Raw genomic sequence first — 228,052 nt, 5'->3', positions numbered from 1 at the left:
CCTGAGGGAATTGGTCTGGCGCCATCGCCGGGATGAGAATGGATTACACGGACAATCGCTCCCATATCCTCAGCATTCGCCCATTGCTCTCCATCAATCCGGAAATGCTCAGTTGGGCTCTCATGGCTGTTTAGGACCGGAATATAGCTTTGTCGACGCCCGGATTGAATGACGAAGCCGCAGCACTCGCGAGGTGACTCCTCCAGTGCATGCGCCCGGATGGCAGTCATAATCGTTTTGTTCATGGTTAAATCTGGTTAGCGAATGAATAGAACCGTTGCGGGGAAGCCGCCAAAGTCGAGGGTTGCAGTGTTTGGCTCTGTCAGGCCTGCGCCAAAGCGCTTGCGGCAATCACTTAGGCAGCCCCCGCAAACATCTAGCGCGGGGTCGCTTACCTGATTACCTTTGGCATCGAAATAAGCTGTGCCGCTGTAAGAGCAGCCATCCCCACTTCGGTATTGCCCGCGCAATGCCCACTCGCACAGTGAAGTGATTTGCCTTGTTGGAATAACCAAACCTTGCAGGTCAGCCGGACTGCTCAATGACCAGGCGATAACCTCATCATCTTCAGATGTTTTGCTATCAATCCAGAATGTTTGCAGCGAGAACATCGTGGGATCAGCAGTCGGGTTAGTTCCACCAGAAAAGTTCACGGCATCAAGGTAAACCGCGTAAGTGTCGATAATGCTGACCTTAGCATTAACCATGTCCTTAAATTGGAGGCAAAGCGCAGTTATATGTCCATCAAGATTCGACACGCTTAGCTTTGGGCCTGTGGCATTATCCGAAGATAATGAGAGGTCCGTCAGTTGAAATGGCCAGAAATCATAGGTTTTGCCATCGAAAATGATCGGCTTTGGGCCGAGCTTGTTTTCATCACCGGCTGCTGCGTCGATTTCTTCAGGAGTATGTGGGAATGGGCTGTAATGGAAACGGTGAATGCCTCCGCTAAATTCTGAAGCATCCACTTCAATCAATCGCACCCTGCCACCGGGTGCCAGTTTTGCGGCATGGTCAACAAGTGCCATTATGCGTAAACCCCGTAAGCACGTTTAATCGTGAACGAGAGTTCAGAGAATTTGCTGTTGATCTGATTCTTGCGCACAGAATCAGCAACGACGCGGTATAGCCCTTTTCCCTCGCCTGGAGGGGTAATGACGAATGCTTTCACTACATGGGCCAGAAGAAAAGTGCGAAGTTCATTCACTTCCGCTTCAGCCCCCACATGCTTCATTGGCACCTGGATAGCCGTCGAGTTAATCCCGTTCTCGGCTACTTGTTCATAGCCATCGCCAAACTGGGCGGCGCGAACTGTCTGGCTGTATTCAATGGGTCCAGCACCGAGCTGTGAATGCCATTTATAGGTGTCGATTGCCATAATTTATCCATAAAAAAACCCGCCGAAGCGGGGTTTATTCGAGCTGATACTTTTACAAATTTAAATCCAGAGGAAATGATTTAAACATTTGGTATGTCGCATCGTCCGGGAATGGGGGGAATTTCGTGTTCCACGCCGCGGAGGTTGCCGCGGTACATAGGTTTTTATCTCCCTTCTCAGCTTGCACATTTGTTAAAGCAGCGTTAGGGGCAAGGGATAATCTCAATGTGCAAGATTGACCTCTGTAATCTTGTATTCCGGTAAATACACCGGTATAGGCCATCTTTGCTTTATCAATCCATGAGTATGCCGCGTTGTTTAACTTAGTTATCTGCATCGAATGTTCGTGATCTTCGTCAGCGAGCGCATTAAACGACACAACAATAAGTACGACGGTTATCAATATTTTTCTCATCACCATATCCTGACCAATAATATGGTTAAACATGATAACTAAGCCATGAAAGAATGTAAGGTGCTGCGTTACTGTTTTTTGGCGAAACTCCCACCAATCATGCCATCATCACGGATTGCCTTTGCAATTCCCTCGGTCACATATCCTTTGATACGTTCTGCCAGCCCCCTGGCAGCGGCATCCCCATCGTTACCACCGCTAACAGTCGAAGTGCTATTGCCTCGATTGTCGACGTAAATATCGACGTTAATACCGCCAGTTGCCCCTGCCGAACTCCCCTGCCCGCCGCCAACAAGCCCACCCGTTGCATAACGCGACATCGATCCACCGTTCATTAAGCGGTAGAGGTTGTCGACGCCAAGACGATTGGTCGCTTCTTTAGTGAAAACGAACTCGTCTTTGTGAACTATGCCAGCCGGTTCATATTTTCCACCAGCCCCGGTATATCCACCAGAATCGAAGCTAACGCCAGCAGCGGCATTGCTGTACGCACCTGATGGCGTTGTTCCACCACCAGAACTGCCGCTGATCCAGCCCAAAGCTTGCTGCACCGCGTAAGCCACCAGCAAGCGGTTAGTGACCTCAACGATCATCTTAAGCATGGATTTTCCGAACTCTTTAATGGAGGCATTCCCGGTAGTCATCAGGCTGGTCAGCATGTCGGACAGGCCTGTGAATGTAGAGGAGGCTACATTCCTGACGCCATCATAGGTGTTGGTGGCGGCGTCGGCATAATCAGCCCAGCCGCGCTTGGCACCAGCAATCCAGTTATCCCTTAACTCGTCTTCGGCCTGATACGTTGCCCGCTGTTCGGCAAGAACCTTTTTCTGTGCTTCAGGGTTGTACGCGTATGCTTCTTTAATGCGTTGAAGTGATGACGCCCTTTCCGCTTCACGCGTTGATTCACCACGCGCTGCCGCGGCGATTTCCTCACGTTTTGCTGCCTGCTGGTCGGCAAATTTATTCGCCTGGTCTGCTAAAGAGTTCAGCTTTTGCTGGCTGGCAATCTGGTCACCTATCCCGGCGTTGATTTCAGCCTGAGCTAAGGCCTTATCTTTCGTTGCAAGTAGCGATTGCTCGTCTTTGGTCAGCGTCCGGGATTTAGCGGCATCTTCCAGCACGCTGAATTTGGCCTGAATCTCCCACTGTTGCTTGCGCTGCTGGCTGATTACGTCATTAACGCCAGTATGCTGCTGAAGAACTTTAAGCTGTGCTTGTAGCGCGAGCGTTTCAGCGTTGTAGGTATCGAGAGTGCGGTCACCGGCCGCTACCCGTACAGCTGGCGTTTTGGCGGTTTTGTCTGGGTGGAATTGCTTGTTGATACCTTCAACAGCCTGTTGGCGCTGTGTATCACTCCATTTATCTGGTGCTGCGGCAACATTTTTCCAGAGTTCAGAAAGTGCTTTGCTGCGCTTTTCCTGCCAGGTAGCAGACTGCTCAAGCACTCGGTTCTGATAAATCAGCGAACTGGTGCGTTTGTCATCGTCCTCTTTGCCTTTGGCAATAGCGACTGAGATGTCATTCTGTAAGCTAGAGGCTTGCTGAAGTGGTGCGATTTGAGCCTGTAGCGCATTTATCGCAGCGACTTGGGCTTTGCGGCGATTATCGTACTCATCGTCTGCTGTGCTGGTCGCGTACCCATAAGAACTACCCTGCCGCTCCGGTAGCAATGCTTTTTGACGTATCGCCAAATCAGCCTGCATACGCTTGAGCATGTCGTCAGGTGCTTCTGGCCTGCCAATGTTCAGCAGTTCATCCCACATGCCTTTAAGCGAACTTCTGACGCTATTGGCGGCACGCTCGACCAGTCCCAGATTATTGATTATCTGCTGACTACGGCTCTGTTCAGCCTGACTGTAGGCCTTGGCTGCTGCTTCTGCGGCCCCTTCTTTGTCCCCACGACGCTCGAGCGAAGCAATGTAATCGTATTGTGCCGAAGTGAGGTAATGCAATGTGGAGTTAAGATCCTCCGATGCCTTTGTGGGATTGGCATAAAGCTTCTGGAAGTTCTTAATCGTGGCATCGACCGATTGCCCGGTCGCGCTTTCCATCGCCATCGCGGCACGCGTTACCGACTCCAGTTGATCGGTTTTGAACGTGCCAGCGCCTACAACCTGAGATAGCGTGGCGGCAGCGGCTGCGACCTTGTTGCTCGAGCCTCCAATCTTTTGCGCCATTTCTGACAACTGGCTTGCTGATTGTGCCGAGTAGTTCCCAGTAAGAATGAGCTGACGATTAAACTCAGAGGCTTCCTGCGTCCCTTTGTACCAGGCTGTCGCAAGCACGCCAACACCCAACACCAGTGCGCCAATGCCAATCGTTACCGGGTTAAGCAGTCCCAGCAATCCACGCAAATAGCCACCGACTCCAGAAATCGCACCACCGACCGAACCGAACTGATCCTTAATCTGTCCACCCTGCTGGAGCAGGATGAGGAATGGCGACTGACCACCAGCCAGTTGAGTGGCGATGTCAGTGAACTGCGCTGGCAATGTGCGCAGCGCCTGGTTGTATTGCCCGATTGAAATCCCAGCTTTCTGCGCGGCGAGTTGTTGCTTTGTCAGCGCTTCAGGCAAGACATCAGCGACGGTTGTCAGCCGCTGGCGCGTTTCGTTCAGGATGCCGTTGAAGTGCTCGAACTGGCTGCTGTTGATGCGCCCTGACTCGAAGTGCGAAACAAGCAGTGCATGCTGTTCATCGAGCGCATTGAATGCGCGAATAGTCGGGTCAATGGAGCCGAGCAGGTTTTTCAGTGAGGCCGATTGCTTCTCTGCTGCCTGCGTGGCTGCCAGTTCTGCCTGCGCTCGCGCCGCAGCTTCACCCGTATCAGTAAGCTTTAAACGCGTGTCATCAAGGATTTTGTTGTAGGACTGAAAGGTATCGTTATCCAGAAAGCCCTTGGCCTGAAAACCTCGCAGGGTAGCCTGCTGCTCATCCAGGCGGTTAAGGGCTTTGGTGACCGGGTCGATATTCTCCAGCAAGCCCTTCAACGCATTCTGCTGCTCTTTAAGCCCTTCCGTTCCCTGTTGCGTGGCAGGTTTTACACGCTTTGCCGCATCAGCCAGGCTATCGGCCCCTGCTGCTGCGCCAGCTGCCGCGTTGGATAATTTATCGAGTTCATTATTCGCTGCCTTCAAATCCGAGACGTCAGCACGCAGCGTAATTGACGCGATTTGTTCAGACATTACGCCACCTTACTCATCGTTTTGAGAGCTTCGTGCTCCATGATTTGAATATCAGCCAGACAGGCCGCCGCATCCTCAACCCTGTGCATTTCGAACATCCAGGGGAGAACGTTGTAATCGATGCCGGTTGCGCCGTTCGCGCCCACGCGCCATTGCGTCACCAGTGATGAGAAGACACTGAAGGGCTGCCATACCGATGGCAGAATACCGACCTCTTCTTCCACATCTTCAGGCGTCAATCCAAAGGCGCTCAGTTCCGCAACTGACGGCCCCGGCGTATACATCGCTGCGGCGACCTGCTTCAGTTTTTTTCGCGCAATCCCATAAGTTCTTTGGTGTAAGCCAGGCCGATACTGTCGAATGCGCGCGGGTAGTTCAGCAGTAGCACGACGACGTTATCACGTGTGAACTCATCTGGAAGCGCCCAGCCTTCAACGATTTCCATCAGATAATCGGTCTGCGGTTCAACAGCGGACTTCTTCCCTTCAGCTGACTTCTGAAGCTTCTCATCCATAGCGCGTAACTCGTCGAGCGTTTTATGGCGGAAGGTGAACGACAGTTTGCCATCTTCTGCGCCAGCACGCGGGATGATTGCCGTAGTCGAGAAAGTTGGATTTGGGATCAGGGTGAATTTGGTCATGGATTCGACTCACAAAAATGCCCGGCGAACCGGGCGAGATAATTAGGTGATGCTTACAACACAGGCCTTCGAGGTAATGGTCTTACCCGCCGCATCGGTAACTTCACAAACATAAGAACCTGCATCACCGGAAGCCGCAGCAGCAATATGCAGCGTGGCAGCAGTCTGGGATGGCAAAGCCGTACCCGCTTTCTTCCAGACGTAGGTGTATGGCGCAGATCCGCCTGATACCACGACAGCCAGGTCAAGGGCTGCGCCTGTCGCTACTGATTTAGTCGGCGTGTCCAGATCTGAAACGAACGCAAGCGGTGTTGCTGAGGCATCAGCGATTGGATAAATCTGCATATCCGATTCGAAGTTCATGCGCGCTTCGTTACTTTCAACGGCGTTAACTTCCGTCTTTGGCACTTTCTGGAATGAGATTTTGGCAGAGTAATAACGATCGGCTTTGCCGCGTGGGTTGTGGAACCACACCGCAGTTGTATCACTGGACTCGTCACACTCAATCAGGCGTTTATAAATCGCGAGTAGCGGATCATGCGCAAAGGTATAAACCTGAACCACGGCATTTTTAAACGTCGGGATGGTTCGCGCTTTGTCATCTTCGAGGAACTGCACGCTGATGGTCTGCTGGTCACCGCCTTCGGTACCGAGCGTCATAACCTGCGGCATGGTGATCCACGAATCAATTTTACGCAGCGTGCCTGCGCCGGTACCGACAGGGAATTTGTTGGTGTCAGTAGTATCGAAACCTTCCAGCACGATTTTGGTAGTGGTGACGGATTTAACGCGAAGCACCATAGCTTCGAGCTTCAGCCAGCCGGAGTTAACCTGCACAACGTCACCGGCCAGAATGCCCGTAGCCGATGCTACGGTGAGTTCGCACTCTGCGGCGTTAGAGGCCGCGGTGAACACAATCGGCGTGAGATACGCCTTCGCGACGTTCACACGCGAGCCATTGGGGATTGCGAATGCCATTGCACTCTCCTGAATTTGGGTAATAAAAAACCCGCCGAAGCGGGTCAGTAGTCAGCGCGATAGCTGATTGATATGGGAATGGTATAGCTTATGGAGCCAGAGCCACCTGTCGGGCCAGATGAGGCGCGGTCCTGAATGCCGGAATGAATTGTTGGCTGCCCATTGATGTATACCGACAGGTCACCATCCTGCAATCTCTCACCATCCGGGAATTCATCTGAAATGCCGTTTGCTATACGGCGTGAATCAGTGACGCCATTACCGGCCATTGCGATCACGTTCACCTGCATAACACCCCGATAGGTTTTGGCGCTGGCTTCGAAATCAATGCTCTGGGTTGCCGCCGGCAATACAAACACTCGAAGATAAGGCTTATCCTGTGGCGGTGTGAACGGGATATTCTCCCATGCAACCTGTACACCCTGCGTGTTAGCAAACAAGGCAATACGCTGTTCAAGCATTTCGATAATCCGTAATGACTGGTCAGCCATTGCGCACCTCCCTCGCCGCTTCAGAGAACAGCGTCTGGAAGTCTTGCGCGGTGATACGCACCATTCCGCCAGGTGCTTTCTTTGAATGCCCCATTTCAAGCCTGTAGCTGTAATCCAGGTTATTGGTGAAGTAGATAGAGTTCATGCCTACTTTGAACGTTTCAAGTACCATTATTCCGCGCTCATTCGAGATAGTACCCGTTGGATCAATATCCTCGGTCGCATCCGTTGGCCGTGAATCCATGCCGACAAACCAGTTGGCCTTGAAGCGACCACCGGTATAGCCAGGCGGGGCTTTAATATCCATTGAGTCATGAACTTTCAGCCCCTTACGCAAACTGCCAGCCTTGGTAAGATTTGCCTTATCATGCCGCAAGGCATTGTTGTGATTTATGACTTCCTTGTTGTACGCCACCGCTGTCTGGTTAATCTCCCAGGTATCAGGGTTTCCCACCGGTGACATTTCAACGAGCTGGCCGAGGATCTTAATACCAGTCACCCGAGCCACCTCCTCGATATCCGCTTTCGTCGTATCGACAATTAACTGGATAGACTGAAGAAAAGCCTGATTACCCATGGTCACATCCTTAGCTGAACTTTGTAGCTGATGAGCACCTTGCCCGGTTTAACAGGATTCGGTTGTTCAACACGATAGGTTCTTCCATCAATGACAATCAGGTCACCAATGCGAATTTCCGTTTCGAATGTGGCCGTCAGTTTGATATCGCCAGTTAACACCAGTGAGTTATCAATCTCTCGTGGCTGATACTCCGTGATAACGCCCGTAACTGTCGATGATACCGCAGGGGTTTTCACTTCCCGGCCATTCTCATCGCGCTGAACAGTTCCACCACGGGTTAGCGTGTATTGTGCGCCGTTCTCCGTAAGCAACCGAGTTGCAGTGGCACGCATTCGCAGGTAGTTGATTGCCATGCTATCCCCTCGAAACCCGGACCTGTTTACCGCCTACCACCAGCCCGCGCAGTGAAGCGAATAGCCATGGGAACGATGGTGTAGCTTTGCTGGTCCCCGCCTCATATTGAACCGTTACCGCCCCCTCGACGCGTTCCATCGTCACGGCACCGCCTCCTGCCACTGAAGGCACCAGGTCAATTTCCTGCGACTCAACTGCCAGGCGGCATTGCACGGAAACAAGCTGTTTAGGAATGGCATCACCAGGCAGGTCAACGCCATCGAAACGCAATCCAGTGCGTGGCCACGATAAAGGCTGAGATGAAACAGTACGCTCACCGCGCCACGCCAGCCCCTCGAGATAGTCCATCGCCTGAACCAGTAACTGAGCGCACTCAGTATCATCTGTTGGTAATGAGTAACCACGAGAATCAGCGAATGCTTTCAGGTCGATAACGCTGGCGTAGCTGTTGAAGTCAGGGGAAGCAGAATCAGCCACCAGCATAATCAGCCCTCCAGTTGCCAGCCCAGCGCCAGCCAGTTCTCAACTTCATCCGGATGCACTTCAGCTGATAGCGGACCAGCAGGAAACTCCGGTTCGTCGCGCACCATGATGAGCAACGTCAATTCCTGCGGTTCCTGCGGTTCCTGCGGTTCCTGCGGTTCCTGCGGTTCCTGCGGTTCCTGCGGGACAGGATTGGGTTGAGCTGCCTCAGCCGCAAGCTTTGCCGCTTCACGTTCTGCGCGTTGTTCTTTCGTCAGTCCGGCCATTGGGCCTCCAAAAACATTAAGGGGCCGAAGCCCCAATGGTTAGCCCATGATGATCGCGCTGTGCGCAGGCTTGATGGATGCAACACCCCACGCAACACCAACTTCGTAGCGTACCTGGCGGTACTGGCGATAGAGGGCAATCTGGAAAGTGATCCCTGAAACCGGATCGGTAACGTTCATCACGTCATCCGCAGTATCACCACCTTCAGGCATTGCCGGAGTACGGCAGGCCAGCAAGAATGCATTGCGGTCGAATACCATGTTAGGCGCGAACTCTGCCAGCACTGTAACTGCCGTCTGGTCAGCCAGATCCTGACGCAAGCCAGGTGCCGAAATGGTAATGCTGGATGAGGTCGCAGCCACCACCATGTACTGGTTATAGTCGCCATCAAACTTCACTGCGGTACCAACAGCAATGCCACCTGTACCCGCAGAGATAGCGATAATGATATCGCCCTCTTTTTTGGCGCCATTGACCTTATAACCCGCTGCGGTAGTCTTCGCCGTGCGTTTGATACTTGCGGATTCATGCAAGTTGAAGCCCATCACTCGGCCAATAATGCCTTCGCGCAGCAACTGGTCAGTTCCTGCCTCGTTCGTTTTGAACAGCACGGACTGCTTGCCGCGAATAGATGCCATTGCCTCACCTCCCAGCACCATGCGTAAATCAGTGGTTGGCGCGCCATTATCAACCAGAATTTGGCGCGCATTTGCTGCATCGGATAGGTCGTCTTTAACGCTGAATGGCGTGTCTTTTGGCGAACTGGTAGCACGAGATGAATTGAAATACAGCGCCGCAAGGTCAGCATCCATTTCATTGCTCAATGCACGAAACGCCTGTTTGAACTGGTCAGCCAGGATGATGTTGTAAGTACCTGCCGGGCCAAGAGCCAGTTGTTCTTCGCCGTTCCATTTGACCGGAGCCATTTTGGATTTGGTGATTTTAACGTCAACGGTACCAATGGATTGTTCGCCATCATTTGGCGCGGTCGCACCAGGGGTGATGTCAACGGTCGTAGCAACCGGCGCAACAGGTGCGGTAACCGTCTGGTCTTTCGCTGCTGCATCCGCTTTCGCGTTACGCGCTACCGCAGGGATAAAACCGGTTTGCTCGCGGGATACGGAATCGAGAGCGGTATAGATGGTCGGGATGAGACCAGTAAGGGTGTTTCCAGCCATTTAAGGTTCCTTAGAGTTAATCAACGATGCTCATGCCGTCTTTCAATGCAGTCTGTTTTCCAGTCGCATCGAGAGAGTCGAACGCATCGCGCTTCATGGTTTTCTGCCCGACCTGGTGTTGTGACTGTTGAGAGCCACCGCCAGTGTTGCCGGATGCTTTGAGGATGTGATCTTTCTGCGGGTATTGTTCGACCAGGGATTCCAGTGCTTCGTCGAAGTCAGCCAGTTCGCCAGGCTTGGTGCGTGAATAGACCCTCTCGCCATTCGGGTTGTATGCAACCACCTTGCCGTCTTCGATTTTGAATGCCTGACCGAAGCGGGCCTGAACGAAGTCTGCCGGGATGGCGACTTTATCTTTGATGAATGCCGAACTGCCGAAGCGACCGCCGATCATCTCCTGATAAAGCTGCGATTCCAGTTTCTGGTTTTTGCCATTGGCTTCATCAAGTTGGGTCTGGAATACCTTGGTGATTTCGGCTTTAACCTGGTCGACTGCGCCCGCTTCGATCAACTTCTTCTGGTCGAGCCTGGATACCAGGTCCAGTGCTTCAAGCGCCTTCGCCGGGTCGGTGATGCTGGCGAACTGGGATAGTTTGGCTTCCGCCTGCTCTTTCCCTTCGCGGTGAGTTTTGGCCTCACCGTTGAGCTGAGAGATTTTGCCCATCGCCGCAGAGGCATCGAACGGGATTTCTTTGCCGTCATCATGCACGTACACAGGCATGCCGTTTTCAACCACTACGTGTCCGTTTGCATCGAGTTTCAGTTTCATGTCTTTCTCCAGCCTTCCGGCCAATGCTAAAAGGTCATCCGACCCGTTCGCCGCGTCGCATCCGCTAAACGGCAGGTAATAAAAAGGGCCGCCAGTTGGCGACCCCGATAAAGCTATTTGCTGCTATTAAAACGCGCTGGCATCAATGCGCCTGAGTTGCTCGAGCGTGAGCATCTCGCCCCGGTCGTTATAAAACTCATCGACCGTTAGTTTCCCATCGGAGAGCAACCTGGCTCGAGTCACGCCCAGCACCTGTTCTTGCCGGGCGTAGCTCTGGTTACTCAGCCAGTCCCGATAATTGGTCTTTGCTGGCACTTGCCCGTCCATCGATGCGCGTGTGGTGCCGTCAAGCTCATCGATCGGAATACCCAGTTCACGCCATGATTTAGTGATATAGGTTTCGCTGCTGCGGCAGCAGTAATGCGCTTTACCGGGACCGTTGAGATACGGCACTTTGTGGCCTATTGGCTGCCCGTCGAGGGTGTAAAGCAGATGGTCGCGCACGATGCAGATTGGCGTGGTTTTGTTGTCCAGCGTCGAATCCCATTGCTTCGCATTAATAAGGTCGCTGTTGGCCTCGGCAAAGTCCTGCCTGGCGGTTGCGGCAACGTGATTGATGGCGGTTTTCACAACACTTGTGGCATTGGCCCGACTGACCTGTAATGCGCCATCCTGCCAGTTACTGGCTTTGGTGCCACGAACGCGGCGAACAACCTGCTCCGTGGTTTCTCCGTTGAGAAAGCCCATGCGCACGGCGTTGGTTAGTCGTTCAATCCGGTCCGCTTCCAGCTTCTCACCCCATTCCTTCAGTAAGCGTCCCTGGAATGGCTGCGAGACAGCAGAGGCAAATACCTGCTGCGGCGTGAGCTGATGAAGCGGAACATGCTGCAATATTACTTCGGGCAACGTGTCGCTGAACATCAGAGCCTGATAAGTGGCCTCATGCATAGCAAAGCTTTCCAGCTCGGCTGTCAGTGACTCACTTAACGAGGCGTAAACGCGCTGGTTAATCGCCCACACCGCTTTGAGCTGAGTCGCCAGCCGCTTAGCCGTCATGGTGTAAGGATTCATGTCCTCAAGCGCCACCAGCAGCTGCGCAGCGAGTTCGGCATCCGCCTGATTCAGTATGAGAACCATGCGACGTGCCGCGCCATTACCATAACGGCTGACGAATAAGCTGTGCGCAATGGTCTCGTTCTGCAGGCGCTGGTTAACAGTCCATTTGCGATTACGCATATCACTCACCCGTTAACGTTGGAGCCTCGTTGAGTAACTCATCCAGCACCTTATCGGGGTCCATCGTGGCGTCTATCAGGTTAAGCTTCTGAAGCGATTTAATGGCATCGATACGACGAATATCACCACCCTGACGTAGCGCCTGAATCGCGAGAGCAGCCGGCGGATTGAATTCTTTGGTTTCGACATCCAGTTCAGTGCGCACATCAACCGAGCCGCCTTCCGGCAGGTCGAGATATTCCGCCATAATTTGCAGGATATTCGCCAGCGCATCCTCCAGGCTGTTTGCCATGGTGTAGAGTGGCGATTGCTCCTGCATCGTTTCTTCGCTGGTCTGGTCGACAGACTTCGTGGAGGTGTTCTCAGTGCGCAGCAGCTTCGCGCCCGCCTGCCGCATCTGTTCAACAAGGTCAGCGAGCGATTCTTTGCCCGCGCTGATAGCTGCGCCAGTGTGCTCGACGTATTCAAGCCCTTGATGCTGTCTGTCACTGAATGCAGTTGCAGATGACGAGCCGATGACCAGCTCTTCGTTTTCGCCGAGCCCATAAACCACCAACAACGGCACGCGAGCCACATGCAAAACGTTGTCCTGCTCGCTCTGGCTCTGCCAGTGCTTGATGTTCAGCAGCGCCATGTTCAGTAGCGGAGGCGTACCACACATAAAGCCCGTACGTTTGGTATAAAGCGTGATGAGCGGGATATCATTGCGTGAGGTTTCCCATTCTTCATAAAGCGTCCAGTTCGCAGCACCCTGCGCATCCGTCGATTTGCGATGTAGCTGTACTTTCCCCGGGAGAAGATAACGAATCTGATCAATCTTCTTCTGCCCGAAGTCGTCACCATCCTCGATAACGACTTCTTTGATGCGCAATTCAGTGAGCACCACCTTTCCGCCAGTGACCTTTGATTTCCAGCCGATGACCTGCCGTGGGTTAATCATCGTGACGTATGGGCGTGCGCCTGTTGCCTTCTCTTCGGCTTTCGTTTTCACTTGTTCTGTATCAACGCGCGGATAATCCACCAGCGCATGCGCAAGACCATATTGCATTGCGAGTCCAAAGAGTGATTGCGCCCAGACATCGAAGCGGTTGCCCTCAAGGTCGATATTTGGCGCAAGTTCACGAACGCCATCAGGCACTGACTCTTTCAACTGAACCGGCTCGGCAAATACCCGGCCAATGTTCTGCTTAATGGTTTCCTCGTATGCTGGCAGCAACGTGGCCACCGCGAGGCGCTCTTTGTACGCGTCCTTGTCTTCTTTGGGCCACATTGGCAGGTAGGTTTTACCGAGCTGCCGCATGTATAGCGTGCCGCCCATCAGCGCGTCGTTAATGTCCCACGCCTGAACCATGTTCCCATAGTCCAGATTGGGTGTTGAAATATCAGGCATGGTTATATCCGTAGGTTAGTGACTTTGCCGGTTGGCTTGATGATTGGGAATTGCTTAACGATGTAATAACCACCCGCATCGTTAGGGTGATCGTTATCGGATTTTTTATCTGGCTCACCAGTCTTCTTATCCCAGACTTGCTGCTCCAGCGATTCGGTATAAACCGGGCAGCGCTTCACATTCACCCGGTAGCGGCGATCGCCGTTGCCGTTGCAGAACATGGCGTTCATAGAGTTCACGCGGTCTTTCACTGGTGGATTAGAAGCATTAACGACCACGTTAAAGCCAGCCTGTTTAAGCTGGGCTATATCAGTGGTGCTGGCATTGCTTGATTTGCGAGAGTCGCCAGAAGCATCCGGGTAGATATAGATTTCGCGAACCTTACGATAGCTACCACCGTCGTATAGCCAGAAGCGCTCTTTGATGATGCGAATAATATCGGGAGTATCGTAAGCGTTAATGATTTCGGTAACAGCGCACGGCAGGCCAAGCCTTAATACGTGGACTATTCCGGCCATCTTCCCAACGTTAAAATCCATCCCGATATAAAGCGACTCGCCTGGCTGCTCAACTTCTTCGCAGTTATTCCGCCGGCGGTCGAACTGGTGATAAATCGTCCCGCTCATCAGGTTGGTGAACTGACCACGCAGATATGCCTTGATCAGCTCAGGTGGATAACTTGCCAGCAGCGAAGGAATGTAGTCATCTGGCAGGTTCTTCGCATTATCGAACGTGCTGGCCTGCACCATTCCGTACATAGCAGCCAGTTCAGGCTTATCACGCACCGCCTTCAAAAATTGCTGATAGACGAACTTGAAGCCTTCTGGTGTCGTCGTTACGTCAATGCCATTGCGCAGGCCATCGACCTTGTAACGCATACGGGCGATGATTTTTCGCCAGGCTAGTTGCGCCTTTTGCGCTGGCATTACATCGAGCTCATCCACCAGCGCGTTACCAATTTTGAAACCCACTATCGTGGCTGGCTTCTCCATCGATCGGCATATCGTCGTACCGCGATACACCCGCCCTTCGTAGAAATGAACCTCTTTATTACCTTCGTTGATCTTAACGTTCAGGCCCCAGTCGAAGGCGACTTCCTCGACCGTTGGGTAAAAGATATCGCGTATCTGCGGGTACGTTGGCGCGAAGTATCCCTGGTTAATTTTGGGAAACTCCCACATCCCCTTGCAGATGCCACCACAACCCACCCATGTTTTACCGCTACCAAACCCGGCTACATATGATTTGAACTTGTGAGGCATGGCGAGGAAGCGCGCCTGGGGAATATTAAGTGTCGGGCTGATCCCCATCATCTGCCCTCGCATCCACTACGTTGATATTGATTGCCACTGGCGTTGGTTCGTTATCCTCATCATCGTCGGCCAGCTCCTTCCGAAGTTTTTCGACTTCAAGCTGACGGCGTTCGATTTCGATTTGCTGCAAGCGCTGCGCGAACTCGCTGTCAGCCAGGCCAAGGCGCTTCATTACCGCCTCGAACATGCGCTCGCGGCTAATCGCAGTTATCTCAACACCATTCTTTCCAACTTTGACGCCTGAATAAGCCAGTCGAGCAATTGCAGGTAGTTTGCGAGTGTCAGGGAAGTAAGGTTGACCGATACCGTCACCATTGCAGCGTGGGCATTTAGGATTGGGCTCGCTAGTGTGGTCATAGCCATAGCCGCCAGTATCAAGTGGCTCCCGGCTGCCTTCTTTTGCCGCGGCCTTGAGTCGTTCCTCTTCAAACTCAACCATATCGCGCCACTGATATTGATGACCGAATCCCCAGCAGTAACGGCAACTGCCCCGGCGGTATTGCGAGATTTGGTTGGCATCGAAAGTGGCAAGCTCCCACATCTGCGCCAGAACTTCGTCGGCGCTGGCGAGCGTGCGCGACAGTGAGGCTTTCTGCTGCTGCGCGATTGCCCGCGCAATACTAACTTTTGTTAACAGCCTTGCACCCTGTTCATTGGCTGTCTTGGCGCTGTATCCAGCTTTGATTGCGGCCTGCGTAGCATTGCCACATCTAACGTATTCCGCTACAAAAGAGCGTTGTTGTGGGTTGAGGTCATCATCGTCAACAAGCTCTTTTGCGCATTTTTCAATTTGCGCACTGCGCACTTTCTTCTGCGCATTTTTTTGCGCACTTTGCGCAGAAGGCTTCTTGATATATCGGCGGGCCGTTGCGTAGTTCAGTCCCTGAGCTTCACACCAGTCGCTCGGTGAGATATTCGTTTTGGCGTGATCGGACAGGAACCGCTGCTGAAGGGCTCCCCAGTCCGGTTTTGCCATTGCTTACTCCAATAAAAAAGCCACCAGCGAATGCCAGTGGCTCAGAATGTGTATGGTGGCCGGTGCTGATCTCCGGCATGGTTAGTGCTTTGCTTGGTCATTATCACGCCTAGTGACCAATGCGGATAGTCTCCGCGCCAGTACTGGTCATATTGAATCAGCCTGCACATTCACCACAATTTGACATTATCACAGGCACTAAATGAATGTCTCAAGATGCAAACTAAGATCAAAGCCATAATTGTGACAATCATGCACTCTTGCACACCTATTAATTGGTCGTTAGTTTTAGCTTTCGCTAAAGTTTTAACATCCCTGACTTGAGGTTATTTTCTGAATGAAAACCAAACTTTTAACTGTCGTAACGTTAGCTGCTTTATTCTCAGGTGCAGTCAACGCAATTGGTGTGAGTTTTGCTGAATACCAGCAAATGCAAACTATCAATCAGTGTGCATATATCGCTAACACGATGAGTGCTGATAACACCGCTCAGGTTATGGAATTAGCACTGCAACGTTATATTGAAGTTACTTCAAAGTCGCGCCCAGGTGGATATCACCCTACACCAAATGATCTCGCCACAGACTATGCGCTTTTCTTTCAGCAAACAGTGTCCGATACAGCAGATGAGATGTTTGAACAAATTAACAAGCGCGGACTTCCATTGGCACCAGGGTCATGGGAATTAGTTGCCCGTGACTGGTGGACAGTAAAACAGTGTTCGGTAGTTACGGGCCTGTGAATCTTGGATTTGATGGACGCCCACTGGTACAACCATTAAAAAAGCCACTCGTAAGTGGCCTTTGTGATAACTATTGATTATTTTTCAAACCAAGGGGATATTAATTTAAACCATACAAAAATTGAGACTTTATATGCCTTTCAAATTTTCGCTTTTCATGGGCTGGTACTTCTTCGCAACTTTTTACGCTGCAACAACTTTAGGCACGCAAATTGGCGATGCAATCCTTGAAGGATCTCGAATTGTGCACGCAATTATTAGCATTGTGATTATTGTCCCCATGTTCTTATTATCTCGCCAATTTTTTCAGATTTTGAAACAACATTTTTTAAATGATAAAAATTCGCTATAAATTTTCATTATCAAGCCCACCAGTAGATGAGCTTTGTAATGGTCTATTCAGCTGGTTGGATATCGATGAAGTATTCCTTGCCCTGCTCAAATTGCTCGAAGGCAGCAGGATTGGATATGACCATCTGAAGCTGTCCACCCGGCGTGTACTTAGACCAGGCTTTGTTTTCTTCTGTGTCGGCTGTTACCGGGCTCATGTGGATGGTGCGATGTGAATCGTCATTAGCTTTCTGAATAAAGTGACAACGGAATTTGGCGCGAACGGTCATGGCTATTCTCTTTGTTGTGGTCGTAAAAAAGCCCCGCTATTGCGAGGCTCGTGATTGTTCAATGGTTCGGATATCAGCCTTATCCCGGTTGCACTGCCCCAGCGCAGACAACAGACTGACGTTTAAATCCAGACTGGCCCCGTAAGTCAGCGGATCGGGAATAAACGGTTGTGGCGTTTCAGCGGTCAGGCTGGATGGGGTTTGCTGCTGTGGTACCGGAACGTAAACTGTCCGCGTATTGGCGCAGCCGGTTAGTTGCACCAGCAGGCACAAGCCGAGCAGCACAATCATCACTCGCAACAGCAGCTTTGATGTCGTGCGCGGCGCTCTGAGCGTCCTGTGCGATCTGGTTCTTGGCATGCTGATTGACTCCCAGAACAATGTTGGTGATAGCCACGGTTTTCAGGACGTTATCCATAATCGCGCGATTGCTATTGTTCTCACCCTGTAGCGTGGTCAGGCTGGCATCGATGCGGGTGTTCTCATTCCAGAGCCACGCAATCATCACCAGCGCAGCGATGGATAGCCACCAGCGCCAGTGTGTATTCAGTGAAAGCAGGAAATATTCAATCATGCCTCGCTCTCCGAACGGCTCCCGTTCATCACCGGAAGTGGTCGAGTATCTTTCGGCTCATTCACCGGCCAGCGATAACCTGATACACGCGAACGCTGGAAGGCGCGGATATTGATAGCATCAGACTGATTTCCACCCAGCACCATCAAATCACCGTTTTCATGTTGCCCAACGACGAATCCAACATGGCCGCCGCCGTCGCGACTGAATACCACAACGCAACCGAAGGCTGGTTCGCGTAGCTCGGCGCCCCAGTTGAGGTAGGACCTCGCAGATTCAAAGCGGGTTGATTTGATTCCGACCCGCTCGAGCATGGAACCAACGAAGGCTGCACACCATGGCGTTTCATCATCTTTGATTCCACTGCGTTTGATGTCTTTCCAGAACTGGATAATGAGAGGGTTATGACGAGGACCTTTGATTTCTAACTGACCTAAATACTTACGGGCTTCAACTATCCACTTGGGTTCCTGCATTACTGCCTCCTGCTTTATTCAAAAAGCGCGCTTCAAGCGCCTTGATTAGGGTTGAACCTGACCAGCCAGCCATTCCGCAGATTGCCCCGGTTATTTCTACAGGCCATAGATAGTGCATCGCAGTAAGCATCATCAATGCACCAGCAAACAAAGACACTATGAGTTGTAATGCCAGCATCACCCAACTGAAGCGGGCACCATTAATGACACGGTAGGCATATCCAGCCATCGCCCCGAGCAATGTCATCAGGAATGCCAGTATTAATGCGAACAGGTCGGGGTTGTTTCCAGGCATGCGCATATCTCTCACCTCGCTGAGTGCGGGTGCTGTGTGATGGGTATAAAAAAGCCCCGCATAAGCGAGGCCGAAAGTTGAGATGTATCAATCGGGTGAATATGTTGTCTGGTAGCCTGAAGTTTCAGCCCACCCATGTGTCAGCATGGATGTTTATTGCCGCAGGTCTGGCTGTTGGCCTCGGTTCTACAGGAGTTCAGACTATAAATGGCAGATATTCATCACATTGAAAATCTTAAGCTCGGAACAAACTGCAATGACGTGAAGGATGTTGCAACAGAGGTCACAGCAATGAAACTGGCTCTCGGCTTGCTCTTTGCAAGACTTCCTGATGCCGACAAAAACCAGTTTCTTATTGAATTGACGCAGTATGATTTTCCGCCTTTTGAAAAGCTAGCAACAGAGTTAAAGCAGTTTGCACAAAAATAAGCACTGGCCGCTTAGGCGGCCTTTTTGACGTTGAATCTTGGCGCAAAGAAGACTATAGATTTTTTATCTTCACTAAGACCAAAATATGCACTATCCAATTCCCCCTCCTTTTTCCTGCTGTAGTAGTAAAAAGGCCCCGGCAAATGCCGAGGCCATAAATTGATTTGCAATAGCAAAGTCTCTATTCAGGCGGGTGCAACTGCCCGCTTATTACCACTACATCACTGGAATGGATAATTTCACGTTGTCGACCCACTAATTGCCAGCCGCCGGTCGCTCGCTCACCTGTTTCACAGTTTTCAGCTTCTTGACGAAAATATCGGGCAACCTGAACGGTGCCGTAGAACTGTATCCAGTAGAAGCCTTCTTTCATCGTCTGTCTCTTTTTAGGTAATGATGACTTGAGGATAGCAGTTGGGTAGTTTCAGGTAAGGCTTGCGCCGTCATCGGGTATATTTTTAATACCGCCATGCGTGCCAGCTTTCAAAACCTTAATCATTAGCCTTCCTTTACCTGGGTCAGTTCGAAATGCGCGCAATGCGTGTCGCTTAAATATTTGCAGGTAGATGATATTCAGTAAGGGGCATAATAAAAAAAGCAGAATCCCTGCGCCGAAAGCAGCTAATCCATGTAACCAATCAAGCATCGTCAGAGGAATAAGAAAAAGACAGTAATGAAGAATGAAGCAGATTTTGGTAACAGACAACGCCCATGCAGGTATAAATATTTTGGGGTCCACTTCATGAAATCTACTGCATTTTACTATCTGGCCAGAAGCGACACTCATGCCAAGAAACCAAAAAATCGGTGCGTACGTTACTAAAAATAACCCTATAACGATTAAGTTCCAGTTGTACATTCGTGAATCATGTCCGGGTGACTATTTCATCCCCGAATAATATCACGATTTTTCTGTTGGCCATCAACGCAAAAACCCGCACTCGGCGGGTTCGTTGGTAATTTGTTTACTGCCACCAAATGCACTGATGGCACAATATCAAATTAGGCTTAAATATCGCCCATTTAGTTCGGTTTTGCAAGACTTACACATAAATTTGTCGACTTTTGTTGTGATCGCGTTCTCGCCGTTGCACAAAGAGCACCGCAATCCAGTCGACCATACAAGGCTTTCATTGTCCGCCAGTGGCCTGCATAGGTTTCTGACCAGGTGGATTTGCTTATTTGAACTAACGCTGCGAGGTCAGCATGCTGATAGCCTTCCCCTCCTTTCAATTCATTCCTGAGATCCTGCGCTGCCAGCCATACGAGAGCCTGTAATCGCTTCACCGTTTTGCCCGCCATCTTCTTGCTTCCCAGCGTCGCTTTAAATTCAGCCCATGCCCATTCAGTTATCGCCACCTGATGAGCAAACGCCATATCACCGGCATAGCACCATGACAGCCAGGCGTGTTCGTGCTTATCGAGCGCAGCCAAAGCGCGGCGCCATGATGCGGTACGGAACTCTACTGGCTGAACAAGTGCGATAGACGAACCTTTCGCTCTGGACTGCTGGCCAGGTACCGGATCGCCAGGAAGCGTAATCATTTTGCCAGTTGCCTCATCGAGTATGCGCCGACGCTTGCGCTTAAAGCGGCCGGTATCGAACCGTGCATTCTCAGCGAACGCCACCAACTGGCCTTTCGTTGCCCCGCTTAAATCAGCAGTGGCCACCATGAGTTCTTCGCGGACGTACTGAAGATATTGCTGATTCACGCAGCCTCCTTTCGTTTAAGTTCACGCAGTTGAGCACGGGCATTAAGGCGTATGGTTTCTAGCTCTTCTCGCGTCCAGCGGTAAACACGGTTATCACACTCCATCTCCACCACTCGAGCCTCGCCAATCTTCTTGACCAGGTTGATGCGGTAAAGCTCGATATTCCCGGATTTATGGACGTTGCACTCGTAGCATTGAAGGTTAATATTGTCGGGTTCGTAACGTAGATGGCTAGCGGCGGCAGTCGTGCGGTAATGCCCTGCCTGCCATTCCATTGATTGATGTGTTCCGCAGGATATACAGCCGTCTCCATTGGCAAGGTCACTTTCGCGACGCAAGTCATTTACAGCACGTTGAGTGAGGTCTTCCCAGTGTTTGAGGGGTTTAACGGCGGCTTTGCGTCTACGCCATGCGGCTCGCTCAACCTTAGCTATTTTCTTGCTCTCGCTAGCTGATTTGGCCTGCTCTTTTTCTTTCTCTTTGCTGCGCAGCGCAAGCGCGTACTGCGCACCATGCTCAGGACAGCACCACCAGACGTTTGAATAAACCGGATGAAACCACTCACGGCAGACTTTGCACTTGCGGCGAGGTTGCTTTGCCATGCTCACCTCACTGATTCTGCTGGTCGCGCAGCTGCTGATACTCGCAGTTGTGCGGGATAGTGAGGAGCAGGCCGAACTGCGCGCACCACATCTCGACCTGGCTCAGGAAGTGATGCATTTCCCCGGCATCCAGATCAGAAGTGTGTCGCGGTTCCCACGTTGTGGCTTTCTCGCCAGTGATGAAATCGGTGTAGGTGATTTCCACGCTGCCGAGATAGGTTTTCTTGAGGTTGCGCTTCACCCACTCGGGAGTTGCTTCGGTGCGGCCCGAACGAATCAGGTACTCACTGATTTCTCCGTACCACATATGGCTTAACGCGTTCTGCGGTAGGCTGCGTTTATCACGCCAAGGTTTGAGTATCAGGCGATAGCAATCACCACCAGCTAATAGCGGCTGGAGTTGTTGGCCTATGGCGTCGAAGTTTGTCTGGTGAAGGCGAACGCCCTCTTTTGGAAAGTTCACGCGTCACCCCTATGGGCGAACGCTGAATGCAAAGAAACGCTGGCGTCGGATAACGTCAGGCGAGAGATTTCAGATTGGTAGTATTTTTGCGCCATGGTGTTCACTCCGTGGCGCATCGTAGTCAGGTTATCGGGTGTTCAGGCCGATAGTTGTATTATGCAAGTCATGTCTTGCAAAGGTCAATTGCTGGAAGATATCTCTTTGACCATCTCAACCAGTGTCGCTCGAGAGATAATGCGCTCGTCTTTCTGCAGGAGCTTGTGGCCTATTTCTACACCACCATTGTTTAACAACAATCGCTCTCCCGCCTTGAGCTTGAAGGAGCACTTTATTGCACCATCGGAGCGTCTCACTAGATCGTAAGAATCACTACCCTCAGAACTTGCTTGAGACACATCAACCCCCTTCCGTACTGATTAATTTTCGGGACCCAGAATCCCACTTTGCAAAGCCATCTCGGCTATGCGTAACCACTGTAGCAAAGTCGACTTTTTTCCTAATAACCTGCGCGGAAATAAAAATCCCTAAAATTGCATTCAGTAGTTTTTGCTACCACAACACAAACAAACAGCACACAATAACTGTATGTATAAACAGTACTATTTTCTTTTTCCAAGTATGCACAAAAACTATGTATCTATGCAAGGTTATTTATCTGGCTGATTTGAATAATCTTTTTCGCTACACTAGATCAAAATTTGATCGTTAATATTAACGAATGCTGCGTGGCAAAAATGTCGAGACTAAATGATTGAATGCCTGCACTTCGTCACTTCATGTCACGTAATGACACACGCCAGTGTCGACACAATCGAAGTCTTATCAATCATCAGCACTGAAGGTAGGTTGAAAATTTGTTGCTAAGCTGTGCTCGCTAATTAATCACTTTCATTGATCAATGCGATGCTATCGATCGGTTAAATCGATCATAGAAGGCAGTAATAAGGCCACTGCTTAGGTGGCCTGTGTGTTCGCTTAAGTCACGCAGCCTGTTCTTTCACCCCGCAGAGTTCAGGCAAGTTGGCGCGTACCAGTGCCTCAGCAAACGGAGGCGGTACCGCATTGCCGCAGCGAGCGACTTGCTTGTCCTTCGCATACTTCACGCCGCGGTAGTCCTGGTCGATGATGTACCATTCAGGGAAACCCTGGGCGCGGTACAGTTCTGTTGGCTGCAGCATGCGCATTCCGATATCCACGATGCGATACACCACGCCCTCTACTGTCACCAGCCCGTCGGACTCCACACCGCAATACTGCCGCAGGAACGCCAGTGCCTGCGCCGCGCGCGGCTCGTCATAACCCGTAGTCGCCAGGCTGGCCTCAACGTTCCCCACATGCAGGCCACCGGCAGTGAGACCAGGTGCTGGAGCGTCAACTATCCGGCCATCCCGGCAGGTGCCGCGTAGTATCACCAGGTGCGATGTGACCAGACCATGGTGATCAGTGGTGGTGACGGTGTGCGCTGGTTCATTCAGAGCCACGCCAGCGCCCCGGTAATTACCGCCGAAGTGCTTGACCAGATTCGCCGCCACCAGCCCGAACTTCCCACCGCCGGCAACCACCGTACCCAGCGGCTTATGCAGGCCCGGCACCAGAGGTTCCTGCCCTGGGCGCTCGCCGTAGCCCATCTGAATGAGAGTGGTGGACACCAGCTGTGATTTACCGCCACCGCCAGCAGTGATGGTGCCGTTTGGTTCTGTTACTGCATGCCCAATGCTATTGCCAAACTGACGGCCAACAAACGGAGTGATATACGCTCCCACAATGCCCAGCGCATGCCCATTCCCGCCAGGTCTCTTTGAAGTTCCAGCGGTGACTGTCGGTACCGGTTCACGGCAATCCTGCCCCGTCGCGCCAGTTCTGAACTTAGTGAGGTGTGGTACCGCAATCGCGTAGCCATGCGTTTTGGTAATGGTCTGCAATGGCTCATCCAGCGACTGCCCACGGAAACAGTCGTACTTCGTCCGCGTGCTGGTGTGGTTGCACTTCACGATAAACGGCGATGGATTATCGATAACGAAGCGCTGAATGCCTCGGGCAATACGTTTAAGCGTATTTGTGGCCAGCGGTCGCTTACGCTCAAAGATGCTCGGGCAATCAAGCGACCAGTCAATACATTCAGCAGCTGTGCGCCATGGTTTCAGCGCGCCGTTTAGCACTCCCAGTGATTTAGGGTCACCGTGTGATGGCTCAGGCCATGTAACCGGCTGCCCGTCGCAACGCATCACCATGAAGAAGCGTTTGCGGATTGTTGGTGCACCGAAGTCGCATGCTCGCAGCTCGCGAGAATCAACGTCATAACCAAGCCCGTTAACCAGGCGAAGTGCGTCACTGCTGTTTGGCGCTATACCGAGGAAGTCACAAGCCTCTGAAAGAGCCGGATGCCCGGCATCAATACCAGCACCCAGCATGCCAACGAAAGCCGCGAAGGTTTCACCGGCACGTTTCGGATCTGGTCGTTGCTCCCCGTTATCGTCAACCAGTAACGGACCCCACGTTTTGAACTCTTCGACATTCTCAAGCATCATAACGCGAGGGCGTACCGCCAGCGCCCAACGAAGAACAATCCAGGCCAGCCCACGAATTTCCCGCGCTACCGGCTTCGAGCCTTTCGCTTTGCTGAAGTGGCGGCAGTCAGGCGAGAACCACGCCAGGCCAACTGAATTACCTGCGGTCGCTTGTTTCGGGTCGATATCGAATACAGACTCGCAGTAATGCAGCGTGTCCGGGTGATTGGTGGTGTGCATCGCCACCGCGTTCACATCATGGTTGATTGCGATATCAACACTGCGACCGATTGCCATTTCAATGCCAGTACTCGCGCCGCCACCACCAGCAAAGTTATCAACGATAATTTCTCTCACGCGTATTTCTCCATGGCGGTAGCCAGCGAACGAGCGGCTGTGATAATCGACGGTACCGGCATTTGCTCCAGCCACATGCGATTGATGTGATGCTTCAGGCGGCGCTGGTGATGCGCCGGTAATACACCGGCACTTTCAACCTGGGAATAAACCATACCGACCTCGGCAGGCCATACTGTTTCCTGAACGTACACCAGCAGCAGAGACTCAAGTTCGACGATGCGCTTTGTCGCGTACCGCACGAGAGTTTCCAATCCGTTATCCATGGCGTGGCCTTTGACGAAAATAATCCAGTGCGTCTTATCTTCTTTGCCAGTTCGCTGCCCGATGATCGGTTTCTCTGGCGTAAGCGCCAGAATCTGGCTAACCGGTATTTGGGTTTCGTTCCATTTGAAGATGAGCACGCCGTGTGGCCGCAATACTCTGAACGCCTCAGCGAATCCGGCACGCAAATCATCGCGCCAAGTTTCTTTGTTCAATTTGCCGTACTTCTTACCCATCCAGGCACTATCGCCAACACGTTCAAGGTGTGGCGGGTCGAACACAACGACCGGGAATGAATCGTTAGCGAATGGCAGCGCGCGGAAGTCGGCAATCAGGTCAGGACGAATGATCAGGCGGCGACCGTCGCAAAGCGTGTGCTCTTCGCTACGAATATCAGCGAACGCAGCGCGTTCATCCTCCTTATCGAGCCAGAACATGCGGGAGCCACAGCACATATCGAGGATTGACGGCATAGCCAACGCTTCAGGTGGGTTAGTCATTCCAGGCCTCCAGCTCGTTTTCAATTTCTTCGTCGATCTCGTCGTTGGTAGCCGTCTTATTGAGATAGCGCCGCGCTTGTTTCCGGTATGACTCACGGCGTTCGTCGTACCATTCTGAGAATTTAGGCGACCAGCCGTTCACGTACCCGCAAAAAGCAACCAAGGCGTTGTCCTCAGCCAGGCGATCGACCATGCAGTCAGCGGTAGTTAAAGCACATTCACGGATATACCCACGTAAATGATGCTTTCTCCAGTAAGGGCTAACTTTTGAGTCGCACACAGGTTTAAAGCGAAGCTTCCAGCGACGAATACAGCGAGCATCAAGTGACTTAGGCATTGTTGGCCTCCACGCGCTTGAACTCAATTACCCATACCCATGGGCTGGCCTGCCAGCTCTGTGAATTATCGGCGCCGTAAATTGACTGCCATAGCTCACCGAAAACGTAACGGGCTGGAGATAGTTCGTTAGCCTGAACCCCTTCTGCATTGGCATCTTTCTCGCTAATAGCGTTCAACCACTCAACGCGCACATTGGTAATTTCCAGCGATATGCGACTGGCCCATCGCGGCATGTGGATTGACGGCGTCCATTTGCGGTTCGGAAAGGGAATGTCTGCGGCGTAAAGTATTCCTGAGCAGCCTACTGGCTCCTCGCGATCTGGAATGGGTTCAAACGTTTCACGAACCCAGATGCGATCGCCTATTTCGCCAAATGGGCAGCACTTACTTAAAAATTCGTGATAATCAGGGATTTTGCTGCTTCCTGGCGTAAAATCAGAAACGTGAACCATCGCCCGCAATTTATTGCACGAAAACCAATGGTCGCCTTCTCGCGTTTTGCTAGGCTCTGGCTGAACTTTCATGATCCGCCTGGTCTGCGTCTTGCTGCCGTTCAGAATCGCCCGCACCATCTCGCCGTTGAAAATCATTCCACGTTCACGCATTGCCAGCCTCCTTGCGCAGCTGTGCGGCAATGTCCTCTAACACACCATCAGCAAACGAACGGTCAAAGTCGCCTTCTGGTGCCGTCGGCATAAATTCAGTTGATGTGAGAATCATGCGGGCGATATCAGCAGCGTTTTTCGCTGTGTCATCTATGAATCCAGCTTCCCATGCAGCCAGCATGCGATTTGCTACAAAGTGAGCACCCTCGATGTGGGCCTGAACCTTAATGCTTGCAACGGCGGCTTCGGTAGCTGGCGAGGCTGCTTTGATAATTTCTAATGCACGAACATGGCCGATGCTGTCTTTCTGCTGTTCGTTGGCCCATGCCTCGATTTCAGCAAAATCGCTTAGCTCCGGAGCTTCGATACCTGGTCCAAACACGGTGTTTTGTAACCATGTCATGCCGTCGTGCAATCTCCCTGCGTTGACGTGCATCAGTGCAACCTGAATACCGACCCAGTATTTGTGAAGCATCCAAGCATTAGATAATTCGCTGGCTGCTTTTGGCAGCAGGGATGCATTCTCCACCGCCAGATTAACCACCTGCTTATTTAGCTCGTCGGCACGCACACGCTGAACAGCCAGTTCGTCAGCCAGCTCTTTCACCAGCTTTGCTGATTCGGCATCAAGCCCTTTCGCCAACGCATAGCCAGCCGTTACTAATTCCTGAGTTTTGGTCTTCATGCGCGTGCTCCACTGCCGAAAATTTTGTGTACCTGGTAGCCTTGCCAGTTCTGGCGGCATTCCTGGCAGACGATGTTGATGTATTTAACCGGCTTAGGCTTCGGCCTGTTGGCTCGCATCGCTGCGTTATATGCCCTGCTGGCCGCTATTCGTTTCTGCCTGAGCTTCTCATCCAGATTTTCTGCGTAGGCTTCGTAATGTGCTGCATCAAGGAAGTAGCCACGCTTGCCGTACTTATACAAATCCCCCGTTTTTGAAGCTTGCTCGAGCAGTCGCTTCGTCACCCAGTTAGAGGTATTCAGCAGGGCTTTGATATCACCGAATGTCAGTCGATCACGTTCTGAAAGCTCCGAGCGGATGACTGCTAACCGTTGGTGATAAGTTTCATCCAGTGGTGCTGAGTGTGTTGTTTCCATCAGAACGCACCTCCCTTTAGCCCATGCTTCGCGCGCAGTTCTGAAATCTTCTCCAGGCCTTGCGACTGAGATAGCGGCTTACCGCCAAGTGTCGGGATCATGACTTTCGGTGCCGGGATACGTTCACCTCGGGAGATTCTTGAAGCCATTGCAGCAAGCTCAGTGGCGGCTTTGCGGCGTAGTTCGCCATCATTCCAGCCATTGGCGTGGATACCTGAATACAGAGCTGTGACCATCCAATAGTGCTCTGGCTTATCCCAAGGGTAAGACTCTGGGCTATCGTAATAGCCATGGCGCTTGCAGTACTCGTAAACCATCGTGACCAGTTCGCTAGCTGTTGGCAGCCCGAAGCGCTGTTGTTCACCCTGGCGACACCACGCTATGAATAACCCTGGTGATGGCAGGAATGGAGTTTCCTGCTGGCGGGCTATGCGCATGCCTGAGTTCACCTGCTCAATGGTGGTAATGCGGTTCTCCGCAAATGCCAGAAGCCACTGGCGACGCAGTTCGTTGAGTTCGTCCTGAGTCTTAATGTTAACCGTCAGGGCTGGGAATGCCGCCTTGAGCTGGCGAAATAACTCATTGAAAATGTGCTTTGTTGAGTCAGGAATGGGTTGCTGTTCCTGCCCGGCATTCGCCATTGCCTGTAGAGCGCTGGCGTCGCGATTGTTGATAGCTGTCATCACAGATTTCATAATTTCATGTCCTCAGCCCAGTCGGTGTTGTCGAAATCGAGAGCATTGGTGGTCGCAGGACCACGCCTGGCGGCGTCACGCTTGAGCGACAGCGTGTCCCACTTCTCACGAAGCTTTGCCGGGCACAGGACGTTGATACTCCAGAAGGCGTCTTTGCTGACCCATTTGAACAACTCGCAAACCTCCCGGTGGGTACGCCCGTCAAGCACACGCATCAGCCGTATATCGTTAGCCCAGGCCGTCAGATTGGCTTGTCTGGCAGTGGGCTTGATGGTGTTCACCAGCGCGGAGATCCACTCAGCGGCCCGGAGGTCTTCAGCACTCCCCCACTTGCTGCCGTTTGGGGTGTAAATCACCGCTTCGGGATGGGAAGACAAAAACTTTTTCAAACGCTCGTCGGAGGATTCGTCAGAATTCTCAGACGTAGGTTTTTTAGTATTGTTATTATCTTCTTGTTCATGTTGTGCGGATGTTTGTGCGGCTCCATGTGCGCCCATACCCTCCGAAGCCGCGACAGCACTGGCTTCATCATGTGCGCTTGTATGTGCGGATGTTTGTGCGGGTAAATTGCTCACTTTTTCAGCATATTGCGCATAATTCAGGATGGTGATCACGCGCCCTTTTTGCTTCTCACCCTCCATTGAAATCATCCCTTCGCGCACAAAAAAGCCCAGCATTCTTTCGACTGCATCACGGCTTGTTGGCTTTCCCTTCCGGTCACATAGTGCAAGACCGAGATCGGCAGCAGTTACCACCAGTTGTCCGGGTTGCAGATGCCATACATGGCCTTTAAATCTGGCGGCATAAGGCTGGCGTTGCGCATCAATAAGCAGGTTCTCCCATAACGTTCTGAGAAACACATCCTTAGCCCAGGGCTTCTTCTTGATGCTCCGGTACAACGGAATGTAACCATTCTTCTGGTTCTCCATCCTGTTGCTCCTGGCGGCTGAGTGAGCCGCAAAATTGGCGTAAGCGACATTTGACATAGCTATGCCCCTTTCGCCTGGTGTTTCAGTTCGACGTTTGTCATAATCGATTCCGTAATAGCTGACGTTATTGCACCTGAAAGTCGCTTCTGTTCCAGCAGAGCGGCTTTCGCCATTTTTGAACCTGTCATATCACCCCCAACATGCTCGTCACCAATTCATACAACGGGCCAGTCAATGCCGGGTCCACACGAAACATCTCCACAATCCCTTCGCTCAACTCTTTTAGCTTTTGATGAGTTGGCGCATCAAGCGCAACTGCTACCTTGGCCTCGCTGGTTTCTTTCTCCAGTCGTGCCAGGCGCATCATGATGTTGTCTTCCGGAACCAGGCGGACACGAAACTCAAGAGGCAGCACGGCCATGATTGCTGGCATCAAACGTTTGATATACGTGCGGTATTTTGTAGAACCCTCTGGGTTATCCAGCCAGCGAAAGAACTTAACCTTCCAGACATCACTGTCAGAAGGCACGTTCAGCCCGCGCTCACCGCTTCGCTCCCATTCTTTGCGGACTTCATCAGCAGCAGTGAGCTGTCCATCTCTTGATGCCCATGCGCGCACTGCGGCACAAACGTTTCGATGCTGAAGGCTATCATCCGATGCCTTCATAAATTGATTTTGGAATATCAATCCACTTTTGATGTGGCTGCTATCATTCTGAAAACGAAGTGTTTGCATGGTTATGCCTCCTACTGCGGTAAACCATCGGTTGGGTTTGGGTAGATGTCATTGCGAATTTCATGCGGAGTTATCTGCCAACACAATGCTTCGCAAAATGGAATAACTCGATGGGCTGGTACCTCACCGTTCAGCCAAAGACTTACAGCCTGAGGAGCTATCCCCATTTTCTTCGCGATCTCGGTCTGACTCATAATTGAGCAAACTTTTTCTTTTAAATTCGTGTCCATGGATTCCCCTTATGAGATACAAGCAAACATTACAAGACAAAATAAAATACTACAAGCAATTCTTGTATATCTCTTGCAATGCCTTCTACAAGGAGGCCTTGTAGAATGGAAGACATGAAAACAGGACAACATCAGAATTTGTCATACAGAATCCAACTGCTTCGTGATGAGACAGGTTGGAATTTGTCAGAGATTGCCAGGCGCGCAATGGTGTCGCCACAGGCGGTGCAGCAGTGGGCAAAAGGTGATACTGCTCCTAGTGGTGAGAGGCTTAAACGACTTGCATCTGCTGCGGGGAAACCTGAGCACTGGTTCTTTATGGCTCCAAATGAAGTCGAGCCTTCCACGACGTATACAGTTTCAAAAGACAAACTGGATGATAAAGAGTTAGCTTTGCTCGCTCTCTTCAATCAAATGCCGGAAGCTGAGAAAAATCGCCTTATCGTTCATGCTAAAACTACGCTTAAAGAGTTAGATCTGCTGAAGGATGACGTGAGTAGCATCATCAAGAACATTAGAAAATAAGTAAAATCCCTTCTTAAACAAGCGCGGCAACATTGCTGCGCATTGTCATATCATTAATTACAAGTATTGCTTTAAATTGAACTTGCATAATACAATATTTGCTTGTAATGTTACTTCATCGACAACAAGCGCAGCGTTGTCAGGTTAAAGAAACGTTCCGCCAGCCTGGCGATAAGGGCAAAGGGGATTGAGATGTTCGATTTAATGCGTAAGCCAGTGAAGCAGCAGGCAGTCAGGCTGCCAGTAGTGATGGTGATAGTTCGCAAGGTTTGTTATGTGCTCGCCCAGAAAGGCGATCCAACAAAAACGAAGTCGCAGTAACGCAAAAACCCGCGCAAGGCGGGCTCTACGTCCAGCGGTACCGACCAAAGTGCGCTGGAAATCTGATTAACCAAAGTAACCACCCAATGGGCGCTTTCTATGGCTCGGGGATCTTACAACCTTTTGGAGCGTAAAAACAATGATGTTCGCATACATGCTTAAGGCTAGAAAAAACTCAGGAATCAAAGACTTGTTCTTTTGGTGTGACGAAAAAACGGAAGCGCGGGCAAAACTTCGTCTTCAAATTGCTATGGAAGATGCTGAAATCGAAGTTGGTCGTGGCCATGATTATCAGTTACCAATCCGCACTGACGTACCTGTATTTGATGACTTACCAAAGGAAGGCGTACTGGATGAAACCTGGTGCGACCGCTACGAACTGGGCGATGACAGCAAGACCTGGCAGAAGATTGCTGCTGCCGAATCAAAAGAGCCTGAAACGAAAACCGTCGAAACCACCAGCGATGTGAAAGTACCTTCCCGTGAACAGGTTTCTGAGCGCCTGGATGAAATGCGCAACCTTAGTGATGATGACATTATCGACACTTGCAAGCTGCCGCTCGCAACACAGATCGCTCACTTCTGGCTGGGTGGCATGTATACAGCTACGCCGATTGAGCGCAAGGCAGCAACTGCAGCGGCCATGGATACTGATAACAGCTATCTGCAAAATGTCATTCTGGCTTTCAACTCAGTTGAGTCCTGCAAACATTGCTACGACCACATCCGTCAGGGCCTGATAGAAAACATCCACACTATTTGGCCTATTGATGGAAAATCGCCTGAGCTCAACCTGGTTCTGACATTCACTCAGGAATGGATGGCTGCTATCAACGACAGCTCCGACACTGATGGAGTGAAGCGCAAATCAGTTACGGAGAAATGGCTTACCCGTTATCGCAAAGAACGTACATCATCAGGTGCGACTGCTGGTGGCCTGAATAAGACCGATCGTTCTCCTGACCTTGAGCACACTCTTGATACTCTCGACGAGGAAATTGCGTGCGCCCTTCTGCCTATGGATTTTAATATCTATAACATCCCAGGCAGCATTCACCGCCGCGGTAAAGAGATGGTGGCTGCCAAAGAATCCCCGTGGAAAGAATGGTCACGCAAGCTGCGTCACTGCCCTGGCATTCTCGATTATTCCCGCGCCGCTATCTTCGCTGTTGTGCGCAGTGCTGCACCAAACATTCACATGATGCCAGGTACTCACCAGGCATGGATTAACGCGAAGTTAACTGAAACTGACCACGCAAATCCAAGTGCAGAAACACTGGCAATTGCTATGGGTTCGGCAGCAACAGGCGCCAGCATTGAAACCAGTAATCATGCGAGCTCCGAGCAAGCCAGTCCCGATTTGGACAGCACCTCAATTCAACCGGAAGTTAAGCGTATTAGCGCAACTGTATTTTCAATTGAAGGACTGATGGGTGATCAGAAAATTGATAACCCGGCCATCAATACCCCATCAAATGAAGTCGAGAAACAAGAAAAACAACCTGTGGAAACTGTAAACGATGAGCCGATGGAAACGACTGACGGTAACGAAATCGCGAGTGGTGTTGAGATTTCAGCAGGCGAAAGTATTGCTGCAGATGGTGAAGAAGTCATTGTCATAGAGCAGCCAACTGCTGAGTTCCCTGCTTACTTTGAGCCAGGCCGCTATGAAGGTTTGCCAAACGAGGTTTATCACGGCGCCAACGGTATCAGCAGTACTCAGGTGAAAGATGCGCGTGTGAGCCTGATGTATTTCCACGGCCGACATATTGCCAAAACCATTGGCCGCGAAACCAGCGAAGCATTCACGTTCGGCACTCTCGTGCACGCACTGGCTCTTGAACCTGAAACGCTGGAAACAGACTTTGCTGTTTTCCCTGGCATTCCAGATGGTGCGTTTACCAATACTGATTCGTTAAAAGCCTTCATTCGTGAATACAACGAAGGAAAAGACAAATCAGAACAGCTGAAACTGACCGGTACTAAAGATGTTCTGTCTTCAGCCATCCTGACGGTGAAGCCTGATGCCATCTTTGCAGATGAATTCGAGCAGCAATGGAATGAAGCCAATCAGGACAAAATCATACTGAGTGAACGCCAGCTCACCCATGCGAAAGCAATTCAGCAGGCGCTGTTCAACCACCCTTCTGCTGGTCAGCTACTGCAGCATCCTAACCGGGCGAACGAAGTCAGTTATTTCGGCATGGATGAGGAAACTGGTTTAGAAGTTCGCGTTCGTCCCGATCTAGAGATTGATATGAGCGGCGTTCGTATCGGCGTAGACCTCAAAACAATCAGCTTGGGAAAAGTGAAGCAGGACTTCCTGCGCGCAAAACTGCATCGCGAAATCATTGAGCGTGATTACCACCTCAGTGCTGCGATGTACTGCGATGTCGCCGACTTCAACCAGTTCTTCTGGATCTTCGTGAACAAAGACGAGGGTTACCACTGGGTGGCGATTATTGAAGCATCCGAAGAGCTGCTGGAGCTTGGCAGACTGGAATACCGGAAGGCGATAAACGCCATTAGCAACGCCCTCGATACCAATGTGTGGCCAGCACCGATTGCAGAAGACTACACCGACGAACTGAATGATTTTGACCTGCGCCGTCTTGAATCACTGCGCCTGGCATAAGGGGAAATGAACATGCAAAACACCAATATCGTAACGGCTGAACAGCAGGCTCCAAATACCATTTCTGCCAGCAACGCAATTTTTAACGTTCAGGCGCTCGGGCAGTTAACCGCATTTGCGAATCTCATGGCTGATTCACAGGTAACAGTCCCTGCGCATCTGGCAGGTAAACCAGCTGATTGTATGGCTATCGTTATGCAGGCCATGCAATGGGGGATGAATCCTTACGCCGTGGCTCAAAAGACACACCTTGTAAATGGAGTGTTGGGGTATGAAGCTCAGCTGGTAAATGCGGTCATTGCCAGTTCAAGCGCCATTCAGGGGCGTTTCCATTACCGTTACGGCGGTGAATGGGAGCGCTGCACCACGACCAAAGAAGTTACGCGTGAAAAGACCGGTAAAAATGGTAAATACACAGTCACAGAGCGCGTTCGCGGTTGGAGTGATGAAGACGAGTTGGGTTTATATGTCCAGGTGGGAGCGATCCTTCGCGGAGAGAGTGAGGTTACCTGGGGTGAACCAGTTTATCTTTCAGGTGTTGTGACGCGTAACTCCCCGTTGTGGGTATCTAACCCTAAGCAACAGATCGCTTACTTGGGCGTTAAGTACTGGGCTCGCCTGTACTGCCCTGAGGTCATTCTGGGTGTTTACAGCCCGGAAGATATAGAACAAAAGCCAGAGCGTGAAATTAACCCGGTTCCAGCCCAGCGAGTGAGCCTGAAAGAGATTGCCAGCGACTCAGTGGCCACAACCACCAGCGCGCAGGAATCCACAGCAAACATCAATGTCCTGGCTGATGAGTTCCGCGATCGTATTGAAGCTGTTCAGGATGTTGATGCGGCTAAAGCAATTCGTATAGATGTTGAGTCTGCCAAACCTACCCTGGGCAATGCTATCTACACGGAACTGAAAAACAAAGCCGTGGCACGTTATCACCGCGTGGACCATAAGAACCGCATTGAAGCTGCAATTAACTCGCTTCCAAATCCGGGGGAACCTGACGCAGCAGAACGCTTTATGGATGTTGAGCGAGCTCTTAATTCAGCTAAGCGCCACCTGGGAGACGAACTGCACGATCGGTTCACCATCACCCTCGCTGATATGAAACCAGAATACGTTGGCTAATAACTAAGTCGGGAGGGTTCGCCCTCCCTGCATGGAGTTCCTATGAGTCTCAAACATCGCTTACCAAAACTGGAAGCCAGCATTGACCAGGCGGCGCTGCGTAAAGCCGCAGATGAATACTCTGATTTACTGCTCACATTGTGCTTATGCATGAAGGTTTCAGGCCCGACACGCTCAAGCATTCGTGCATGTGCAACTGCTTTGAAAATGCGACTAACCACATGGCATAGCCAGAAAGAGCTCAATGCAATCCTTAGCAACTGGGACCCGGTTGGTTACGTGTTGGGCCTACGCCGTGAAGCCAACGAAGCCGCGCGAAGCGTAGGCGATCCGACTGACACTTTTGTTTAGGGCTGAATATGAGTGACATCATTGATAGTGCAAGTGATTTGGAAGAGTTACAACGTAACGCGGCGTTAAGCCTCATGCGCATCAACCAGAGTGCCGTATCAGCAACACATTGCAAGGAGTGCGATGAGGAACTGCCGGAGGCTCGCCGGATTGCAATCCCTGGCTGCCAGTTGTGCGCCAGTTGCAAAGAGATTGAGGAGTTGCGCGGGAAAATTCGGAGGTAAGCGTGTTCCGAATAATTCGCCCAAACACGGTATACGCAGACCTGCACGGCGAGCCCTGCGTTATCAACAGGGCTACAGCCACCGAAGTTTATTACCGGCGGCGTGGCAGGAACTGCATAGCAAGCATGGATCGTTTTAATCAGGACTTCGAGCTGCTGACGCGAGAAGAGGCAGAGATTATCAAACGAGACATTGAACAAGCCGAACATATAGCAAAACTGCGAGCCCAAAGAGCTGTTGCGGTTTGATTTCGAAATATCATTTTAAACGGCCCCGGTCGGGGCCAGTGGAGATAACAATGTTGAATGGGCAATCACATGCAATCGCAATTACCCCTGTAGTGATTAATCGTGTAACCGTGCAGCAACTGCTGGGTGGGATTTCACGTACAACATTCTGGCGTAAGCGCCAGCAGTGGGAGCAAGCTGGCACACCTTTCCCGAATAAAGCTCCTGGTACCAATCCTGGACGCGGTGGAGAACAATATCGCTATAGCGATGTAATGCGTTTTCTGACTAGTCAGGGGTTAGTTGAGTCAACACATGACTGAATGTGTGCAGCAAGGAGATCCAACGCTTCTTGCTGCTCTCTCAAGTAACTATGCTGGTCGTAAACGGCAAGAACGCCACCAAGTTTATGGCCAAGCACTTTTTCCGACACATGCGGTGCTATGCCAAGTTCACTCATTTTTGTTTTCGCCGTACGCCGCAGGTCATGTATTGCCCAATGCTCAATATCCATAACGTCACGAAGTTGTTTAGCCATATTGAGCAGAACACCGGCTGACATTGGCCTGTCTTCTTTGATTGCGGCCGGTGGAAACACCTGAGAAAAGTCTTTGTATAAATTAAATGCAATCTCAAGCAACTCTACGGCTTTATGCGACAATCCACGTTCGAATGGCTCTCTTGTCTTTGAGTTCTCGTCCGGAACTCGCCAAATCCTACCCTTCAAGTCAAACTCTGATTTCTTAGCCAGACGAAGCTCTACGCCGCGACAAGCGGTAAGCAAAAGCAGTTTGAGAAACAACTGGTTCTGATAAGTGATCGTTGACGCTTCAACCGTCTTCCAGAAGGCACTAATTTCACTATCACTAAAGTTCCGCTTCCCGCTTTTCGCAGGTTTACCCACATCGATTATGCGCAAGTCAGCCACAGGGTTTCTCTTGATCATCTCTGTACGGATGCAATATGAAAATATTGTCTTCATGCGAGACAACACCTCCCCTGAAAAAGTCTCCGCACCATTCTCACGCATTCTCTTGAAAACTGGCTGCCAATGCGAGATAGCCATGTCATCAACAATCATGTTACCGACATAAGTGATAACGTGTCTTTTGAGCGCCCTATCCCAATGGTCACGCTTTACAAGCCGACTTGCTGAGGCGCTTCCCAGCCACGCATTAATGCAGTCTTCAACAGTCGCAGCCTGAATGTTGGTTTCAATCTGCATATCTCGAACCGTTATAGGATCGCGTCCAACCGATACGAGTTTGCGATATTCAGCGACGAGCTCGCGCGCTTCTTTCAGTGACAGTTCATCATATTGCCCAAGGGTCATTCGCCTTGGCTTACCATCAATTTTGTATCGGTACTGAAAGGCGATTACCCCTGTTGGAGTGACTCGAACAGATAAGCCATTAACGTCGGATAACTCAATACGCTTGAGGATAGGCTTACCATTAATCTTCCTGAGCTTTGCATCCGTTAGCATGTGTACACCCTGATAACTGTGTACATCTCTGTGTACACGATTTTTACGGCACGAACTGGAATAAGATAAAACGGAGTGAAACACCGGAATGGCGAAGAGTCAATGATAACGGGGCTTTAGCTTAGATAAATGAAACGGGGAGTAACAAGGGGAAACACTAGAGGTGGTCTATACGCAAGATCACATGCAACGTTTATTTTGCTTTAGTTTCAATTGGTTGCGCAGCCATCTCGCCTACAATTGCAAGGCCGACTGCACAATTTATGCGCGAGCGTGCGGTTCACAGCTTCGCGACGGTTGGGAATAGTATCACTTTCAAGAGGGAATGTCGCGCTTTGCGACCGGAAGGTCTCGTCTGACAATAGGAATAACCACCTGTTTTATCTTCATTTTAGGGGCGATTGCTAAGGGTGCTTATTAATTCAATGAAAACATGTGGCTTAACATTAATAAGTTTTTCTAACGTTTTAAGTCAAATGATTTTCATGATGTACAAGCGATGTTCCAGACATAAAAAAACCGGGCTTCATGCTCGGCTTTTTATTTCATGCAGAATTAAAATGGAGTAAAAAATTATGTATTCCGCACAAAGGGATAATAAAACTTACTTGTTAAGACCACTCACCTGCAACCAGAGTATGGACATTAAAAGCATCATCCATAGATTGCCCTGTAGATTGTGCGCCAGGTTGAATATTAGAACCAGCTTCAATATCGGTTGCATGCCATACGGCAGTAGGAGCGGTTTCTGTTGTTGTGGTAGAAGCAGGCGCTGCAGCAAATGCGCCAAATGAAAGCACCGAAAGTGCAATAGCTACAGTGGCATATTTAATATTTTTCATAATCTTTATTCTCTTATTTATTTGTGGGCCAGCAAGTTATTATCTCGCTACAAAACAAGAGTAGATCCAGATCACACTTTTGACAAGGCTAATGACTTATCAATTCGTGTCAAATATATAGAAGATATGACTAAAGAGATGATTAAGGAGAAATTATGGAGAAAATTAGTTAGGTTTGTTTTTTATTTAAAATAAAACGGAGGACCAAAATAATATTAGCACATATTGATAATTTAAAACAATAAAGCCGGGCATGACCCGGCTTTGCCAATTACATCTTATAACCAAGCGTCACTGCAGTGCGGCGATCGGTGTGCTCAGGTGCAGAATCTGGCGGATTGGAGTTCCAGGTGACGTTATAACCCACCCGCAAACCGAAGTGCTCATTGATAGCAACTTCGAGCGCCGTTTCAGAGTTGACCGTCGTATCTTCACTACCCAGCACAGAAACGCCCTGGATAAATTTAGCATTGTCGGTCAATTGCCAGTTATAGATACCGGATGCATAACCCAGCGCCTGAGTCTTGTGGTCGCCATCTGCGTATTCGTCGTAACGAACGCCAGGACCGAATTCCACACGCAAACTGTGCACCGGCCCGCTAAGGAACTGACGACCGTAACCCGCGGTGAGGACATCCCTGGCTTGATAACCGTTGAAACGGTCCGTCAACCAGCTTCCCTGGCCAAACAAGTAATCGCTGTCTGTCATGTTGTAACGGCTACGACCGCCCAGTGCGTAAGTCTCAGAAGAGCGCTGATCGTTAGCAGAGGTATTGTTTGCGTTGCCCCACAGAGACCATGCGGTAGAGGTGTTATACCAGGTCAGGTTGGAGTTCGCCGTCAATGAGGAGCTTGTTGTGTTACCTGATTGAGCAAGGTAGCCCGCGTTCAGATTACCTTCGAAAGGTTTTTTGGCGGTGGATGGGTCATCCATGACAGTGAAAACCGAATTATCTGCAATTGCAAAGTGACTCAATAGCGCACTTCCGGTCAGCAAAATAGCAGCCGGTACTGTCTTAACAAAATTCATTTAATCGTCCGTACAACATAAAAAGAAACCATCAAGGTTCCGGAATCTTTTCTGTGGATCAAATATTTATGAGCCAAGAAAGGTTACAAATTATAAAAAAGCCCGAATAACATAGCAATGAATTCTTCTTTCATTTTTTGAATAAGAGATCTCTTAAAACATGTTTATTTTCATAAACATAGAGATCGGTTGCTTTTTACAAATCATTCGATAAATCATGATGTTAATCGACATTCGACATCCTGAAACAGTGCTACGCTTTATCCCAATGCTAAATTAAGGAGGATATATGACACGCATTTACACTTTGACTCTCGCCCCTTCTCTCGACAGCGCAACACTCACCGCACAAATTTATCCCGAAGGGAAACTACGTTGTACCGCACCCGTTTTTGAACCAGGCGGTGGTGGCATTAACGTTGCGCGGGCGATTGCTCATCTTGGCGGGCAGGCAACCGCCATTTTCCCGTCAGGAGGTGCCACCGGAGAACACCTTTGCAACCTGCTTTTAGATGAACACGTTGCTATTGATACTGTTGAGGCACATAACTGGACGCGGCAAAACCTGCATGTTCACGCGCAATCAACAGGCGAGCAATACCGTTTCGTCATGCCAGGCGCCGCACTGAGCGATCACGAATTTCGCCTTCTTGAAGAAAAAGTGCTGACCATAGAATCCGGCTCCATTCTGGTCATAAGCGGCAGCCTGCCGCCAGGCATAGATGTCGCTGAACTCTGCGCATTAGTCAAAACCGCGCAAAAATCCGGAATACGCTGCATTGTCGATAGCTCTGGTGAGGCGTTAAAAGCCACGCTTGAAATAGGAGGTATCGAACTGGTCAAACCCAATCAAAAAGAGCTGAGTGCGCTGGTGAATCGCGACCTCACGCAACCTGATGATGTCCGCAAAGCAGCACAAGAAATTGTCGATAGCGGTAAAGCCAAATGTGTCGTGGTCTCACTTGGCCCACAAGGTGCGCTGGGCGTTGATGCCAGCGCATGTGTGCAGGTCGTTCCGCCGCCGGTGAAAAGCCAAAGCACCGTTGGCGCGGGTGATAGCATGGTTGGAGCGATGACCCTGAAACTTGCTGAAAATGCGCCGCTATTAGATATGGTTCGTTTTGGTGTCGCCGCAGGTAGTGCCGCAACGCTTAACCAGGGAACACGTTTGTGCTCGCTGGAAAACACCCAAAAAATCTACGACTACTTGCGAAGTTAACGAGTCGGGTACGCGCTGGGCGACTTGTCGTTTCGTCAAAAGTCGCCATTTTGCGCAGAAAGGCTATGCTAAAACCTTCGGGATAACAACGAGGTGAATCATGAGTAACGGAGACATTGAACGCTATGTCATCACATTAAAATTTCAGGAACATAACCTCACCGACCTTAATGAGTTAAATAACCATCTGACGCGCGGAGGTTTTTTGCTCACACTGTCTGATGACGAAGGTAAGGTACACGAATTAGGTATCAACACCTTCGGTTTAATTAGCCCTTTAAGCCCGAAAGAAGTGGAAGAGTTAGCCTGTGGTCTTGGCAAACTGGCATTGGGCGTGGAGCCAGAAGTTTCTGTCACGACCTGGGATGCCTGGCAACAAGAGAGTAAATAGCTTTGTTTCAAATATCATGACCGGGGATGTGCGTTAGTTCGAAGTTTGACCCGGTTAACAGCGATAAGCTAATGATCTACCAGAAAACCTGGGGAGAAGTATCATGTGGCAAGCCATTAGTCGTCTGTTAAGTGAACAACTCGGCACCGCTGAAATCGAACATCGCACAGAATTACCCGGCGGAGAAATTCATGCCGCCTGGCGTATTCACTATGCCGGTCATGAGATCTTTGTCAAAAGCGACGCTCGCGAGATGTTACCCATTTTCACCGCCGAAGCCGATCAGCTTGAGTTACTGTCGCGCAGTAATACGGTGCGAGTCCCCAAAGTGTGGGCGCTCGGCAGCGATCGAGATTACAGCTTCCTGCTGCTCGAATACCTGCCCGCTAAACCGCTGGATGCGCATAACGCCTTTTTGCTGGGGCAACAGCTGGCACGTTTGCATGAATGGAGTGACCAACCGCAGTTTGGGCTAGATTTTGATAACGATCTTTCTACCACGCCGCAGCCGAATGCCTGGCAACGACGCTGGTCCACATTCTTTGCCGAACAACGTATCGGTTGGCAGCTTGAACTCGCCGCAGAAAAAGGGATCCAGTTTGGTGATATCGACTTAATTGTCGAGTTTGTTCATCAAGCTCTTGCCTCCCACCAGCCGCAACCTTCTTTATTACACGGTGATTTGTGGTCGGGGAATTGCGCGATGGGCCCGGATGGGCCATTTATCTACGATCCGGCATGCTACTGGGGTGACAGAGAGTGCGATTTAGCCATGTTGCCTTTGCACCCGGATCAACCCCCACAAATTTATGATGGTTATCAGTCAGTTTGTCCCCTTCCTTCCGATTTCCTCTTACGCCAGCCGATTTACCAACTCTATACCCTGCTCAACCGTGCAATTTTGTTCGGCGGTCAGCATTTAGTGGTCGCGCAAAAAGCGCTTGATAGAGTTCTGGCCGCGTAAAAAACTTGCCACTCCCGCGCATCAGGAGTGGCGTTTTTCTAGATAAAGCCCAATAAAGAAAAGAAGAAGTAACCGATGACGATGATAATGACAGGTAAAATATAGAGCGGGAAAATTTGCAGGAATATCGTGTGTCGTGGCACCACAATTTTGCTGTCGATTTGCTCTTTGGTTAATCCGTCCGGTCCTTTTGCCTGTTCCAGAATCAACTGATCCTGCACACCTTCGCGCAGAAACTTCGCCTGGCGGCTCATGCGTGCGCCCGATGCCTGTAGCGCAAGACCCACAAATATCAGCGCGTAGATCACCCAAAACAGCACATTAGCTTGTTGATGGAACTCCGGCTGGGGCGAGTTGTACCAGAAGAAATTCAAAAATGGCGTATTAAAACGCATCATCTCAATCATGACGTGCGCGAAATCCAGCATCACGGCATTAATGCCCGCCTGTTTTTCGCTATGTTCATACATGAACTTCAAAATTGAAATCAGTGTTGAAATCACTGCCGGGATGAAAATTACCCAGCCAGCCACACGTTTGAGTACGGCAATGCGTCCAGCTTGTTGATACGTCATTCGTTCCCCTTTGGTTAAGACGCAACTTGTACGCACAAAGTTTACCTCGTCTGGTGTGATTTCGCCTGAGCTTTGCGGGCGATTTTCACAAAGCGGTGGCATCAATGCGTAATTCCAGCTATTCATAAGGGATCTTATTGGTAATGCACAAAGACAGGAGTCGATAAATGGCTGCAACGCGCCAGATTTTAGCTGCAATTTTTGATATGGACGGTTTGCTGATTGATTCAGAACCATTATGGGACGAGGCGGAGCTGGAAGTGATGGCAAGCCTGGGTGTGGATATTTCACGCCGTTGCGAACTGCCCGATACGCTCGGTCTGCGTATCGATCTGGTGGTCGATTTATGGTTTGCCCAACAACCATGGAATGGTCCAGACCGCGAAGAAGTCACCCAACGCGTTATTACGCGGGCGATTAGCCTGGTTGATGAAAAGCGCCCCATTTTACCCGGCGTTCGCGAAGCCATTGCGTTATGTAAAGCACAAGGTCTGAAAGTCGGTCTGGCTTCGGCATCGCCGCTGCATATGCTTGAGCGAGTCCTCGAAATGTTTGACCTGCGTGACCAATTTGATGCCATTGCGTCCGCTGAACATCTCCCGTACAGCAAGCCACATCCGCAAGTTTATCTCGATGCTGCCGCAAAACTGGGAGTTGATCCGCTGACGTGTGTCACACTCGAAGATTCGGTTAACGGCATGATTGCCACCAAAGCGGCCCGCATGCGATCAATTGTGGTTCCCGCCGAAGAAAACCGTAGTGATGAGCGCTGGTGCCTGGCGAATGCCAAACTCTCCTCGCTGACAGAATTACGCGCCGAACATTTGCTGGGTTAATCATTTTAAGATGCGGGACTACCCCCGCATCTTTCTCAAAACGCTACCTGCGTCAAAATTATTGAAACGTCATTTCAATTAAGTTTGAGTTTCTGCAATCCCCTACCTATCCTTAATTTACACGCGCAAATGCGCATTTCCGGATACCGGGGTAACTATGATTCTCGATGCTTTTAATCTGCAAGGCAAAGTCGCTATCGTCACGGGTTGCGATACCGGGCTTGGCCAGGGAATGGCGATTGGCCTTGCCGAGGCCGGCTGCGATATCGTCAGTGTGAATCGCAAAGTCCCGCAAGAGACAGCGCAAAAAGTGCAGGCGTTGGGCCGACGGTTTATGGCAATCCAGGCAGATTTGAGCCAGCAAGACGCCATAGCCAGTATCGTAGAACAAGCCGTCGCTGGTATGGGGAAAATCGATATCCTGGTCAACAACGCCGGCACTATTCGCCGTGAGGATGCCCTTGAATTTAGCGAGAAGAATTGGGATGACGTGATGAACCTGAATATTAAATCGCTGTTCTTTCTCTCACAGGCGGTAGCAAAGCAGTTCATTAAGCAAGGAGGCGGCGGCAAAATTATTAACATCGCTTCCATGCTTTCGTTCCAGGGCGGCATACGCGTCCCTTCTTATACAGCATCGAAAAGCGCAGTTCTGGGTGTCACGCGTCTGCTGGCAAACGAATGGGCGCAACACAACATTAATGTGAATGCCATCGCGCCAGGATACATGGCGACCAACAATACTCAACAGCTCCGCGATGATGAACAACGTAGCCAGGAAATTCTCGACCGTATTCCCGCTGGCCGTTGGGGGCTTCCTGCCGACCTGCAAGGCCCGATTGTGTTTCTTGCATCCAGCGCTTCTGATTACGTCAATGGTTACACCGTTGCCGTCGATGGAGGCTGGCTAGCCCGCTAAACATGCCGCCGCCGGGCAATCGGCGGTTGCAAAATGTTACGCCGTCACCTCTTCCGTCTACTGTATAAAAACCCTATACTGTATGAATCGACAGTTTTCATCCAGGTAGTATCATGACGGCGGAAGGCCACCTTCTTTTTTCCATTGCCTGTGCAGTATTTGCTAAAAATGCTGAACTCACGCCAGTGCTCGCTCAGGGCGACTGGTGGCATATTGTGCCGTCAGCGATTTTGACCTGTTTACTACCGGATATCGACCATCCCAAGTCATTCCTCGGCCAACGCTTACCCTGGATTTCCAAACCGATAGCCCGCGCCTGCGGCCATCGTGGTTTTACACACAGTTTGTTCGCGGTGTTTGCAGGCCTTGCGTTGTTCTATCTCAAGGTTCCTGAAACCTGGCTGATCCCCGCCGATGCGCTGCAAGGCATGGTATTGGGCTATTTAAGCCATATTCTGGCGGACATGCTGACCCCCGCTGGCGTTCCATTGCTCTGGCCATGCCGCTGGCGCTTTCGTTTCCCGATAATCAGGCCGCAAAAAGGCAATCAGCTTGAACGCGCCTTATGCATGGTGTTATTCGGGCTGGCTGTATGGATGCCACAAAGCGTGCCCGATAACAGTGCAGTGCGCTGGTCATCACATATGATAATTTCGCTGCAAATGACCTTTAATAGTTTTTTAAATAACCACCTGGAACAATAATTAGGCGAAATAACTCAAAACGTAATAATCAATTCCTTTTGAATATAAGACTCGTTCTGAGCTTCTGGTACGATTTACCCAATAAAGATGGCAAACAGTCCATCTATTGGTAAAACACTCAGGAGATACGGGATGAACTTTCCACTTATAGCGAACGTTATCGTGTTCGTTATTCTGCTGCTGTTGCTGGCGCAAACTCGCCACAAACAGTGGAGTCTGGCGAAGAAAGTACTGCTTGGTTTAGTAATTGGTGTGGTCTTTGGCCTTGCACTGCACACCATTTATGGCGAAGACAGCCCAGTACTGAAGCAATCTATCCAATGGTTCAACATCGTCGGTAACGGCTATGTACAACTACTGCAAATGATCGTGATGCCATTAGTGTTCGCCTCAATTCTGAGCGCGGTTGCACGTCTGCATAACGCATCGTCTTTGGGAAAAATCAGTTTCCTGACCATCGGCACTTTGCTGTTTACCACGCTGATTTCAGCGCTGGTCGGCGTGTTAGTCACCAACCTGTTTGGTTTGACGGCTGAAGGACTGGTTCAAGGGACTGCGGAAACTGCACGCCTGAGCGCCATCGAAACCACATACGTGGGCAAAGTGGCCGACCTGAACGTGCCACAGCTGATTCTGTCCTTCGTACCGAAAAACCCGTTTGCTGACCTGACCGGTGCGAATCCAACTTCCATTATTAGTGTGGTGATTTTCGCCGCCTTCCTGGGTGTTGCTGCACTGAAATTGCTGAAAGATGACGCACCTAAAGGTGAACGCGTCCTGGTGGCGATTGATACGCTGCAAAGCTGGGTAATGAAGCTGGTTCGTCTGGTCATGCAACTGACGCCATACGGCGTGCTCGCCCTGATGACCAAAGTCGTTGCCGGTTCAAACCTGCAAGACATCATCAAACTTGGCAGCTTCGTGGTCGCCTCCTACCTCGGCCTGGCGATCATGTTCGGTGTACATGCGATTCTGCTGGCGGTAAATGGCGTTAGCCCACTGAAATACTTCCGTAAAGTATGGCCAGTGCTGACCTTTGCCTTCACCAGCCGCTCCAGTGCTGCAAGTATCCCATTGAACGTTGAAGCGCAAACGCGTCGTCTGGGTGTGCCTGAATCTATCGCAAGCTTTGCTGCATCCTTTGGTGCGACCATCGGTCAGAACGGTTGTGCGGGTCTGTACCCGGCAATGTTGGCAGTCATGGTAGCGCCTACCGTGGGTATCAACCCGCTGGATCCGGTATGGATTGCAACGTTAGTTGGTATTGTGACCGTTAGCTCCGCAGGCGTTGCCGGTGTGGGTGGCGGTGCAACCTTCGCCGCGCTGATTGTACTGCCAGCGATGGGCTTGCCGGTCACATTGGTCGCGTTGCTGATTTCTGTTGAACCGCTTATCGATATGGGCCGTACCGCCCTGAACGTCAGCGGCTCCATGACTGCCGGTACTATCACCAGCCAGTTGATGAAACAAACCGATAAAGAAGTCATGAATAGTGATGAAGAAGCAGAACTGGCGCATCGCTAACCAGTAGCTAAATCACCACAGAATCTGCGACAATAAAACGGCTCCCGAAACAGGGGGCCGTTTTTTTATTTATAACTTAGAGCACCCGCATAGGGAGCCAAACCCAATTGCCGCCTACGGACTTTCTTTCATGAAACGATTCTGCATACTGTTGTTCTTTTTTTTATCAACGGCCTGGGCCGAAACGCCCGACAGCCCTTATTTAAAGCAGGCTCAGGCAGGCGACAGCCGCGCTCAGTTTTATCTCGCCGATACCCTTTTTAGCGCAGGCGAATACCAGCAGGCTGAAGACTGGGCTGCAAAATCTGCGGCGCAAGGCGATGCTGATGCACTCGCCCTTCTGGCGCAGCTAAAAATTCATAACCCGGCAACGGCGGATTACCAACAGGCTAAATCATTAGCTGAGCAGGCAGTACAACGGGGCAGCAAAACCGGCGAAGTCACGCTCGCACGCCTTCTGGTAAACACACAAGCCGGTAAACCTGATTACCCTGCCGCCATAAAACTACTGGAAAGCGCGTCGCAGGACCTTGAAAGTGACTCCGCGGTGGATGCGCAGATGTTCTTGGGTTTGCTTTATGCCAATGGCGTGGGCATTGCCCAGGACGATGAGCAAGCCACATTCTGGTTCAAGCGCAGCTCAGCACTCTCGCGCACCGGTTATGCCGAATACTGGGCAGGCATGTTGTTTTTAAACGGTGAGAAAGGGTTTATTGCTGCCAATAAGCAACGCGCATTGCAGTGGCTAAACCTGAGCTGTACGGAAGGTTTTGATACCGGCTGTGAAGAGTTTGAGACAATCAGTAACGGCGGGTAACCCCGCCATTACGGCAATAGCAAATCCGATAATCCCTCAGGAAATCTCGTTTTCATGCCTGACTTGCATCGCCCAACGTTGAGCCGCCTCTGGTAAGGTAAATGGCGGTGACTGGCGGAACGCGTTCCCCACCAGCACAAATGCCACATAGCGATTGCGTAGCATCCACACATCCTTAAATCCTTCTACACGCCAGGCATGGGCTGGCGGCACGGGTTCAACACGCGGTTGATACGTAATAACGGGACGAGTATTCGGTTGGCGCAAAGGTTTCATAGGCAATGGAATCAAAACTAAATTGATGAACAACTTCACTATGATAGCGGAGAACTGCCCTTCTCGTCTCGCGTTGAGATGACCTTGTCCTATAGTTAAAGATGTTTTGATCATACCAAGCATCTTTATAACAAGACTAAATCAGGAGAAGTGTTCAATGTCGACGAACGATAAACATCCGCTTAGCCACAATGCACCGATACATGACGCCAATGAATCAAAACCCGGAATGGATTCGCTGGCACCCGAAGACGGCTCACACCGCCCTTCCGCAGAACCGACGCCACCCGGTGCACAGCCCACCGCTGCGGGGAGTTTCAAAAGCCCGGATACTTCCAATGAAAAGCTGAAATCGCTCGATGTGCATCGCAAAGACGGTGAAAACTTCCCGCTCACCACCAACCAGGGTGTGCGCATCGCCGACGATCAAAATTCACTGCGCGCAGGTACGCGTGGGCCTACGCTCCTGGAAGATTTTATCCTGCGGGAAAAAATCACCCATTTTGACCATGAACGTATTCCCGAGCGTATCGTTCACGCCCGCGGTTCAGCAGCGCATGGCTATTTCCAGCCGTATAAAAATTTATCTGATGTCACGAAAGCCGATTTCTTATCTGACCCTGACAAAATCACCCCGGTATTCGTTCGATTTTCTACCGTCCAGGGCGGCGCTGGCTCCGCCGATACCGTGCGTGATATTCGTGGATTTGCCACCAAGTTCTACACCGAAGAAGGGATTTTCGATTTAGTCGGTAACAACACCCCGGTGTTTTTCATTCAGGACGCGCATAAGTTTCCGGATTTTGTGCATGCCGTTAAACCCGAGCCGCACTGGGCTATCCCGCAAGGCGGCAGCGCCCACGACACCTTCTGGGATTATGTTTCGCTTCAACCCGAAACGTTGCACAACGTCATCTGGGCGATGTCTGACCGTGGTTTACCGCGTAGTTATCGCACCATGGAAGGTTTTGGGATCCATACCTTCCGCATGATTAACGCCGAAGGTAAAGCCACTTTCGTGCGCTTCCACTGGAAACCGACCGCCGGCAAAGCCTCTCTTATCTGGGATGAGTCGCAAAAACTCACGGGCCGTGACCCGGACTTCCACCGTCGCGATCTCTGGGAATCTATCGAGGCAGGCGATTTCCCGGAATACGAACTGGGGCTGCAATTAATTCCAGAAGAAGACGAATTCAAGTATGACTTTGACCTGTTGGACCCCACTAAACTGATCCCTGAAGAACTGGTCCCGGTTCACCTGGTGGGCAAAATGACGCTTAATCGCAACCCGGATAATTTCTTTGCCGAAAACGAACAGGCGGCGTTCCATCCGGGCCATATTGTTCCTGGACTCGATTTCAGTAATGACCCGCTCTTGCAGGGGCGCTTGTTCTCATACACCGATACACAAATCAGCCGTCTGGGTGGGCCAAACTTCCACGAAATCCCGATTAACCGCCCAACCTGCCCGTATCACAACTTCCAGCGTGACGGCATGCACCGCATGGATATCGACAGCAATCCGGCAAACTACGAGCCGAATTCAATTAACGATAACTGGCCGCGTGAAACGCCTCCTGGCCCGAAACGCGGAGGTTTCGAAAGCTACCAGACGCGCGTTGAAGGGCATAAAATCCGTGAGCGCAGCCCATCATTTGGTGAATATTACTCCCATCCGCGCCTGTTCTGGCAAAGCCAGACGCCAGTTGAACAACAGCATATTATCAGCGCGTTTAGCTTTGAATTATCGAAGGTCGTCAGACCCTATATTCGTGAACGCGTGCTCGATCACCTCACACGTATCGATATTTCCCTCGCTCAGCCGGTTGCGGAAAACCTCGGCATCGAACTATCACACGAGCAAATGCATGTCGCACCGCCGAAAGACGTCAACGGATTGAAGAAAGACCCGAGCCTCAGCCTTTATGCGGTGCCGAGTGGTTCCGTAAAAGGCCGTGTTGTGGCGATTTTGCTCAGTGAAAAAGCGAATGCAGCGGATGTGCTGGCGACCATGAAAGCGTTAAAAAGTGAAGGCGTGCACACCAAATTGCTGTTTGCCCGTATGGGTGAAGTGGCTGCTGATGACGGTTCTCTATTGCCCATCGACGCAACCTTTGCGGGTTCACCTTCGGTCACAGTCGATGCGGTCATTGTGCCGGGAGGCGACCTGAGTTCAATTCTCGATAATGGGGATGCGGCTTACTATTTACTCGAAGCCTATAAGCACTTAAAAGTAATTGGTCTCGCAGGGGATGCCCGCCAGTTCAAATCTAAACTGGCGATTGATGCGCAGGGTGAAGAAGGTGTTGTAGAAGGTGACACCGTCACAAAATCATTTACCGATGATTTCCTGAAATCTTTAGCCGCCCACCGCGTCTGGTCACGGCATAACAAAATCGCTCATATCCCGGCATAAGCCATAAAAAAAGCCGTCACATCAGTGACGGCTTTTTCAGAAATAACGGGAATTATTTCTTAGTCTGCGGATCGGTATCGTACTCAGCACAAGTCTGATAACCCGAATTCATCACATGCCCGGTGTCATCAAGTGCGACGAAATAAGTTTCTGTTTTGCCATCGCGCTGGCCAAGAATATAAGTCTGGCAAGTTCCGCGCGCGTGAATCATGGTCACTTCAGAAGAAGGCTTACCGGCAACCTGCTGCACTTGCTCACGGCTCATGCCTTTTTTCACATCTTTCACGACTGGCGTCGCGACCTGATCTTTTGTGCGGTCATATGCCGTACAACCCGCAAGCATAGTCATCACCGCTGCTGCACCTAAAATTCCTGCAAAAGTCTTGTTCATATTTTATCCTCGTTTTTCAGGGTATTGCTCATGCGTGTTAGATAAGCCTGGAATATAAAAGAGGTTTTATCAACTAAGCAGACCAAATGAACAAATTTTAGGATTATTATACAAAACACCATGTTAGCGCTAAATCGCTCTAAATCGCGCCAAATGGTTCCCATGCCCCCGCATGAGTCTTGTCGTTTTACCTACAAAAGGTTAGTTTTAATCAATCTACCTGCACGCGCAGGTGAATTTCAATCGGAGGGTTTAAATGGCTCTGCAACAAGAGATTATCCAGGCACTAGGGGTTAAACCGCAGATCGATCCTGCACAAGAAATTCGTGTCAGCGTCGATTTTTTGAAGGCCTATCTGAAAAAATATCCCTTTATTAAATCTCTGGTGCTGGGCATCAGCGGCGGTCAGGATTCAACCTTGACCGGCAAACTGTGCCAGACCGCCATCAGCGAACTGCGCGAAGAAACCGGTGACGAGAGCTACCAGTTCATTGCGGTGCGCTTGCCGTTTGGCGTGCAGGCCGATGAGCAAGATTGTCAGGACGCCATCACCTTTATCCAGCCCGACCGCGTATTAACCGTGAACATCAAAGGTGCTGTGCTTGCGAGCGAACAAGCGCTGCGCGAAGCGGGTATCGAACTGAGCGATTTTATTCGCGGCAACGAAAAAGCCCGCGAACGTATGAAAGCGCAATACAGCATTGCCGGAATGACCAAAGGCGTGGTGGTCGGGACTGACCATGGCGCAGAAGCGGTAACAGGTTTCTTCACCAAATACGGCGATGGTGGCACCGATATCAACCCAATCTTCCGTCTGAATAAACGTCAGGGTAAAGCGTTGCTTAAAACCCTGGGCTGCCCGGAGCATTTATACCAGAAAGCGCCAACGGCTGACCTCGAAGACGATCGCCCTTCTCTGCCGGACGAAGCCGCACTGGGTGTGACTTACGAGCAGATTGATGATTACCTTGAAGGCAAAACGCTTGATGAAGGCACCAGCAAAATCATTGAAGGCTGGTATCTGAAAACCGAACACAAGCGTCGCACGCCGATCACTGTGTTTGATGATTTCTGGAAATAACCCTTTCTGAAAATAGCGTCGGATGACGCTGCGCTTATCCGACCTACGAAAACCCGTTCTCGCGTGTAGGTCGGATAAGCAAAGCGTCATCCGACAATACCTCTCTGGAAATACATGGACACCTCTGCAAAACGCGCCACGGCCTTTGGTCTGCTGGCCATTCTCCTCTGGAGTACCTCGGTTGGTTTACTGCGAAGTATCAGCGAACATTTTGGCCCGGTTGGCGGCGCGGCGCTGATTTACACCGTCAGCGCAATTTGCCTGTGCCTGGCTCGCGGTTTACCCAAAGTCCGTGAAATCCCTCAGCGATATTTATGGATTGGCGGCACTTTATTTGTCACTTATGAAATTTTCCTCGCCTTAGCGATTGGCCTGGCACACACCCGCACGCAGTCTTTAGAACTCGGGATGATTAATTACCTGTGGCCGAGCCTGACCATCTTACTGGCGCTGTTTATCAACCAGCAGCGTAGCAGCCTGTGGTTATGGCCGGGGCTTGCACTTTCGCTTGCGGGTATCGTCCAGGTGATGAAAGGGCACGGTGACTGGTCGCCGCTGCAAATGTGGCACAACATTCTCGATAACCCATTGGCGTACGGCCTGGCGTTTGCCGCAGCACTCATTTGGGCGCTGTACTGCAATATTACGCGCCGCTGGAGTGACGGGAAGAACGGCGTTTCACTGTTTTTCTGCGCCACCGCCGCGGTGCTGTGGGTAAAATTTGCCTTCGTGAGCGAAGCGCCGATTCACTTTACGCTGCCTGCAACGCTGCAACTGTTGTTTATGGGGGCTTCCACGGCAATAGCCTATTCGGCCTGGAACCACGGTATTCAGCGCGGAAATATGACGTTACTGGCGACGGCCTCGTACTTTACGCCGGTGCTTTCGGCGTTAATGGCGAGTTTGTGGTTAGGTTTGCATCCGGGCTGGGGATTCTGGCAGGGTGTGATGATGGTGGTCGGCGGGTCATTGTTGTGCTGGTTAGCGACCCGCCGTTATAGTTAACGCGTTATTTCACCATCGGTAGTTTAAGATCATGCTGTTGCGCGCATTCAATGGCGCTCGCATAACCCGCATCGGCGTGGCGCATCACGCCAGTTGCCGGGTCATTCCACAATACGCGCCCCAAACGCACGTCCGCTTCCGGTGTGCCATCGGCCACAATCACCACTCCGGCATGTTGCGAGAAGCCCATTCCCACGCCGCCGCCGTGATGCAAACTCACCCAGGTCGCACCGCCTGCGGTATTTAACAGTGCGTTCAGCAATGGCCAGTCGGAAACCGCATCAGAACCATCTTTCATTGATTCCGTTTCACGGTTGGGTGATGCCACCGAGCCACAATCCAGATGGTCGCGCCCGATAACCACCGGTGCTTTCAGCTCGCCGTTGCGCACCATTTCGTTAAACGCCAGCCCGGCAAGATGACGCTCTCCCAGTCCCAGCCAGCAAATACGCGCCGGTAATCCCTGGAAAGCAATGCGTTCTTGCGCCATATCCAGCCAACGATGCAAGTTCTGGTTATCCGGGAATAACTCTTTGAGTTTGGCGTCTGTTTTCGCAATATCTTCCGCATCGCCCGACAGCGCCACCCAGCGGAATGGCCCTTTGCCTTCGCAGAACAGCGGGCGAATATAGGCCGGAACGAAGCCAGGGAAATCAAAGGCATTTTCCACGCCTTCATCGAAAGCCACCTGGCGAATATTATTGCCATAATCCACCGTCGGGACGCCCATTTCCCAGAAATCAAGCATCGCACGAACGTGCACGGCCATTGACTCACGCGCCGCTTTTTCTACTGCTTTAGGTTGCGTGGATCTTTCCCTCTGCCAGCGATCCACCGTCCAGCCCAACGGCAAATAACCGTTGATCGGATCGTGTGCCGACGTTTGGTCGGTCACGATGTCAGGCTTGATCCCACCCGCTTTCGCGCGTTTGACCAGTTCAGGCAAAATTTCTGCCGCGTTACCCAGCAGGCCCACAGATATAGCTTTTTTCTCCGCATTGGCCTGCTCAATAATCGCTAACGCTTCATCCAGATTCGTCGCTTTATAATCCAGGTAACGGGTACGCAGGCGGAAATCAATACGCGACTCCTGGCACTCGATAGCTAAAACAGAAGCCCCGGCCAGAACACCCGCCAGCGGCTGTGCGCCGCCCATTCCGCCCAGGCCCGCAGTCAGAATCCATTTGCCGCGTAAATCACCGCCGTAATGCTGGCGGCCTGCTTCGGCAAAGGTTTCAAAGGTGCCCTGCACAATGCCCTGCGCCCCGATGTAAATCCACGAGCCGGCGGTCATCTGGCCGTACATCATCAGCCCGGCTTTATCCAGCTCATGGAAATGATCCCAGTTAGCCCAATGCGGCACAAGGTTTGAGTTGGCAATCAATACCCTCGGCGCATCCGCGTGAGTGCGGAAAATACCCACCGGTTTACCGGATTGCACCAGCAGTGTTTCATCGGCTTTAAGCGTGCGCAGCGAGGCAAGGATCTGCTCGAAGCATTCCCAGTTGCGTGCCGCTTTGCCGATCCCGCCGTACACCACCAGATCCTCCGGGCGCTCGGCGACATCCGGATCGAGATTGTTCTGGATCATGCGGTAAGCCGCTTCGATCAACCAGTTTTCGCAGTGCAGTGTGGTGCCATGTGGAGCGCGTACCGTGCGGGCTACCGCCTGTTTTACAGATTCAGTCATTGTAGTGGCTCCCGGCATCACGCCGATGTAGAAGGAAAGAGTTGAGTAATCACCGCAGGCAGTTCGCCGCTGGCACCCCACTGGCGCATGCTTTCAATATCGGGTGCCAATAAACGGTCTTTATCAAGGAATGCCACGCGCTCACGCACGCCGCTGAATACCTGTTCCATGAGCGGTGAACTACGCAGCGGGCGTGAAAATTCAATCCCCTGAGCTGCCGCCATCGCTTCAATTCCCACTACTGCGGAGGTGTTGAAGCACATATCACCAAGACGACGAGCCGCGTAGGTCGCCATCGAAACGTGATCTTCCTGGTTTGCCGACGTTGGCAGGCTGTCAACGCTGCCTGGATGCGCCAGCGATTTGTTTTCTGACGCCAGAGCGGCGGCAGTGACCTGCGCAATCATAAAGCCTGAGTTAATCCCGCCCTCTTTCACCAGGAATGGCGGCAGGCCAGAAAGCCCGGTATCCAACAACAACGCCAGGCGGCGCTCGGAAATTGCGCCAATTTCTGCCACTGCCAGGGCGATAATATCTGCGGCGAACGCGACGGGTTCAGCATGGAAATTACCACCAGAAATCACCTCGCCCGTTTCGCTAAACACCAGCGGGTTATCAGATGCGGCGTTGGCTTCAATTTGCAGCACGCGAGCCGCATGGCGCAGGTTATCGAGACATGCGCCCATCACTTGCGGCACGCAGCGAATCGAATACGGGTCTTGCACACGACCACAGTGCTGATGGGAATCGACGATCTCACTGCCGTCCAGTAACGTTCTGACCGCTGCCGCGACGTCAATTTGCCCGGTTTGCCCGCGCGCTTCATGAATACGGGCATCGAACGGTTTCACCGAGCCTTTGATGGCTTCAAGGGATAACGCGCCCGCCACCAGCCCGGCACCAAAGACTTTCTCGCCTTCAAACAAACCGCGCAGCGCCAGTGCAGTAGAAACCTGGGTGCCGTTGAGCAACGCCAGCCCCTCTTTTGGACCGAGCACTAATGGCTCGACACCGGCAATTTTCAGCCCGGCAATGGCAGGCAGTTCTTCGCCGTTGATACGCACGTTGCCTTCGCCCAGCAGCATCAGGGAAAGATGCGCCAGCGGCGCTAAATCACCCGAGGCACCCACAGACCCTTTTTCAGGGATCACCGGCATCACGCCCGCGTTAAACAAGCTCAGCAAACTATCGATAACCTTCATACGCACGCCAGAATGACCACGGGCGAGACTGATGATTTTGCTCGCCATCACCAGGCGCACAACATCATCCGGCAGAGGTTGCCCAAGGCCGACGCTATGGGAAAGCACCAGATTGCGTTGCAACTCAGCAAGATGCTCTTTTGCAATCGTGGTTTGCGCCAGTTTGCCAAAACCTGTGTTAATCCCGTAAACCACATCGCCGTGATTCACGATATCCTCAACGGTTTTTTGGGACTTAGCGACTGCCTCAACGGCCTGCGAATCAAGGCTCAGAGTGACGGTTCCATGGTAGATTTCACGCAGCGTGGCGAGCGTTACACGCCCTGGAGTGAGACAGCACAGCTTTTTTTGCAGGGACATAGCGACATCCTGATGGCATCAATTCGTATGAACGTATAGAGTTGTATAGACAACCTAACTAATAAACCCAAATGACCGCCAGCACGTCATAGGTAATTTTTATTGAACAGTGAGCGGGATCGCGCTTTCACCGCAAAATGAAATAATCAAGGAACCGCTAATGTCTGAGACTCTCGCCCAATTACGCGCCGCCATCAGCGATTTACCCGCGCCCATTTACTTGCGTGTAAAGCAGGGAATAATCACCCAGATACGCAGCGGTAACTGGCTTGCCCACCAGCGAGTACCTTCGGAAACTGAGTTGGTCAACGCGCTTAATGTCAGCCGAATGACGATTAACCGTGCGTTGCGGGAACTGACTGGAGAAGGCTGGCTGGTGCGGATGCAAGGTGTCGGAACATTTGTTGCCGAGCAAAAAGGCCATACCGCAATGCTGGAAGTGGGCAGCATTGCCGAAGAAATTACCGCCCGTGGCCATCATTATCGCAACCAGGTCGTTGCTCTTGAGCAAGTCAATGCGGATGAAAAGCTGGCGCACGCTTTTTCGATTAACATCGGCGAGCCGCTGTTTTACTCGCAACTGGTTCATTACGATAACGATATGGCGGTGCAACTGGAAACACGCTACGTCAATCCGGCGCTCGCTGCTGATTATCTACACCAGGATTTTCGCCTGTTCACACCGCACCACTACCTGAGCAAAGTTGCGCCGTTAACCTCAGGCGAACATGTTGTGGAAGCAGTGCTCGCCGACGAAACGCAACAAGGATTGCTTGAAGTGACCGCTAGCCAGCCTTGTTTGTTGATTCAGCGCCGCACCTGGCATCATTCTCAGGTGGTGACAGTGGCCCGGCTGTTGTATCCAGGCTCACGTTATCAGTTGGTAGGCAGTTTTACAGGTAAGTGATTTCACTAAACAGCAGTTTCCCTTCCGATTTCAGCAAGCGCAAAGTGTGGCGGCCATCTTGCCACCATGCGCCCTGCTCCGCCTTGAGCAGTTTGTCACCCAGTTGCCACTCGCCGCTTAATACGTACACAATGCCGCCGCGTGGTGCGAAGGTGGTAAACGAGCGGTCAGCCACACGCACTTTGGCGCGGCAACGGTCACGGTGCGTCATGATATTAAAATCCATCGACATCCCTTGTTTCAGCTCGGCTTTTACCGTGTAATCACCGGCAAAAGCAAACGGCTGGAAGTGTTTCAGGGTATGGCGAAACGCCTTTCCTGCATCCAGCACCACTTCGCCCCCTTCGAGCAAAGTGATGACGCGGTCAACCTGTGGGAACGCCGAAAACTCACCGCTACTGGCGATCGAAGCGATACTGGCGCGCCAGTTAAAATCACGCGTTGCGGGTGGAAAGCAGCAAATTTCGCGGGTTTCTCCAGCCCCGTTACGCCACAAACTGACGGGCACTTTCCGTATATCAAAAAATTCCATCACCACTCCTGAAGGGTGCGCATCACCTGCGCAAACTGTGTATTGCTTTGTACATCGAGCGGGTGCTGCCTGTCGCTGATTACCTGCTTCCCGGCAACCCACACATCTCTGATTTGTTCACGGCTCCCACCAAATATCCAACGGTTGAGCAACGCGTAATCTTCTATGTGCGCAAGCCAGGAATCACGCTCGAGCACCAGCCAGTCGGCACGTTGCCCCGGCGCTATCATGCCCATAGTGACGCCGCACGCTTGCGCGCCCCCCACCGCCGCCTGTCGCCATAACACTTCACCCACCTGCGGCAATTCTGGCAGCACGATACGATTGCGGCGTTTGTCACGCAGACGCTGCGCGTACTCGAGCCAACGCAACTCTTCGAGCGCATTCAGCGAAACATGGCTGTCGGAGCCAATCCCCCAGTGCCCGCCCTGCGCAATGAAATTCGTGGCCGGGAAAATACCGTCACCGAGATTCGCTTCGGTAGTGGGACACAACCCCGCCACAGAGCGGCTTTCAACAATTTGGGTTAACTCTTCCGGCGACAAATGCGTGGCGTGAACCAGGCACCAACGGTCATCCACTGCAAAGCGGTTATACAGCCACTCCACCGGACGCTCGCCACTCCAGGCAAGGCAGTCATCGACCTCTTTTTCCTGCTCGGCAATATGAATATGCACCGGCATTCGGTAGTCGCTTGCTTCCAGCACATCTTCCATTTGTTCCTGCGTCACCGCTCTTAATGAGTGGAAACACAGGCCATGATTAATCAACGGATAGCGACGCAACGCATTGCCCAGCGCTTGTTGCTGGCGCAAGTAACGGTCGACATCCTGAATAAATCTTTTCTGCCCAACGGCAGGAGGCTGCGCGCCAAATCCCGCATGGCTATAGAGCACAGGCAACAATGTTTGCCCTATCCCACTGTTATCGGCAGCAAGCAGCAGTTGCTGTAGCATCAAATCGCCTGATGCATACGGTTTTCCGTTAACGTCATGATGCAAATAATGAAATTCTGCAACCTGCGTATAGCCGCCCTTGAGCATGTCGATATACAAGCGTGTGGCAATAGCGCCAACTTGTTCAGGCGACAGTTTTTGCACCATGCGATACATCACATCGCGCCACGTCCAGAAGCTATCTTGCGGATTGCCCGCGACCTCCGTCAGCCCCGCCATCACCCGCTGGAAAGCATGCGAATGCAAATTCGGGATAGAAGGAATCACGACACCGGGAAGCAGCGTGGCCTCCTCGCTTGTAGCGCCAGCCTCAACATGAGTTATCGTCCCTTGTTCATTGACGGTAATGCGCACATTGTGTCCCCAGCCTTGTGGGAGCATGACAACTGGTGCAAAAAATGCTGGCATAGATTTGATTCCTTCTTTTGCGATGCCAATGATTTAGCGATTATTTCGTGCCGACGCAAACCAAATCCGTCGTTTGCTAAAAAATTGTGTGACGGACAACAAAACGCGGGGTTGCCTGCTGCTTTAGCGGCAACCAGGTTGCTCAACTCAACATGCTGCGCTAGCTTGTAGTCAATTGTCTATACAACCTGATATGGAGAATGTCATGACTTATCCTCGCGCCTGCGACAGCCTGTGGAGTGGCGCAACCCTGGTCACGATGAAAGACGGTCTTTACCACTTGATTGAAGATGGCGTTATCGCGGTGCATCAGGGGAAAATCGTCTGGCTCGGTGCGCGGGCGCAGCTTCCTGAAATCACCGCCACTGAACATCACCATTTTGACGGCGGAATCGTGACGCCGGGCTTTATCGATTGTCATACGCATTTAGTTTTTGGCGGCGATCGCAGCGCCGAATTTGAAATGCGCCTGAACGGCATGAGCTACGCAGAAATAGCGGCCCAGGGCGGCGGGATTATTTCCACCGTTCGCCACACGCGGGAAGCTGACGAAAATGAGCTGCTGAACTCCGCACATCAGCGCCTGCAACACTTGTTAAAAGAAGGCGTGACCACCGTCGAAATCAAATCGGGCTATGGCCTGGATATCGACAACGAAATCAAAATGCTGCGTGTGATTCGTCAACTCGGAGAAATGCTTCCGGTTGAAGTGTATGCCACCTGCCTGGCCGCGCACGCCATACCGCCAGAATTTAGCGGCGATGGCGATAAGTGGGTCGACGTGGTTTGCGAGCAGTTACTCCCTCGTGTGGCACAAGAAAAACTGGCCGATGCGGTTGATGCCTTTTGCGAACATCTGGCTTTCAGTCCGGCACAAACTGAAAAAGTCTTTGCTGCTGCTCGCGGTTTGGGATTGCCAGTCAAACTTCATGCCGAACAACTCTCCGCGCTGGCGGGTAGCAGCCTGGCGGCACGTTTCCAGGCGTTATCTGCCGATCATCTTGAATACGCCACCGATGCCGACGCGCAAGCGATGGCCGCAGGGAATACCGTGGCCGTTCTGCTGCCGGGTGCGTTTTATCTGTTGCGCGAAAAACAGCAGCCGCCGGTCGCTGCGTTCCGCGAACATGGCGTGCCGATGGCCGTCGCCAGTGATGCAAACCCTGGCACGTCCCCGGTACTTTCGCTGCGATTAATGCTCAATATGGCGTGTACGTTATTTGGCCTGACGCCAGAAGAAGCGCTGGCGGGCGTGACGCTTCACGCGGCACAGGCGCTGGGAATTCGAGAAAGCCACGGCAGTCTTGAATGCGGGAAAGTTGCCAACTTTGTGCACTGGCCTGTGGCACGTCCGGCTGAACTGGTCTATTGGTTAGGGGGGCAATTGCCCTGCACCGTGATTTATCAGGGAGAGAAACGTGACAGCACCTTTTAATTTCAGCCGTGGGAAACTGCCGCTATTGGTCAGCATCCCTCACGCAGGCACCGCATTAACGCCAGAAGTTGAGTCGGCCCTGAGCGATGCGGCACGCCCATTGCCGGATACCGACTGGCATATCCCGAAGCTATATGAATTTGCCCGCGCACTCGGCGCGAGTGTGATTGTCGGTAATTATTCGCGGATGGTTATCGACCTTAACCGCCCCGCCGATGATAAACCGCTCTATACCACGGCGACCACTGGCCTGTATCCCGAAACCTTGTTCGATGGCACAGCCGTTTTTATTCCCGGCAAAGAACCCAATACGCAGCAGCGTAAAGCTGCGCTGGACACTATCTGGCAGCCGTACCATCAGCAATTGCAGAGCGAGCTAGAGAGAATGAAAGCCGAACACGGCTACGCGCTTTTGTTCGATGCGCATTCCATCGCCAGCCATATTCCGCGTCTGTTCGACGGCAAATTACCGGATCTGAATTTCGGCACCAACGGCGGTAAAAGTTGCGATGAGCTGATTGAAGAACACCTGGTGGCCTGTGCGGCCTCGCAAAACCAATATAGCTGGGTGGCAAACGGGCGCTTTAAAGGTGGGTATATCACCCGCGCTTACGGGCAACCGTCGCAAGGCATTCACGCAGTGCAGCTAGAACTTGCGCAGTGTAATTATATGGATGAACAAGTGCCGTTCGCATGGCGTGAAGAGCGAGCAGAAAAACTACAACCGCTGCTTGAGCAGTTTATTCGTTCGATGTTGAGTAGCGCCCAGCAGATTGCATGAGATTTAAAACGGTGGATGACGGGTAAAAAGAAAACCGCCGGTTCTGTCCACAATAATAAAGCGATTGTGGACAAAACCGGCGGTCTTAAGTCAGTCGATCAGTTATTCCTGATCAGCAGGCATTTTACCTTCATGTTGAGGACGTTCTGTCAGACGCTTCTCAAAATTGGCATTAAATTGTTTTTTCTGCTCAGGCGTCAGAATGTTGTAGATTTTATTCTGAGTTTCCATATGAGCCATCATACGAGCTTTGTTTTGCTCGGCCATTTTGTCGACTTGCGCCTGGGCTTTCGCTTTGTCGAAGCTGTCGCTGGCGATAATATTATGTGCCGCACGACGTTCTTCTACTGAAGGACGCTCCATTTTACCGCGCTGGTCTTTCATGATGTCGCGCACTTGCTGTTTCTGCGCATCCGTCAAATTCAAATCTTTGAACATCATATCGTGATGGCCGCCACGCATGCCTTTATGGTGCATCATCGGCGCATCGGTTTTTGCCGCCGTGGTCGTGGTGGTGTCAGCTGCATGAGCCAGGTTCGCCGCGCCCAGAGCCAGAGTTGAAGCAACAAAGAGAGCTGTTAATTTACGCATATTGTTTATTCCTGTTCTGATTTCTATTACGACAAGGTCTGCCGCGTTGACGAAATTAAGTTTACGGGGTTGTGCGTCAAGTAATAGTGCGCATCGGTAAAGCATTGAAAGGACAAAAAACAAAATTGCAGCAATTATGAAGAGAATAAGGATAAAACGTCGCTGAATTGCAACAGAATATAACAAAGCTATGATTTTAAAGGAATTATGAAGGGAGTGTATAGTAATTAGAATGTCGGAGAAAGCACCTATTAAGATTTATCTGTATATTGTTGTTTGACCGGTGATTATTTCCGGCCCCATTACTGAGGCCGATGCATATTAAAGCTCGCGTAGCATTAATCCAGCACGTAATCCCACCGCTACATTAGGATTAGGGAATAATACATATTCAATATCTTCTTTCACCACATAACGCGTGTCGCCATCTTCTGCCAGTAATGTGTCTTTAGGAAACGCGGTGAAGTTCTGCGTTTTCGCCGACATGTGCAACACAAAGGCATCGCTGAGGCGAGTGATCTGTTGCGCCACTTTATAGCGTAGCGGCTCACCTTCCGCTGCTGGCGGAGTTTCACCACTCAGCAAAGCCTGCAACGCCTGTTTGGTTTGTTCAAACTGGCTGAGATCATTTTCACCAAAGGGTTGCGCCTTGCCCAATTCCAGCGTGCAGCTCAGCGCATTGAAATGCTCACTGCTGAAATGAGTGAAAGTCCCGCCCGGTGACTGATGGAACACCAGCGCCTGTAACCCGGCACAGCCCAGCCACGAGAGAAACTCCTCATCGTACGGCGTGGTGCGTGAAGGTAATACCCCAAAACGTGGATGGTATGAGCTTCGAATGGCGGTGTGCATATCGAGATGCCAGCAAATTGTCTCTTCGCTTTGGGCGAGGAACAAATCCAGCGCGTGTTCAAGGCGACAGGCGCGCTGGGTTTCAATGCTTTCCGGGAACTGCTGCCAGCCCCCGCCGAACATGCGGTTCATGTCGCTGTGTTGGTAACGCTGGTTGCTGCGCAATGCTTCTGGATTACCCAGAATCACCAGCAACCGCCATTGCAACGCCAGCTCACCCGCGAGAAGACTATCAACGAGCTGGGCGAGTATTTCTACTGGCGCAGTTTCGTTGCCGTGGATACCCGCCGACAACACCAGCGTCTTTTCCACAGATTGATGCGGAGTCAATGCCAAAATCCCCTCATCCCACCACTGCCAACGTAGGTGAGTGTTTTTTCCTGCGGTCTGCGTTGGCACTTTACCCGCCAGGGTTTGCGCCAAAAAATCCAACATTGAGCCTCCGGTTAGGACTGAAATTAGTGCTGAAACGGATAAACAAAACCTAAGTCTAGTATACGCGTCAGTTCGTCGAGTGCTTCGCGCCCTTCACGCAACAGTTGAGGGTCAGCTAAATCAGCCTGAGTTAACTGGTCGCGATACCAGCGATCGACCCAGTTGTTGAGGGTGATAAACAACTTGTCGTTCATCATCACCGCCGGGTTTACCGCTTTGAGTTCTGCGTCGTTGAGAACCACACGCAGACGTAAACACGCCGGGCCGCCGCCGTTAGCCATGCTTTCGCGCAGGTCGAAGACCTGCAAATCGCTAATCGGGTTATCCGCCGCCAGAACCTCATTGAGATAACGCCACACGCCTGCGTGCTGGCGTGACTCTTCGGGCAAGATAAGCGTCATACTACCATCTTCACGGCTCAGTAACTGACTGTTAAACAAATACGTTCCGACCGCATCAGCCACACTCACTTTATCTGCCGGCACTTCAATGGCGGTAAAACCAGGCACTCTTTCACGTAACTGCTCGTAAAGCGCGTGCTGATGCAGAAACGCCTGTTCATGGCAGAACAGCACCTGGCGGTTGGATACCGCAATCACGTCGTTGTGGAATACGCCCTGGTCGATAACCATCGGGTTTTGTTGCGCGAACACCAGTAAATCAGGTTTGACCTGGTTCAGTCGCGCTACCGCCTGGCTTGCTTCTAATGTCTGGCGGGCCGGGTAACGCGCCGGAATGAGTCCGGCTTTGGCTTCTTCACGCCCATAAACAAACAGTTGTGTCGACGGCTCGCCATAGGCTCCGCCCAGACGGTTATGGTTTGCCGCCCCTTCGTCACCAAACATAGCGACCTGCGGCAATGCGCTGTGAACAGAAAAATACTGCTCATTACGGAAGATGGCTCGCAATGTGTTTTCAGTGGTTGGCGCTTCACTGGCGCGGTGGAATTTGTTGTTCAGATTCGCCACCGAGAAATGCACTTTGCCATCCAGACTGTCTGCCGATGGGCAAACGGTCGCGGCATTAGCCACCCACATAGAGGAAGCCGAACTGACAGCCGACAATAGCTGCGGCGCATCTTTGGCGACACGCTCAATAACTTGCGCATCAGTTCCACTGAAACCTAACTGGCGCAGCAGTGGAATATTAGGCCGCTCTTGCGGAGGGATAACCCCCTGCGCGAAACCAGCATCCGTCAGCGCTTTCATTTTCAGCAAGCCTTGTTTAGCGGCAAGCTTAGGGTTCGAGACGCGGAACTGGTGCTTAGTCGACGCTTCGTTACCGAAAGAAAGCCCGGCGTAATGGTGGGTTAACCCCACCAGTCCATCAAAGTTAACTTCACGCGCTTTCATGGCTATTCCTCACGGCTGAAATCAAGCCCCGGACTCAGGGTCGCAGGCAGCGGGAAGGTCGGGCTTTCAAGCGTTGCCATCGGCCACGCGCAATAGTCTGCCGCGTACCACGCACTGGCGCGATGGTTACCGGATGCGCCCACTCCACCAAACGGAGCCGCGCTCGATGCGCCCGTCAGCGGTTTATTCCAGTTCACAATCCCGGCTCGGGCTTCGAGTAACAACTGATCGAATTGCTCGCGATGCGGAGAAATCAGGCCGCTCGCCAGGCCGTAGCGGGTGTCGTTTGCCATGCTGATGGCTTCATCAAAATCGCTATAACGATAAACCGTCAGCAATGGCCCGAAGATTTCTTCGTCCGGTACGTTTGCCACGCCGGTTAATTCGACAATACCTGGCGTCAGCAACGACGTTCCCGCTTTGAGAAGCTTGGGTTCAAGCAGCGCTTTCCCGCCACGGGCGATATGCTCCTGCCAGCCTGTCAATACGCGTTCTGCGGCTTGTACCGAAATTAGCCCGCCGATAAACGGCTGCGGCACTGCATCCCACGCACCAGGGCGAATACGCCCCGCCACTTCCACCAGACGCTGTAAAAATGCATCGCCCTGCGCACCGTGTTTTACCAGCAAGCGACGCGCACAGGTACAGCGTTGCCCCGCAGTCACAAACGCCGACTGAATCACCAGATGCACCGCGCCATCAATATCCTGCGGATCTTCCACAATCAGCGGGTTATTGCCGCCCATTTCCAGCGCCAGAATTTTCTCCGGCTGGCCGGCAAACTGGCGATGTAGCTGGTAGCCAGTATGCGCGCTGCCGGTAAATAACAAGCCATCAAGCGTCGGCTGCTGTGCCAGAGCCTGGCCCGTTTCACGTCCACCCTGCACCAGGTTCAGCACCCCGTCGGGAACACCCGCCTGCTCCCAGAGTTTCATCACCTGCTCGCCAATCAGCGGCGTCAGTTCACTCGGTTTAAACACCAGCGTGTTACCCGCCAGTAACCCCGGAACAATATGCCCGTTAGGCAAATGGCCAGGGAAGTTATACGGGCCAAATACCGCTAAAACACCGTGTGGACGATGGCGCAATGTGGCCGCACCATCCGGCATTTCGGTGTGCGTTTCGCCGGTACGGGTGTGGTAAGCCTTAATCGAAATGGCGATTTTATTGATCATCGCCGTGATTTCGGTCGCCGCCTCCCAGCGTGGTTTGCCGGTTTCCTGGGAAATCGTCACCGTCAGCGACTCTTTGTTGGCGTCGAGCAAGGTGGCAAATTTTTCAACGATAGCCTGACGCTCGGCAAACGGGCGTTTCGCCCAGGCCGGAAATGCGGCACGTGCCGCATGGCACGCTTGTTCAACTTGCGGCTCATTTGCCGCCGCCCCTTCCCACAGCAAATCGCCATTCACCGGATTGTGCTTTTGCAGCGTTTCGCCCAGGCCCGAAAGCCATTGTCCATTAATCCACTGAGTCATACTTTTTTCTCCTCGGGGCACAAACGCACCAGTCGTACTTTATCGCCAGTGCTGCATTTCAGGGCGTCAGCGGTTTTGGCATCAATAATCAGCCGGTCGCCTTTTGGGTTCGCCTTAATCAGCATGGCGCGGAAATTGTTGTATTTTTCGTTGGCGACCAGGCACATCGGTAACTCTTCGGTTGCCGGTTGCCCAATCACCACTTCAACGAGGCGGCTTTTGCGGATCGCACGTACGCGGTCGATATCACATTCAAGCGTTGGGCCGCCGTCGAAAATATCGACGTAATTACGGTAGCGGAAACCTTCGGCTTCAAGCACCGCCCGGGCAGGCGCAGTTTGCGGATGGACTTTGCCAATCACCGCCCGCGCCTCGGCAGACAGGAAATCGGTATAAATCGGATGCTTCGGCATCAGTTCCGCAATAAACGCTTTCTGACCGGTACCGCACAGGTAATCGGCGCGGCTAAATTCCATTGAGAAAAAGCGATTGCCGAGGCTTTCCCAGAATGGTGAATGGCCGTGTTCGTCAATCACGCCGCGCATCTCAGCGACCACTTTTTCATTAAAGCGGTCGCGAAACGCCGCCATAAAGAGAAAGCGTGATTTGGAAAGCAGATAGCCGTTGCCTTCTTTGCGCCAGTCGGCGTCAAGGAATAAGGTGCAAAGCTCGCTGCTGCCAGTGTGATCGTGACTCAGGAACAGCGTAGGTAACGCGTTGTAAATGTTTAGTTCTTTGGATGCATGAACATGGGTGCCAACGTGGTAGTTGTACCAGGGGTCGTTTAAACCCACCGCCACTTCAATGGCGCAAATGCCGACGACGCGTTCTGTCGTGGAATCTTCCAGCACAAACACATAACCCTGGTCGCCTTCTGGCAGGTCGCCCTGCCAGGTTTGAATGGAGCGTTCGATACGTGCCGACAGCGTTTTTTCATCCGCAGGCAGCGAGGTCAAGCCGCCGCCCGTTTTACCCGCCAACGCCAGCAGCCCGGATAAATCACCGCGCTCAACCGGACGGATAATCATCATGATTGCTCTCCCGCTAAAAAGCGTTCACAGGCGCCCTCAAAACGATCCAGCCCTTTTTGCACTTCGGCTTCACTGACAATTAATGCCGGTGCGAAACGGACCACATTTGCCCCGGCGATAAGCATCATCAAGCCTTCCTGAGCCGCAGCCTGTAAAATAAGTTTAGCTTTTCCGCTGTATTGCGGTTGAAGGACACAACCAATTAACAGCCCCAAACCGCGCACTTCGCTGAACAGTTGATGCTTCTGGTTAATTTTGTTTAAACGCTCTACAAACCAGGCGTGGCGCTGCTTAACACCGTTGAGCACTTCTGGGGTGTTAATGATTTCCATCACGCGCCCGGCAACCGCACCCGCCAGCGGATTGCCGCCATAGGTGGTGCCGTGGGTGCCGACGACCATCACTTTTGAGAACTTATCGGTGGTCAGCATCGCGCCAATCGGGAAACCGCCGCCCAACGCTTTGGCGGTGGAAAGGACATCTGGCGTGATGCCGTAATGCATATAGGCGTAAAGCTCGCCGGTGCGGCCAACGCCGGTTTGTACTTCGTCAAAAATCAGCACCGCGTTGTGGCGGTCGCACAGTTCGCGCAGCCCTTGCAGGAAGGTTGGATCGGCTGGCACTACACCGCCTTCGCCCTGCATCGGCTCCACAATCACCGCGCAGGTATTTTCGTTAATCAGTTCGCTGGCAGATTGCAGATCGTTATAAATGGCATGGCTAATTTGCGGCGGCAGCGGCGCAAAATCCTGTGAATAAGCCGGTTGCCCACCCGCCGAAACAGTAAACAGCGTGCGACCGTGAAACGCATTTTTGAATGCAACGATGCCACTTTTGTTCGGGCCAAAATTATCGTGGGCGTATTTACGCGCCAGCTTCAGCGCCGCTTCGTTGGCTTCTGCACCCGAGTTACAGAAGAACACTTTGTCGGCAAAAGTGGCATCGATCAGTTGTTTTGCCAGGCGCAGAATCGGCTCGTTGGTGTAGCCGTTGCCGGTATGCCAGAATTTTGCCGCCTGCTCTTCTAACGCTTTGCGTAAATCAGGGTTGGCGTGGCCCAGCGCGTTGACCGCAATACCCCCGGCGAAATCGATATAGTCTTTGCCTTGCTGGTCCCACAATGTCGACCCTTCACCGCGCACAGGAATAAAAGAAGCTGGGGCATAAACGGGCATCATCCATTCGTCGAAATTTTGGCGGGTAATTGACTGCGACATAGAGACCTCTCCGGGTAAATAAAAAGTTATTTATATGTTAAATAATTGAGTGTTTGCGCTGTAAATGTAGATTGCACGCTTCGTGCCAGCCAGCGATATAAATGCATAGCGGAGGGTTGCTAAAGGAAAATCAAGGAGTTACAAACTAGTCGCATTCACTTAAAGTGAATAGATAGTGCATAGTTTTATGGTGCCGTAGGGATCGCCGCACGAAAACAAGAAATATTATGCAACTGTAAAATTTAATACTGGATTTGTGATCGATGATGGGGTTTGCACGGCTATTACGCCCCAAAACGGGGCGGCGTGACTGACTTTGGTGCAGATTTTGTATGTGCCTGGAATGTTGCAACGCAGTCTGTAGGTCGGATAAGCGTTAGCGTCATCCAACACAGCAGCGGTTTAGGGTGGATGACGCTTGCGCTTATCCCCCTACAAAGCTGTGATCCCTCGGCATTTTTGCCATTTTCTGCTAACATCCTGCAACATTGACTCGTCACCACGGCAGCGACTTATGAAATTCGTCTCTTTTAATATCAACGGCCTGCGCGCCCGTCCGCACCAACTTCAAGCCATTGTTGAACAGCATCAACCTGACGTCATCGGTTTGCAGGAAACAAAAGTCCACGATGACATGTTCCCACTCGAAGATGTTGCAAAGCTGGGTTACAACGTCTTTTATCACGGTCAGAAAGGCCATTACGGTGTGGCGTTGCTCACCAAAGAGACGCCAATTTCGGTGCGTCGTGGTTTCCCTGGCGACGATGAAGAAGCTCAGCGCCGTATTATCATGGCGGAAATTCCTTCCCCATTAGGCAATCTGACGGTGATAAACGGTTACTTCCCGCAGGGTGAAAGCCGCGACCATCCGACCAAATTCCCGGCCAAAATGAAGTTCTACCAGGATCTGCAAAACTACCTGGATACCGAACTGAAGAAGGATAATCCGGTGCTGATTATGGGTGATGTGAACATCAGCCCGACCGACCTGGATATTGGCATTGGCGAAGACAACCGCAAACGCTGGTTGCGTACCGGTAAATGTTCCTTCCTGCCGGAAGAACGTGAATGGATGGACCGCCTGATTAGCTGGGGCCTGGTCGATACTTTCCGCCACGCAAATCCTGAAGCGCAAGACAAGTTCTCGTGGTTTGATTACCGCTCGAAAGGTTTTGATGACAACCGTGGCCTGCGCATAGATTTGCTGCTGGCAAGCCAACCGCTGGCTGAACGTTGTGTTGCAACCGGCATTGATTACGATATTCGTAGCATGGAAAAGCCATCCGACCATGCGCCGGTGTGGGCTGAATTTAAGCTATAAGGAAGAACACCACATCCCATGCGTAAGTTACTGTTTGCCACGCTGGTTGTGGTTTTCGTTCTCCTCATCATCTATTTGCCGCCGGGAAGTCTGGCGGCCCTGCAACACTATCAAGCGCAATTCTCTGCCTGGCATCATCTGCATCCGCTGCAAACAGCGTTTGTCTTCTTCGTGATTTATCTCCTGGTCACCACACTTTCGATTCCCGGTGCCACGTTGCTAACGCTGCTGGCTGGCTCGCAATTTGGTTTGATTCAGGGCACGGTTCTGGTTGCTTTGGCGGCGACCTGTGGCGCAACACTTGCCATGCTGATTAGCCGTTATCTGCTGCGTCAGTGGGTACAGCAACGTTTTACGGCTCCCATGTCGGCCATAAATCGTGGGATGGAACGCGAAGGTTTGTACTATCTTTTTGCTTTGCGTCTGACACCGGTTTTCCCGTTCTTTTTGATCAATTTGCTGATGGGCCTGACGTCGGTCAACACTCTGCGTTATTTTGCCGTTAGCCTTGTCGGGATGCTGCCGGCGATTGTGGTTTATCTCAACGCCGGACGCGAACTGAGCCAGCTTCGAACCCTGAGCGATATTCTTTCTCCAGGCATGATGCTGATGTTTATTTTACTGGGTTTATTGCCGCTGGTTTCACGCCGGATAGTCCGCCTGCTCCGAAAATCATAAGGATCCCATTTTGCGTCTTTTAACTCTTTTGCTGTCGCTGGTTGCGGTCAGCTTTGCGGCCTTTGCACAGCCTGACAACTGGAACAGTCTGCGTCAGCAAGCCAATGGCCAGACCGTTTATTTCAACGCCTGGGGCGGTGACCCGGCGGTAAACAGTTATCTCGACTGGGTTGCCGGTGAAATGAAACAGCAGTATGGCGTGACGGTAAAAGTCGTGCGCCTTGCCGATGCCGCTGATGCGGTAAAGCGTATTCAGAGCGAAGATGCCGCCGGGCGCAAAACCAGAGGTTCGGTCGATTTACTGTGGGTGAATGGCGAAAACTTCCGCACACTGAAACAGGCTGGATTGCTGAAAGAAGGCTGGGCATGGGAGTTGCCCAACTGGCGCTACGTTGACCAGAATAAACCCGTGCGCGAAGATTTTTCACAGCCAACTGACGGTGCTGAAGCGCCGTGGGGCAGCGCGCAGTTAATGCTCATTGGCAATGTGCAGCCCAACGTTAAATTCCCGCGCAGCGCTGATGAACTGCTGGCATTTGCCAAAGCGCATCCCGGTAAACTGAGTTACCCTCGCCCGCCCGATTTCACCGGCACCGCGTTTATCGAACAGCTATTCATTGTGCTGACTCACGATCGGCAAGCGTTGCGTACCCCGCCGGACGCAGCGACTTTCCAGCAGGTGACGGCTCCGTTGTGGGATTACCTGGATAAGCTGCATCCGCTGTTATGGCGTGAGGGCAAAACGTTCCCGCCAACGCCTGCGCGCATGGACCGCATGCTGGCCGACGGCGAACTGCTGTTCTCCGTGACGTTCAACCCCTCGCATGTCGACAACTTAATCGAACGTAAACAACTGCCAAAAACCGCGCAGGCATTTGGATTTGAGCAAGGCATGTTGGGTAACGTCCATTTTGTGACGATCCCAGCTAATGCTAATGCGCAGGCGGGCGCACAAGTGCTGGCTAACTTCCTGATGTCGCCAGAGGCGCAAATTCGTAAAGCCAACCCGGCAATCTGGGGCGATGCAACGGTGCTTGATAGTTCGACACTGCCACAACCGCTGCGTGAAAAACTTGATGCTCAAAAACCTGTCCACCAGCAAAGCGTGCCTTACCTGGCTGAACCGCATGCCGCCTGGGTAGAGGCTCTGGAAAAAGAGTGGTTGCAGCGTTACGGGGCTAAATGAGCCATCGTCTATTAGCAAACCTTGCTGTGGCGTGTGTTTTTGCACCGCTGCTACCGGGTTTAGCTATGATGACAAAACCGCTGTTGATGCCCGAAATATGGCAGGCGTTGTGGACGGATAACCAATGGCCGCAGGCGCTGCTGGCGACGCTAAATTCAACCCTGATTAGCGTCCTGGGGGCGCTGGCACTGTGTTTGCTTCTGTTTTGCGGGCTTTGGCCTGGCGTTCGCTGGCAACGCTACACCGCGCAACTGCCGCTCCTGTTAGCCTTGCCTCACGTTGCCTTCGCCAGCGGTTTTCTGTTGCTGTTTGCCGATAACGGCTGGCTGGCACGATTGTGTGGAGTGTCATTTCATCTTGATGAATTTGGTGTAGGGCTGGGCATATTGCTGGCGTTCAAAGAGTGCTGGTTTTTGTTATGGATTGCCAGCACGCAGCTCCATCATACGGCGCTTTCCCAACAACTCACCGTGGCGCAAAGCCTGGGTTATGGCCCGCTGCAAAGCCGCATTCGGGTTATTGTTCCGCAGCTTTTGCCGCGCCTGAAGTGGGCGTTATTAGCGGTTGTGGCCTACAGCCTTTCGGTGGTTGATGTCGCGTTGATTCTTGGCCCGGCAAACCCGCCAACGCTCGCGGTTCTTGCCTGGCAGTGGCTTAACGATGCCGACCCACAGCGCGTGGCGATGGGGATGTTAACGTCCCTGCTGATGCTGGTGATGTTGATCGTTTTTATTGTCGTTGGCTACGGACTCTGGATGTTCATTCGCCACGCTTTAGGGCAATTTTCCGGCAGGCGCCATCAATCTGGTATTCAACCGCTGGCGTCGGGTGCAGGTTTTATAATGAGCGCAACGGGCATGGCGGCCATCGCAATGCTGATACTTTGGTCATTCGCCGACGGCTGGTTCTACCCTTCGCTATTTCCCGATGGACTTGCGTTTTCTGGCTGGCAAGCAGCTGAGTTATCGTCGTTAACCACCACACTGCTAATCGCGCTGGCGAGTAGCTTACTCGGTTTGCTGGTGGTTATTCTTTGGCTGGAAGGTGGCAACTCGCGCTTTGATATGTGGCTGGTTCTACCGTTGTTTTTACCCGCGCTGCCGCTGGTCGCTGGGCAATACCGAATTTTGTTAGTGCTTGATCAAGATGGTCATTGGCCCGGTGTTATCTGGAGTCATTTGCTATGGGTGGTTCCGTATATGTTATTAGTGGCACGCCCCGCCTGGCAGCAGTTTGACAGGCGGTTGCTTATCACCGCGCAGACTTTCGGCTGGTCGAGATGGAAGATTTTATACCGGGTTAAACTGCCGATTTTAGTTCGCCCGCTGCTGGCCGCTTTTGCCGTTGGGTTCTCAGTCAGTGTCGCGCAGTATTTACCCACGCTGTATGCTGGCGCCGGGCGTTTTTCCACCGTCACCACTCAGGCGGTGGCCTTAAGCAGCGGCGGCGACCCACAGCAGCAGGCGATTCAGGCGCTGCTGCAAATGCTGCTTCCGGCAATGATGTTTATCGCTACACTCCAGGTTAGCCGCCTGGTGAGTCATTATCGACAAGGGTTACGCTGATGCTCAATGTTCAGAACTGTTCGATTTCTAACGCATCGCGCTCGCTGATTAATGAGCTAAATTTTACCGTTTCTCCGGGCGAAGTGCTGACGCTAATGGGGCCGTCGGGCGCGGGGAAATCAACGTTTTTAAACTGGATGATTGGCGCATTGTCGGCTGAATTTCGCGTGTCAGGTGAGCTTTGGCTTAACCAAAAGCGCCGCGATACTTTACCCACTGAACGGCGAAACATGGGCATTCTGTTTCAGGATGCATTGCTGTTTGCTCATCTGAACGTTGGGCAGAACCTGGCGATGGCGATTCCTGAGGCGATTAAAGATCGTAAGCTGCGCCAGCATTGCGTTGAAGAAGCGCTGGCAAACGCACAACTCGCGAACTTTGCCCGGCGCGACCCGGCAACACTTTCCGGTGGGGAACGGGCGCGCATTAGCGTGCTGCGGGCGTTGCTGGCAAAACCAGAAGCGCTGCTGCTCGACGAACCTTTTTCACGTTTAGATCAGACCTTGCGCGAGCAATTTCGTCAGTTTGTCTGGCAACAAGTCAAGCAAATGGACATTCCGGTGGTGCTGGTCACCCATGACCCGCAGGATATTCCCGTTGGCGGAAAAATAATCACGATCAATAGTTCCCCCAGCTAATTCGTCATACATATTCATGCGTTACCGCAAAGAATAGCCGTCGCTATTAGGCAAAAATAGCGGCTCTTTTTTTCTCTCTTTCAGGTTATAAGATGAAACGTGTTTCTCAACTAACCGCCGCCTTGATGTTATCCGGGTTGGCGCACATGGCAACCGCGGCAGATATGCCATCCCAGATGACTTTATCCACTCTTCAAGCGCAGCACGGCGTGGTTATTGATACACGTCTAAGTGCCTTTTATAACGGCTGGCCGCAGACCATTTCCAGCGTCGGTGGCCATGAGCCTGCCGCTCTGAATTTATCTGCCAGTTGGTTAGGCATAATGAATGACGAGCAGCTGCAATTGTGGGCAAAACAGCACGCGATTAAACCTGACAGTCTGATTGCCCTGTATGGCAATGATGATGAGACAAAAGCGGTAAAAACACGCTTGTCTAAGCTGGGCTATCAGCATGTTGCATTGCTTTCTGATGCTCTCCAGCAACCTGCTCGTTTGCAGAAAATAGCTCACTTCGAGCAGTTGGTTTACCCGCAGTGGCTGCACAATCTGATGCAGAATAAAGCTGTCGTGGCAAAACCAGCGGGTGAAGTGAAAATCATTGAAGCCGCCTGGGGGGCGCCAAAACAATATCTGCTAAGCCACATTCCAGGTGCGGATTACATTGATACCAATGACATCGAAAGCGAGCCGTTATGGAACAAAGTTTCTGACGACAAGCTGAAAGCATTGATGGCAAAACACGGCATTCGTCACGATACTACCGTGATTATGTACGGGCGTGATGTCTACGCTGCGGCACGTGTCGCACAAATTCTGCTGTATGCAGGCGTGAAAGATGTGCGTTTGCTCGATGGCGGCTGGCAGAGTTGGTCTGATGCCAAATTGCCGGTCGAGCGTGGCTTGCCAAACGATGTGAAACCCGCACCTGATTTCGGCGCAACCATTCCAGGCCAGCCACAACTGATGCTAAACACCGAGCAGGCTCGCGGCCTGTTAGGTCGTAAAGACGCGTCTTTAGTGAGCATCCGTTCCTGGCCGGAATTTATCGGCATCACCAGCGGCTATAGCTACATTAAGCCAAAAGGTGAAATTGCCGGGGCGCGTTGGGGCCACGCGGGTTCCGACTCCACGCATATGGAAGATTTCCATAATCCAGATGGCACTATGCGTTCGGCTGATGATATCGCCGCGATGTGGAAAAGCTGGAACATTACGCCGGATCAGCACGTTGCGTTTTATTGCGGCACCGGCTGGCGCGCGTCTGAAACCTTCATGTATGCCCGTGCGATGGGCTGGCAGAATGTTGGCGTGTACGATGGCGGCTGGTATGAGTGGAGCAGTAATCCGAAGAACCCGGTGGCGACTGGGGAGCGTAAACCTCTGTAATGCCCTCACCCTAACCCTCTCCCCAGGGAGAGGGAATTGAACGGTGGATAACGTTAGCGTTTATCCACCCGACTTAACGTCTCATATCCACTCCACACTCGCGTAAATGTCGTCATCCAGCACAGCGCACCAAACACCCACGCAAACCAGACAAACCACTGCGGGAACAGGCAACTCAGGACAAAGAGCGCGATAGTTTCCGTGCCTTCCGTCAAACCACCCAGGTAATAAAACGATTTGTGCGCGTAGCCTGGATTATCAAGCTGATGCTTTTGCGCCACCGCAGCAAATGCCAGGAAACTGCTGCCGGTCCCGATAAACGCAAACAGGAGCCAGCCACCGGCTAATGCATTTTGCGCCGGGTCGGCGAGAATAAACCCAAATGGCACCAGGGCGTAAAACAAAAAATCTAAAGAGATATCGAGAAAACCCCCGGCATCGGTCAGGCCGCGCCGCCGCGCCAGCGCGCCATCTAAACCATCAAACAGCCGGTTCAACACTATCGCAACCAGGGCGGCGCCATACCATTGCAGCGCTAAAAACGGCAGCGCCAGCACACCGATGGCAAAGCCAATTAGCGTCAGCCCATCGGGAGAAATAGACGGTTTATCCAGCACCGCCGCAACGCGTTCCAGTGACGGTTTAATCCGTGGATGGAGGTAACTATCAAACATGAGGCTGTTTCCCGGTTGCGCTGACGCATAGCCCTTGCGCCGGAATATCCAGTGCGGCATTAAAGCGGGCGGAGAGATTCTGGAATGCAATCAATGCGGTTAATTCGGTGATAGCCGGGTCATCATAATGGGTTTTCAGTTCGGCTTTTAGCGCATCACTGATTTGCGGAGGCGTCGCTGTCATCGCATCCGCATAAGCGAGTGCTGCCTTTTCTTTTGCTGTGAACAGCGTTTCTTCACGCCAGTTCGCGACGGCCAGGACTTTATCCATCGAACCGCTACGCTCTGCCAGCCGCAAGCTATTGGCATCAATGCAAAATTCGCAGCAGCATTGTTGGGAAACACGCGTCATCACCAGGGAGCGCACCACCGGGTCGATTTTCGCACGCCGTCTTTCGAGAAAGCCCACGAACAACGCCACCAGCCAGAATAAATACGGCAACCGCCCCCACCATCGCGTTGGGTTTAGCACCGAGCCGAAATGCTTTTGTTGCATCGAAACAATGGGCCGTAAACTGGCAGGCAATTTTTCAAGCGGAGCCACCCAGGGAGCGCTGTTTTTTGTCGTCATTCGGGAAAATCTTCAGAAAACCTTTGATGGCGCGTATTATGCCACGCCCATGGGGAAAGAGCGGATGAGTATCATGAAAACCATTGATGTCGTTGCGGCAATTATTGAGCGTAACGGTAAGATTTTACTCGCCCGGCGCCCTGAAGATGGCGATCAGGCGGGGTTATGGGAATTTCCCGGCGGCAAAGTCGACGCGGGTGAATCACAACCTGAAGCCCTGGCGCGGGAGTTAGAAGAAGAGCTGGCGATTAACGCGGTGGTTGGGCATTACGTTGCCAGTCATCAGCGGGAAGTTTCCGGGCGAATTATTCATCTGCACGCCTGGCATGTCAGTGAGTTTAGCGGCGAATTAACCGCGCTTTGTCACAGTGAACTGGCCTGGTGTTTACCGGCCGGGGCATTTGAGTACAACCTTGCCCCGGCAGATATTCCCTTGCTGGAAGCGTTTATGGTTTTACACGCCGCCAGACTAAAGGATTTGTACTAAGCGTCTTTTCGTCGCGCTGGCATTGCAACAAAATTCCGCCATCGGCTTTCACAACCGCCCCTTCGGTGTAATTTTGATCCTGATAGATACAACACTGGCTGCACGGTGCAGCTCTTTGCCCCTGAGTGCTGAACACTTCCGGCGGCACGGAAATATCTACCTGGGGATCAAGACGCTGCGCCATCCCCGGCAGGCTTATCATCAGCGCCACGGCGGCGGCGAGCAGGCTTTTTAGTCGCATCTTCACTTCCCTCTTTTTTCGCCCATTGCTTGCGCGGTTTTTTCTGCTCGTCAGGCGCTTTGACGCCTTTGAAGGCATGATGAACCGGCTTGGTTCGCGCCTGGTGAATCAGGTCATATAATGTTTGCACCAGCGGCTGCATGAAATCCTGATAACGGCACTGCTTTTCACTGATTTGTGTCAGCGTCGATTCCCACTGCGCCGTCATATCCGGCCTTGCAGCCAGTTCTGGCAGCGAGTGAATTAACGCGCGCCCGGCATCAGATGAGTGAATATAGCGCCCTTTTTTCACCAGGAAAGTTCGTTTAAACAACAGCTCGATGATGCCGGCGCGAGTCGCTTCTGTGCCTAATCCGTCCGTGGCACGCAGGATCTTTTTCAGATCTTTATCCTGCACGAAACGGGCAATCCCGGTCATTGCCGAAAGCAGCGTGGCATCGGTGAAATGGCGTGGCGGTTGGGTCTGGCGTTCAATCACCTCACCTTTTTCACACAGCAATTCATCACCTTTGGCAACCACCGGCAGCGGCGTACCATCGTTTTCTTCATCGCGCTCTTTGCCGCCCAACAGCGTGCGCCAGCCAGCTTCGGCCAGGAAACGGGCTTTGGCGTTAAATTTACCGCCAGCAATATCAAGATCGATGGTGCATTTGCGGAACACCGCATCGGCACAGAACTGCATTAAGTATTGTCGGGCGATCAGGTTGTAAACTTTAGATTCATTTTCAGAAAGCGAAATTTTGGAGCTACGTGCGGTCGGGATAATCGCGTGGTGAGCATCAACTTTTTTGTCATCCCAACAGCGGTTACGCAGATCGGTATTCAGCGCAGGTTGCGGGAGTAAATCAGGCTGGTGGATGCTAATCGCATTCAGTACCGCGTGACGCCCGGCAAAATGTTCATCCGGTAAGTAACGGCTATCCGAGCGCGGGTAAGTGATAAGTTTGTGGGTTTCGTACAATTTCTGGCAGATATCCAGCACGTTCTGCGCACTTAGCCCAAAACGTTTGGCCGCCTCGATTTGCAGACTGGAGAGCGAAAATGGCAGCGGGGCGACTTCTGATTCCCGTTTATCATTATATGCAGTGACTATCGCCGGTTGCCCGCCGATACGGTTCACCACATGTTCAGCCAGCGGGCGATGCAGCAAGCGCCCTTCTTCGTCCTGATACGGCTCGCAAGATTCGCTCGGTTGCCACGTTGCGACAAATCGTTCATCGGCAGGTGTAACGATATGCGCTTTAACTTCGAAGAAGTCTTTGGCGACGAAATTCTCAATTTCTTCGTCGCGACGCACCACCAGCCCGAGTACCGGCGTTTGCACGCGCCCGACGGAGAGCACACCCTGATAGCCCGCATTACGCCCAAGAATGGTGTAAGCGCGGGTCATGTTGATGCCGTAAAGCCAGTCGGCACGGGCACGAGCCAGAGCTGAAACACACAGCGGAATAAATTCACTGTTGGCACGCAGACGACTGATTGCGCGTTCTACCGCCTGCGGGTTGAGATCGTTTATCAGGCAGCGTTGAACCTGCTGACGCTTTTCCGGTGCCAGTTCCAGGTAGTCGAGAACTTCGTCCACCAGCAGTTGCCCTTCGCGATCCGGGTCACCTGCATGAACCACTTCGTCAGCCTGGACGAGGAGTTTTTTGATGGCGTTAAGCTGTTTGGTCACTGACGGACGCGGCTGCAACTGCCATTTTTCCGGCACAATCGGCAAATCGGCAAGATTCCAACGCGCGAAACGCGCATCGTAAGCATCCGGCTGAGCCTGTTCGAGCAAGTGACCGATACACCAGGTAACGACTTGTCCATTGCCACACTCAATGAACCCATCGCCACGGCGATGGGGCTTGGGTAGCACGTCAGCAATAGCGCGAGCAAGACTCGGTTTTTCGGCAATAAACAAACGCATCCGACTAACGAATCTCAATCATCGGGCGGCCAGCGCGTGCGGTTTTTAGCTCGCCTATCGCGGTCAGTTTGATGCCATTTTTTTCGGCGACGGCGGCAACGGCAGCTTCGGCACTCTCTTCAACAGCCAGCAGCAAGCCGCCAGAGGTTTGCGGGTCACAGAGCAAATCACGCTGCGCCTGGGTCATTTCACCCATCAGATATCCGTAGCTGGCAAAGTTGCGCGAAGTACCGCCTGGCACGCAGCCCTGTGCGATGTAGTCTTCGACATTCGGTAATTTAGGGACTTTATCGAACCAGACTTCGGCCTGAATGCCTGCGCCCTGGCACATTTCGCTGAGATGGCCGAGCAGACCAAAACCGGTGACATCCGTCATGGCGGTGACGCCTTCGATATCGGCAAATTCAGCGCCAGGTTTGTTGAGCTGGCACATGACTTCTGCGGCAAGGCCGTAGTGTTCTGGTTTGAGCAGGGATTTTTTCTCAGCGGTGGTCAGCACGCCAATACCGAGCGGCTTGGTGAGGAACAGTTTGCAACCTGCGGTGGCCGAGCTGTTTTTCTTCACGCGGTCGGTAAGCACAATCCCGGTCACGGCGAGGCCAAAAATAGGCTCTGGTGCGTCAATGGAGTGACCACCCGCCAGAGAAATTCCGGCCTGCTGGCATACAAAACGCCCACCTTCAATGACTTTACGCGCGATTTCTGGTGCCAGGGTGTTAATCGGCCAGCCAAGAATGGCGATAGCCATAATAGGTTTGCCGCCCATCGCATAGATATCACTGATCGCGTTGGTGGCAGCAATGCGCCCAAAGTCGAATGGATCGTCGACGATCGGCATAAAGAAGTCGGTGGTGCTGATGACACAAGTGCCGTTGCCCAGATCGTATACCGCCGCATCATCACTGGTTTCGTTTCCTACCAGCAAGTTAGGGTCAACAAATTTAGCCTGCTCGGATTGCAGAATAGTTTGCAGGACTTTCGGGGAAATTTTGCAGCCGCAACCAGCTCCGTGGCTGTACTGCGTCAAACGAACGGTTTGCTCACTCATGGACTACTCCTGTCATTGGCAATGCCGCTATGGTAACTCTTCGGCCAGGGAGTAGTAAGTATCAGTGTCTGAATTGCGCCATTGCTGGTCACAATCCAGACAGCTTTTGCGTGATTGCTTAGAATCTGCGCACAAATGGAGCGATGTCCGGCACGCTGACGGTGGTAGACGCTTTAAGCTGCGGCGTTCCCAGATAGAGGAAACCCACCACTTCGTCTTGCTCACGGCACTTGAGCGCGTCACGTACGGCTTCGCTTTCAGTCCAGATTCCTGTGCGCCAGATACCGTTGTAACCCTGCGCCACTGCCGCCATCTGCATCGCCATAACGGCGCAACCCGCAGAGACCACCTGCTCCCAGACCGGGACTTTGTGATTGTCATCGCAATGCGCGACGACCGCGATAATCATTGGTGCGCGGAACGGAGCGGTGCGTGCTTTTTCAATGCCCTTTTCGTCCTGCTCCTCAGCGATGGCAGCCTGTTCCATCACTTTGCTAAAGCGCTCACGCCCTTCGCCTTCGATGACGGTGAATCGCCACGGCTGTAATGTCCCGTGGTCCGGCGCACGCATACCCGCACGAATAATGTTTTCCAGGACATCGCCTGCGGGAGCAGGTTCTACCAGGCGGGAAGCGCTGCGACGGTTAAGTAGTAGTTCGAGTGCATCCATTTGAAAACTCCTGTCATGATTTTTAACGGCAAAACTAACACAGCAGGTGAATTTGTTACAGCGCAGGGCAGATTTCCTACTGACTTTCGCCCTGGAGGTATTTAGGATAGCGGTAACTTTGGCTGTCACACGCAGCTTGCCAGAAATAACGGAGTATTCATGCGCACCATTGGGCGATTTGTTGCCGGTTTTTTTAAGTGGACCTGGCGTCTGCTTAACTTTATTCGAGAGTTTATTCTCAACCTGTTATTAGTGCTGTTGGTTCTGGTCGGCGTTGGCATCTGGATGCAGCTTAACAGCGCCCCTGCCGAACCTGCGCGGGGTGCGTTGCTGCTGGATATTACCGGTGTGGTTGTCGATAAACCTTCAGTGAGTAATAAGCTGGGTGTAATTGGCCGCCAGCTGCTGGGCGCCAGTTCTGACCGTTTACAGGAAAACTCGCTGTTTGATGTGGTCGATACCATTCGCCAGGCTAAAGATGACCGCAATATCACCGGGATTGTGCTGGACTTAAAAGAGTTCGCCGGTGGCGATCAGCCTTCGATGCAATATATCGGCAAAGCACTGCGTGAATTCCGCGACAGCGGCAAACCGGTTTACGCCGTGGGTGACAGCTATAACCAGGGGCAATATTACCTGGCAAGTTTCGCCAATAAAATCTGGCTCTCACCGCAAGGCATGGTGGATTTACACGGTTTTGCGACAAACTCCCTGTATTACAAAACGCTGCTGGATAAGCTGAAAGTCTCCACGCACATCTTCCGCGTCGGCACCTATAAGTCTGCCGTGGAGCCGTATATTCGTGACGATATGTCCCCTGCTGCGCGTGAAGCCGATAGCCGCTGGATTGGTGAGCTGTGGCAAAACTATCTCGCAACGATTGCCGCTAACCGCCAGATAACGCCTGCTCAGGTATTCCCTGGTGCGCAAGGTCTGCTTGATAGCCTGCAAAAACTCGGTGGCGATACGGCGAAATACGCACTGGATAACAAGCTGGTAGATGAACTGGCCAGCAGCGCCACCATCGATAAAGCCATGGTGAAACAGTTTGGCTGGAACAAAGAAAACAAAGATTTCAGCTACACCAGTATGTATGACTACGTAGTAAAAAAACCGGCTGATACCGGCGATGCAATTGCTGTCATCATCGCCAATGGCGCAATTATGGATGGTGAAGAAACGCCAGGCCAGGTCGGCGGTGATACCACTGCAATGCAAATTCGCGAAGCGCGTCTTGACCCTAAAGTGAAGGCAATTGTGCTGCGTGTTAACAGCCCTGGCGGCAGCGTTACGGCGTCAGAAGTGATTCGTGATGAACTGGAAGCCGCGCGTGCGGCGGGCAAACCTCTCGTGGTTTCGATGGGCGGAATGGCAGCATCAGGCGGCTACTGGATTTCAACTCCAGCCAATTATATCGTCGCCAGCCCGAACACACTGACCGGCTCGATTGGTATTTTTGGCGTGATCAATACCGTTGAAAATAGCCTTGATTCGATTGGCGTTCATACGGATGGCGTGGCAACTTCGCCATTAGCGGATGTGGCGGTGACGAAATCGTTACCACCGGAAGTTCAGCAGATGATGCAGTTGACCATCGAAAATGGCTATAAGCGCTTTGTTAACCTGGTGGCGGATTCGCGTAAGAAGACACCGGAACAAATTGATGCCATCGCACAAGGTCATGTCTGGACCGGCCAGGATGCGAAAGCGAACGGTCTGGTCGATAGCCTCGGTGATTTCGATGATGCCGTAGCGAAAGCGGCAGAACTGGCGAAGCTGAAAACCTGGCACCTGGATTTCTGGCAGGATGACCCGAGCTTTATCGATATGGTGTTCGATAGCATGAGCGGTTCCGTGCGCGCCATGTTGCCGCAAGCGTTGCAGGCATATTTGCCCGCGCCGCTTGCTGATGCTGCGTTAGCCGTTAAAGCGCAAAACGATAAGTTTGGCACCATGAATGACCCGCAAAACCGTTACGCTTTCTGCCTCACTTGTGGCGATGTGCGATAATTCATAACTTCCAGGGTGGATGAGCGTCGCGCCGTCCACCGCTTTTTAAGGCGGGTGATACTTCGTTTACCCGCCCTATATTGCTGATGTGAAACCATTCCATGCAAAAGAAATCCATCTACGTTGCCTATACCGGCGGTACTATCGGTATGCAACGATCTGAACACGGTTACATTCCCGTTTCCGGGCACCTGCAACGCCAGTTGGCGTTGATGCCAGAATTCCACCGCCAGGAAATGCCTGATTTCACCATTCATGAATATCAGCCGCTGATGGACTCCTCGGATATGACCCCCGAGGACTGGCAGCACATCGCCGATGACATCAAAGCGCATTACGACGAATACGACGGTTTCGTGATTTTGCACGGCACTGACACGATGGCATTCACCGCCTCAGCGCTGTCGTTCATGCTGGAAAATCTCAGCAAACCCGTGATTGTGACCGGCTCACAGATCCCATTAGCTGAATTGCGCTCGGACGGGCAGATTAACCTGCTTAACTCTTTATATGTGGCGGCAAATTTCCCGATTAATGAAGTCACGCTGTTCTTTAATAATCGTCTGTATCGCGGCAACCGCACCACCAAAGCGCACGCTGACGGTTTCGATGCTTTTGCCTCACCCAATTTGGCACCGTTGCTTGAAGCGGGAATTCACATTCGCCGCCTGAATACGCCACCTGCGCCGCACGGTGATGGAGAACTGATCGTTCACCCGATTACACCGCAGCCGATTGGCGTGGTAACGATTTACCCGGGCATTTCGGCAGATGTGGTCGGTAACTTCTTACGCCAGCCGGTAAAAGCGTTGATATTGCGTTCCTATGGCGTAGGCAATGCGCCACAGCACGGCGCGTTCCTCAAGGAGTTACAAGAAGCCTCTTCACGCGGCATTGTGGTGGTAAATCTCACGCAATGTATGTCCGGGAAAGTGAATATGGGGGGTTACGCCACCGGTAATGCGCTGGCTCAGGCAGGCGTTATCAGTGGCTATGATATGACGGTAGAGGCCACGCTGACTAAACTTCATTATTTGCTTAGCCAGAATCTCGACGTGCAGGCCATACGCGAAGCGATGTCGCTTAACTTACGTGGCGAACTCACTCCAGATGAGTAAGGAGAAACCATGAAACGTGCTTTGTTATTGGTTGATTTACAAAATGATTTTTGTGCCGGTGGCGCACTCGCAGTCCCGGAAGGTGATAGCACGATTGATATCGCTAACACCTTGATAAGCTACTGCAAAGCAAAGGGTGATGCCGTGGTTGCAACCCAGGACTGGCACCCCACCAATCATGGGAGTTTTGCCAGCGTTCAGCGAACCGAACCGTTTTCACAGGGGAAACTCGATGGACTTCGCCAAACCTGGTGGCCGGATCATTGCGTGCAGAACAGCGAAGGGGCAAAGCTCCATCCTTTGCTCAATACTGATGAAATAGAGGCTGTTTTTCAAAAAGGTGAAAACCCGCAGATTGATAGCTACAGCGCGTTTTTCGATAACGGGCATCGTCAGAAAACTCAGCTCGATGACTGGCTCTACCGCAATGAGATTAAGCAGCTCGTGGTGATTGGCCTGGCGACAGACTATTGTGTGAAGTTCACCGTACTCGACGCCCTGTCACTCGGTTATGAAGTCACAGTGATAACAGATGGCTGCCGCGCGGTGAATCTGCATCCTCAGGATGGTCTGCGAGCGTACCAGGATATGTCTGCCGCTGGCGCTACGCTAATGACACTGGCTGATTTTACTTACTAAATAACTTACCCGGTTCCCCAGGGCGTGAAAGCGCCCTCCTTTCTTTATTCGACTCCGCTCTCATTCTTAACTTTTATTGCTCGCACATTTCTGAGAGCGCTCTCATAATGAATTTGTTTATTAATGCAGCAACTTAGCTGCGTTTATTTTGCCTTCCGTCCCCTCTGGTTACTGAAGGCTTGCTCGTCAAAGAGGAACTACCCTATGGTCTTCACGCGGAAACTGCTGCCGTTACTGGCAGTGATACAGATCGCTTGTGCTGGTGTGGCTCAGGCAAGCTCTTACCTCTCAGTCGGTTATTTCAACGGTGGAGGCGACGTCACAGCCGGACCAGGCGGCGATATAGATAAACTCGATGTGCGCCAGATAACGCACCTCAACTATTCGTTCGGTCTGATTTATAACGATGAAAAAGACGAAACAAACCCAGTCCTGAAGGATGCGTCGAAACTGCATCAGATTTGGCTGTCACCGAAAGTGATGGCCGATCTGGAAAAGATCCCCGATCTGCGTAAACAGAACCCTTCCCTGAAAGTGCTGCTATCGGTTGGCGGATGGGGCGCGCGTGGCTTCTCAGGTGCTGCGGCGACACCAGAAAACCGTGCGATATTTATCCGCTCGGCGCAGGAAGTGATTAAACGCTACGGGCTGGATGGCATCGATCTTGACTGGGAGTATCCGGTGAATGGGGCGTGGGGTTTGGTGAATAGCCTGCCGGAGGATAAAGCGAACTTCACTGCTCTACTCAACGAACTGCGGGCCGCGTTAGGTAAAGAAAAACTCCTGACCATCGCCGTAGGCGCTAACGTGAAAAGTCCAACCGAGTGGGTGGATGTGAAAGGCATTGCGCCAGCGCTGGATTACATCAATCTGATGACCTACGACATGGCGTATGGCACGCAATATTTTAACGCCAATCTTTATGATTCAAAAACCTGGCCAACCGTGGCCGCCGCAGATAACTACAACGTTAACTTTGTCGTTGATAACTACATTAAAGCCGGTTTGAAGCCTGCACAGATGAACCTTGGAATTGGCTTCTACGGACGAATCCCTAAACGTGCAACCGAACCAGGCATTGATTGGGATAAACCCGACGCCGCCAAAAACCCGGTGACACAGCCCTATTTCGGCGATGCCGAGAAAGCCTTGTTTATGTCTATGGGCGTTGACCTGACAAAAGACAGTTATATGAAATACAACGACATTGTTAGCAAACTGCTTAACGATCCCCAAAAGCGCTTTACGGAAAACTGGGATAACGATGCGCATGTTCCGTATCTGACCATTAAGTCTGCTGAAGGCAAAGATCTGTTCGCTATTTCGTATGAGAACCCACGTTCTGTGGCAATCAAGGCGGAATACATCAAAGCGAAAGGACTAGGCGGCGCGATGTTCTGGGAGTACGGCGCGGATGACAACAATAAATTAGCGAAAGAGTTAGCCAAAGATTTAGGCATTAAAACTGAGCATTAATAAATCAGCGTGTATGGCGGGCAGCGCAATGTTGCCCGCCTTTTCAAATTCAGAGCTTCACTGTCACAATCGGTGCAGGCTCAATGCCAAACTCTGCTTTAAGTTGCTGCTTACTCTTCATCACGATATTGCCATCGGTGCCAATGGTCATATGCTGCGGGTCAGTGTTGTGGCGCGTCTGCCACATCATCACCAGTTGCAGACTGTTCTCTTTTTGGTCAGGGGTCAGCGCCACACCGTCAGGCCATTTTCCCAGCTCAACAGCGGTCACCAGACGTTGATAAACTTCCGGTGTCATTGTGTCTAACATTTCGTCCAGGTTCATCATGCGGCAAGTTCCTGTGGAATAATTTGCTGAATCGATTTTTCAACCTTCAGTTTGTTCACCGTTTTTATCATCAGTGAAGTTTAACGAGGCTGAGTTTACGCAGTAGCGCTCACCGGTAGGCTGCGGGCCGTCGGGGAATACATGCCCTAAATGCGCCTCACAGTTGCTGCAACGGATCTCAACACGTTCCATACCATGTGAAAAATCTTTGATATAGCGGATAGCGTCGTCGCTCACGGGCTCGTAGAAGCTAGGCCAGCCGCAGCCTGAGTCATATTTGGACTCTGACATAAAGAGCGGTGCATCACAGACCAGGCAATGATAGACACCATCACGTTTGTTATGCAGTAAACGCCCAGAAAACGGTGGCTCAGTGCCATGTTTCTGCGTGACATAGAACTGCATTTCAGACAGGTTTTTTTTAGATGAATCAGGAGGTAATTGATTAGCCATATGCGTACATCTCGTGCAGTGGGTGCTGTGACTGATAACAGCATGATTCTAACAAAAAATTAACAACGCCGTGCTGTTTTTTGTTCTAAACTTAGCCCTGAATTTCTGGCGCAGCGTCATTTGTGATCGCCGTCACATTCTTGTTGGAATTGATCTTTAAAATTCCTCGCATCGTCCCCATTTGGATAAAGAGCCAAAAGGGAAGCGCGAGGCGGTTCAGTCGTTCAAATGATGTCCATAGGATTGATTTGTCGCAATGATTGACACGATTCCGCTTGACGCTGAGTAAGGTTTTTGTAATTTTACAGGCAACCTTTTATTCACTAACAAATAGCTGGTGGAATATATGACTATCAAAGTAGGTATCAACGGTTTTGGCCGTATCGGCCGTATTGTTTTCCGTGCTGCTCAGGAACGTTCTGACATCGAGATCGTTGCAATCAACGACCTGTTAGACGCTGAATACATGGCTTACATGCTGAAGTACGACTCAACTCACGGTCGTTTCAACGGCACTGTAGAAGTCAAAGACGGCCACCTGGTTGTTAACGGCAAAACTATCCGTGTTACCGCAGAACGTGACCCGGCTAACCTGAAATGGAACGAAGTTAACGTTGACGTAGTTGCTGAAGCAACTGGTCTGTTCCTGACAGATGAGACCGCTCGTAAGCACATCACCGCTGGCGCGAAAAAGGTTGTTCTGACTGGTCCTTCTAAAGACAGCACTCCTATGTTCGTTCGTGGTGCTAACTTCGAAAAATATGCTGGCCAGGATATCGTTTCTAACGCATCTTGCACCACTAACTGCCTGGCTCCACTGGCTAAAGTTATCAACGACAACTTCGGTATCGTTGAAGGCCTGATGACCACTGTTCACGCAACTACCGCTACTCAGAAAACTGTTGATGGCCCGTCTCACAAAGACTGGCGCGGCGGTCGTGGCGCAGCTCAGAACATCATCCCTTCTTCTACCGGTGCTGCTAAAGCTGTAGGCGTTGTACTGCCAGAGCTGAACGGTAAAATCACTGGTATGGCGTTCCGCGTTCCAACTCCAAACGTGTCTGTTGTTGACCTGACCGTTCGTCTGGAAAAAGCTGCGACCTACGAAGAAATCAAGAAAGCAATGAAAGCGGCTTCTGAAGGCGCAATGAAAGGCGTTCTGGGTTACACCGAAGACGACGTTGTTTCTACTGACTTCAACGGCGAAATCTGTACTTCTGTGTTCGATGCTAAAGCTGGTATCGCACTGAACGACAAATTTGTGAAACTGGTTTCCTGGTACGACAACGAAACTGGCTACTCTCACAAAGTACTGGATCTGATTGCTCACATCTCCAAATAAGTTGAGATGAGTCATTAATCCTGAAGGGCGACTGTGGTCGCCCTTTTTTTTCGCCTTTGATCGATAGGTTGAACAAATGATTAATAAAATTTTTGCCCTTCCGGTTATTGAACAAATCACTCCTTCAGTGTCTCTTCGCAAGATTGACGAGCTGGAAGCTATCGTGGTTGACCATCCACAAGCTCGCGGTTCCTTTACTTTGCAAGGCGCACACCTTTTGTCGTGGAAGCCTGCTGGTGAAGAAGAAGTACTGTGGTTGAGCGACAATACGCCTTTCCAGAACGGCAAAGCTATTCGCGGTGGCGTGCCAATCTGCTGGCCATGGTTTGGCCCAGGCGCACAAGCCGATCTGCCAGCACACGGTTTTGCGCGTAATCTGCCATGGGCATTGACTGCACATAATGAAGATGAAACCGGTGTTTCACTGACTTTCGAACTGCAAAGCAGCGATGCCACTCGCAAATACTGGCCACATGACTTTACCCTGTACGCACGTTACAAGCTGGGTAAAACCTGTGAGATGGAACTGGAAGCACACGGCGAGTTTGAAGTGAACTCTGCACTGCACACTTACTTCAATGTTGGCGATATTGCTGATGTGAAAGTGAGCGGGCTGGGCAACAAATATATCGATAAAGTGCTGAATGCTTCTCTCGGCCAGTTAACCGACGGCGTGCAGACTTTCCCGGACCGTACCGACCGCGTCTATCTGGAGCCAGAAGAGTGCAGCGTAATTCATGATGCAAGCCTGAACCGCAGCATTGATGTGATTCATCATCACCACATCAACGTCGTTGGCTGGAACCCAGGCCCGGCTCTGTCTGTCTCTATGGCTGATATGCCAGACGATGGCTATAAGACTTTCGTTTGCGTCGAAACGGCATGCGCCAGTGCACCGCAAAAAGCAACGGCAGATAAACCAGCGCGTTTAGCGGCAACACTGCGTGTAGCGAAAAAAGCTTAAACCATATCTAAAGGCGTTTTGCGGCCCGGTGCCGGAAACGCCTTTTCCATCAGTTCAATCTCTTCCTGACTCAACTCAATCTCCAGCGCTGCGGCATTTTCTTTTACATGCGCCACAGTTCCCGCTTTTGGAATCGCGATAACACCATCATGGTGAATGACCCAGGCTAAGAGCAGTTGCGCAACCGTCGTGCCTTTCTGATTCGCGAGCTGGTTAAGTACCGGATGATTCATCAACCCGCTACGCAAACGCCCGGCCTGCGCTAATGGGCAATATGCCATAACCGGCATACGTTGCTGCTGACTCCACGGCAATAAGTCATATTCAATGCCGCGTGAAGCAAGATGGTAAAGCACCTGATTGGTTGCGCACTCGCGCCCGCCTGCCACATTCCACAGTTCCTGCATATCGCTGTAGTCGAGATTGGATACCCCCCAACGGCGAATTTTGCCCTGTGCCACAAGGTGTTGCATCACACTGACGGTTTCTTCAAGCGGGATATCCCCACGCCAGTGCAATAAATAGAGATCGAGATAATCGGTTTTCAACCGTTTGAGGCTATTTTCGCAGGCAGTGATGGCGCTCTGCTCTCCTGCATTCCACGGGTATACTTTCGAGACCAGGAAAACCTCATCTCGCCTGCCGCTGATGGCCTCTCCAACCACTTTCTCGGCACCACCATTGGCGTACATTTCAGCGGTGTCGATTAGCGTTAACCCGAGATCTATCCCCGCTCGCAGCGCATTCACCTCATCTGTCTGCTGCGCGGCGTTTTCACCCATGTACCAGGTTCCCTGCCCGATTGCAGGTAAAGGTTGTGAATCAGAAAAGAGAATTTGTTGTGCCATGACATCCCTCCATAACTGTTGCACCACAATAACGCAAACGGGGCGCAAGCGCCCCGCATCAATACATTAACTACACTCAAAAACTATAAGTGATACCCGTCATTAAAACACCGGTCCACTCTTTATCAACCATTGGGCTGTTCGTGACTTCATCCGCCAGGCGAATGTAGCGACCCATACCGAAGACATTCCAGTTCTCTGTCAGTTTGTAGTTAACAGATAACTCAACATACGGCGCCCAACTATCATCTGGATCATAAGAATTTAAGCCGCTGCGCGCGGATTCATTCTTGCTGACGCCATAATAGTATTCGTTCTGGTTTTCGCTGCTCCACGTAATCCCGATACCCGGCGTTAAGGTCAATCGGTCGGTAGTGTAGCGATACAACCATGCGGTATCCCACGTAATTCCATTACTGTTATCCAACGTGTCGCCTGCCAGAACCGTGCGCAGGAAACCATATTGGGTGTAATGAGCGTAAGAAAGTCCCGCCATCAGCGTCGCTTTACGGTTACTCAACTGGCGCATACTGTGAAGATCGCTGTCTTTCGCACGGAAAAAGAGCGGTGAATAGTATGCCGTGATAGACAGCTTGTCGGTCTGGTCATTCCACAGGTAATAACCCGCAGTCAGGCCACGCAGATAAAAATTATCCCCTTCATAACCCACCATCGGCACAGGATAAACACGGTCCTGATCGCCTTTGTACAAGTTCGGTGTGACCAGGGCTGCCGCCCCTAAAGACCATGGGCCGTCAGCGGCGTGAACAGCAGAAAAAGATGAGGCAATTAGCGCCCCCAATGTAAGAATTTTGAATTTGCTCACAATCCATTAAGTCCTTTAATCAAATAATCAGCGATGAGAGTGTAACCTTCCTTTCCATTCACCCCAAATTTTTTACGTTCCAGAAACCTCCGATTAACCATTCAACATCTCTCAAACAGGTTTCACTGATTTTTCAGTTTTATGAATCGCAGGTGAAACCCGCTGCTTCTCTTTACAACAAAAGGAGAAATAATTGGATGAGTTATTGATATGTCATTGAAATTGGCTTGCGGCCGTATGCAAGTTTTGCAAATGCCATCTACGCTTTATTTTAGGAAGATGAAATACGCTGAACGAGGCAATGAAAATGCCACTAATGAAGTTGGCATGAGGGTTGCTCGAGATTCAGGAGACGTCTTCCGGGGGCCTCCATTACTCATACGAACGGCTCTCTAACCTGTGCTAAAAACGAAAGGACGGCATGCCATGAATATATTCGATCACTATCGCCAGCGTTATGAAGCTGCCAAGGACGAAGAGTTCACACTGCAGGAGTTTCTTGCTGTCTGTAAGCAAGATCGCAGTGCCTATGCTAATGCGGCAGAAAGGCTATTGATGGCCATTGGTGACCCCGTAATGGTGGATACTGCCACTGAGCCACGGCTGTCCCGTCTCTTTTCGAACCGGGTGATTTCCCGTTATCCGGCTTTTGAAGAGTTCTATGGCATGGAAGAAGCCATTGAACAAATTGTTGCCTATCTCAAACATGCGGCCCAGGGCCTGGAAGAGAAGAAACAGATTCTCTATTTACTGGGGCCTGTCGGTGGCGGTAAATCCTCGCTCGCTGAACGCCTGAAAGCGTTGATGCAGCGCGTGCCTATTTACACGCTCAGTGCCAACGGTGAACGCAGCCCGGTGAATGACCACCCGCTGTGTCTTTTCAATCCGCAAGAAGATGCCTCTATTCTTGAAAAAGAGTACGGCGTCCCAACCCGCTATCTCGGCACGATTATGTCGCCGTGGGCGGCAAAACGTCTGCATGAATTTGGTGGCGACATCACCAAGTTCCGCGTGGTGAAAGTCTGGCCGTCGATTCTAGCGCAAATCGCGATTGCCAAAACTGAACCCGGTGATGAGAACAACCAGGATATCTCGGCGCTGGTCGGTAAAGTGGATATTCGCAAACTGGAAAACCATGCGCAAAACGATCCGGATGCTTACGGTTATTCCGGCGCACTGTGCCGTGCAAACCAGGGCATCATGGAATTCGTGGAGATGTTCAAAGCCCCAATTAAAGTGCTCCACCCGTTGCTGACCGCAACCCAGGAGGGGAACTATAACGGGACCGAAGGCATTTCCGCCCTGCCGTTTAACGGTATTATTCTGGCGCACTCGAACGAATCCGAATGGGTGACGTTCCGTAACAACAAAAACAATGAGGCGTTCCTTGACCGTGTTTACATCGTCAAAGTGCCTTATTGCCTGCGGATTTCCGAAGAGATCAAAATCTACGAAAAACTGCTCACCCACAGCGAATTGTTACACGCGCCATGTGCCCCGGGCACATTGGAAACGCTGTCGCGATTCTCGATTCTGTCGCGCCTGAAAGAGCCAGAAAACTCCAGCATTTACTCCAAAATGCGGGTGTACGACGGCGAAAGTCTGAAGGATACCGATCCGAAAGCGAAATCCTACCAGGAGTATCGTGATTACGCCGGTGTGGACGAAGGCATGAACGGGCTATCGACACGTTTTGCGTTCAAAATCCTCTCCCGCGTGTTCAACTTTGACCATGTGGAAGTGGCGGCAAACCCGGTGCACCTGTTCTATGTTCTGGAACAGCAAATCGAGCGCGAGCAGTTCCCGCAAGATGTGGCAGAGAAATACCTCGAGCATTTGAAAGGCTACCTGATCCCGAAATATGCTGAATTTATCGGGAAAGAGATTCAAACGGCGTATCTCGAATCTTACTCAGAGTACGGGCAAAACATTTTCGACCGTTATGTTACCTACGCTGACTTCTGGATTCAGGATCAGGAGTACCGCGACCCGGATACCGGCCAGTTGTTTGACCGTGAATCCCTGAATGCGGAACTGGAAAAAATTGAAAAACCGGCTGGCATCAGCAATCCGAAAGATTTCCGTAATGAAATCGTCAACTTCGTATTGCGTGCCCGTGCCAACAATAATGGTCGTAACCCTAACTGGACCAGCTACGAGAAGCTGCGCACGGTTATCGAGAAGAAAATGTTCTCGAATACCGAAGAGTTGCTGCCCGTTATCTCGTTCAATGCCAAAACCTCGACCGACGAGCAGAAAAAACACGATGACTTTGTCGATCGTATGATGGAGAAAGGCTACACCCGTAAACAAGTTCGCCTGCTGTGCGAATGGTATCTGCGGGTACGCAAGTCTTCATAACGTCTGAGTCAAAGATGGGGCCACACTCAGTGGCCCCCCTGCGCAGTTGGCAAAGAAGTTTGGGGGAACTATGGCCTATTTTATTGACAGGCGACTGAACGGCAAAAACAAAAGCGCGGTCAATCGCCAGCGCTTTTTGCGCCGTTATAAAGCACAGATTAAACAGTCGATTTCCGAGGCCATCAACAAGCGTTCGGTAACCGACGTGGACAGCGGTGAGTCCGTCTCTATCCCAAGTGAAGACATCAGCGAACCGATGTTTCATCAAGGGCGTGGCGGGCTGCGTCATCGTGTTCACCCAGGTAACGACCACTTTGTGCAGAATGACCGTATCGAGCGCCCACAGGGCGGCGGCGGTGGTTCAGGTGGCGGCCAGGGCCAGGCAAGTCAGGATGGTGAAGGCCAGGACGAATTCGTTTTCCAAATCTCAAAAGACGAATATCTCGACTTACTGTTTGAAGACCTGGCCTTGCCGAATCTGAAAAAGAATCAGCATCGCCAGATTACCGAGTTTAAATCACATCGCGCTGGCTACACCTCGAATGGCGTACCGGCCAATATCAGCGTAGTCCGTTCGCTACAAAACTCTCTGGCTCGTCGCACTGCGATGACCGCCGGAAAACGTCGCCAGTTGCATGAGCTGGAAGACAGTCTTGAAACCGTGAGCAACAGCGAACCCGCTCAGTTGCTTGAAGAGGAGCGCTTGCGCAAAGAGATCGCCGAACTGCGCGAGAAAATTGCCCGCGTGCCGTTTATTGACACCTTCGATTTACGCTACAAAAATTACGAAAAACGCCCGGAGCCTTCGAGCCAGGCTGTCATGTTTTGTTTAATGGACGTTTCTGGCTCGATGGATCAGGCGACCAAAGATATGGCAAAACGCTTTTACATCTTGCTCTATCTGTTCCTGAGCCGAACCTACAAGAACGTGGAGGTGGTTTATATTCGCCACCACACCCAGGCCAAAGAAGTCGATGAGCATGAGTTCTTTTACTCCCAGGAAACGGGCGGCACGATTGTCTCTAGTGCCCTGAAATTAATGGATGAAGTGGTAAAAGAACGTTATGACCCGGCGCTGTGGAATATCTACGCTGCGCAAGCGTCTGATGGTGATAACTGGGCAGATGATTCACCGCTGTGTCACGAACTACTGGCGAAAAAAATACTGCCGATGGTGCGTTATTACAGCTACATCGAAATAACCCGCCGCGCCCACCAGACACTGTGGCGCGAATATGAGGATTTGCAATCAACGTTTGATAACTTCGCGATGCAGCATATTCGCGACCAGGATGATATCTATCCTGTCTTCCGTGAGCTTTTCCAGAAACAGTCTAGCCACTCTTACAATTAGCTCTGATAACTCTGCAAAAATTAGCCTGGTAAGTAATATTACCCGGCTAATTCTTTGCACCATATATCAAACATCCTTTCTTGCCTGTGATAAAATTCGCCATAAATCATCATGGACTCTTGCTCGAGTTTTATTATCATGACCTTAAAGCACAAGATGCTACGCGGTTTAATTTCTCTTGGCGTTATTGCCTTCACTTCAACATTTTTTATCTTCGAAATGATGAATAGCTACCGCTCAATGAATGCCTACATGCATTATATTATTGAGAAAGCCGAATCCACATTACTCTATGATAAATATCAAAATCAAAGCATTGCCAGTTTCTTAACGCGCAGTTTTAGCGCGCCAAAGCCGCCCGTAAGTGAGCAGAAAAATATCTGCACCAATGTTGAAAACCATGGTTCCTCCAACGGTATTTATCCCCCTCAACAACTCCATTCCCTGTTGCTGGGAACCCTTATCACCCTTGATTCGGACTGCTCTGGCTGGACTCAGGATATCCCTCAACTCGCCGTGTTCGATAAAGCCATCGAATCAGAAGATATTCAAAATCGCAATGATAAAAAAACCACGTTTGATGTCGACCGATTTACATATTATGTAGATCTAAAATATAAATACATCTACACCACCTCAGATATTGATCTGGCTAATTTTAACCTGAGCAACCAGGACTTCCAGAAATATGATAAAATAAAGATGGATGCTACTGTCCTTAGCGGTTTTGAATCTATTAAAAAAACCACACCTGAGATTCAACATGATACTTTCAATAATAAAAAAATCATGAGCATTATGTCTCCTGTTTATGTGGCTGGAGAATTAAAAGGGATTGTCGTAACTGAATACACCCTTAGCAATCTAAAAGATATTTTCTATCCTTATGACCGTCCACTGGTTTCCCGCAACCTGGATATCACTATTTTGGATACCAAAACCAACGATGAAATAATTGTCTTGCGTAGTAAGAAATCTATTTTCAATTATGTGAATTACTCGCATAACGTGGAGTCAAGGTTGCAAATTCTGCTTTCCCTCGATGTGCTCTATTTTATTCTCTCGCTATGGAAAATCATTCTATTTTATATATTTTCTACCGCAGTATTATTGCATTTAGTTCGTATGCATTTCCGACACTATCATGACGTTAGCCGTGAAAACATCAGCGATACGATGACGGGTTTATACAACCGAAAAATTCTTACAGGCGTACTCGAATCTCGTCTGCAACGTATCATGGCAGTAAACTCTGCCGTCACTTTCATCGCGCTAGATTGTGACAAGCTAAAAATGCTCAATGACACCTGGGGGCATAAAGAAGGCGATAGAGCAATCATTACACTGGCTAATGCAATTAAAGATGCCGTGAGGGTGAGTGATTATCCTGTTCGCTTAGGCGGGGATGAGTTCCTGATTATCTTGCTGGATTTTTCCCTCGCAGAGAGCCAAAAGCTCATTGAGCGTATAGAAGACCATATCAGAAAACATGATGATACTGGTCGTATCCACTTCTCCTGGGGAGCTGTAGCAATGAAACCCGGAGACACTCTTGATGATATGTATAAAGCCGCTGATGCTGCGCTATACATCAATAAAGCCGGAAAACATTGCTAGCAACATACCTTGCGAACAGCTCGTTTGGCCTGAGGTTATTTATTCCTGCCAGCGAGCTGCGGATGCGCGGATATCAATATGCGTGTAATTCTCGCTACGCCCAATCCCATATTGTTGACGATACCTGGTTTCCAGATAATCAGAAACTCTATTAGCTGGGATATTATTCACAGTAATATCTGCGGCAGTACCCAATAAATGTTGGCTCGCATATATGTCCCCGCATTCCTTACTATATTGCGTACAACAACAACCTTTCTGTATGACAACTGACTGTTCAAAATGCTGCTGTACGGCGTCCAAAAGTTCGACTAATTCTCTGCTCACGTCAGCAAAGCCACAGCCACAGGGGCAAGAAAAGTCATGCCGGTTAAAATACGGGGAAATTGACTTCACGCTAATCTTTCGTTCCTGATTAAAAAATAGGGTTAATGACCTGAGATGAATCTATAATTATTTAAGAGGAGAAGTTAAAACCCTCCAGCTAATTTGAGGAAAGATACGAGGTAATACCCTTACTATTCAAATAGTTTTTACAGATCAAAAAAGCCTTATTGATCGTTAAAATCAATTTTATGTTTAATTATTATCATGCAACTGCACGAAAAATCTGGCTAACGTTTAAAAAAGCTGACGACCAGACATTCCTGCGCGTAAAGTAGGTGTTAACAATAAAAAAGCCTCAACTTTATTTTTCGCAAGGAATGAAAATGATCTTCGACTCAACCCTCTTAATACTTCTGGCACTGGCTGGACTAGGTTTTGTCAGCCATAACACCACCGTTGCGGTATCCATTCTGGTACTCATCATTGTGCGTGTCACGCCGCTGAGCCAGTTCTTTCCGTGGATTGAAAAACAAGGTTTAACGGTCGGGATAATCATTCTGACCATTGGCGTGATGGCTCCCATCGCCAGCGGAACATTACCCGCCAGCACTCTGCTTCACTCCTTTACCAACTGGAAATCACTGGTTGCCATCGTCGTAGGGGTTTTTGTTTCTTGGCTTGGCGGGCGCGGTGTGACATTAATGAGCAGCCAGCCAAGTTTGGTGGCCGGTTTGCTGGTGGGAACGGTTTTAGGTGTAGCCTTATTTCGCGGTGTACCTGTCGGACCACTTATTGCCGCCGGACTTGTCTCGTTAATTGTCGGAAAAACCTAAGGCTCAAGCGATGCCAGATAACGTCCCGGCGTATTGCCGAGTGCTTTTTTAAACATCGTTATAAAAGCATTGGTTGAGTCATATCCCAGTTCACTCGCAATTTGTTGGACTGATACTCCGCCAATCAGCAACTGCAAGGCGATGATTAACTGCAACTGCTGACGCCAGCGCCGGAAACTCAACCCTGTTTCTTTTACCACCAGGCGGGCGAGATTGCGCTCGCTCATCGCCAGTTGCGAAGCCCATTTTTCGAGAGTTAAACGTTGCTGTGGATGTTGCACCAGTTGGTCGGCAATAAAACGAATTTTCGGGTGTCGTGACATAGGTAAATGCAGCTGTTCAACCGCCTGGCGCGGCAGTTCGTCGAATAATACCTGAACCAACCTTTGCGTCTCGGGCTGAGATAAATCCCCTTCGTTTTTCTCGGTGAGATGCACTATAAGCTCACGAACCAGCGGTGAAATTCTTAGCGTGCAGCATTGCGCAGGCATCTCTACCGCGCCCGGTTCGATAAACAGAAAGCACAGCCGTGCATTAGCGGTGGCTCGGTTGCTGTGTGGCATTTCCCCTGGTATCCAGACGGCATGCTGAGTTGGCACCATCCACAATGCGGGTTCAACTTCACAGGTGATCCCGCCGTGCAGCGCAAGAATCAATTGGCCTTTGCGATGCTGGTGGAAAGGAATTTCGTTTTCGCTTTCCGATACCAGAATGCGAAATGCCTGAGCTGGCTGACAATTACTGTCGGGATTGAACCCTTCCAGGGCTAAGCCACGTTCCATTAAGTTGTCCGGTTTTAGGGATAATCTGTCATTTTACGTTGATTTCATCCATACCCAAAGCGTGTATCTTGAGCGCATCGTTTTTTAGAGATCTTTTTATGAGTTCAATGACTGCTACCCGTTTGAAAAAACATGGCTTACTGCTGGCCGGTATTTTGATGATTGCCACTACGCTGCGCGTGACGTTTACCGGTGCGGCACCCTTGTTGGATATGATTCGCGAGACATTCGGCCTGACGACGGCGCAAACGGGCATACTCACCACGTTGCCATTATTAGCTTTTGCGGTAGTTTCCCCATTAGCAGCTGGTTTTGCACGCCGGTTTGGTATTGAACGCACCCTGTTTGCTGCCATGTTGATTATCTGCGCTGGAATTGCGCTGCGATCTGCGGGAAATACCGCATTATTGTATTTTGGTACGGCAATCATTGGCTGCGGGATTGCTATCGGGAATGTGCTATTGCCCGGCCTGATTAAGCGAGATTTTCCTGGCCACGTTGCACGTCTTACTGGTGCCTATTCCCTTACGATGGGCGTTGCAGCAGCCATCGGCTCCATGTTTGTTGTACCTGTTGCTCAACACGGATACGGCTGGCCTGGCGCGCTATTAGCCTTGATGATTTTCCCGGCGGCGGCATTGCTGGTCTGGTTGCCGCAGCTATCAAATCATACCTCATCAACATTAAGCACCAGCAAAGCACTGCACAACCGCGGCATCTGGACTTCTGCACTGGCATGGCAAGTGACATTATTCCTGGGTATTAACTCGCTTATTTATTACGTCGTGATTGGCTGGTTGCCTTCGATACTGATAAGTCACGGTTATAGTGAGGCGCAAGCGGGTTCGCTACACGGATTAATGCAACTGGCGACCGCTATTCCTGGCCTGTTGGTGGGTGTGATTTTAAGCCGCCTGAAAGATCAACGAGGGATCGCTATTCTGATGGCATTGCTGTGCGCCGTAAGCGCTGTCGGCTTGCTGTTCATGCCGGATTTAGCCAGTGTTTGGGTGGTGATCTTTGGTTTTGGTTCCGGTGCGACCATGATTTTAGGACTCACGTTCATTGGCCTGCGGGCGAACAGTGCACACCAGGCGGCAGCGCTTTCCGGTATGGCACAATGTGTGGGTTATTTATTAGCTGCTTTCGGCCCGCCGTTGATGGGCAAAGTTCATGATATTTCAGGCCAGTGGAGCCTTCCACTGATGGGGTGTGCGCTGCTGGCCTGTATCATGGCTGTATTTGGGGGCTTTGCCGGGCGTGATGCAGAAATCAATCCAACACGTCCGCATCAGTCTTCGTGATTAACGCTGCGCCGCTTTGAGCAATGCTTCAACCAGCGGCGCAGGTCTGTTTTTCAATGCGTTACGCTCGTGCTGAAACAGTGTACCGACAAAAAATGGGTGGCCACTTAACTCGACGGCACGGATTTCACCTTGATTATCCCAGCTAGTCACCTGTAGTTGCGATTGGCGAAGCTGGTCGGCAAAACTGTCAGCAATCCCATAATTGCAATGGTAGCCTTCTTCAATCTGTGTCCGGCCATAAGCCTCAGCAATGGCTGAGCCGGGCTTTAATTTTATCGCGTCAGATTTCTCAACCAACGAGCAACTCAGCGGCGCGATAACTAACCTCCCCTCGCTTTCAGTTTCAGCGTGTCCGGCATCGTGCCATCCGATAACATTCCGGGCGTATTCAATTACCGCATGCTGAAACCCACCACAGGTTCCCAGAAATGGGATCTGGTTTTCACGCGCAAAGCGGATGGCCAGAAAAGCACCGTCTTCATTTTGATACGGACTTGCCGGGACGCACCAAATCGCGTCGTATCCCACGAGATCTTCCTGGCTTGTCACGTCAGGTGTCGATAACCAGTCATAGTCAGCGGTGACACCAACATATTCAGCTGCATTATCTAAAGCCAGGGGAATCGCCTGATGCGCAATAACCGCAGGATTAAAGTCACCCACCAGCGCAATACGAAGAGTTTGTTTCAGAGGTAATGGAGGCATTTATTTGAATATCCTTATGTTTAATAGCTTCTGGCACATAAGGAATGATAGGATATGCCGATATTTTTTGCCTGGCAACGCCCATATTTAGCAAGGTAGTAAAACCTGGGTACACTGGTGTAGCGTGTCTTTTTCTCCTCAATCACTGTGACGCAATGAAAACAAAAATACTGGTCAGTGCTTGTTTGATGGGCTTTAAAGTTCGTTATAACGGGCAGGATAAGCCTCTGCTGGCTGATGTGCTGGCGCGTTGGCAACAAGAGAATCGGTTGGTCATTCATTGCCCGGAACTGGCTGCGGGATTGAGCACGCCACGTCTACCCGCAGAACTTGTGGGTGGTGGTGGTCTGGCAGCACTTAATGGATCAGCAAACATTCTGGAAAGCGACGGTACGGATGTAAGCCAACATTATTTGTTAGCTGCATGTCTTGCGTTAAAAACCGCGCAAGAATCCGGATGTCGCCTGGCATTAATGACGGACGGCAGTCCTACCTGTGGCAGTTTGAAGATTTATGACGGGACATTTCAGGGAACAACGCAGCCGGGAATGGGGGTTGCCACGGCGTTACTTCGACAGCACGGTATCGAAGTTTACGCAGATAGTGAGATTTCTGCGCTAATCGCTCGCGTCGCCGAGTTAGACGGGTAATCAATGACATTTAATTACCCGTCTGTCCTACAAGCCAATCAATGCACCGCGAGCGTTTCATCAACTTCTGGCAATAAAGACTTATCTAACGGCAACAAATATTCAGCCCGGACAAAGGTATAACCTTCACGACCATCAAAGGCAACAACATTACCTGTCACCAGCCACAACGGATGATTAGCATCGTGCGGAAGTTGCGTCACAACGCCTGTAACCGGGTTTACAAAGCTTTCTCCCGGCTCGCAAAGACCAAAAAGTTCGACTGATTTACCGACATTCACACGCCCGGCGGCGGTACGGGAGCCGATAATCATTGCCAGCATGCCCGGTTTTAACTGAAACATAAAAAGACTCTGTAGCACCTTAAAAATTGGCTATATCAGAACATTCTTAGATGAAAATGTAAACAGGCCACGAGTTTTACCTCGTAGCCTGTAGCGTCAAGAGCGCGTTCCAAAAAACACACCGTGTATATTTTCTGCTTACACCGCGTGACTTAAAACCAGCGGTACGGTTTTATTTGATTAATCGCGGGTTTGCACCCAGAAAGCATGGATTAATCCAGGGATGTAGCCTAGCAGTGTCAGTACAATGTTCAGAATAAATGCCCAGCCGAATCCCTTACCTAGCAACACACCCAATGGGGGTAAAATAATCGTAAAAACAATACGCCAAAAGCCCATAAAAAAACTCCAGTTATTAATGCTAACTATACTGAAAAAAGCATATTTCACTATAAGCATAGTCTACTGAGCGTAAACCTACAGACGGTATATCGTGATTTAATGTAAATAGCGGGCATAACCGCAGCAAGATTATGTGTTTGATTTAAAGGTATAAAAGATGGGCGTTAGCGGATTTTAGATAACAAAAAACCCGCACAATGGCGGGTTTATTCACTTTGACTTAACGGCTCGGGTTATTCACCGTCTTCGCATGCGTAAGTCTCAGTATGCGTTAGCAGTCTTACAGAGCAACAACGTTAGTTGCTGATGGACCTTTAGCGCCGTTCTCAACAGAGAACTCAACTTTCTGGCCTTCGTCCAGAGTTTTGAAATCATTGCTCTGAATGGCAGAGAAGTGAACGAACACATCTTTGCTACCATTGTCAGGAGTGATGAAACCGAAACCTTTTTCTGGGTTAAACCATTTTACTAAACCAGTCATTTTAGACATAGATACTTCCTCATTATTTTACAGCCATTTAGTATGGCGAACGTGGTCTGTATTGCAGAACGTTTCTTATTTAGGCACTTAGGAGGAGACTCACGAAGAAGGGTATCTGATGACTTGATAGCGCTTGAACTGAGGACTGCTTTACTAAAACTGCTTTCATAAGGTCTGTCTTCCAAACCGATGACGCATTTACTCATGCCTACGCTTTGGAAGCAAGAATTATTTTCAAATAATAATTTTCTCATCAAGGATTGCCGCCCCGCCGCCCTTCTACACAACCCTCGAACACGAGTGTGTGTTTTTTAATCAAAGCATCTGTGTGCGAGCTATAGTTACACGGTAGCCAGATGAATATGTAGATGGTGTCGCGATGGCCCGTTGGTTGTTGGTACTTCTCTTGATGTCTCCGTTTTTGCCGATGACGCATGCAGCCACCGACGAACAGCCGTTGAAATTCGATACCAAAGTTAACACTGTCCTGGGTGATTATGATGTGATGAAAGAGCGGCGCGTGATACGCGTTTTAATTCCCTACAGCAAAACTTTCTACTTTATTGACAACCGGGGTACGCAGCGCGGCATCATGGTTGAGTTGATGCAACAGTTTGATAAACAAATCAATAAAGGCCTGAAACCCTCGAAAAAAACGCATCTCCTTTTTATTCCAACCGCACGTGATCAGCTCATCCCACAGCTAATTGCTGGTCGTGGCGATATCATTGCTGCCAATTTAACGATTACACCAGAACGCGAAAAGTTAGTCGATTTCAGCGATCCCTTAGCTAAAAATGTCCGTGAAGTCGTGATTGCCAGCGGCAAAGCTCCCGAACTCACAACAGCAGAATCGCTGTCTGGTAAATCTCTGTTTGTTAATCCTTCCACCAGCTACATTTCGAGTATTGTTACGCTTAATAAAAGCCTGACCGAGAAACAACTTCCACCCGCGATAGTGATCAAAGCCCCCGGCAATTTTGAACCCGAAGATATTCTGGAAATGGTCAATGCGAACCTCGCCGACTACACCGTGGTGGACAGATACCTGGCAATCTTGTGGAAACAGATTTACCCCAACATAGTGGTTTACGAAAATATTACGCTGCGGGATGACGGTTCTATCGCCCTTGCTATGCGCAAAAACTCCCCTTTGCTTAAAGCCCAGCTCGATAAATTCACGGCTAACCACAAAATCGGCACGTCATTCGGGAATCAGCAGGTTTATAAATACTTACGCAATACGAAGTGGGTAAAAGATGCGCGTTCGGAAGAAGAGATAAATAAATTTAATCAGGTCACTGAAATATTTCGCAAATATAGTGCGCAATATAATGTCGATTGGTTACTAATGGCAGCTCAAGGCTACCAGGAGTCACGCCTCGATCAGTCTGTGCGAAGCAAAAGCGGCGCGATTGGCGTAATGCAGGTTCTTCCTACCACCGGTAAAGAGTTAAAGGTAGGCGATATCAGTTTAATCGACCCGAACATTAATGCAGGAGTGAAATACATCCGCTTCATGCGCGACCGTTATTTTGCTGATGAACCCATGAGTGACATGAACAAAATGCTATTCACTTTCGCATCTTATAATGCGGGACCGGCTAAAATTGCCCGGTTACGTAAAGAAGCGACCAAAAATGGCCTTGACCCCAATATCTGGTTTAACAATGTTGAAAGAATTGCGCAGCTACGTATAGGTAACGAAACGGTGCAATACGTGAGCAACATCTTTAAGTATTACATTGCTTACCAGCTCATCATGGAACAAATAAAAGCGCGGAAAGCAGAGTTGTCTGTTGCGGCCAGTACCGCAGAATAGCTCTACCTGTGAAAGCTCCAGCATTCTTTTTCAATAACATCCCTTGCCTTGAATGTCGAGATTTATTACTGTATATAAACACAGCCTTAAAAGAGACTTATCAATGTTCGTAGAACTGGTTTACGACAAACGAAATGTAGCGGGTCTTCCCGGTGCAAATGAAAAAATCCTTGCCGAGCTTACCCGAAGAGTTCAGACCATTTTTCCAGATGCTGACGTCAGAGTGAAACCCATGCAGATGAATGCGGTTCACAGTGATTGCACGAAAAATGAGAAAGAGAAAATCAACCGTCTGGTTGAAGAGATGTTTGATGAAGCGGATTTCTGGCTGGTTTGCGAAGACTAACAACAGGTCGCACAACAATGAGAAAAACAACCGTAGTTTTAATTGTCGTCGCTATCCTTGTCTGGCTTGCAAGTCAGCAGGGTTGGATTTAACGCACGACTGAGGAAGCGCTATCGAAAGCTAGCCTTCCTTCAATTTGATTTCATACAGACGAAAAAAAACCACCTTAAAGGTGGTTTTCTTAAATATGGTGCCGACTACCGGAATCGAACTGGTGACCTACTGATTACAAGTCAGTTGCTCTACCTACTGAGCTAAGTCGGCGTGGAATGCATAGTACATAAACTCGATCTACGATGCAATTCCTTGCGAACTGTTCGCTTAAAAATTCAACTTATTGTTATAAAATCAACCAGTCACGAGCGAAAAATCTGTATTTTGTGTAAAAATTGCACGTCTCATAAACCGGTTACTGCGATTTAAAACACTTTTGATGAGAAATCGTTTTTGACTTCGCTTTCTATATAAGTGTTCAAACCCCATCCGGCACGCGCCAGTTCTTTCATTTTTTCCAGATGCTCTGGCCCTGGGTGGCGGATATCGTATAGATACACGTGATTATTCTTGAACCGGACTTTCATCGAATTTGCATCAATCTGGAAACTGACAACTTGTGAATCACCACTTTTGTTGGAGTAATTTTCCATTCCACATCCTCTTTGATTGAACCTGAATTCGGTCGATTCATCTATTAACCACGTCCAGAGTTTTGGTAAAGGGTAATTGCTCACGATTTCAGAAAAACAACATAAAAAAGGGAGCCATTGGCTCCCCATTTATCACTAGCGAAATCGCTAATTACATATGTTCGATCATTGCATCGCCAAACTCTGAACATTTCAGCAGCTTAGCGCCTTCCATCAGGCGTTCGAAATCGTAAGTTACGGTTTTAGCGTTAATCGCGCCTTCCATACCTTTAACAATTAAGTCAGCCGCTTCGAACCATTCCATATGACGCAGCATCATCTCAGCGGACAGAATAATAGAACCTGGGTTCACTTTGTCCTGGCCAGCATATTTTGGTGCAGTGCCGTGGGTCGCTTCGAACAGTGCACATTCGTCACCGATGTTAGCGCCTGGTGCGATACCGATACCGCCAACCTGAGCGGCCAGGGCGTCGGAGATGTAGTCACCGTTCAGGTTCATACAAGCAATAACGTCATATTCAGCAGGACGCAGCAGGATCTGTTGCAGGAACGCATCCGCGATCACGTCTTTAACAACGATTTCTTTGCCGGTGTTAGGATTCTTCAGTTTCACCCATGGGCCGCCATCGATCAGCTCGCCGCCGAACTCTTCACGCGCCAGTTGGTAGCCCCAGTCTTTGAAAGCACCTTCGGTGAATTTCATGATGTTGCCTTTGTGAACCAGGGTCACAGAATCACGGTCGTTAGTGATTGCGTATTCGATGGCAGCACGAACCAGGCGTTTGGTGCCTTCTTCAGAGCACGGCTTGATGCCGATACCGCAATGTTCTGGGAAACGAATTTTCGTTACACCCATTTCATCACGCAGGAATTTGATGACTTTTTCAGCTTCAGCGCTGTCAGCCTTCCACTCGATGCCCGCATAAATATCTTCTGAGTTTTCACGGAAGATAACCATGTTGGTCAGCTCTGGGTGTTTAACCGGGCTTGGCGTGCCCTGGTAGTAACGCACCGGACGCAGGCACACGTACAGGTCAAGCTGCTGACGCAGCGCAACGTTCAGGGAACGAATACCGCCGCCAACTGGCGTGGTCAGTGGGCCTTTAATTGCCACACGGTAATCACGAATCAGGTCCAGAGTTTCTTCTGGCAGCCAGACGTCCTGGCCATAAAGTTGGGTAGATTTTTCGCCGGTATAGATTTCCATCCAGGAAATTTTCCGCTCGCCTTTGTAGGCCTTCTGCACGGCGGCATCAACCACTTTAATCATAGCTGGCGTCACGTCCACACCGATACCATCACCTTCAATGAAAGGAATGATTGGGTTGTGAGGAACATTCAGTTTGCCATCTTGCAGGGTGATCTTTTTACCTTCCGCCGGAACAACTACTTTGCTTTCCATTAACCTTCTCCTTCGAGCGATTCTTTTTGTTAATGATTTGTAATGTGCGTGTCAATACTACTTGAATATCAGGCCCGCGCCAATCACTGGTGATTTCCGTTATAATGCGTTAATACCTAACGTCTGAAAACACTATGAATAAAACTTCTTTTAGAAACCAGCAAGTTAAACGATTCAGCACGCAACGACCTGCCAAAAAACCACAGCATAGCGGACCGAAGCGGCTGGTTATCTTCAATAAACCCTACGATGTGCTACCGCAGTTCACCGACGAATCTGGCCGCAGCACGCTGAAAGATTACATACCGTTACAAGGAATTTACGCGGCGGGCCGGCTGGATCGCGACAGCGAAGGCCTGCTGGTATTAACCAATGACGGCGCTTTACAGGCGCAACTCACCCAGCCGGGCAAACGTACCGGGAAAGTCTATTTTGTGCAGGTTGAAGGTGCAGTAACAGAAGAAGCGCTGGAATCTCTGCGTAACGGCGTCACCCTAAACGATGGCCCTACTCTGCCCGCAGAAGCTGAACGGGTTGACGAGCCTGCATGGATTTGGGCGCGTAACCCGCCGATTCGTGAACGCAAGGCGATTCCTACCAGCTGGTTGAAAATCACCTTGTATGAAGGGCGTAACCGCCAGGTACGGCGTATGACGGCGCATGTGGGTTATCCAACTCTACGCCTGATTCGCTATGCAATGGGGACACTGGAACTGAGCGATTTGGCACCGGGCGAATGGCGCGAAATCCCGATAGAGACCTTATAAAAGGTTCTGAGTATTGACGCCGTGTTGTGTGACGTGTGAAACGCGACTGCTGAGGAACGCGTCACTATCAGGCACGGTGATTTCCAGCGCTTGCTCAAATAGAGAAGAGTTAATCAAGAAATTGGCGCTACAGGCGTTGCTGGCAATAGGGATGTTCCATGCCGTTGCCAGCCGCATGAGGGCTTTTACATCGGAGTGATGTGGCACCGCACTAAGCGGATCCCAGAAGAAAACCAGCACATCAATCTGACCTGAAGCAATCAAATACCCTAGCTGTTGATCGCCCCCTATCGAGCCACTCATCAAAGCCAGTACGGATAAACGGGTATGAACCTGCAAGAGATTTCCGGTAGTGCCGGTTGCGTAAATAATGTGGTTGCTGAGTGTTGTCTGGTTATCAACCGCCCAGTTCAGCAGGTCGGGTTTACAAGGATCGTGAGCCACTAAAGCGATACGTTTCTGTTGCGGCATAATACGCGTGGTAAGCTGCATGATGGTGCCCTCGTGGGATTTTTGAAATCCAACAGAGTATAGGTCACAGAAAAATATGTGATCCAGATCACTTTATAATGATCGTACTAACGAATTTGAGACAGGAAAAATAACGATGTTTAAACCGCACGTTACTGTCGCCTGCGTGGTTCAGGCACAGGGGAAATTTTTGGTTGTTGAAGAAACAATCAATGGCAAAGCCTTATGGAATCAGCCTGCTGGCCATCTTGAAGCTGATGAAACGCTGGTTGAAGCCGCTCAACGTGAATTGTATGAAGAAACGGGTATTTGCGCGCAGCCGCAAACATTCATCCGCTTGCACCAATGGATTGCGCCAGATAACACGCCGTTCCTGCGTTTCTTATTCTGTATCGATCTTGAAGAGCAACTCCCCACTACTCCGCATGATAGCGACATCGATCGCTGCTTATGGTTGGATGCGCAACAAATTGTTAACGCAGGTAATTTACGCTCGCCATTAGTGGCGGAAAGTATCCGCTGCTATCAGCGTGCTGAACGTTATCCGCTCAGCATGATCGGTGCATTTAACTGGCCGTTGAGTTAGGGGTGCCAGGCCCGGTGATGCGTGATAGAATATGCCGCCTTTAAGTTCAATGTCGTGAGTTACTCCATGTCTGATAACAGCCAGAAAAAAGTGATCGTCGGGATGTCCGGCGGTGTCGATTCCTCCGTTTCCGCTTACCTGTTGCAACAACAAGGTTACAAGGTGGAAGGCCTGTTCATGAAGAACTGGGAAGAGGACGATGGCGAGGAGTATTGCACCGCAGCGGCTGATTTAGCTGATGCACAGGCCGTCTGCGATAAGCTCGGCATTGAACTGCACACCGTAAACTTTGCCGCAGAATACTGGGATAACGTGTTTGAACACTTCCTGGAAGAGTACAAAGCCGGACGCACGCCAAACCCGGATATTCTGTGCAACAAAGAAATCAAATTTAAAGCCTTCCTCGAATTTGCCGCCGAAGATTTAGGTGCTGATTACATCGCAACCGGTCACTACGTGCGTCGCGAAGACGTGGACGGTAAAAGCCGCCTGCTGCGTGGTTTAGACAATAACAAAGATCAAAGCTACTTCCTTTACACGCTCGGCCATGAGCAAATCGCGCAAAGCCTGTTCCCGGTTGGTGAATTAGAAAAACCGGAAGTGCGCCGCATCGCCGAAGAGTTAGATTTGATCACCGCGAAGAAAAAAGACTCCACCGGTATCTGCTTTATCGGCGAGCGCAAATTCCGCGAATTCCTGGGCCGCTACCTGCCTGCACAGCCGGGTATCATCGTTACTGTTGATGGCGAAACCATTGGTGAACACCAGGGGTTGATGTACCACACACTCGGCCAGCGTAAAGGGCTGGGCATTGGTGGCACCAAAGAAGGTAGCGAAGATCCTTGGTATGTGGTCGATAAAGATGTTGAAAACAATATCCTGGTTGTGGCTCAAGGTAGTGAGCATCCACGTTTGATGTCCGTTGGCTTAATTGCTCAGCAACTGCATTGGGTTGACCGCGAAACGTTGACCGAACCGCTGAAATGCACGGTGAAAACACGTTATCGCCAGACCGATCTTCCTTGCACCATCACGCCGCTGGATGCCGATCGTATTGAAGTGCGTTTTGAAGAGCCAGTTGCCGCCGTCACCCCTGGCCAGTCTGCCGTGTTCTACCTCGGTGAAGTGTGCCTCGGTGGTGGTGTTATTGAGCAGCGTCTGCCGCTCGTAACTGAATAAAATAAAGTTTAATCGCAAACAAGGACGAATAACCTGGTGGCTAAAAATTACTATGACATCACTATCGCGCTGGCAGGGATCTGCCAGTCTGCTCGTCTGGTTCAGCAATTGGCGCATCAGGGGCATTGCGATAACGAGGCGCTGCATGTCTCGTTAAATAGCGTTATTGATCAAAATCCAGGTTCCACGCTGGACGTTTTCGGTGGCAATGAAGCCAACCTGAAACTGGGCCTGGAAACCTTGCTGGGTGTGTTGAACGCCAGTAATCGTCAGGGTCTGAACGCCGAACTAACGCGTTATACCTTAAGCCTGATGGTCCTTGAGCGTAAACTTTACGCCAATAAAGGTGCGATGGATAAACTCGGGTCGAGCATCGCCGGTTTGCAGCGTCAGTTGGAACATTTTGACCTTGAGTCCGAAACGTTACTTAGCGCTATGGCCGGGATTTATGTTGATGTAATTAGCCCGCTAGGCCCACGTATCCAGGTCACCGGCTCCCCTGCCGTGCTGCAAAGCCCGCAGGTGCAAAGCAAAGTCCGTGCCTCGTTGTTAGCCGGTATCCGCGCCGCCGTGTTGTGGCACCAGGTTGGCGGTGGCCGCCTGCAGTTAATGTTTTCTCGTAGTCGCCTGTGTGCTCAGGCCAAACAAATTCTTGCTCAATGTTAACCTCTCTGGAGTTGTAACTTATGGAATTATCCTCACTGACCGCCGTTTCCCCAATTGATGGACGTTACGGCGACAAAGTCAGCGCTCTGCGCGCTATTTTCAGCGAATTTGGTCTGCTGAAATTCCGCGTACAAGTCGAAGTACGTTGGCTACAAAAACTGGCCACGCACACAGCGATCAAGGAAGTTCCGGCTTTTGACGCAAACGCAAACGATTACCTTGATAAAATTGTCGCTGAGTTCAGTGAAGAAGATGCTGCACGCATTAAAACCATTGAGCGCACCACCAACCACGACGTAAAAGCGGTTGAATATTTCCTGAAAGAAAAAGTGGCAGCGGTTCCTGCCCTGCATGCGGTGAATGAATTTATTCACTTCGCCTGTACTTCTGAAGATATCAACAACTTGTCTCATGCGCTGATGCTGCAAACCGCACGTAAAGACGTGGTGCTGCCGTACTGGCGCAAAGTCATCGACGCGGTAAAAGATCTGTCGGTTCAGTACCGTGATATTCCTCTGCTTTCCCGTACCCACGGCCAGCCTGCCACCCCATCAACGATGGGTAAAGAAATGGCAAACGTGGCTTACCGTATGGAGCGCCAGTTCTGTCAGCTAGAGAAAGTAGACATTCTGGGCAAAATCAACGGCGCGGTGGGTAACTATAACGCCCACATGGTCGCTTATCCGGAAGTTGACTGGCACCAGTTCAGCGAAGAGTTCGTAACTTCACTGGGCATTCAGTGGAACCCGTACACCACGCAAATTGAACCACACGATTACATCGCTGAGCTGTTTGACTGCATCGCTCGCTTCAACACTATTCTTATCGATTTCGATCGGGACGTGTGGGGTTACATCGCGCTGAACCACTTCAAGCAGAAAACTATCGCAGGCGAGATCGGTTCTTCTACCATGCCGCATAAAGTTAACCCAATCGACTTCGAAAACTCCGAAGGCAACCTGGGCCTGTCTAACGCGATGCTGCAACATCTGGCGAGCAAACTGCCTGTTTCCCGCTGGCAGCGCGACCTGACTGACTCCACCGTGCTGCGTAACCTGGGCGTGGGTATTGGCTATGCGCTGATTGCCTACCAGTCCACACTGAAAGGCGTGAGCAAACTGGAAGTCAACCGTGACCGTCTGCTTGCGGAGCTGGACCTCAACTGGGAAGTTCTGGCTGAGCCGATTCAAACCGTGATGCGCCGTTACGGAATTGAAAAGCCGTACGAGAAACTGAAAGAGCTGACTCGCGGTAAGCGCGTTGATGCTGAAGGCATGAAACAGTTTATCGATAGTCTTGAGCTGCCAGAAGATGAGAAAACTCGTCTGAAAGAGATGACGCCAGCTAACTATATTGGCCGCGCCATCACTATGGTTGACGAGTTGAAGTAACACCTGAACGCCACCCGCTGCGGTGGCGTTTTCACATTCCCGCCTGGTTTACTCACGGTTTATGCCCCCTGGCTGATAATTAGCGTTAAACTATCAATGCCATCTATTTACTGGGAAAATCGAATGCGTGTACTCGTTGTGGAAGATAATGCCCTGTTACGCCACCATCTCCAGGTTCAGTTGCGTGAAGCTGGTCATCAGGTTGATGCAGCGGAAGATGCCAAAGAAGCCGACTATTTCCTGAATGAACACACTCCCGATATTGCCGTTGTGGATTTGGGCCTGCCTGACGAAGACGGCCTGAGTCTTATCCGTCGCTGGCGCAGCCATGATGTCACCTTGCCTATCCTGGTTTTGACTGCACGTGAAGGCTGGCAGGATAAAGTCGAAGTGCTGGGCGCGGGCGCTGATGATTACGTGACTAAACCGTTTCATCTTGAAGAAGTTGTCGCTCGTATGCAGGTATTGATGCGCCGCAACAGCGGTCTGGCGTCACAGGTTATTTCCCTGCCCCCTTTCCAGGTCGATTTATCGCGCCGCGAGTTGCTGATCAACGACAACCAGATAAAGCTCACCGCCTTTGAATACACCATCATGGAAACGCTGATTCGTAACAATGGCAAAGTGGTCAGCAAAGATTCATTAATGCTCCAGCTTTACCCTGATGCCGAACTACGCGAAAGCCACACCATTGATGTATTAATGGGCCGTTTGCGTAAAAAAATTCTGGCTGAATATCCCCATGAAGCTATCACCACCGTGCGTGGTCAGGGCTACCGCCTCGATCTGCGTTAACCATGAAATTCTTCGGCCGTATTTTACCATTATCACTTCGCGTTCGCTTTTTACTGGCGACCGCCGTGGTAGTCATGGTGCTGTCACTGGCCTACGGTGTCGTGGCATTAGTGGGCTACAGCATCAGTGTTGATAAAACCTCTTTCCGTTTACTGCGCGGTGAGAGCAATCTTTTTTATACATTTGCCAGCATTGAAAATGGCCATATGGATGTTGTCCTTCCAGACAACCTGAATCTGAAAACGCCGACCATGGCACTTATCTATGACGATAAAGGTAACTTGCTCTGGACCCAGCACAATGTGCCGCTTATCGTGCAGCAAATTAAAAAAGAGTGGCTCACCAGTAATGGTTTTCACGAGCTTGAAGCAAACTTCGATACCACCCACGCCTTGCTGGCAAACGATGAAAAGCTACAGACTGAACTAAAAAATTTTTATGACGATGACTATAGTGATGATGTCACTCACTCCGTCGCCGTCAATAAATACCCTGCCATGGGGAAAATGCCTGCTCTAACCATTGTGGTTGTGGACACAATTCCGCTCGAGTTAAAACGCCAGTACACGGTACTGAGTATGTTTGTGTGTGTGTTTATCGCCAACTTATTATTAGTCATCCCGCTCCTGTGGGTCGCTGCGCGCTGGAGTTTACGCCCGATTGAAGCCCTGGCCCGCGAGGTACGTGAACTCGAAAAACATGACCGTGACGCGTTAAATCCAGAAACCACGCGTGAGCTAACCAGCCTCGTGCAAAACCTCAACCGGCTGCTGCGTACCGAGCGTGACCGTTACCAAAAATATCGCACCACTCTCACCGACCTCACGCACAGCCTGAAAACACCGCTCGCCGTTTTACAAAGCACGCTGCGATCGTTGCGTACCAACAAGCTGGATATTGAGAACGCAGAGCCGGTGATGCTTGAGCAAATTAGCCGTATTTCTCAGCAAATTGGTTACTATCTGCATCGCGCCAGCATGCGCGGTGACAACGCATTGATTAGTCGTGAACTTCATCCCGTCGCCCCGTTACTCGACAGCCTTTGTTCAGCGTTAAATAAGGTTTATCAACGCAAAGGTGTGAATATCACGCTCGATATTTCCCCGGAAATTACCTTTGTGGGCGAGAAGAATGACTTTATGGAAGTGATGGGCAACGTGCTTGATAACGCCTGCAAATATTGTCTTGAGTTTGTTGAGATTTCAGGCCGCCAGCTGGACGACACACTGCATTTATTCGTCGATGACGACGGGCCGGGGATCCCAGAGAGTAAACGCGCGTTAGTGTTTGACCGCGGACAACGCGCCGACACCTTGCGGCCCGGTCAGGGCGTGGGCTTATCGGTCGCTCGGGAAATCGTCGAACAGTACGATGGTCAAATCAAGGCCTCGGGCGGCGAGCTGGGTGGCACGCGGATGGAAGTGATTTTTGCGCGCCAGCGTCCAGACCGAGAAGAAGATTGAAAATACTCCCGTAACCGGCAGCACCATCCGTTATAATCCTCGCAGGCTCCTTCACCTGCCGGATAATAATATGGACTATCAACTCGACCTAAACTGGCCCGATTTCATCGCGAACTACTGGCAGAAACGCCCGGTGGTTCTAAAACGCGGCTTCAAAAACTTCATCGACCCGATCTCCCCGGATGAACTCGCAGGCCTTGCCATGGAAAACGAGGTGGACAGCCGCCTGGTCAGCCATAACGAAGGCAGATGGCAAGTCAGCCACGGTCCATTCCAGAGCTATGATCACCTGGGCGAAAACAACTGGTCTTTACTGGTTCAGGCCGTTAACCACTGGCATGAACAAAGTGCACGCCTAATGCGCCCCTTCCGCGCACTACCGGACTGGCGAATTGACGATCTGATGATCTCTTTCTCGGTTCCAGGCGGTGGCGTTGGCCCGCATTACGACCAGTACGACGTGTTTATCATTCAGGGTGTTGGCCGCCGTCGCTGGCGTGTTGGGGAAAAAGTCGCCCTGAAACAGCACTGCCCGCATCCTGATTTGCTGCAAGTTGAACCGTTCGACGCCATCATCGACGAAGAAATGGAGCCGGGCGATATTCTCTATATCCCACCAGGTTTCCCACACGAAGGCTACTCGCTGGAAAACTCGATGAACTACTCTGTCGGTTTCCGCGCCCCAAGCGGCCGCGAGCTTATCAGTGGTTTTGCCGATTATGTGCTGCAACGTGAACTGGGCAGCCAGCGTTATACCGACCCTGACGTGCCTGCACGCCAGCACCCGGCTGAAGTTCTGCCGCAAGAGATGGATACATTACGCGAGATGATGCTGGGTCTTATCAATCAGCCTGAGCACTTCAAAACCTGGTTTGGTGAGTTTGTCTCCCAATCACGCCACGAACTTGACGTCGCTCCGCCAGAACCGCCGTATCAGCCTGATGAGATTTACGACGCGCTGAAACAGGGTGACGCCATTACTCGTTTGGGCGGGTTGCGCGTGCTGCGCATTGCCGATGAGATTTACGTCAACGGCGAGAAAATTGACAGCCCACACCGCCCGGCTCTTGAGGCACTGGCAAGCAACATCACACTGAAAGCAGAAATGTTTGGTGATGCGCTCGAAGACCCGTCGTTCCTCGCCATGCTGGCCGCACTGGTTAACAGCGGTTACTGGTATTTCGAGGATTAATATCGTTAACCCTCTCCCGCCTTCTCAGCCACCTAATGGCTGAGAAGGCGGTAACGCTACGTTTAATGAATGGCAGGAATGACTTCTCCACCAATCATCGCCAACCCGTCTGTCGTGCGGATAAAGCGCGGCGCTTTCAAATCCTCAGCCAGCATAGTCAGTAATTCAAATAACAATTCGCTGATCTGTTCCTGCTGCTCAGGCATTATTTGCTGGTTCAATAAAATCATGGTTAATGCAGAACAATATTCACAGGTGGTCTCTGAATCTGTTGAAACTGGACTGCGGCATTCAGCAAAATTATTTTCATTCACCGTTAATTGTTCAATTAGATGTTTTGGCAACGGCGTCTTTAAAACTACTTTCAGTACATTCAACCCCGCCAGTAAACGCCCGCACAACGCTATATATTCAGCGTGATTATGAACTTCGATTAATTCATCAGCATAACGTTGGCAAATATCCACAACCTGAAATAAATCATGCATGGCACCCAGCGGTATTTTTAATAAAGCTGCGATGCTCCCTGCAATAACGGATTGATCGGCAGTGAATTCAGGGCGTACAAATGTGTTACTATCGGCGATAGCCATAGCGTGACTCCTGTGAAGTTTACGTTGTGGTTAGCCCTCGTTTGGTGTTACAGCACCATTCGGGGGCGATTCTTTAATACACGCCATACTTTCAGTCAGTGGCACTGTATAAGTCAACAGTGGAAACGTGGTTAATTATTGGAAACCGAAAATCTTCGGCGCAAATCACAATATAGTGAAAATTGATGTGGGAATTTGCGGATGCATTATTTTTCCATTTGAATGCAATATTCATAAACACATTACAAACATTCCCGAACGTTAATTAATACGACAAATAAAAAGCTCTAGATACAAAATGAAAATTGTATTTATGATCTTGCTCAACAACAATTTTATATATGAGGAATATAACTATTGGACAGCAACTCTCGCTGTAAACAAATAAGGATATAGAAATGCCAGTTTATGCAAATAGAGGCGGTAATTCTGGAGTGGTGTCTTATGAAACGACTCCCAACTCTATAACAGTAAAGTTCAAGGATGGATGGAAATACGTTTACGATGAAAACAAACCGGGTACTGCAATTGTCACTAAGATGAAGGAACTCGCTCAAGCAGGACATGGCTTGAATAGTTATATAAGTACCGTGGTCAAAAGCAATTTTTCAAGTAAGTATCGTTAGTTACAATCTTGAGGGTGAGTAGACTTACCACCCTCATTTTTATTGCAATGAAATAAGATGCTTACCACAAATTACAACCAACACCCCATCCAATCACCCCTGCTTCGCCGTCAGTTCCGCAATCCTGACAATCACCGCTACCGCTTTTTCCATCCCTTCCAGCGTCACAAACTCGTGTTTGCCGTGGTAGTTATAACCGCCGGTGAACAGGTTCGGGCAAGGCAAACCTTTAAATGACAGCTGCGCGCCATCGGTACCGCCGCGAATCGGTTTCATGATGGGCTCGATGTCGCAGTCGCGCATCGCCTGCTGCGCCACTTCGATAATGTATGGGTGTTCGGCGACTTTCTCGCGCATGTTGTAATAGCTATCGTCGATAATCAGCTCGATATAGCAATCCGGGTGCAGGCCTTTGCCCACTTTTTTGGCGATATCCATCATTTTGCGTTTACGTGCTTCAAACTGTTCGCGGTCAAAATCACGAATGATGTAGTGCATCTCCGCTTTATCGACCGAGCCTTTAATTCCGTGCAAATGATAAAAACCTTCGTAACCTTCAGTGCATTCCGGGTTTTCGTTAGCCGGTACTTCGGCATGAATACGTGCAGCAAGCGACAGCGCATTAACCATCACCCCTTTTGCAGAGCCTGGGTGAACATTGTTGCCGACAATTTTAATTGTCACAGACGCCGCATTGAAGTTCTCGCATTCCAGTTCACCTACGCCGCCGCCATCAACAGTGTAGGCCCAGCGTGCATCAAAGGCTTCAACATCAAAATGTTTTGCGCCTTTACCGACTTCTTCATCAGGAGTGAAAGCAACGCGGATATCGCCGTGGGGGATGTTTTTCTCTTTGAGCACCGTCATCGCCGTCATAATTTCGGCGATACCGGCTTTATCATCCGCGCCGAGCAGCGTTTTACCATCGGTGGTAATCAGGGTTTGCCCAAGCAACTGATGCAACACCGGGAACATCACCGGGGAGAGCACTTCATCGCCGATACCTAACGCAATGTCGCCCCCGCGATAGTTTTCGACAATCTGCGGATTCACATTTTTACCCGTGAAATCAGGTGCGGTATCGACGTGGGAAATGAAACCAATGGCCGGGACTTTTTTATCGACGTTGGTAGGAAGTGTACCCATCACGGTACCATGATCGCCCAGCGTCACATTCACCAAACCCATCTCTTCCATTTGCTCTTTCAGCAACCGCAACAACTTCCACTGCCCTTCTGTGCTCGGAACTTGTTTTACGCCCGGCTTGGACTGCGTGTCCAAAGAGACATAATGTAAGAAACGCTCAAGTAATTTATCCATGTCGCTACCCTCAATTTTTGTGACTTCATTATCAGTAAGCCACAAATGCAAATATTGCGTTAGGTCACTTTTAGCCTGCCAGAGTTAAAAATAGTCGTGAATTGGGTAACTGTTACCCATTGGTATTCAAATCCAGGCCACACTAAGGTATCAAGGATTGGCGATTTCAATGGTTTGCCGTAGAATGCCTGCCCTTACTTAACGTGCAAAACCGCAAGGTGGTTACTCACAAACCCCGCATCAGCCCGCAATTTGATGCGTCTTATATGGGACAGCGTAAAAAATTGAATAAACAGCAACGTTCGCTTTCACCGCTGGTAGAACTGGCGGGAGTAGGTAAGAGCTTTGATGGCAAAACCGTAATTTCTGATTTATCTCTCACCATCAATCATGGTGAATTCCTGACACTCCTGGGTCCTTCTGGCTGTGGGAAAACCACCGTACTGCGCCTAATCGCCGGACTTGAAAGCGTGGATTCTGGCAAAATTATTCTTGATAACCAGGATATTACGCAGCTTCCCGCAGAGCATCGCCACGTCAATACCGTCTTCCAGAGCTATGCTCTGTTCCCTCATATGTCCGTTTTTGAAAACGTCGCGTTCGGTTTAAGAATGCAGAAAACGCCTGCCGCTTCAATCACGCCCCGCGTGATTGAAGCGTTAAAAATGGTGCAGTTAGAGGAATTTGCCCAACGGAAACCCCATCAGCTTTCTGGCGGCCAACAGCAGCGTGTGGCAATTGCACGGGCGGTGGTCAATAAACCGCGATTACTACTGCTTGATGAGTCGCTTTCTGCGCTCGACTACAAATTGCGCAAGCAGATGCAGAACGAACTTAAAGCCCTCCAGCGCAAACTCGGCATTACCTTTGTATTCGTCACTCACGACCAGGAAGAAGCGTTGACCATGTCCGACAGGATTGTGGTAATGCGCGATGGTCGCATTGAGCAAGACGGCACGCCGCGCGAAATTTACGAAGAACCTAAAAACCTGTTCGTGGCGAGCTTTATAGGTGAAATCAACATCTTTGATGCGATCGTTATCGAACGTGTTGATGAACAGCGCGTGCTGGCGAGCGTCGAAGGCCGCGAGTGCCATATTTACGCGAGCATGCCGGTTACGACAGGTCAGCATCTGAAAGTGCTGCTGCGCCCGGAAGATTTGCGCGTTGAAGAAATCAACGATACTCATGTGGCCGAGGGTTTAATCGGTTATGTGCGGGAGCGTAACTACAAAGGCATGACGCTGGAATCTAATGTCGAGCTGGAAAACGGCAAAATGGTGATGGTCAGCGAATTCTTCAACGAAGACGACCCTGATTTTGACCACACGCTCGACCAGAAAATGTCGATTAACTGGGTTGAAAGTTGGGAGGTCGTGCTGGCAGATGAAGAGCTCGCGTAAATTCCAGAACCTTGTGATCGCCACTATCGTCGGTTGGCTGGTGCTGTTCGTGTTCCTGCCCAATCTGATGATCATCGGCACCAGTTTCCTGACGCGTGATGACGCTAATTTCGTCAGCATGGTTTTCACGCTGGATAACTACACCCGGCTTGCAGACCCTTTGTACGCGCAGGTTTTGCTGCACTCGCTAAATATGGCGGTGATCGCCACCCTCGCCTGCCTGGTGCTTGGCTATCCGTTTGCGTGGTTCCTCGCACGTTTACCCGAACGGGTGCGCCCGCTGCTGCTGTTTTTACTGATTGTCCCCTTCTGGACCAACTCGTTAATTCGCATTTATGGGCTGAAAATTTTCCTCAGCACCAAAGGCTATCTGAACGCGTTCTTGCTGTGGCTCGGCGTGATAGATACACCGATTCGTATTATGTACACCGAAAGCGCCGTCATTCTTGGCCTTGTGTATATCCTGCTGCCATTTATGGTAATGCCGCTGTACTCGAGCATTGAAAAGCTTGATAAGCCGCTGCTGGAAGCGGCGCGGGATTTAGGGGCCAGCAAACTTCAGACCTTTATCCGCATTATTATTCCGCTCACCATGCCGGGCATTATTGCTGGCTGCTTATTAGTGATGCTGCCTGCGATGGGCCTGTTTTACGTCTCCGACTTAATGGGCGGGGCGAAAAACTTGTTAATTGGCAACGTGATTAAGAGCCAGTTCCTGAACATCCGCGACTGGCCGTTTGGGGCAGCAACCAGCATTACACTTACGTTAGTGATGGGCCTGATGCTGCTGATTTACTGGCGAGCCGCCAGTTTGTTGAATAAAAAGGTGGAATTAGAATGATAGGTCGCCTGCTTCGTGGCGGCTTTATGACCGCTATTTATGCGTATCTGTATATTCCTATCATCATTTTGATCGTTAACTCGTTTAACAGTTCGCGTTTCGGCATTAACTGGCAGGGCTTTACCGGAAAGTGGTATAGCTTGCTGATGAATAACGACAGCCTGCTACAGGCCGCGCAGCATTCGCTGACCATGGCGGTGTTTTCTGCCACCGCAGCAACGCTGATTGGTTCGCTGACCGCTGTGGCACTCTATCGCTACCGTTTTCGCGGCAAGCCGTTCGTCAGCGGTATGCTATTTGTGGTGATGATGTCGCCCGATATCGTGATGGCGATTTCACTGCTGGTGCTGTTTATGCTGCTCGGGGTGTCGCTCGGATTCTGGTCGTTGTTATTCTCACACATCACCTTCTGTCTGCCGTTTGTGGTCGTTACCGTCTATTCTCGGCTGAAAGGGTTTGATGTGCGCATGTTAGAAGCGGCGAAAGATCTGGGTGCCAGCGAATTAACTATTCTGCGCAAGATCCTGCTGCCACTCGCGCTGCCTGCCGTCGCCGCTGGCTGGTTACTCAGTTTTACACTCTCGATGGACGACGTAGTCGTTTCATCTTTTGTGACCGGCCCAAGTTATGAAATTTTACCGTTGAAGATTTACTCAATGGTGAAGGTAGGTGTCTCACCAGAGGTGAACGCACTTGCCACCATTTTGTTAGTACTCTCGCTGGTCCTGGTCATTGCCAGTCAGCTTATTCTTCGTGATAAAACCAGGGGACATTAAAATGACTAAATGGCCACGCCACCTGCTCGCTGCTGGCATTCTGACGCTCGGTATGGGCGCTGCGCATGCCGACGACAGCAAAACGCTCTACTTCTATAACTGGACCGAGTATGTGCCGCCAGGCCTGCTTGAACAGTTCACCAAAGAAACCGGCATCAAGGTGATTTATTCGACTTACGAATCGAATGAAACTATGTACGCCAAGCTCAAAACGTATAAAGACGGTGCGTATGATTTGGTTGTGCCATCAACTTACTTTGTGGCGAAAATGCGCAAAGAAGGCATGATCCAGAAGATCGATAAAAGCAAACTGAGCAATTTCAAAAACCTCGATCCTGAAATGCTTAATAAGCCCTTTGATCCGAATAACGACTACTCCATTCCCTATATTTGGGGCGCGACGGCCATTGGTGTAAACAGTGATGCTATCGACCCGAAAACAGTGACCAGTTGGGCCGATTTGTGGAAACCAGAATATAAGCAAAGCCTGTTGCTGACCGATGATGCGCGCGAAGTGTTTCAGATCGCGCTGCGTAAGCTCGGTTATTCCGGTAACACTACTGATCCGAAAGAGATTGAAGCGGCTTATCACGAGCTTCAAAAGCTGATGCCAAACGTCGCGGCATTCAACTCGGATAACCCAGCCAACCCGTATATGGAAGGCGAAGTGAATCTCGGTATGGTGTGGAATGGCTCTGCATATGTTGCCCGCCAGGCTGGCACTCCGCTGGAAATTATCTGGCCGAAAGAAGGCGGGATTTTCTGGATGGATAACTTGTCTATTCCGGCAAATGCCAAAAACGTAGACGGCGCGTTGAAATTGATTAACTTCCTGCTGCGCCCGGAAATAGCAAAACAGGTAGCAGAAACTATCGGCTACCCGACGCCAAACCTTGAAGCACGCAAATTGCTGCCTAAACAAGTCTCCGGCGATAAAACGCTTTATCCAGATGAAGCGGTGCTGAAAAATGGTGAGTGGCAGAACGATGTCGGCGACGCCAGCACGATTTATGAGAATTACTATCAGAAATTGAAAGCGGGACGCTAAGTTTAGCGTTGATGTATCCCTTCACTCTAATCCCAGCCGTGAGCTGGTTTTAGAGTGAAGATGGTTCTTCGAAAGCGTTTTAATTACCCAATATTGACCGTTCAATTTTAATTTTATGAACGAGTTCATTTCCATGATCATCCTGTAGTTTATCTCATCAATAAGGTAAGCGTACAGTGTGTCCATCTATATGAGCCCTGACTTCACCAGAGCTAACATAAACTGAATCATTATTGTCAATACTTATTGAATTTATTAAAAATGAATACATTTCACCTTCAGAATAATTCCTCTCGCACATACCATCACTGTTTGACTCTATATCAAACATACACTCCACTTTTTTTTCTGTTAATGATAAAAAAGTCTCGTTAATATTTTGCAATACGAACCAATTTCTGTTAACTATTTTATAATCAAAAGTTTTTATAGCATAACTATTATCATTTGGCAAAAATGCATACATATCACTTAGGTTAAACTCTATAGAGATGCTTTGTGTCGGCTGGATTTCTATCCAGTCAGAAATTTTCGGGCTAAAATCAAATGGGCAAGATCCACTTAAATAATCCAGTCTGATATTCTTACTTGTCACGATGAATTTTTCACCACATAAAGCATCACGCGTCCTTCCTTTCCCGTCCTCCAACTGCATTGGGTAATATAATTTCGGAATAAAATATGATTGAACGCTATTGTTGTGAAAAACAAGTGTAGCCAAAACACTATCAGATAGTTGTTTAACATGTAATTTTACATTTATATCCTGCTCAAGATTTTTAGCCGACACCTCATACTCAGGTAAATTAGAGGAGGGGTAGATGATCGGTTTTCCATCGCTACTTCTTCGTTCAGAACCAAACCTGTAACTTTTGGCATAAATACTTTCACTAGCGAAGGACTGATACGACAATGAGAAAAAAATAATGTAGATTAATACGCGAATTAAAATAACCATTTAAAAACCCCAACATAGGAATGAAATTCAACTTACCAGATTTTTACTTTCTACAATATTGACCCCACATATTCCTCCAGCAATCCTATTCTTGAAACTATATCACTATTCAACAAGTCTTCATCCTTTGCATCTATATCATTATCATTTAATTTTATGTAGAAGTATCTTTCAATATTATAAGCATTTTCAAATAACTGCTCCTCCTTAGCATCTACTAGTTGTTGCGCTACTAATACATGCTTCTCATAACTAACCTCATCTTTATCACTTGTTGAAAATTTATTAGCAGCCGTATAATCTTGAGTCCACATTCCTCCTTTAGAATTATCCTTCCAATATTTAATAATATGTGATATTTCATGACAAATTGTACTTACATGAGAATCGTTACCTGTAACAAGAATTTTACTCCCTTTTCTTGATTCAAAGTGTGCACCTATGTTGATAATGTAGGGGGGATCAAGATCCGGACTAACAAAAGCAGCAAAACGCTCACATTTAGTATAATTCTTAAAACTATCCAGATTGAGCTCATTTGCTATTACCATTAGACGCCTAATGCCATCAGCCATTAAAAACCTTGCTTTTATCTGTCTTCCTGTATTCTCTCCATACTTCTTGACATTTACATAGTTATCTCCATCAAATCCAAATATTGTACGGAATTCATTCTTATCCTCCTTACTCCAATGTAAAAGATCATCACATCTCTCTAACAAAACCATTTTTGTTGCTTTAAGTGCTTTACGAATCATTATTTTAAATTTATCTGTAATCTCCTGATGTGTTACGCACTCGACTGGAATATTACTTGTATATGCACTTGTAGTTTTTTTATCGTCCATAATGCTCTCTAGGGTTAAAATCATCACCTTCTGCCATTAATAACTCAATGGTTATTTTCTTTCTGACATCAGTAATATAATTTTCTGTATATCCATCTTTGTCAGTAATACCTTGAAACTGCGTTCCATCCTCAAATTGAGCAATATAACGAGTACTTGCATATGGCACTCCATCATCATCTGTAAAATGAAATTTCATATTATATTCCCTTGATTCATCCTCATCTTTCGGCTCATCCTGCTCCCCTGAACCATCGCCACCAGCGGAGCCACCGCTCCCATCCTCATCTTCCGGCGGCACAGATCCTGAATAATCCTCATCACTCAAACGGCTCAGTACCACCGCCTGCCGGGTCTTCACAGGCGCTCCCGGACTTCCCCCACCGTTGAGATTGATTTTCAGCCCGGCGATGTCGATACCGCCGGGGTGGATGACCACAAACGAACTCCCCACTTGCAGCGTGATTTTGCTCCCGCTCTGCAACACGATATCGCCCTGCGCATCCACACCCAGCGCACCCGCCACTTTCTGCGCCAGCTCGCCTTTCACTTCCAGGCTGTGACTGCCCTTCACCAGGCTGATATGGTCTTTTGTGGTGTTGTGTTCCTGATTGCCTTTTACCGTGACTTTGCGGTCGCGCTCCACATACAGATTGTCATCGCGGCCGCTGTTTACCGTCCGGTCGCGGATGACTTTCAGCGTCTGGTCATTGCGTACGGTGATGCTGCGGTCGTGCGCCACGGTGATTTTCTGGTCATGTCCGGCAGCATTTTCCTTGCCGATTTTCACCGTCTGCCCCAGGCCGACCGTGACCTCCTGGTTATGGCCAATGGTTTCACTGTGGTCGACTTTCACATTCGTATCGCGGTTATTGAGCACCACCGTTTTCATGTCCTTCTGGGCATGCATCGACAGCAGCTCCTGGCCGGTCTGGTCCTCAAACATCAGTTCGTTGTATCCATTACCCTTATACGTCTGCGAGCGTATCGCCATCCGGGTTTTAGTCCCCGGCAGGTCGCCCGGTGCGCGGTTGGCAGCGTGATACGTCCGCCCGGTGATAATTGGCTGGTCGGGGTCGCCGTTGAGGAAATCGACAATCACTTCCTGGCCGACGCGCGGGATGGCGATGTTGCCGAAGCCGGTGCCTGCCCACGCCTGCGAGACACGCACCCAGCACGAGCTTTCCTCGTTGCTTTTGTTATAGCGGTCCCAGGCAAATTTCACCGTCACCCGCCCGTGCTCGTCGCAGTAGATTTCTTCCCCGGCAGGGCCGGTGACAATGCCGATTTGCGGGCCGTCCACCAGCGGTTTCGGTAGCGGTGCCGGTCGCCAGGTCTGCGTAGCCGGGATAACATGAAAACTGTTGGTGAGCGTGGTGCCCTGGCCGGCATTGCCGATATGCGCCTGCGGCTGGTTGCCGCTCATCTCGCACGACACCACCTGCCACGGGCTGTTTAAATCTTCCCGCGGATGGTCGGTGAGGGTGAACCAGCGCCCCGGCTGTAACTGCGGGCAATTACTGGTGCCGCGGGCAAAATCGACGTTATTGCGCCAGCCGTCCATCTGATATTTAGCAAAATCCGCTCCGTGCTGTTCATCCTTAAAACGCCCCGGATAGTCAAAGATTTCATAGTCCGGGCGCTGATACGACAGGTCTGCCCCTTCTTCCTGGTACTGTGCCTGCCAGTTGGGGGCGGTGAAGGTGTAATCCTGGGTAGTGACTTTGGCCGGGCGGATTTGCGCGCTGCGGCAAAAGGTGTTGATGCAGTACGTGGACGATTCCGAGGCGGCATTGGGGTTGTACGGGAAAGCCCCGAGGCCGCGCAGGTTGCAGCGGTCATCGGTGAAAGTCAGCTTCTGGTCTCTGTCGTCGAGATATTCATCCTCGAAGAAGAAAATGCCTTCTTCGGCGGCAAGACGGGCGATGAAATCGTAATCCGATTCCATAAACTGCACGCAGAATTCACGAGCCGGATGCGGGCGGCGGAACAGGGCGTCATGCGTGCGGATACGCATTTCTTTGAGCAGTTTGGCAAAAATATACTGGATGTCGTAATTCTGAAAACTGCGGCAGTTCTGCCGTTGTGAACTGCGCCAGAACTCCGGGCGCACCGTCATGCGGTACAACGTCTGATGTTTACCGCTGTCGCCCTGCTCGCAGAAGGTGACCAGGCCACGCACCCGGCGCTTAATCACCTCGCCCTGCCAGATGGTGAGCAACGCGTATTCGTCGAGAATGGCTTTAAAGCCAATCGCCGGGTCATTACAGGACACTGTGATATCCAGGCTGAACAGGGATGAGAGGGACTGTTTAAGCTTAAAGTTCACCACCGCAAAGGTGTCCGCCGGAGTACGCCCGGCGGTGAAGGTAAAGCGGGTGCCGTCAGTGGCCATGAGGGAAGTCCTTTCCTGTCCGTGGAGTTATTGACCAGAGCACATAGTTGAAATTGAACCATAACTCTGATAAATACAATTAAATCAATGATTAAGGAGATTGAAGGTAATCTGAACTGAATGAATTAACTGTGAGCAGAGTCACATATGCAGGGGTAAAGAAAGGTATGAAAATGAACAGCGAGAGTGAAAAATCTCCTTTTTAAATTGAGAGTGTTAGTTAGTGTTTGCGCGAAAAAATAAGCTGTTCCAGGAATCAAACTGACAATTTGAAGATTCAAGAATGGGTGAGACTATGCCTCACCCACTGTTTTTAAAGACCTTTCAACAACCGTTCCACATACTCCGGCACCACTTCGCTGGCTAAACCGTAGAACTTTTCCTCGAACTCACTCCCAACCTGGCTTGGCTCAAGATTTAGCTCAACGGTATGCGCGCCTTGCAAACGGGCTTCGTGCACGAACCCGGCAGCCGGGTAAACATGGCCTGATGTGCCGATGGCAATAAAGTAATCAGCTGTTGCCAGCGCCTGGTAAATCTCATCCATACCCAGCGGCATTTCGCCAAACCACACCACATGCGGGCGCAAGGGTGCAGAAAGCTGGCAACAATGGCAGCGATCTTGTGGGGTGACATCCCCTTTCCACTCAATCACTTGTCCACTCTGCGCACAGCGTACTTTCAACAGTTCGCCATGCATATGGATAATATTTTTATTCCCGGCACGTTCATGCAGGTTATCGATGTTTTGCGTCACCAACAGGAAGTGGTCGCCCAACTCTTCTTCCAGGCGAGCCAGCGCCAGATGAGCGGCATTAGGCTTAATTTCTGCCTGCTGGAGTTGTCGACGGCGCGCATTATAAAATGCCTGCACCAGTTCGGGGTCACGAGCAAAACCCTCTGGCGTCGCCACATCTTCTACCCGATGTTCTTCCCACAAGCCATCGGTGGCGCGGAAAGTTCTAATCCCTGACTCGGCGGAAATCCCCGCCCCGGTCAGTACCACTACTCGAGGTTTTTCCATCGCTTCAGGTCCAGGACTGTCTCTGAAAAAAGCGCGCTGACGTAAGCGCTGGCGGAGCAATCGTTTGGTTTTGCGAAACCGGCTTAACCGATGTTGACGACGCGATAGCATAATTTACTCCGTGAGATGGAGGAAAGCCGCACCACGCATACCGCCAGCATCGCCATGCCGTGCAGGTTCAATGCGAGGGACTTTTGCCACTGGTAATAAATACTTAGGCAAACGCTCAGGCAGTTGCTGATACATCTCAGTAAAGTTAGACAACCCACCGCCAATGACCACCAGATGCGCATCAATGGCGGTCAGCAAGCTGCCCAGGCAACAGGCCAACAGCTCAACAAAACGGTCAACGTGGGCAATCGCTTTATCATCGCCCGCACGATAACGGGCAACAATTTCTTTGGAATCCAGTGCTTCAGAGTAGAAGTGTTGGTAAACCCACGCAAATCCACGGCCTGAAAGATAGTTTTCGATACAGCCATGCTGACCGCAGCCGCAGCGTGTCAGGGGGATGTCACGGCCCAGCACATTCAGCGCGTCAACCGGCAAACGGGTATGACCAAATTCGCCAGTAATGTAGTTACGCCCGGTAATCGATTTACCGTTAACGATAATTCCGCCACCGACGCCAGTGCCGAGAATCAGCCCCATCACCACAGGATAATGGCGGAACTCATCATCCCAGGCTTCAGAGAGCGCAAAACAGTTGGCGTCGTTATCCATCCGCACCTCACGCCCGAGCATTGCGCTCAGGTCGGCCTGCACCGGCTTGCCGCTGGCTGCGGGAACATTCGCCGCATATAACGTGCCATCGTCCGTGACTGGCATGCCGGGAATACCAATGCCCACCGAGCCTTTAATACCGAAACGGCTATCCGCTTCTTCAACCATGGAAGCGATGGTGGTTAAAAAGTTCTCATAACTGTCATGCGGGGTGGGAAGGCGTTTTTCCCATTGCAGACGACGTTCACTATCGTAAACTCCAAGAGCCATCTTGCTGCCGCCAATGTCAAATCCGTAATACATTGCTTTGCTGCTCCCCTCAGTTTTTTAGAATTTATTGCCCACTCAGCACGCGCGCTGGATCGATATTACTGGCTCGGCGAGCCGGATACCAACTGGCGAGTAAACTCAGTAACAACGCTGTGATCAAGACATAAAATACGTCCAGCCAATGAAGTTCTGATGGCAGGAAATCAATAAAGTAGATGTCGCCGGACAGGAACTGGTGACCGATGAGTTTTTCAATCACGCGAATGATATTGGTCAATTGCCATGAAGCCAGCACGCCGACAATCACGCCACTCACGCTGCCAAATAGCCCCGCCAGCAAGCCGTACCAGACGAAAATTGCGCGAATCAAACCGTCTTTTGCCCCAAGCGTTCGCAACACCGCAATGTCGCTGCTCTTGTCTTTCACCGCCATCACCAGCGTGGAGACGATGTTAAAACAGGCCACGCCAATCACCAGCACCATCGCCAGATACATGATGGCGCGAATCATTTGAATGTCGCGGTACATATAGCCGTAAGTGCCAATCCAGCTTTTGATATAAACGTATGCGTTAGTGACTTCACCCGCATCGCGCACCAGTTGGTTAGCATTAAAGACATCGTTAACCTTAATAGCGATACCCGTGACACTGTCGCCCATGTCTAAATAACTCTGGGCGTCCGCCATTGGCACCATTGCAAAGCTATGATCGAGCTGCCCGCTAAGAGCCAGAATACCTTCAACCTGGAGGCGAACACGCTTTGGCTGCAAGAGTTTCGTGCCGCCATCGCTATTTGGGATCATGATGGAGATCCAGTCGCCCTGCTTCACTTTCAGGGCGTCGGCAACGCCTTTACCGATAATGATTTGTTGCTGCCCGGCTTTAAAGTTCTGCCAAGCATTGTTTTGCACATATTGCGGTAACGCGCTCAGACGAACTTCCTGAGCAGGATCAATACCTTTCACCTGAATGGCACGCAGATTAGGTCCGCTTTCCACCAGCCCGGTAAAGTTGATGTACGGTGCTGCGGCGGCAATGCCCTTCACTTTCTCAACGCGTTGTAAAACACCGCTCCAGTCGTGGAATGGCTGATTCACCGGCTCAATTTCGCCGTGCGGAACCACCGCCAGAATGCGGTTATTCAGCTCGCGCTCGAAGCCGTTCATCGCACTCAGGCCGACAATCAACACCGCCACACCCAGCGCGATGCCTAAAGTTGAAATAACAGATATCAGTGACACCATGCCGCTACGGCGACGCCCGCGGCTAAAACGTAAACCAATCAGCATTGACAGAGGCGACGCCATTAATCGGCTCCCATCAAAGTCAGCTCATGACTCAGGCGACCATCTTGCATTTCTAACTGGCGAGACATGCGCTTAGCCAGTTTCAGGTCGTGAGTGACCACTAAAAACGCGGTTCCCTGACGCACATTCAGCTCGCCCAATAACTCGAAGATGCTGTCAGCGTTACGCGCATCAAGATTACCGGTTGGCTCATCTGCCAGCACCAGGCGTGGGTTATTCACCAGCGCACGGGCAATTGCCACACGCTGACGCTCGCCGCCCGAAAGCTCAGACGGACGGTGATTACTACGGTGATCAAGCCCTACCGCTTTAAGCATTTCCAGTGCGCGTTGCTTCGTATCATCGGTATTGTTTTTGCCGATGAGCAGCGGCATGGCGACGTTTTCCATCGCCGTGAAATCTGGTAGCAAATGGTGGAACTGGTAGATAAAGCCCAGTTCGCGGTTACGCAGTTCGGCTTTAGCGGCAGACGACATAGAACTCATCGCCTTACCGTTGAAAATCACATCGCCAGAAGTGGGCGTATCCAGCCCGCCCAGCAGATGCAGCAAAGTACTTTTGCCTGAGCCGGAGCTGCCGACAATCGCCATTAACTCACCGGTATTAATGCTGAAGCTGACATCATGCAACACGTCCGTTTGCACTTTGCCTTCCTGATAGCGTTTGCACAGCTTGTCACACTGCAACAGGACAGAATTACTCATAACGTAAAGCCTCAGCGGGAAGTGTCGCGGCAGCACGCCACGACGGGTAAAGCGTGGATAACAGTGCGACAGCCATAGCAATAATCGCAATCACAATCACTTGTACAGGGTCAATAGCGACAGGCAGCGCGGCGCCATCCAGCAACGCGCCAATAATCGGCATCAAATTGTTCAGTTGGCTGGCAAGCAAAGCGCCTAATAATGCGCCCAACAAAGCGCCAATCACACCTGCGCTCGCCCCTTGCACCATAAACACCGCCATGATTTGGCGACGTGTTAATCCCTGGGTTTGAAGAATGGCGACTTCGCCCTGTTTTTCCATTACCAGCAGGCCAAGAGAAGTAATGATGTTAAATGCAGCGACGGCCACAATCAGGCTTAACAGCAGGCCCATCATGTTCTTTTCCATGCGCACGGCCTGGAATAGCTCGCCTTTACGCTCGCGCCAGTCTTTCCATTCGGTGCCTGGCGGCAACATTTGTTGGCTTAAAACGTCTACTTTCAGCGGTTCAGCCAGCCACAAACGCCAGCCGGTGATATTGCCTGCCGGGTAGCGCATCAGACGTGAGGCATCTTGCTGGTTCACCAGCATCTGGTAGCCGTCGACTTCACTGCTGGCCGCAAATGTACCAATGACCGTAAACAGACGTTGGCTTGGCAAACGGCCCATCGGCGTGAACTGGCTCGCTGACGGCACCATGACGCGGATACTGTCACCGCGTTTAATACCCAGTTGCCCAGCAAGTTGTTCACCGAGAATGATGTTGTATTTCCCGGCGACCAGGTCAGTTTGTTTCACGTTCACCAGAAACGGCGAAAGGGGATCTTTTTCTTCCGGTTTCACGCCCAACATCACGCCGACCGCGACACTGCGCGCGCTTTGTAGCACGACATCGCCAGTGGTCACGGGCGCAATACGCGTGACACCTTCGAGTTTGAGATCTTTAGCAGGGAGAGTTTCAGGGTTAATCGAGCCGCCGGGCGAAGTGATGATCGCTTGTGGCATTAGCCCAAGAATGTTGTTTTGCAGCTCACGCTCGAAGCCGTTCATCACCGAAAGCACCGTCACCAGCGCCATTACGCCAAGCGTAATGCCGATAGTCGACAGCCATGAGACGAAACGACCGAAACGGTCAGATGCTCGCCCACGCATGTAGCGCAGGCCTATAAATAACGCGACAGGTTGATACATGTATTCCGTCTTGTTGCAGTTGCGGATGCAAAGTTGGCGAGAAGTATATAAGCGATACCGTATCAAGTAAATGAAACGTAACGTTTTTTTGATATTTCAGAACATGCGAAATCCCTGTTAAATCAAACTCATAACATCTTGTTTTCGAAGTCAAAGGTGCGTTAAAGCGGTGATAAATTGTTCCTGCGGAATTTCCTAAATGCGCCAGATTCTTACAAAAACAGACAATTCAGGTAAAAAAATGCCGGGCAATCTTCCACCCTGAAGGCCAATACAGGGCAACAGAAGAAACTACTGGCGCATGAAAAACAAACAATTGTGGATAAATCATATCAAAGGGCTGTGCATTTGCCTGGTCGTAATTTACCACTCAGTGATCACCTTTTATCCCCACCTGGTTCAGTTCCAGACCGGATTCCCGGAATACGTCGCTAAAAGCTGGATTTACCTTAACTTGTATCTGGCCCCCTTCCGGATGCCGGTGTTCTTCTTTATCTCTGGCTTTTTGATAACCCGTTATATCGACGCCGTGCAATGGCGCGATTGTATTGATAAGCGCCTGTGGAATATTTTTTACGTTTTGCTGTTGTGGGGAGTTTTGCAGTGGCTGGGAATTTCGTTAATCAATCAGTGGCTGGCGCCGGATCTGGTACGTAACCCGACCTCTAACGCGGCATATTCAGAAACCCTAATCCAGTTTGCTACCAGCATGGCAAAAGCCAGCACCAGCCTTTGGTATCTTTATGCGTTAGTACTTTATTTCCTGGTGTTCAAAAGCCTGCGTCAATTCAGAGTCCCGGTCATATTGATGTTGTTGGCAATCAACGTGGTGATTAGCTTTGCGCCACTACCCTGGTGGGGCATGAACAGCGTGGTGCGTAATATGTGTTATTACGGGCTGGGCGCGTGGTTCGGTACGCAATTAATGACGGCAATGAAAGAATTTAACCTTCGTCAGCATCCCCTGATTTGTGTCGCTGCCGCACTGGTTTCAGTGGCGTTGTATCTGGTCAATGTTCCACTCGTGATTTCCCTGGTCTCAATTTTTGTCATCATGAAGCTGTTTTATGTGCTCGATAACTGGCGAGAAAGCCGCGCCGATGCGTTCCTCAATATCGTCGGTACCAATACGATTGCTATCTACACCACTCACCGCATCGTTATCGAAGCACTCAGTTTGTTCACCCTTGGGCAGATTAGCACCGGACGAATTTCCGATAACCTCTTGCTCGCCATTCTGATGGTTTACCCGTTTGTCAGCCTGGCGATTTGCACGGTATTAGGATTAGGTTTCAGGAAATTATCGCGTGCTGCGTTTGGTGACATGTTCTTTTCGCCGCCAGCCAAATTAGTGACCGCAACGCAGGCGCGTTAAGTCACACTCTGTGGACGATGAATCCCAGGTTGCGGTGCGATTGTGTTGCTAATACAAAACGATCGCGGATAATAATAAGCAACTTCTTGACGCGTCTGGTGGTCATTTGCCCACAAAGCACGGCGCAACCTGAGAGATTCTGACATCCGATATGCCTGAAAATTATCGCTACTCCTTACCTGTAAAAGCTGGCGATCAGCGCCAGCTTGGTGAACTCACCGGCTCTGCGTGCGCGACTGAAGTTGCCGAAATCATAGAGCGCCATAATGGCCCGGTGGTGTTGATCGCCCCTGATATGCAGAATGCGCTGCGTCTGCATGACGAAATCAGCCAGTTTACGGAAAGCATGGTGATGAATCTTGCCGACTGGGAAACCCTGCCTTACGACAGTTTCTCGCCGCATCAGGAAATCATCTCTTCACGTTTATCAACACTGTATCAGCTGCCAACCATGCAGCGCGGCGTGTTAATCCTGCCGGTGAATACTCTGATGCAACGCGTGTGTCCGCACAGCTATTTACACGGACACGCGTTAGTGATGAAGAAAGGCCAGCGTTTGTCGCGTGATAACCTACGCAGCCAGCTGGAACAAGCCGGTTATCGCAGCGTTGATCAGGTCATGGAGCACGGTGAATTTGCGACCCGTGGCGCATTGTTGGATTTGTATCCGATGGGCAGCGACCAGCCCTATCGCATCGACTTTTTCGATGATGAAATCGACAGCCTGCGCGTATTTGACGTTGATACGCAGCGCACGCTCGAAGAAGTCGACGCCATTAACCTGCTTCCTGCGCACGAATTCCCGACCGATAAAACAGCCATCGAACTGTTCCGCAGCCAGTGGCGCGACAAGTTTGATGTGAAGCGCGAGCCTGAGCATATTTACCAGCAGGTCAGCAAAGGCATGCTCCCGGCGGGGATTGAATACTGGCAGCCGCTGTTCTTCAGCGAACCATTACCGCCACTTTTTAGCTATTTCCCAAAAAATACGCTGCTGATTAATACCGGTGATATCGAAACCAACGCCGAGCGTTTCTGGCAGGATACGTTTGCCCGTTTCGAGAATCGTGGCGTTGACCCAATGCGCCCGCTGCTCCCGCCAGAAAGCCTGTGGTTACGCGTTGACGAACTGTTCAGCGAACTCAAAAACTGGCCGCGCATTCAGCTCAAAACAGAATCGTTAGCCGACAAAGCTGCATTTACCAACCTGGGTTATCACGCCCTACCCGATCTATCCGTTCAGGCGCAACAAAAAGCGCCGCTCGATAACCTGCGAAAATTCCTTGAATCTTTCGATGGCCCCGTGGTCTTTTCCGTCGAAAGTGAAGGCCGCCGTGAAGCATTAGGCGAACTGTTAGCGCGAATTAAAGTTGCCCCGAAACGTATTTATCGGCTCGATGAAGTCGCCGATAAAGGCCGTTATTTAATGCTGGGTTCCAGCGAACACGGTTTTATCGACACGCTGCGCAACCGGGCGTTAATTTGTGAAAGTGACCTGCTGGGCGAGCGCGTCAGCCGCCGCCGTCAGGATAGCCGTCGCACCATTAACCCGGATACGTTGATTCGCAACCTGGCCGAGTTGCATACCGGGCAGCCTGTTGTGCACCTGGAGCATGGCGTCGGGCGTTATGCCGGCCTCACCACTCTTGAAGCGGGCGGCATTACAGCTGAATACCTGATGCTGACGTACGCAGGGGACGCCAAACTTTATGTCCCGGTTTCGTCGCTCCATTTAATTAGCCGTTATGCGGGCGGTGCCGAAGAAAATGCACCATTGCATAAGCTTGGCAGCGATGCCTGGTCGCGCGCGCGTCAAAAAGCGGCTGAGAAAGTGCGCGATGTGGCGGCAGAACTGCTGGATATTTACGCCCAACGTGCAGCCAAACAAGGCTTCGCCTTCAAGCATGACCGTGAACAGTACCAAATGTTCTGCGATGCTTTCCCGTTTGAGACCACGCCGGACCAGGCTCAGGCCATCAACGCGGTATTAAGCGACATGTGCCAGCCATTGGCCATGGATCGCCTGGTGTGTGGCGATGTCGGCTTTGGTAAAACCGAAGTTGCGATGCGTGCCGCATTCCTGGCGGTGGAAAACAACAAACAAGTTGCGGTACTCGTGCCAACGACACTGCTGGCCCAACAGCATCTCGACAACTTCCGCGACCGTTTTGCTAACTGGCCGGTGCGTATCGAAATGCTGTCGCGTTTTCGTACCGCTAAAGAGCAAGCACAAATTCTGGAAGAGGCGCGTGAAGGGAAAGTCGACATTCTTATCGGCACCCACAAGCTGCTACAAAATGATGTGAAGATGAAAGATCTCGGCCTGCTGATTGTCGATGAAGAGCACCGCTTTGGGGTGCGCCACAAAGAGCGTATCAAGGCGATGCGCGCCGATGTGGATATCCTGACGCTGACCGCCACCCCGATTCCGCGCACCTTGAATATGGCGATGAGCGGAATGCGCGATTTGTCGATTATCGCCACTCCGCCGGCCCGCCGCCTGGCAGTGAAAACCTTCGTGCGTGAATACGACAGCCTTGTGGTTCGCGAAGCCATCCTGCGTGAAGTGTTGCGTGGCGGCCAGGTTTACTATCTTTACAACGATGTCGAAAACATCCAGAAAGCGGCAGACAAACTCGCGGAATTGGTTCCGGAAGCACGTATCACCATCGGCCACGGCCAAATGCGCGAGCGTGAGCTGGAACGGGTGATGAATGATTTCCACCACCAGCGTTTTAACGTACTGGTGTGCACCACGATTATCGAAACCGGTATTGATATTCCGACAGCCAACACCATCATCATTGAACGCGCAGACCATTTCGGCCTCGCGCAGCTGCACCAGCTCCGAGGCCGCGTTGGGCGTTCCCACCACCAGGCTTATGCGTGGCTGCTAACGCCTCACCCGAAAGCCATGACCACCGATGCGCAAAAGCGCCTCGAAGCTATCGCTTCTCTCGAAGATTTAGGGGCGGGTTTTGCGCTGGCAACGCACGATCTGGAAATCCGAGGTGCTGGCGAATTGCTCGGTGAAGGCCAGAGCGGCTCAATGGAAACGATCGGTTTTTCTCTGTATATGGAAATGCTGGAAAACGCGGTCGATGCGCTCAAAGAAGGTCGCGAGCCATCGCTTGAAGATTTGACCAGCAGCCAGACCGAAGTCGAATTGCGCATGCCTGCCCTACTGCCAGATGATTTTATCCCGGATGTGAACACGCGCCTGTCATTCTACAAGCGGATTGCCAGCGCCAAAACGGCGCATGAGCTTGACGAGCTGAAAGTCGAACTGATTGACCGCTTTGGCTTGCTACCCGATCCGGCGCGTAATCTGTTAGATATCGCGGCATTGCGTCAGCAGGCTCAGAAACTGGGTGTGCGTAAAATCGAAGGCAATGAAAAAGGTGGAGTGATTGAGTTTGCCGAGAAGAATAATGTTAATCCGGTTTGGCTGATTGGCTTATTGCAAAAGCAACCGCAGCATTACCGCCTGGATGGGCCTACGCGTCTAAAATTTATTGAAGATCTGGCTGACCGCAAAGCGCGAATGGAATGGGTGCGTAACTTTATGCATCAGTTAGCCCAGAACGCAGCGGCTTAAGTCGCACCTTAATTTGCTTAACGTGCCTTAGTTTCCCCTAAGGCACTTTTGTAACATTTACACATTCTTTTCAAATCACCAGGGTTTCCCTACATCTTCCCCCGCCATAATTCGCGATTAACTTTTTAACAACATTAACCTTAATAATAATGAGGTTTTGCTTAATGCAGTCGTCGCGATTTTTCTCTTTACCTGTACGTTGGTTGGCATCGCTGATGCTGGTCAGCGCAAGCCTTGCCGCTTTCCCGGCAAGCGCTAATTCCTACCCTCTGCCGCCAGAAGGCAGTCGCCTTATCGGTCAGAACTTTTTCCATGTGGTCGAGGATAACGGCGGCTCGCTTGAAGCCATCGCCAAAAAATACAATGTCGGCTTCCTTGCCCTGCTTCAGGCAAATCCAGGTGTTGACCCGTATGTCCCACGCGCAGGTAGCGTGCTGACTATTCCGCGCCAGATGCTATTGCCAGATGCGCCGCGTCAGGGGCTGGTAATGAATCTTGCCGAACTACGTGTTTATTACTATCCCGCAGGGAAAAATAGCGTAACCGTTTACCCGATTGGCATTGGCCAACTCGGTGGCGACACCGTGACACCAACTATGGTCACCAGCGTTTCAGATAAACGCGCCAACCCGACCTGGACGCCAACGGCCAATATTCGCGCTCGCTACCTGGCGAACGGAATCAAACTTCCGGCGGTCGTCCCTGCCGGGCCGGAAAACCCAATGGGCCACCATGCCATCCGCCTTGCAGCCTATGGTGGCGTTTATCTGCTGCACGGAACAAATGCGGACTTTGGGATTGGAATGCGCGTGAGCTCTGGCTGTATTCGACTGCGTGATGACGATATTAAAGCGTTGTACAAAGAGATGCCTGTTGGTACGCCAGTGCGCATCATCAACACCGCGATTAAAACCTCAGTGGAGCCCGATGGCAGGCGTTTAGTTGAAGTTCATCAGCCTTTGTCTAAACACATTGATGACGATCCGAAAGTGCTTCCGATTGTGTTAACGGAGCAGATGAAACAGTTCCAGTCTGCACCGGAAACAGATGCTAACGTCATGGAGCAAGCCATGCAGCACCGCTCCGGGATGCCGATTGAAGTGAACGCGTACGGTATTGCCAGCAACGAGATTTAACTGTTTTGAAATGCAAAAAGGCCCTGTTTTTTAACAGGGCCTTTTTTTATGAAACTGATTTACCGTGAATCTTATTTATAAATTACCGCAGTACCGTGCAACGTATTCGGGCCAGTGACGGAAGTAATGCGGAATGAACTTGCGCCCATTTCTTCAGCTTTCTGAGCCAGTTGGTCTTCCAGAGAACCCAGGTTAGTCCCAGCGGTTGCAGTGATAGTGCCTACTTTCTGCTGGCCTGCTGGCGTTGCCTGAACTTCAACAGCCGCGAAGCTTGCAAAAGAGATTGAGCTAAGAACAACAGCAGCGATAAGAGTTTTTACGTTTTTCATGATTTTTGACCTTAAGCAGATGATTTGTAAGCCCGTTAAATTTATTTACTTAACGTTCGATAAGTAAATAATAAACGTGATCCGCGTCACACGTCAAATTATTTTTATAACGACCGTTAATTATTTTATTAATAACTTATTTTTCATATAGATAGCCATGATTTATTTTTGGATAAACTAGCACTAGAACCCATGAGATATTATTTTTATAATGATCGTTCATAAAATAGAAAAGGTTAAAACGGCTAATTATGTCTACCGACACCTGCGATACCAAAAAAAGCCGTGGCCGACCAAAAGTGTTCGACAAAGAATCCGCACTCGATAAGGCCATGGTTTTATTCTGGCAACACGGCTACGAAGCCACTTCAATGGCACATCTGGTTGAAGCGACAGGGGCAAAAGCCCCAACGTTATATGCCGAATTCACCAATAAAGAAGGTTTGTTCAAGGCCGTCTTAGACCGCTATCTTGCTCGTGTGACGAAACTGCGAGAGACCTGCCTGCGTTGCGACAATCGAACGCTTGAAGAGGCGCTTGAGGATTATCTTTATCTGGTGGCGAAACTGTTTACCGATAAAGAAACCCCAACGGGCTGCTTTATGATTTGTACTTCATCCGTTCTGGCAGTTTCATCGCACGATATCTCTGAAATGATCAAGGCTCGTCAGTCTCTGCTCGAAGCTACGCTGCTTAAATTCCTCGAACAGCACCAACAGAAAGGTGAAATCCCGGCCACAACCTGCGTTCAAAATTTAGCTAGATACCTGTGTTGCATTGTTCAGGGTATGTCAGTCAGCGCACGGGAAGACGCGAGCCACGAGGAATTAAAGCAGATCGTCAGCACGACACTTCGCTTGTTACCGGAGCTGAAAAAAATTTAATCCTGGGCGACACCTGCCGCCCTTTTCAGCAATAGAAAAAGGCCCTGTTATTCAACAGGGCCTTTCTTATGGAGACAGTTTTTACTTAGAGGGCACAGGCTTATTTATAAATTACCGCAGTACCGTGCAACGTATTCGGGCCAGTGACGGAAGTAATGCGGAATGAACTAGCGCCCATTGCTTCAGCTTTCTGCGCCAGTTGGTCTTCCAGAGAACCCAGGTTAGTCCCGGCGGATGCGCTGATAGTGCCTACTTTCTGCTCGCCAGCTGGGGCGGCCTGAACTTCAACAGCCGCGAAGCTTGCAAAAGAAATTGAACTAAGAACGACAGCAGCAATAAGAGTTTTTACATTTTTCATGATAGTTACCTTGGATAAACATTTATAAGGCCGTTAAATTTATTTACTTAACGTTCGATAACTAAATCATAAACGCGATCTGGATCACGCGTCAAATTAATTTTGTAATGACCGTTAATTATTTTATAAAAGCTCATATTTTCATAAGCATAGGAAATAATTATTTTTTCACTCTTCCCTATAGCTACCGCGTGATATTATTTTTATAATGATCGTTCAATAAACAGACAAAGGTTAAACGGCGCATATGTCATCTGATACGACTTGCATTAAAAAAAGCCGTGGCCGACCGAAGGTGTTTGACAGGGAAGCAGCACTCGACAAGGCCATGGCTTTGTTCTGGCAACACGGTTATGAAGCCACTTCATTGGCGCATCTGGTCGAAGCGACGGGCGCAAAAGCTCCGACGCTGTACGCAGAGTTCACCAACAAAGAAGGGTTATTCAAGGCCGTTCTGGACCGCTATATCGAACGTTTCTCGCAAATGCGTGAGAATTGCCTGTTCTGCGAAGAACGCACGCTCGAGCAAGCACTGGAAGATTATTTTTCGCTGATTGCGAAGCTCTTTACTGAGAAAGACACGCCAACAGGTTGCTTTATCATCTGTACTTCATCGGTACTGGCAGCCTCTTCGGAAGATATCGCGGCAGTGATAAAAACGCGTCAGTCGATGCAGGAAGAAACGCTGGTGCGTTTTCTGGCGAAGCGCCAGGAACAAGGCGAAATGCCTGCGACCAGTTGTATCCGTAAATTGGCTAAGTACTTGTGCTGTATTATTCAGGGGATGTCAGTGAGCGCGCGCGAAAACGCCAGCTATGAAGAGCTGATGCAAATCGTGAATACGACGATGCGGCTGATGCCAGAACTTAAAAAAATCTAATACAGGGCGGCGTTTGCCGCCCTGCTCTTTTAACGCACTCGCCCTTTACTCCAGTACGCCATAAAGTTGATTGCATCATGGTTCACGCCACATTCACCAATCAAATGGCGGCGCAGGAGTTTCACCACCGTGGATTCTGCCGCGACCCAGCCATAAAAATCATTGCTGACCGAGGTCGCTTTATCCCACAGCAGTTCACCTTCCGCTTCTTCATTAAGTGCCTCCGTCACGCCTGCTGCTTCAGGTACCTGCACATTTTCTCTGACGGATTTGAGCAGGCACTCGCCATGCGTCGCATTCACCGTTTTGCGCGCTAACCAGTGAATTTTCGCGAATCTGAACTCGCTCAAATCGACACAATCACCTTCCTCTGGCACTTCAAAAAACGCCTGAATGTGTGGAGGTTTTTCCTGAGTCGCCAGCAGTTCCAGAATACCTCGCGCTGCGGGCAATGCCGTTTCGTCGGCGATGATTAGCCCATGGCGTAAACCGCTCGGCGGAGTCCATTCGTATCCACCGCTGTCTTGAGCATATTCGGCATTAGGCGCAACGATTTGAATTTGGTCGCCAGGCTGGGAGTTAATTGCCCATGCTGATGCCGGGCCTTCCGTACCGTGGCTGACAAATTCCACAGTGACTTCCTGGCGCTCGGGATCAACCTTGCGCAAGGTATAAGTACGCACCACGGGTCGCTTTTCTCTGGGCAATTGTTGCAGCAATTGATACCACTCGCCTTGCTCCGGCAGAGCAGGAATAGAGCCATCTTCAGAGGGGAATAACATTTTGATTCGCTGATCGGGCGAGTCACATTTCATGTGCGCAACATCCGGACCGCCAAACACCAGACTCAATAGCGAAGGTGAAACTTGCGATTTATGCACTAGCTGGACATTAAACAAGCGATACCCCTGCACTCCTGCCATTTCCACTCCTTTGCCACATCAGGCCTACATCCAGAAAAAGTAAACCACATAAATCATGTGATTATTCATAAGATTAATTTAAGAAATACTATCAATTGAGATTGATAATGAGAACTGTTATCGGCAAAATTCAGTCCGTTCTTATTTCAAAATATTTTCAAATGTTAATATTTTCCATCTAAGGAATGATGATGATGCATAAAAATGCACACTGGGTGCTTAACCCGCTGCTTCTGGCGATGATGGCTCCGGCTTTTGCGCAGCAAACTTCAGAAGAAGATATTCTGGTTTCTGCGAACCGTATGCACCGTACCGTGGCAGAAATGGCGCAGACAACTTGGGTTATAGAAGGCACTGAACTCGAACAACAAATCCAGGGTGGCAAGGAGCTGAAAGATGCACTTGCACAGTTAATTCCAGGGCTTGATGTCAGTAGTCAAAGCCGCACCAACTACGGCATGAACATGCGCGGCCGCTCTATCGTGGTGTTGGTAGATGGCGTTCGTCTGAATTCTTCCCGTACCGATAGCCGCCAACTTGATTCCATCGACCCGTTCAACATCGAGCATATTGAAGTCATTTCCGGCGCGACCTCTTTATACGGCGGCGGCAGTACCGGCGGTTTGATTAACATTGTCACCAAAAAAGGCCAGCCTGATACCCAGATGGAATTTGAATCGGGCATTAAATCAGGCTTTAACAGCAGCAAAGATCACGATGAGCGTATCGCAGGGGCAATTTCTGGCGGCAACGAACATGCGTCCGGACGAATGTCGGTGGCCTATCAGAAGTTCGGTGGGTGGTTCGATGGCAATGGCGATCAGACTCTGCTTGATAACACGCAAACCGGCTTGCAGTATTCTGATCGTCTGGATGTGATGGGAACCGGCACGCTCAATATTGATGAAACTCAGCAATTACAGTTAGTGACGCAATATTACAAGAGCCAGGGCGATGAAGATTACGGGCTAAATCTGGGCGAGAATTTCTCGGCTGTTACCGGAAATGGTAATGCTTACGTCAGCGACCAACTCAATTCAGACCGTATTCCAGGCACCGAGCGCCATCTGATTAGCCTGCAATATTCCAACAGCGATTTCCTCGGCCAGGAGCTGGTTGGGCAGGTTTATTATCGCGATGAATCCCTGACGTTCTATCCGTTCCCGACCCTGACGCGTGGCACAGTCACCAGTTTCTCGGCCTCCCAGCAAGATACCGATCAGTACGGTGCAAAACTCGCCCTGACCAGCCAGCCCGTTGATGGCTGGCAAATTACCTACGGTGTGGATGCCGATCACGAAAGCTTTACCTCAAACCAAAAATTCTTTGATTTAGCGAAAGCGAATGCCTCAGGTGGGTTGAATAACCAAAGCATTTACACCACCGGGCGTTACCCAGGCTACAGCATTACTAATTTCGCGCCATTCATGCAAACGAGCTATGACATCACCGACATGTTTACGCTAAGCGGCGGCGTCCGTTACCAGTGGACCGAAAACAAAGTTGATGATTTTGTTGGCTTTACTCAGCAGCAAGGTATTGCAAATGGTATCGCTCAATCAGCGGATTCTATCCCTGGCGGCACTACTGATTACGACAATGCATTGTTCAATGCTGGCGTGTTAATGCACATCACCGAGCGCCAGCAAGCGTGGTTTAACTTCTCGCAAGGCGTCGAATTACCTGACCCAGGCAAATATTACGGTAACGGGACTTACCGCCTGGTCAACGGCCATTACCAGCTGGTGAACAGTGTGAACGTTGCACAGTCAAAACTTCAGGGGATCAAGGTCGATTCGTATGAGTTAGGCTGGCGCTACTCGGGCGATAGCCTGCGCACTCAGGTTGCGGCTTACTACTCACTGTCTGACAAGTCTATCTCCATCAACCGTGCAGATATGACCATCAATGTTGAAGATGACAAACGCCGTATTTACGGCGTTGAAGGTGCCGTGGATTACTTTATTCCAGACTCAGACTGGAGCACCGGTGTTAACTTCAACGTGCTGAAATCCGAAACCAAAGTAGATGGAAAATGGCAGAAATGGGACGTGATTTATGCCAGCCCGTCGAAAGCCACGGCATATGTGGGCTGGGCGCCAGAACCATGGAGCCTGCGTGTCCAGAGCCAGCAGACCTTTGATTTAACCGATGCCAGCGACAATAAAATCAACGGTTACAACACCGTCGACTTTATCGGTAGCTACGCTCTGCCACTGGGTAAGCTGAGCTTCAGCATCGAAAACTTGCTGGATAAAGACTACACCACCGTGTGGGGTCAGCGCGCGCCTCTACTCTACAGCCCAACTTACGGCAGCCCATCGCTGTACGAATACAAAGGTCGTGGACGCACTTACGGCGTGAATTACTCTCTGCAATTCTAAGTTCCCCACAGCAGGCTGGCTAAAAACCAGCCTGCTTTTTACTCTCATACACAAAATCCTTCTCGACCAAAATCCAGTAGTCATTTAAAACATAGGGACTCTAATGATAGGTACGGCTTATATTTGGTAGGATTAGCTTATGTTGGCAGGTTTAATCGGTTTAGGTTCAGTCATCGAAACAGCATATCTCCCGGCACTACGCCGCCTCTCTCTGCCCTTGCTCGAATGTTACGGCTTTGATGCTGACCCCGCGCGTCAGATTGACGGGATTAACCGTTGTGATTCCCTGGACGCACTGCTGGCAATGCCGCTTGATCTGGTGCTAATCACGACTTCTTCTTTGCATCACCTTCCCGTTCTGGAGCGCGTGTTGCAAAGTGACGTGCCTGCTATTGTGGTAGAAAAACCCGTCGCTGCCACGCTTGCGCAACTTGAGACACTTAAAACTCTGCTCGCGAAGCCGCAAAATGCCGCCCGTGTTCTGGCTTTGGATCACTGGATGGTTCGTACTCAAGCCTGCGATCACATTCACAACATCAATGAAATAAAGTGTATCGAAGGTTTTTTACTGGAGCCAAGTGGTTTTAATGCCGCGGGTGAGCCTGCTGCCCTCAACTTTGCCACGGGTGAAGCAGACACTCGCCAGTTGCGTCACCCTGACGGCGTAATTGTGGATATTGGCACTCATACTCTTGCCATGATGCGTGAAACTGTTCATCAGTTAGGTGGCAATGACCAGCTCACCGTTGAACTCAACTACGCACGCGATCGCCTTGGGAACGCGATTGCAGTGGGTGATTTCACTACAGCGGAAGGTGAAGCGCTGTTAACCGGGACTCTCAGTGGTATTCCTTTTACGCTCCATCTCAACAAATATGCCGGGCCTGCTGGCGGGCAAAAAGGGATGCGGATTCATCTTCATGACGGACAAAGGATCAATATCGATCGTGAGGGAGTGAATGAGGTAGTGGAGCGGATCTCTGAACAGAGAAGCGAACGCAGTACCCTCGCCGGGCCGCTTTACGACCGTTGTTTACATGATGTAGTTTTTGGCGAGCAAAGGCTGTTTTTGCGCACGCCTGGCGAAATTCCCGCCTACACTCAGCGCCGCATAGCAGAAGTTACTGCGCTGCTGGAACTGCAGCAGCAGTTACGCGGTAGTCATTGAGCAAAAGCCCATCTCATAAGATGGGCTTTGATTTATAACCATTAGATTTTATTCAAAACTAGCTGGCCATTATTATCCAGTGGGATCTGCGTGCCAGGGTCTTTATCCATACGGATTTTGCCCTGCTGGTCGCCAATGCGGTACGTCACGTCGTAACCCAGCATTTTTTCTGACTTGTCGTAGACGGTTTTACATTTCTGCTGCGTGGTGGTGTAGGTGTCGCGGTCTTGCATCGCACCTTGAACCTGATTACCCGCGTAACCCCCGCCCAGAGCACCGGCTACCGTCGCCACATCTTTACCACGCCCGCCACCAAACTGATGGCCAATCACGCCACCTGCAACGGCACCTAACGCTGAACCGAGAATACGGTTTTCATCCTGAACCGGACGACGATGTGTCACCGCGACGTTACGGCATTCCTGACGTGGTGTTTTTACCGTTTCCTTGATAGGTGTCGCTGACACCACCTGTGCGTACTGAGGGCCACGGTCAAAAACATTCATGCTGGCAACCGCCGCCACACCCAGTGCTGCGGCCACACCGATACCTATACCCGCTAACATTGATTTATTCACAGGACATCCTCCTGACTGTGCAATTGCTTACAATTTTGCAACCAGAGGGCGTATAAGACAAATCAGACAACGGATGAAAAGTGCGGATTCATAGGCTGAAACTATGTGTTTGAGAGAAGTCCTAAGCATGAAATGTTCATTTATGGATTTTTATGCTGAAACGTCAAATAAAAAACCCGGCACGCTGGCCGGGTTTAATAGTCAATACTGAACTGAGATTAGTGCAGTTTTAAACGCGGACGAATCACGCGGTTGATACTGCCCACCAGCATCATCAGGCCGGTTTTGAAATAACCATGAAGCGCGACCTGGTGCATACGGTACAGGGAGATATAAACGAAACGCGCCATACGCCCTTCTACCATCATCGAACCACGCATCAGGTTGCCCATCAGGCTACCGACGGTTGAGAACTTAGACAGCGAAACCAGAGAACCGTGATCTTTGTAAACATAAGATTTCAGCGGTTTATCTTTCATTTGCGCAAGAATATTGGTCAGCACCAAAGATGCCATCTGGTGTGCAGCCTGTGCACGAGGTGGCACAAAGCCGCCTTCAGGACGTGCGCAAGAAGCACAGTCACCAATGGCGTAAATATCAGGGTCGCGCGTGGTTTGCAGCGTAGGCTCGGTCACTAACTGGTTAATACGGTTAGTTTCCAGTCCGCCGATATCTTTCATAAAGTCTGGCGCTTTGATACCTGCTGCCCAAACCATCAGATCCGCTGCGATATATTCGCCGTCTTTAGTATTCAGGCCGCCCGCATCAGCAGAAGTCACCATGGTTTGCGTCAGAACACGCACGCCCAGTTTGGTCAGCTCGCTGTGCGCTGCCGCTGAAATACGCGGAGGCAATGCAGGCAGAATACGTTCGCCCGCTTCAACCAGCGTCACGTTCAGCGCTTCGTTAGTCAGCCCTTTATAGCCGTAGCTGTGCAGCTGTTTCACTGCGTTGTGCAGTTCAGCGGACAACTCCACACCTGTCGCCCCGCCACCCACGATAGCAATATTCACTTTGCCGCTGGCGCCCAGGTTTGCAGAATACTTAAGGAACAGATTCAGCATCTCAGAGTGGAAACGACGCGCCTGATGCGGGTTATCGAGGAAGATGCAATTATCTTTCACGCCCGGCGTGTTGAAGTCGTTGGAAGTACTGCCCAGCGCCATCACCAGGGTGTCGTAAGGGATCTTACGCTCGGGAACCAACAGCTCGCCTTTGTCGTCACGAAGTTCTGACAGCGTCAACGTTTTGCTTTCGCGGTTAATATCAACCACTGAACCAAGCTGGAACTGGAAATGATGATTACGGGCATGAGCCAGGTAGCTCAGTGCATCCACACCTTCATCCAGTGAACCGGTTGCCACTTCGTGCAGCAGTGGTTTCCATAAATGGCTGTGGTTACGGTCGATAAGCGTAATCTTCGCTTTCTTACCACGACCCAGTTTTTTACCTAACTGAGTGGCCAGTTCAAGTCCGCCAGCACCACCACCGACAATGACAATCTTTCTTAATGGCGTAGTCAAAGTGACCCCCTTAAAATATTAACCAATTGTTAATTAAAGGTTATGTAAATAGCATTTAATTAACAACAAGTTACCTAAACAAACTCACTAATGTGACCAAAGAATAACATGGATGGTGTATTGGTCATACCAAAATTGATATGCATCAAATTTTTATGCCGAAAAGATAAACAAAAAGGGCCAGCACATGGCTGACCCTTTCAAAAACCGACGCTTCCGACCTATTTAGCCCAGCGTTTTGAAGGCTTTTATTCTCTGCAAATGTGGCGAGATATTTTTGAATTTATGGGTCTGTTCCTGATCCCATACAATTTCATAGTAATGATGCAATAGCTCTGCGGCACGGGCATTGTCCAGCGCCTCGTCATTGCGAGACAAAATAGCCAGACAACGATCGCGGTTTTTCTCGCGGAAATTCTGCACACACTTGGTCGAGATATCGGTGTATTCCTCAGGACGATCGATTTTCCCTTCCATGTTCTCTTGCGGGAACAAATTCGGGTTAAAGATCACCTGGCGAATATCACACAGGAAACCGATACGTTCTGCCCAAAAACCGCCCAGCCCAACGCCGCAAATCAGCGGACGCTCATCGGCACTGAGTTGCAGCATCTTGTCGACTTCTTTAAGCAGATGCTGCATGTCGTGTTTCGGATGCCGCGTGCTGTAACTGATAAGCCGCACGTCCGGGTCGATAAACTGGAGTTGCAGCACCTTTTCATGGTTACCGGGACTGTTGGAGTCGAAACCGTGTAAATAGATAATCATTGCATCCTCACCACACGAATTCAGGCCATTCGGCCCGAGAGTTAAAGACCCGCCTTGTGGGCTTGCCACTGCTCATGCAGCGCCTCAAGTTGCTGGTTTGCTTCCTTCCAGCGCGCTGATGACCTCAGCTCCTGACGGGTAAATGAACCTTTATGATACAAACCTGTAACACGTTCTGCTTTGACCGGCGACAGGTTATCTAACACGCTAACCGCGCCATTACGATTATTGCAGACAAGGATCATATCGCAACCTGCATCCAGTGATGCCTGCCCACGTTCAGCGTAACTGCCCATAATCGCCGCACCTTCCATCGATAAATCGTCAGAGAAGATAACGCCATTAAAGCCAAGTTCGCCACGCAAAACGGTTTTCAGCCAATGCGGGGAACCGCTGGCCGGACGCGGGTCAACATCGGTGTAGATAACATGCGCGGGCATGATGGCATCGAGTTTGTTATCGGTAATCAGTGTACGGAAAATCTGCATATCGTGTTCACGAATCAACGCTTCATCACGCGGGTCGCGAGGGGTTTCTTTGTGCGAATCGGCGGTGACGGCACCGTGACCAGGGAAATGCTTACCGGTCGTTTTCATGCCAGCCGCATGCATACCGTCGATAAAACGGGTTGCCATCGCCAACGCTTTTCGCGGATCTTCATGGTACGAACGCTCGCCAATGGCAGCGCTAATATGGCCAATGTCCAAAACGGGTGCGAAACTGATGTCGATATCCATCGCAATCATTTCACTCGCCATCAACCAGCCTGCTTCCTCAGCTAGTTTACCGCCCTTCTCCAGACCGTGAATGGCAGCAAAAGATTGCGCGGCAGGAAGAAGCGTAAAGCCTTCACGGAAACGCTGAACGCGACCGCCTTCCTGGTCAACGGCCACCACCAGACGATTGCGCGAGGCTTCGCGGATTTGGCGCACCAGTTCACGCAATTGCTCGGGGTCGTGATAGTTGCGGGTAAACAGAATCAGCCCACCGACCAGCGGGTGTTTCAGAATTTCGCGCTCTTCGGCATCCAGCTCAAAGCCTGCCACATCTAACATTACCGGACCCACATCTACCTCTCTTAATTAGTTCTTTTCCCGCAGTTGGCTCCAGGCCTCATCTGCAAGAGTTATAAATGTTCTGTCTTGTGTTTGCCGCCAGCGGCATTCGTACCACGATGCCATCAGCATCATTACCCATGGCCGCCATCGTGCTGCCTGCCGGGTTAATGTTTCCAGCGGAATATGGCTCCATTGTGCATAGGCGCGTATCAGTGAATCATCACAGATATTATTGGCCGCCATTGTTGCCGCAAGTTCCAGCGCAACATCGCCATCACCCGCATATTCCCAGTCAATGAGTTTAAGCCCCTGCGGTTGGAGCACAAGGTTCCCGGCATGAACATCCATATGCAGTGGTGCCAGGCGCAGCGGCTTAGGTTCGCCTTGCCGCTTCATCTTTTTAAGCAACCGCAACCAGCTCACACGTTTGCGCTCAGGGGCAGCCATTAACCAGTAGTGTTCAAGCAACGGCAACAGACTGATTCGCCAGCCAAAACAGTTTTGTTGATGTAAATCATACAGCAAGGCACTGAGCGATTGCAGTGAGGGAAGTTGGGATTTTACCTCGCCAGTTTGCCATTCGACGATTAACCAACCGTCAGCCAGACAAACGGGCCGCGGCGCGATGCGCTGAGGCATTCGGTTCAGCGCGCGAAAGTGCCGTGAGAGCGAAACGCCCGGCTGCGGAGACGCAAGCTGGTGACGAGCGACGTACTCGCGCCCTCCCGCGTTGAAATGCACGCTGCCACCACTCAATCCTTCGAGCGCAGAAAAGCAACCGGCGGCCTGAGCCGCCGGAAGATATTGAGTAATCACACTTTGCAGCGTGACGTTATTGGGTCTGTTGTACCGCACCGTTTCCTGACCAAATAATTTCACCCGTCTGTACCAGCATCAACTGCATTTTCAGTGTTGGAGCATTCACATTACCGCTGGCATTGCTGTAAAGCACATATTGAGCGCCGACTTTACGGGCAATACCAATCGCTTTACTGCGCGAACCCAGGCTGTCTTGTGGCGATAATCCCAGTTCCTGTTTTGCTATTGAAAGTTGTTGAGCAGAAACAAGGGTGAATTTAGCGTTGTTCGCCAATGCGCCGCGTAAAGCTTCTGTCGCTTTGCTGGTTTGCAGCGAGCCATTGGTGTGATTGTTTACACTGTCCACCAGCAGTACGCCGCCTGCGGTAACGCCATCGGCTTGCAGCATTTTGCCCACCATCGGCTGCATGGCGCTGCCCCAGTCGTAAGTACGGACTTTTGGCGTTGCAGGAATGGTCGGCTTTGGTTGCTCAATCGGCCCTGGTTGAGTCGGTACTGTTGGCACCGTTGGGACGGTTGGCACCGGTTCGACCGGCTGCTGTGGACCCGGTTTAACTTCTTCCACTGGAGCAGGAGTTTCACCACGGTTAATACACCCGGATAAAATCATCGCCGCAGCGAGGATAACCAGATATCGATGGATTCCCTTAATCAAAATTCACCCCTTATAAAGAGAGATAAAGACGGACTTTACGTGCGTCTGGATAACTGGCTATAGATGACACCGAAACGCTGGATTTCGCAGGCAGCGTTATCGTGCGCGGTTGTTCCAGAGGATGAATCTCCAACCCCTTCGCGTCATACCAATAAAAACGATAGTTGATAATGACCGGCTTCGACTGCTCATTATATAACTGACTGCGTGAAACAGTGGCGCCGTTGTCATTTGAAATTTCAGGACTTTCAGCACTGATACCCGCTGCCAACACCGACGCTTCCATCACCAGTGTTTGTCTGTCGTTGACAGGAATGGCCGGTTTGGAGCTACATCCCACCATCAGCACAAGGGGAAGAAGCATTAACAGCGGGTTAGTTTTCATTAAATTATCCTTTATGCGCCAGCATTGGCCCAAGTACGCGGCCACCGAGAAGGTGCATATGTATGTGGTAAACCTCTTGCCCGCCGTGACGATTACAATTCATGATCAGACGATAACCGTCTTCGGCAATCCCTTCCTGCTCTGCAATTTTAGCTGCAACCGTTAACATGCGCCCTAAAGCCAGCTCATGTTCTGCGGTGACATCATTTACCGTTGGGATCAGGATATTAGGAATAATAAGGATGTGGGTAGGTGCCTGCGGCGAGATATCCCGGAATGCAGTCACTAGATCATCTTGATAAACGATATCTGCCGGAATTTCGCGGCGGATAATTTTGCTGAAAATTGTTTCTTCGGCCATGACGTTACCTTTATTTATTCATTGTGTGACGGGCATAACGTAAGAGTATGAGCGAGTTACTCACTCTCTTTCAACCATAAGCCAGTAATTCTTTATCACACTTCAGGTCACGAACCTGCCTTACACACCGTAAATCCCTCTTCAATACAGGTTTAAAACAACATTTCATTTGCAGGGTAACAAATGTTTACACGATTCATATGAATGCGTATATTTCTCATTTGCATTTTCATTCATATGTTATATGCGAAAAACGCTGTACTCCGTGACCGGATTCCACTGGCACAGGGACACAACTTCCAACATCCATTAAGGGTTTATGATGTCTTTCACTACTTCTACCAGGGATGGTCGGCTCGCCCCCGCCAGTACAATCTCTCTTCTTGCATCCTGTATCGCTTTCGCACTGATGCCCTCTGCTGCTTTCGCGGCGGAGAAAAAAAGCGAAGATACACTGATAGTAGAAAGCACGCAGGCGAACGCCAGCGATGCTGAAGATGCGCAGGATTACAGTGTCAAAACCACCACCAGCGGCACAAAAATGTTGTTGGTTCCACGAGATATTCCTCAATCCGTCAGCATTATCAGTGAACAGCGGATGAAGGATCAGAAGCTGGAATCCCTGGGCGATGTGCTCAATAACACTGTGGGGATCAGCGAGACTTACGCTGATTCTGACCGCGCGACTTATTACGCACGCGGTTTCGCCATTGATAACTTTATGGTGGATGGTATTCCGACACTGTTCGAGTCCAACTGGAATCTCGGCGATGCGCTTTCTGATACTGCAATCTATGAACGCATTGAAGTGGTGCGTGGCGCAAACGGCCTGACCACAGGCTCGGGCAACCCTTCAGCTGCCATCAATATGGTGCGTAAACACGCCGACAGCCGTGAATTCACCACCAGCGTTTCTGCTGAATACGGCAGCTGGGACAAACAGCGCTACGTCGCAGATTTGTCCACCCCTTTGACCGACAACGGCAATATTCGTGGTCGAATGGTCGCGGGTTATCAGGACAACGACAGTTGGGTTGACCGCTATAACCAGAAGAAGAAATTCTTCTATGGTGTTGTGGATGCGGACCTGACCGACGCGACCAGCTTATCTGTTGGCTATGACTACCAGGAAACCAACGTCAATAATCCAACCTGGGGCGGTATTCCGCGTTGGTACACCGATGGTAGCAAAACCAATCCAGACCGTAGCTACAGCACCGCACCTGACTGGGCCTACAACGACAAAGAAACGAAGCGTACTTTTGCCACCATCAAACAAATGCTGGGCTATGACTGGCAACTGACAGTCAATGCGACACATACGGAAACGACGCTGGATAGCCAACAACTTTATCTTGATGGTCTGGTCGATAAATCCACCGGCATGTTGGTTAGCCCGTATGGCCCGTCATATCCTTACGTTGGAGGCACGGGTTACAACACCGGGAAGCGTAAAGTCGATGCGTTAGATACCTTTGCCAATGGTTCATATGAGCTGTTTGGTCGCCAGCATGAACTGATGTTCGGCACCAGCTATTCGCGCCAGAACAATACCTATTACAGCTCGTGGGCCAATATCAGCGACACCGAACTTGGCAATTACAACAACTACAATGGTGACTTCCCTGAAACTGACTGGAGCCCATTAAGCCTCGCGCAGAAAGATACGATTCATCAAAAATCGGCCTACCTGGCGACGCGCGTGACCCTTGCCGATCCGCTACACGTTATTCTTGGGGCGCGTTACACCAAGTACAATCTTGATACGCTTAACCAGAAGCTGGAGAAAAATAATACCTCTCCGTATGCGGGCATCGTCTTTGATATCAATGACACCTGGTCCACTTACGCAAGTTACACCTCGGTGTTTAAGCCGCAGACTCAGCGCGATAGCGAGCAGAAATATCTGTCGCCAATTACCGGCAATAACTACGAAGCGGGTTTAAAAGCTGACTGGATGAGTGGCCGTTTGACGACATCTTTGGCCGCCTTCCGCATCGAACAAGATCATCTGGCGCAATCCACCGGTCTGGTTATTCCTGGCACCAATGGCGAAACAGCTTATCGTGAAGCTGACGGCACGGTGAGCCGTGGGGTCGAATTTGAAGTGAATGGCGCTCTGACTGATAACTGGCAGATGTCGTTTGGCGCAACGCGTTATGTTGCTGAGGATAGCGATGGCAATGCGGTTAACCCAAATCTGCCTCGAACCAGCGTTAAGCTGTTTACCAGTTATCGTTTGCCAATGCTCCAGGCTCTTGCTGTGGGCGGTGGCGTAAACTGGCAAGACCATGTCTGGTCCGACGTTCCTGTCCCGGGTGGTACGTATCGTTCAGAGCAAGGCAGTTTCGCATTGGTTGATTTATTCGCTCGCTATAGCGTGACGAAAGCGTTCTCGGTTCAGGCGAATATCGATAACCTGTTTGATAAATCTTACGACACCAACGTTGATAGTCGTGGGATTGTCTACGGCGCGCCGCGTAACTTCTCCGTTAGCGCAAATTATACCTTCTGATTTACCCCCTGGCGGATGACGCAAGCTTATCCGCCCAACAAAACCTAAAGACGGCAATAAAAAAGGGAGGCCATTTGACTGGCCTCCCTCAGTTCTCCCCAACTACTTTTTAGCTGTTACGGATCCACTCATCCATTTCAGTTTTCAGGTTATCGGATTTAGTACCGAAGATTGCCTGAACACCTGAACCAGCCACCACTACACCTGCCGCACCCAATTTCTTCAGGCCAGCCTGGTCGACTTTAGAGATGTCGGCCACGCTAACACGCAGACGGGTAATACACGCATCCAGGTTAGTGATGTTTTCTTTGCCGCCGAACGCGCTAACCAGAGCTGGTGCCATTTCGCTTGTGGAAGTGGTAGAAGTCTCGGCAGTTGCGTCTTCACGACCTGGAGTTTTCAGGTCAAGTGCTTTGATCAGCACGCGGAACACGGTGTAGTAAATCGCTGCGTAGCACAGGCCAACGATTGGGAACAACCACAGTTTGCTGCTGTTTCCGCTCAGCACGATGAAGTCAATCAGACCGTGAGAGAATGAAGTACCGTCACGCATCCCCAGAAGGATACAGATTGGGAACGCCAGGCCTGCCAACACCGCGTGGATGATGTACAGGATTGGAGCAACGAACATGAAGGAGAACTCGATTGGCTCGGTGATACCGGTCAGGAACGAGGTCAACGCAGCGGAAATCATGATGCCGCCGACTTTTGCACGGTTCTCAGGTTTAGCTGAGTGCCAGATTGCGATAGCCGCAGCAGGCAGACCGTACATTTTGAACAGGAAGCCACCAGACAGTTTGCCCGCAGTTGGGTCACCTGCCATGTAACGTGGGATATCGCCGTGGAATACCTGGCCCGCAGCGTTGGTGTATTCACCAATCTGCATCTGGAATGGAACGTTCCAGATATGGTGCAGACCAAATGGTACCAGGCAACGCTCTACGAAACCGTAGATGCCGAATGCCACAACCGGGTTCTGGTAAGCAGCCCACTGAGAGAAGGTCTGAATAGCCGTACCGATTGGAGGCCAGATGAAGGACAGCACAACGCCCATGAAGATCGCAGCCAGACCAGAGATGATCGGCACGAAACGTTTACCCGCGAAGAAGCCCAGATATTCTGGCAGCTTGATGCGATAGAAACGGTTAAACATGTAGGCTGCAATGGCACCCGAGATGATACCGCCCAGAACACCGGTATCAGCCAGGTGTTTTGACGCGATCTCTTCCGCAGGGATATGCAGAACCAATGGCGCAACAACTGCCATGGTTTTAACCATGATGCCGTATGCAACCACAGAGGCTAATGCAGAAACGCCATCGTTATTTGTGAAGCCTAATGCAACACCGATAGCAAAAATCAGCGGCATGTTGGCGAAGACTGAACCGCCCGCTTCCGCCATAACATGAGAAACCACTGCTGGCAGCCAGCTGAAGTTTGCAGAACCGACGCCAAGCAGAATACCTGCGATTGGCAGTACGGATACTGGCAACATCAGCGATTTACCCACCTTTTGCAGGTTAGCAAATGCATTCTTAAACATAATTGAGAGTGCTCCTGAGTATTTGTGCTTTTTTTTACGCGTTATGCGCATCGGACTGGGGGGAGATCCGGTCCATAAACAGGCATCTAAGTGCCTTTTGATTTATTACGCAGAGTAAAATAAATCCATGAAAGTTTGTTTGACGGCTATCACGTTTCTCTAAAAGCCATATGAAAAACTTTCATAAATTTACAAAACGCGTTTCTGAATGTTACAAAAACGGCCTGCACCGCCCTTTTTGTGGCGGTGCACTTTACTCGCTTCGATCATTAATTACGAGCTTTAAAATAAGTCTGATTTATCAGGCAGATTGCAAGCGGGAGTCAGGAATATGAAACAACGTAGCGAAGTTTTTTGTCGTCGCAACGGCCAATTCCTCAAGTGAAACCCCTTTCAGCACCGCCATATATTCCGCCACGTCACGCGTCATTGCAGGCTGGTTTTCCTTGCCACGATGCGGCACTGGAGCAAGATAAGGTGAATCAGTTTCCACGAGTATGCGATCCAGTGGCACATAACGCGCCGCTTCCCTGAGTTGTTCAGCATTGCGGAAGGTCACAATGCCGGAAAAAGAGATATAAAAGCCCATATCGAGCAATTTTCCAGCAGTTTCTGTGTCTTCTGTAAAACAGTGTAGTACCCCACCGCAGTCTGTCACTTTCTCTTCATGCAGAATCGAGAGCGTATCGGCGCGGGCATCACGCGTGTGCACAATCACCGGTTTATTGAGTTCACGTCCAATTTGAATGTGATGACGGAATGACTCCTGCTGGCGCGCCTTGGTTTCCGGGGTATAGAAATAATCCAGCCCCGTTTCACCCATTGCGACCACGCCCGGATCGGCGGCAAGACGGCGAAGTTCTTCAACGTCATAATCTTCTGCTTGATTGAGCGGATGGACGCCACACGAATACGCCACGTTATTACGCTCGCCCACCAGTTGGCGCATATTGCGATACCCCTCAAGCGTGGTGGCAACGGCAAGGCAGAATTTCACATCGCGCGCGGCCGCTTTTTCCAGAACGTCATCAACGCTTTTATGCAGGGATTGGTAATCGAGGCCATCGAGATGGCAATGTGAGTCAACCAGGAACATACAGATACTCTTAAAGATGGAATGTAGGAAGGACTGCACCGGGCTGCATAATGCGCTCCCAGGTGAGTAATTGTTCAGTCAGCAATAATTCGCGATTCACGCCCACTACGCTGAGCAGCGATTCACGACAATTAAACCAATTATGAAGGATAGCTTGCAGCATAGCAGGTGTCGCGCTGTTAGCCAGGTTTGCCACCAGAGCGTGTTGATCATCATTTGTCAGCCAGGCTGTCGCTCCTTGCTGCCATTTTAGTGCATCAACCAGCAGCGAAGATAACCAGTGAAGTCGAACCGCGGCATCGTCGCTGTTTAAAGCAGGCAACAAAGCCAGCATGTTTTTCGTCGCACAGGATTCGCTAAGTTTGTCACACAACGCCTGCCGGTGTTTCCATGACTCCGGTTGCAGCAAAGCCAGCGCGCCTGCCGGAGCGCCGGAGCTTAAACGCAATGCCGCTCGCAATTGTGCGCTCTCCAACGTGATTTCTCGCGCAAGCCAGGCTAAAGCGAAGGTTTCATCAGGGGGGGTTAAATACCAGTAAAGGCAACGACTACGTAAGGTTGCTGGCAAACGGGCCGGTTCGCGGCAGCCGAGGAAAAACCAGGTTTTTGCTGGCGGCTCTTCGAGTGTTTTCAATAATGCGTTTGCCGCAGCTTCAGTGAGAAGCCCGGCATCTTCCAGCCAGACAACTTTTGCCCCACCCTGCTGCGCATGGCTGTAAAGCTTCTCAGTCATTTCGCGGATAGCATCAATGCCGAGGCTCGATTTACCTTTCTCCGGGGCAATGACATAGCTGTCCGGATGCGTACCTGCCTGCATCAACTGACAGCTGCGGCATTGACCGCAGCTTTTATTACCTTGCGGCGTTTGGCACATTATCCAGCGCGTGAGAGCGTAAATTAACGCGTCATCGCCCATGCCGGATAATGAATGAAGCAGTAATGCATGGTGCCCGCGACCTGACTGGTACTGACTGAGGATTTGCTCAAACGGTGCGCGTAACCATGGATACCATTTCATTACGCCAGCTCCTTAGCCCACTCAAGCACGGCGTGACGAACGGCCTGCGAAACATCTTCAAGCGATTGTGTCGCATCAATCGTACGAATACGGCTGTCGGTTGCGGCAAGTTCGAGGTAACGCGCACGGGTACGGTTAAAGAAGTCGAAAGATTCCTGTTCGATGCGATCCAGTTCTCCACGCGCACGCGCACGCTTAAGGCCAACTTCAGGTGTCACATCAAGATAAATCGTCAGATCCGGATAGAAATCGCCGAGTACGGTATTACGCAGCGCCATGAGTAATTGCTGATCGATACAACGACCGCCGCCCTGATAGGCTTGCGTCGAGAGGTCATGACGATCGCCAATCACCCATGCACCCCGCTCCAGTGCCGGTTTGATGACGGTTTCCACTAGCTGCACACGCGCAGCGTAAAACATCAACACTTCGGCTTTATCCGTCACTATCTCATCGCCGATACCTTTGTTATTCAGCGTCAGCTCGCGCAATCTTTCTGCCAGCGGAGTTCCGCCGGGTTCACGCGTGAACACCAGATCGGTGATGCCCAGCTCTTTTAAGGTCGCAACCACCACGTTATGCGCGTTAGTTTTCCCTGCTCCTTCGAGCCCTTCGATGACGATAAATTTACTGACCATTCTTGTCCTTCAACGCTTTGATATAGACCTGCACAGCCTGGTTGTGGCTGGCAAGGTTAGTATTAAATGTGTGCCCGCCTTTTCCATCTGCGACGAAATAAAGATAAGGCGTTTTCGCCGGATGCGCTGCAGCCTGTAACGACGCATCACCAGGGATGGCAATCGGGCCAGGCGGCATTCCGCTTATGACATAGGTGTTGTACGGCGTCGGGGTTTCCAGATCTTTGCGTGACAGCTTACCATTATAGCTTTCACCCATGCCGTAAATTACCGTCGGATCGGTTTGTAAGCGCATACCGATACGCAGGCGGTTAATAAACACCGAAGCGACCTGATCACGTTCTGCTGCAACCGCAGTTTCTTTCTCGATAATCGAAGCCATGGTAACTAAATCATTTTGCGTTTTGTACGGCAGACCGTCTTTTTTGCCATCCCACGCCGCTTGTACCGCTTTAACCATGCGCTCATGCGCACGTTTGAGTAGCGCAACATCCGTCGTATTCGCGGTATATAACCAGGTATCCGGGAAGAACCAGCCTTCCACCCATTCTGGATGTTCAAATTTTAAGGCTTCGGCAACCGTAGAATAGCTGTCATCTTTAAGCGTGTGCTGAATGTATGGCGCTTCGCGCAGTTGTTTCAGCCAGTCGCTCAGACGCGTCCCTTCCACAAAACGGATGGGGAATTGCGCTTCTTTACCGCTGGCTAAAAGTTTAAGCATTTCGCGCACGGTCATTTGCGGCGTAAAGCGATAAGTCCCGGCTTTGAAATTGGCGAGGTCCGGCTCAATTTTCAGCAGCCACTGGAACACGCGTGGGCGATTGAGCAGTTTTTCTTCGTACAGCTGTTTACCCAACGCCAGACGACCCGTACCCGCCTTAAGGGTGAATATGGTTTCTTGTTCAATAGTCAGATGGCTATTAGCAAGCTGGCGGACTTTGTACAAGCCAAAGCCTGCCGCCACACCTAACACCACTAACAGCAGCAGAAAGAAACGTAGCATCTTTTTCATTGTTAATCGGTTACTCACAAAGTGGTGCTAAAAATTGATAAAGCTCACGAGATTCAAATTGCCAGGATTCAGCCTGTTTAACAGGGACAACCGGCATTAATGCGTTGCAAATTAGCACTTCGTCGGCCTGGGCCAGCGTGTCTACTCTTTCCCGAACTTGCGTGAACTGCCAGGCAGAACCGGTAAGACAGGAGATAATATGCTGGCGCATAGTGCCGTTTACACCAGATTTATCTACATACGGTGTAAATACCTGCATTCCTTTACGCCAAAATAAATTCGCGGCACAGCATTCCGTAAGCCACCCATCACTGTCAAGAACCAGGGCTTCCTGGGCTTGCGTCTGTTCAAGATGCGTACGAATCAGCACTTGTTCGAGGCGATTAAGGTGCTTAATGCCTGCAAGGTACGGATTAATTCCTAACTGAATCGGGCTTAACGCAAGGCTAATCCCCTCCTCGCACCACTGCGGATAAAACGAGGGAAAGGCGGAAACGGATAATATACGTGTCGGTTGCTGGCAATTTGCCGCGCTGTAGCCTCGTCCACCACTGCCGCGAGTAATGACGACTTTTAAAACGGCCTGCTGTTGTGTTGAAGCGAGCTGCTGCATTTCGCTTTTTAGCAGTGACCAGTCGGCAAACGGAATAAGGAGTTTTTCGCAGGCTTGCTGCAAACGGATGAGGTGTTGTTCTAAAAATCTGACCTGACCGTCACTAACGCGAGATGTCGTAAAACAACCGTCGCCAAACTGCACTGCGCGATCGTTCGCCGCTAAAGCTTCGGTTCGCTCACCATTGATTAAATACATAACAACTCCTCAATGTGTTGTGAGTTAAGAGTGCCAGTGCGGGAAGAATGCAGCAAGAGGGGAATAATTGAGATGCATAAAGGGCCCGCAAGCGGGCCCTTTATGGAGACGGTTTAGATCTTCTTGAAGATCAGAGAACCGTTTGTACCACCAAACCCGAAGGAGTTACACAGAGTGTATTCCATTCCTTTTACCTGGCGTGCAACATGAGGAACAAAGTCCAGATCGCAACCTTCGTCAGGGTTATCAAGGTTAATGGTCGGTGGAATCGCCTGATCGCGCAGAGCAAGGATGGAGTAGATTGACTCTACTGCCCCAGCAGCGCCTAACAGGTGACCGGTCATAGACTTGGTTGAACTTACCAGAACACGGTAGGCATCTTCGCCAAAAATAGTCTTAACCGCTTGCGTTTCAGCTTTATCGCCAGCTGGTGTGGAAGTGCCATGCGCGTTCACATAACCTACCATAGCTGGCGTAATACCTGCGTCACGCAGTGCGTTTTCCATTGCCAGGGCAGCACCTGCACCGTTTTCTGGCGGTGAAGTCATGTGGTAAGCATCGCTGCTCATACCAAAACCAACGACTTCTGCGTAGATTTTCGCGCCACGCTTTTTAGCATGTTCGTACTCTTCGAGTACCATCATGCCCGCGCCATCACCCAACACAAAACCATCACGGTCTTTATCCCACGGGCGGCTTGCCGCTTGCGGGTTGTCATTACGGGTAGAAAGCGCACGCGCAGCACCAAAGCCACCCACGCCCAACGGAGTACTGGCTTTTTCTGCACCACCTGCCAGCATTGCGTCTGCATCGCCATAAGCGATCATACGCGCAGCCTGGCCGATGTTATGCACACCAGAAGTACACGCTGTAGCAATGGAAATGCTTGGACCACGCAGGCCGAACATAATGGTCAGATGACCTGCCACCATATTCACGATAGTCGACGGCACAAAGAATGGGCTGATCTTACGTGGACCACCGTTCACCAGCGAGGAGTGGTTCTCTTCGATAAGACCCAGACCACCGATACCAGAACCGATTGCGGCGCCGATACGGATTGCATTCTCTTCCGTTACTTCCAGACCAGAATCCAGCATGGCCTGGTGGCCAGCAACAATTCCATATTGAATGAAGGCATCCATTTTGCGCTGTTCTTTGCGCGAAATGATGTCATCACAGTTAAAATCCTTTACTAAGCCAGCAAATTTCGTTGCATAGGCGGTAGTATCGAAATGGTCGATTAGGCTGATGCCACTCTGACCGGCAAGGAGAGCTTTCCAGGTAGACTCTACGGTATTGCCGACAGGAGACAACATGCCCAGTCCGGTCACAACTACACGACGCTTAGACACGTTTGTCCTCCAGGGAGGGAAAAAATAATACTAGTGGGACACTTAGATAAAACTCAGGCGGTCGAATGACCGCCTGGAGATGTTCACTTACGCCTGGTGACCGTTGATGTAATCAATGGCAGCCTGAACGGTGGTGATTTTCTCAGCTTCTTCGTCCGGAATCTCAGTATCAAACTCTTCTTCCAGAGCCATTACCAGCTCAACGGTGTCAAGAGAATCAGCGCCCAGGTCCTCTACGAAGGAAGCGGAGTTGATAACTTCTTCCTGCTTAACGCCCAGTTGTTCGCCGATAATTTTCTTAACGCGTTCTTCGATAGTGCTCATACTCTTAAATTTCCTATCAAAACTCGCTTTCGCGATGGTTTTCGTAGTGTATAAAATGTTGAAAAAGATGCAACTAAATCCCGGCAGGTCATACCACGATTTTACGCTATTTTGCGGGCATTCGCCCAAATAACGCAAATATTTTGTATCGTGGTTAAACCATATACATTCCGCCATTGACGTGCAGGGTTTCACCAGAGATGTAACCTGCCTCGTCAGAGGCTAAAAATGCAACAGCACTGGCGATTTCTTTTGCGTCGCCTAAACGACCCGCTGGAACTTCCGCCAGTATACCCGCACGCTGTTCATCAGAAAGCGCACGCGTCATGTCCGTTTCAATAAAGCCCGGAGCAACAACGTTTACAGTAATACCACGAGACGCAACTTCACGTGCTAGTGATTTACTGAAACCAATCAGACCCGCTTTCGCCGCAGCGTAGTTAGCCTGACCAGCATTTCCCATGGTACCAACCACAGAACCAATAGTGATAATACGACCATGACGCTTTTTCATCATAGCGCGCATTACCGCTTTTGACAGACGGAATACTGATGACAGGTTGGTTTCGATGATATCGTTCCACTCGTCATCTTTCATGCGCATTAACAGGTTATCACGAGTGATACCGGCATTATTAACCAGAATATCGACTTCGCCAAATTCTGCGCGAATATTTCCCAAAACAGCTTCAATTGAAGCCGGATCGGTTACATTCAGCATATAACCTTTGCCGTTATCGCCCAGATAATCACTGATCGCCTGCGCACCGCTTTCGCTGGTCGCAGTGCCGATAACTTTCGCACCACGGGCCACCAGGGTTTCCGCGATTGCGCGGCCGATACCGCGGCTTGCGCCGGTTACCAGCGCAATTTTTCCTTCAAAACTCATGGGTTTCCCTCGTCTTATTGCTCGAGCGCCGCTGACAATGCGACCGGCTCGTTAATGGCCGAAGCAGTCAGTGTGTCAACAATACGTTTTGTCAGGCCAGTCAAAACTTTACCAGGCCCTACTTCCAGCAACTGGGTCACACCCTGCGCTGCCATAAATTCTACAGATTTCGTCCACTGGACTGGGCTGTAAAGTTGACGCACCAGCGCACTACGAATAGCTTCTGGTGATGTTTCGCACTTCACGTCCACGTTATTCACAACCGGAACAGTTGGCGTGTTGAAAGTAATATTTTCCAGCGCGACGGCTAGTTTATCCGCCGCGGGTTTCATCAATGCGCAGTGAGAAGGCACGCTGACAGGCAGTGGCAGAGCACGTTTTGCGCCGGCGGCTTTACAAGCTGCACCTGCACGCTCAACAGCGTCTTTATTGCCCGCAATCACTACCTGACCTGGAGAGTTGAAGTTCACCGGAGAAACCACTTCACCTTGAGCGGCTTCTTCGCAGGCTTTAGCAATAGACGCATCATCAAGACCGATGATGGCATACATTGCGCCAGTGCCCGCAGGAACCGCTTCTTGCATCAATTTGCCGCGCAATTCAACCAGACGTACTGCGTCGGCGAAATCAATCACACCAGCACAAACCAGAGCTGAATATTCGCCCAGGCTGTGCCCAGCCATCAACACAGGGGTTTTGCCGCCCTGCTGCTGCCAAACACGCCACAATGCAACAGAAGCTGTCAGCAGCGCGGGTTGTGTCTGCCAGGTCTTGTTCAGCTCTTCCGCTGGCCCTTGTTGGGTCAAGGCCCACAAATCATAGCCCAGCGCGTCAGAAGCTTCACGGAAAGTGGCTTCTACAACAGGGTTTGCTGCTGCAATTTCTGCCAGCATACCTACGGCTTGCGAACCCTGGCCTGGGAAAACAAAAGCAAATTGAGTCATGGTTAAATCCCTAATAATCAAAAACGAACCAGTGCTGAACCCCAGGTAAAGCCGCCACCGAAGGCTTCGAGCAATACCAGTTGGCCACGTTGAATCCGTCCATCACGAACCGCTTCGTCCAGCGCTGCCGGTACGGAAGCCGCCGAAGTATTTCCGTGTCTGTCGAGCGTGACAACCACGTTATCCATCGACATGCCCAGCTTTTTCGCCGTCGCGCTAATAATGCGCAGGTTCGCCTGATGTGGCACTAACCAGTCGAGCGCCGAGCGGTCGAGGTTATTGGCAGCCAGGGTTTCATCAACGATGTGAGCAAGCTCTGTCACCGCGACTTTAAAGACTTCGTTACCCGCCATGGTCAGGTGAATTGAATTTTCAGGATTCACGCGATCGACGTTTGGTAGCATTAACAGCTCACCGTAACGACCATCTGCATGCAGATGGGTGGAGATGATGCCCTGTTCTTCAGAAGCGCCAAGCACAACAGCACCCGCACCATCACCAAAAATAATAATCGTTCCACGATCGGTTGGATCGCAAGTACGCGCCAACACGTCAGACCCAATCACCAATGCGTGTTTTACTGCACCTGACTTCACGTAAAGATCGGCAACGCTTAATGCATAGGTGAAACCTGCGCAAGCCGCTGCGACATCAAACGCCGGGCAACCTTTGATCTCCAACATTGCCTGCACCTGGCAAGCCGCGCTTGGGAAAGCGTGTGTTGAGGACGTGGTGGCAACAATGATTAAGCCGATTTCGGATTTATCAATACCGGCCATTTCCAGGGCGCGAGTTGCTGCCGCGAACCCCATCGTTGCCACGGTTTCGTTTGGCGCTGCGATATGGCGTTCACGAATACCTGTACGGGTGACAATCCACTCGTCAGAAGTATCCACCATTTTTTCCAGGTCGGCGTTGGTACGCACTTGTTCAGGCAGATAGCTGCCCGTACCAATAATCTTCGTATACATGTACGTCAGTCACTCTTGGGTAATACTGATTCCAGGCGGGCAGCAATCCGGGTAGGGACTTGCCGCGCCACCGCCTGCACTGCCTGTTCAATCGCGACAACAAACGCTCGCTGATTGGCCGCTCCGTGACTCTTAATCACTGTGCCGCGCAATCCTAACAGACAGGCGCCATTATACTGGTCGGGGTTGAGGTGACTGAATCGCCTGCTCAGGCTTTTTTGTAACCAATGTTTCAATATAATTAGCCACCACGACCTTTTTTTCCCTTCGCCCTGAGATTTCAAAAGCGAGAGGAACATTCTTGCAACCCCTTCCATCGTCTTAAGGGTGACGTTACCAACAAAGCCATCACACACCAATACGTCGGTTTTTCCCGTCAACAACTCATTCGCTTCAAGATAACCAATATAGTTGATAGAAGGCATTGTTTTTAGTAATGCTGATGCATCGCGAATGCTATCGAGACCTTTTGTCTCTTCTTCGCCGATGTTCAATAACGCGACTCTGGGGGAACTGATGCCGAGGAGTTCCTCTGCCATCACAGAACCCATAATCGCAAATTGCACCAACATATTACTGTCACATTCAACGTTCGCACCGAGATCCAGCACGACAGTTTTACCTTTTTGCTGATGCGGTAACACCGTCATCAGCGCCGGGCGCTCAATTCCTTCGATCGGCTTGAGCAATAATTTAGCCAGGCCCATCAGAGCGCCGGTATTTCCTGCGCTTACGCAAGCTTGCGCTCGCCCTTCTTTCACTAACTCAAGCGCCACTCGCATTGAGGATCCACGACTATTGCGGATCGCTTGCGAAGGCCTTGCATCACTGGCAATAACCGACTCCGCAGGCACAATCTGCGCACGTGAGCGTTTTTCAAAATCAGCTTTGGCAAGTAATGGCGTGATGGCGTCGGGGTCACCGACTAATAGAAGATTTAACTCGGAATTAGAGTCCAGTGCCTGCAATGCTGCAGGCACTGTCACGGAAGGACCGAAGTCCCCACCCATGGCATCTAACGCAAGGGTTAGACGTCTCAAGGAATCGCCAATTACTTGGAGATAACCTTGCGACCGCGGTAGAAACCGTCGGCGGTGATGTGGTGACGCAGATGAGTTTCGCCAGAAACTTTGTCCACGGATACTGCTGCTGTGGTCAGCGCGTCATGGGAACGACGCATGCCACGTTTGGAACGGGTTGGTTTATTCTGTTGTACGGCCATGGACCTTACTCCTCAATTACTTACGCTTTAAACTGGCTAATACGGCAAATGGGTTTGGTTTCTCCGCCTCGGAAGGCAGTTTGCCAAAGACCATGTCCGCCTCGGACACTTCACAGTGTTCAGATTCATGCACCGGAACGACTGGCAAGGAGAGGATAATTTCATCTTCTACCAACGCCAGAAGATCAATTTCACCAAATTCGTTGACCTGAACTGGTTCATATCCTTCCGGGAGTGCTTCAACCTGCTCGTCTTTGACGATCGGGCTAAAACAATACTGTGTGTAGACCTGATGGGCAAATGGCTTTCCGCAACGCTGACATTCAAGCGTCAGCGACACCTTCGCATCACCGGTAAGAACCGCGAGGCGCTGGTTGTCGATGGCGAATGACATATCGCATTCCACATCACTGTCTACACTGACTACAAACTCGGCGACACGCTCTACCTGAATAGGGGTGTAAACACCCTTATAATCAAGGCGTTTTTGAGCCGTACGAACCGGGTCGAGAGTCAGGGGTAATTTTACTTTTTGCATAGGGCGCGCATATTAACTTTGTAACGTCATAGAGTCAAAGAAAATGGCCTGGAAACAGCGCCTTTTCTACTTATTCGCACACATTGCGGTGGCATAGTTTAAAATGCCTTTCCCCGAATCGCTATCATTAATGAAAAAAATATGACGCAAATTGTTCTCGCCTCAACTTCCCCATGGCGCCGGGAGCTACTTGAAAAACTGGGTATCCCCTTTATTACCGCGGCTCCGCAGGTGGATGAAACACCTTTTCCCGGTGAAGATGCTCGCCACTTAGTCACACGCCTGGCACAAGCCAAAGCTCAGGCATTGAGCCGTGAATATCCGAATCATATGATTATCGGCTCGGATCAAGTTTGTGTTTTAGATGGAAAAATAACCGGAAAACCGCATAGCGAAGAGAAAGCCGTGGAGCAGTTAATGCTTGCCCGCAATAGTATCGTTACTTTTTATACTGGTCTGGCGCTTTATCATTCTGCTTCCGGGAATTTACAGGTGGTTTGCGAACCTTTTGATGTGCATTTCCGTCATTTAAGCGAACAGGAAATTCGCCATTACGTGCGTAAAGAGCAGCCGCTACAGTGTGCCGGAAGTTTTAAAAGTGAGGGACTGGGAATTACGCTGTTCGAACGGCTTTCAGGAAAGGATCCGAATGCGCTGGTAGGTCTACCGTTAATTAGCTTGTGCGAAATGCTACGCAACGAAGGCGTTAACCCACTGCTGATGTAAATGACGGAGGGTGGATAGCTCCACCCTCCCGTAGATAACTAGCGCGCGCTGTTGCGTAACACTGTAAGACAACGCTTCAACTGCTCATCCATTGGCGCTTCTACCCGCATAATCTCACCGGTATTAGGGTGAGTGAAGCGTAATGCCGCTGCGTGCAAGAACAGACGGTTCAAACCGGTTCCGACAAGTTGCTTATCAAACTCACGGTCACCATATCTGTCGTCAAAAGCAATCGGATGACCAGCATGCAATGTATGCACACGAATCTGGTGAGTTCGTCCGGTAATCGGGCTACAACGCACAAGCGTGGCGAACGCATAGCGCTCTTCAACTTTGAAACGCGTTTCAGAAGGTTTGCCTTCGCTGTTAACCCGTACGATACGCTCACCACTTTGCAGAATGTTCTTCAGTAGCGGTGCCTGCACAGCTTTGACGTGCGATTGCCATTGGCCACGTACCAGCGCCAGGTAATCCTTCTGCATCCCTTTTTCACGCAGTTGCTCATGCAACGAACGCAGCGCGGAACGCTTCTTCGCCACCAGCAAAATTCCGGAAGTGTCACGGTCAAGGCGGTGCACAAGCTCGAGGAAACGAGCTTCCGGGCGTAAAGCACGCAAGCCTTCAATCACACCAAAGCTTAAACCACTGCCGCCGTGAACCGCCGTGCCAGACGGCTTGTTGAGCACCAGAATATGGTCATCTTCATAAATAATCGCGTCAGTCAGCGCCGCCACTTTTTGTAGGTGTGGTGAAACGGCTTCTTCTTCACGTTCGGCTACGCGAACCGGCGGAATACGAATTTCGTCGCCATCCTGGATTTTATATTCAGGCTTAATACGTTTTTTATTCACACGCACTTCGCCTTTACGCAAAATGCGATAAATCATACTTTTCGGCACGCCTTTCAAGCGGGCGAGTAAAAAGTTATCGATACGCTGCCCAGCTTCGTCAGAAGAAATGGCAACGATTTGTACTGAAGGTGTCGGAGTTTTCATGGTCGGCGATTCTAAATAGCGTGCGCGCATAGCGCCACTCATTTTTATGTGCTTAACTGAGAATCTGCCTGGTTTTAAGTCGCCTGACTCCCCTTTTTCAGTTTTCTGCGACATGCAGCGAAAAAGTGAGTTAAAAAACTGTAAGAAACGAGGCATCAAAGGCAAAAGTCATCTTGCTATAATAAGGTTAGCAATGGAATAATGTTGCGGTTTTCCGTGTTGATACTTGTTAGAACAAGGAATTTTGCGGAATTACCAGTTTTGCCTGAACGTCCATCCACGCAGCAATGGCGTAAGACGTATTGTACTTTCAGGCAGTTAGCGGGCTGCGGGTTGCAGCCTGACCGGTAAAATGGAATCAACTCTTAAGAAATATTCTAAGGTTATTCCCACGATAATTGCGCTGTATTTCCGTATGAAATACAGGCTACCGACACTTTGCGCCTCTCAGCAAGCGACAACCGTGAGGTTGGCGACTTAGCGTTTAGTCACGAGGCCATCGGTTCACTCCCGGTCAGCGTCACCATGCCCGTAGCTTTGTCACCAATGTAAGAATAATGAGTAAGTTACGATGAAAAGAATGCTAATAAACGCGACTCAGCAAGAAGAGTTGCGTGTCGCCCTTGTAGATGGGCAACGCCTGTACGATCTGGATATTGAAAGTCCTGGACACGAACAGAAAAAAGCTAACATCTATAAAGGCAAAATCACCCGTATTGAACCAAGTCTGGAAGCGGCATTTGTAGATTACGGCGCGGAACGTCATGGTTTCCTTCCTCTTAAAGAAATTGCCCGCGAATATTTCCCGTCTAATTATTCATCACATGGTCGTCCGAACATTAAAGATGTTTTGCGCGAAGGCCAGGAAGTGATTGTTCAGATTGATAAAGAAGAACGTGGTAATAAAGGCGCAGCCTTAACCACCTTTATTAGTCTGGCCGGTAGTTATTTGGTGCTGATGCCGAACAACCCACGTGCAGGTGGTATTTCCCGCCGTATCGAAGGTGACGACCGTACCGAACTGAAAGAAGCCCTTTCCTCTCTGGAACTGCCAGATGGCATGGGTCTGATTGTACGTACTGCTGGCGTGGGTAAATCCGCTGAAGCACTGCAATGGGATTTAAGCTTCCGCCTGAAGCATTGGGAAGCGATTCAAAAAGCGGCAGAAAATCGCCCGGCTCCATTCCTTATTCACCAGGAAAGCAACGTTATTGTGCGTGCTTTCCGTGATTACCTGCGTCAGGACATCGGTGAGATTCTTATCGATAACCCGAAAGTGCTTGAGCTGGCTCGCCAGCATATCGGTGCTCTGGGTCGCCCTGATTTCAGCAGCAAAATTAAGCTCTACACCGGTGAAATCCCGCTGTTTAGCCACTACCAGATCGAATCGCAGATTGAATCCGCTTTCCAGCGTGAAGTCCGTCTGCCGTCCGGTGGCTCGATTGTAATCGACTCCACCGAAGCATTAACCGCTATCGACATCAACTCCGCGCGCGCAACTCGTGGTGGCGACATCGAAGAAACGGCATTTAATACCAACCTTGAAGCGGCTGATGAAATCGCGCGCCAACTGCGTTTGCGTGACCTCGGCGGTTTGATTGTTATCGACTTTATCGATATGACGCCTGTGCGCCACCAGCGTGCGGTTGAAAACCGTCTGCGTGAAGCTGTTCGTCAGGACAGGGCTCGTATCCAGATTAGCCATATCTCTCGCTTTGGCCTGCTGGAAATGTCTCGTCAGCGCCTCTCCCCTTCTCTGGGCGAGTCCAGTCACCACGTCTGCCCGCGTTGTAGCGGTACAGGTACGGTGCGTGACAACGAATCCATGGCACTCTCCATTCTGCGTCTGATTGAAGAAGAAGCGCTGAAAGAGAATACCCAGGAAGTTCATGCGATTGTTCCGGTGCCGATTGCTTCTTACCTGCTGAACGAAAAACGTGATGCGGTGAGTGCGATTGAAACCCGTCAGGGCGGCGTGAAAGCCATCATCGTTCCTAACGATCAGATGGAAACTCCACACTATTCCGTTCTGCGCGTTCGTAAAGGCGAAGAAACCAAAACGCTGAGCTACATGCTGCCTAAGCTGCATGAAGAAGAGATGGCGATGCCTTCAGATGAAGAGTACGCCGAGCGTAAACGCCCAGAGCAACCTGCGCTCGCGACCTTCGTCATGCCTGACGTGCCGCCTGCACCGCCAGAATCTACACCTGTGGCTGCCACACCGGCTCCAGCAGTTAAAGCTGCCGTTGCCAAATCAGCAACCCCAGAACAGCCAGGGCTTCTGAGCCGCTTCTTCGGTGCGCTGAAAAACCTGTTTGCAGGCGAAACGGCGACTGAAAACAAAGAAGTTCAGCAAGCAAAACCTGCTGAAACTGAAAGCCAGCGTCAAGGCCAGGAACGTCGCAATAACCGTCGTCCGAATAACCGTCGTGACCGTAACGATCGTGGCGATCGCAACAACCGCGACCGTGATAATCGTGGCGAAGGCCGTGATAACCGTAACGAAAATCGTGACAACCGTGAGCCACGTGAAAACCGTGATCGCGATGATAACCGCCGTAATCGCCGCCAGGGTCAGCAGCAAAATACTGAAGTGCGTGAAAATCGCCCGAACGTGGCTGTTGAAGAAGCTGAAAAGCCAAAAGCCCGTGACGAGCAGCAACCACGCCGCGAACGTAACCGTCGCCGCAGCGATGACAAGCGCCAGGCACAGCAGGATGTTAAAGTTCTGCAACGTGATGACGCGGTAGCAGAAGTTGAAGTAGATACGGAGCAGGAAGAACGCGTCCAGGTTATGCCGCGTCGTAAGCAACGCCAGTTGAGCCAAAAAGTTCGCTTTGAATCTGAACAAGATTCTGCGGCTGAAGTTGTGGCAACGCCGGTAGTGGCTCAAGCACCAGTTGCGCGTACCGAACTGGCGACTATCCCGTTACCAGCCGTTATCGATAAGCCTGTTGAGAAGGCTGAAAAGTCGAATGTTGAGCAAGATGACAACAACGACTCTCGTAACGATTCTAACGGTATGCCACGTCGTTCTCGCCGCTCTCCACGCCATCTGCGCGTGAGTGGTCAGCGTCGTCGCCGCTATCGTGATGAGCGTTACCCAACGCAATCACCAATGCCGATGACCGTAGCTTGTGCCTCTCCAGAACTGGCCTCGGGTAAAGCCTGGATTAATTATCCGGTTGCTCGTACTCAAGAAGAGTCGCAGTACGAAAACAACGTTGATCATGTACCTGCCTTTGTTGCTCACGAGCAAGAAACTGCATACGTTCATAACGCACAGCCAGCCGCTCAGGAATTTGTTGCAGCGCAGACTGTTGTTGAAAACGTAAAAGTTGAAAACGTGCAGGCTGAAAATGTTCAAGCTGAACAAGTTCAGGTTGAAGCACCACATGTTGAAACGACGCATCCGGAAGTGATTGCCGCTCCCGTTAACGAGCAGCCGCATCTGATTGCAGCGCAAGACGAAGTTGTTGCTGAACAAGTGATTGATGAAGTCGAACCTGCACAAGAAGCTGTTGCTGTCGAAACTCATCAGCAACAGGCAGCAGAACTTGTTCAGGTTGCCCCGGTAGTCGTTGAAGAAACTGCACCTGAAGCGCCGGTTGAAGAAGTGAAACCAGTAGAAGTGGTTGAAGCTGAACAGCCTGTCGCTCAGAAGTCCGTTGTTGATGTGCAGCCTGAACCTAAACTGGCTCCTGTTCAGCCTGTTCCTCAGGTGGAAACTTCGCCAGCGCAGCCGGTTGTTACACATGTGATTAAACATGCAACGGCACCAATGACCAAAGCTCCAGCGCCGGATTACAACCCGGAAGCACCACGCCAGAGCGATTGGGTTCGCCCAACGTATGAGTTCAGTGGCCGTGGCTCTGCTGGCGCTAACAGCGCAACTCATCAGGCAACTGCTCCTGCTACACGCCCGCAAAGCGCTGAATAATCGCTAAGCGTTGCGAAAAAGCCGACCGGGAAACCGGTCGGCTTTTTTATTTGTTACGCCGCATCACCTGAATTTAAGACAAAAAAAAGCCCACTCCGGGGTGCTGAAGTGGGCATATAAAGCGTACTCAGTTTCAAAGCACGCCCAAAAGGTAAAATTATTTATTTAGTTGGAACAGCGACATACCCTGCATATCACTAAAGGCTTTGTAAGACGCCTGAAGCGCTGCCTGCTGCATCACATAAGAAGAAATCGCTGAGTTCCAGTCCACATCAACCAGGTCGCTCATTTGCTGCGCCTGACCCAAAGCGCGGTCACTGCCTAGCTCATCCAGTTTATCCAGTTCACTCAATTGCGTACCCAATTCTGCACGAACCGTCAGCACATTGTTCAGGGAGTTTTTCAACCCACGGCTGGTTTTATCGATTGCGGCAGTTAAATCTGCTTTGCCTGCATCATCTAAGCCTTCGGTTGGTGTTCTCAGGGTTTTAATGGCGGAGTCCAGCATGTTGAACAAGTTGGTTTCCGAAGTGCCATTCCCAGGCTCTGGCACCGCATTGCTGGTGATGGAGTTGAATATTTGCGTGCCGGTATGGCCGATAGTCATGGTACGCGCCGCATCAACACTTTGAGATACAGGCGTATCGCCACCTTTATAAGTGACGCTTCCGGCTGTACCGCTAAACGGTGCGGCTTCGGTTTTGTAACCGGCAAAAATATAGCGCCCGTTGCCATCAGTGCTGTTGGCCAGGTTCATTATTTGGTTGCGGATACCTTCCAGATCGGTCGCCAGAGACGCACGGTCATCATCGCTTAATGTGCCGTTATTGGCATAAACGATTTTTTCCTGCGCTGACTGAATCGCTGTTGTCACCTGCCCCAGCACGTTTTCTTCCAGTGAGACTTTCTGCGTGGCAAAAGTACGCGCCAAAGCATACTGGCTATTTTGTGCCTGAGCCTGAGACAGCACCACGGCTTGCGAAGCAGCAATCGGATCGTCAGACGGCTTAGTCACACGTTTACCGGTCGACATCTGCTCGCCATAACGCAACCATTCACTTTGTGAGTTGGTCACGCCTCGCATATTCTGCTGGTACATCATTGCGGTACTGATACGCATACGCCAGATTCCTTAATTAACGGATGGACAGTAACGCATCAAACAGAGTTGATGCCGTCTGAAGCACCTGGGCATTCGCCAGGTAATATTGTTGGAAACGCTGTAAGTTGCCGTACTCTTCGTCAAGGTTGACGCCAGAGATGGACTGCTGTTGATTACTTAGCTGCGTGACCACGTTATTTTGCGTCGTGCTGGTGACTTTCAGCGTGCTGGTTTTGTTACCCACATCGCTGACCAGACCTGCATAGGCATCGTTAAACGATTTATTACCGCCCACGACTTTAGTTTTTTGCAAATCCAGCAGAGCCTGGGCGTTACGGTTGTCGCTTTCACCTGCATCGTCTGCACCGGCTAGCGCCAGTTTGCTTTCGTCAGAAATCGCGACATCCATATTCACCACCACATTAGAAACGGGCTTCACGATAAAGGAGTCATTCTTCGCTGGTTGAGGAGCACCTTTGACCGCGATATCCAAACCATCAAATGCCAGCCCGGTCACTTTACCGTTGGCATCTTTGGTTGGGTTTGGATCGATCTTCGCGTTATCGGATAAGCGCGTCACCTGCCAGTCTGTGCCATCGAAAACCACTTTGTAGTCGCTGGCCTGCACTTTGCTGCTATCAGAAACTGTCGTCGTTAACTCGGTCTTCGTCGGGTTGTTGGCGTTGCTTAATACCGACGGGCCGCCGATGTTAAAGAAATCTTCGCCTTTATCACCATTAGCATCAAAACCCTTACCGTGCTGCTGGTTAATAGCATCAGAAAACGCCAGCGCCAGCTGCCCAAGGCGGTTACGAGCGCCGTCCAAATCTTGCGAGCGGAAGGTTAACATGCCGCCCAGCGTGCCGTTTTTCAGCTGATTCTCTGGGATTTCTGTCGTGCCCGAAACGGAATCAACATAAGCAACCGTAATGCGCGAAGGATCAGCGCTGGATGACACCGCCGCCAGCTTATTGGTTTTATCACCCTGAACCAGAGACAAGCCGTTGGCGATAGATACGTTATAAGTGCCGCCATCCTGAACGCTGACTTCTACGCCAACAATCTGGTTCAGCTCGCTCACCAACTGATCACGTTGATCAAGCAAGTCGTTTGGTGTGGCACCCGCACCCACGCCGGTTAAGCGCGAAATCTGGTTATTCAGATTCGCAATCTGGCTGGCGTAGTTGTTGATTTGTTCCACGCTGCTCTGGATAGCGGTATTCACCTGCTTATCCTGATCGCGCAGATACTGGTCCGTCACCTTAAATTGGTTTACCAGGCCATTGGCGTTGCCAATCAATGCCTGACGTGCCGCCGGATCTTCTGAGTTACTGACCAGCGTTTGCAAGCCGGTGAAGAAACTCTGCATGGTGGTCGCCAGCGTATTGGTGGTGCCAGACAAAATATTGTCGATTTTCGACATTTGCTGGTACTGAGTATTCAGACCACTGCTTTGGGTTTGCGCCGCACGCAGTTGGTTAGTGATGAACGCATCATATTCACGTTGCACACCGCTGACTTGCACGCCATTACCAATCCAGCCACCTGCGCCCAACGTACTTTGCGACTGCGACAACACGGTCGTCTGGCGGGTATAGCCTGTGACGTTATAGTTAGAAATGTTATTACTGACGGTATTCAGTGCCGCCTGGGCTGCACCCAGCCCACTCATGGCACTGTTAATCAGGCTACTGGACATGAAATTTCCTTAACGCGTTTATCACGATTCCTGTCAGTTAGTATCGGCAGTTGCTGGCGACACTTGAGGGTTTAATGAAGGCTATTTAGAACAAATTGGATAAGTCATTGCTGTACGCTTTTGCGACCTTCTCACCCATCGCTTTCATCTGCTGAATCATGCCCGTCAATTTGCGAGCATAGTTTGGATCCGTAGCGTAACCCGCATTCTGCAAGGCTTGAGCGCCCTGCTCTGCGCTGTTGGCATTGGTCACGGCGGCGTAGCGTGGGTTGCGTGTCAGCAAGCCGACGTAATCAGAAAGCGCTTCCAGATAAGAGCTGTAAACGCGGAATTTGGCCTTTACCTTTTTCGCCTCACCGTTTTCATACTCGGTGGTGGTGATCTCAGTCACCGGCCCTTTCCAGTTGCTGCTGGCTTTCACGCCAAACAGGTTAAAGCTCGGCTCGCCTTTTTCCGTCAGGATTTGACGCTGCCCCCAGCCTGACTCCAGCGCAGCCTGCGCCAGAATCAGGTGGTGCGGAATACCGCTTTGCTCACTGGCCAGGCGTGCCGGTAATGAAAGCTGCGCCAGGAAGTCTTTGCTATCCCCTGTTAGCGGCTCTTCGTTAGACGGCGCTTTCGGGATGGCCTGGCGTACCATTTGCGTTAACGCCTGGTTCTGGAAGCTGGTGACAGTTTGCATATCAAACTTCATCGGCACTTTGCCTGCATCTTCCTGCGGATCAGCATTACCGCCCATTTGCTCAACCATCATATCGGCCAGCCCAAGGCCTTTGGCACTGAGCTGTTGCGCGATTTGCTGGTCATAGATGCTGGTGTACATCCGTGTCTGCTCGCTGCTAAATAAGCCATCTTTTGGCAGCGCTTCACGCATGCTTTTCAGCATCATCTGCACGAACATCCCTTCCACCTGGCGGGCAACGGATTTCATATTGCCTTTAGGATCTTGCCCGGTTTTCGCTTTCAACTCGTTAAGAGAATTAGCATCCCATGCCGCATTCGCCAGTGACTGGGTATCGTTAAGCATCAGATGATTTCCACTTTGGCACGCAGGCAACCCGCGGTTTGCATAGATTGAAGAATCGACATCAATTCCATTGGCGATGCGCCCAGCGTGTTCAATGCCCGAACAACGTTATTCAGGTTTGCGCTGGCGTTAACCCGTTGCAGCGCCCCGCCATTCTGACGCAGGTCGATTTGCGTTTGCGGCGTGACCACCGTTTGGCCGCCACCAAATGGCGTATCCGGTTGGCTTACTTGTGCCTGGCGATTCACCGTAACTGACAAGTTCCCCTGCGCCACGGCGCATGTATCGAGCGTCACTTCCTGGTTCATCACCACCGAACCGGTGCGTGAGTTGATAATCACTTTTGCATCCTGAGCAGGCATGTTGACTTCGAGATTCTGAATATCTGCCAGCAGCCGCACCTGCGAACTGTTACCGGTTGGCACGCGAATTTGAATGGTGCGAGCGTCAAGCGCCGACGCACTGCCATAGCCACGCGAGCGGTTGATGGTGTCCGTGATTTGCTGCGCCAGAGTGAAATCGTCATTGTTCAGTTGCAGGCTGATGATATTACCGGAGCCAAAGGTGCCCGGTAATTCACGCTCAATAACCGCGCCGTTGGTGATGCGCCCGCCGTTAAGTTGGTTCACCTGAACGCTGCTGCCACCCGCAGAGGCCCCAGCGCCGCCTACTAAAATATTCCCCTGTGCCAGGGCATAAACCTGGTTATCAACACCTTTTAACGGCGTCATTAACAATGTGCCGCCACGCAGACTTTTGGCGTTACCCATCGAAGAAACCACTACGTCGATATTCTGCCCTGAGCGTGCAAACGCCGGGTACTTCGCCGTGACCATGACCGCCGCAACGTTCTTAAGCTGCATGTTGGTGCCCGCCGGAACGGTGATCCCCAGCTGCGAAAGCATGTTGTTTAACGTCTGAGTGGTGAAAGGCGTCTGGGTCGTCTGATCGCCCGTTCCATCAAGGCCGACGACAAGACCATAGCCAATCAGGGAGTTTTCACGCACGCCCTGAACCGTCGTCAGGTCGCGGATACGATCGGCCTGTGCCAGTGTCGCCACCAGCATCAGCAATCCGAATAAATATTTGGTCATGTGTTCCTCGCTTACATCGGCGATAAATTAAGGAAGAAGCGTTGCAACCAGCCCATGTTTTGCGCTTCGTTGATGTAGCCGTTGCCGACATACTCGATACGCGCATCCGCCACCTGGGTTGATGACACGGTGTTGGTGCCACTGATGGTGCGAGGATTCACCACGCCGGAGAAACGAATAAATTCGGTGCCCTGGTTAATGGCAATCTGTTTTTCACCCACGACGTGCAGGTTGCCGTTCGCCAGCACCTGATCCACCGTCACGGTCAACGTTCCGCTAAAGGTGTTACTGGCGTTCGCCCCACCTTTACCGTTAAAGCTGTTGCCGCCACCGGCATCGACGTTCGCCCGGTTGTTACCGAACAGGCCTTCGAGATAGCGCGGCGTGACATCAAATCCAAAGTTTGTTTTGCCATCGCGGCTGGCATTTGCCGAAGAACTCTTACTGGCGTTGACATTTTCCTGGAGCACAATGGTCAACGTGTCACCAACGTTACGTGGGCGGCGGTCTTCAAACAGCGGTTGATACCCATAGTTCACCGGTTGCGCCGTCTGGAAAATAGAACCATTAATTAACGGTGCAGGGCCAGGCACTGGCTGGGCGGTCGTCGCACCTTCCACCAGCGGTTTAGTTGGTATCAGCGCACAGCCACTTGTAGCGAGCACCAGACACATCACGACAGGACGAAGAACCATTGGGTTTTGCATTGCTTTCATCTTCAGGTCATTCAGATAAAGACAGCCGGTGCGCAAAACGCACCGGCAAACGCCTTACAGTTGCGTCAATTTTTGCAGCATCTGATCGGTTGTAGAAACGGCTTTAGAGTTGATTTCGTAAGCGCGCTGAACCTGGATCATATTCACCAGTTCTTCTGCAACGTTCACGTTAGAGGTTTCAACATACCCCTGATACAGCAAGCCCGCGCCGTTAAGGCCAGGCGTGCTTTCGTTCGGCGTACCGGAAGACTGGGTTTCGGCGTACAGGTTTTCGCCCAGGCTTTCCAGGCCGGTATCGTTCATAAAGGTGGTCAAATTAAGCTGCCCCACCTGCACCGGCTGCGCTTGCCCCTGCTGGGTCACACTCACAATGCCATCACGTCCAATGGTTATCGTCAGGGCATTCGCCGGAATGGTTATTGCAGGCTGAACCTGGAAACCACCCGCGGTGACTAACTGGCCGTTTTGATCCACCTGGAAAGAGCCATCGCGCGTATAGGCACTGGTGCCATCCGGAAGCTGAACCTGGAAGAACCCCTGGCCTTTAATCGCCACATCTTTGCTGTTATTGGTTTGCGACAGGTTGCCCTGGCTGTGCAAACGCTCGGTGGCTACGGGGCGCACACCGGTACCAATCTGCAAACCGGATGGCAGCGTCGTCTGTTCGGACGATTGCGCACCAGGCTGGCGAATGGTTTGATAAAGAAGATCTTCAAACACCGCACGTTGACGCTTAAAACCATTGGTGGAGACGTTTGCCAGGTTGTTGGCAATCACATCCATGTTGGTTTGCTGGGCATCAAGGCCAGTTTTTGCGATCCATAAAGAACTGATCATTTTGAATTCCTGTTAGTTTCGCGGCTGATTATCATGTCATCGACAACAGCTGATTCGCTCGCTGCTCGTTTTCATCCACGCTTGAAATAATTTTCATCTGCATCTCAAAACGACGAGCATTGGAAATCATGTCAGCCATGGCTTCTACCGGCTTAACGTTGCTGCCTTCCAGCACGCCAGGCATCAATGTGATGGATGCGTCAGCTTGCAACGTCGCGCCACGCGTGGCCTGAGCGGCGGCACTCGGTCGGAAAAACCCGTCATCACCGCGCACCACTTCCAGCCCGGTGGCTTTCACCAGTTTCAGACGGCCAATCGGTGCGACGGTATTGGGCTGGTCACCTGCGTTAAGAGCAGAAATGGTGCCATCCGCCGCGATAGTCAGCTCTGAACCCTGAGGTACGGCAATCGGGCCGCCTTCGCCCATCACCGGTTGCCCGCCGATGGTCAGTTGCCCGGCAGGACTCACCTGCATATTGCCGTTGCGGGTATAAGCTTCAGTACCATCAGCACTTTGTACCGCCAGCCAACCGTCTTGTTGCAGCGCAACATCCAGTGGGCGTTGGGTGTAATCAAGCTGACCTTGCGACATATCCACGCCTGGCGTTGAAGCAGTCACCAGGGTGCGCGTCGGCAAAGATAGCCCTTCCACCGGAACTGCACGCAAAGCGGTAAGCTGTGCGCGAAAGCCCGGCGTTGAAGCGTTTGCCAGGTTGCTGGCCGTCACCGCTTGTTGGCTCAGCGTCTGACTGGCCGCGCCCATGGCGGTATAAATTGCGTGATCCATTAAGCTATCCCGTCAGTGATTAGCGCAGGTTAACCAGGGTGTTGAGGATCTGGTCCTGGGTTTTGATGGTCTGTGCGTTGGACTGATAGTTACGCTGCGCGACAATCATGTTGACCAGTTCTTTACTCAGATCGACGTTCGAAGACTCCAGCGCACCGTTGGTCAGCGTGCCGAAGTTGCCAGAACCCGCGGTACCCAACAGGGCAACACCTGAAGCATTAGACGCAGACCACACGTTGTTGCCTTCAGAAGACAGGCCTTCCGGGTTTGCAAAGTTAGACAAAACAATCTGGCCTAACAGCTGGGTTTGCTCGTTGGAGTAATTGCCCACAATGCTGCCGTCTTCGTTGATCTGGTAGCTAACCAGGTCGCCTGGCTTATAGCCATTTTGATTCGCGGCAACAATATTGTTAGAACCGGTGTTTTGCTGCATGGAGTTCAGCAGGCTGAAGTTGAAGTTCACTGCCGGTGCGCCATTCAGTGCGCCTGTCTGGATGTTGAACTGCGGCGTGGTACTGGTGGTATCGAGCGTTTTGTCATTTGGGTTAGTCGCGTTGGCAACGGAAACATCATTAATCGTGCCGTTAGCATTGAAGTTGATGGTTCCTGCACGCACAGCTTTGGAGCCTGCCACGCTGCTGTCCTGGGTGTACATATCCCATTTGTTGTCGGCGGTTTTCACGTAGAACACGTTCATGTCATGGGTGTTACCCAATGAGTCAAAAACGGTGATCGAGCCTTTTTTGTTATACGTTGCTGAGTTTGTGGCATCAAAAGGACTCACGTCAGGCAGTTTGTCTGAGGAGTTCAGGTTGATTTGCATCGACGCTTGCGATGTCAGTTTCGCGGCCATCAGGGTATTAGGAACAGAAAGCCCCACCGGGTTTGCCCCTTCCTGAATGGTCGGCGGCGTGCCGGTTGCCGGGTAACCCGTCAACTGCATGCCCTGCATGTTCACCAGATTACGGTTTTCATCCAGTTTGAACTGGCCGTTACGGCTGTAATAAACAGAACCATTGGTATCGACCAGGCGGAAGAAACCATTCTGGCTGATAGCCACATCTAGGCCGCGCCCGGTATTGGTGGTGGTACCGTCGTTAAAGTCCTGGGTGATACCCGCAACTTTCACGCCCAGACCCACTTTCGAGCCTGCGAACATATCGGCAAACGAAACGCTGCCGGACTTAAAACCGTAGGTGGCGGAGTTGGCAATGTTGTTACCAATCACATCCAGGTTGGTGGCCGCAGCATTCAGGCCGCTGACCGCTTGAGAAAAGCCCATGTTTTACTCCTGCAAAGGGTTGGAGGCTTAGATAATCTGCCTGATATCGTCGAGGGTTGAGGTGCCGTAAGTACCGAGGTCGAGCAAGGTCTTGCCGTTACTGAGCGTGACACCGTTGACCAACGCAAAATTCAGCGGTTGAGCAACCAGTTGTGTCCCGCCATTACTGGCATTGATGGCAACGTTATAAGCGCCGTCCGGCACTGTCGTCCCATCGGTAGCGGTGCCATCCCACGTGAAGGTATGAACGCCTGCACTAAGCGCACCAATATCGAGCGTACGCAACACCTTGCCGGTGTTATCGGTGATGGTTGCGGTGACTTTATCCGCCCCCTGTTGTAACTCAACACCGAACGGCGTGGTCGCTTCACTGCCCGCCAGAATTTTGCTGCCGGGGATCATCACGCCATGGCCAATCAAGGCGCTGGCCTGCACAGACTGGTTGTTGGTCAACTGACCAGACACAGAACCGAGCGTGGTATTGAGTTTTTCAATGCCGCTCACGGTGCTGATTTGCGCCAGTTGGGTGGTCAGTTCGTTGTTTTGCAGAGGGTTGGTCGGGTCCTGGTTTTTCAGCTGCGCAACGAGCAGCGTCAAAAAGCTACTCTGTAGATCGGCAGCATTGTTCCCGGTAATGCTGCTATTACCCGATAAAGTATTAACACCACTGGTCGTGGTGTCGTTCATATTAACGGCGATGCCCATCAGTTACTCCTTTACTGACCCAAAGTCAGGGTTTTCAACATCATGCTTTTCACGGTGTTGAGCACTTCAACGTTGGCCTGGTAGCTGCGTGACGCCGACATGCTGTTGACCATCTCGCCCACGACGTCCACGTTTGGCATCCGCACATAACCTTTGGCGTCAGCCAGCGGGTTCCCCGGCTGGAACACCAGTTTGTCCGGCTCCTGGCTTTCTTGAATACCCGTCACCTTTACGCCACCCGTTTCAGCACCCGGAGCGGCATCAACCTGGAAAATAACCTGCTTAGCGCGATAAGGTTGGCCGTCCGGGCCAGTGGCGCTATCTGCGTTAGCCAGGTTACTCGCCGCCACGTTCATCCGCTTGGACTGCGCCGTCATTGCCGAACCGGCAATATCAAAAATATTCAGTAATGCCATCTATTAGCCACCCTGTTGCAGCACAGACATCATGCCCTTGATTTGGCCGCCGAGGACCGTGAGATCGGATTGATATTTCAGGCTGTTATCGGCAAATTGCGTACGTTCGCGGTCCATATCGACGGTGTTGCCATCCATAGATGGCTGGTCAGGAACGCGGTAGAGGAGATCAAGCGAAGGAGTGGTTTGTGTCGCCGCCGGAATATGGCGTGCGGAGGTGAGCGCGAGCGCAACACCGCTGCCTTCAGCCCGGCCTCTGTCCATCACTTTTTTCATTTCACTGGCAAAATCAATATCGCGAGCCTGATAGCCCGGGGTATCCGCATTGGCGATATTTGCGGCCAGAATTTCCTGACGCTGGGCACGCAAATTAATCGCTTCTTGCTGAAATCGCAGTGAGGCATCCAGTTTGTCTAGCATGTTCCCTCCGCATAATTAGGATTTGTCCGACAGCTTAAATCCCCTTACGCGTGCGTTATCGTTGGAATAGACACAAAATGCGTCGCTATTTGTCGCCTTGATCAATTCGGTGTGCGGTTAAAATCACTGCAACCTGAACAAGGAGAAGCGAGATGGCTGGACTAAAAACCTGGAGCACAATTGCCCTTTTACTGGCCTGCCCGCAGGCTTTTGCCAGTATTCTGGACGCACCATTGACCCAGTTTTTCCAGCAACGTCTGGTGGGTATAAGCGATGAAGTGTCGGTGATTGTAAAAACGCCGGATGCACAATTGCCTCCCTGCCCACTTCCCGATTTTTCGATGCCGGGCAATGGTCGTTTATGGGGCAATGTCAGCGTTCTGGCACGATGCGGTAACGAGAAGCGCTATATTCAGGCAGAAGTTCAGGCTACCGGGAATTACGTGGTGGCAGCGCTTGCACTGCCGCGTGGCACGGTGATCAACGAAAGTCAGGTGCAGCTCAAGCGTGGGCGTTTAGACCAATTGCCTCCGCGTGCAATGCTGGATATCAACCAGGCCAGCAGTGCAGTAACGCTGCGTGATATCGCACCCAATCAGCCCATTATGTTGTCCATGGTACGCCAGTCCTGGCGTGTGAAAGCCGGACAGCGAGTACAAGTCGTCGCAGCAGGTGAAGGTTTTAGCGTGAATAGCGAAGGCAAAGCGCTGAATAATGCGGCGGTGGCGCAGAATGCGCGAGTACGAATGGATTCGGGTCAGATTGTGAGCGGGACAGTCGACATTGATGGGAATATTCTGATTAACTTGTAATATTCAACGGGCGATTAAGAAGGCTATAAAGAATCTGCGGCGACTGCCGATAGTGTGTTAACAGATGATAGATATTGGCAGGCTCTCGTGCAGTGGGCCACCTCGATGAGGATAGAATAATGAGTATTGATCGCACATCTCCTTTGAAACCGGTAAGCACCGTACAACCGCGTGAAACGTCAGAAGCTCCGGTCCAAAAGAGCCGTCTGGAAAAGAGCACGACCCCAAACAGCACCAATGTGACACTCAGCGATGCGCAGGCGAAGTTAGTTCAGCCGGGCAGCGGTGATATCAATATGGAACGCGTTGAAGCACTCAAAACTGCTATCCGCAATGGTGAGCTAAAAATGGATACCGGCAAAATCGCCGATGCACTCATCCAGGAAGCTCAGAGCTATATATTGAGTAAATAATTGCATGAATCGTCTGTTAGAAGTGATGGATCAAATGACTGTGGTGCTCAACTCTCTCAAAGAGGTGATGGACGCCGAGCAGCAACAATTATCCGCAGGCCATGTAAATGGCAGTGCATTACAGCGCATTACCGAAGATAAAAGCTCGTTGCTGGCAACGCTTGATTATCTCGAGCAGCTTCGCCGTGCCGAACAAAATGCACATAACACAAGCAGCACGGATATCAGCCAGCGTTGGCAGACGATTACGCAAAAAACGCAACATTTACGTGATATCAATCAGCACAATGGTTGGCTATTAGAAGATCAGCTGGCGCGCAATGAAGAAGCGCTGGCAGTGCTCAAGCCGCATCAGGAACCGAATCTTTACGGTGCTGACGGGCAGGCGACGACGGTGAGTCGTGGCGGGAATAAAAAAATAACGATTTAGTCTTAATTTGCTGTCGGATGGCGCTTACGCTTATCCGACCTACGATGAACTTTTGCATCGTAAGGTCGGATAAGCGCAAGCGCCTTCCAGCAAATTTAGCGAGGCAGCGCCTTCAAAATCTTCATCGTCGCTTCAACATCAATTTCATCTTCCGAGAAAATCAACGTCGAACCCTGGAACGTGGTGACAGCCAGTTTTTTCAGCGTGCGCATTTCACCCGGTTTCGGGTCAGCTTTCGGACGAATGCTGTTCATCAGCGCGCCAACAGACAACACCGCATTCTCTTTATCAATCTTGGTTTCGGCTGGGACTTCTTCGCTATAGACCAGGAAAGATTTGATCGCAGTGATTTTGATGCGCTCGCCCGCGATATAGATGTATTTGCTATCAGGTTCTACTTTTACCGCATACGCCGACAAACCTTTATTGTTGGTCGTTGGCTCGAAAGTCACCGAAGCATCTTTCTTAATCAGATCTGGATTGGCGACCTTAATCACATGAAAATAACGGTTGTCGCCATTTTCATCTTTGATAAAACCGAAACCTTTGTCTTCAAACCAGGTTGTGATTGTTCCGTGCATCGCTATTACCGCCTAATTAATCGTTCAATATGTCAAATTTTGCAGCGCGCAGTTTAATGCACAATGCATTGGCTACAAAGTCCGTTTACTACAGGGTCCGTCGCGCAAAATCTTTCACGCGGAATCCTAACACCGTGAGCGTGGCAAAATACGCCGCAATACCCGCGACAACCACAGCCATCAGACGCAATAAACGGTACGGCATAGTGCCAATATCCCACGCAGGCATAATGTGCATCACGCCAAATAACACCGCAGCCATGACAATCACACCGGCAAACAGACGCCACAAGAAGCCACTCCAACCCGGTTGTGGGTGGAAAATATCGCGTTTACGCAGTTGCCAGTATAGCAGGCTGGCATTCAGGCAAGCCCCGAGACCAATCGACAGCGACAGCCCGGCGTGCTTGAGCGGGCCGATAAACGCCAGGTTCATCACCTGGGTCATGATAAGCGTCACGATGGCAATTTTGACCGGCGTTTTGATGTCCTGCCGCGAGTAAAAACCGGGTGCCAGCACTTTCACCACAATCAGCCCCATCAACCCGACGGAGTACGCCACCAGCGCACGTTGCGTCATGGCCGCATCGAAAGCAGTGAATTTACCGTACTGGAACAGAGAAACAGTCAGCGGTTTTGCCAGAATACCCAGCGCAACGGCACTGGGTAGCGCCAGCAGGAAACATAAACGCAGCCCCCAGTCCATCAGGCGCGAGTATTCGTCGTGATTGCCGCTGGCAAAACTTCTCGCCAGAGACGGCAGCAAGATAGTCCCTAACGCCACACCCAGTACGCCGGAAGGAAACTCCATCAAGCGGTCTGCGTAGTACATCCAGGAAACGGAACCGGACGCGAGGAACGAGGCAAAAATGGTGTTGATGATCAATGAAATCTGGCTAACGGAAACCCCAAGAATGGCCGGTCCCATCTGCTTAATGACGCGCATCGCGCCGGCATCTTTCAGATTCACACGCGGTAAAACCAGCATGCCAATCTTTTTCAGATGCGGTAACTGATACGCCAGTTGCAAGACACCGCCAACGGTTACCGCCCAGGCCAGCGCCAGAATCGGCGGGTTAAAATGCGGCGCAGCAAACAGCGCAAAACCAATCATGCTGAGATTTAAGAAAGTTGGCGCAAATGCAGGCACCGAGAAACGGTTCCAGGTATTAAGAATCGCACCACATAAAGACGCCAGCGAAATCAGGAAGATATACGGGAACGTAATACGCAACAGGCTGGAGGTCAGCGCAAATTTGTCGGCAGTGTCGGCAAAACCGGGCGCCGTTACCAGAATTACCCACGGCGCGGCAATCATCCCGATAACCGTCACGACGGCCAGCGCCAGGGTCAGTAAACCGGAAACATACGAGACAAACACGCGAGTGGCATCTTCGCCCTGTTTGCTTTTGTACTCAGCCAGAATCGGGACAAAGGCTTGCGAAAAAGCGCCTTCCGCAAAAATACGGCGCAGTAAATTTGGTAATTTAAACGCGACAAAAAAGGCATCCGTCGCCATTCCTGCTCCAAAAACCCTTGCCACAATGGCGTCACGTGCAAATCCGAGCACGCGAGAAAACATCGTCATCGAGCTGACGGCTGCCAGCGATTTTAAAAGATTCATTTATTATATGGTTCCACAAACATCAACGCCTGCTGGGCAGGCGTTGTTAAGGGACATTTCGTAGGCGCGTAGTCTACCGATACTCTATTTAAATAGCACTCGTGTTATTCGCTCATCGCATCACGCCACAGTTTCTCGACCACGCGCTGCGCCATCAACGCTTGCTCGCCTGCAGTTTCAGGAACCGTCTGATTTGCCACACTTTCAAGGAAATGATGCGCGCAACCGACAAATCCTCGCTGCTCAAGAGTGGTTTGCCAGCCAGGGATTGGGCGATGCACCACGCCACTACCGCACTCTTCACGCCATTCGCGCATATCGGTCACATCATATAAACCACCGTCAGTCACCGCCTGGACCCACTCGCGCTGACTTCCCGCCCGGCGATGCATACTGGTAGTGATTTGCAGATTACCGCTGGCAAAGTGATGTTCAGCAAACAGCATTTGCCCCTGATCGTTGGTCTGCAAGGTGCCGCTTTGCAGTTGTGCTTCACGCCCACCGAGCCACAAGGCCGTATCAACGACGTGCAGGTAATCATCCAGCAGCGTGAAACGCAGATCGTTTGGCCCGACGCTATCTGCACGGTGTTTGTCCATTCGCAACGACGCGCCAGTCGCCAGTTTCGCTTTCAGATCCTGATACAACGGAGAGAAACGGCGGTTAAAACCGACCATTAATGTGCGCTTCTGGCGATGCGCCATTTCTACCAGGCGTTCAGCATCAGCAAGATTTTCAGCCAGAGGCTTATCGACACAAACGTTAACGCCTGCCTGCAATAGTTCGCTGACGACCGCGAAATGGCTGCTGGTAGCGCTGTGAACGAACACCGCGTCACACTGCGCGGCCAGCTCTGAAATAGAGGAAACATAGGGAATACGATACGCATCGCAAACCTTTTGCGCTTTCGCCTGGGTTGGAGAAAACGCCCCCTGAAATATCCAGTCACCCGCTTGAGTTAATACCGGCAGCCACGCTTTTTGCGCAATTCCGCCCAAGCCGACCACGCCGACGCGAAGTTTTGTCATTCATTAATCCCCAAGATGTGCGAGCAGTGAATCCAGGCGTTGCTTAAGCTCGGCAACTTCACTTTCAAGTTGTTCGACGCGGGCCGTTAAATCTTCTGTAGGCAGCGCAGGACTTTGGGACGCAGCCAGTTCAGAGGCGTCAACCTCGCCACTGAAAAGATGCATATAGCGACTTTCACGCTTGCCAGGTTCGCGCGGCAAACGCACCACAAACGGACCATCTTCGCGATTAGCAAGATTTTCGAGCGTCGCTTCAACCTGTGCCATATCGGCAAATTCAAACATTCTGGCGGCGCGTGTGCGTAATTCACCTGGCGTTTGCGCCCCGCGCAGCAGCAAAGTGGTCACAACGGCAACTTCAGCAGCTGAGAGTTTAAGATTGCCAAATTCAGAATTGCAGAAACGTTGCTCGTATTTGGTGACACGGTTGCCAAACCCGCTGAGGGTGCGCAGAAAGTGGCGTTTTACCAGCGAATCCAGCGTGTCCTGAACGTCATGTTCTTTTAATTCCATAACGGGTTCGCGGTTGGTTTTCTGGTTACATGCCGTCACCACGCCGTTCACCGACATCGGATATTGTTCGGGAGTGGTCACCTGCTTTTCCATCAGGCTACCCACAACTCGCGCTTCAACCGCAGTTAACTGATATTTCATTTCTCGTCCTTAACGGCCAGGGGTCCATTCTTTGGTAGTCAATGCAGTCAACACATGGTCGCGCCAGACTCCATCAATCAGTAAATACTCTTTGGCATAGCCTTCTTTTTCAAAACCGAGGCGGGCAAGGAGGTCGCCGCTGCGCTGGTTGTGCGGCATATAGTTCGCCATGATGCGGTGAATATGCTGGCTGCGTTGCATATAACGTATTGCTGTAGTCAACGCTTCAAACATCATGCCCTGTCCCTGCCATTTCTCGCCCAGCGAATAGCCGAGATAACAAGCATGAAAAGAGCCACGCACCACGTTGGAGAAATTGGCAACGCCACGTATTTCCTTTTCTTCTGGATCAAGCAGCGCAAAGTAATAAGCGCTGCCCGTCTTGTGCATCTCACCAATCATGCCCAACCGCGCCTGCCAACCGGAAGGATAGCAATGACTGTCGTCACGAATCGGCTCCCACGGTTTCAGGAACTGGCGGTTTTCAGCGTAATAATCAGCCAGACGCCAGGCATCGCGCTCATACACCAGACGCACCACCAGGCGGTCGGTTGTTAAGCGTACTTTCGGCAGGTTACTGCGGTAGCCAAACATGTTCACCCTACTCCTCACATCCCACATTTTTCTTAGGCAACTTAATTACTATACCTGCGCCTGGCGACGGAAGGAAAACAACAACATGCAGATTTTTCATCAGGTCATACTTTTTTCGATTAATGAGTTCAATCAAAGCGCCAGATTGATAAAAAAATATTGTCACGTGGCTACCTGTCAAAAACCCTGAGAGCAGTAGAGAATAGAAGTTTGTCACACTTTTAAAGTTCCCTGGAGGGGAGATGGCGCGGGTCGCGCAGGCCAGGAGCCTGGGTAAATACTTCTTATTGCTCGATAATATGCTAGTGGTATTAGGCTTCTTCGTGGTTTTCCCTCTTATTTCCATTCGCTTTGTTGACCAAATGGGTTGGGCTGCATTAATGGTTGGCATTGCGCTCGGCCTGCGCCAATTAACACAACAAGGGCTGGGAATATTTGGTGGGGCTATCGCCGATAAACTTGGCGCCAAGCCAATGATCGTCACCGGAATGTTGCTGCGCGCCGTCGGGTTTGCGCTGATGGGTATCGCGCAGGAGCCGTGGGTGTTGTGGCTGTCGTGCTTTATCTCCGCCATTGGCGGGACGTTGTTTGACCCTCCACGTGCAGCGCTGGTGGTAAAACTGGTGCGCCCACATCAGCGTGGCCGTTTCTTCTCAATATTGATGATGCAAGACAGCGCCGGGGCGGTGATTGGCGCCCTGCTTGGAAGCTGGTTGCTGCAATATGATTTCCGTCTGGTGTGTGCTGTAGGCGCCGTGATGTTTGTCATTTGCGCAGGCGTCAATGCCTGGCTGCTGCCTGCTTATAAACTTTCCACTATTCGCACACCAATGCTCGAAGGCATGGGGCGTGTACTGCGTGACAAACGTTTCATCACTTATGTTCTGACGCTGGCCGGTTATTACATGTTAGCGGTGCAGGTAATGTTGATGCTGCCGATTATGGTCAACGAAATTGCCGGGACGCCTGCCGCAGTGAAATGGATGTACGCCATTGAAGCGGCGCTCTCGTTAACGCTGCTGTACCCGATTGCTCGCTGGAGCGAAAAACGCTTTCGTCTTGAGCAGCGTTTGATGGCCGGTTTGTTGCTGATGTCGCTGGCGATGTTGCCGATGGGTTTAAGCAGCAACCTTCAGCAGCTGTTTACCCTGATTTGTGTGTTTTACATTGGCTCCATTATTGCCGAACCGGCTCGCGAAACGTTGAGCGCATCGCTCGCCGATTCACGCGCTCGCGGCAGCTATATGGGGTTTAGTCGGCTGGGCCTGGCGATCGGTGGCGCATTTGGTTACGCGGGCGGTGGGTGGCTTTATGACGCAGGGAAAAGCATTAATCAGCCGGAGCTTCCGTGGGTGATGCTGGGGATTATTGGCATCATTACGCTTTTCGCGTTGTGGTGGCAGTTCAGCACGAAACCTGTTGAACCCTCGATGCTTGAACCGGGCAACTAGTTTGCAGCCCCTGGTATTCTCCTCCATACTCAAAAATTGACGGATTTTTCCTGACGATTGATATGGAGGAGTAACGTGAAGCTTTATATTTACGATCACTGCCCTTTCTGCCTTAAAGCACGCATGATTTTTGGCTTAAAGAATATCCCCATCGAGCTAAAAGTCTTGTTAAACGACGACGAAGCTACCCCGACAAAAATGATTGGCAAGAAAATGGCGCCAATCCTGCAAAAAGACGATAGCCGCTATCTACCCGAAAGCATGGATATCGTGCATTACGTCGATAAACTCGATGGCGAACCGTTAATTACTGGCAGCACTAACGCCGCTATTTCCGAGTGGCTGCGCCATGTGCAGAGCTATGTTCAGCAACTGACGATACCCCGCATTGCGAAAGCGCCATTCGATGAATTTGCCACACCTGAAGCGCGTGCTTATTTCACCAAAAAGAAAGAGGCGATGATCGGTTCCTTTGCCGATCTTCTGACGCACTCACCGGGTCTTATCAAGAAAATCAGCGATGATTTGCGCAAGCTCGATAAACTTATTGTGCAACCCAATGCCGTTAACGGCGAGCTGTCAGAAGATGATATTCATCTGTTCCCGCTGCTGCGTAATCTGACGCTGGTTGCCGGAATTGAGTGGCCAAGCCGGGTTGCTGCCTATCGCGATAATATGGCCAAACAGACGCAAATCAATCTGCTGTCATCCCACGCCATTTAAAGATTGTTCATGGTTTTACGGCGGGTGATTCCACCCGCCTTCATCTTCTGGTTCATAAACGCATTGTGCTGAATAAAAAATTAAGCCTTTTCCTGTAGCACTGCCTGCGCTGGTAGAACATCATGCTTTATGTCAGGATCTGTGATCAAAGCAGCATGTTAAGGAACTCCATGAAAAAGATAGTGTTAGCCGCAGCATTGATGCTGAGCGGATTAGTGGTGGGTTGTAACCAGCTAACGCAATACACCGTCAGCGAGCAGGAAATCAACCAGGCGCTGCATAAACGTAATAATTTTTCTAAAGACATTGGCCTGCCAGGTGTTGCCGATGCTCATATTGTTTTAACCAATTTAGCCAGTGCGATTGGCCGTGAAGAGCCGAACAAAATCACGCTGACGGGCGATGCTAATCTGGATATGACGTCGCTTTTCGGTAACCAAAAAGCCAATATCAAGCTGAAATTAAAAGCTTTACCCACCTTCAATAAAGAGCAAGGCGCTATTTATTTGCAGGAAATGGAAGTGGTAGACGCCACCGTCGAGCCAGAAAAAATGAAGACGATTGTTCAAACCCTGATTCCCTATCTGAATCAGTCGTTACGGAATTACTTTAACCAGCAGCCCGCTTATATTTTGAGTGAAGACAACAGCACAGGCGAAAAACTGGCTAAGAAATACGCTAAAGGGATTGAAGTTAAACCTGGCGAGATTGTGATTCCTTTCACTGAGTAATCGGCTTTCCTGCGGGGAGAACAGCTTCTCCCCCGTGAAAATCTCAACGAAATGGGTGCAAAGCGAAACGTTTGCGCTTATCCTTTGTGCCCGGCATAAATCATCGTTATTTCCTTCCTACGCCGGAGCACTTTCATGACCGTATTACCTCAGGTATTAAAAATTCGCCGCCCAGACGACTGGCATGTTCACCTTCGTGATGGTGAGATGTTAAAAACGGTGGTGCCTTATACCAGCGAAATTTATGGTCGCGCGATTGTCATGCCAAATCTGGCGCCGCCTGTGACAACGGTTGAAGCCGCCATTGCTTATCGTCAACGCATTCTGGATGCGGTGCCTCAAGGGCATAATTTTGAGCCGTTTATGACCTGCTACCTGACTGACTCCCTTGACCCGAACGAAGTTGAGCGCGGATTCAACGAAGGCGTGTTTACTGCCGCAAAACTCTATCCTGCCAACGCAACAACCAACTCAAGCCACGGCGTGACCAGCACCGCCGCGATTTTACCGGTGCTTGAGCGTATGCAAAAAATCGGCATGCCTTTGCTTATTCACGGCGAAGTGACTCATGCAGACATCGATATTTTCGACCGTGAAGCACGCTTTATCGAAACTGTGATGGAACCACTGCGTAAGCAACTGCCAGAACTGAAAGTGGTGTTTGAACACATCACCACCAAAGACGCTGCGCAGTATGTGAAGGAAGGAAACTCCTTGTTGGGCGCGACCATCACACCACAACACCTGATGTTTAACCGCAACCATATGCTGGTTGGCGGCGTGCGCCCTCACCTGTACTGCCTGCCGATTTTGAAGCGCAGCGTTCATCAGGAAGCGTTACGTGAGCTGGTTGCCAGCGGATGCGACCGCGTGTTCCTTGGCACGGATTCGGCCCCACACGCACGTCACCGTAAAGAAGCGAGTTGTGGTTGTGCAGGCTGCTTTAACGCTCCTTCGGCACTGGGCGCTTATGCGACCGTCTTCGAAGAAATGAATGCAATGCAGCATTTCGAAGCGTTTACGTCACTGAATGGCCCACGTTTCTACGGTTTACCGGTTAACGAAGAAACCATCGAACTGGTGCGTACTCCGGTACAAATGCCAGAAATCATTGAGACTTCTGACGATAGCATCGTACCTTTCCTTGCCGGCGAACAAGTCAACTGGTCAGTAAAATAATAAAATTTAATGCCCCCTGTTGCATACCTGAGAATATAACTGTATAAATATCCAGTATATTGCACAGAGGGCTATTATGCGTATTGAAGTCACTATTGCCAAAACTACATCTCTGCCGCCAGGCGCTGTTGATGCGCTTGCCAATGAACTCTCACGCCGTATTACCCAGTATTATCCTGAAGACGAAAGCCATGTTCAGGTGCGTTATGCCGCTGCTAACAACCTTTCAGTGTTAGGGGCCAGCAAAGAAACTCGCGATCGTATTAGCGAAATATTGCAAGAGACCTGGGAAAGCGCTGACGACTGGTTTGCTGCGGATTAAAAACCATCCTGGAAGTGGCAAATTCAATGTTGTACCGCTGCTTTCATACCATCACCAAAATAATTTTCCCTCGTTATTTTTTATGCCGGGTGTCGCCATCCGGTTTTTTTATTGTTTAAATTTCACTCTTTAAATATTTCCCATTCCCGATCACAACTCAGATTTCACTGATATCAACAAACATCCTTCTGCTTAAAAATCGTCCAAATACACGCTTTTATGTAAAAATTGTGTTGCAGGGTATTTATTTCTCCGTCGAATTAGCTTAATCATTGATATACTTAACTGGCTTCACATTAAACAAGCATTAAACCTCGCGAACCGTTGTCTTAAACACACGTATAAAAGGGGTTATGATGGAAAAAAATAGTGATGTTATCCAGACCCATCCCTTAGTCGGATGGGACATCAGCACCGTAGATAGCTATGACGCGCTGATGCTTCGCCTGCACTACCTGACCTCGAATACGCAAAAGAACGACGAAACTGAAATCGGTCAAACTTTATGGCTGACCACGGATGTTGCCCGGCAATTTATTTCTATTTTAGAAGCCGGCATTGCTAAGATTGAATCTAGTGATTACCAGGTAAACGATTATCGTAAGCATTGATTGCCGATGCTACCCAAATAACGCAAGGCACCGTTGAGGTGCCTTTTTTATTATTCAGGCCTCGCTTAATTGTCAGCCCGCGAGGAATTAATTACTCTGCTGTATAATTTAATTTTTGCCAGAGGGAAGAAAAAGCACCATGCATTATGACCTTATCATTGTCGGTAGTGGTTCTGTCGGCGCAGCCGCCGGGTGCTATGCCACTCACTCCGGTTTAAACGTGTTAATGATTGATAGCCACCATCCTCCCCACCAGCAAGGTAGCCATCATGGCGATACACGTCTGATGCGCCACGCTTATGGTGAAGGGGAAAAATATGTCCCGCTGGTGTTACGTGCACAAAAGCTTTGGGATGCGTTGCAGGAGATCAGCGGTGAGAAAGTGTTCCATCGCACGGGCGTGATTAATCTCGGGCCAAAAGATTCAGCGTTTATCTCCACGGTACAAAGCAGCGCGCAAAACTGGTCATTGCCGCTTGAGACGCTCACAGCCCAGGAAGTGATGACGCGCTGGCCGCAAATCACGGTCCCGGAACAGTATCTTGGCCTGTTTGAGCCAGATTCTGGCGTATTGCGTAGCGAGCTGGCGGTGAAAACCTATATCCGTCTGGCAAATCAGGGCGGTTGCGCACAACTATTTAACTGCCCGGTGACGGACATTCGCCATACTGCTGAAAGAGTCGTGGTTCAGACGCCAGAAGGTGAGTTTACCGCTGATAAACTGTTGGTCAGTGCCGGAACCTGGGTCACAAAATTGCTGCCTGAATTGCCGGTGACGCCAGTGCGTAAAATCTTTAGCTGGCACCAGGCTGATGGACGCTATAGCGAAAGCAATAACTTCCCCGCATTTACCGCCCAATTGCCTGATGGCAGCCAGTATTACGGGTTCCCGGCAGGTGAGGATAACGAACTCAAACTGGGCAAACATGATGGCGGGCAGATTATTAGCGAGCCACAGCAACGCAAACCATTTGGCGCCGTTGCCACTGACGGTAGCGAAGTGTTTAACTTCTTACGCCAGATAATGCCAGGCGTCGGGGTTTGTATGCATGGCGCGGCCTGCACATATGATATGTCGCCGGATGAAGATTTTATTATTGATACCCTTCCGGATCATGACAACACGATGATCATCTCGGGCTTAAGCGGGCATGGTTTTAAATTCGCTTCGGTACTGGGGGAAATCGCCTGTCAGTTTGCGCTGGGCAACACGTCGAGCTTCGATCTGAAGCCGTTTTCCCTTTCACGCTTTAATTCATTGAAATAAGCAACATGGGTGGATACGTTTGTATCCACCCACACAGATCACTCAGGATCCGGGATCCCTAATGTGGTGTTCAAAACCCCTCGGGATTTATTGAAAATCTTATTGCCATTCTCACGGCCTGCGCGTCGGCGACGTTGTTCCTCTGGCGTAAGCGCCAGCTCTTCGCGGCAAATGTCACTACAGCAGCCAGCAAACTTCTCAGCACAAGCTGGGCACTGAATAAACAGCAGATGGCAGCCGTCGTTTTTGCAGTTGGTGTGGCTATCGCAAGCTGTCCCACACTGATGGCAGTGGGCAATCACATCATCAGAAATGCGCTCGCCCATACGCTCGTCGAAGACAAAGTTTTTGCCGACAAAACGCACCGGGATACCTTGCTCACGCGCTCGGCGCGCATATTCGATAATCCCACCTTCAATGTGATAAACATTTTTGAAGCCGTTATGCAGCATCCAGGCGCTGGCTTTTTCACAACGAATCCCACCGGTGCAATACATGACGATTTTTTTGTCTTTGTCGTCCTGCAACATATCGACCGCTTTCGGTAACTGTTCACGAAACGTGTCCGCAGGAATCTCCATAGCATCCTGGAAATGGCCCACTTCATATTCGTAATGGTTACGCATGTCGATAAACACAGCATCCGGGTCGTCGAGCATCGCGTTAACATCCGCGGCTTTCAGATAAGCGCCGACATTGCTGGCATCAAATGACGGGTCTTCAATGCCATCGGCAACGATACGGTCACGCACTTTCATGCGCAGTACCCAAAATGATTTTCCATCGTCTTCAAGGGCGATATTCAGACGCACGCCATTGAGCACAGGATGGAATCCGTAAAGTGTTTCGCGGAAGGCATCGACCCGACTTTGCGGAACGCTAATTTGCGCATTGATCCCTTCATGTGCGAGATACACGCGGCCAAAAACATTCAGCGCAGTAAACGCCTGGTAAAGTGCGTCGCGCGTAGCTTGCGGCTCTTCGATAGTGAAATATTTATAGAATGAGATTGTGGTGCGTGGCTCGGTTTCAGCCAACATGCGCACGCGCAATTCATCATTCGATATGCGGTTGTGTAACACTGGCATGGTGTTCGCTCGGCAATCGTTGACAGGAAAAAAGTGGGCTGCATCATAAAGCAATTAACGTTAATTTACATCCCTGTATTTTGCGCTACATTTTCCTCATTTATCTGCAACCGAAACAACAAACGGTGGAATATCAAACACTCTGCTACTGTTAATTTTGGCTGCCTCATATTTAATGTCACAATAGACTTACTCAAGAAGATCCGGCATTTGCCGTCACTATAGGTTTTACATGACGAACTTACCGCAATTCTCGCGCGCTTTACTTCATCCCCGGTACTGGGGAATCTGGTTTGGGATTGGCTTACTTTATTTAATTACCCTGCTCCCCTACCCAGTGATTTACCGACTTGGGCGTGGCCTCGGCAAACTCGCCAGGCGTTTTATGAAACGCCGCGTCAGAATTACCCGTCGCAATCTTGAACTCGCCTTCCCAAATAAAACGGCGGAAGAGCGCGAGGTCTATCTGGATAAAAACTTTGAGTCTGTGGGTCTTGGCCTGATGGAAACCGGCATTGCCTGGTTCTGGCCAACCTGGCGTATTCAGCGCTGGTGCGACGTCAGCGGCGTAGATCAAATCCATGCGGTGCAAAAGGCCAAACGCGGCGTACTGCTCATCGGTATTCATTTCCTGACGCTTGAACTTGGTGCGCGAATGTTTGGTATGAATACGCCGGGCATCGGTGTATACCGCCCCAATGACAACCCCCTTCTTGACTGGCTACAAACCTGGGGCCGGATGCGCTCAAACAAAAGCATGATTGACCGCAAAGACCTTAAAGGGATGATTCGTGCGCTCAAACAGGGCGAAATCATCTGGTACGCGCCAGATCACGACTACGGCCCGCGCGGCAGTGTTTTCGTCCCGTTCTTTGGCGTCGATGAGGCGGCAACCACCATGGGGACATACACTCTTGCACGTATGTCAGGTGCCGCGATTGTCCCTATGGTTCCACGCCGCAAACCGGACGGCAAAGGGTATGAGCTAATTATTCTCCCCGCAGAGTTTTCCCCGCCGCTGGAAACCCCGGAAGGCACGGCAATCTGGATGAACAAAATCATCGAGCAATGCATCATGATGGCCCCTGAGCAATATATGTGGCTACACCGCCGCTTCAAAACACGCCCTGAGGGTGTGCCTGCGCGCTACTAACCTCTCTCTATTCGATTAAGTCATAGGGCGACGCCAGGTCGCCCTAATTCGTTCTAAAATACGGTTTCAGAAACGTTGCCTCCCTGCCGCTTACAGGCGCATAATTAGCAAGGTAATAATTCCTCAGCACATCTTCTTTGCATCGAACTGGAGTTTTATGACTCTCCCCGAGAGCACTAGCACTATCAACTGGAAACGAAATCTTACCGTCGCATGGCTTGGGTGTTTTCTGACCGGCGTCGCATTCAGCCTGGTTATGCCTTTTCTTCCCTTGTATGTCGAACACCTCGGTGTGACAGGCCACAGCGCCCTGAATATGTGGTCGGGCATCGTTTTCAGCATTACCTTTCTGTTCTCTGCGATAGCGTCACCGTTTTGGGGAGGGCTTGCCGACCGCAAAGGGCGCAAAATAATGCTGCTGCGTTCCGCATTGGGTATGTCTATCGTGATGGTGTTAATGGGCTTTGCGAGCAATATCTGGCAATTTTTAGCTCTGCGCGCCTTGCTCGGTTTGTTAGGTGGATTTGTGCCTAATGCGAACGCGCTGATTGCTACCCAGGTCCCCCGTCATAAAAGCGGTTGGGCGCTCGGCACACTTTCAACGGGTGGAGTAAGCGGTGCATTACTCGGGCCAATGATCGGCGGTTTTCTGGCGGATACCTACGGTCTTCGTCCGGTATTTTTCATTACGGCAGCCGTGCTATTTACCTGCTTCGTTTTCACACTTTTTTGTATTCGTGAGCAATTTACTCCAGTTCACAAGAAAGACATGCTGCACGCACGCCAGGTGCTCACCTCGCTGAAAAACCCAAAACTGGTGCTGAGTCTGTTTGTTACCACGATGATTATTCAGGTAGCGACCGGTTCGATTGCGCCAATTCTGACGCTATATGTGCGTGAGCTGGCGGGGAATGTCAGCAACCTGGCCTTTATCAGCGGCATGATTGCCTCGGTGCCGGGGGTTGCAGCATTGATTAGCGCACCGCGACTGGGGAAACTGGGTGACAGAATTGGCCCGGAGAGAATTTTAATTTGTGCGCTGGTGATTTCAGTGCTGCTGCTGATCCCAATGTCGATGGTACAAACGCCTTTGCAATTGGGCATATTGCGTTTCCTGCTCGGTGCGGCTGATGGCGCACTGCTTCCTGCCGTTCAAACCCTGCTTATTTACAACTCCAGCAACCAAATTGCCGGGCGTATCTTTAGCTACAACCAGTCCTTCCGCGATATTGGCAACGTCACCGGGCCGTTAATCGGGGCAGCTGTTTCAGCCAGCTACGGCTTCCGCACGGTGTTTTTAGTCACCGCCTGCGTCGTCCTCTTCAATGCGCTTTACTCATGGATTAGCCTGCGCCGCCCGACCGATCGCGCCCGTATTTTGGAAGATTAATCCTCTAATCCTCGAAGTACGACGAGGATTAAATCTCATACTTGCAACTTTGCAAACAGCGTCAACAATTAACTTGAAAATGCGCTGTAGCGCGCTCCCTGACCTGTAACAAAAGGAGATGAGTATGAGTCTGTATGCGACGCTAGAAGAGGCGATTGATGCCGCACGAGAGCTTTTCCTTGTAGACAACCCTGAACTTGATGAAGAGAGTGCCAGCGTTTCGCAGCTGAACATTCAGAAATACATTCTTCAGGACGGCGATATTATGTGGCAGGCCGAGTTCTTCGCTGATGACAGCGAGGATGGGGAATGTTTGCCGATGGTCAGCGGTGAGGCTGCGCAAAGTGTCTTCGACGGTGACTACGATGAAATCGAGTTACGTCAGGAATGGATTGAAGAAAATACGCTACATGAATGGGATGAAGGTGAATTTCAACTTGAGCCGCCTCTGGATACCGAGGAAGGGCAGACTGCGGCTGATGAATGGGATGAAAGATAACACCTATTCGTAAGGCCCGTGGCTGGCATCAATGGGCAATAATAGCGTATCGAATACCAAAGAAAACGGTAAATCGAGCACGGTAATATAGCGCCATGCGCTGTCACGCACATCCCACTGCACACCGGGGTAATACTGATTACCATGTCCCTGCCCCGGAACAGCACGGCTGATAATACTGCCACACCCGCTCAGCACGCACGCCATCGCTATCACAACCATCATTCTTAACAAATTGTCTCTCCTGTTTTTCCGGCTGAGTATAACCGCCGGTTGCCTGAGCGCAAAAAAATGCCGACCCGAAGGTCGGCATTGATAACGCGTATTTCGCATTACTTCGTCGGCAGAGCCTCAGGGTTCAGGCTCACCGTTTTGTAGCTATCCACCCAGGAGGAATAACGCTCCGGGTTCGACCACACACGATAATGCAGACGAGACATCGTTACCGGGTCACTTAACAGCACCAGACGACGATCGCGATTGAGTTTATCAGGCGTTTCGTTCAGCGCCTGCTCAACGTGACGGTCACGGGCAATTTCCAGCACCTGGCTTGCACGGTGACGCGCAGTAGCCATGGCGGTTGTCAGGGCGTTAAACGACGGGTTAAACACCGCGTGCATAAAGCCATCATCCAGCGTACGGCTGCGGTTGAGCTTCAGGTAGTTGTCGGTATCCACCAGCACCTGCGGAGGAGAATACTCTTCCGGGATCAGGAACAGTTTCCAACGTTTGGTGCGCAAACCGATGGTCGCACGACTCGAAATCACCGATACAAACGGCGACAGAATCAGCGAGAACACGATTGGCGCGAGCCAGAACAGGAAGCGTAAATCCAGCCACGCCATACCCACAGCCCATACCAGACCCAACAGAAGCTGAGAACCGTGGCGCATAAACGCTTCACCCCATGGAGTGGAGTCATCATCACGCTGCGGTGAATTCCATACCACTTCCCAACCGAGGAACGCGCTGACCACAAATACGGTGTGGAACAACATGCGCACCGGAGCCAGCAGCACTGAGAACAGCACTTCAAGCAACAGAGAAGCCGTTACGCGGAAGAATCCACCGAACTCTTTCGAGCCTTTGCACCAAATCAAAATGATGCTCAGAAGCTTCGGCAGGAACAGCAACACCATAGTGGAGGCAAACAAGGCAATCGCCAACTCCGGACGCCACTGCGGCCACACCGGGAACAGCTGGCGCGGTTGCAGGAAGTATTGCGGTTCGGTCAACGCATGCACCACCTGCAAGGCAGTCGATAACGCGAGGAACATAAACCACAACGGCGCGGACAGATATGACATGACGCCTGTCAGGAATACCGCACGGTGAACCGGGTGCATACCTTTTACCAGGAACAGACGGAAGTTCATCAAGTTACCGTGGCACCAACGGCGGTCACGCTTGAGTTCATCCAACAAGTTCGGTGGCAGTTCTTCATAGGAACCCGGCAAGTCATAGGCAATCCACACGCCCCAACCCGCACGACGCATCAGCGCTGCTTCTACGAAGTCGTGCGACAGGATGGAACCTGCGAATGAACCTTCACCTGGCAGTGGCGCTAACGCGCAGTGCTCGATGAACGGTTTAACGCGGATGATCGCATTGTGACCCCAGTAGTGGGATTCACCCAACTGCCAGAAGTGCAGACCCGCCGTAAACAGCGGCCCGTAAACGCGTGTTGCAAACTGCTGGCAACGCGCATACAGGGTGTCCATGCCAGACGCTTTTGGCGAAGACTGAATGATGCCCGCATTCGGGTTAGCATTCATCAGGCGCACCAGGTTGGTCAGGCAATCACCGCTCATTACGGAGTCAGCATCCAACACCACCATGTAGCTGTATTGGTTGCCCCAACGACGACAGAAGTCATCAATGTTGCCACTTTTACGTTTTACGCGGCGGCGGCGGCGGCGATAGAAAATCTGCCCTTCGCCCTGCACTTCGTTAATCAGCTCCATCCAGGCTTTTTGCTCGGCAACACAGATATCCGGGTTGTAGCTATCGCTCAGGATGTAAACGTCAAAGTGCTGCTGTTGGCCCGTTGCTTTTACCGATTCCCACGTCGCGCGCAGACCCGCAAAAACACGGTCTACGTCTTCGTTACAGATAGGCATGATAAGCGCGGTACGGTTCGCCGGATCAATAGGCTCATCGCCGACGGTTGAAGCAGAGATACTGTATTTATCTTTGCCCATCAGCAGTTGCAGGAAGCCCATCAGCGCGGTCCAAAAACCGGCTGATACCCAACAGAACAAAATCGCAAAGAGGATCAAGATGCCGGTTTGCAACACATACGGCAGCAGTTGCATGAAGGACACCCACAAATCCTGGCCGATCATATCGGAAGGATTAATCAGCGCCCAACCCTGGTACGGAAGAATGGTCTTCATGTACCAGGTTGCGACCACAGTCTGAGAAATGGTCAGCAGCAACAGGATGTAACGGCGGATAGTTCCGACGGTACGCCATTTCTGCTCGGCTTCAGCCTCTTCTTTCGACATATAGCGAGGGTTAACTTCACGCCCGCGTAAACGATCCCAGAAACGACCAATTGGGTTGGTGCGCCACGGATCGGGGAACATAGAAGAACGCGTTGCTTTTGGCATCGCCTGCAACTGAGTGCGCCCTTCTTCATCCTCGATCAGCTGTTCACCACCGAGCGATCCGGGCCAGCTCATTTCGAGCCGGGCCTTTACCGAAGCTAAAGGGGAATCATCAGCTCTGTCGTAGTGGTGCCCTTGCGCGTCGAGCGCCTCGTGCACCGCTTGCAGACTCGATGCAGGAAGCGCCGCCTTCTGCTCAGCAGAAAGCGCAAGTGCATCAATGTAATCAGACGCAGTATCAGTAATCTTATTCATTGGCAGGTAGCTGGTAGCTCCAGGTTTCGCTCAACGTTTGGTCACCATTGACCAGCGCTGCACGCATTTCAGTCGGCTTCTTGTCGTCTTTGACTTTCACACGTACGGTCAAACGCCAGCCTTTAGTGACCGGGTTATAACGTACCTGGCTGTCAACGATTTCACCGTTGTCACCAATGCTGGTTTGCGCAGTAACCGGTGTGTCTTGCGGCAGTTTTTTCATGTCCGCACCGATATAATCCACAACAAACGCAATCGTGCCGTCAGGCTGACGAATCAGATTTGACTGTTTCACATCACCTGTTGAGCGACGAGTCTGCGCAACGTATGCGTTATCAGGCGCATGCATTTTGTCTTCATCACGGCTAAAGGTAATGGTGTACTTAAAGTTCATCTCTTTGCCTGGTTCCGGCAGTTGATCCGGTGTCCAGTAAGCAACGATGTTGTCATTGGTTTCGTCATTGGTAGGGATTTCCACCAACTCGACGCGACCTTTACCCCAATCACCTTGTGGCGCAACCCAGGCACTTGGGCGCTGATCGTAACGATCGTCTAAATCTTCAAAGCGAGAGAACTGACGGCCACGTTGCAGCAAACCAAATCCAACTGGGTTTTCTGTCGCAAACGAGCTGACAGCCAGGTGTTTCGGGTTGTTCAGCGGACGCCAAATCCACTCACCGTTCCCGGCATGAATAGACAGACCGTTAGAGTCATGCAATTCAGGACGGAAATTTGTAGCAGGTGAAGGCTGGTTTGGCCCAAACAGGAACATACTGGTCAGTGGTGCCACGCCCAGTTTGCCGACTTTATCGCGCAGATAAACTTTCGACTGCACGTTAACAACAGTGTCACGCCCAGGGGTAATCACAAAGCGATACGCACCCGTTGCACGTGGGGAGTCGAGCAACGCATAAAGGGTCAGCGTTTTATCGCCAGCTTTCGGGCGTTCAATCCAGTATTCACGGAAACGTGGGAACTCTTCGCCAGAAGGCAAAGCAGTATCAATTGCCAAACCACGAGCAGACAGGCCATAAACCTGACCTGAGCCAATCACACGGAAATAACTCGCCCCGAGCATGCTGACAATTTCGTCGTTCTTATCTTTGCTGTTGATCGGATAGAGCACTTTGAACCCGGCAAAGCCGAGATCTTTCACGGTGTCTTTATCGTGTTTTACATTACCGAAATTAAAGTAATCCGGGTTGTACTTGATCTTATGAACCGCTGTTGCTGTCACTTCATTGATAGCAACCGGGGTGTCGAAGTACATACCCTGATGATAAAATTCAAGCTTAAATGGGGTCTTTAACTTGCTCCAGTAGGCTTTGTCATGATTGAACTGGATCTGCTGATAGTCCGCATATTTCATGTCGCGGAAGAGCGATGGCAGATTGCTTTTCGGTGCTTCGTAGCTTTTGCCCGCTAATGTTTTCGCTTGTTTTGCGACATCATCGATGGTGAAGGCCCAAACCGAGGTGGTATAAAGTGACAGCATTACAGCGGCACCAAGCCCACACATTTTCATCATTTTTAGTTTATGTTTCATATTAACCAGCACATCCCCCTTTGTGTGCTTAAATCAATCCAATCCATTTTAATGGAAACTTCTGCTTTCCGACAACCAATTACCCGCATTGTTCAGCGCGCCGGCTCAGCCTTTAAGCAAAAAAAGACAACTGCTTACGCTTTCAGAGTGCATCCAGGAGACAGGATGTCACGGTTAGTGTAGGGTTGCCACGGAATTGATACCGTTCGGGACTTCAAGCCTATTGGGATATGTTCTTAAGGATAAGGCGATTCGTCCGATAATGTCTGGAGTATTATGAGTAAAGCACCACAGCAACGCGAGTTTTTCCTGGATTCAATTCGGGCCTGGTTAATGCTTTTAGGCATCCCGTTCCACATCTCGCTCATCTATTCAAGCCACCAATGGCACGTCAACAGCGCCGAAGCCTCATGGGGTTTAACCCTTTTCAATGACTTTATTCACGCCTTCCGCATGCAGGTGTTTTTCGTCATTTCAGGCTATTTCTCTTACATGCTTTTTTTGCGCTATCCGCTTAAACGCTGGTGGAAAGTGCGCGTGGAGCGTGTCGGTATCCCGATGTTAACCGCCATTCCGCTGCTAACTCTGCCGCAATTTTTAATGCTGCAACATGTGAATGATAAAGCCAAAAATTGGCCCGGCCTGACCCCTTACGAAAAGTACAACACGCTGGTTTGGGAACTGGTTTCTCACCTGTGGTTTTTATTAGTGATGGTCGTGCTGACTACCGTTTGTTTATTTTTGTTTCAACAAATGAAAAAACGTCTGGCTGATACCTCAGAAAATAATCAATCCGCAATCACTTTAGGAAAGCTCTCAATCGCGTTTCTGGGATTCGGTATTTTATACGGCGCCATTCGCCGCACGATTTTTATTATTTATTCGCCAATTTTAAGCGATGGTTTATTTAATTTCGTGGTCATGCAAACGCTGTTTTACCTGCCATTCTTCATGCTTGGTGCGTTAGTGTTTGTTCGCCCGCAGCTAAAAGCGCTGTTTACCACCCCTTCGCGATGGTGCGCGATGGGTGCAGCCCTCGCCTTTGTCGCCTACTTGCTCAATCAGCGCTATGGCAGCGGCGATGCGTGGATGTATGAAACAGAAAGCGTGATTACGATGGTGATGGGCTTGTGGATGGTTAATGTGGTGTTTTCACTTGGTCATAAATTGCTTAACTTCCAGTCAAAGCGCGTCACCTATTTCGTCAATGCCTCGCTTTTTATTTATCTGGTGCACCATCCGTTAACGCTGTTTTTCGGCGCATACATCACGCCGCACATTCATTCAAACGCGCTGGGCTTTATAACCGGGCTCATTTTTGTCGTGGGAATTGCCGTCGTGCTTTATGAAATCCACCTGCGAATTCCCTTGCTGCGCTTCTTGTTCTCCGGCAAACCGCAGAATGTGGCGGTGAAAGTTTCGTAGGTCGGATAAGCGCCAGCGTCATCCGACACAAATTTCACAGTAGCCACTCAATCGGCAACCTGTAAACCAATCTCACCAACACCCGCTGCCAAAAGCGGGTGTGCGGTTCTTTCTTCCAGACAAACTCTTTGCCATCGCTAGTTTCAACCCAATTCACCCTTCCCCAGCGATCTAAACGCAGCGCCCATGCAGCTTCTTTCTGGCTCTGAGTAAAGCGTTGATGAATATTTTTCGCCAGCGCCTCACTTTCAATCACAAAACCCATTTCGGTATTAAGCATCGCGGAGCGCGGGTCAAAATTGAACGAGCCAATAAACACTTTTTGCTTATCGACGCTGAAGGTTTTGGCATGCAGGCTGGAACCTGAATTACCGGTTAAGCCGCGGTCACGCAGCCTGCGCGGATTATCATTTTCAGGTTTTAATTCATAAAGTTCGACGCCGTGGCGCAGGAGCTTTTTTCGCCAGCGCGCATATCCCGCATGCACGACAGCAACATCGTTGGCAGCCAGCGAGTTCGTCAGAATCGCGATTTTCACTCCTTTACGCACCAGGCCTAATATTTGCGCTACACCGGCGCGAGTTGGCACGAAATAGGCGGAAATAATGTCTATTTCCTGCTCCGGCATACCTATCACATTCATCAGGCGCTGGGGTAATAGCGTGTGGTTACGCGCCCTTCCCTGCCCTTTACGCGGGTCATCGCTCAGTAAACGCGTCTTTGCCCAGTACATTTCAAGGGTTCGGGAAACCAGGTTAGTCGCAAACTGGCTGGTTGTGAGTCTATCAAGATAGCGTCGCGCCTTCGGGTCATCACGCCAGTCGTCAGGAAGCTGCACACGGTTATGCAAAACATCGGGGTCAACATCCAACACTTTTTCCAGCGTCGAGACGCACTGGCTGTTCCAGTAGCGTTCAAAATCCTGACTCACCTCGCCGACAACAGGGCCGATAGCCAACACATCTAAATCTGAAAATAGCGGTTGTTTACCCACGCCAAAGTAGGCATCACCCACATTGCGGCCACCGATAATCGTCGTTTCGCCATCAACGGTGAACGACTTATTGTGCATTCGGCGGTTGAGCCGGGCAAAATCAGTCAGATAACCGATGGCGCGAAACAGGCGAAATGAAAAAGGATTAAACAGGCGGACTTCAATCTGCGGATGAGAATTGAGTAATTTTAAAATGTCATCCAGACCATTGGTGTTGTTATCGTCGAGCAACAAGCGAACCTTAACGCCGCGCTCTGCCGCCGCCAGTAACGCGCTAAATAACAGCCGCCCCGACATATCGCCCTGCCAGATGTAGTACTGGATATCGAGGGTTTTTTCCGCCATACCGCACAGTAAATAACGTGCTGCAAATGCGTCAAGGCTATCAGCAAGCGGATGGATACCGCTCAGACCTGGGTGCTCAGCAAGCGTGGGGGTGATCGCCTTTCCCAGGCGCGTACCGTGATGGTTTTTCACATTAAAGCTGTGCAAGTCGTTGCTGATAGATACGGGTACTTTCATCGTCAAAGCAGACAAAAATCACCTGTTCCGGCAACGGACGCAGGCCGATATAACGATAAACGGTATCAATGGCTATTTTTGCGGCCTCATCTTTAGGGTAGCCGTAGGCGCCGGTGCTGATCGCAGGGAAAGCAATCGAGCGATAACCATTGGCAGCGGCTAAGTCCAGGCAGTTGCGATAGGTTTGCTCAAGCAATTGGGCTTCATGTTTTTCGCCGCCGTGCCACACAGGGCCAACGGCATGAATCACGGCTTTAACAGGAATATTTCCGGCTTCAGTAATCACCGCATGGCCGGGTGCACACTCGCCTTGTTGCTGAACGATCACTTTGCAGGCAGCCAATAATGCCGGACCTGCCGCGTGATGAATCGCCCCATCAACTCCGCCGCCCCCCATCAGGGATGAATTCGCCGCATTGACAATCACATCAACCTCGACGCGGGTGATATCACCTTGTATCACCGACATTCTTTCACTCATTGGGAAATCTCCAGTTAGTCTTTGATAGTAGTCTAAACTTACCGAACAGCAGACGTATATCACTTAATCATTGATTTCCTGCTAGCACTCTAAGCGCCATTTTGTTGCCAGGAAAAACTCCCCATAAATTAATCTGATGATACAGATAAATTCCATGCCATTTTTCTGGATTATTTCCTCTCGCATGCCGCAAGCTCGAAAATGATAATATGTTATCTCTGATGATTATCCCCAAACTGCCACGGGTGATATTTTGACCGCATTGAATCTTCCCTGAATTTAACGCTAATTTAAGAGAGTAACTTATGATCAGTGCAGCCCATGCCCGCGATGTTATTTTCATCGAGCCTTTCATTTTCTTCGCCATTATTGGGATGGCAGCCTGGGGGGGGATCGTAAAGCGAATTATGATCACTCAGAAAAAAAATTCGCGAGTCGGTATTAAGGTTTACCTGCAGCAAATGGTGGTATCCATTTTCAGTGGTTTAATATTAAGTATCATGGTCCTGTCCAGAAATGCCTCTGATGACAGAGTATTAATTGTTGCTGGTTTAGGCGGTGTTTTTTCCGGGCCAATATTGACTATAATCAGCAAGAAAATTAATACCTTAATAGAAAATCTAAACCCAACCGTGAAGAAATCATAATCACCTTTAGCGAAAAAAAAAGTGGGCACTCAATGAGTGCCCACTTAATTTTACCGGTCATTAACCCACCAGCAAACTCTATTATTTACAAGCCTTCAGTTCTTTCCACTGTGACCATTCCCCAGTAAATTCAGGATTCCCTGGTTCATTATTTTGTGTCCAGTAATTCGCGAGATATGTCTTACCTTTCCAGTTAACCTGCTCACCACCATAATAAATTTTGGAAGCGTTCCAGTTATTCGCACAAGTGGTTGTTGCGCCTTCATCCGGGAGCGGTTGAACTTTAGGTATGACTGTCAGGGTATAACTTGCCACACTGCTTTTCTTGCCATCGGAAACGGTTAACGTAAATTCATAATCCTGCTTTTTCGTTACCACAGGTGCCACAAAGTTCAGTGAATCCTGATTTGTGGTGCCAAGGGTTGAGCCATTGGGTAACAACCAGCTGTAGGTGAGTTTGTCACCGTTCGCATCACTGGAATCTTTGGCATTCAGCGTCACATTCGCCTGGCTTTCAACTTCACCGATTGGCCCGACTAACTTCGCGACAGGAGCAACATTGGTGTCGGTTGGTTGTGTTGGTTCATCAGGCTGGACAGGTTCTGGCGGTGTAACTGGCTCTGGTGGCGTTACCGGTTCTTCTTTACCGTTGTCATCAACAATTTTCACGTTAAAGAAGTGCTGTACACAGCGTTTGTAGTCACCCTCTTTGAATGCGGAGAATGGCGTCTGGTATCCGACTAACTGGCAAGAGTAGGTCTGCCCAGATGGCGTGTCAGGATTCCATCCCCAATCCTGTTCCCAGTATTGAGGCAGAGCACCGGAACCGCCTTCATCGAACTGCTTCATGTTTTTACAACCCAGCACTTCATCAGCGGCGATTGGCACCTTCAGGTATTCCGCTTCGCTTTTGTAGTAAGAGATGCGGTTTTCACCCTGAGCAATCTCCGTTGGGCCACCACATTCAACACCGCCATTAATGATTTGGATAGTCACCCCAAACCCTGGGACCAGGCCGTTTTGTTTGTCGTGCTCGTTAGGTTTCCAGGTGCCGTCGATAACATGCAGCATGCTCGGTTTTGGTGCCTGAGGAGTTACAAAGAAGAAGACTGCGCTGGCAAGGTTCAGCCAGGTATCGGCCACCATTTCAGGTTTATCCAACAGCGTGCGGACCGTGCCGAACATGGCGTCAGAGAACGGGCCGTAGTTGTAGTTATACGAAAGTTGTTTTGCGCCACGGCCAAAATAACTGACGAAATCACCGTCTTTATCTTTACCGCATGGCCACGTCTGCCCTTGCCAGACATCCGGGTTACATTCGCCGTTATAGCCACCCTTCTGCCCTTCAACCCAGCCCATTTCGCGCAGATAGACCAGACCCTGGCGCCATACGGCCTCAGGCCGCCAGTCTTCGTGCCCACCCGTTTCCTGAGCAAAGTGGGCAAACATCGTCGCAAGCACTTTACGGCAAATAGCATCCGAATCACGTCCATCGGTATAAGTGCCGCACACCGCAGGGAATTTACCGATCGCTTTTATAAAATTGGTGTAGCTGTATTGTGGGTCGCGTAGTGGGAAAATATAATCCCATTTCTCGCTATTCAGAATACTTTCAACACGCTTTACGTTGGCGGGATTAGAAGCAAGCCCTGGGGCTATTTTTTCGACGGAGTCATTATCCAGAGTACGAATAGAGGCTTTAACCTCCTGCATCAAAGGGTCTTGTGTAAGTGAGGTTTCTTTTTTAACAATATCACTTTCTTTTATGACATAGGGTTCGGTGGTATCAGCAGCCATTGCTGTATTAATACTAACCATTAAACACCCTAATGTAATCATATTAAGCATAAAAACCGGTTTGATTTTACGCATAACTTCACCTTATTTAATTTGAAAGTAAAAGCCCTCATTATTTCTCAACCCAGCAACCTTTCACTTTCAGCGAGAAATAGATGAGCGGGTGCCAGGGAAAAGTAATTTAAGGAACAAAAGCATTACCGGATATCACACTGGCATAATAACGATAACATCCTGCTAACTTTTACGATCAATAAAAAACAATCATTATGGTTCATAAAATTTATATTCAGATATCACTATAAAACATTTTATATAGATAAACATCATCAGGGGATAACTCGCGCTCCTCCTTTAAACGTTCATTTTTTAAAATAAAATTACTTACGACAACTCATTTGCTTCAGATAGGATGTAATCTTCTTGATTTCATGTTCTTTAACATTCGAAGATAAATAATTTATATATAGATCTGTTTTCCGTGCTATTAAGCCAGAAGGAAGTTCGGCAATAACAATACACCGACCACGATTTTTGATGAAGTGCTCTGCAAATTTTCGTGGAAACAAAGCTAACATATCGCTGTTTTCTAATGCTTTAATAACACTATCGATAGAAGATGAGCTATAACGTTTTTTAACCACACCGCTATAAGGTACATCAACGCTGTGCACCTGGCTAAAAGTCTCTTTACTTTTCTGCGCAAGACGGCAATTATATTCCACATGAGGAAATGAATAATAATGAGTTAAGGTGATCTCTTTTTGTTTAGCAAGCAGACTATTAGCACCGCAGATAATCACAAAATCATCAACTGAATCTATTTTTTGATTCACCACTCGATCATCTGTTAAACATGTCTGCCCGACGACAACATCAATCTTTGATTGCAACAAATATTGGGTGAGGTCTTCATCGCTAAACACAAGATGATTGGCAAATTCAAATGGGCAAACCGACTCGTCTTCGAACTGCGATAGCTCGTTGAAGTAATAATCTTCCGTGACATCTGAACAAATGATTCGTAGCGGTGAATCGTTGCGCTGGCCGATTTTATTGCAGTGCATCACATCCTCGATAATCGTGATCGCTTTCACAAATGAATCGTGGATTTCCAGCGCCATCGGGGTAGGTTTTAAACCCTGCGTGGTACGATAAAAAAGATCGTCACCTAAATGAAGTTTAAGTTTATTAATTAACAAACTTACCGCAGAAACTGAGATGTTTAAATTTTTAGCTGCCCTTGACAAACTTCCTGAGATTATGACTTCATTCATAACCTTGATCAAATTATAATCAAATCCCGTTGATTTATTACCTGCCATCGTGAACTCCATATATGATGAATGAGCACTAATTTTCTAGACGTTTTAAAATTAGATAAAGTGAAATGTTTTCTTTATTTACAACTCTTCAATTATTAAATCTAAAAGCAGCAATGCCAATGCATTAAGACTCATCTGATTGACAACCCCCAACCAGATGAGCAATAAAAATAAAATCTTATTTTTTATCACCAAAAGTGATTAGTATTATTAAAGTAAGTTATACCCTCCATGTCACGGTGCAGCTAAACTCACTCGTTCTTTCATCCACCCATAAATAAATGATTCATTTTTCACTCTGCTTTCAGCTAACTCCAGATAGTGTTGCCCTTGTGAACAATTTAGAGAAAGCAGCATAACGCCTTCACCCTCTTTACCTCTTTTTAGCAAAAAAGCATTGAGCGCATTTAAGGTTGCTGGCCCAATATTGCCATCAACAATAATATCTGGATAATACGCGCCTTGGTTGTTATAGGCATTTAACCAGCGTTGTAACCATTTAATCCCTACAACCGGCCCCATATTTGTACCTGTATCACACAGCTCATAGGCAAGAGCAGGTGATATTTTGTCTATCTTATTAAATCCGGGCAGGTACCAATAATTTTTCTCCAGAATCGTATAGGCATCCTCACGAGAAAAATTTTTCATATCACCACTATATCCAAAATCTCGCGCTGTTTTTTCGGTAATACCCCAACGTGTCGCACCTCCAGAATCGTTTGGATGGTTTACATAATTACCTTCTTTCTCTAAAACCGCATTGATAACCGGATTAACAGACATGATAAACCTCCCCAGATAACGGAATGGCGATAAGTAATATAAATTGATATTTATATTTCCATTGTGTAAACAGAAGTTAGATTAAGAATGTACTGGCAATAATGAGCAGTATACCGATAAATACTCCCGCATAAACCCAGCGATTCAGGAGGTACCTTTTTTCCTTTTTCTCTACAACCTCAATATGAATACTCGAACTCACCCTAATACCTGATTTAGGTACAGTGATAAAGAATTCATCAATCCCCAGGGTTTTCAAATCGCGTCGAATTAAATATAACGTTTGAGTCAGGCTTGCATCGCTGGTGAACTTGCTCCGTTCCCCCCACAACGCCTGTGCAATCGCCACTTTATCAATAACTTCATCGGCTGCATGCTGAATGATATACGCAAGACACCGTGCACGCATGAAGGTCAGCTTGATAGTAATATTGCTACGCAGTTTTTTTAATTCTTTCGTTTCTTCATTAAAGATAAATTCATTGTTAATTAGATAGACAGTCATCATTTTCACCACTCCAGGGGATGTGTTCAATATCACAGATAAAAAACGATTCATCTTTGGGTTAAAGCGTATCCGGTTTTCTATTTTTCACCACAGCCAGGCTATGTATTATTTCTTATTTTGCATGGAATGTGATGAATTTATAAATTAATGGACTATTTCAAGTAAGACTCAAATAGCTGTTGAGTTTTACTTGAAATGTACTGCACAGATAACTATCTGAATCTCTTAAAGTTAATTATTGGTCAACAAAATAGAATAAATGCCATTTGTGCTTCTAATATGTTTATCATTTATCGGAATATTAAATCAATAAATCTCTTTTACGCACCAGGCATTATAAATAAAAATGAATGCTTGAGTGTTATTTGCCTGGATACCAGCTTTCACCAATTATGTTAGCCAACAGCAAGCCGCTGTTACCCAATTAATTGTTAATCAGGATAATATTATGGCTACTAGTAAATTAATTCAGAAAGATGCGCTAACCCAGTCATCTTATGATGCGGATGGTTTTAACCCGGCAACAGAAACAGTGAAATACAGTTATACCTCAGCTCGCGTTACCAAGCCGGTATATAATAAATATAACACGACCAACAAACCTAAAGTTTTCGGTTATTACACTGACTGGTCACAATATGATGGGCGTCTGCAATCTGCCAGCGCCTCCCCTGAAGACCGTGGCCGTGGTTACGACTTAGCGAATGTCAGCCCAACCGCGTATGACAAAATCATCTTCGGTTTCCTTGGAATTGTGGGTGATACCACAGGTGAAAAAGCTGACACCATCGCTCGTGCGGCAAGCAACCTGAATAAGAAAAATGACCAGGCAACATTCCTTGATCCGTGGGGTGATTTCCAGAGCAGCGAAAACTGCGGCCTGAACGATCCAGGCTGGGCTGAGCTTTCTGTGGAAACAGCAACCCAAGCCAATGTCAAAGGTATCGTTGGCGGTCTGCGCGATTTGCAAGCCAAAGCAAAAGCCCAAGGTCATGACCTGGCGCTCTCGATGAGCATCGGTGGGTGGACGATGAGCAGTGGCTTCCACAATATGGCCAAAACTGCGGCAAGCCGTACTACATTTGCGAAAAGTGTCGCCAGTTTGTTTACGCGTTTCCCGATGTTCTCTGAAGTAGATATCGACTGGGAATATCCTGGTAATGCGGGAAACAATAATGCTTATGATGATACCGATGGTGCGAATTATGCGCTTTTGCTTGCTGAGATCAGCAAACAGTTAAAAGCAATTAACCGCTCTGATGTAAAAATCAGTATCGCCAGCTCCGCAGTCGTCGCCATCCTTGAAAAATCAGATGTTCCAACCCTGATGAAAAATGGTCTGTATAGCATTAACGTCATGACTTATGACTTCTTCGGCACCCCATGGGCAACCGAACTGTCTCACCACACTAACCTGCACGCGCTGGTTGAAGGTGGCTGGGGTATCGATACCATTGTTAACTATCTCCTGGCGAAAGGTTTCCCGGCCGATCGCATCAACGTGGGTTACGCGGCTTATTCCCGCAATGGCCAGAATGCCAAAATTGACAGTTTCTCCCCGCTGGCAGGCTCCTATGCACCGGTCGAAAACGCAACAACCACTGGCTCATTCGAGAGCGGATGCAGTGAATGGTATGACGTGATCAACTGCTATCTGGACCTGGAAAATCAGAAAGGCCGCAATGGTTTTGATGTTTATACCGATAAGATTGCTAACGCCGATTACCTGTATAACAAAAACACCAAACTTTATATGTCGATCGACACACCGCGCAGCGTTAAAGCGAAGGGTGAATATGTTGTGGAAAAAGGTCTGGGAGCGCTGTTTACCTGGACTATCGACCAGGATAACGGTGTGCTGGTGAACGCCGCGCGCGAAGGGTTGGGTTGCCCGATTGTCAAACAAGTTGTCGATATGAAGCCTTTCTACTTTGAAGGTATTAATATCGGCGGAAGCGTACCTGATGATGAACAACCTGAAACCAATACTGCACCGGTTGCCGATATCCAGCTCCAGGTCGTCAGTGGTTCCCGGGTCCGTTTGAGTGGTGCAGAATCAAGCGATGCCGATGACGATACCTTGACCTACAAATGGGTCGCCCCTGCAGGTATTGCACTGAGCAGCACCACCACGTCGACTATCACCTTCACCGCACCGGCCGTTGTCAGCAAAGCGAACTTTGACTTTACGCTGGTAGTAACAGATAGCCATGGTGCCACCTCGGTGAAGAAAGAATTTGTGCTCACCGTCTTTGGGGAAACCGCGGTTGATCCAGAACCAGTGCCAGATCCACAGCCGACTCCAGATCCAGAACCGACCCCGGAACCTACTCCGGACCCGGAACCAACGCCTACTCCAGAACCTGCAGGTAAATATGCGGAATGGATTGCCACCAAAATTTACAACACGGGCGATAAAGTCAGCCATAAAGGCCACGATTATTACGCTAACTACTGGACTCAAAACAACGAGCCAGGCAATCCAGAATTCACTGGCGAATGGTCACAGTGGAAACTGATCTAACCGTATAATTCACTAAAGTAGTATGCACTCATCAAAGCTAGCCAGAACGGGGCAAAATCTTGCCCCGTTCTGATTGCTGACAAAAGTAGTCTAAACTAATCCAACAACTACCCTATAAAGCTTTCACGACTTTCCTTCACAGGCCACCTCTTAAAGGATTTCGCCTCTCCAGTATTTCTAAAAAGACCACTATAGCGTTTTAGCAAGCAGGCTAACTTTCAGAAAGCTCACTCATGCAGGAGAGATTCTATGGCTAGTGAAGCGCAAAAAGTCGGGCTAGTCCCGGTGATGTTAATGGTAGCGGGAAATATTATGGGGTCGGGTGTTTTCTTACTCCCGGCAAACCTCGCCGCCACCGGTGGGATTGCTATTTTTGGCTGGATGGTGACGATAGTCGGCGCAATATCGTTATCAATGGTGTACGCCAAAATGTCCTCGCTCGATGACAGCCCCGGCGGTTCTTACGCCTACGCGCGTCGGGCGTTTGGTCCCTTCCTCGGCTATCAAACCAACCTGCTTTACTGGCTGGCGTGCTGGATTGGTAACGTCGCGATGGTGGTGATTGGTGTCGGCTATCTCAGTTACTTCTTCCCGATGTTAAACCAGCCGTGGCCGTTGACCGTCACCTGTATCGCTATTTTGTGGCTGTTTGTCGGGCTGAATATTATTGGCCCGAAAATGATCACCCGCGTGCAGGCGGTCGCCACGATTCTGGCGTTAATTCCGATTGTTGCCGTCGCCGTTCTGGGGTGGTTCTGGTTTAAAAGTGACACCTACATGGAAGCGTGGAACGTCAGCGGTAAAGGCACTTTTGGTGCGATTCAAAGTACCTTGAGCGTCACGCTGTGGTCATTTATTGGTGTTGAAAGTGCGTCAGTCGCCGCCGCCGTGGTCAAAAATCCTAAACGCAACGTGCCCATTGCCACCATTGGTGGGGTGTTAATTGCCGCAATTTGTTACGTGCTCTCCAGCACCGCCATCATGGGCATGATCCCCAACGTTGACCTGAAAGCGTCCGCATCGCCATTCGGTGACGCCGCGCGCATGGCGATGGGTCCAATGGCAGGCGCGATTGTTTCGTTTTGTGCCGCAGCCGGTTGTTTAGGTAGCCTCGGCGGGTGGACATTACTGGCAGGCCAAACGGCAAAAGCCGCTGCCGATGACGGATTATTTCCACCCATTTTTGCCAAAGTGAATAAAGACCAAACGCCCGTTGCAGGCCTGCTCATCGTCGGCGTGCTGATGACTATCTTCCAGCTCGCCAGTATCTCCCCTGATGCCACTTCGCAGTTCGCCGTGGTTTCCTCGGTCTCAGTCATCTTTACCCTGGTGCCCTACATTTATACCTGCGCGGCGTTAATGCTGGTCGGCCAGGGGCATATGGGTAATCAACGCCTCCCGTTCCTGTTTATTACGTTGATTGCTTTTGTTTACTGCATTTGGGCGGTGGTCGGTTCGGGCGCGACAGAAGTGATGTGGTCGTTCGTTGCCATCATGGTGATTACCGCGATGTACACCGTTAACTATAACCGTCGCCATAAAAACCCCTACCCGCTGGATAAACCCGTGGCTAACGATTAACTGGAGCTGGATATGCTTGATTTAGGCACGCATCAAAAACGCAAAATTCTGGTGGTCGACAGCAGTATTCAGGACGTTAACACCGCCAATGGACGTGCAGTGGCAGAGCTTATCGAGGCGCTGGAAGAAAATAACTTTGCCGTGATTTCAGCGGCAACCTTTGACGATGGCATCGCGACGGTGACGTCCGATGCCTCGCTGTGCTGCATCTTTGTGGACTGGACTTCCGGCGGCAATGACGACGAATCCCACAGCCAGGCCTTTGCGCTGCTGCAAACCATTCGGCGGCGCAATAAGAGTGTTCCGGTGCTGTTAATGGCGGAACACTCGTGCGTCGATACGTTAACGCTCGACTCCATGCGGCTGGTGAATGAATTTGTCTGGATGCACGAAGACACTGCCGAATTTATTGCCGCGCGCGCCCGCTCTCTGATTCAGCGCTATTACCAGCAATTGCTGCCGCCGTTTACTCGCGCATTGTTTAATTACACGCTGGAAAACCCGGAATATTCATGGGCCGCACCGGGCCACCAGGGCGGCGTGGCGTTTACCAAATCGGCGGTCGGGCGTGAATTTCTCGATTTCTTCGGCGAGAATTTATTCCGCACCGATACCGGTATCGAACGCGCCGCCATGGGATCATTGCTCGACCACAGCGGGCCAATCAAAGCCTCAGAAACCTACGCTGCCGAAGTGTTTGGGGCGCACAAAAGCTATTCAGTATTAAACGGCACCTCCGGCTCTAACCGCGCCATTATGCAGGCGGTAGTAGGCGAGCTTGAAATCGCGCTCTGCGACCGTAACTGCCATAAGTCTATTGAACAAGGCTTAGTGATGACCGGGGCGCTGCCGGTTTATTTCGTGCCAACGCGCAACCGCTTCGGCATTATCGGCCCCATCCCAAAACGGCAATTCACGCCAGAAAGTATTCGGGCGGCGATTGACGCCAATCCGCTGAAACACGAAGTGGTGAGTGATAAACCGGTTTACGCGGTCGTCACCAACTGTACTTACGACGGCATGTGTTATCACGCCGAAGCGGCGCAAGAGCTGCTGGCGCAAAGCGTCGATCAGATTCACTTTGATGAAGCCTGGTACGCCTACGCCCGCTTCAATCCGATGTACAAAGGCCGCTTTGCGATGCGTGGCGACCCGAAAGATTTCGATAGCACTGGGCCAACCGTTTTTGCCACTCACTCCACGCACAAGCTGCTGGCGGCTCTGTCGCAATCTTCCTACATCCACATTCGTAACGGCAAAAAACCGGTTGAGCACTCGCGCTTTAATGAGTCGTACATGCTGCAGGCCACCACTTCACCGCTGTATGCGATCATCGCCTCCAACGAAATTGGTGCAGCGATGATGGACGGTGGCCAGGGCGAAGCGCTGACGCAGGAAGTGATTGTCGAAGCGGTCGATTTCCGCCTCGCGCTGGCAAAAGTGCATGCGGCATTTGCCAAAAACAACGACTGGTTCTTCTCACCGTGGAACGCACCGACCATCACCGATACTGCGGGAAATGAAGTGCCGTTTGTCAAAGCGTCACGGGAACAGCTCACTACCGACCCCGCTTGCTGGACGCTGAAGCCCGGCGAAAAATGGCACGGTTTTGATCAACTCGAAGACGACTGGTGTTTGCTTGATCCTATCAAAGCCGGGATTCTGGCACCGGGTATGGGCGATGACGGCAATCTGCTGGAATCTGGAATACCTGCGGCAATGGTCACGGCGTATCTGGGCGAGCGCGGGATTGTGCCGTCGCGCACCACCGATTTTATGGTGCTGTGCCTGTTCTCCATCGGTGTCACTAAGGGGAAATGGGGGACATTAATCAACGTGTTGCTGGAGTTTAAAACCGACTACGACAACAACACGCCGCTCAAACGCTGCCTGCCGGACTTAATCAGCGCCGACGCTGCACGTTACGCAGGAATGGGGCTGAAAGACTTGTGCGATGAAATGTTTAACTACATGAAAACCAGCCAAATGGACAAACTTCAAGCCGAGGCGTTTGGCAATATTCCCGTTCCGGTGACGCGCCCGCGCATCGCCTTCCAGCAGCATATGGCGGGCAAAGCCGACCATTTACCTATCGACCAGTTACCCAACCGTATTTCGGCAGTGGGCGTAATTCCTTATCCACCGGGAATACCGATTGTGATGCCGGGTGAAAGCTTCGGCGATGCAGATGGCCCATGGCTGAAATACATAAGCAGCATCGCGCAATGGGGAGAAAAATTCCCCGGTTTTGAGAAAGAGCTGGAAGGTGCCGAACTGATAGACGGGGTTTATCACATTTGGGCATTGAAGCAGTAAAAATGCTTTAAAAACAGGTGGATGACGCGGCGCTTATCCACCCTACAAAATCACCTAATCACGTAGGTCGGATTAGCCGCAGGCGTCATCCGACAAAATCACCAACTCCGCACCAAAATCCGTGGGGAATGGCTGCTCACCGCAGCAGGCGATCAGCAACTCACCCACGGTAACATGATGCAAGAAACGGTCTGGCGGGCATAACGTCTGGAGCGGCAAATGGAGCTGATCCATTTGCCAGACCGTTCCCCCGCGCTGTTTAAGCACCGCTTCATGCGCCGTCCACAGCCGCCAGAACTGCGGGATGTGTTCCACTTCTGGCAAAGATTCCAGCCAGTCGCACAGGTTTGCGTCAAAGCTGTGGCGGGCAATCGCTATAAAACGCGCGCGCGGGCGGATTATTTCAAGATCACAGCCGACATCCCCTTCCCCCACCAGCACAGCGACACTTGCGCCGCTATTGCTGATATTAAATGCGGGCAATTGCGGGTGATGCGGTTTACCTTGCGCGCTGCGTTCCAGCTGAGGTAACGGGCCATTATTGAGCAGCATTGCCAATAACACTCTGGCCGCGATCCACTCATCCCGGCGACGCCCGCCAGGCGCGTCCTGTAGCAATTCAGCCGCCAGCCAGCGCGTAGCCAGCGCATCATCTTTCAGTTGGGCAACGTCACCCACCGCAAGGTGATAACCGTTTACTGCCAACGGCGCAGCACCAGTGAAGTGTTGATACCACCGAAGGCGAAGTTATTGCTTTGCACAAATTCAGTGTCGATTTTGCGCGCTTCGCCGATGATGTAATCCAGTTCACCGCAGGCTTCATCAGGCGCACTTAAATTCAGCGTTTCGGCAAACCAGCCTTCGCGCATCATTTCGATACTCATCCACGCTTCCAGCGCACCACAAGCCCCCAGCGTATGGCCGAGATAGCTTTTCAGCGAGGAGATTGGCGTGCGAGCGCCGAATACCGCCGCCGTAGCGTGGCTCTCGGCAATGTCGCCGCGATCGGTGGCGGTGCCGTGAGCATTAATATAGCCAATATCACTGGCCGTCAGCCCGGCTGAACGCAGGCCACGCTCAATGCAAATTTCCATGGTTTCTTTCTGCGGCTGAGTGATATGTGCCGCATCACAGTTGGTGTGGAAACCCACAATCTCGGCGTAGATCGTCGCACCGCGCGCCAGCGCATGATCCAGATCTTCAAGGATCAACGTGCCCGCACCTTCGCCAATCACCAGTCCATCACGCTGCACATCGAAAGGAGAAGGCGTGCTTTTTGGCCGATCGTTGCGCTGACTGGTCGCAAACAGCGTATCGAAAACCGCCGCTTCCGATGGGCATAACTCTTCTGCACCACCCGCAACCATCACGGTCTGGTAGCCGTGACGAATCGCTTCCCACGCATAACCAATCGCCTGGCTGCCTGATGTACACGCACTTGAAGTGGGGATCACGCGCCCGCGCAAACCAAAGAATAGCCCGGTGTTCACCGCAGCCGTGTGCGGCATCATCTGCACGTAAGTGGTGCCGGTGATATTGCGCGTGTGTTTCTCGGTCAGCATGGTGGCGAATTCGCTCACCGGGCCGGTACTGCCGGTAGAAGAACCGTAGGCAATACCGGTTTCGCCGCTGGTTAAAATCGGGTCATCCAGCAAACCGGCCTGAATGAGTGCAAGCTCGGTTGCACGTGTGGCAAGCAATGAAACGCGGCCCATCGCCCGGATGCGCTTGCGGGTGTAGTGCTCAGGCAAAACAAAATTATCGACAGGAGCGCCGAGCATCGTGTTCAGCCCGTCATAAATTTGCCATTCCGGCATCTGGCGTACGGCGTTTTTACCCGACTTCAAGCCCGTCGCCACATCCTGCCAGCTTTCACCAAACGCAGTGACACCACCCATTCCAGTCACTACAACACGCTTAATCACAACATACCTCCATTGATGGAGATAACCTGGCGCGTCACATAACCCGCCACGGGTGACATCAAATAACGCGCAAGCCCAGCGACTTCTTCCGGCTGGCCCATACGCTGCAATGGAATCAGGCGCATCGCTTCGGTTAACGCGGCCTCTTCCATTTCAATCATGCCGGTGTCAATCAAGCCAGGCGCGATACAGTTCACCGTGATTTTGCGCTTCGCAAGCTCAATGGCCAGCGCTTTGCTGGCACCAATAATGCCCGCTTTTGCGGCGCTGTAATTCACCTGCCCACGGTTGCCCATCAGACCTGAAACCGACGAGAGTGTGATAATTCGCCCTCCCGCTCGCAGGCCGATCATCGGCATGACGCACGGCTGGATAACGTTATAAAAGCTGTCGAGATTGGTGCGAATGACGCCATCCCAATCGTCATCGCTGAGTGCCGGGAACGCACCATCACGAGTGATCCCCGCGTTGTTCACCACGCCCCAATATGCACCGTGCTTTTCAATATCAGCTTCGATAACGCTGCGGCATTGTTCACGCTCGGAGCTATCAAATTGCATGACGCGACCTGTTCCGCCCTGAGTTTTAATCTCTTCAAGCGTTTGCTGTGCGCCCGCTTCGTCGCGATGGTAATGCACCACTACCGCAAATCCATCGGCGGCAAGCCCCAAAGCAATAGCCTTGCCAATTCCCTTACTGGCCCCGGTGATTAATACCGTTTGTGTCATCTTGCTGCCATCCCATTAAAATAATTTCTTTATTTATTATCAGATTAATTCTTTTTGTAGGGTGGATAAGCGTCAGCGTCATCCACCATTTTCGCCCGTGGTGTCGGGGGCGCTGCGCTTGCCCGACCTACAACAGCTTTCCTTTAAAATAATTGTTCTAATTCATTATTATCAGGCTGATACGTGTTGACTCGCCCGCTCGCCAGTACGTTTCCGTCTGCAAGAATTTGTCCTTCAAAACACCCAATTTTGTCATCACGCATTAGTAGCGTAACGTGACAATCCAGCACCGCACCTTGCGGGAAAAAACCTTCCGGGCAACGCAAACCCCGCCCGCCCAGCAGCATACCCACACGGCTTGCTTCTTCGCCGTTGTTGTTGGCATGCCAACCAGACCAGACGCCGACGGTTTGAGCCATCAGCTCAATGGCAAACCAACCCGGCAAATTCCCTTTCGCATCCAGGAACGGTGCCAACACGCCGCTGCGACTGACCGTCACGCGACACTGCGCGCTTTCTTGTTCCACCGCCACGACCGATTCGAGCAAACACATTGGCGCTTCGTGCGGCAAATAGTGGTGCGGGGCAAGAAAATCAGTCATCGGAAACTCCTAAAATCAGACTGGCATTGTTGCCGCCAAAAGCGAATGAGTTCGACAACATGATGGGTTTAGAGAATGCCTGCGGCGCGGTGAGTAAACCACAGCCCGCGAGGGTCAAGTCTTGATGCGTATCACTGAAATCCTGCGCGGGTAACGGCAAATCACCTGCCAGCAATAAATAACACAGTGCGGCTTCACAAGCGCCTGCTGCACCTAACGTGTGGCCGGTCAGGTGTTTCGTCGAGCTGCAAGGGATACGCTCACCAAAAAGTTGATTCACCACTTTGGCTTCGATTTCGTCATTCAGACGGGTGGCGGTGCCGTGCATATTAATATAGCCAATCTCATCCGCCGCGAGTTTTGCTTCCCGCAGCGCCATTTCAATGGCGCGAATCGCCCCGACACCTTCCGGGTGCGGAGCCGACATATGCCAGGCATCCGTCGATTCCCCAACGCCCAGCAACCGTACTTTCCCCGGCTCCTGGGTGAGTAAAATCAACACACCTGCTTCGCCGATGGAGATCCCGTTGCGCTCGGCGCTAAAGGGTTTACAGCGCACGTTGCTTAGTGACTCGAGGCTGCTAAAGCCGTTAATTGGCATTCGGCTTAATGTGTCCGCACCACCCACAATCGCGGCATCCACTATGCCCGACTCAATCAGCCGTTTGCCGGTAATGATTGCCCGCGCACTGGAGGAACAGGCGGTAGAAATCGTCAATGCCGGGCCAAATAATTGCAGATAGTCGCTGAGAAAACGCGATGGATCACCCAATTCTTGCTGACCGTAACGATAAGATTCGGGGGGATTTCCGCCGTGACTGCCGCTCACCATTCGGTCGCCTTCATCCAACCCGGAAGTGCTGGTCCCGAGAATCACCGCCACACGAGAATCGCCGTATTTCGCTATTGCTTCATCCACCTGCGGGCGAATTTGCGCCAGCGCCGCCAACAACAGACGATTGTTGCGGCTGTTGTATTGCCCCATTTCTTCTGGGATTTCAGGCAATTCACCCGTGACGCGTCCGACCCAACATTCGCCTTGTTGCAGCCAGCCTTCAGTATCTGGCCCCATGCCTGGCGCAACGCCTGCCTGCAAATTTTCCGCAATGTCTTCAAGATTGTTGCCCAACGCATTAACCATGCCCACGGCCGAAAAAGTAATCATGATTAGCTTTCCAGGTGCTGAATACGGATGACATAGCCGAAACGAAGATGGTGAACACTCACTGGCTGGCGGATTCCATCACGCATCAGATAGTGGATGGTTTCAATCAGCTCACCCTGGTCGTCGCGCAATTCACGGCGTGAATCAATATCTTTTAGCGTCCACCCCGCTGGCAATTGCTTCTGCCAGGCGCTTATCGGCCAGTAGCTCAACATAATATCGGCAAGCACCTGACTGGCTGGAGGCAATTGCGGAAGCGTGATGGATTGTTCGGTTTTAATCCCGCTCTGATCGTAGGTCAAACGGAATAAACGAATCCCCAGCGGGGACAAACCCGCCAGCATCACTTTCTGCTGATCGGCATTGAGCAGCACCATCAGCGATTGTGTTTTGCCCTTAACCTCCGCGCTTAATAGCTGCTGTTCGGTGATGGACGGTGAAATACCCGGCGCGGGTAACGCCACTAACGTACCCGGTTTTAACCACGCCTGCGGGCGAGTGTTATCCAGTTTTGGGGCACTGCATGCACTCAGTAAAAGCGCGCTAAACAAGACGGCCAATGTCGGTAGTTTTTTCATGATTCTCTCTTTCCCTTTCCCTGGGTGGATGGAGGTAAGGCTAAAGGTGCGGTTAAAAATGCGCAGAAGATCCCGCAACTCAACACAATGCCAAAGCTTGCGATGGCTTGCGTCTGGCTAAAGACCAGCATGCCTAAGGTGAAAAGCGTGGTCAGCAAGGCAACACTAATGGCCAGCAATGACGTCAGCGGTGTTCCACGCGGGTTGCTAAAGAACAAGGTGTAATTAATGCCAATTCCCAGCACCAGCATCAGCGCTAATAACGAGAACAAATTGAGTGCGTGCCCGCTGAAGGCGAGTGCCGCAAGACCACCGCCCAGCGATAACAGCGAAGGCACAACACTGAGCAAGCCTCGTTTCACGCCCAGGCGCAGCACGTAACTGAGCGCAATCGCCACTACCGCCGCAGCTAACAGCGTGGCCAGTAAACTACGGAAATGGCTGAATAATTCGTTGAACATGACTTTACGGTCAACCCAACTGACACCCGGAATTTTTGCCGCAATCTGGCCGAGTTGTTGGCTGTCGTGAACGCCACTCACAGGCACCAGCGCACCGCTTTTGCCATCTGGTAACGACAGCCACAGCAAACGCCAGCCGCTGCTGATCACACTTTTTTGCCAGACATCCGGCGTCACCGCCATTTGTTGCAGATTTGGCGCACTTACCGTAATCCCGCTTTGCGCGAGGCGTTTTTGTAGCACCGGAGCCGCTTCACGCAGCAATTGCAAATCGGCCTGCTGCTGTTCAAGGGAGGCAAGTGGGATCAGGCGATAGCTGTCGATGGCTTTATCGGCTTTCAACTTAGCCAACGCGGGGGCGAGTTTTTCCAGACGTTGCAGGGTTTGCTCGGCGCTGTCGCCGTAAACCACGAACCATTTTTGATCCATCCCCTGCCCGGTTAAGGCGGTTATTGCCTGTTCTTCACGAAGCAAATCTTGCGGGAGTGCCTGGAAGCTGGCGATATCGTCATTGATTTTTAATGATGCTATTCCGCCGAGGCTGATAACCAACAATGCGAGTGGTATTCCAAAACGCACCGCGTTGTTGTGTTGCCACGCGTCAAGCCAGGCGTTGAGCCAATGGCGGCAAGGCACCTGGCGGACGGGCAAACCGCGCACCGCAAACGGATACCAACACACCACCGTCAGGCAGGACGCAACCAAACCGCTGGCGGCAAATACCGCGAGCTGGCGAATACCGGGGAAAGGCGCGAGGATCATAATCAGATAAGCAATGGCGGTCGTCGCCAACGCCAGCAGCAATGCCGGAAGCACTTTGCGCAAACTGGCAATCGGTGAATTTTGCCCGCCGTGAACCATACGTTCGGTGAGGTAATACAGGGTGTAATCTGCCGAAACGCCGACGATACTCATACTCATCACCAGCGTCATCAGATGCAGTTCGCCAAAACACAACAGCGTGATGGTTGTACCCGCCAATGCGCCGATGCCGACAGAAGTGACACATAAAATGAGCGGGCGCACCGAGCGGAACACCAGCAATATCAACAACAGCACGCCAATAACCGTGGCAAGACCCAGCGTAGAAACATCGTGTTTGGCCTGCTGGCTGGCGTAATCGCTATAAAACAGCGTGCCGCGTGACATCACTTGTGCCTGCGGGAACTGCTGTTTCAGCTTTTGCTGCAAGGCTCGCAGTTGTTCAACCGCTTCGCGCCCTTGCTGCATATCAAAGGAAGAACCTTTGAGTTCGCCGTGCAGCAAATACCAGTAACGCCCTTGTTTATCACGCACCACCAGCCAGCCGTTCATCAGCCGCATCTGGCTTGCCGTCTGTTGTAGCGCCAGTTGCGAGCCACGCGTCAGCATCAGCGGGTCGTTGGTCAGCTCTTTACCGCTGACGCCGGAAAACGCCGAATAGAGTTGCGCTAATATCCATTGCGCCTGCGCTTCCCCACCGTTTTGTAAACGGCTGCGGGTCTGGGTATCCACCAGGCCATTACGGTGCTCGAAGTAGAATTTCCCCCACTCCTGCTGGCCTTTGGCATCCATCGGACCTTGCACGCCTTGCAAAAACGGCTGCTGTTGCAGTTGCGTTTGCCACCATGCTGCCGCCTCGTCATTCGGCTTATCGCCAGGGCTAACCATCCACATCATTTGCCTGTCGAGACGTTGCAAAAAACCGTTCTCGATTTGCGGCGGGATTTTCCCCAGGCTGCTGGCAGGCAGGAGCGAAAGCACGCTGCTGTCGAGCCTGGCTTTGGGTAGCGTCACGGCGAGCAATGCCACCAGCAGCGTGACGACAGCCAGCCAGCCCCATGCCAGGCGACGATGCACGTCAGAAGGTGAAGCGTTGCTGCTCTTCATGAGTCAATTTTCGCGGTTCCAGACGGTGGTTACTGAAGGTGATTTCGGTGAAATCGCCCTGCAAATCGTTTAACGCAATACGATTAAGATATTTGTCGCCCTGCAACGTAATGGTGCTGAAAAGCTTGTCGAGCGGCGTGGAGATTGGCGTTAAGACCAGTTGCCATTGGCCTTTGCCCTGGTCGGTAAACACGCTGGAAAAGTTTTCATCAAGCACTTTGCGGTCGGCCTGAAATAACGCGCGCAATAAATGGTTGAACTGGAACATTTGCGGGTTGCTGTCCGCGGTGATGATCTGCGGTGCCTGATTGCCCATGATTTGCGCCATGTGGCTATCATCGAGCACCAGCGTCATCGGGAAAGGATGCTGTTGTTGCCACCACAGCCCTTTGCTTTTTGCGATAAGCACTTCTCCGCTGGAATGCAGCGGTTGTGCCATGCCGCTAATCTGGCGGTCCTGCTGGAACTTCGCCCGCACAACTGGCTGCGAGGCAAAGCTGCGTTGCACGTCATCAAGCGTAATGGCACTCGCCGTACAGCTGATAAACAGCAAGGCCAAAAAAATGATTCTATTCATAACTCAAGCCCATGCGTTCAAAAAGGATCTGAGGGGAGACAAAACACATCTCCCCCGTTGTTGCTTCAACGGCAACCTGAATGGTGTAACCGGTAGTGGTGCGTTTTCCGCTTGCGGCATCGACAATTTCGTAGCCAATTTTCAGGCGGTTTTCGTATTCCAGCACCGTGGCCCGCACCAGTATTTGCTGTTCAAATTTCACAACATCACGGTATTTCACCCGTGTATCGACGACCGGCCAGACGTAACCCGACTCCTGCATGGCGCGATAACCGTAATCAAACTGCCCGAGCAGCGCTTCACGCGCCACTTCAAAGTAGCGAAAATAGTTACCGTGCCACACCACACCCATCGCATCGACATCATGGAATGGGACTTTAATACCGATCTCCACGGTAAAACGTGGGGAATTTAACATCCAGACTCCTTTTCCGGCGGCAATTGCCAGAAATCATAAAAATTAAACCAGTCGAGTGGCGAGCGCAGCGCGTAAAACTCAAGACGCTGCGCGTAAAAATCAATGTGCTCTTGTAACGCTTGTTGGCGCGTGGCGCGCGGCAACAATAGCGGATCGGCAAAGTGTTCTGCATGTATGCGCAGCTTGCCTTGTTCACGCAAGACCATCATCAGAATGACCGGGCATCTTAATGCGGCGGCAAGAATAAACGGCCCTTGCGGAAAGGGAGCTGGACGCCCCATAAACTCGCTCCAGCACACGCGCCGCTCGCCACCGCGCTGTGGATTTACCGCAATTCTGTCTCCGACGATAGCCACCCATTCTCCGGCTTCGAGCTTTTCTTGCAGCATCATGGCTGTTTCCGGGCCAATGTGGCTTACCGGCAATAAATTCACACCAGCCTGAGGAGCGATTTCTTCAATAATCTGGCGAAAACGCTGGGCGTGTTCGGTAAAGACTAGCGCATTAATGACCAGCCCGGCTTCAACCTGTGCCAGAGCGCGGCTGGCTTCGATATCGCCGAGGTGGGCCGCGAGAATGAGCTTCCCCTGCCCAGCCTGCGGCTGTAACACTTCACGGCTGCCGGGCGCGAATTCAATGTCGCGTCCCCAGATAATATCCCCACGCCAGGCAGCAATTTTGTTGAGCATCGCATCACCAAAACGTAAGAAATGGCGATAGCTATTTAAGCCATTCGGCAACGTGATTTGCTGGGTTTGCGCTTGTTCACGAACGCGTGCCAGCCATTGTTGCGAGGCTTTTCGTTGCGTGCTTCCCGTGAGCCACATCCACGCCACTACCGGATAAAGCAGAGCGTTAAATGCACGTCGCCCTAAGCGCTGGTAGATATTGAGCATCAGGCGCATTCCCGCCAACCCTTTACGTTCCGGGACTTGCGCCCAGTGGGCGCTTTGATGACGGCGGCGGGTCAGCAGCGTCGGAATGCGCGGCAACATACCGAAGAACAATCGCGTATGCATCCAGGAAATACGCACGTTATCGCGCAGCGCATCGAAATGTGAAATGCCATCTGGCGGATAAATCACCCGGGTGTGCAAGAAACGGCTGTCGGTCCCTGCCCAATACAATCGCACCATGATTTCGGTGTCGAAATCCATTCGTTTGCCGGGGCAGTGGCGGGCAATTACCGCAAGCGTAGCCGCCAGCGGATAGACGCGAAAGCCGCACATACTGTCTTTTAACGACAGGGATAACGTTTCAATCCATACCCAGACGTGGGTGATGTAACGCCCGTAAAGGCGCGATTTCGGCACGGATTCATCGTATTCCGGGGTGCCTGATATCAGGCTGGCAGGATGTGCGCGAGCTTCATCTAAAAAACGCGGCACATCTTCAATACAATGCTGCCCGTCGGCATCAAGTTGAATGGCGTGAGTGAACCCTGCCTGCGCCGCCGCTTTAAGCCCGGTCATCACCGCCTCGCCTTTACCCTGGTTGGACTCAAGCTCAATCAAGGTGACGCCGGTTAATTGCGCCAGCTGCTGTTTAGTCGCAGTTTCGCTGCCGTCATCAACAATAATGCAAGGCAGATCATACGGTTGCAGTCTGGCCACCACAGCGGCTATCGTGGTGCCGTGGTTGTAACAGGGGATCACCACGCAGGGGCGAAAAGCCGAAGGCGTTACGGGCATAGTTTGATCTTCCCGCTGCTGGCTGGGATCTCGCCTTGCTCAGTCAACAAGGTGTAAGAAAAACTCAGCACGTTGCGTTGCGCGTCCCATTGCAGATTCAGTCCCAGCTTGCTGCCCGGCACAATTGGCCGCTGGAATTTAACGCTATCAATCGCGCTAAAGCACATTCCCGGCGCCAGCTCCAGACCGTAAGCCATCACCCAATCCAACTGGGCGACGCCAGGCAAAATCGGCTGCGTGGGGAAATGCCCCAAAAACCAGCCTAATGTTGCAGGAACGTCCAGCTGTAAACACAGTTGGTGCGCCTCGGGTTGCGAGCGATTTAACTCAACGGGTTTCATCAAATAATTCCTGTAGTTGCGTCCATGCGCGTTTGCTTTGGCTATTGAGCGGAATGCGTTCGACGATACGCCAGTAACGTGGAATAGCGACCGGCTCAAGCCAGGCGCGGAGCGCGTCTCGCCAGCGCTGCTTATCTCCGCCTTGCTCACCAACGACCACTACCGCCCCCAGCGCAATGCGGTTTGCGCGCATAATTGGAACCACTGCCGCATCTTCAATCCCCGGTAGCATCAGCAAACGGCGTTCAATTTCACTGAGTGAAATACGCTTTTCTTCAATTTTTACAATGCGATCGCGGCGACCCGATAAACGAAAATGCCCCTGCGGCGTAAATTCGAGAATGTCGTCCAGTTGCACGGGGTTATTATCCGTTAATGGCGACGCAACCTGCCAGCCATCCTCTTGCGCAATAAAATTCACTAACGGGAATGGCTGCCAAACAGGTGCCAATTGCGAATGTTCCCGCCACGCCAGCACGCCCGTTTCAGTGGTGCCATAAATTTCTGAGACAGGCTGTTTAAGCCAGGCTCGCGCCATTTTCGCCGTGTCGTCATCCAGCTTTCCGGCCGCGGAAATCACTCTTTTCACATCAGGTGGCGTCAGATTGATATCAAGGCGCTTTAAAAATGCCGGGCTGCTGATGAACAGCAGCGGGTGCGAAGAGTGAGCGGCAAGTTGTTCCGGGAAGTGGATCATCGCCGCATCGCCCGGCAAACCGAGCGCCATTGGCAGCATGATGCGGAAGGTAAAACCGTAGAGATGCTGGTGCGAAACCGACCCGACCACGCGGCAGTTGCGTAAACTGTCGCCCCACAGCGCAGCAAGCCAGGCAATTTCTTCATCCAGAGCTTGTAATGATTTGAATATTTGCGCGGGTTCACCCGTTGAGCCGGAAGTGAACAGCACCACGCCGGCAGTGGCAGGAATGGGTTCAAACGGTTGAACCGGCATGCAGATTAAACCTTGCGGGTTAATCACCGGGCAACTGAGATTGAGAGCGGTATCGCTCATCACACCGTAGAAATGGGTTTGCTGCTCGCGCAGTTGTGCTTCACGACGATGACCGGGAATAACCGGCGTTTTTCCGGCGTGAAGCGTGGCTAATAGCGCGGCAAGGAAATCGTAACTGTTGTCAAAACAGAGCGCCCAATGCTCACCTGGCTGAGTCTTCAACCAGCCGTAAATGCGCTGCACGTCATTGATTAAATCGGCCTGAGTCCAGAGCTTTTGCCCTGCAAACGCCACAACATGTTGCGGGTGACGATTTGCGTAAAGCCACTGCGCCAACGGCAAAGGGTTATTCATAACGTCGTTTCACCCGTATCCGGACCAGCCATTCACAGGCAAATAATAGCCCCATCAATAGATAGCTAATCATTCCGTTCCACAGCGTCCACCAATGAACGTTCCCCGCAAGGCAGGTAAACAGCGACACGCTGCCATTAATGATGAAGAACACACACCAGACTTGAGTCACGCGGCGGGTATAACGCACGCCTGCTGGCGGGAGGTTCCCTTCGCGCAAGCGTGCCAGGCGCTCGACTATCGACATGCTGCTAAACAGCGACGAGCCAAATAACGCCAGCATGACGCCATTAACGACCACCGGATACCACAACAACAGTTGCGCTTCACGCATCCAGATGCTGGCAACGGACAACGCCGCGCCCGCCATCGCCAGGCCTTTAAAGGCGCGGCTCAAGGCTCCGGTTTTGCCCCGTAAGGTACACAAACGCAGCACAAAACACAGCGCCAGAATCGGCAGCAAAATGTGTAATTGGGGATATGAGATGACTAACCAGACGGCAAAGGGCCAACCGATGACGGCCAGCCCTCCAACAATACTGAGTGCACGTTTTGCCAGCACGCGATTAAGACTCGCTATGCAAACGCTCTACCGCGTCTACGACATCCTGTACGGTGCGAACCGTTTTGAAATCTTCCGGCTTGATTTTTTTACCGGTGCGCTTTTGCAAATGAACGACCATATCGACTGCATCAATGCTGTCGAGATCCAGGTCTTCATATAAACGAGCCTGCGGGGTAATTTGTTCAGGAGACAGTTCAAATAACTTCACCAGTAACCCAGTGACTTCCTGATAAATATCGTCTTTATTCATAACGTACTCGTGGTTTCATTCAGGCGCTGTGCGCAGGGTTTTGACTCTTAATAAAGGCAGCGAGATTGGCGACGGAATAAAAATGTTCGCGCATCGCTTCATTTTCAGCGGATAACACCACGCCGAAACGTTTTTTAACCGCAAGGCCCAATTCCAGTGCATCAATGGAATCAAGTCCAAGGCCATCCTGACCAAATAAGGCAGCCTGACTTTCAATCTCATCAACACTGATCTCTTCCAGATTCAGAGTGTCGATAATGAGTTGTTTAATATCGGTCTCTAAGGATTCCATAGTTACATCCGAGTTTTAATGAGGATCAGGTACCAGTTCCTGACACAAATATTGGTTCAGACGACGGGCCGCAAGTGCGGAGGCTTCGTCATGATTCGCCATAAACCCCTGGCTTTCGATCCGCTGCTTTACACTCACAGTGATCATAGGTTTACGCTTGGGTATCTGATACCAGCGGCTATGTTTATCCAAATAACGTTGGTCACAATAAATATGGACGATTCGTAACGGACAGCCACTGCGCACCGCAATATTGGCCGCACCGCGCTGAAGCACCAGCGGTTCTCCAGGTTTTGTGCGCGTTCCTTCGGGGAAAATCAATATCGCCTCCCCTTCCGCCAGCCGCTTTTGGCTCTCAGGGAGTAATGTTTCGCCCTGACTGTTAACCAGGTAATCCGCAGCCTTTATGACACCACGGAAGCAGGGATTTTGAATCAGGCTCGCTTTCAC

Annotated in this window: 236 protein-coding genes, 1 tRNA gene and 2 pseudogenes (2 of these 239 running past the window's edge); 86 read left to right on the top strand and 153 right to left on the bottom strand. The window is 50.7% G+C overall.

Annotated elements, in window-relative coordinates; translation table 11 throughout:
- The 19 genes from M2371_RS09850 to M2371_RS09760 form a co-directional block, all read right to left on the bottom strand.
- A protein-coding gene (locus M2371_RS09850) for a C40 family peptidase (RefSeq protein WP_259267593.1) crosses the window boundary here: on the bottom strand, window positions 1-245 show its 5' portion. 487 nt of this gene lie to the left of the window's left edge; only the first 245 of its 732 coding nucleotides appear in the window; it begins with the start codon at window positions 243-245; its stop codon lies off the left edge, out of view.
- 12 nt (window positions 246-257) lie between these two features.
- Window positions 258-1,028, bottom strand: a complete 771-nt coding sequence (locus M2371_RS09845) for a phage minor tail protein L (RefSeq protein ID WP_259267592.1) — start codon at window positions 1,026-1,028, stop codon at window positions 258-260.
- Complete coding sequence (locus M2371_RS09840; RefSeq protein WP_259267591.1) at window positions 1,028-1,378, bottom strand: phage tail protein; 351 nt, start codon at window positions 1,376-1,378, stop codon at window positions 1,028-1,030. Before M2371_RS09840 ends, M2371_RS09845 begins: the two co-directional genes overlap by 1 nt.
- Window positions 1,379-1,430: 52 nt before the next feature.
- On the bottom strand, window positions 1,431-1,826 hold the full coding sequence (locus tag M2371_RS09835) for a cell envelope integrity TolA C-terminal domain-containing protein (protein WP_259267590.1): 396 nt from the start codon (window positions 1,824-1,826) through the stop codon (window positions 1,431-1,433).
- Between the two features lie 35 nt (window positions 1,827-1,861).
- A complete protein-coding gene (locus M2371_RS09830; RefSeq protein WP_259267589.1) occupies window positions 1,862-4,978 on the bottom strand; it encodes a phage tail tape measure protein in 3,117 nt (1,038 codons plus the stop codon).
- Window positions 4,978-5,262, bottom strand: coding sequence for a DUF1799 domain-containing protein (locus M2371_RS09825; RefSeq protein ID WP_259267588.1), 285 nt, complete (start codon window positions 5,260-5,262; stop codon window positions 4,978-4,980). Before M2371_RS09825 ends, M2371_RS09830 begins: the two co-directional genes overlap by 1 nt.
- A 17-nt stretch (window positions 5,263-5,279) precedes the next feature.
- Window positions 5,280-5,618 (bottom strand): phage tail assembly chaperone, encoded by a 339-nt coding sequence (locus tag M2371_RS09820; protein ID WP_259267587.1) that lies wholly within the window; start codon window positions 5,616-5,618, stop codon window positions 5,280-5,282.
- A 42-nt stretch (window positions 5,619-5,660) separates the two neighbouring features.
- On the bottom strand, window positions 5,661-6,596 hold the full coding sequence (locus M2371_RS09815) for a phage tail protein (protein WP_259267586.1): 936 nt from the start codon (window positions 6,594-6,596) through the stop codon (window positions 5,661-5,663).
- 44 nt (window positions 6,597-6,640) lie between these two features.
- On the bottom strand, window positions 6,641-7,087 hold the full coding sequence (locus M2371_RS09810) for a DUF4128 domain-containing protein (protein WP_259267585.1): 447 nt from the start codon (window positions 7,085-7,087) through the stop codon (window positions 6,641-6,643).
- Entirely contained in the window at window positions 7,080-7,664 is a 585-nt protein-coding gene (locus M2371_RS09805) for a hypothetical protein (RefSeq protein ID WP_259267584.1), read from the bottom strand. The genes M2371_RS09810 and M2371_RS09805 overlap by 8 nt, the downstream gene beginning before the upstream one ends.
- Window positions 7,665-7,666: 2 nt before the next feature.
- Window positions 7,667-8,020 carry a hypothetical protein gene (locus tag M2371_RS09800; RefSeq protein WP_259267583.1) on the bottom strand — a complete coding sequence of 118 codons (354 nt, stop codon included), beginning with the start codon at window positions 8,018-8,020 and terminating at the stop codon, window positions 7,667-7,669.
- Window position 8,021: 1 nt separating this feature from the next.
- The gene (locus M2371_RS09795) at window positions 8,022-8,504 is read right to left on the bottom strand and encodes a DnaT-like ssDNA-binding protein (RefSeq protein WP_259267582.1); all 483 of its coding nucleotides are present in this window, start codon (window positions 8,502-8,504) and stop codon (window positions 8,022-8,024) included.
- Window positions 8,505-8,506: 2 nt separating this feature from the next.
- Window positions 8,507-8,770 (bottom strand): hypothetical protein, encoded by a 264-nt coding sequence (locus M2371_RS09790; protein WP_259267581.1) that lies wholly within the window; start codon window positions 8,768-8,770, stop codon window positions 8,507-8,509.
- Between the two features lie 39 nt (window positions 8,771-8,809).
- Window positions 8,810-9,949 (bottom strand): P22 phage major capsid protein family protein, encoded by a 1,140-nt coding sequence (locus M2371_RS09785; RefSeq protein WP_259267580.1) that lies wholly within the window; start codon window positions 9,947-9,949, stop codon window positions 8,810-8,812.
- A gap of 16 nt (window positions 9,950-9,965) precedes the next feature.
- Window positions 9,966-10,718, bottom strand: coding sequence for a DUF6651 domain-containing protein (locus M2371_RS09780; RefSeq protein ID WP_259267579.1), 753 nt, complete (start codon window positions 10,716-10,718; stop codon window positions 9,966-9,968).
- Between the two features lie 126 nt (window positions 10,719-10,844).
- Window positions 10,845-11,954: a phage head morphogenesis protein gene (locus M2371_RS09775; RefSeq protein ID WP_259267578.1), complete on the bottom strand. Its 1,110-nt coding sequence runs from the start codon at window positions 11,952-11,954 to the stop codon at window positions 10,845-10,847.
- A 1-nt stretch (window position 11,955) separates the two neighbouring features.
- Window positions 11,956-13,344, bottom strand: a complete 1,389-nt coding sequence (locus M2371_RS09770) for a DUF4055 domain-containing protein (protein WP_259267577.1) — start codon at window positions 13,342-13,344, stop codon at window positions 11,956-11,958.
- Window positions 13,345-13,346: 2 nt separating this feature from the next.
- Window positions 13,347-14,654, bottom strand: coding sequence for a terminase large subunit (locus M2371_RS09765; RefSeq protein ID WP_259267711.1), 1,308 nt, complete (start codon window positions 14,652-14,654; stop codon window positions 13,347-13,349).
- On the bottom strand, window positions 14,632-15,633 hold the full coding sequence (locus tag M2371_RS09760) for a terminase small subunit (protein WP_259267576.1): 1,002 nt from the start codon (window positions 15,631-15,633) through the stop codon (window positions 14,632-14,634). The genes M2371_RS09765 and M2371_RS09760 overlap by 23 nt, the downstream gene beginning before the upstream one ends.
- Before the next feature lie 337 nt (window positions 15,634-15,970).
- On the opposite strand from M2371_RS09760, the gene M2371_RS09755 reads away from it, so the two are divergent.
- On the top strand, window positions 15,971-16,375 hold the full coding sequence (locus M2371_RS09755) for a hypothetical protein (protein WP_259267575.1): 405 nt from the start codon (window positions 15,971-15,973) through the stop codon (window positions 16,373-16,375).
- A 395-nt stretch (window positions 16,376-16,770) separates the two neighbouring features.
- Here the strand turns inward: M2371_RS09755 and M2371_RS09750 are convergent, their stop codons facing one another.
- The 4 genes from M2371_RS09750 to M2371_RS09735 all read right to left on the bottom strand — a co-directional run bounded on the left by M2371_RS09750 (window position 16,771) and on the right by M2371_RS09735 (window position 18,346).
- Window positions 16,771-16,995, bottom strand: a complete 225-nt coding sequence (locus M2371_RS09750; RefSeq protein WP_259267574.1) for a hypothetical protein — start codon at window positions 16,993-16,995, stop codon at window positions 16,771-16,773.
- Between the two features lie 36 nt (window positions 16,996-17,031).
- Window positions 17,032-17,355 (bottom strand): Rz1 lytic protein, encoded by a 324-nt coding sequence (locus M2371_RS09745; RefSeq protein WP_259267573.1) that lies wholly within the window; start codon window positions 17,353-17,355, stop codon window positions 17,032-17,034.
- Window positions 17,356-17,565: 210 nt separating this feature from the next.
- Complete coding sequence (locus M2371_RS09740; protein WP_259267572.1) at window positions 17,566-18,045, bottom strand: TIGR02594 family protein; 480 nt, start codon at window positions 18,043-18,045, stop codon at window positions 17,566-17,568.
- Entirely contained in the window at window positions 18,020-18,346 is a 327-nt protein-coding gene (locus M2371_RS09735) for a phage holin family protein (protein WP_134186880.1), read from the bottom strand. The genes M2371_RS09740 and M2371_RS09735 overlap by 26 nt, the downstream gene beginning before the upstream one ends.
- Window positions 18,347-18,547: 201 nt before the next feature.
- On the opposite strand from M2371_RS09735, the gene M2371_RS09730 reads away from it, so the two are divergent.
- Window positions 18,548-18,769, top strand: coding sequence for a hypothetical protein (locus M2371_RS09730; RefSeq protein ID WP_259267571.1), 222 nt, complete (start codon window positions 18,548-18,550; stop codon window positions 18,767-18,769).
- A 181-nt stretch (window positions 18,770-18,950) separates the two neighbouring features.
- Here M2371_RS09730 and M2371_RS09725 read toward each other — a convergent pair whose 3' ends face one another.
- The 16 genes and pseudogenes from M2371_RS09725 to M2371_RS09650 form a co-directional block, all read right to left on the bottom strand.
- Window positions 18,951-19,142 carry a hypothetical protein gene (locus tag M2371_RS09725; protein ID WP_259267570.1) on the bottom strand — a complete coding sequence of 64 codons (192 nt, stop codon included), beginning with the start codon at window positions 19,140-19,142 and terminating at the stop codon, window positions 18,951-18,953.
- A gap of 51 nt (window positions 19,143-19,193) precedes the next feature.
- The gene (locus tag M2371_RS09720) at window positions 19,194-19,628 is read right to left on the bottom strand and encodes a hypothetical protein (RefSeq protein ID WP_259267569.1); all 435 of its coding nucleotides are present in this window, start codon (window positions 19,626-19,628) and stop codon (window positions 19,194-19,196) included.
- Window positions 19,629-19,792: 164 nt separating this feature from the next.
- Entirely contained in the window at window positions 19,793-20,482 is a 690-nt protein-coding gene (locus M2371_RS09715; protein WP_259267568.1) for a bacteriophage antitermination protein Q, read from the bottom strand.
- Window positions 20,479-21,084 carry a recombination protein NinG gene (locus M2371_RS09710; protein ID WP_259267567.1) on the bottom strand — a complete coding sequence of 202 codons (606 nt, stop codon included), beginning with the start codon at window positions 21,082-21,084 and terminating at the stop codon, window positions 20,479-20,481. The genes M2371_RS09715 and M2371_RS09710 overlap by 4 nt, the downstream gene beginning before the upstream one ends.
- Before the next feature lie 7 nt (window positions 21,085-21,091).
- The gene (locus M2371_RS09705; protein WP_259267566.1) at window positions 21,092-21,547 is read right to left on the bottom strand and encodes a YbcN family protein; all 456 of its coding nucleotides are present in this window, start codon (window positions 21,545-21,547) and stop codon (window positions 21,092-21,094) included.
- Window positions 21,548-22,527: 980 nt separating this feature from the next.
- The gene (locus M2371_RS09700) at window positions 22,528-24,411 is read right to left on the bottom strand and encodes a DNA cytosine methyltransferase (RefSeq protein ID WP_259267565.1); all 1,884 of its coding nucleotides are present in this window, start codon (window positions 24,409-24,411) and stop codon (window positions 22,528-22,530) included.
- Between the two features lie 272 nt (window positions 24,412-24,683).
- Window positions 24,684-25,148 (bottom strand): annotated as a pseudogene (locus M2371_RS09695) (SAM-dependent methyltransferase); the annotation flags it as partial.
- Between the two features lie 19 nt (window positions 25,149-25,167).
- Window positions 25,168-25,512 (bottom strand): hypothetical protein, encoded by a 345-nt coding sequence (locus tag M2371_RS09690; RefSeq protein ID WP_259267564.1) that lies wholly within the window; start codon window positions 25,510-25,512, stop codon window positions 25,168-25,170.
- The gene (locus M2371_RS09685; RefSeq protein ID WP_259267563.1) at window positions 25,505-26,119 is read right to left on the bottom strand and encodes a hypothetical protein; all 615 of its coding nucleotides are present in this window, start codon (window positions 26,117-26,119) and stop codon (window positions 25,505-25,507) included. The genes M2371_RS09690 and M2371_RS09685 overlap by 8 nt, the downstream gene beginning before the upstream one ends.
- Complete coding sequence (locus M2371_RS09680) at window positions 26,112-26,804, bottom strand: hypothetical protein (RefSeq protein WP_259267562.1); 693 nt, start codon at window positions 26,802-26,804, stop codon at window positions 26,112-26,114. The genes M2371_RS09685 and M2371_RS09680 overlap by 8 nt, the downstream gene beginning before the upstream one ends.
- A complete protein-coding gene (locus M2371_RS09675) occupies window positions 26,801-27,220 on the bottom strand; it encodes a hypothetical protein (RefSeq protein ID WP_259267561.1) in 420 nt (139 codons plus the stop codon). The genes M2371_RS09680 and M2371_RS09675 overlap by 4 nt, the downstream gene beginning before the upstream one ends.
- Window positions 27,220-27,915: a replication protein P gene (locus M2371_RS09670; RefSeq protein WP_259267560.1), complete on the bottom strand. Its 696-nt coding sequence runs from the start codon at window positions 27,913-27,915 to the stop codon at window positions 27,220-27,222. The genes M2371_RS09675 and M2371_RS09670 overlap by 1 nt, the downstream gene beginning before the upstream one ends.
- The gene (locus tag M2371_RS09665; RefSeq protein WP_259267559.1) at window positions 27,912-28,844 is read right to left on the bottom strand and encodes a replication protein; all 933 of its coding nucleotides are present in this window, start codon (window positions 28,842-28,844) and stop codon (window positions 27,912-27,914) included. Before M2371_RS09665 ends, M2371_RS09670 begins: the two co-directional genes overlap by 4 nt.
- 59 nt (window positions 28,845-28,903) lie before the next feature.
- A complete protein-coding gene (locus M2371_RS09660) occupies window positions 28,904-29,032 on the bottom strand; it encodes a hypothetical protein (RefSeq protein ID WP_259267558.1) in 129 nt (42 codons plus the stop codon).
- Window positions 29,029-29,580, bottom strand: a complete 552-nt coding sequence (locus M2371_RS09655) for a toxin YdaT domain-containing protein (protein ID WP_259267557.1) — start codon at window positions 29,578-29,580, stop codon at window positions 29,029-29,031. Before M2371_RS09655 ends, M2371_RS09660 begins: the two co-directional genes overlap by 4 nt.
- Window positions 29,581-29,591: 11 nt before the next feature.
- On the bottom strand, window positions 29,592-29,810 hold the full coding sequence (locus M2371_RS09650; protein WP_259267556.1) for a helix-turn-helix domain-containing protein: 219 nt from the start codon (window positions 29,808-29,810) through the stop codon (window positions 29,592-29,594).
- 105 nt (window positions 29,811-29,915) lie between these two features.
- Here M2371_RS09650 and M2371_RS09645 point away from each other — a divergent pair, with 105 nt between their 5' ends.
- The 8 genes and pseudogenes from M2371_RS09645 (at window position 29,916) to M2371_RS09610 (ending at window position 35,541) form a co-directional block, all read left to right on the top strand.
- On the top strand, window positions 29,916-30,335 hold the full coding sequence (locus M2371_RS09645; protein WP_259267555.1) for a helix-turn-helix domain-containing protein: 420 nt from the start codon (window positions 29,916-29,918) through the stop codon (window positions 30,333-30,335).
- 192 nt (window positions 30,336-30,527) lie between these two features.
- Complete coding sequence (locus M2371_RS09640; RefSeq protein ID WP_256682655.1) at window positions 30,528-30,656, top strand: hypothetical protein; 129 nt, start codon at window positions 30,528-30,530, stop codon at window positions 30,654-30,656.
- A gap of 154 nt (window positions 30,657-30,810) precedes the next feature.
- Window positions 30,811-33,291, top strand: coding sequence for a PD-(D/E)XK nuclease-like domain-containing protein (locus M2371_RS09635; RefSeq protein ID WP_404979383.1), 2,481 nt, complete (start codon window positions 30,811-30,813; stop codon window positions 33,289-33,291).
- Window positions 33,248-34,416 (top strand): annotated as a pseudogene (locus tag M2371_RS09630) (RecT family recombinase). The gene M2371_RS09635 and the pseudogene M2371_RS09630 overlap by 44 nt, the downstream one beginning before the upstream one ends.
- Window positions 34,417-34,458: 42 nt before the next feature.
- Window positions 34,459-34,767, top strand: coding sequence for a hypothetical protein (locus tag M2371_RS09625; protein ID WP_259267553.1), 309 nt, complete (start codon window positions 34,459-34,461; stop codon window positions 34,765-34,767).
- 8 nt (window positions 34,768-34,775) lie between these two features.
- Window positions 34,776-34,991, top strand: coding sequence for a TraR/DksA family transcriptional regulator (locus M2371_RS09620; protein WP_259267552.1), 216 nt, complete (start codon window positions 34,776-34,778; stop codon window positions 34,989-34,991).
- A 2-nt stretch (window positions 34,992-34,993) separates the two neighbouring features.
- Window positions 34,994-35,239 (top strand): DUF4222 domain-containing protein, encoded by a 246-nt coding sequence (locus tag M2371_RS09615; protein WP_259267551.1) that lies wholly within the window; start codon window positions 34,994-34,996, stop codon window positions 35,237-35,239.
- A gap of 50 nt (window positions 35,240-35,289) precedes the next feature.
- A complete protein-coding gene (locus tag M2371_RS09610; protein ID WP_259267550.1) occupies window positions 35,290-35,541 on the top strand; it encodes a hypothetical protein in 252 nt (83 codons plus the stop codon).
- Here the strand turns inward: M2371_RS09610 and M2371_RS09605 are convergent.
- From M2371_RS09605 to M2371_RS09595, 3 genes are all read right to left on the bottom strand, one after another.
- Window positions 35,511-36,704, bottom strand: coding sequence for a site-specific integrase (locus tag M2371_RS09605; protein ID WP_259267549.1), 1,194 nt, complete (start codon window positions 36,702-36,704; stop codon window positions 35,511-35,513). The genes M2371_RS09610 and M2371_RS09605 overlap by 31 nt on opposite strands.
- A 611-nt stretch (window positions 36,705-37,315) precedes the next feature.
- On the bottom strand, window positions 37,316-37,546 hold the full coding sequence (locus M2371_RS09600) for a hypothetical protein (protein WP_172894663.1): 231 nt from the start codon (window positions 37,544-37,546) through the stop codon (window positions 37,316-37,318).
- Window positions 37,547-37,817: 271 nt separating this feature from the next.
- Window positions 37,818-38,576: a YdiY family protein gene (locus M2371_RS09595; RefSeq protein WP_034494794.1), complete on the bottom strand. Its 759-nt coding sequence runs from the start codon at window positions 38,574-38,576 to the stop codon at window positions 37,818-37,820.
- A 289-nt stretch (window positions 38,577-38,865) separates the two neighbouring features.
- On the opposite strand from M2371_RS09595, the gene pfkB reads away from it, so the two are divergent.
- From pfkB to M2371_RS09580, 3 genes are all read left to right on the top strand, one after another.
- Complete coding sequence (gene pfkB, locus M2371_RS09590) at window positions 38,866-39,795, top strand: 6-phosphofructokinase II (protein ID WP_259267548.1); 930 nt, start codon at window positions 38,866-38,868, stop codon at window positions 39,793-39,795.
- A gap of 100 nt (window positions 39,796-39,895) precedes the next feature.
- Complete coding sequence (gene ghoS / locus M2371_RS09585; protein ID WP_172894668.1) at window positions 39,896-40,186, top strand: type V toxin-antitoxin system endoribonuclease antitoxin GhoS; 291 nt, start codon at window positions 39,896-39,898, stop codon at window positions 40,184-40,186.
- A gap of 103 nt (window positions 40,187-40,289) precedes the next feature.
- Window positions 40,290-41,150, top strand: a complete 861-nt coding sequence (locus tag M2371_RS09580; protein WP_172894671.1) for a fructosamine kinase family protein — start codon at window positions 40,290-40,292, stop codon at window positions 41,148-41,150.
- Between the two features lie 38 nt (window positions 41,151-41,188).
- On the opposite strand, the gene M2371_RS09575 is transcribed toward M2371_RS09580, so the two are convergent.
- On the bottom strand, window positions 41,189-41,725 hold the full coding sequence (locus tag M2371_RS09575; protein WP_034494787.1) for a YniB family protein: 537 nt from the start codon (window positions 41,723-41,725) through the stop codon (window positions 41,189-41,191).
- A 167-nt stretch (window positions 41,726-41,892) separates the two neighbouring features.
- Between M2371_RS09575 and hxpB the strand changes: the two genes are divergently transcribed.
- From hxpB to M2371_RS09550, 5 genes are all read left to right on the top strand, one after another.
- A complete protein-coding gene (gene hxpB / locus M2371_RS09570; protein ID WP_259267547.1) occupies window positions 41,893-42,561 on the top strand; it encodes a hexitol phosphatase HxpB in 669 nt (222 codons plus the stop codon).
- Between the two features lie 157 nt (window positions 42,562-42,718).
- Window positions 42,719-43,480: a 2-dehydro-3-deoxy-D-gluconate 5-dehydrogenase KduD gene (kduD, locus tag M2371_RS09565; RefSeq protein WP_259267546.1), complete on the top strand. Its 762-nt coding sequence runs from the start codon at window positions 42,719-42,721 to the stop codon at window positions 43,478-43,480.
- A 113-nt stretch (window positions 43,481-43,593) separates the two neighbouring features.
- Window positions 43,594-44,184 carry a metal-dependent hydrolase gene (locus tag M2371_RS09560; protein ID WP_034494782.1) on the top strand — a complete coding sequence of 197 codons (591 nt, stop codon included), beginning with the start codon at window positions 43,594-43,596 and terminating at the stop codon, window positions 44,182-44,184.
- 132 nt (window positions 44,185-44,316) lie between these two features.
- On the top strand, window positions 44,317-45,708 hold the full coding sequence (locus tag M2371_RS09555; RefSeq protein WP_034494781.1) for an L-cystine transporter: 1,392 nt from the start codon (window positions 44,317-44,319) through the stop codon (window positions 45,706-45,708).
- Between the two features lie 130 nt (window positions 45,709-45,838).
- On the top strand, window positions 45,839-46,525 hold the full coding sequence (locus tag M2371_RS09550) for a tetratricopeptide repeat protein (RefSeq protein ID WP_172894678.1): 687 nt from the start codon (window positions 45,839-45,841) through the stop codon (window positions 46,523-46,525).
- 36 nt (window positions 46,526-46,561) lie between these two features.
- Here M2371_RS09550 and cedA read toward each other — a convergent pair whose 3' ends face one another.
- Complete coding sequence (cedA, locus tag M2371_RS09545) at window positions 46,562-46,801, bottom strand: cell division activator CedA (RefSeq protein WP_034494779.1); 240 nt, start codon at window positions 46,799-46,801, stop codon at window positions 46,562-46,564.
- A 157-nt stretch (window positions 46,802-46,958) separates the two neighbouring features.
- Between cedA and katE the strand changes: the two genes are divergently transcribed.
- Window positions 46,959-49,217 (top strand): catalase HPII, encoded by a 2,259-nt coding sequence (katE, locus tag M2371_RS09540; protein WP_259267545.1) that lies wholly within the window; start codon window positions 46,959-46,961, stop codon window positions 49,215-49,217.
- A gap of 52 nt (window positions 49,218-49,269) precedes the next feature.
- On the opposite strand, the gene osmE is transcribed toward katE, so the two are convergent.
- Window positions 49,270-49,608 (bottom strand): osmotically-inducible lipoprotein OsmE, encoded by a 339-nt coding sequence (gene osmE, locus M2371_RS09535; RefSeq protein ID WP_034494777.1) that lies wholly within the window; start codon window positions 49,606-49,608, stop codon window positions 49,270-49,272.
- 256 nt (window positions 49,609-49,864) lie between these two features.
- Between osmE and nadE the strand changes: the two genes are divergently transcribed.
- Both nadE and yddG read left to right on the top strand, forming a co-directional pair.
- Window positions 49,865-50,689, top strand: a complete 825-nt coding sequence (gene nadE / locus M2371_RS09530; protein ID WP_259267544.1) for an ammonia-dependent NAD(+) synthetase — start codon at window positions 49,865-49,867, stop codon at window positions 50,687-50,689.
- 114 nt (window positions 50,690-50,803) lie between these two features.
- Complete coding sequence (yddG, locus tag M2371_RS09525; RefSeq protein WP_259267543.1) at window positions 50,804-51,694, top strand: aromatic amino acid DMT transporter YddG; 891 nt, start codon at window positions 50,804-50,806, stop codon at window positions 51,692-51,694.
- 4 nt (window positions 51,695-51,698) lie between these two features.
- Here yddG and hutU read toward each other — a convergent pair whose 3' ends face one another.
- A complete protein-coding gene (gene hutU / locus M2371_RS09520) occupies window positions 51,699-53,384 on the bottom strand; it encodes a urocanate hydratase (protein WP_259267542.1) in 1,686 nt (561 codons plus the stop codon).
- 17 nt (window positions 53,385-53,401) lie between these two features.
- Window positions 53,402-54,946: a histidine ammonia-lyase gene (hutH, locus tag M2371_RS09515; protein ID WP_259267541.1), complete on the bottom strand. Its 1,545-nt coding sequence runs from the start codon at window positions 54,944-54,946 to the stop codon at window positions 53,402-53,404.
- 160 nt (window positions 54,947-55,106) lie between these two features.
- Here hutH and hutC point away from each other — a divergent pair, with 160 nt between their 5' ends.
- On the top strand, window positions 55,107-55,853 hold the full coding sequence (gene hutC / locus M2371_RS09510; protein ID WP_172894695.1) for a histidine utilization repressor: 747 nt from the start codon (window positions 55,107-55,109) through the stop codon (window positions 55,851-55,853).
- On the opposite strand, the gene ves is transcribed toward hutC, so the two are convergent.
- Together ves and M2371_RS09500 are read right to left on the bottom strand one after the other, a co-directional pair.
- Complete coding sequence (gene ves / locus M2371_RS09505; protein WP_034494766.1) at window positions 55,840-56,385, bottom strand: environmental stress-induced protein Ves; 546 nt, start codon at window positions 56,383-56,385, stop codon at window positions 55,840-55,842. The two genes, hutC and ves, sit on opposite strands and share 14 nt — an antisense overlap.
- A complete protein-coding gene (locus M2371_RS09500) occupies window positions 56,385-57,749 on the bottom strand; it encodes a formimidoylglutamate deiminase (RefSeq protein ID WP_259267540.1) in 1,365 nt (454 codons plus the stop codon). The genes ves and M2371_RS09500 overlap by 1 nt, the downstream gene beginning before the upstream one ends.
- A gap of 205 nt (window positions 57,750-57,954) precedes the next feature.
- Here M2371_RS09500 and hutI point away from each other — a divergent pair, with 205 nt between their 5' ends.
- Window positions 57,955-59,184: an imidazolonepropionase gene (gene hutI, locus M2371_RS09495; RefSeq protein ID WP_259267539.1), complete on the top strand. Its 1,230-nt coding sequence runs from the start codon at window positions 57,955-57,957 to the stop codon at window positions 59,182-59,184.
- Window positions 59,168-59,965: an N-formylglutamate deformylase gene (gene hutG / locus M2371_RS09490; protein WP_259267538.1), complete on the top strand. Its 798-nt coding sequence runs from the start codon at window positions 59,168-59,170 to the stop codon at window positions 59,963-59,965. The genes hutI and hutG overlap by 17 nt, the downstream gene beginning before the upstream one ends.
- 102 nt (window positions 59,966-60,067) lie before the next feature.
- Here hutG and spy read toward each other — a convergent pair whose 3' ends face one another.
- The 6 genes from spy to M2371_RS09460 form a co-directional block, all read right to left on the bottom strand.
- Window positions 60,068-60,556 carry an ATP-independent periplasmic protein-refolding chaperone Spy gene (spy, locus tag M2371_RS09485; protein ID WP_172894704.1) on the bottom strand — a complete coding sequence of 163 codons (489 nt, stop codon included), beginning with the start codon at window positions 60,554-60,556 and terminating at the stop codon, window positions 60,068-60,070.
- A gap of 321 nt (window positions 60,557-60,877) precedes the next feature.
- Window positions 60,878-61,843, bottom strand: a complete 966-nt coding sequence (astE, locus tag M2371_RS09480; RefSeq protein WP_172894706.1) for a succinylglutamate desuccinylase — start codon at window positions 61,841-61,843, stop codon at window positions 60,878-60,880.
- A 23-nt stretch (window positions 61,844-61,866) separates the two neighbouring features.
- Window positions 61,867-63,195 carry an N-succinylarginine dihydrolase gene (gene astB / locus M2371_RS09475; protein WP_259267537.1) on the bottom strand — a complete coding sequence of 443 codons (1,329 nt, stop codon included), beginning with the start codon at window positions 63,193-63,195 and terminating at the stop codon, window positions 61,867-61,869.
- 2 nt (window positions 63,196-63,197) lie between these two features.
- Window positions 63,198-64,670 carry a succinylglutamate-semialdehyde dehydrogenase gene (gene astD, locus M2371_RS09470; protein WP_259267536.1) on the bottom strand — a complete coding sequence of 491 codons (1,473 nt, stop codon included), beginning with the start codon at window positions 64,668-64,670 and terminating at the stop codon, window positions 63,198-63,200.
- A complete protein-coding gene (astA, locus tag M2371_RS09465) occupies window positions 64,667-65,701 on the bottom strand; it encodes an arginine N-succinyltransferase (RefSeq protein WP_172894713.1) in 1,035 nt (344 codons plus the stop codon). Before astA ends, astD begins: the two co-directional genes overlap by 4 nt.
- The gene (locus tag M2371_RS09460) at window positions 65,698-66,918 is read right to left on the bottom strand and encodes an aspartate aminotransferase family protein (protein ID WP_259267535.1); all 1,221 of its coding nucleotides are present in this window, start codon (window positions 66,916-66,918) and stop codon (window positions 65,698-65,700) included. Before M2371_RS09460 ends, astA begins: the two co-directional genes overlap by 4 nt.
- Before the next feature lie 514 nt (window positions 66,919-67,432).
- Between M2371_RS09460 and xthA the strand changes: the two genes are divergently transcribed.
- The 6 genes from xthA to M2371_RS09430 all read left to right on the top strand — a co-directional run bounded on the left by xthA (window position 67,433) and on the right by M2371_RS09430 (window position 73,694).
- Entirely contained in the window at window positions 67,433-68,239 is an 807-nt protein-coding gene (gene xthA / locus M2371_RS09455; RefSeq protein WP_259267534.1) for an exodeoxyribonuclease III, read from the top strand.
- A gap of 18 nt (window positions 68,240-68,257) precedes the next feature.
- Window positions 68,258-68,917 (top strand): TVP38/TMEM64 family protein, encoded by a 660-nt coding sequence (locus M2371_RS09450; RefSeq protein WP_259267533.1) that lies wholly within the window; start codon window positions 68,258-68,260, stop codon window positions 68,915-68,917.
- 10 nt (window positions 68,918-68,927) lie between these two features.
- Window positions 68,928-70,103, top strand: a complete 1,176-nt coding sequence (locus tag M2371_RS09445) for an ABC transporter substrate-binding protein (RefSeq protein WP_259267532.1) — start codon at window positions 68,928-68,930, stop codon at window positions 70,101-70,103.
- A complete protein-coding gene (locus tag M2371_RS09440) occupies window positions 70,100-71,668 on the top strand; it encodes an ABC transporter permease subunit (protein WP_259267531.1) in 1,569 nt (522 codons plus the stop codon). The genes M2371_RS09445 and M2371_RS09440 overlap by 4 nt, the downstream gene beginning before the upstream one ends.
- Entirely contained in the window at window positions 71,668-72,306 is a 639-nt protein-coding gene (locus tag M2371_RS09435) for an ATP-binding cassette domain-containing protein (RefSeq protein ID WP_259267530.1), read from the top strand. The genes M2371_RS09440 and M2371_RS09435 overlap by 1 nt, the downstream gene beginning before the upstream one ends.
- A gap of 92 nt (window positions 72,307-72,398) precedes the next feature.
- The gene (locus M2371_RS09430) at window positions 72,399-73,694 is read left to right on the top strand and encodes a rhodanese-like domain-containing protein (protein WP_259267529.1); all 1,296 of its coding nucleotides are present in this window, start codon (window positions 72,399-72,401) and stop codon (window positions 73,692-73,694) included.
- Window positions 73,695-73,747: 53 nt separating this feature from the next.
- Here M2371_RS09430 and M2371_RS09425 read toward each other — a convergent pair whose 3' ends face one another.
- Window positions 73,748-74,368, bottom strand: a complete 621-nt coding sequence (locus M2371_RS09425) for a CDP-alcohol phosphatidyltransferase family protein (protein WP_259267528.1) — start codon at window positions 74,366-74,368, stop codon at window positions 73,748-73,750.
- Window positions 74,361-74,939: a carboxymuconolactone decarboxylase family protein gene (locus tag M2371_RS09420; RefSeq protein ID WP_259267527.1), complete on the bottom strand. Its 579-nt coding sequence runs from the start codon at window positions 74,937-74,939 to the stop codon at window positions 74,361-74,363. Before M2371_RS09420 ends, M2371_RS09425 begins: the two co-directional genes overlap by 8 nt.
- Before the next feature lie 73 nt (window positions 74,940-75,012).
- Here M2371_RS09420 and M2371_RS09415 point away from each other — a divergent pair, with 73 nt between their 5' ends.
- Entirely contained in the window at window positions 75,013-75,426 is a 414-nt protein-coding gene (locus M2371_RS09415; RefSeq protein WP_259267710.1) for a pyrimidine (deoxy)nucleoside triphosphate diphosphatase, read from the top strand.
- Here the strand turns inward: M2371_RS09415 and M2371_RS09410 are convergent.
- From M2371_RS09410 to M2371_RS09395, 4 genes are all read right to left on the bottom strand, one after another.
- The gene (locus M2371_RS09410) at window positions 75,386-75,667 is read right to left on the bottom strand and encodes a YnjH family protein (protein ID WP_259267526.1); all 282 of its coding nucleotides are present in this window, start codon (window positions 75,665-75,667) and stop codon (window positions 75,386-75,388) included. The genes M2371_RS09415 and M2371_RS09410 overlap by 41 nt on opposite strands.
- Entirely contained in the window at window positions 75,594-77,582 is a 1,989-nt protein-coding gene (locus tag M2371_RS09405) for a DNA topoisomerase III (RefSeq protein ID WP_259267525.1), read from the bottom strand. The genes M2371_RS09410 and M2371_RS09405 overlap by 74 nt, the downstream gene beginning before the upstream one ends.
- A 4-nt stretch (window positions 77,583-77,586) precedes the next feature.
- Window positions 77,587-78,630: a selenide, water dikinase SelD gene (gene selD / locus M2371_RS09400; RefSeq protein ID WP_259267524.1), complete on the bottom strand. Its 1,044-nt coding sequence runs from the start codon at window positions 78,628-78,630 to the stop codon at window positions 77,587-77,589.
- Window positions 78,631-78,748: 118 nt separating this feature from the next.
- The gene (locus M2371_RS09395) at window positions 78,749-79,300 is read right to left on the bottom strand and encodes an NAD(P)H nitroreductase (protein ID WP_172894744.1); all 552 of its coding nucleotides are present in this window, start codon (window positions 79,298-79,300) and stop codon (window positions 78,749-78,751) included.
- Between the two features lie 159 nt (window positions 79,301-79,459).
- Between M2371_RS09395 and sppA the strand changes: the two genes are divergently transcribed.
- The 4 genes from sppA (at window position 79,460) to M2371_RS09375 (ending at window position 84,543) form a co-directional block, all read left to right on the top strand.
- Entirely contained in the window at window positions 79,460-81,310 is a 1,851-nt protein-coding gene (gene sppA, locus M2371_RS09390) for a signal peptide peptidase SppA (protein WP_259267523.1), read from the top strand.
- 101 nt (window positions 81,311-81,411) lie between these two features.
- Window positions 81,412-82,428, top strand: a complete 1,017-nt coding sequence (gene ansA, locus M2371_RS09385) for an asparaginase (RefSeq protein WP_115629352.1) — start codon at window positions 81,412-81,414, stop codon at window positions 82,426-82,428.
- A gap of 9 nt (window positions 82,429-82,437) precedes the next feature.
- A complete protein-coding gene (gene pncA, locus M2371_RS09380; protein ID WP_172894749.1) occupies window positions 82,438-83,067 on the top strand; it encodes a bifunctional nicotinamidase/pyrazinamidase in 630 nt (209 codons plus the stop codon).
- Between the two features lie 204 nt (window positions 83,068-83,271).
- Entirely contained in the window at window positions 83,272-84,543 is a 1,272-nt protein-coding gene (locus M2371_RS09375) for a glycoside hydrolase family 18 protein (RefSeq protein WP_259267522.1), read from the top strand.
- 49 nt (window positions 84,544-84,592) lie between these two features.
- On the opposite strand, the gene M2371_RS09370 is transcribed toward M2371_RS09375, so the two are convergent.
- Window positions 84,593-84,868, bottom strand: coding sequence for a YeaC family protein (locus tag M2371_RS09370; protein WP_034494924.1), 276 nt, complete (start codon window positions 84,866-84,868; stop codon window positions 84,593-84,595).
- A 42-nt stretch (window positions 84,869-84,910) separates the two neighbouring features.
- A complete protein-coding gene (gene msrB / locus M2371_RS09365) occupies window positions 84,911-85,324 on the bottom strand; it encodes a peptide-methionine (R)-S-oxide reductase MsrB (protein WP_034494723.1) in 414 nt (137 codons plus the stop codon).
- A 346-nt stretch (window positions 85,325-85,670) separates the two neighbouring features.
- Between msrB and gapA the strand changes: the two genes are divergently transcribed.
- The gene (gene gapA / locus M2371_RS09360) at window positions 85,671-86,666 is read left to right on the top strand and encodes a glyceraldehyde-3-phosphate dehydrogenase (protein WP_064547648.1); all 996 of its coding nucleotides are present in this window, start codon (window positions 85,671-85,673) and stop codon (window positions 86,664-86,666) included.
- Between the two features lie 76 nt (window positions 86,667-86,742).
- Window positions 86,743-87,630 (top strand): D-hexose-6-phosphate mutarotase, encoded by an 888-nt coding sequence (locus M2371_RS09355; RefSeq protein ID WP_259267521.1) that lies wholly within the window; start codon window positions 86,743-86,745, stop codon window positions 87,628-87,630.
- Here M2371_RS09355 and M2371_RS09350 read toward each other — a convergent pair.
- Together M2371_RS09350 and M2371_RS09345 are read right to left on the bottom strand one after the other, a co-directional pair.
- Window positions 87,627-88,478, bottom strand: a complete 852-nt coding sequence (locus tag M2371_RS09350) for an aldo/keto reductase (protein ID WP_259267520.1) — start codon at window positions 88,476-88,478, stop codon at window positions 87,627-87,629. The genes M2371_RS09355 and M2371_RS09350 overlap by 4 nt on opposite strands.
- A gap of 76 nt (window positions 88,479-88,554) precedes the next feature.
- On the bottom strand, window positions 88,555-89,304 hold the full coding sequence (locus M2371_RS09345; protein WP_259267519.1) for a MipA/OmpV family protein: 750 nt from the start codon (window positions 89,302-89,304) through the stop codon (window positions 88,555-88,557).
- Between the two features lie 426 nt (window positions 89,305-89,730).
- On the opposite strand from M2371_RS09345, the gene yeaG reads away from it, so the two are divergent.
- From yeaG to dgcJ, 3 genes are all read left to right on the top strand, one after another.
- On the top strand, window positions 89,731-91,665 hold the full coding sequence (gene yeaG / locus M2371_RS09340; protein WP_034494715.1) for a protein kinase YeaG: 1,935 nt from the start codon (window positions 89,731-89,733) through the stop codon (window positions 91,663-91,665).
- 70 nt (window positions 91,666-91,735) lie between these two features.
- On the top strand, window positions 91,736-93,019 hold the full coding sequence (locus M2371_RS09335; protein ID WP_172894760.1) for a YeaH/YhbH family protein: 1,284 nt from the start codon (window positions 91,736-91,738) through the stop codon (window positions 93,017-93,019).
- A 138-nt stretch (window positions 93,020-93,157) separates the two neighbouring features.
- Window positions 93,158-94,636: a diguanylate cyclase DgcJ gene (gene dgcJ, locus M2371_RS09330; RefSeq protein ID WP_259267518.1), complete on the top strand. Its 1,479-nt coding sequence runs from the start codon at window positions 93,158-93,160 to the stop codon at window positions 94,634-94,636.
- Between the two features lie 39 nt (window positions 94,637-94,675).
- On the opposite strand, the gene M2371_RS09325 is transcribed toward dgcJ, so the two are convergent.
- Window positions 94,676-95,032 (bottom strand): D-Ala-D-Ala carboxypeptidase family metallohydrolase, encoded by a 357-nt coding sequence (locus M2371_RS09325; RefSeq protein WP_172894774.1) that lies wholly within the window; start codon window positions 95,030-95,032, stop codon window positions 94,676-94,678.
- Between the two features lie 317 nt (window positions 95,033-95,349).
- Between M2371_RS09325 and M2371_RS09320 the strand changes: the two genes are divergently transcribed.
- A complete protein-coding gene (locus M2371_RS09320) occupies window positions 95,350-95,796 on the top strand; it encodes a DUF441 domain-containing protein (RefSeq protein WP_172896139.1) in 447 nt (148 codons plus the stop codon).
- Here the strand turns inward: M2371_RS09320 and M2371_RS09315 are convergent.
- Window positions 95,793-96,578, bottom strand: a complete 786-nt coding sequence (locus M2371_RS09315) for a helix-turn-helix transcriptional regulator (protein WP_259267517.1) — start codon at window positions 96,576-96,578, stop codon at window positions 95,793-95,795. The genes M2371_RS09320 and M2371_RS09315 overlap by 4 nt on opposite strands.
- Before the next feature lie 98 nt (window positions 96,579-96,676).
- Here M2371_RS09315 and M2371_RS09310 point away from each other — a divergent pair, with 98 nt between their 5' ends.
- Window positions 96,677-97,882, top strand: coding sequence for a CynX/NimT family MFS transporter (locus M2371_RS09310; protein WP_172894776.1), 1,206 nt, complete (start codon window positions 96,677-96,679; stop codon window positions 97,880-97,882).
- On the opposite strand, the gene M2371_RS09305 is transcribed toward M2371_RS09310, so the two are convergent.
- Window positions 97,883-98,590, bottom strand: coding sequence for a CTP synthase (locus M2371_RS09305; RefSeq protein WP_259267516.1), 708 nt, complete (start codon window positions 98,588-98,590; stop codon window positions 97,883-97,885).
- 155 nt (window positions 98,591-98,745) lie between these two features.
- Here M2371_RS09305 and M2371_RS09300 point away from each other — a divergent pair, with 155 nt between their 5' ends.
- Window positions 98,746-99,240, top strand: a complete 495-nt coding sequence (locus tag M2371_RS09300) for a DUF523 domain-containing protein (protein ID WP_259267515.1) — start codon at window positions 98,746-98,748, stop codon at window positions 99,238-99,240.
- 38 nt (window positions 99,241-99,278) lie between these two features.
- Here the strand turns inward: M2371_RS09300 and M2371_RS09295 are convergent, their stop codons facing one another.
- The 3 genes from M2371_RS09295 to cspA form a co-directional block, all read right to left on the bottom strand.
- Window positions 99,279-99,584, bottom strand: a complete 306-nt coding sequence (locus M2371_RS09295) for a hypothetical protein (protein WP_034494702.1) — start codon at window positions 99,582-99,584, stop codon at window positions 99,279-99,281.
- 180 nt (window positions 99,585-99,764) lie between these two features.
- On the bottom strand, window positions 99,765-99,923 hold the full coding sequence (locus M2371_RS09290) for a YqaE/Pmp3 family membrane protein (RefSeq protein WP_006687217.1): 159 nt from the start codon (window positions 99,921-99,923) through the stop codon (window positions 99,765-99,767).
- Window positions 99,924-100,206: 283 nt separating this feature from the next.
- Entirely contained in the window at window positions 100,207-100,416 is a 210-nt protein-coding gene (gene cspA / locus M2371_RS09285) for an RNA chaperone/antiterminator CspA (protein ID WP_034456078.1), read from the bottom strand.
- Between the two features lie 370 nt (window positions 100,417-100,786).
- Here cspA and M2371_RS09280 point away from each other — a divergent pair, with 370 nt between their 5' ends.
- Window positions 100,787-102,229 (top strand): transporter substrate-binding domain-containing protein, encoded by a 1,443-nt coding sequence (locus M2371_RS09280; protein ID WP_259267514.1) that lies wholly within the window; start codon window positions 100,787-100,789, stop codon window positions 102,227-102,229.
- Between the two features lie 103 nt (window positions 102,230-102,332).
- A complete protein-coding gene (locus tag M2371_RS09275) occupies window positions 102,333-102,575 on the top strand; it encodes a DinI-like family protein (protein WP_034494697.1) in 243 nt (80 codons plus the stop codon).
- 188 nt (window positions 102,576-102,763) lie between these two features.
- Here the strand turns inward: M2371_RS09275 and M2371_RS09270 are convergent.
- From M2371_RS09270 to icd, 3 genes are all read right to left on the bottom strand, one after another.
- A tRNA-Thr gene (locus M2371_RS09270) sits at window positions 102,764-102,839 on the bottom strand.
- Window positions 102,840-102,994: 155 nt separating this feature from the next.
- On the bottom strand, window positions 102,995-103,222 hold the full coding sequence (locus M2371_RS09265; RefSeq protein WP_034494696.1) for a hypothetical protein: 228 nt from the start codon (window positions 103,220-103,222) through the stop codon (window positions 102,995-102,997).
- A 151-nt stretch (window positions 103,223-103,373) separates the two neighbouring features.
- Window positions 103,374-104,624, bottom strand: coding sequence for an NADP-dependent isocitrate dehydrogenase (gene icd / locus M2371_RS09260; protein WP_034456083.1), 1,251 nt, complete (start codon window positions 104,622-104,624; stop codon window positions 103,374-103,376).
- A 134-nt stretch (window positions 104,625-104,758) separates the two neighbouring features.
- Here icd and rluE point away from each other — a divergent pair, with 134 nt between their 5' ends.
- Window positions 104,759-105,391: a 23S rRNA pseudouridine(2457) synthase RluE gene (gene rluE, locus M2371_RS09255; protein ID WP_172894780.1), complete on the top strand. Its 633-nt coding sequence runs from the start codon at window positions 104,759-104,761 to the stop codon at window positions 105,389-105,391.
- Here rluE and M2371_RS09250 read toward each other — a convergent pair.
- Window positions 105,386-105,883 (bottom strand): methylglyoxal synthase, encoded by a 498-nt coding sequence (locus M2371_RS09250; protein WP_172894782.1) that lies wholly within the window; start codon window positions 105,881-105,883, stop codon window positions 105,386-105,388. The genes rluE and M2371_RS09250 overlap by 6 nt on opposite strands.
- Before the next feature lie 115 nt (window positions 105,884-105,998).
- Between M2371_RS09250 and M2371_RS09245 the strand changes: the two genes are divergently transcribed.
- The 7 genes from M2371_RS09245 (at window position 105,999) to M2371_RS09215 (ending at window position 113,134) form a co-directional block, all read left to right on the top strand.
- The gene (locus M2371_RS09245) at window positions 105,999-106,448 is read left to right on the top strand and encodes an NUDIX hydrolase (protein WP_115629404.1); all 450 of its coding nucleotides are present in this window, start codon (window positions 105,999-106,001) and stop codon (window positions 106,446-106,448) included.
- Window positions 106,449-106,514: 66 nt separating this feature from the next.
- Entirely contained in the window at window positions 106,515-107,627 is a 1,113-nt protein-coding gene (gene mnmA, locus M2371_RS09240; protein WP_172894784.1) for a tRNA 2-thiouridine(34) synthase MnmA, read from the top strand.
- A 36-nt stretch (window positions 107,628-107,663) separates the two neighbouring features.
- Window positions 107,664-108,293, top strand: coding sequence for a high frequency lysogenization protein HflD (gene hflD / locus M2371_RS09235; protein ID WP_034494689.1), 630 nt, complete (start codon window positions 107,664-107,666; stop codon window positions 108,291-108,293).
- Between the two features lie 20 nt (window positions 108,294-108,313).
- Window positions 108,314-109,684, top strand: coding sequence for an adenylosuccinate lyase (gene purB / locus M2371_RS09230; RefSeq protein WP_259267513.1), 1,371 nt, complete (start codon window positions 108,314-108,316; stop codon window positions 109,682-109,684).
- A 123-nt stretch (window positions 109,685-109,807) separates the two neighbouring features.
- Window positions 109,808-110,479: a two-component system response regulator PhoP gene (gene phoP / locus M2371_RS09225; RefSeq protein ID WP_034494686.1), complete on the top strand. Its 672-nt coding sequence runs from the start codon at window positions 109,808-109,810 to the stop codon at window positions 110,477-110,479.
- Window positions 110,480-110,481: 2 nt separating this feature from the next.
- Window positions 110,482-111,942 carry a two-component system sensor histidine kinase PhoQ gene (phoQ, locus tag M2371_RS09220; protein WP_259267512.1) on the top strand — a complete coding sequence of 487 codons (1,461 nt, stop codon included), beginning with the start codon at window positions 110,482-110,484 and terminating at the stop codon, window positions 111,940-111,942.
- A gap of 70 nt (window positions 111,943-112,012) precedes the next feature.
- Entirely contained in the window at window positions 112,013-113,134 is a 1,122-nt protein-coding gene (locus M2371_RS09215) for a cupin domain-containing protein (RefSeq protein ID WP_259267511.1), read from the top strand.
- Between the two features lie 62 nt (window positions 113,135-113,196).
- Here the strand turns inward: M2371_RS09215 and M2371_RS09210 are convergent, their stop codons facing one another.
- Window positions 113,197-113,727: a hypothetical protein gene (locus M2371_RS09210; protein WP_259267510.1), complete on the bottom strand. Its 531-nt coding sequence runs from the start codon at window positions 113,725-113,727 to the stop codon at window positions 113,197-113,199.
- 398 nt (window positions 113,728-114,125) lie between these two features.
- On the opposite strand from M2371_RS09210, the gene M2371_RS09205 reads away from it, so the two are divergent.
- Complete coding sequence (locus tag M2371_RS09205) at window positions 114,126-114,353, top strand: hypothetical protein (RefSeq protein ID WP_172894791.1); 228 nt, start codon at window positions 114,126-114,128, stop codon at window positions 114,351-114,353.
- Window positions 114,354-114,446: 93 nt separating this feature from the next.
- Here the strand turns inward: M2371_RS09205 and pepT are convergent, their stop codons facing one another.
- Window positions 114,447-115,673: a peptidase T gene (gene pepT / locus M2371_RS09200; protein ID WP_259267509.1), complete on the bottom strand. Its 1,227-nt coding sequence runs from the start codon at window positions 115,671-115,673 to the stop codon at window positions 114,447-114,449.
- A gap of 266 nt (window positions 115,674-115,939) precedes the next feature.
- Between pepT and potA the strand changes: the two genes are divergently transcribed.
- Genes potA through potD form a run of 4 tightly spaced genes read left to right on the top strand, consistent with a single transcriptional unit; the run spans window position 115,940 to window position 119,741 of the window.
- Window positions 115,940-117,076, top strand: coding sequence for a spermidine/putrescine ABC transporter ATP-binding protein PotA (gene potA / locus M2371_RS09195; protein WP_259267508.1), 1,137 nt, complete (start codon window positions 115,940-115,942; stop codon window positions 117,074-117,076).
- Window positions 117,060-117,917, top strand: a complete 858-nt coding sequence (gene potB / locus M2371_RS09190) for a spermidine/putrescine ABC transporter permease PotB (protein ID WP_121815390.1) — start codon at window positions 117,060-117,062, stop codon at window positions 117,915-117,917. Before potA ends, potB begins: the two co-directional genes overlap by 17 nt.
- On the top strand, window positions 117,914-118,693 hold the full coding sequence (gene potC / locus M2371_RS09185) for a spermidine/putrescine ABC transporter permease PotC (RefSeq protein ID WP_172894799.1): 780 nt from the start codon (window positions 117,914-117,916) through the stop codon (window positions 118,691-118,693). The genes potB and potC overlap by 4 nt, the downstream gene beginning before the upstream one ends.
- 1 nt (window position 118,694) lies before the next feature.
- Window positions 118,695-119,741: a spermidine/putrescine ABC transporter substrate-binding protein PotD gene (gene potD, locus M2371_RS09180; protein WP_259267507.1), complete on the top strand. Its 1,047-nt coding sequence runs from the start codon at window positions 118,695-118,697 to the stop codon at window positions 119,739-119,741.
- 157 nt (window positions 119,742-119,898) lie between these two features.
- Here potD and M2371_RS09175 read toward each other — a convergent pair whose 3' ends face one another.
- The 8 genes from M2371_RS09175 to lolC all read right to left on the bottom strand — a co-directional run bounded on the left by M2371_RS09175 (window position 119,899) and on the right by lolC (window position 129,164).
- Complete coding sequence (locus M2371_RS09175) at window positions 119,899-120,699, bottom strand: hypothetical protein (protein ID WP_259267506.1); 801 nt, start codon at window positions 120,697-120,699, stop codon at window positions 119,899-119,901.
- Window positions 120,700-120,749: 50 nt separating this feature from the next.
- Window positions 120,750-121,547 (bottom strand): peptidase M35, encoded by a 798-nt coding sequence (locus tag M2371_RS09170; protein WP_172894804.1) that lies wholly within the window; start codon window positions 121,545-121,547, stop codon window positions 120,750-120,752.
- Window positions 121,537-123,942 carry a type VI secretion system tip protein TssI/VgrG gene (tssI, locus tag M2371_RS09165; RefSeq protein WP_259267505.1) on the bottom strand — a complete coding sequence of 802 codons (2,406 nt, stop codon included), beginning with the start codon at window positions 123,940-123,942 and terminating at the stop codon, window positions 121,537-121,539. Before tssI ends, M2371_RS09170 begins: the two co-directional genes overlap by 11 nt.
- A 313-nt stretch (window positions 123,943-124,255) precedes the next feature.
- Window positions 124,256-125,077, bottom strand: a complete 822-nt coding sequence (cobB, locus tag M2371_RS09160; protein WP_259267504.1) for a Sir2 family NAD+-dependent deacetylase — start codon at window positions 125,075-125,077, stop codon at window positions 124,256-124,258.
- 3 nt (window positions 125,078-125,080) lie between these two features.
- Window positions 125,081-125,992, bottom strand: coding sequence for an N-acetylglucosamine kinase (nagK, locus tag M2371_RS09155; RefSeq protein ID WP_259267503.1), 912 nt, complete (start codon window positions 125,990-125,992; stop codon window positions 125,081-125,083).
- A 31-nt stretch (window positions 125,993-126,023) separates the two neighbouring features.
- Window positions 126,024-127,268, bottom strand: coding sequence for a lipoprotein-releasing ABC transporter permease subunit LolE (gene lolE, locus M2371_RS09150; RefSeq protein WP_259267502.1), 1,245 nt, complete (start codon window positions 127,266-127,268; stop codon window positions 126,024-126,026).
- Entirely contained in the window at window positions 127,268-127,972 is a 705-nt protein-coding gene (gene lolD, locus M2371_RS09145; protein ID WP_172894811.1) for a lipoprotein-releasing ABC transporter ATP-binding protein LolD, read from the bottom strand. The genes lolE and lolD overlap by 1 nt, the downstream gene beginning before the upstream one ends.
- Window positions 127,965-129,164 carry a lipoprotein-releasing ABC transporter permease subunit LolC gene (lolC, locus tag M2371_RS09140; RefSeq protein ID WP_259267501.1) on the bottom strand — a complete coding sequence of 400 codons (1,200 nt, stop codon included), beginning with the start codon at window positions 129,162-129,164 and terminating at the stop codon, window positions 127,965-127,967. Before lolC ends, lolD begins: the two co-directional genes overlap by 8 nt.
- Window positions 129,165-129,465: 301 nt before the next feature.
- On the opposite strand from lolC, the gene M2371_RS09135 reads away from it, so the two are divergent.
- The 3 genes from M2371_RS09135 (at window position 129,466) to M2371_RS09125 (ending at window position 135,273) form a co-directional block, all read left to right on the top strand.
- Window positions 129,466-130,539 (top strand): acyltransferase family protein, encoded by a 1,074-nt coding sequence (locus M2371_RS09135; protein ID WP_259267500.1) that lies wholly within the window; start codon window positions 129,466-129,468, stop codon window positions 130,537-130,539.
- A 151-nt stretch (window positions 130,540-130,690) separates the two neighbouring features.
- Window positions 130,691-134,137: a transcription-repair coupling factor gene (mfd, locus tag M2371_RS09130; RefSeq protein ID WP_259267499.1), complete on the top strand. Its 3,447-nt coding sequence runs from the start codon at window positions 130,691-130,693 to the stop codon at window positions 134,135-134,137.
- 215 nt (window positions 134,138-134,352) lie between these two features.
- Window positions 134,353-135,273 (top strand): L,D-transpeptidase family protein, encoded by a 921-nt coding sequence (locus tag M2371_RS09125; RefSeq protein WP_232062611.1) that lies wholly within the window; start codon window positions 134,353-134,355, stop codon window positions 135,271-135,273.
- 71 nt (window positions 135,274-135,344) lie between these two features.
- On the opposite strand, the gene bhsA (M2371_RS09120) is transcribed toward M2371_RS09125, so the two are convergent.
- Window positions 135,345-135,602, bottom strand: a complete 258-nt coding sequence (gene bhsA, locus M2371_RS09120) for a multiple stress resistance protein BhsA (protein WP_034494661.1) — start codon at window positions 135,600-135,602, stop codon at window positions 135,345-135,347.
- 251 nt (window positions 135,603-135,853) lie between these two features.
- Here bhsA (M2371_RS09120) and M2371_RS09115 point away from each other — a divergent pair, with 251 nt between their 5' ends.
- Entirely contained in the window at window positions 135,854-136,486 is a 633-nt protein-coding gene (locus tag M2371_RS09115; RefSeq protein WP_172894820.1) for a TetR/AcrR family transcriptional regulator, read from the top strand.
- Between the two features lie 100 nt (window positions 136,487-136,586).
- On the opposite strand, the gene bhsA (M2371_RS09110) is transcribed toward M2371_RS09115, so the two are convergent.
- A complete protein-coding gene (gene bhsA, locus M2371_RS09110) occupies window positions 136,587-136,844 on the bottom strand; it encodes a multiple stress resistance protein BhsA (RefSeq protein WP_115629455.1) in 258 nt (85 codons plus the stop codon).
- A gap of 247 nt (window positions 136,845-137,091) precedes the next feature.
- On the opposite strand from bhsA (M2371_RS09110), the gene M2371_RS09105 reads away from it, so the two are divergent.
- Window positions 137,092-137,724 carry a TetR/AcrR family transcriptional regulator gene (locus tag M2371_RS09105; RefSeq protein WP_034494655.1) on the top strand — a complete coding sequence of 211 codons (633 nt, stop codon included), beginning with the start codon at window positions 137,092-137,094 and terminating at the stop codon, window positions 137,722-137,724.
- Between the two features lie 29 nt (window positions 137,725-137,753).
- Here the strand turns inward: M2371_RS09105 and M2371_RS09100 are convergent, their stop codons facing one another.
- Entirely contained in the window at window positions 137,754-138,647 is an 894-nt protein-coding gene (locus M2371_RS09100) for a siderophore-interacting protein (protein WP_172894822.1), read from the bottom strand.
- Window positions 138,648-138,841: 194 nt separating this feature from the next.
- Between M2371_RS09100 and iutA the strand changes: the two genes are divergently transcribed.
- Together iutA and M2371_RS09090 are read left to right on the top strand one after the other, a co-directional pair.
- Entirely contained in the window at window positions 138,842-141,031 is a 2,190-nt protein-coding gene (iutA, locus tag M2371_RS09095) for a ferric aerobactin receptor IutA (protein WP_259267709.1), read from the top strand.
- 139 nt (window positions 141,032-141,170) lie between these two features.
- Entirely contained in the window at window positions 141,171-142,199 is a 1,029-nt protein-coding gene (locus M2371_RS09090; protein WP_259267498.1) for a Gfo/Idh/MocA family oxidoreductase, read from the top strand.
- Between the two features lie 41 nt (window positions 142,200-142,240).
- Here M2371_RS09090 and M2371_RS09085 read toward each other — a convergent pair whose 3' ends face one another.
- The 8 genes from M2371_RS09085 to hinT all read right to left on the bottom strand — a co-directional run bounded on the left by M2371_RS09085 (window position 142,241) and on the right by hinT (window position 148,346).
- A complete protein-coding gene (locus M2371_RS09085) occupies window positions 142,241-142,777 on the bottom strand; it encodes a glycine zipper 2TM domain-containing protein (protein WP_034494640.1) in 537 nt (178 codons plus the stop codon).
- Window positions 142,778-142,995: 218 nt separating this feature from the next.
- Window positions 142,996-144,300: an NAD(P)/FAD-dependent oxidoreductase gene (locus M2371_RS09080; RefSeq protein ID WP_034494638.1), complete on the bottom strand. Its 1,305-nt coding sequence runs from the start codon at window positions 144,298-144,300 to the stop codon at window positions 142,996-142,998.
- A 225-nt stretch (window positions 144,301-144,525) separates the two neighbouring features.
- Entirely contained in the window at window positions 144,526-145,068 is a 543-nt protein-coding gene (ycfP, locus tag M2371_RS09075) for an alpha/beta hydrolase YcfP (protein WP_034494636.1), read from the bottom strand.
- A 41-nt stretch (window positions 145,069-145,109) separates the two neighbouring features.
- The gene (gene nagZ, locus M2371_RS09070) at window positions 145,110-146,135 is read right to left on the bottom strand and encodes a beta-N-acetylhexosaminidase (protein ID WP_172894826.1); all 1,026 of its coding nucleotides are present in this window, start codon (window positions 146,133-146,135) and stop codon (window positions 145,110-145,112) included.
- A 15-nt stretch (window positions 146,136-146,150) separates the two neighbouring features.
- Window positions 146,151-146,981, bottom strand: a complete 831-nt coding sequence (gene thiK / locus M2371_RS09065) for a thiamine kinase (protein WP_259267708.1) — start codon at window positions 146,979-146,981, stop codon at window positions 146,151-146,153.
- Complete coding sequence (gene lpoB, locus M2371_RS09060) at window positions 146,959-147,555, bottom strand: penicillin-binding protein activator LpoB (protein ID WP_404979388.1); 597 nt, start codon at window positions 147,553-147,555, stop codon at window positions 146,959-146,961. The genes thiK and lpoB overlap by 23 nt, the downstream gene beginning before the upstream one ends.
- Before the next feature lie 55 nt (window positions 147,556-147,610).
- Window positions 147,611-147,985, bottom strand: a complete 375-nt coding sequence (locus M2371_RS09055; protein WP_172894829.1) for a YcfL family protein — start codon at window positions 147,983-147,985, stop codon at window positions 147,611-147,613.
- A gap of 4 nt (window positions 147,986-147,989) precedes the next feature.
- Complete coding sequence (gene hinT / locus M2371_RS09050) at window positions 147,990-148,346, bottom strand: purine nucleoside phosphoramidase (RefSeq protein ID WP_115629479.1); 357 nt, start codon at window positions 148,344-148,346, stop codon at window positions 147,990-147,992.
- 322 nt (window positions 148,347-148,668) lie between these two features.
- Here hinT and fhuE point away from each other — a divergent pair, with 322 nt between their 5' ends.
- Window positions 148,669-150,861 (top strand): ferric-rhodotorulic acid/ferric-coprogen receptor FhuE, encoded by a 2,193-nt coding sequence (gene fhuE / locus M2371_RS09045; protein ID WP_259267496.1) that lies wholly within the window; start codon window positions 148,669-148,671, stop codon window positions 150,859-150,861.
- Between the two features lie 109 nt (window positions 150,862-150,970).
- On the opposite strand, the gene ptsG is transcribed toward fhuE, so the two are convergent.
- The 14 genes from ptsG to yceD all read right to left on the bottom strand — a co-directional run bounded on the left by ptsG (window position 150,971) and on the right by yceD (window position 163,222).
- Window positions 150,971-152,404 carry a PTS glucose transporter subunit IIBC gene (gene ptsG / locus M2371_RS09040; RefSeq protein ID WP_259267495.1) on the bottom strand — a complete coding sequence of 478 codons (1,434 nt, stop codon included), beginning with the start codon at window positions 152,402-152,404 and terminating at the stop codon, window positions 150,971-150,973.
- 301 nt (window positions 152,405-152,705) lie between these two features.
- Complete coding sequence (locus tag M2371_RS09035) at window positions 152,706-153,500, bottom strand: metal-dependent hydrolase (protein ID WP_259267494.1); 795 nt, start codon at window positions 153,498-153,500, stop codon at window positions 152,706-152,708.
- A 10-nt stretch (window positions 153,501-153,510) separates the two neighbouring features.
- Window positions 153,511-154,518, bottom strand: a complete 1,008-nt coding sequence (holB, locus tag M2371_RS09030) for a DNA polymerase III subunit delta' (RefSeq protein ID WP_172894835.1) — start codon at window positions 154,516-154,518, stop codon at window positions 153,511-153,513.
- Entirely contained in the window at window positions 154,518-155,156 is a 639-nt protein-coding gene (gene tmk / locus M2371_RS09025; protein WP_034494549.1) for a dTMP kinase, read from the bottom strand. Before tmk ends, holB begins: the two co-directional genes overlap by 1 nt.
- Window positions 155,146-156,168, bottom strand: coding sequence for a cell division protein YceG (gene yceG, locus M2371_RS09020; protein ID WP_172894837.1), 1,023 nt, complete (start codon window positions 156,166-156,168; stop codon window positions 155,146-155,148). The genes tmk and yceG overlap by 11 nt, the downstream gene beginning before the upstream one ends.
- Window positions 156,169-156,178: 10 nt before the next feature.
- Entirely contained in the window at window positions 156,179-156,979 is an 801-nt protein-coding gene (gene pabC / locus M2371_RS09015) for an aminodeoxychorismate lyase (protein ID WP_172894839.1), read from the bottom strand.
- Window positions 156,980-157,092: 113 nt separating this feature from the next.
- A complete protein-coding gene (gene fabF / locus M2371_RS09010) occupies window positions 157,093-158,334 on the bottom strand; it encodes a beta-ketoacyl-ACP synthase II (RefSeq protein WP_172894841.1) in 1,242 nt (413 codons plus the stop codon).
- A gap of 87 nt (window positions 158,335-158,421) precedes the next feature.
- The gene (acpP, locus tag M2371_RS09005; RefSeq protein WP_034456161.1) at window positions 158,422-158,658 is read right to left on the bottom strand and encodes an acyl carrier protein; all 237 of its coding nucleotides are present in this window, start codon (window positions 158,656-158,658) and stop codon (window positions 158,422-158,424) included.
- Window positions 158,659-158,812: 154 nt separating this feature from the next.
- Window positions 158,813-159,547, bottom strand: coding sequence for a 3-oxoacyl-ACP reductase FabG (gene fabG / locus M2371_RS09000; RefSeq protein WP_034456162.1), 735 nt, complete (start codon window positions 159,545-159,547; stop codon window positions 158,813-158,815).
- Between the two features lie 14 nt (window positions 159,548-159,561).
- Entirely contained in the window at window positions 159,562-160,491 is a 930-nt protein-coding gene (fabD, locus tag M2371_RS08995; protein ID WP_259267493.1) for an ACP S-malonyltransferase, read from the bottom strand.
- Between the two features lie 17 nt (window positions 160,492-160,508).
- Window positions 160,509-161,462, bottom strand: coding sequence for a beta-ketoacyl-ACP synthase III (locus M2371_RS08990; protein ID WP_034494541.1), 954 nt, complete (start codon window positions 161,460-161,462; stop codon window positions 160,509-160,511).
- Window positions 161,463-161,467: 5 nt separating this feature from the next.
- The gene (gene plsX, locus M2371_RS08985) at window positions 161,468-162,502 is read right to left on the bottom strand and encodes a phosphate acyltransferase PlsX (RefSeq protein WP_072011149.1); all 1,035 of its coding nucleotides are present in this window, start codon (window positions 162,500-162,502) and stop codon (window positions 161,468-161,470) included.
- An 11-nt stretch (window positions 162,503-162,513) separates the two neighbouring features.
- Window positions 162,514-162,684, bottom strand: coding sequence for a 50S ribosomal protein L32 (rpmF, locus tag M2371_RS08980; RefSeq protein WP_034494538.1), 171 nt, complete (start codon window positions 162,682-162,684; stop codon window positions 162,514-162,516).
- A gap of 16 nt (window positions 162,685-162,700) precedes the next feature.
- On the bottom strand, window positions 162,701-163,222 hold the full coding sequence (gene yceD / locus M2371_RS08975) for a 23S rRNA accumulation protein YceD (RefSeq protein ID WP_034494536.1): 522 nt from the start codon (window positions 163,220-163,222) through the stop codon (window positions 162,701-162,703).
- 141 nt (window positions 163,223-163,363) lie between these two features.
- Here yceD and M2371_RS08970 point away from each other — a divergent pair, with 141 nt between their 5' ends.
- Window positions 163,364-163,948, top strand: coding sequence for a nucleoside triphosphate pyrophosphatase (locus tag M2371_RS08970; protein WP_259267492.1), 585 nt, complete (start codon window positions 163,364-163,366; stop codon window positions 163,946-163,948).
- 38 nt (window positions 163,949-163,986) lie between these two features.
- Here M2371_RS08970 and rluC read toward each other — a convergent pair whose 3' ends face one another.
- Window positions 163,987-164,943, bottom strand: coding sequence for a 23S rRNA pseudouridine(955/2504/2580) synthase RluC (gene rluC, locus M2371_RS08965; protein WP_259267707.1), 957 nt, complete (start codon window positions 164,941-164,943; stop codon window positions 163,987-163,989).
- A gap of 571 nt (window positions 164,944-165,514) precedes the next feature.
- On the opposite strand from rluC, the gene rne reads away from it, so the two are divergent.
- Window positions 165,515-168,883, top strand: a complete 3,369-nt coding sequence (rne, locus tag M2371_RS08960) for a ribonuclease E (RefSeq protein ID WP_259267491.1) — start codon at window positions 165,515-165,517, stop codon at window positions 168,881-168,883.
- Between the two features lie 157 nt (window positions 168,884-169,040).
- Here the strand turns inward: rne and flgL are convergent, their stop codons facing one another.
- The 11 genes from flgL to flgB form a co-directional block, all read right to left on the bottom strand.
- The gene (flgL, locus tag M2371_RS08955) at window positions 169,041-170,003 is read right to left on the bottom strand and encodes a flagellar hook-associated protein FlgL (RefSeq protein ID WP_172894848.1); all 963 of its coding nucleotides are present in this window, start codon (window positions 170,001-170,003) and stop codon (window positions 169,041-169,043) included.
- Between the two features lie 16 nt (window positions 170,004-170,019).
- Entirely contained in the window at window positions 170,020-171,684 is a 1,665-nt protein-coding gene (gene flgK, locus M2371_RS08950) for a flagellar hook-associated protein FlgK (protein WP_259267490.1), read from the bottom strand.
- 85 nt (window positions 171,685-171,769) lie between these two features.
- Window positions 171,770-172,711: a flagellar assembly peptidoglycan hydrolase FlgJ gene (gene flgJ, locus M2371_RS08945; RefSeq protein ID WP_034494523.1), complete on the bottom strand. Its 942-nt coding sequence runs from the start codon at window positions 172,709-172,711 to the stop codon at window positions 171,770-171,772.
- Complete coding sequence (locus tag M2371_RS08940; protein ID WP_172894851.1) at window positions 172,711-173,805, bottom strand: flagellar basal body P-ring protein FlgI; 1,095 nt, start codon at window positions 173,803-173,805, stop codon at window positions 172,711-172,713. The genes flgJ and M2371_RS08940 overlap by 1 nt, the downstream gene beginning before the upstream one ends.
- 11 nt (window positions 173,806-173,816) lie before the next feature.
- A complete protein-coding gene (flgH, locus tag M2371_RS08935; RefSeq protein ID WP_172896145.1) occupies window positions 173,817-174,512 on the bottom strand; it encodes a flagellar basal body L-ring protein FlgH in 696 nt (231 codons plus the stop codon).
- Window positions 174,513-174,575: 63 nt separating this feature from the next.
- Window positions 174,576-175,358 (bottom strand): flagellar basal-body rod protein FlgG, encoded by a 783-nt coding sequence (gene flgG, locus M2371_RS08930; RefSeq protein WP_034494519.1) that lies wholly within the window; start codon window positions 175,356-175,358, stop codon window positions 174,576-174,578.
- A gap of 31 nt (window positions 175,359-175,389) precedes the next feature.
- Window positions 175,390-176,145, bottom strand: a complete 756-nt coding sequence (locus M2371_RS08925) for a flagellar basal body rod protein FlgF (protein WP_259267489.1) — start codon at window positions 176,143-176,145, stop codon at window positions 175,390-175,392.
- Between the two features lie 19 nt (window positions 176,146-176,164).
- The gene (flgE, locus tag M2371_RS08920) at window positions 176,165-177,427 is read right to left on the bottom strand and encodes a flagellar hook protein FlgE (RefSeq protein ID WP_259267488.1); all 1,263 of its coding nucleotides are present in this window, start codon (window positions 177,425-177,427) and stop codon (window positions 176,165-176,167) included.
- A gap of 27 nt (window positions 177,428-177,454) precedes the next feature.
- Window positions 177,455-178,132 (bottom strand): flagellar hook assembly protein FlgD, encoded by a 678-nt coding sequence (gene flgD, locus M2371_RS08915; protein WP_172894854.1) that lies wholly within the window; start codon window positions 178,130-178,132, stop codon window positions 177,455-177,457.
- An 11-nt stretch (window positions 178,133-178,143) separates the two neighbouring features.
- Window positions 178,144-178,548 carry a flagellar basal body rod protein FlgC gene (gene flgC / locus M2371_RS08910; protein ID WP_034494511.1) on the bottom strand — a complete coding sequence of 135 codons (405 nt, stop codon included), beginning with the start codon at window positions 178,546-178,548 and terminating at the stop codon, window positions 178,144-178,146.
- A gap of 3 nt (window positions 178,549-178,551) precedes the next feature.
- Window positions 178,552-178,968 (bottom strand): flagellar basal body rod protein FlgB, encoded by a 417-nt coding sequence (gene flgB / locus M2371_RS08905; RefSeq protein WP_259267487.1) that lies wholly within the window; start codon window positions 178,966-178,968, stop codon window positions 178,552-178,554.
- A gap of 152 nt (window positions 178,969-179,120) precedes the next feature.
- On the opposite strand from flgB, the gene flgA reads away from it, so the two are divergent.
- The 3 genes from flgA (at window position 179,121) to flgN (ending at window position 180,623) form a co-directional block, all read left to right on the top strand.
- Window positions 179,121-179,780, top strand: coding sequence for a flagellar basal body P-ring formation chaperone FlgA (gene flgA, locus M2371_RS08900; RefSeq protein ID WP_259267486.1), 660 nt, complete (start codon window positions 179,121-179,123; stop codon window positions 179,778-179,780).
- A gap of 119 nt (window positions 179,781-179,899) precedes the next feature.
- Entirely contained in the window at window positions 179,900-180,193 is a 294-nt protein-coding gene (gene flgM / locus M2371_RS08895) for a flagellar biosynthesis anti-sigma factor FlgM (RefSeq protein WP_034494507.1), read from the top strand.
- Window positions 180,194-180,197: 4 nt separating this feature from the next.
- Window positions 180,198-180,623 carry a flagella biosynthesis chaperone FlgN gene (gene flgN / locus M2371_RS08890; protein ID WP_034494506.1) on the top strand — a complete coding sequence of 142 codons (426 nt, stop codon included), beginning with the start codon at window positions 180,198-180,200 and terminating at the stop codon, window positions 180,621-180,623.
- 95 nt (window positions 180,624-180,718) lie between these two features.
- On the opposite strand, the gene M2371_RS08885 is transcribed toward flgN, so the two are convergent.
- The 5 genes from M2371_RS08885 to rimJ all read right to left on the bottom strand — a co-directional run bounded on the left by M2371_RS08885 (window position 180,719) and on the right by rimJ (window position 185,104).
- Window positions 180,719-181,210, bottom strand: a complete 492-nt coding sequence (locus M2371_RS08885; RefSeq protein ID WP_034494504.1) for a cold shock domain-containing protein — start codon at window positions 181,208-181,210, stop codon at window positions 180,719-180,721.
- A gap of 82 nt (window positions 181,211-181,292) precedes the next feature.
- Window positions 181,293-182,828, bottom strand: coding sequence for a murein biosynthesis integral membrane protein MurJ (murJ, locus tag M2371_RS08880; RefSeq protein ID WP_034494503.1), 1,536 nt, complete (start codon window positions 182,826-182,828; stop codon window positions 181,293-181,295).
- A 104-nt stretch (window positions 182,829-182,932) separates the two neighbouring features.
- Complete coding sequence (locus M2371_RS08875; RefSeq protein ID WP_172894861.1) at window positions 182,933-183,856, bottom strand: Gfo/Idh/MocA family protein; 924 nt, start codon at window positions 183,854-183,856, stop codon at window positions 182,933-182,935.
- A gap of 3 nt (window positions 183,857-183,859) precedes the next feature.
- Complete coding sequence (locus M2371_RS08870; RefSeq protein ID WP_034494500.1) at window positions 183,860-184,510, bottom strand: YceH family protein; 651 nt, start codon at window positions 184,508-184,510, stop codon at window positions 183,860-183,862.
- Between the two features lie 9 nt (window positions 184,511-184,519).
- Window positions 184,520-185,104 carry a ribosomal protein S5-alanine N-acetyltransferase gene (gene rimJ / locus M2371_RS08865; protein ID WP_115629602.1) on the bottom strand — a complete coding sequence of 195 codons (585 nt, stop codon included), beginning with the start codon at window positions 185,102-185,104 and terminating at the stop codon, window positions 184,520-184,522.
- A 242-nt stretch (window positions 185,105-185,346) separates the two neighbouring features.
- On the opposite strand from rimJ, the gene mdtH reads away from it, so the two are divergent.
- From mdtH to solA, 7 genes are all read left to right on the top strand, one after another.
- Entirely contained in the window at window positions 185,347-186,555 is a 1,209-nt protein-coding gene (mdtH, locus tag M2371_RS08860; RefSeq protein WP_034494495.1) for a multidrug efflux MFS transporter MdtH, read from the top strand.
- 75 nt (window positions 186,556-186,630) lie between these two features.
- Window positions 186,631-187,278, top strand: a complete 648-nt coding sequence (gene grxB, locus M2371_RS08855) for a glutaredoxin 2 (RefSeq protein ID WP_034494493.1) — start codon at window positions 186,631-186,633, stop codon at window positions 187,276-187,278.
- Window positions 187,279-187,448: 170 nt separating this feature from the next.
- A complete protein-coding gene (locus tag M2371_RS08850; protein ID WP_034494492.1) occupies window positions 187,449-188,009 on the top strand; it encodes a lipoprotein in 561 nt (186 codons plus the stop codon).
- A gap of 135 nt (window positions 188,010-188,144) precedes the next feature.
- The gene (gene pyrC / locus M2371_RS08845; RefSeq protein ID WP_259267485.1) at window positions 188,145-189,188 is read left to right on the top strand and encodes a dihydroorotase; all 1,044 of its coding nucleotides are present in this window, start codon (window positions 188,145-188,147) and stop codon (window positions 189,186-189,188) included.
- Between the two features lie 76 nt (window positions 189,189-189,264).
- On the top strand, window positions 189,265-189,510 hold the full coding sequence (gene dinI / locus M2371_RS08840; protein WP_034494488.1) for a DNA damage-inducible protein I: 246 nt from the start codon (window positions 189,265-189,267) through the stop codon (window positions 189,508-189,510).
- A 356-nt stretch (window positions 189,511-189,866) separates the two neighbouring features.
- Window positions 189,867-190,121 carry a biofilm formation regulator BssS gene (gene bssS, locus M2371_RS08835; protein WP_034494486.1) on the top strand — a complete coding sequence of 85 codons (255 nt, stop codon included), beginning with the start codon at window positions 189,867-189,869 and terminating at the stop codon, window positions 190,119-190,121.
- 139 nt (window positions 190,122-190,260) lie between these two features.
- Complete coding sequence (gene solA / locus M2371_RS08830; RefSeq protein WP_259267484.1) at window positions 190,261-191,388, top strand: N-methyl-L-tryptophan oxidase; 1,128 nt, start codon at window positions 190,261-190,263, stop codon at window positions 191,386-191,388.
- A 38-nt stretch (window positions 191,389-191,426) separates the two neighbouring features.
- Here the strand turns inward: solA and M2371_RS08825 are convergent, their stop codons facing one another.
- Complete coding sequence (locus M2371_RS08825) at window positions 191,427-192,476, bottom strand: rhodanese-related sulfurtransferase (RefSeq protein ID WP_259267483.1); 1,050 nt, start codon at window positions 192,474-192,476, stop codon at window positions 191,427-191,429.
- A gap of 232 nt (window positions 192,477-192,708) precedes the next feature.
- On the opposite strand from M2371_RS08825, the gene M2371_RS08820 reads away from it, so the two are divergent.
- From M2371_RS08820 to M2371_RS08810, 3 genes are all read left to right on the top strand, one after another.
- A complete protein-coding gene (locus tag M2371_RS08820) occupies window positions 192,709-193,629 on the top strand; it encodes a Kdo(2)-lipid IV(A) acyltransferase (RefSeq protein ID WP_172894871.1) in 921 nt (306 codons plus the stop codon).
- 157 nt (window positions 193,630-193,786) lie between these two features.
- Window positions 193,787-195,019: a multidrug efflux MFS transporter MdtG gene (gene mdtG / locus M2371_RS08815; protein WP_172894873.1), complete on the top strand. Its 1,233-nt coding sequence runs from the start codon at window positions 193,787-193,789 to the stop codon at window positions 195,017-195,019.
- Window positions 195,020-195,143: 124 nt separating this feature from the next.
- A complete protein-coding gene (locus M2371_RS08810) occupies window positions 195,144-195,518 on the top strand; it encodes a MysB family protein (protein ID WP_034494480.1) in 375 nt (124 codons plus the stop codon).
- Between the two features lie 3 nt (window positions 195,519-195,521).
- On the opposite strand, the gene M2371_RS08805 is transcribed toward M2371_RS08810, so the two are convergent.
- From M2371_RS08805 to mdoG, 3 genes are all read right to left on the bottom strand, one after another.
- The gene (locus M2371_RS08805; protein WP_172896146.1) at window positions 195,522-195,743 is read right to left on the bottom strand and encodes a YceK/YidQ family lipoprotein; all 222 of its coding nucleotides are present in this window, start codon (window positions 195,741-195,743) and stop codon (window positions 195,522-195,524) included.
- Between the two features lie 107 nt (window positions 195,744-195,850).
- Window positions 195,851-198,382 carry a glucans biosynthesis glucosyltransferase MdoH gene (mdoH, locus tag M2371_RS08800; RefSeq protein WP_172894876.1) on the bottom strand — a complete coding sequence of 844 codons (2,532 nt, stop codon included), beginning with the start codon at window positions 198,380-198,382 and terminating at the stop codon, window positions 195,851-195,853.
- Entirely contained in the window at window positions 198,375-199,910 is a 1,536-nt protein-coding gene (gene mdoG / locus M2371_RS08795; protein ID WP_115631858.1) for a glucans biosynthesis protein MdoG, read from the bottom strand. The genes mdoH and mdoG overlap by 8 nt, the downstream gene beginning before the upstream one ends.
- A gap of 294 nt (window positions 199,911-200,204) precedes the next feature.
- On the opposite strand from mdoG, the gene mdoC reads away from it, so the two are divergent.
- Entirely contained in the window at window positions 200,205-201,353 is a 1,149-nt protein-coding gene (mdoC, locus tag M2371_RS08790; RefSeq protein ID WP_259267482.1) for a glucans biosynthesis protein MdoC, read from the top strand.
- Between the two features lie 34 nt (window positions 201,354-201,387).
- On the opposite strand, the gene M2371_RS08785 is transcribed toward mdoC, so the two are convergent.
- Both M2371_RS08785 and ymdB read right to left on the bottom strand, forming a co-directional pair.
- Window positions 201,388-202,875, bottom strand: a complete 1,488-nt coding sequence (locus M2371_RS08785) for a phospholipase D family protein (protein WP_404979387.1) — start codon at window positions 202,873-202,875, stop codon at window positions 201,388-201,390.
- Window positions 202,826-203,350: an O-acetyl-ADP-ribose deacetylase gene (gene ymdB, locus M2371_RS08780; protein ID WP_172894881.1), complete on the bottom strand. Its 525-nt coding sequence runs from the start codon at window positions 203,348-203,350 to the stop codon at window positions 202,826-202,828. The genes M2371_RS08785 and ymdB overlap by 50 nt, the downstream gene beginning before the upstream one ends.
- Before the next feature lie 305 nt (window positions 203,351-203,655).
- Between ymdB and M2371_RS08775 the strand changes: the two genes are divergently transcribed.
- Window positions 203,656-203,997 carry a phage holin family protein gene (locus tag M2371_RS08775; protein WP_172894883.1) on the top strand — a complete coding sequence of 114 codons (342 nt, stop codon included), beginning with the start codon at window positions 203,656-203,658 and terminating at the stop codon, window positions 203,995-203,997.
- Between the two features lie 81 nt (window positions 203,998-204,078).
- Here M2371_RS08775 and M2371_RS08770 read toward each other — a convergent pair whose 3' ends face one another.
- From M2371_RS08770 to M2371_RS08755, 4 genes are all read right to left on the bottom strand, one after another.
- Window positions 204,079-205,845: a glycoside hydrolase family 19 protein gene (locus M2371_RS08770; RefSeq protein ID WP_404979386.1), complete on the bottom strand. Its 1,767-nt coding sequence runs from the start codon at window positions 205,843-205,845 to the stop codon at window positions 204,079-204,081.
- A gap of 329 nt (window positions 205,846-206,174) precedes the next feature.
- Window positions 206,175-207,119 (bottom strand): LysR family transcriptional regulator, encoded by a 945-nt coding sequence (locus tag M2371_RS08765; protein ID WP_259267481.1) that lies wholly within the window; start codon window positions 207,117-207,119, stop codon window positions 206,175-206,177.
- Between the two features lie 234 nt (window positions 207,120-207,353).
- Entirely contained in the window at window positions 207,354-207,905 is a 552-nt protein-coding gene (locus M2371_RS08760) for a glycoside hydrolase family 108 protein (RefSeq protein ID WP_259267480.1), read from the bottom strand.
- A gap of 76 nt (window positions 207,906-207,981) precedes the next feature.
- Window positions 207,982-208,413, bottom strand: a complete 432-nt coding sequence (locus M2371_RS08755) for a transcriptional regulator (protein ID WP_232062473.1) — start codon at window positions 208,411-208,413, stop codon at window positions 207,982-207,984.
- Window positions 208,414-208,861: 448 nt separating this feature from the next.
- Between M2371_RS08755 and M2371_RS08750 the strand changes: the two genes are divergently transcribed.
- The 3 genes from M2371_RS08750 (at window position 208,862) to M2371_RS08740 (ending at window position 214,834) form a co-directional block, all read left to right on the top strand.
- Entirely contained in the window at window positions 208,862-210,937 is a 2,076-nt protein-coding gene (locus M2371_RS08750; RefSeq protein WP_259267479.1) for a glycosyl hydrolase family 18 protein, read from the top strand.
- Window positions 210,938-211,186: 249 nt separating this feature from the next.
- Window positions 211,187-212,518, top strand: coding sequence for an arginine/agmatine antiporter (adiC, locus tag M2371_RS08745; protein ID WP_172894892.1), 1,332 nt, complete (start codon window positions 211,187-211,189; stop codon window positions 212,516-212,518).
- A 12-nt stretch (window positions 212,519-212,530) separates the two neighbouring features.
- Window positions 212,531-214,834 (top strand): Orn/Lys/Arg decarboxylase N-terminal domain-containing protein, encoded by a 2,304-nt coding sequence (locus M2371_RS08740; protein ID WP_259267478.1) that lies wholly within the window; start codon window positions 212,531-212,533, stop codon window positions 214,832-214,834.
- 72 nt (window positions 214,835-214,906) lie between these two features.
- On the opposite strand, the gene M2371_RS08735 is transcribed toward M2371_RS08740, so the two are convergent.
- The 16 genes from M2371_RS08735 to M2371_RS08660 all read right to left on the bottom strand — a co-directional run.
- Entirely contained in the window at window positions 214,907-215,539 is a 633-nt protein-coding gene (locus tag M2371_RS08735) for a 4'-phosphopantetheinyl transferase superfamily protein (RefSeq protein WP_259267477.1), read from the bottom strand.
- A complete protein-coding gene (locus M2371_RS08730; RefSeq protein ID WP_259267476.1) occupies window positions 215,530-216,759 on the bottom strand; it encodes a beta-ketoacyl-ACP synthase in 1,230 nt (409 codons plus the stop codon). Before M2371_RS08730 ends, M2371_RS08735 begins: the two co-directional genes overlap by 10 nt.
- Window positions 216,756-217,487 carry a 3-ketoacyl-ACP reductase FabG2 gene (locus tag M2371_RS08725; protein WP_172894899.1) on the bottom strand — a complete coding sequence of 244 codons (732 nt, stop codon included), beginning with the start codon at window positions 217,485-217,487 and terminating at the stop codon, window positions 216,756-216,758. Before M2371_RS08725 ends, M2371_RS08730 begins: the two co-directional genes overlap by 4 nt.
- 143 nt (window positions 217,488-217,630) lie before the next feature.
- On the bottom strand, window positions 217,631-218,089 hold the full coding sequence (locus M2371_RS08720) for a hotdog family protein (RefSeq protein ID WP_172894901.1): 459 nt from the start codon (window positions 218,087-218,089) through the stop codon (window positions 217,631-217,633).
- On the bottom strand, window positions 218,082-219,254 hold the full coding sequence (locus M2371_RS08715) for a beta-ketoacyl-[acyl-carrier-protein] synthase family protein (protein WP_259267475.1): 1,173 nt from the start codon (window positions 219,252-219,254) through the stop codon (window positions 218,082-218,084). Before M2371_RS08715 ends, M2371_RS08720 begins: the two co-directional genes overlap by 8 nt.
- Before the next feature lie 2 nt (window positions 219,255-219,256).
- Window positions 219,257-219,832, bottom strand: coding sequence for a DUF3261 domain-containing protein (locus M2371_RS08710; protein WP_259267474.1), 576 nt, complete (start codon window positions 219,830-219,832; stop codon window positions 219,257-219,259).
- Window positions 219,829-222,162, bottom strand: coding sequence for an MMPL family transporter (locus tag M2371_RS08705; protein ID WP_259267473.1), 2,334 nt, complete (start codon window positions 222,160-222,162; stop codon window positions 219,829-219,831). Before M2371_RS08705 ends, M2371_RS08710 begins: the two co-directional genes overlap by 4 nt.
- Entirely contained in the window at window positions 222,134-222,739 is a 606-nt protein-coding gene (locus M2371_RS08700; RefSeq protein WP_259267472.1) for an outer membrane lipoprotein carrier protein LolA, read from the bottom strand. The genes M2371_RS08705 and M2371_RS08700 overlap by 29 nt, the downstream gene beginning before the upstream one ends.
- A complete protein-coding gene (locus M2371_RS08695) occupies window positions 222,732-223,157 on the bottom strand; it encodes a thioesterase family protein (protein WP_034494455.1) in 426 nt (141 codons plus the stop codon). Before M2371_RS08695 ends, M2371_RS08700 begins: the two co-directional genes overlap by 8 nt.
- On the bottom strand, window positions 223,151-224,848 hold the full coding sequence (locus M2371_RS08690; RefSeq protein WP_259267471.1) for a glycosyltransferase: 1,698 nt from the start codon (window positions 224,846-224,848) through the stop codon (window positions 223,151-223,153). The genes M2371_RS08695 and M2371_RS08690 overlap by 7 nt, the downstream gene beginning before the upstream one ends.
- Complete coding sequence (locus M2371_RS08685) at window positions 224,839-225,189, bottom strand: hydroxymyristoyl-ACP dehydratase (protein WP_259267470.1); 351 nt, start codon at window positions 225,187-225,189, stop codon at window positions 224,839-224,841. The genes M2371_RS08690 and M2371_RS08685 overlap by 10 nt, the downstream gene beginning before the upstream one ends.
- On the bottom strand, window positions 225,176-226,495 hold the full coding sequence (locus M2371_RS08680) for an AMP-binding protein (RefSeq protein WP_259267469.1): 1,320 nt from the start codon (window positions 226,493-226,495) through the stop codon (window positions 225,176-225,178). Before M2371_RS08680 ends, M2371_RS08685 begins: the two co-directional genes overlap by 14 nt.
- Window positions 226,488-227,057, bottom strand: coding sequence for a hypothetical protein (locus M2371_RS08675; RefSeq protein ID WP_259267468.1), 570 nt, complete (start codon window positions 227,055-227,057; stop codon window positions 226,488-226,490). The genes M2371_RS08680 and M2371_RS08675 overlap by 8 nt, the downstream gene beginning before the upstream one ends.
- Window positions 227,058-227,061: 4 nt before the next feature.
- Entirely contained in the window at window positions 227,062-227,310 is a 249-nt protein-coding gene (locus M2371_RS08670; RefSeq protein ID WP_034494447.1) for an acyl carrier protein, read from the bottom strand.
- Window positions 227,311-227,329: 19 nt separating this feature from the next.
- Window positions 227,330-227,602, bottom strand: coding sequence for a phosphopantetheine-binding protein (locus M2371_RS08665; RefSeq protein ID WP_172894915.1), 273 nt, complete (start codon window positions 227,600-227,602; stop codon window positions 227,330-227,332).
- A gap of 15 nt (window positions 227,603-227,617) precedes the next feature.
- Window positions 227,618-228,052, bottom strand: partial view of a 1-acyl-sn-glycerol-3-phosphate acyltransferase gene (locus M2371_RS08660; RefSeq protein WP_259267467.1) — the 3' portion only. It continues 336 nt past the right edge of the window; only the last 435 of its 771 coding nucleotides appear in the window; the start codon falls outside the window, past its right edge — the gene reads right to left on this strand; its stop codon occupies window positions 227,618-227,620.

This window comes from Buttiauxella sp. BIGb0471 (assembly GCF_024807715.1).
In the GTDB taxonomy this organism is placed as follows: Bacteria; Pseudomonadota; Gammaproteobacteria; order Enterobacterales; family Enterobacteriaceae; genus Buttiauxella; species Buttiauxella agrestis.
This window is presented reverse-complemented; position numbering and strand designations above follow the sequence as displayed.

Coding starts and splice junctions, on each gene's coding strand:
- flgH (WP_172896145.1), bottom strand. CDS start 174,512: ATGCAAAACCCAATGGTTCTTCGTCCTGTCGTGATGTGTCTGGTGCTC.
- mdoC (WP_259267482.1), top strand. CDS start 200,205: ATGAGTAAAGCACCACAGCAACGCGAGTTTTTCCTGGATTCAATTCGG.
- M2371_RS09835 (WP_259267590.1), bottom strand. CDS start 1,826: ATGTTTAACCATATTATTGGTCAGGATATGGTGATGAGAAAAATATTG.
- M2371_RS09815 (WP_259267586.1), bottom strand. CDS start 6,596: ATGGCATTCGCAATCCCCAATGGCTCGCGTGTGAACGTCGCGAAGGCG.
- M2371_RS09740 (WP_259267572.1), bottom strand. CDS start 18,045: ATGCAGGAACCCAAGTGGATAGTTGAAGCCCGTAAGTATTTAGGTCAG.
- flgC (WP_034494511.1), bottom strand. CDS start 178,548: ATGGCATTACTGAATATTTTTGATATTGCCGGTTCGGCAATGACGGCG.
- M2371_RS09790 (WP_259267581.1), bottom strand. CDS start 8,770: ATGGCCGGACTGACGAAAGAACAACGCGCAGAACGTGAAGCGGCAAAG.
- M2371_RS09810 (WP_259267585.1), bottom strand. CDS start 7,087: ATGGCTGACCAGTCATTACGGATTATCGAAATGCTTGAACAGCGTATT.
- M2371_RS08685 (WP_259267470.1), bottom strand. CDS start 225,189: ATGAAACCCGTTGAGTTAAATCGCTCGCAACCCGAGGCGCACCAACTG.
- M2371_RS09655 (WP_259267557.1), bottom strand. CDS start 29,580: ATGCAAACACTTCGTTTTCAGAATGATAGCAGCCACATCAAAAGTGGA.
- bhsA (WP_115629455.1), bottom strand. CDS start 136,844: ATGAAAAATGTAAAAACTCTTATTGCTGCTGTCGTTCTTAGTTCAATT.
- ptsG (WP_259267495.1), bottom strand. CDS start 152,404: ATGTTTAAGAATGCATTTGCTAACCTGCAAAAGGTGGGTAAATCGCTG.
- astB (WP_259267537.1), bottom strand. CDS start 63,195: ATGAAAGCGCGTGAAGTTAACTTTGATGGACTGGTGGGGTTAACCCAC.
- M2371_RS09435 (WP_259267530.1), top strand. CDS start 71,668: ATGCTCAATGTTCAGAACTGTTCGATTTCTAACGCATCGCGCTCGCTG.
- M2371_RS09650 (WP_259267556.1), bottom strand. CDS start 29,810: ATGGACACGAATTTAAAAGAAAAAGTTTGCTCAATTATGAGTCAGACC.
- bssS (WP_034494486.1), top strand. CDS start 189,867: ATGGAAAAAAATAGTGATGTTATCCAGACCCATCCCTTAGTCGGATGG.
- M2371_RS09635 (WP_404979383.1), top strand. CDS start 30,811: ATGCTTAAGGCTAGAAAAAACTCAGGAATCAAAGACTTGTTCTTTTGG.
- mdtH (WP_034494495.1), top strand. CDS start 185,347: ATGGCGCGGGTCGCGCAGGCCAGGAGCCTGGGTAAATACTTCTTATTG.
- lolD (WP_172894811.1), bottom strand. CDS start 127,972: ATGAGTAATTCTGTCCTGTTGCAGTGTGACAAGCTGTGCAAACGCTAT.
- potC (WP_172894799.1), top strand. CDS start 117,914: ATGATAGGTCGCCTGCTTCGTGGCGGCTTTATGACCGCTATTTATGCG.
- M2371_RS09305 (WP_259267516.1), bottom strand. CDS start 98,590: ATGCCTCCATTACCTCTGAAACAAACTCTTCGTATTGCGCTGGTGGGT.
- M2371_RS08870 (WP_034494500.1), bottom strand. CDS start 184,510: ATGAAATATCAGTTAACTGCGGTTGAAGCGCGAGTTGTGGGTAGCCTG.
- M2371_RS09685 (WP_259267563.1), bottom strand. CDS start 26,119: ATGCGTGAACGTGGAATGATTTTCAACGGCGAGATGGTGCGGGCGATT.
- katE (WP_259267545.1), top strand. CDS start 46,959: ATGTCGACGAACGATAAACATCCGCTTAGCCACAATGCACCGATACAT.
- M2371_RS09770 (WP_259267577.1), bottom strand. CDS start 13,344: ATGCCTGATATTTCAACACCCAATCTGGACTATGGGAACATGGTTCAG.
- M2371_RS09720 (WP_259267569.1), bottom strand. CDS start 19,628: ATGTACAACTGGAACTTAATCGTTATAGGGTTATTTTTAGTAACGTAC.
- M2371_RS09300 (WP_259267515.1), top strand. CDS start 98,746: ATGAAAACAAAAATACTGGTCAGTGCTTGTTTGATGGGCTTTAAAGTT.
- lolC (WP_259267501.1), bottom strand. CDS start 129,164: ATGTATCAACCTGTCGCGTTATTTATAGGCCTGCGCTACATGCGTGGG.
- M2371_RS08805 (WP_172896146.1), bottom strand. CDS start 195,743: ATGATGGTTGTGATAGCGATGGCGTGCGTGCTGAGCGGGTGTGGCAGT.
- flgE (WP_259267488.1), bottom strand. CDS start 177,427: ATGGGCTTTTCTCAAGCGGTCAGCGGCCTGAATGCTGCGGCCACCAAC.
- xthA (WP_259267534.1), top strand. CDS start 67,433: ATGAAATTCGTCTCTTTTAATATCAACGGCCTGCGCGCCCGTCCGCAC.
- M2371_RS09765 (WP_259267711.1), bottom strand. CDS start 14,654: ATGGGGATCAGCCCGACACTTAATATTCCCCAGGCGCGCTTCCTCGCC.
- flgN (WP_034494506.1), top strand. CDS start 180,198: ATGAATCGTCTGTTAGAAGTGATGGATCAAATGACTGTGGTGCTCAAC.
- M2371_RS09055 (WP_172894829.1), bottom strand. CDS start 147,985: ATGAAAACTAACCCGCTGTTAATGCTTCTTCCCCTTGTGCTGATGGTG.
- M2371_RS09625 (WP_259267553.1), top strand. CDS start 34,459: ATGAGTCTCAAACATCGCTTACCAAAACTGGAAGCCAGCATTGACCAG.
- iutA (WP_259267709.1), top strand. CDS start 138,842: ATGCATAAAAATGCACACTGGGTGCTTAACCCGCTGCTTCTGGCGATG.
- M2371_RS09595 (WP_034494794.1), bottom strand. CDS start 38,576: ATGAATTTTGTTAAGACAGTACCGGCTGCTATTTTGCTGACCGGAAGT.
- M2371_RS08680 (WP_259267469.1), bottom strand. CDS start 226,495: ATGAATAACCCTTTGCCGTTGGCGCAGTGGCTTTACGCAAATCGTCAC.
- M2371_RS09830 (WP_259267589.1), bottom strand. CDS start 4,978: ATGTCTGAACAAATCGCGTCAATTACGCTGCGTGCTGACGTCTCGGAT.
- potA (WP_259267508.1), top strand. CDS start 115,940: ATGGGACAGCGTAAAAAATTGAATAAACAGCAACGTTCGCTTTCACCG.
- M2371_RS09420 (WP_259267527.1), bottom strand. CDS start 74,939: ATGACGACAAAAAACAGCGCTCCCTGGGTGGCTCCGCTTGAAAAATTG.
- hutU (WP_259267542.1), bottom strand. CDS start 53,384: ATGACTGAATCTGTAAAACAGGCGGTAGCCCGCACGGTACGCGCTCCA.
- M2371_RS08875 (WP_172894861.1), bottom strand. CDS start 183,856: ATGACAAAACTTCGCGTCGGCGTGGTCGGCTTGGGCGGAATTGCGCAA.
- M2371_RS09210 (WP_259267510.1), bottom strand. CDS start 113,727: ATGGCTATCGCCGATAGTAACACATTTGTACGCCCTGAATTCACTGCC.
- mfd (WP_259267499.1), top strand. CDS start 130,691: ATGCCTGAAAATTATCGCTACTCCTTACCTGTAAAAGCTGGCGATCAG.
- M2371_RS08775 (WP_172894883.1), top strand. CDS start 203,656: ATGATCAGTGCAGCCCATGCCCGCGATGTTATTTTCATCGAGCCTTTC.
- acpP (WP_034456161.1), bottom strand. CDS start 158,658: ATGAGCACTATCGAAGAACGCGTTAAGAAAATTATCGGCGAACAACTG.
- fabG (WP_034456162.1), bottom strand. CDS start 159,547: ATGAGTTTTGAAGGAAAAATTGCGCTGGTAACCGGCGCAAGCCGCGGT.
- M2371_RS09620 (WP_259267552.1), top strand. CDS start 34,776: ATGAGTGACATCATTGATAGTGCAAGTGATTTGGAAGAGTTACAACGT.
- M2371_RS09275 (WP_034494697.1), top strand. CDS start 102,333: ATGTTCGTAGAACTGGTTTACGACAAACGAAATGTAGCGGGTCTTCCC.
- M2371_RS08770 (WP_404979386.1), bottom strand. CDS start 205,845: ATGCTTAATATGATTACATTAGGGTGTTTAATGGTTAGTATTAATACA.
- M2371_RS09460 (WP_259267535.1), bottom strand. CDS start 66,918: ATGTCGCAGTCAATTACCCGCCAAAATTTCGACGAATGGATGATGCCC.
- M2371_RS09310 (WP_172894776.1), top strand. CDS start 96,677: ATGAGTTCAATGACTGCTACCCGTTTGAAAAAACATGGCTTACTGCTG.
- M2371_RS09730 (WP_259267571.1), top strand. CDS start 18,548: ATGGCAGATATTCATCACATTGAAAATCTTAAGCTCGGAACAAACTGC.
- M2371_RS09335 (WP_172894760.1), top strand. CDS start 91,736: ATGGCCTATTTTATTGACAGGCGACTGAACGGCAAAAACAAAAGCGCG.
- M2371_RS09175 (WP_259267506.1), bottom strand. CDS start 120,699: ATGGTTATTTTAATTCGCGTATTAATCTACATTATTTTTTTCTCATTG.
- M2371_RS08705 (WP_259267473.1), bottom strand. CDS start 222,162: ATGAAGAGCAGCAACGCTTCACCTTCTGACGTGCATCGTCGCCTGGCA.
- M2371_RS09500 (WP_259267540.1), bottom strand. CDS start 57,749: ATGCCAGCATTTTTTGCACCAGTTGTCATGCTCCCACAAGGCTGGGGA.
- phoP (WP_034494686.1), top strand. CDS start 109,808: ATGCGTGTACTCGTTGTGGAAGATAATGCCCTGTTACGCCACCATCTC.
- M2371_RS09660 (WP_259267558.1), bottom strand. CDS start 29,032: ATGACAGGTTCAAAAATGGCGAAAGCCGCTCTGCTGGAACAGAAGCGA.
- M2371_RS08695 (WP_034494455.1), bottom strand. CDS start 223,157: ATGTTAAATTCCCCACGTTTTACCGTGGAGATCGGTATTAAAGTCCCA.
- M2371_RS09785 (WP_259267580.1), bottom strand. CDS start 9,949: ATGGCTGGAAACACCCTTACTGGTCTCATCCCGACCATCTATACCGCT.
- M2371_RS09430 (WP_259267529.1), top strand. CDS start 72,399: ATGAAACGTGTTTCTCAACTAACCGCCGCCTTGATGTTATCCGGGTTG.
- rluC (WP_259267707.1), bottom strand. CDS start 164,943: ATGAAAACTCCGACACCTTCAGTACAAATCGTTGCCATTTCTTCTGAC.
- M2371_RS09265 (WP_034494696.1), bottom strand. CDS start 103,222: ATGGAAAATTACTCCAACAAAAGTGGTGATTCACAAGTTGTCAGTTTC.
- M2371_RS09745 (WP_259267573.1), bottom strand. CDS start 17,355: ATGCCAAGAACCAGATCGCACAGGACGCTCAGAGCGCCGCGCACGACA.
- ycfP (WP_034494636.1), bottom strand. CDS start 145,068: ATGATTATCTATTTACACGGTTTCGACTCCAACAGTCCCGGTAACCAT.
- rimJ (WP_115629602.1), bottom strand. CDS start 185,104: ATGTTTGGCTACCGCAGTAACCTGCCGAAAGTACGCTTAACAACCGAC.
- selD (WP_259267524.1), bottom strand. CDS start 78,630: ATGAGTGAGCAAACCGTTCGTTTGACGCAGTACAGCCACGGAGCTGGT.
- cedA (WP_034494779.1), bottom strand. CDS start 46,801: ATGAAACCTTTGCGCCAACCGAATACTCGTCCCGTTATTACGTATCAA.
- M2371_RS09355 (WP_259267521.1), top strand. CDS start 86,743: ATGATTAATAAAATTTTTGCCCTTCCGGTTATTGAACAAATCACTCCT.
- M2371_RS09670 (WP_259267560.1), bottom strand. CDS start 27,915: ATGAAATCTGTGATGACAGCTATCAACAATCGCGACGCCAGCGCTCTA.
- cobB (WP_259267504.1), bottom strand. CDS start 125,077: ATGCTATCGCGTCGTCAACATCGGTTAAGCCGGTTTCGCAAAACCAAA.
- M2371_RS09245 (WP_115629404.1), top strand. CDS start 105,999: ATGTTTAAACCGCACGTTACTGTCGCCTGCGTGGTTCAGGCACAGGGG.
- M2371_RS09725 (WP_259267570.1), bottom strand. CDS start 19,142: ATGAAAGAAGGCTTCTACTGGATACAGTTCTACGGCACCGTTCAGGTT.
- pfkB (WP_259267548.1), top strand. CDS start 38,866: ATGACACGCATTTACACTTTGACTCTCGCCCCTTCTCTCGACAGCGCA.
- M2371_RS09840 (WP_259267591.1), bottom strand. CDS start 1,378: ATGGCAATCGACACCTATAAATGGCATTCACAGCTCGGTGCTGGACCC.
- phoQ (WP_259267512.1), top strand. CDS start 110,482: ATGAAATTCTTCGGCCGTATTTTACCATTATCACTTCGCGTTCGCTTT.
- M2371_RS08850 (WP_034494492.1), top strand. CDS start 187,449: ATGAAAAAGATAGTGTTAGCCGCAGCATTGATGCTGAGCGGATTAGTG.
- M2371_RS09215 (WP_259267511.1), top strand. CDS start 112,013: ATGGACTATCAACTCGACCTAAACTGGCCCGATTTCATCGCGAACTAC.
- flgL (WP_172894848.1), bottom strand. CDS start 170,003: ATGCGTATCAGTACCGCAATGATGTACCAGCAGAATATGCGAGGCGTG.
- M2371_RS09375 (WP_259267522.1), top strand. CDS start 83,272: ATGGTCTTCACGCGGAAACTGCTGCCGTTACTGGCAGTGATACAGATC.
- msrB (WP_034494723.1), bottom strand. CDS start 85,324: ATGGCTAATCAATTACCTCCTGATTCATCTAAAAAAAACCTGTCTGAA.
- ghoS (WP_172894668.1), top strand. CDS start 39,896: ATGAGTAACGGAGACATTGAACGCTATGTCATCACATTAAAATTTCAG.
- M2371_RS08820 (WP_172894871.1), top strand. CDS start 192,709: ATGACGAACTTACCGCAATTCTCGCGCGCTTTACTTCATCCCCGGTAC.
- M2371_RS09800 (WP_259267583.1), bottom strand. CDS start 8,020: ATGGCAATCAACTACCTGCGAATGCGTGCCACTGCAACTCGGTTGCTT.
- M2371_RS09290 (WP_006687217.1), bottom strand. CDS start 99,923: ATGGGCTTTTGGCGTATTGTTTTTACGATTATTTTACCCCCATTGGGT.
- potB (WP_121815390.1), top strand. CDS start 117,060: ATGAAGAGCTCGCGTAAATTCCAGAACCTTGTGATCGCCACTATCGTC.
- M2371_RS09610 (WP_259267550.1), top strand. CDS start 35,290: ATGTTGAATGGGCAATCACATGCAATCGCAATTACCCCTGTAGTGATT.
- M2371_RS09250 (WP_172894782.1), bottom strand. CDS start 105,883: ATGCAGCTTACCACGCGTATTATGCCGCAACAGAAACGTATCGCTTTA.
- flgB (WP_259267487.1), bottom strand. CDS start 178,968: ATGCTAGACAAACTGGATGCCTCACTGCGATTTCAGCAAGAAGCGATT.
- M2371_RS08810 (WP_034494480.1), top strand. CDS start 195,144: ATGAGTCTGTATGCGACGCTAGAAGAGGCGATTGATGCCGCACGAGAG.
- flgM (WP_034494507.1), top strand. CDS start 179,900: ATGAGTATTGATCGCACATCTCCTTTGAAACCGGTAAGCACCGTACAA.
- M2371_RS09350 (WP_259267520.1), bottom strand. CDS start 88,478: ATGGCACAACAAATTCTCTTTTCTGATTCACAACCTTTACCTGCAATC.
- M2371_RS08670 (WP_034494447.1), bottom strand. CDS start 227,310: ATGAATAAAGACGATATTTATCAGGAAGTCACTGGGTTACTGGTGAAG.
- murJ (WP_034494503.1), bottom strand. CDS start 182,828: ATGAATCTTTTAAAATCGCTGGCAGCCGTCAGCTCGATGACGATGTTT.
- M2371_RS08715 (WP_259267475.1), bottom strand. CDS start 219,254: ATGATTACTTTTTCGGCCGTGGGCATGGTTAATGCGTTGGGCAACAAT.
- spy (WP_172894704.1), bottom strand. CDS start 60,556: ATGCGTAAATTAACAGCTCTCTTTGTTGCTTCAACTCTGGCTCTGGGC.
- lpoB (WP_404979388.1), bottom strand. CDS start 147,555: ATGATTTTATCCGGGTGTATTAACCGTGGTGAAACTCCTGCTCCAGTG.
- M2371_RS09405 (WP_259267525.1), bottom strand. CDS start 77,582: ATGCGTTTGTTTATTGCCGAAAAACCGAGTCTTGCTCGCGCTATTGCT.
- ymdB (WP_172894881.1), bottom strand. CDS start 203,350: ATGAGTGAAAGAATGTCGGTGATACAAGGTGATATCACCCGCGTCGAG.
- M2371_RS09735 (WP_134186880.1), bottom strand. CDS start 18,346: ATGCGCATGCCTGGAAACAACCCCGACCTGTTCGCATTAATACTGGCA.
- M2371_RS09440 (WP_259267531.1), top strand. CDS start 70,100: ATGAGCCATCGTCTATTAGCAAACCTTGCTGTGGCGTGTGTTTTTGCA.
- rluE (WP_172894780.1), top strand. CDS start 104,759: ATGAATAAAACTTCTTTTAGAAACCAGCAAGTTAAACGATTCAGCACG.
- M2371_RS09090 (WP_259267498.1), top strand. CDS start 141,171: ATGTTGGCAGGTTTAATCGGTTTAGGTTCAGTCATCGAAACAGCATAT.
- M2371_RS08925 (WP_259267489.1), bottom strand. CDS start 176,145: ATGGATCACGCAATTTATACCGCCATGGGCGCGGCCAGTCAGACGCTG.
- fhuE (WP_259267496.1), top strand. CDS start 148,669: ATGTCTTTCACTACTTCTACCAGGGATGGTCGGCTCGCCCCCGCCAGT.
- M2371_RS08725 (WP_172894899.1), bottom strand. CDS start 217,487: ATGACACAAACGGTATTAATCACCGGGGCCAGTAAGGGAATTGGCAAG.
- M2371_RS09580 (WP_172894671.1), top strand. CDS start 40,290: ATGTGGCAAGCCATTAGTCGTCTGTTAAGTGAACAACTCGGCACCGCT.
- M2371_RS09845 (WP_259267592.1), bottom strand. CDS start 1,028: ATGGCACTTGTTGACCATGCCGCAAAACTGGCACCCGGTGGCAGGGTG.
- M2371_RS08750 (WP_259267479.1), top strand. CDS start 208,862: ATGGCTACTAGTAAATTAATTCAGAAAGATGCGCTAACCCAGTCATCT.
- M2371_RS09115 (WP_172894820.1), top strand. CDS start 135,854: ATGTCTACCGACACCTGCGATACCAAAAAAAGCCGTGGCCGACCAAAA.
- M2371_RS09425 (WP_259267528.1), bottom strand. CDS start 74,368: ATGTTTGATAGTTACCTCCATCCACGGATTAAACCGTCACTGGAACGC.
- mnmA (WP_172894784.1), top strand. CDS start 106,515: ATGTCTGATAACAGCCAGAAAAAAGTGATCGTCGGGATGTCCGGCGGT.
- rne (WP_259267491.1), top strand. CDS start 165,515: ATGAAAAGAATGCTAATAAACGCGACTCAGCAAGAAGAGTTGCGTGTC.
- pncA (WP_172894749.1), top strand. CDS start 82,438: ATGAAACGTGCTTTGTTATTGGTTGATTTACAAAATGATTTTTGTGCC.
- ves (WP_034494766.1), bottom strand. CDS start 56,385: ATGGAATTTTTTGATATACGGAAAGTGCCCGTCAGTTTGTGGCGTAAC.
- M2371_RS09295 (WP_034494702.1), bottom strand. CDS start 99,584: ATGTTTCAGTTAAAACCGGGCATGCTGGCAATGATTATCGGCTCCCGT.
- hutI (WP_259267539.1), top strand. CDS start 57,955: ATGACTTATCCTCGCGCCTGCGACAGCCTGTGGAGTGGCGCAACCCTG.
- M2371_RS09395 (WP_172894744.1), bottom strand. CDS start 79,300: ATGGATGCACTCGAACTACTACTTAACCGTCGCAGCGCTTCCCGCCTG.
- mdtG (WP_172894873.1), top strand. CDS start 193,787: ATGACTCTCCCCGAGAGCACTAGCACTATCAACTGGAAACGAAATCTT.
- adiC (WP_172894892.1), top strand. CDS start 211,187: ATGGCTAGTGAAGCGCAAAAAGTCGGGCTAGTCCCGGTGATGTTAATG.
- M2371_RS09170 (WP_172894804.1), bottom strand. CDS start 121,547: ATGGACGATAAAAAAACTACAAGTGCATATACAAGTAATATTCCAGTC.
- M2371_RS09825 (WP_259267588.1), bottom strand. CDS start 5,262: ATGTATACGCCGGGGCCGTCAGTTGCGGAACTGAGCGCCTTTGGATTG.
- M2371_RS08700 (WP_259267472.1), bottom strand. CDS start 222,739: ATGAATAGAATCATTTTTTTGGCCTTGCTGTTTATCAGCTGTACGGCG.
- M2371_RS09105 (WP_034494655.1), top strand. CDS start 137,092: ATGTCATCTGATACGACTTGCATTAAAAAAAGCCGTGGCCGACCGAAG.
- M2371_RS08740 (WP_259267478.1), top strand. CDS start 212,531: ATGCTTGATTTAGGCACGCATCAAAAACGCAAAATTCTGGTGGTCGAC.
- M2371_RS08970 (WP_259267492.1), top strand. CDS start 163,364: ATGACGCAAATTGTTCTCGCCTCAACTTCCCCATGGCGCCGGGAGCTA.
- hutH (WP_259267541.1), bottom strand. CDS start 54,946: ATGTCCCTGCAAAAAAAGCTGTGCTGTCTCACTCCAGGGCGTGTAACG.
- M2371_RS08765 (WP_259267481.1), bottom strand. CDS start 207,119: ATGGCAGGTAATAAATCAACGGGATTTGATTATAATTTGATCAAGGTT.
- M2371_RS09450 (WP_259267533.1), top strand. CDS start 68,258: ATGCGTAAGTTACTGTTTGCCACGCTGGTTGTGGTTTTCGTTCTCCTC.
- icd (WP_034456083.1), bottom strand. CDS start 104,624: ATGGAAAGCAAAGTAGTTGTTCCGGCGGAAGGTAAAAAGATCACCCTG.
- M2371_RS09370 (WP_034494924.1), bottom strand. CDS start 84,868: ATGAACCTGGACGAAATGTTAGACACAATGACACCGGAAGTTTATCAA.
- M2371_RS09035 (WP_259267494.1), bottom strand. CDS start 153,500: ATGTTCCTGGTTGACTCACATTGCCATCTCGATGGCCTCGATTACCAA.
- cspA (WP_034456078.1), bottom strand. CDS start 100,416: ATGTCTAAAATGACTGGTTTAGTAAAATGGTTTAACCCAGAAAAAGGT.
- hxpB (WP_259267547.1), top strand. CDS start 41,893: ATGGCTGCAACGCGCCAGATTTTAGCTGCAATTTTTGATATGGACGGT.
- M2371_RS09665 (WP_259267559.1), bottom strand. CDS start 28,844: ATGGAGAACCAGAAGAATGGTTACATTCCGTTGTACCGGAGCATCAAG.
- astD (WP_259267536.1), bottom strand. CDS start 64,670: ATGACTCAGTGGATTAATGGACAATGGCTTTCGGGCCTGGGCGAAACG.
- yeaG (WP_034494715.1), top strand. CDS start 89,731: ATGAATATATTCGATCACTATCGCCAGCGTTATGAAGCTGCCAAGGAC.
- M2371_RS09410 (WP_259267526.1), bottom strand. CDS start 75,667: ATGCGACTAAAAAGCCTGCTCGCCGCCGCCGTGGCGCTGATGATAAGC.
- M2371_RS09555 (WP_034494781.1), top strand. CDS start 44,317: ATGAACTTTCCACTTATAGCGAACGTTATCGTGTTCGTTATTCTGCTG.
- M2371_RS09795 (WP_259267582.1), bottom strand. CDS start 8,504: ATGCTGGTGGCTGATTCTGCTTCCCCTGACTTCAACAGCTACGCCAGC.
- M2371_RS09125 (WP_232062611.1), top strand. CDS start 134,353: ATGCTGGTCAGCGCAAGCCTTGCCGCTTTCCCGGCAAGCGCTAATTCC.
- pyrC (WP_259267485.1), top strand. CDS start 188,145: ATGACCGTATTACCTCAGGTATTAAAAATTCGCCGCCCAGACGACTGG.
- flgK (WP_259267490.1), bottom strand. CDS start 171,684: ATGTCCAGTAGCCTGATTAACAGTGCCATGAGTGGGCTGGGTGCAGCC.
- M2371_RS09550 (WP_172894678.1), top strand. CDS start 45,839: ATGAAACGATTCTGCATACTGTTGTTCTTTTTTTTATCAACGGCCTGG.
- M2371_RS09205 (WP_172894791.1), top strand. CDS start 114,126: ATGCCAGTTTATGCAAATAGAGGCGGTAATTCTGGAGTGGTGTCTTAT.
- astA (WP_172894713.1), bottom strand. CDS start 65,701: ATGATGATTATCCGTCCGGTTGAGCGCGGTGATTTATCCGGGCTGCTG.
- kduD (WP_259267546.1), top strand. CDS start 42,719: ATGATTCTCGATGCTTTTAATCTGCAAGGCAAAGTCGCTATCGTCACG.
- lolE (WP_259267502.1), bottom strand. CDS start 127,268: ATGGCGTCGCCTCTGTCAATGCTGATTGGTTTACGTTTTAGCCGCGGG.
- pepT (WP_259267509.1), bottom strand. CDS start 115,673: ATGGATAAATTACTTGAGCGTTTCTTACATTATGTCTCTTTGGACACG.
- M2371_RS08940 (WP_172894851.1), bottom strand. CDS start 173,805: ATGACCAAATATTTATTCGGATTGCTGATGCTGGTGGCGACACTGGCA.
- M2371_RS09600 (WP_172894663.1), bottom strand. CDS start 37,546: ATGAAAAATATTAAATATGCCACTGTAGCTATTGCACTTTCGGTGCTT.
- holB (WP_172894835.1), bottom strand. CDS start 154,518: ATGAAATGGTATCCATGGTTACGCGCACCGTTTGAGCAAATCCTCAGT.
- M2371_RS08825 (WP_259267483.1), bottom strand. CDS start 192,476: ATGCCAGTGTTACACAACCGCATATCGAATGATGAATTGCGCGTGCGC.
- M2371_RS09750 (WP_259267574.1), bottom strand. CDS start 16,995: ATGACCGTTCGCGCCAAATTCCGTTGTCACTTTATTCAGAAAGCTAAT.
- M2371_RS09690 (WP_259267564.1), bottom strand. CDS start 25,512: ATGCCTAAGTCACTTGATGCTCGCTGTATTCGTCGCTGGAAGCTTCGC.
- mdoH (WP_172894876.1), bottom strand. CDS start 198,382: ATGAATAAGATTACTGATACTGCGTCTGATTACATTGATGCACTTGCG.
- dgcJ (WP_259267518.1), top strand. CDS start 93,158: ATGACCTTAAAGCACAAGATGCTACGCGGTTTAATTTCTCTTGGCGTT.
- M2371_RS09780 (WP_259267579.1), bottom strand. CDS start 10,718: ATGAAACTGAAACTCGATGCAAACGGACACGTAGTGGTTGAAAACGGC.
- M2371_RS09680 (WP_259267562.1), bottom strand. CDS start 26,804: ATGAAGACCAAAACTCAGGAATTAGTAACGGCTGGCTATGCGTTGGCG.
- bhsA (WP_034494661.1), bottom strand. CDS start 135,602: ATGAAAAACGTAAAAACTCTTATCGCTGCTGTTGTTCTTAGCTCAATC.
- ansA (WP_115629352.1), top strand. CDS start 81,412: ATGCAAAAGAAATCCATCTACGTTGCCTATACCGGCGGTACTATCGGT.
- flgD (WP_172894854.1), bottom strand. CDS start 178,132: ATGGGCATCGCCGTTAATATGAACGACACCACGACCAGTGGTGTTAAT.
- M2371_RS09710 (WP_259267567.1), bottom strand. CDS start 21,084: ATGGCAAAGCAACCTCGCCGCAAGTGCAAAGTCTGCCGTGAGTGGTTT.
- flgA (WP_259267486.1), top strand. CDS start 179,121: ATGGCTGGACTAAAAACCTGGAGCACAATTGCCCTTTTACTGGCCTGC.
- hinT (WP_115629479.1), bottom strand. CDS start 148,346: ATGGCCGAAGAAACAATTTTCAGCAAAATTATCCGCCGCGAAATTCCG.
- M2371_RS09280 (WP_259267514.1), top strand. CDS start 100,787: ATGGCCCGTTGGTTGTTGGTACTTCTCTTGATGTCTCCGTTTTTGCCG.
- M2371_RS09675 (WP_259267561.1), bottom strand. CDS start 27,220: ATGGAAACAACACACTCAGCACCACTGGATGAAACTTATCACCAACGG.
- dinI (WP_034494488.1), top strand. CDS start 189,265: ATGCGTATTGAAGTCACTATTGCCAAAACTACATCTCTGCCGCCAGGC.
- M2371_RS08665 (WP_172894915.1), bottom strand. CDS start 227,602: ATGGAATCCTTAGAGACCGATATTAAACAACTCATTATCGACACTCTG.
- nagK (WP_259267503.1), bottom strand. CDS start 125,992: ATGTATTACGGATTTGACATTGGCGGCAGCAAGATGGCTCTTGGAGTT.
- M2371_RS09135 (WP_259267500.1), top strand. CDS start 129,466: ATGAAAAACAAACAATTGTGGATAAATCATATCAAAGGGCTGTGCATT.
- tssI (WP_259267505.1), bottom strand. CDS start 123,942: ATGGCCACTGACGGCACCCGCTTTACCTTCACCGCCGGGCGTACTCCG.
- fabD (WP_259267493.1), bottom strand. CDS start 160,491: ATGACTCAATTTGCTTTTGTTTTCCCAGGCCAGGGTTCGCAAGCCGTA.
- flgJ (WP_034494523.1), bottom strand. CDS start 172,711: ATGCTTAACGATACCCAGTCACTGGCGAATGCGGCATGGGATGCTAAT.
- M2371_RS08755 (WP_232062473.1), bottom strand. CDS start 208,413: ATGATGACTGTCTATCTAATTAACAATGAATTTATCTTTAATGAAGAA.
- M2371_RS09100 (WP_172894822.1), bottom strand. CDS start 138,647: ATGGCAGGAGTGCAGGGGTATCGCTTGTTTAATGTCCAGCTAGTGCAT.
- M2371_RS08990 (WP_034494541.1), bottom strand. CDS start 161,462: ATGTATACGAAGATTATTGGTACGGGCAGCTATCTGCCTGAACAAGTG.
- mdoG (WP_115631858.1), bottom strand. CDS start 199,910: ATGATGAAAATGTGTGGGCTTGGTGCCGCTGTAATGCTGTCACTTTAT.
- M2371_RS09645 (WP_259267555.1), top strand. CDS start 29,916: ATGGAAGACATGAAAACAGGACAACATCAGAATTTGTCATACAGAATC.
- M2371_RS09575 (WP_034494787.1), bottom strand. CDS start 41,725: ATGACGTATCAACAAGCTGGACGCATTGCCGTACTCAAACGTGTGGCT.
- M2371_RS08760 (WP_259267480.1), bottom strand. CDS start 207,905: ATGTCTGTTAATCCGGTTATCAATGCGGTTTTAGAGAAAGAAGGTAAT.
- solA (WP_259267484.1), top strand. CDS start 190,261: ATGCATTATGACCTTATCATTGTCGGTAGTGGTTCTGTCGGCGCAGCC.
- purB (WP_259267513.1), top strand. CDS start 108,314: ATGGAATTATCCTCACTGACCGCCGTTTCCCCAATTGATGGACGTTAC.
- M2371_RS09415 (WP_259267710.1), top strand. CDS start 75,013: ATGAAAACCATTGATGTCGTTGCGGCAATTATTGAGCGTAACGGTAAG.
- yddG (WP_259267543.1), top strand. CDS start 50,804: ATGGACACCTCTGCAAAACGCGCCACGGCCTTTGGTCTGCTGGCCATT.
- M2371_RS09775 (WP_259267578.1), bottom strand. CDS start 11,954: ATGCGTAATCGCAAATGGACTGTTAACCAGCGCCTGCAGAACGAGACC.
- astE (WP_172894706.1), bottom strand. CDS start 61,843: ATGTTGGATTTTTTGGCGCAAACCCTGGCGGGTAAAGTGCCAACGCAG.
- tmk (WP_034494549.1), bottom strand. CDS start 155,156: ATGGTCAGTAAATTTATCGTCATCGAAGGGCTCGAAGGAGCAGGGAAA.
- M2371_RS09820 (WP_259267587.1), bottom strand. CDS start 5,618: ATGACCAAATTCACCCTGATCCCAAATCCAACTTTCTCGACTACGGCA.
- M2371_RS09315 (WP_259267517.1), bottom strand. CDS start 96,578: ATGGAACGTGGCTTAGCCCTGGAAGGGTTCAATCCCGACAGTAATTGT.
- pabC (WP_172894839.1), bottom strand. CDS start 156,979: ATGTATTTAATCAATGGTGAGCGAACCGAAGCTTTAGCGGCGAACGAT.
- M2371_RS08720 (WP_172894901.1), bottom strand. CDS start 218,089: ATGACTGATTTTCTTGCCCCGCACCACTATTTGCCGCACGAAGCGCCA.
- nadE (WP_259267544.1), top strand. CDS start 49,865: ATGGCTCTGCAACAAGAGATTATCCAGGCACTAGGGGTTAAACCGCAG.
- yceG (WP_172894837.1), bottom strand. CDS start 156,168: ATGAAAAAGATGCTACGTTTCTTTCTGCTGCTGTTAGTGGTGTTAGGT.
- gapA (WP_064547648.1), top strand. CDS start 85,671: ATGACTATCAAAGTAGGTATCAACGGTTTTGGCCGTATCGGCCGTATT.
- M2371_RS09640 (WP_256682655.1), top strand. CDS start 30,528: ATGTTCGATTTAATGCGTAAGCCAGTGAAGCAGCAGGCAGTCAGGCTG.
- sppA (WP_259267523.1), top strand. CDS start 79,460: ATGCGCACCATTGGGCGATTTGTTGCCGGTTTTTTTAAGTGGACCTGG.
- M2371_RS09760 (WP_259267576.1), bottom strand. CDS start 15,633: ATGGCAAAACCGGACTGGGGAGCCCTTCAGCAGCGGTTCCTGTCCGAT.
- osmE (WP_034494777.1), bottom strand. CDS start 49,608: ATGAACAAGACTTTTGCAGGAATTTTAGGTGCAGCAGCGGTGATGACT.
- M2371_RS09560 (WP_034494782.1), top strand. CDS start 43,594: ATGACGGCGGAAGGCCACCTTCTTTTTTCCATTGCCTGTGCAGTATTT.
- M2371_RS09605 (WP_259267549.1), bottom strand. CDS start 36,704: ATGCTAACGGATGCAAAGCTCAGGAAGATTAATGGTAAGCCTATCCTC.
- yceD (WP_034494536.1), bottom strand. CDS start 163,222: ATGCAAAAAGTAAAATTACCCCTGACTCTCGACCCGGTTCGTACGGCT.
- flgG (WP_034494519.1), bottom strand. CDS start 175,358: ATGATCAGTTCTTTATGGATCGCAAAAACTGGCCTTGATGCCCAGCAA.
- M2371_RS08690 (WP_259267471.1), bottom strand. CDS start 224,848: ATGCCCGTAACGCCTTCGGCTTTTCGCCCCTGCGTGGTGATCCCCTGT.
- M2371_RS09805 (WP_259267584.1), bottom strand. CDS start 7,664: ATGGGTAATCAGGCTTTTCTTCAGTCTATCCAGTTAATTGTCGATACG.
- hutC (WP_172894695.1), top strand. CDS start 55,107: ATGTCTGAGACTCTCGCCCAATTACGCGCCGCCATCAGCGATTTACCC.
- M2371_RS09755 (WP_259267575.1), top strand. CDS start 15,971: ATGAAAACCAAACTTTTAACTGTCGTAACGTTAGCTGCTTTATTCTCA.
- potD (WP_259267507.1), top strand. CDS start 118,695: ATGACTAAATGGCCACGCCACCTGCTCGCTGCTGGCATTCTGACGCTC.
- M2371_RS08710 (WP_259267474.1), bottom strand. CDS start 219,832: ATGAAAAAACTACCGACATTGGCCGTCTTGTTTAGCGCGCTTTTACTG.
- rpmF (WP_034494538.1), bottom strand. CDS start 162,684: ATGGCCGTACAACAGAATAAACCAACCCGTTCCAAACGTGGCATGCGT.